Annotated in this window: 223 protein-coding genes, 2 tRNA genes and 1 pseudogene (1 of these 226 running past the window's edge); 123 read left to right on the forward strand and 103 right to left on the reverse strand. The window is 70.3% G+C overall.

The genetic code is table 11. The features are described 5' to 3' along the window. The first annotated feature begins 326 nt into the window (after nt 1-326). The 3 genes from C2865_RS00015 to C2865_RS00030 all read left to right on the forward strand — a co-directional run bounded on the left by C2865_RS00015 (nt 327) and on the right by C2865_RS00030 (nt 2,840). Nucleotides 327-701, forward strand: a complete 375-nt coding sequence (locus C2865_RS00015) for a PH domain-containing protein (RefSeq protein WP_106396208.1) — start codon at nt 327-329, stop codon at nt 699-701. A 554-nt stretch (nt 702-1,255) separates the two neighbouring features. Further along, nucleotides 1,256-1,540 (forward strand): hypothetical protein, encoded by a 285-nt coding sequence (locus tag C2865_RS39845; RefSeq protein WP_198652791.1) that lies wholly within the window; start codon nt 1,256-1,258, stop codon nt 1,538-1,540. Between the two features lie 832 nt (nt 1,541-2,372). Then, complete coding sequence (locus C2865_RS00030) at nt 2,373-2,840, forward strand: hypothetical protein (protein WP_106396211.1); 468 nt, start codon at nt 2,373-2,375, stop codon at nt 2,838-2,840. 49 nt (nt 2,841-2,889) lie between these two features. On the opposite strand, the gene C2865_RS00035 is transcribed toward C2865_RS00030, so the two are convergent. Next, complete coding sequence (locus C2865_RS00035) at nt 2,890-3,711, reverse strand: TrmH family RNA methyltransferase (protein WP_232835258.1); 822 nt, start codon at nt 3,709-3,711, stop codon at nt 2,890-2,892. 222 nt (nt 3,712-3,933) lie between these two features. Here C2865_RS00035 and mltG point away from each other — a divergent pair, with 222 nt between their 5' ends. Continuing rightward, nucleotides 3,934-5,028, forward strand: a complete 1,095-nt coding sequence (gene mltG / locus C2865_RS00040) for an endolytic transglycosylase MltG (RefSeq protein WP_157963482.1) — start codon at nt 3,934-3,936, stop codon at nt 5,026-5,028. A gap of 1 nt (nt 5,029) precedes the next feature. Here mltG and C2865_RS00045 read toward each other — a convergent pair whose 3' ends face one another. Then, nucleotides 5,030-5,428 carry a hypothetical protein gene (locus C2865_RS00045; protein WP_106396213.1) on the reverse strand — a complete coding sequence of 133 codons (399 nt, stop codon included), beginning with the start codon at nt 5,426-5,428 and terminating at the stop codon, nt 5,030-5,032. Between the two features lie 10 nt (nt 5,429-5,438). Then, nucleotides 5,439-7,097, reverse strand: coding sequence for a serine/threonine protein kinase (locus tag C2865_RS00050; RefSeq protein ID WP_157963483.1), 1,659 nt, complete (start codon nt 7,095-7,097; stop codon nt 5,439-5,441). Nucleotides 7,098-7,265: 168 nt separating this feature from the next. On the opposite strand from C2865_RS00050, the gene C2865_RS00055 reads away from it, so the two are divergent. Further along, the gene (locus C2865_RS00055) at nt 7,266-10,448 is read left to right on the forward strand and encodes a hypothetical protein (RefSeq protein ID WP_106396215.1); all 3,183 of its coding nucleotides are present in this window, start codon (nt 7,266-7,268) and stop codon (nt 10,446-10,448) included. A gap of 44 nt (nt 10,449-10,492) precedes the next feature. Here the strand turns inward: C2865_RS00055 and C2865_RS00060 are convergent, their stop codons facing one another. Next, the gene (locus C2865_RS00060) at nt 10,493-12,658 is read right to left on the reverse strand and encodes a galactose oxidase early set domain-containing protein (protein WP_106396216.1); all 2,166 of its coding nucleotides are present in this window, start codon (nt 12,656-12,658) and stop codon (nt 10,493-10,495) included. 33 nt (nt 12,659-12,691) lie between these two features. After that, nucleotides 12,692-13,201: a hypothetical protein gene (locus C2865_RS00065; protein ID WP_157963484.1), complete on the reverse strand. Its 510-nt coding sequence runs from the start codon at nt 13,199-13,201 to the stop codon at nt 12,692-12,694. Nucleotides 13,202-13,345: 144 nt separating this feature from the next. On the opposite strand from C2865_RS00065, the gene C2865_RS00070 reads away from it, so the two are divergent. Further along, nucleotides 13,346-13,840: a MarR family winged helix-turn-helix transcriptional regulator gene (locus C2865_RS00070; RefSeq protein WP_106396218.1), complete on the forward strand. Its 495-nt coding sequence runs from the start codon at nt 13,346-13,348 to the stop codon at nt 13,838-13,840. A gap of 67 nt (nt 13,841-13,907) precedes the next feature. Here C2865_RS00070 and C2865_RS00075 read toward each other — a convergent pair whose 3' ends face one another. Continuing rightward, nucleotides 13,908-14,531: a nitroreductase family protein gene (locus tag C2865_RS00075; RefSeq protein WP_232835259.1), complete on the reverse strand. Its 624-nt coding sequence runs from the start codon at nt 14,529-14,531 to the stop codon at nt 13,908-13,910. Between the two features lie 25 nt (nt 14,532-14,556). After that, nucleotides 14,557-15,557: pseudogene (locus C2865_RS00080) on the reverse strand (helix-turn-helix transcriptional regulator). A 62-nt stretch (nt 15,558-15,619) separates the two neighbouring features. Here C2865_RS00080 and C2865_RS00085 point away from each other — a divergent pair. From C2865_RS00085 to C2865_RS00100, 4 genes are read left to right on the forward strand one after another with little or no spacing between them, the layout of a single operon-like run. Further along, a complete protein-coding gene (locus tag C2865_RS00085; RefSeq protein ID WP_106396219.1) occupies nt 15,620-16,765 on the forward strand; it encodes an epoxide hydrolase family protein in 1,146 nt (381 codons plus the stop codon). 53 nt (nt 16,766-16,818) lie between these two features. Next, nucleotides 16,819-18,024 carry a cytochrome P450 gene (locus tag C2865_RS00090; protein WP_198652793.1) on the forward strand — a complete coding sequence of 402 codons (1,206 nt, stop codon included), beginning with the start codon at nt 16,819-16,821 and terminating at the stop codon, nt 18,022-18,024. Next, complete coding sequence (locus C2865_RS00095) at nt 18,021-18,644, forward strand: TetR/AcrR family transcriptional regulator (RefSeq protein ID WP_106396221.1); 624 nt, start codon at nt 18,021-18,023, stop codon at nt 18,642-18,644. The genes C2865_RS00090 and C2865_RS00095 overlap by 4 nt, the downstream gene beginning before the upstream one ends. Beyond that, a complete protein-coding gene (locus C2865_RS00100) occupies nt 18,641-19,435 on the forward strand; it encodes a class I SAM-dependent methyltransferase (RefSeq protein WP_106396222.1) in 795 nt (264 codons plus the stop codon). Before C2865_RS00095 ends, C2865_RS00100 begins: the two co-directional genes overlap by 4 nt. 160 nt (nt 19,436-19,595) lie before the next feature. Here C2865_RS00100 and C2865_RS00105 read toward each other — a convergent pair whose 3' ends face one another. The 3 genes from C2865_RS00105 to C2865_RS00115 all read right to left on the reverse strand — a co-directional run bounded on the left by C2865_RS00105 (nt 19,596) and on the right by C2865_RS00115 (nt 22,460). Then, entirely contained in the window at nt 19,596-20,570 is a 975-nt protein-coding gene (locus tag C2865_RS00105; protein ID WP_106396223.1) for a helix-turn-helix domain-containing protein, read from the reverse strand. 17 nt (nt 20,571-20,587) lie between these two features. Beyond that, nucleotides 20,588-21,496, reverse strand: a complete 909-nt coding sequence (locus C2865_RS00110; protein WP_232835406.1) for an alpha/beta hydrolase — start codon at nt 21,494-21,496, stop codon at nt 20,588-20,590. 277 nt (nt 21,497-21,773) lie between these two features. Then, complete coding sequence (locus tag C2865_RS00115) at nt 21,774-22,460, reverse strand: hypothetical protein (protein WP_157963485.1); 687 nt, start codon at nt 22,458-22,460, stop codon at nt 21,774-21,776. Nucleotides 22,461-22,953: 493 nt separating this feature from the next. On the opposite strand from C2865_RS00115, the gene C2865_RS00120 reads away from it, so the two are divergent. Next, the gene (locus tag C2865_RS00120) at nt 22,954-23,649 is read left to right on the forward strand and encodes a DUF429 domain-containing protein (protein ID WP_106396226.1); all 696 of its coding nucleotides are present in this window, start codon (nt 22,954-22,956) and stop codon (nt 23,647-23,649) included. A 189-nt stretch (nt 23,650-23,838) separates the two neighbouring features. Here C2865_RS00120 and C2865_RS00125 read toward each other — a convergent pair whose 3' ends face one another. The 7 genes from C2865_RS00125 to C2865_RS00155 all read right to left on the reverse strand — a co-directional run bounded on the left by C2865_RS00125 (nt 23,839) and on the right by C2865_RS00155 (nt 30,697). After that, on the reverse strand, nt 23,839-24,243 hold the full coding sequence (locus C2865_RS00125; protein ID WP_198652794.1) for a nuclear transport factor 2 family protein: 405 nt from the start codon (nt 24,241-24,243) through the stop codon (nt 23,839-23,841). Then, on the reverse strand, nt 24,240-25,931 hold the full coding sequence (locus C2865_RS00130; protein WP_106396227.1) for a class I adenylate-forming enzyme family protein: 1,692 nt from the start codon (nt 25,929-25,931) through the stop codon (nt 24,240-24,242). Before C2865_RS00130 ends, C2865_RS00125 begins: the two co-directional genes overlap by 4 nt. 62 nt (nt 25,932-25,993) lie before the next feature. Then, on the reverse strand, nt 25,994-27,268 hold the full coding sequence (locus C2865_RS00135) for an ABC transporter substrate-binding protein (RefSeq protein WP_106396228.1): 1,275 nt from the start codon (nt 27,266-27,268) through the stop codon (nt 25,994-25,996). Next, on the reverse strand, nt 27,265-28,305 hold the full coding sequence (locus C2865_RS00140) for a branched-chain amino acid ABC transporter permease (protein ID WP_106396229.1): 1,041 nt from the start codon (nt 28,303-28,305) through the stop codon (nt 27,265-27,267). Before C2865_RS00140 ends, C2865_RS00135 begins: the two co-directional genes overlap by 4 nt. Further along, nucleotides 28,302-29,198, reverse strand: a complete 897-nt coding sequence (locus C2865_RS00145; protein WP_106396230.1) for a branched-chain amino acid ABC transporter permease — start codon at nt 29,196-29,198, stop codon at nt 28,302-28,304. Before C2865_RS00145 ends, C2865_RS00140 begins: the two co-directional genes overlap by 4 nt. 9 nt (nt 29,199-29,207) lie before the next feature. Further along, complete coding sequence (locus C2865_RS00150; protein WP_106396231.1) at nt 29,208-29,918, reverse strand: ABC transporter ATP-binding protein; 711 nt, start codon at nt 29,916-29,918, stop codon at nt 29,208-29,210. Next, nucleotides 29,915-30,697, reverse strand: coding sequence for an ABC transporter ATP-binding protein (locus tag C2865_RS00155; RefSeq protein ID WP_106396232.1), 783 nt, complete (start codon nt 30,695-30,697; stop codon nt 29,915-29,917). Before C2865_RS00155 ends, C2865_RS00150 begins: the two co-directional genes overlap by 4 nt. Nucleotides 30,698-30,861: 164 nt before the next feature. Between C2865_RS00155 and C2865_RS00160 the strand changes: the two genes are divergently transcribed. From C2865_RS00160 to C2865_RS00185, 6 genes are all read left to right on the forward strand, one after another. Then, on the forward strand, nt 30,862-31,410 hold the full coding sequence (locus tag C2865_RS00160) for a nuclear transport factor 2 family protein (protein ID WP_106396233.1): 549 nt from the start codon (nt 30,862-30,864) through the stop codon (nt 31,408-31,410). Further along, nucleotides 31,407-32,153, forward strand: coding sequence for an SDR family oxidoreductase (locus C2865_RS00165; RefSeq protein WP_106396234.1), 747 nt, complete (start codon nt 31,407-31,409; stop codon nt 32,151-32,153). Before C2865_RS00160 ends, C2865_RS00165 begins: the two co-directional genes overlap by 4 nt. Beyond that, complete coding sequence (locus C2865_RS00170; RefSeq protein WP_106396235.1) at nt 32,150-32,842, forward strand: VOC family protein; 693 nt, start codon at nt 32,150-32,152, stop codon at nt 32,840-32,842. Before C2865_RS00165 ends, C2865_RS00170 begins: the two co-directional genes overlap by 4 nt. Then, nucleotides 32,839-33,891 carry an NAD(P)H-dependent amine dehydrogenase family protein gene (locus C2865_RS00175; protein ID WP_106396236.1) on the forward strand — a complete coding sequence of 351 codons (1,053 nt, stop codon included), beginning with the start codon at nt 32,839-32,841 and terminating at the stop codon, nt 33,889-33,891. Before C2865_RS00170 ends, C2865_RS00175 begins: the two co-directional genes overlap by 4 nt. Next, nucleotides 33,888-35,486, forward strand: coding sequence for a long-chain-fatty-acid--CoA ligase (locus tag C2865_RS00180; RefSeq protein WP_106396237.1), 1,599 nt, complete (start codon nt 33,888-33,890; stop codon nt 35,484-35,486). The genes C2865_RS00175 and C2865_RS00180 overlap by 4 nt, the downstream gene beginning before the upstream one ends. Before the next feature lie 86 nt (nt 35,487-35,572). Then, the gene (locus C2865_RS00185; protein ID WP_106396238.1) at nt 35,573-36,718 is read left to right on the forward strand and encodes a phospholipase D-like domain-containing protein; all 1,146 of its coding nucleotides are present in this window, start codon (nt 35,573-35,575) and stop codon (nt 36,716-36,718) included. A gap of 62 nt (nt 36,719-36,780) precedes the next feature. Here the strand turns inward: C2865_RS00185 and C2865_RS00190 are convergent, their stop codons facing one another. Genes C2865_RS00190 through C2865_RS00205 form a run of 4 tightly spaced genes read right to left on the reverse strand, consistent with a single transcriptional unit; the run spans nt 36,781 to nt 42,087 of the window. Continuing rightward, a complete protein-coding gene (locus C2865_RS00190) occupies nt 36,781-38,304 on the reverse strand; it encodes an AMP-binding protein (protein WP_106396239.1) in 1,524 nt (507 codons plus the stop codon). Nucleotides 38,305-38,349: 45 nt separating this feature from the next. Next, nucleotides 38,350-39,336 (reverse strand): winged helix-turn-helix transcriptional regulator, encoded by a 987-nt coding sequence (locus tag C2865_RS00195; RefSeq protein WP_232835260.1) that lies wholly within the window; start codon nt 39,334-39,336, stop codon nt 38,350-38,352. Nucleotides 39,337-39,346: 10 nt separating this feature from the next. Then, the gene (locus C2865_RS00200; protein WP_106396240.1) at nt 39,347-40,858 is read right to left on the reverse strand and encodes a carotenoid oxygenase family protein; all 1,512 of its coding nucleotides are present in this window, start codon (nt 40,856-40,858) and stop codon (nt 39,347-39,349) included. 2 nt (nt 40,859-40,860) lie between these two features. Continuing rightward, entirely contained in the window at nt 40,861-42,087 is a 1,227-nt protein-coding gene (locus C2865_RS00205; RefSeq protein WP_106396241.1) for an acetyl-CoA acetyltransferase, read from the reverse strand. A 199-nt stretch (nt 42,088-42,286) separates the two neighbouring features. Here C2865_RS00205 and C2865_RS00210 point away from each other — a divergent pair, with 199 nt between their 5' ends. The 3 genes from C2865_RS00210 to C2865_RS00220 are packed head-to-tail and all read left to right on the forward strand — an operon-like array spanning nt 42,287 to nt 45,185. Beyond that, entirely contained in the window at nt 42,287-43,495 is a 1,209-nt protein-coding gene (locus C2865_RS00210; RefSeq protein ID WP_106396242.1) for an acetyl-CoA C-acyltransferase, read from the forward strand. Beyond that, on the forward strand, nt 43,492-44,385 hold the full coding sequence (locus C2865_RS00215) for an SDR family NAD(P)-dependent oxidoreductase (RefSeq protein WP_106396243.1): 894 nt from the start codon (nt 43,492-43,494) through the stop codon (nt 44,383-44,385). The genes C2865_RS00210 and C2865_RS00215 overlap by 4 nt, the downstream gene beginning before the upstream one ends. Then, on the forward strand, nt 44,382-45,185 hold the full coding sequence (locus C2865_RS00220) for a DUF1295 domain-containing protein (RefSeq protein ID WP_106396244.1): 804 nt from the start codon (nt 44,382-44,384) through the stop codon (nt 45,183-45,185). Before C2865_RS00215 ends, C2865_RS00220 begins: the two co-directional genes overlap by 4 nt. A gap of 4 nt (nt 45,186-45,189) precedes the next feature. On the opposite strand, the gene C2865_RS00225 is transcribed toward C2865_RS00220, so the two are convergent. Further along, complete coding sequence (locus C2865_RS00225) at nt 45,190-47,247, reverse strand: nuclease-related domain-containing DEAD/DEAH box helicase (protein ID WP_106396245.1); 2,058 nt, start codon at nt 47,245-47,247, stop codon at nt 45,190-45,192. Nucleotides 47,248-47,459: 212 nt separating this feature from the next. Here C2865_RS00225 and C2865_RS00230 point away from each other — a divergent pair, with 212 nt between their 5' ends. The 3 genes from C2865_RS00230 to C2865_RS41250 are packed head-to-tail and all read left to right on the forward strand — an operon-like array spanning nt 47,460 to nt 48,496. Beyond that, the gene (locus tag C2865_RS00230) at nt 47,460-47,963 is read left to right on the forward strand and encodes a MerR family transcriptional regulator (protein WP_232835261.1); all 504 of its coding nucleotides are present in this window, start codon (nt 47,460-47,462) and stop codon (nt 47,961-47,963) included. Then, nucleotides 47,872-48,150 (forward strand): thioredoxin, encoded by a 279-nt coding sequence (gene trxA, locus C2865_RS00235; protein ID WP_232835262.1) that lies wholly within the window; start codon nt 47,872-47,874, stop codon nt 48,148-48,150. Before C2865_RS00230 ends, trxA begins: the two co-directional genes overlap by 92 nt. 55 nt (nt 48,151-48,205) lie before the next feature. Next, on the forward strand, nt 48,206-48,496 hold the full coding sequence (locus C2865_RS41250) for an Orn/Lys/Arg family decarboxylase (protein WP_106396247.1): 291 nt from the start codon (nt 48,206-48,208) through the stop codon (nt 48,494-48,496). A gap of 53 nt (nt 48,497-48,549) precedes the next feature. Here C2865_RS41250 and C2865_RS00245 read toward each other — a convergent pair whose 3' ends face one another. Next, a complete protein-coding gene (locus tag C2865_RS00245) occupies nt 48,550-48,948 on the reverse strand; it encodes a DUF7144 family membrane protein (protein ID WP_106396248.1) in 399 nt (132 codons plus the stop codon). A 223-nt stretch (nt 48,949-49,171) separates the two neighbouring features. On the opposite strand from C2865_RS00245, the gene C2865_RS00250 reads away from it, so the two are divergent. Next, nucleotides 49,172-49,723, forward strand: a complete 552-nt coding sequence (locus C2865_RS00250; protein ID WP_106396249.1) for a hemerythrin domain-containing protein — start codon at nt 49,172-49,174, stop codon at nt 49,721-49,723. 37 nt (nt 49,724-49,760) lie between these two features. On the opposite strand, the gene C2865_RS00255 is transcribed toward C2865_RS00250, so the two are convergent. Further along, nucleotides 49,761-50,273, reverse strand: a complete 513-nt coding sequence (locus tag C2865_RS00255; protein WP_106396250.1) for a mycothiol transferase — start codon at nt 50,271-50,273, stop codon at nt 49,761-49,763. Nucleotides 50,274-52,023: 1,750 nt separating this feature from the next. On the opposite strand from C2865_RS00255, the gene C2865_RS00270 reads away from it, so the two are divergent. The 4 genes from C2865_RS00270 (at nt 52,024) to C2865_RS00285 (ending at nt 56,042) form a co-directional block, all read left to right on the forward strand. Next, a complete protein-coding gene (locus C2865_RS00270; protein WP_106396253.1) occupies nt 52,024-54,120 on the forward strand; it encodes a carbon starvation CstA family protein in 2,097 nt (698 codons plus the stop codon). Next, nucleotides 54,117-54,284 (forward strand): YbdD/YjiX family protein, encoded by a 168-nt coding sequence (locus tag C2865_RS00275; RefSeq protein WP_106396254.1) that lies wholly within the window; start codon nt 54,117-54,119, stop codon nt 54,282-54,284. Before C2865_RS00270 ends, C2865_RS00275 begins: the two co-directional genes overlap by 4 nt. Before the next feature lie 367 nt (nt 54,285-54,651). Continuing rightward, nucleotides 54,652-54,972, forward strand: a complete 321-nt coding sequence (locus C2865_RS00280) for a PadR family transcriptional regulator (protein WP_106396255.1) — start codon at nt 54,652-54,654, stop codon at nt 54,970-54,972. Beyond that, on the forward strand, nt 54,969-56,042 hold the full coding sequence (locus C2865_RS00285; protein ID WP_106396256.1) for an HAAS signaling domain-containing protein: 1,074 nt from the start codon (nt 54,969-54,971) through the stop codon (nt 56,040-56,042). Before C2865_RS00280 ends, C2865_RS00285 begins: the two co-directional genes overlap by 4 nt. 52 nt (nt 56,043-56,094) lie before the next feature. On the opposite strand, the gene C2865_RS00290 is transcribed toward C2865_RS00285, so the two are convergent. From C2865_RS00290 to C2865_RS00300, 3 genes are all read right to left on the reverse strand, one after another. Next, nucleotides 56,095-57,549, reverse strand: a complete 1,455-nt coding sequence (locus C2865_RS00290) for a sensor histidine kinase (protein ID WP_106396257.1) — start codon at nt 57,547-57,549, stop codon at nt 56,095-56,097. Nucleotides 57,550-58,370: 821 nt separating this feature from the next. Further along, nucleotides 58,371-60,311: a hypothetical protein gene (locus tag C2865_RS00295; RefSeq protein ID WP_106396258.1), complete on the reverse strand. Its 1,941-nt coding sequence runs from the start codon at nt 60,309-60,311 to the stop codon at nt 58,371-58,373. Between the two features lie 71 nt (nt 60,312-60,382). Beyond that, nucleotides 60,383-60,628, reverse strand: coding sequence for a hypothetical protein (locus tag C2865_RS00300; RefSeq protein ID WP_106396259.1), 246 nt, complete (start codon nt 60,626-60,628; stop codon nt 60,383-60,385). Between the two features lie 292 nt (nt 60,629-60,920). On the opposite strand from C2865_RS00300, the gene C2865_RS00305 reads away from it, so the two are divergent. The 4 genes from C2865_RS00305 to C2865_RS00320 all read left to right on the forward strand — a co-directional run bounded on the left by C2865_RS00305 (nt 60,921) and on the right by C2865_RS00320 (nt 65,640). After that, on the forward strand, nt 60,921-62,564 hold the full coding sequence (locus C2865_RS00305) for a bifunctional aspartate transaminase/aspartate 4-decarboxylase (RefSeq protein WP_106396260.1): 1,644 nt from the start codon (nt 60,921-60,923) through the stop codon (nt 62,562-62,564). Between the two features lie 5 nt (nt 62,565-62,569). Beyond that, nucleotides 62,570-64,255: an aspartate-alanine antiporter gene (gene aspT, locus C2865_RS00310; protein WP_106397386.1), complete on the forward strand. Its 1,686-nt coding sequence runs from the start codon at nt 62,570-62,572 to the stop codon at nt 64,253-64,255. 91 nt (nt 64,256-64,346) lie between these two features. Next, entirely contained in the window at nt 64,347-64,856 is a 510-nt protein-coding gene (locus tag C2865_RS00315) for a SigE family RNA polymerase sigma factor (protein WP_106396261.1), read from the forward strand. Beyond that, a complete protein-coding gene (locus tag C2865_RS00320; RefSeq protein ID WP_106396262.1) occupies nt 64,849-65,640 on the forward strand; it encodes a hypothetical protein in 792 nt (263 codons plus the stop codon). Before C2865_RS00315 ends, C2865_RS00320 begins: the two co-directional genes overlap by 8 nt. 301 nt (nt 65,641-65,941) lie before the next feature. Here the strand turns inward: C2865_RS00320 and C2865_RS00325 are convergent, their stop codons facing one another. Next, nucleotides 65,942-66,178, reverse strand: a complete 237-nt coding sequence (locus C2865_RS00325; RefSeq protein WP_106396263.1) for a hypothetical protein — start codon at nt 66,176-66,178, stop codon at nt 65,942-65,944. Nucleotides 66,179-66,598: 420 nt separating this feature from the next. Here C2865_RS00325 and C2865_RS00330 point away from each other — a divergent pair, with 420 nt between their 5' ends. Next, the gene (locus tag C2865_RS00330) at nt 66,599-68,338 is read left to right on the forward strand and encodes an amino acid permease (RefSeq protein ID WP_232835263.1); all 1,740 of its coding nucleotides are present in this window, start codon (nt 66,599-66,601) and stop codon (nt 68,336-68,338) included. 33 nt (nt 68,339-68,371) lie between these two features. Then, nucleotides 68,372-69,175, forward strand: a complete 804-nt coding sequence (locus C2865_RS00335) for a MerR family transcriptional regulator (protein WP_232835264.1) — start codon at nt 68,372-68,374, stop codon at nt 69,173-69,175. 70 nt (nt 69,176-69,245) lie between these two features. Here C2865_RS00335 and C2865_RS00340 read toward each other — a convergent pair whose 3' ends face one another. Further along, a complete protein-coding gene (locus C2865_RS00340; RefSeq protein ID WP_106396265.1) occupies nt 69,246-69,800 on the reverse strand; it encodes a GNAT family N-acetyltransferase in 555 nt (184 codons plus the stop codon). A 52-nt stretch (nt 69,801-69,852) separates the two neighbouring features. Beyond that, nucleotides 69,853-70,485, reverse strand: a complete 633-nt coding sequence (locus tag C2865_RS00345; RefSeq protein ID WP_106396266.1) for a TetR/AcrR family transcriptional regulator — start codon at nt 70,483-70,485, stop codon at nt 69,853-69,855. A gap of 92 nt (nt 70,486-70,577) precedes the next feature. On the opposite strand from C2865_RS00345, the gene C2865_RS00350 reads away from it, so the two are divergent. From C2865_RS00350 to C2865_RS00360, 3 genes are read left to right on the forward strand one after another with little or no spacing between them, the layout of a single operon-like run. Beyond that, entirely contained in the window at nt 70,578-71,192 is a 615-nt protein-coding gene (locus tag C2865_RS00350; RefSeq protein ID WP_106396267.1) for a dihydrofolate reductase family protein, read from the forward strand. Between the two features lie 29 nt (nt 71,193-71,221). Further along, entirely contained in the window at nt 71,222-71,437 is a 216-nt protein-coding gene (locus tag C2865_RS00355; protein ID WP_106396268.1) for a DUF4287 domain-containing protein, read from the forward strand. 45 nt (nt 71,438-71,482) lie between these two features. Next, entirely contained in the window at nt 71,483-72,355 is an 873-nt protein-coding gene (locus C2865_RS00360; RefSeq protein ID WP_106396269.1) for an alpha/beta fold hydrolase, read from the forward strand. A 101-nt stretch (nt 72,356-72,456) separates the two neighbouring features. Here the strand turns inward: C2865_RS00360 and C2865_RS00365 are convergent, their stop codons facing one another. Beyond that, nucleotides 72,457-73,680 (reverse strand): MFS transporter, encoded by a 1,224-nt coding sequence (locus C2865_RS00365; RefSeq protein ID WP_106396270.1) that lies wholly within the window; start codon nt 73,678-73,680, stop codon nt 72,457-72,459. 85 nt (nt 73,681-73,765) lie between these two features. Here C2865_RS00365 and C2865_RS00370 point away from each other — a divergent pair, with 85 nt between their 5' ends. Together C2865_RS00370 and C2865_RS00375 are read left to right on the forward strand one after the other, a co-directional pair. Next, on the forward strand, nt 73,766-74,701 hold the full coding sequence (locus tag C2865_RS00370; protein ID WP_232835265.1) for a GlxA family transcriptional regulator: 936 nt from the start codon (nt 73,766-73,768) through the stop codon (nt 74,699-74,701). A gap of 51 nt (nt 74,702-74,752) precedes the next feature. After that, nucleotides 74,753-75,898 (forward strand): epoxide hydrolase family protein, encoded by a 1,146-nt coding sequence (locus C2865_RS00375; protein WP_106396272.1) that lies wholly within the window; start codon nt 74,753-74,755, stop codon nt 75,896-75,898. Nucleotides 75,899-75,917: 19 nt separating this feature from the next. Here the strand turns inward: C2865_RS00375 and C2865_RS00380 are convergent, their stop codons facing one another. Continuing rightward, entirely contained in the window at nt 75,918-76,850 is a 933-nt protein-coding gene (locus C2865_RS00380) for an alpha/beta hydrolase (RefSeq protein ID WP_106396273.1), read from the reverse strand. Nucleotides 76,851-77,039: 189 nt separating this feature from the next. Here C2865_RS00380 and C2865_RS00385 point away from each other — a divergent pair, with 189 nt between their 5' ends. Together C2865_RS00385 and C2865_RS00390 are read left to right on the forward strand one after the other, a co-directional pair. After that, on the forward strand, nt 77,040-77,288 hold the full coding sequence (locus C2865_RS00385; protein WP_106396274.1) for a helix-turn-helix transcriptional regulator: 249 nt from the start codon (nt 77,040-77,042) through the stop codon (nt 77,286-77,288). Next, a complete protein-coding gene (locus C2865_RS00390; RefSeq protein WP_106396275.1) occupies nt 77,285-77,914 on the forward strand; it encodes a hypothetical protein in 630 nt (209 codons plus the stop codon). Before C2865_RS00385 ends, C2865_RS00390 begins: the two co-directional genes overlap by 4 nt. On the opposite strand, the gene C2865_RS00395 is transcribed toward C2865_RS00390, so the two are convergent. Continuing rightward, entirely contained in the window at nt 77,911-78,567 is a 657-nt protein-coding gene (locus C2865_RS00395; RefSeq protein WP_106397388.1) for a TetR/AcrR family transcriptional regulator, read from the reverse strand. The two genes, C2865_RS00390 and C2865_RS00395, sit on opposite strands and share 4 nt — an antisense overlap. A 116-nt stretch (nt 78,568-78,683) precedes the next feature. Between C2865_RS00395 and C2865_RS00400 the strand changes: the two genes are divergently transcribed. After that, nucleotides 78,684-79,634, forward strand: coding sequence for an NAD(P)-dependent alcohol dehydrogenase (locus C2865_RS00400; RefSeq protein WP_232835407.1), 951 nt, complete (start codon nt 78,684-78,686; stop codon nt 79,632-79,634). Nucleotides 79,635-79,654: 20 nt separating this feature from the next. Here the strand turns inward: C2865_RS00400 and C2865_RS39850 are convergent, their stop codons facing one another. Continuing rightward, nucleotides 79,655-79,813: a hypothetical protein gene (locus C2865_RS39850; RefSeq protein ID WP_198652796.1), complete on the reverse strand. Its 159-nt coding sequence runs from the start codon at nt 79,811-79,813 to the stop codon at nt 79,655-79,657. Nucleotides 79,814-80,308: 495 nt separating this feature from the next. Here C2865_RS39850 and C2865_RS00410 point away from each other — a divergent pair, with 495 nt between their 5' ends. Continuing rightward, nucleotides 80,309-80,863: an RNA polymerase sigma factor gene (locus C2865_RS00410; protein WP_106396277.1), complete on the forward strand. Its 555-nt coding sequence runs from the start codon at nt 80,309-80,311 to the stop codon at nt 80,861-80,863. Then, nucleotides 80,856-81,200, forward strand: coding sequence for a hypothetical protein (locus tag C2865_RS00415; RefSeq protein WP_198652797.1), 345 nt, complete (start codon nt 80,856-80,858; stop codon nt 81,198-81,200). Before C2865_RS00410 ends, C2865_RS00415 begins: the two co-directional genes overlap by 8 nt. A gap of 292 nt (nt 81,201-81,492) precedes the next feature. Here the strand turns inward: C2865_RS00415 and C2865_RS00425 are convergent, their stop codons facing one another. Beyond that, entirely contained in the window at nt 81,493-81,675 is a 183-nt protein-coding gene (locus C2865_RS00425) for a DUF397 domain-containing protein (RefSeq protein ID WP_106396279.1), read from the reverse strand. Then, nucleotides 81,656-82,486 carry a helix-turn-helix domain-containing protein gene (locus C2865_RS00430; RefSeq protein ID WP_106396280.1) on the reverse strand — a complete coding sequence of 277 codons (831 nt, stop codon included), beginning with the start codon at nt 82,484-82,486 and terminating at the stop codon, nt 81,656-81,658. Before C2865_RS00430 ends, C2865_RS00425 begins: the two co-directional genes overlap by 20 nt. 105 nt (nt 82,487-82,591) lie before the next feature. On the opposite strand from C2865_RS00430, the gene C2865_RS00435 reads away from it, so the two are divergent. After that, complete coding sequence (locus C2865_RS00435) at nt 82,592-83,008, forward strand: ATP-binding protein (protein ID WP_106396281.1); 417 nt, start codon at nt 82,592-82,594, stop codon at nt 83,006-83,008. 81 nt (nt 83,009-83,089) lie between these two features. Here C2865_RS00435 and C2865_RS39140 read toward each other — a convergent pair whose 3' ends face one another. Next, nucleotides 83,090-83,971, reverse strand: coding sequence for a hypothetical protein (locus C2865_RS39140; protein WP_157963489.1), 882 nt, complete (start codon nt 83,969-83,971; stop codon nt 83,090-83,092). Nucleotides 83,972-84,310: 339 nt separating this feature from the next. Between C2865_RS39140 and C2865_RS00445 the strand changes: the two genes are divergently transcribed. From C2865_RS00445 to C2865_RS00460, 4 genes are all read left to right on the forward strand, one after another. Beyond that, complete coding sequence (locus C2865_RS00445) at nt 84,311-84,964, forward strand: helix-turn-helix domain-containing protein (RefSeq protein ID WP_110554863.1); 654 nt, start codon at nt 84,311-84,313, stop codon at nt 84,962-84,964. Nucleotides 84,965-85,186: 222 nt separating this feature from the next. Continuing rightward, complete coding sequence (locus C2865_RS40420; RefSeq protein ID WP_232835266.1) at nt 85,187-86,185, forward strand: YDG/SRA domain-containing protein; 999 nt, start codon at nt 85,187-85,189, stop codon at nt 86,183-86,185. A gap of 860 nt (nt 86,186-87,045) precedes the next feature. Beyond that, nucleotides 87,046-88,425, forward strand: coding sequence for an ATP-binding protein (locus tag C2865_RS00455; RefSeq protein ID WP_232835267.1), 1,380 nt, complete (start codon nt 87,046-87,048; stop codon nt 88,423-88,425). A gap of 348 nt (nt 88,426-88,773) precedes the next feature. Next, nucleotides 88,774-89,724, forward strand: coding sequence for an erythromycin esterase family protein (locus C2865_RS00460; RefSeq protein WP_198652798.1), 951 nt, complete (start codon nt 88,774-88,776; stop codon nt 89,722-89,724). On the opposite strand, the gene C2865_RS00465 is transcribed toward C2865_RS00460, so the two are convergent. From C2865_RS00465 to C2865_RS00475, 3 genes are all read right to left on the reverse strand, one after another. Then, the gene (locus C2865_RS00465; RefSeq protein ID WP_106396285.1) at nt 89,721-90,383 is read right to left on the reverse strand and encodes a hypothetical protein; all 663 of its coding nucleotides are present in this window, start codon (nt 90,381-90,383) and stop codon (nt 89,721-89,723) included. The genes C2865_RS00460 and C2865_RS00465 overlap by 4 nt on opposite strands. A gap of 337 nt (nt 90,384-90,720) precedes the next feature. After that, nucleotides 90,721-91,320: a superoxide dismutase gene (locus tag C2865_RS00470; RefSeq protein ID WP_106396286.1), complete on the reverse strand. Its 600-nt coding sequence runs from the start codon at nt 91,318-91,320 to the stop codon at nt 90,721-90,723. A gap of 53 nt (nt 91,321-91,373) precedes the next feature. Next, nucleotides 91,374-92,573: an ROK family protein gene (locus tag C2865_RS00475; RefSeq protein WP_157963490.1), complete on the reverse strand. Its 1,200-nt coding sequence runs from the start codon at nt 92,571-92,573 to the stop codon at nt 91,374-91,376. A gap of 168 nt (nt 92,574-92,741) precedes the next feature. On the opposite strand from C2865_RS00475, the gene C2865_RS00480 reads away from it, so the two are divergent. Together C2865_RS00480 and C2865_RS00485 are read left to right on the forward strand one after the other, a co-directional pair. Further along, entirely contained in the window at nt 92,742-93,437 is a 696-nt protein-coding gene (locus tag C2865_RS00480; protein ID WP_198652799.1) for an HAD-IA family hydrolase, read from the forward strand. After that, nucleotides 93,427-94,650 (forward strand): MFS transporter, encoded by a 1,224-nt coding sequence (locus C2865_RS00485; RefSeq protein ID WP_106396288.1) that lies wholly within the window; start codon nt 93,427-93,429, stop codon nt 94,648-94,650. Before C2865_RS00480 ends, C2865_RS00485 begins: the two co-directional genes overlap by 11 nt. A 3-nt stretch (nt 94,651-94,653) precedes the next feature. Here the strand turns inward: C2865_RS00485 and C2865_RS00490 are convergent, their stop codons facing one another. After that, entirely contained in the window at nt 94,654-95,217 is a 564-nt protein-coding gene (locus C2865_RS00490) for an RBBP9/YdeN family alpha/beta hydrolase (RefSeq protein WP_106396289.1), read from the reverse strand. A 54-nt stretch (nt 95,218-95,271) separates the two neighbouring features. Between C2865_RS00490 and C2865_RS00495 the strand changes: the two genes are divergently transcribed. Further along, entirely contained in the window at nt 95,272-95,622 is a 351-nt protein-coding gene (locus C2865_RS00495) for a MerR family transcriptional regulator (protein ID WP_106396290.1), read from the forward strand. A gap of 98 nt (nt 95,623-95,720) precedes the next feature. Here C2865_RS00495 and C2865_RS00500 read toward each other — a convergent pair whose 3' ends face one another. Next, complete coding sequence (locus C2865_RS00500) at nt 95,721-97,205, reverse strand: alpha/beta hydrolase (protein ID WP_106396291.1); 1,485 nt, start codon at nt 97,203-97,205, stop codon at nt 95,721-95,723. 372 nt (nt 97,206-97,577) lie between these two features. Between C2865_RS00500 and C2865_RS00505 the strand changes: the two genes are divergently transcribed. Together C2865_RS00505 and C2865_RS00510 are read left to right on the forward strand one after the other, a co-directional pair. Beyond that, nucleotides 97,578-98,159: a DedA family protein gene (locus tag C2865_RS00505; RefSeq protein ID WP_232835268.1), complete on the forward strand. Its 582-nt coding sequence runs from the start codon at nt 97,578-97,580 to the stop codon at nt 98,157-98,159. 136 nt (nt 98,160-98,295) lie between these two features. After that, nucleotides 98,296-99,810, forward strand: coding sequence for a serine hydrolase domain-containing protein (locus C2865_RS00510; RefSeq protein ID WP_198652800.1), 1,515 nt, complete (start codon nt 98,296-98,298; stop codon nt 99,808-99,810). 32 nt (nt 99,811-99,842) lie between these two features. Here the strand turns inward: C2865_RS00510 and C2865_RS00515 are convergent, their stop codons facing one another. Next, nucleotides 99,843-100,481, reverse strand: a complete 639-nt coding sequence (locus C2865_RS00515; protein ID WP_106396293.1) for a response regulator transcription factor — start codon at nt 100,479-100,481, stop codon at nt 99,843-99,845. Continuing rightward, nucleotides 100,469-101,641: a sensor histidine kinase gene (locus C2865_RS00520; RefSeq protein ID WP_106396294.1), complete on the reverse strand. Its 1,173-nt coding sequence runs from the start codon at nt 101,639-101,641 to the stop codon at nt 100,469-100,471. The genes C2865_RS00515 and C2865_RS00520 overlap by 13 nt, the downstream gene beginning before the upstream one ends. Nucleotides 101,642-101,778: 137 nt before the next feature. Here C2865_RS00520 and C2865_RS00525 point away from each other — a divergent pair, with 137 nt between their 5' ends. Together C2865_RS00525 and C2865_RS00530 are read left to right on the forward strand one after the other, a co-directional pair. Further along, a complete protein-coding gene (locus C2865_RS00525; protein ID WP_106396295.1) occupies nt 101,779-103,320 on the forward strand; it encodes an alpha/beta hydrolase in 1,542 nt (513 codons plus the stop codon). Nucleotides 103,321-103,420: 100 nt separating this feature from the next. After that, nucleotides 103,421-104,572 carry an FAD-dependent monooxygenase gene (locus C2865_RS00530; protein WP_106396296.1) on the forward strand — a complete coding sequence of 384 codons (1,152 nt, stop codon included), beginning with the start codon at nt 103,421-103,423 and terminating at the stop codon, nt 104,570-104,572. A 43-nt stretch (nt 104,573-104,615) separates the two neighbouring features. On the opposite strand, the gene C2865_RS00535 is transcribed toward C2865_RS00530, so the two are convergent. From C2865_RS00535 to C2865_RS00545, 3 genes are all read right to left on the reverse strand, one after another. Beyond that, a complete protein-coding gene (locus C2865_RS00535; RefSeq protein WP_106396297.1) occupies nt 104,616-105,194 on the reverse strand; it encodes an MBL fold metallo-hydrolase in 579 nt (192 codons plus the stop codon). A gap of 147 nt (nt 105,195-105,341) precedes the next feature. Beyond that, entirely contained in the window at nt 105,342-105,992 is a 651-nt protein-coding gene (locus C2865_RS00540) for a SnoaL-like polyketide cyclase (protein WP_106396298.1), read from the reverse strand. 147 nt (nt 105,993-106,139) lie between these two features. Next, on the reverse strand, nt 106,140-106,814 hold the full coding sequence (locus tag C2865_RS00545) for a TetR/AcrR family transcriptional regulator (protein WP_106396299.1): 675 nt from the start codon (nt 106,812-106,814) through the stop codon (nt 106,140-106,142). A gap of 326 nt (nt 106,815-107,140) precedes the next feature. Here C2865_RS00545 and C2865_RS00550 point away from each other — a divergent pair, with 326 nt between their 5' ends. From C2865_RS00550 to C2865_RS00565, 4 genes are all read left to right on the forward strand, one after another. Then, nucleotides 107,141-107,695, forward strand: a complete 555-nt coding sequence (locus C2865_RS00550; RefSeq protein WP_106396300.1) for a hypothetical protein — start codon at nt 107,141-107,143, stop codon at nt 107,693-107,695. A 93-nt stretch (nt 107,696-107,788) separates the two neighbouring features. Further along, on the forward strand, nt 107,789-108,301 hold the full coding sequence (locus tag C2865_RS00555) for a DUF1697 domain-containing protein (RefSeq protein ID WP_106396301.1): 513 nt from the start codon (nt 107,789-107,791) through the stop codon (nt 108,299-108,301). A 92-nt stretch (nt 108,302-108,393) separates the two neighbouring features. Further along, nucleotides 108,394-109,065, forward strand: a complete 672-nt coding sequence (locus C2865_RS00560) for a hypothetical protein (RefSeq protein WP_106396302.1) — start codon at nt 108,394-108,396, stop codon at nt 109,063-109,065. Further along, a complete protein-coding gene (locus tag C2865_RS00565; protein ID WP_106396303.1) occupies nt 109,062-109,916 on the forward strand; it encodes a hypothetical protein in 855 nt (284 codons plus the stop codon). Before C2865_RS00560 ends, C2865_RS00565 begins: the two co-directional genes overlap by 4 nt. 9 nt (nt 109,917-109,925) lie before the next feature. Here C2865_RS00565 and C2865_RS00570 read toward each other — a convergent pair whose 3' ends face one another. The 6 genes from C2865_RS00570 to C2865_RS00595 all read right to left on the reverse strand — a co-directional run bounded on the left by C2865_RS00570 (nt 109,926) and on the right by C2865_RS00595 (nt 115,439). Further along, the gene (locus C2865_RS00570; protein WP_106396304.1) at nt 109,926-110,579 is read right to left on the reverse strand and encodes a GOLPH3/VPS74 family protein; all 654 of its coding nucleotides are present in this window, start codon (nt 110,577-110,579) and stop codon (nt 109,926-109,928) included. 128 nt (nt 110,580-110,707) lie between these two features. After that, nucleotides 110,708-111,955, reverse strand: coding sequence for an ABC transporter substrate-binding protein (locus tag C2865_RS00575; RefSeq protein WP_106396305.1), 1,248 nt, complete (start codon nt 111,953-111,955; stop codon nt 110,708-110,710). Further along, nucleotides 111,952-112,992 (reverse strand): branched-chain amino acid ABC transporter permease, encoded by a 1,041-nt coding sequence (locus C2865_RS00580; protein WP_332873317.1) that lies wholly within the window; start codon nt 112,990-112,992, stop codon nt 111,952-111,954. The genes C2865_RS00575 and C2865_RS00580 overlap by 4 nt, the downstream gene beginning before the upstream one ends. Continuing rightward, nucleotides 112,985-113,872, reverse strand: a complete 888-nt coding sequence (locus C2865_RS00585; RefSeq protein ID WP_106396306.1) for a branched-chain amino acid ABC transporter permease — start codon at nt 113,870-113,872, stop codon at nt 112,985-112,987. The genes C2865_RS00580 and C2865_RS00585 overlap by 8 nt, the downstream gene beginning before the upstream one ends. Next, nucleotides 113,869-114,645, reverse strand: coding sequence for an ABC transporter ATP-binding protein (locus C2865_RS00590; protein WP_106396307.1), 777 nt, complete (start codon nt 114,643-114,645; stop codon nt 113,869-113,871). Before C2865_RS00590 ends, C2865_RS00585 begins: the two co-directional genes overlap by 4 nt. Next, nucleotides 114,642-115,439, reverse strand: a complete 798-nt coding sequence (locus C2865_RS00595; protein WP_198652801.1) for an ABC transporter ATP-binding protein — start codon at nt 115,437-115,439, stop codon at nt 114,642-114,644. The genes C2865_RS00590 and C2865_RS00595 overlap by 4 nt, the downstream gene beginning before the upstream one ends. A gap of 242 nt (nt 115,440-115,681) precedes the next feature. Here C2865_RS00595 and C2865_RS00600 point away from each other — a divergent pair, with 242 nt between their 5' ends. The 4 genes from C2865_RS00600 (at nt 115,682) to C2865_RS00615 (ending at nt 120,528) form a co-directional block, all read left to right on the forward strand. After that, nucleotides 115,682-116,809 (forward strand): PucR family transcriptional regulator, encoded by a 1,128-nt coding sequence (locus C2865_RS00600; RefSeq protein WP_106396309.1) that lies wholly within the window; start codon nt 115,682-115,684, stop codon nt 116,807-116,809. A 111-nt stretch (nt 116,810-116,920) separates the two neighbouring features. Beyond that, nucleotides 116,921-117,394 carry a pyridoxamine 5'-phosphate oxidase family protein gene (locus C2865_RS00605; RefSeq protein ID WP_106396310.1) on the forward strand — a complete coding sequence of 158 codons (474 nt, stop codon included), beginning with the start codon at nt 116,921-116,923 and terminating at the stop codon, nt 117,392-117,394. Between the two features lie 186 nt (nt 117,395-117,580). Further along, nucleotides 117,581-118,732 (forward strand): transcription termination factor Rho, encoded by a 1,152-nt coding sequence (gene rho / locus C2865_RS00610; protein ID WP_106396311.1) that lies wholly within the window; start codon nt 117,581-117,583, stop codon nt 118,730-118,732. A gap of 470 nt (nt 118,733-119,202) precedes the next feature. Then, on the forward strand, nt 119,203-120,528 hold the full coding sequence (locus tag C2865_RS00615; protein ID WP_157963491.1) for an outer membrane protein assembly factor BamB family protein: 1,326 nt from the start codon (nt 119,203-119,205) through the stop codon (nt 120,526-120,528). A 258-nt stretch (nt 120,529-120,786) separates the two neighbouring features. Here C2865_RS00615 and recQ read toward each other — a convergent pair whose 3' ends face one another. After that, nucleotides 120,787-122,616 (reverse strand): DNA helicase RecQ, encoded by a 1,830-nt coding sequence (gene recQ, locus C2865_RS00620; RefSeq protein WP_106396313.1) that lies wholly within the window; start codon nt 122,614-122,616, stop codon nt 120,787-120,789. Nucleotides 122,617-122,668: 52 nt separating this feature from the next. Continuing rightward, nucleotides 122,669-122,878, reverse strand: coding sequence for an EF-hand domain-containing protein (locus tag C2865_RS00625; protein WP_106396314.1), 210 nt, complete (start codon nt 122,876-122,878; stop codon nt 122,669-122,671). A 96-nt stretch (nt 122,879-122,974) separates the two neighbouring features. Between C2865_RS00625 and C2865_RS00630 the strand changes: the two genes are divergently transcribed. Then, entirely contained in the window at nt 122,975-124,384 is a 1,410-nt protein-coding gene (locus C2865_RS00630; RefSeq protein ID WP_106396315.1) for a bifunctional phosphatase PAP2/diacylglycerol kinase family protein, read from the forward strand. Between the two features lie 101 nt (nt 124,385-124,485). Further along, on the forward strand, nt 124,486-125,445 hold the full coding sequence (locus C2865_RS00635) for a pirin family protein (protein ID WP_106396316.1): 960 nt from the start codon (nt 124,486-124,488) through the stop codon (nt 125,443-125,445). Nucleotides 125,446-125,592: 147 nt separating this feature from the next. On the opposite strand, the gene C2865_RS00640 is transcribed toward C2865_RS00635, so the two are convergent. After that, nucleotides 125,593-127,137 (reverse strand): carboxylesterase/lipase family protein, encoded by a 1,545-nt coding sequence (locus tag C2865_RS00640; RefSeq protein WP_198652802.1) that lies wholly within the window; start codon nt 127,135-127,137, stop codon nt 125,593-125,595. Nucleotides 127,138-127,247: 110 nt separating this feature from the next. Here C2865_RS00640 and C2865_RS00645 point away from each other — a divergent pair, with 110 nt between their 5' ends. After that, the gene (locus C2865_RS00645) at nt 127,248-127,826 is read left to right on the forward strand and encodes a TetR/AcrR family transcriptional regulator (RefSeq protein WP_106397395.1); all 579 of its coding nucleotides are present in this window, start codon (nt 127,248-127,250) and stop codon (nt 127,824-127,826) included. 4 nt (nt 127,827-127,830) lie between these two features. On the opposite strand, the gene C2865_RS00650 is transcribed toward C2865_RS00645, so the two are convergent. The 3 genes from C2865_RS00650 to C2865_RS00660 are packed head-to-tail and all read right to left on the reverse strand — an operon-like array spanning nt 127,831 to nt 130,170. Then, on the reverse strand, nt 127,831-128,475 hold the full coding sequence (locus C2865_RS00650) for a response regulator (RefSeq protein WP_198652803.1): 645 nt from the start codon (nt 128,473-128,475) through the stop codon (nt 127,831-127,833). Then, nucleotides 128,466-129,569 carry a sensor histidine kinase gene (locus C2865_RS00655; protein ID WP_106396317.1) on the reverse strand — a complete coding sequence of 368 codons (1,104 nt, stop codon included), beginning with the start codon at nt 129,567-129,569 and terminating at the stop codon, nt 128,466-128,468. Before C2865_RS00655 ends, C2865_RS00650 begins: the two co-directional genes overlap by 10 nt. Then, complete coding sequence (locus C2865_RS00660) at nt 129,553-130,170, reverse strand: DedA family protein (protein WP_106396318.1); 618 nt, start codon at nt 130,168-130,170, stop codon at nt 129,553-129,555. The genes C2865_RS00655 and C2865_RS00660 overlap by 17 nt, the downstream gene beginning before the upstream one ends. Nucleotides 130,171-130,303: 133 nt before the next feature. Here C2865_RS00660 and C2865_RS00665 point away from each other — a divergent pair, with 133 nt between their 5' ends. After that, entirely contained in the window at nt 130,304-132,640 is a 2,337-nt protein-coding gene (locus C2865_RS00665; RefSeq protein WP_232835269.1) for a M28 family peptidase, read from the forward strand. A 47-nt stretch (nt 132,641-132,687) separates the two neighbouring features. On the opposite strand, the gene C2865_RS41700 is transcribed toward C2865_RS00665, so the two are convergent. Continuing rightward, on the reverse strand, nt 132,688-133,704 hold the full coding sequence (locus tag C2865_RS41700) for a DedA family protein (protein WP_157963492.1): 1,017 nt from the start codon (nt 133,702-133,704) through the stop codon (nt 132,688-132,690). A gap of 210 nt (nt 133,705-133,914) precedes the next feature. Then, complete coding sequence (locus C2865_RS00675; protein ID WP_232835270.1) at nt 133,915-134,310, reverse strand: MarR family winged helix-turn-helix transcriptional regulator; 396 nt, start codon at nt 134,308-134,310, stop codon at nt 133,915-133,917. Between the two features lie 86 nt (nt 134,311-134,396). Between C2865_RS00675 and C2865_RS00680 the strand changes: the two genes are divergently transcribed. Then, the gene (locus C2865_RS00680) at nt 134,397-135,863 is read left to right on the forward strand and encodes an MFS transporter (protein WP_106396320.1); all 1,467 of its coding nucleotides are present in this window, start codon (nt 134,397-134,399) and stop codon (nt 135,861-135,863) included. Between the two features lie 199 nt (nt 135,864-136,062). Beyond that, nucleotides 136,063-137,577: an MFS transporter gene (locus tag C2865_RS00685; protein WP_106396321.1), complete on the forward strand. Its 1,515-nt coding sequence runs from the start codon at nt 136,063-136,065 to the stop codon at nt 137,575-137,577. A gap of 47 nt (nt 137,578-137,624) precedes the next feature. Here C2865_RS00685 and C2865_RS00690 read toward each other — a convergent pair whose 3' ends face one another. Both C2865_RS00690 and C2865_RS00695 read right to left on the reverse strand, forming a co-directional pair. Further along, nucleotides 137,625-138,191, reverse strand: a complete 567-nt coding sequence (locus C2865_RS00690) for a nucleosidase (protein ID WP_106396322.1) — start codon at nt 138,189-138,191, stop codon at nt 137,625-137,627. A 31-nt stretch (nt 138,192-138,222) separates the two neighbouring features. After that, a complete protein-coding gene (locus C2865_RS00695) occupies nt 138,223-138,732 on the reverse strand; it encodes a PaaI family thioesterase (protein WP_106396323.1) in 510 nt (169 codons plus the stop codon). Between the two features lie 179 nt (nt 138,733-138,911). Between C2865_RS00695 and C2865_RS00700 the strand changes: the two genes are divergently transcribed. Continuing rightward, on the forward strand, nt 138,912-140,600 hold the full coding sequence (locus C2865_RS00700; protein ID WP_232835271.1) for an adenylate/guanylate cyclase domain-containing protein: 1,689 nt from the start codon (nt 138,912-138,914) through the stop codon (nt 140,598-140,600). 5 nt (nt 140,601-140,605) lie between these two features. Here the strand turns inward: C2865_RS00700 and C2865_RS00705 are convergent, their stop codons facing one another. Beyond that, on the reverse strand, nt 140,606-141,823 hold the full coding sequence (locus C2865_RS00705; RefSeq protein WP_198652804.1) for an alpha/beta hydrolase family protein: 1,218 nt from the start codon (nt 141,821-141,823) through the stop codon (nt 140,606-140,608). Between the two features lie 230 nt (nt 141,824-142,053). Between C2865_RS00705 and C2865_RS00710 the strand changes: the two genes are divergently transcribed. Next, entirely contained in the window at nt 142,054-142,419 is a 366-nt protein-coding gene (locus C2865_RS00710) for a hypothetical protein (RefSeq protein ID WP_106396324.1), read from the forward strand. A 43-nt stretch (nt 142,420-142,462) separates the two neighbouring features. Here the strand turns inward: C2865_RS00710 and C2865_RS00715 are convergent, their stop codons facing one another. The 3 genes from C2865_RS00715 to C2865_RS00730 all read right to left on the reverse strand — a co-directional run bounded on the left by C2865_RS00715 (nt 142,463) and on the right by C2865_RS00730 (nt 150,396). After that, on the reverse strand, nt 142,463-146,992 hold the full coding sequence (locus C2865_RS00715; protein WP_106396325.1) for a TIGR02680 family protein: 4,530 nt from the start codon (nt 146,990-146,992) through the stop codon (nt 142,463-142,465). Next, nucleotides 146,989-148,596, reverse strand: a complete 1,608-nt coding sequence (locus C2865_RS40425; RefSeq protein WP_232835408.1) for a DUF2398 family protein — start codon at nt 148,594-148,596, stop codon at nt 146,989-146,991. The genes C2865_RS00715 and C2865_RS40425 overlap by 4 nt, the downstream gene beginning before the upstream one ends. Nucleotides 148,597-148,860: 264 nt before the next feature. Next, nucleotides 148,861-150,396, reverse strand: coding sequence for a TIGR02677 family protein (locus C2865_RS00730; protein ID WP_232835272.1), 1,536 nt, complete (start codon nt 150,394-150,396; stop codon nt 148,861-148,863). Between the two features lie 97 nt (nt 150,397-150,493). Here C2865_RS00730 and C2865_RS00735 point away from each other — a divergent pair, with 97 nt between their 5' ends. Beyond that, nucleotides 150,494-151,198: a DUF2786 domain-containing protein gene (locus C2865_RS00735; RefSeq protein ID WP_106396326.1), complete on the forward strand. Its 705-nt coding sequence runs from the start codon at nt 150,494-150,496 to the stop codon at nt 151,196-151,198. A gap of 9 nt (nt 151,199-151,207) precedes the next feature. After that, a complete protein-coding gene (locus C2865_RS00740; protein ID WP_157963493.1) occupies nt 151,208-151,516 on the forward strand; it encodes a hypothetical protein in 309 nt (102 codons plus the stop codon). A gap of 211 nt (nt 151,517-151,727) precedes the next feature. Here the strand turns inward: C2865_RS00740 and C2865_RS00745 are convergent, their stop codons facing one another. Further along, on the reverse strand, nt 151,728-152,297 hold the full coding sequence (locus C2865_RS00745) for a hypothetical protein (RefSeq protein ID WP_157963494.1): 570 nt from the start codon (nt 152,295-152,297) through the stop codon (nt 151,728-151,730). 82 nt (nt 152,298-152,379) lie between these two features. Here C2865_RS00745 and C2865_RS00750 point away from each other — a divergent pair, with 82 nt between their 5' ends. Further along, nucleotides 152,380-153,378 (forward strand): DUF2786 domain-containing protein, encoded by a 999-nt coding sequence (locus C2865_RS00750; protein WP_106396329.1) that lies wholly within the window; start codon nt 152,380-152,382, stop codon nt 153,376-153,378. Between the two features lie 44 nt (nt 153,379-153,422). Beyond that, nucleotides 153,423-153,965 carry a signal peptidase I gene (lepB, locus tag C2865_RS00755; protein ID WP_106396330.1) on the forward strand — a complete coding sequence of 181 codons (543 nt, stop codon included), beginning with the start codon at nt 153,423-153,425 and terminating at the stop codon, nt 153,963-153,965. 3 nt (nt 153,966-153,968) lie between these two features. Here lepB and C2865_RS00760 read toward each other — a convergent pair whose 3' ends face one another. After that, nucleotides 153,969-154,541 carry a hypothetical protein gene (locus C2865_RS00760; RefSeq protein WP_106396331.1) on the reverse strand — a complete coding sequence of 191 codons (573 nt, stop codon included), beginning with the start codon at nt 154,539-154,541 and terminating at the stop codon, nt 153,969-153,971. Between the two features lie 36 nt (nt 154,542-154,577). Continuing rightward, nucleotides 154,578-155,528 carry a hypothetical protein gene (locus C2865_RS00765; protein ID WP_106396332.1) on the reverse strand — a complete coding sequence of 317 codons (951 nt, stop codon included), beginning with the start codon at nt 155,526-155,528 and terminating at the stop codon, nt 154,578-154,580. Nucleotides 155,529-155,750: 222 nt separating this feature from the next. Between C2865_RS00765 and C2865_RS00770 the strand changes: the two genes are divergently transcribed. Then, a complete protein-coding gene (locus C2865_RS00770; RefSeq protein WP_157963495.1) occupies nt 155,751-156,611 on the forward strand; it encodes a ribonuclease HI in 861 nt (286 codons plus the stop codon). Between the two features lie 400 nt (nt 156,612-157,011). Here C2865_RS00770 and C2865_RS00775 read toward each other — a convergent pair whose 3' ends face one another. Next, nucleotides 157,012-158,016 (reverse strand): hypothetical protein, encoded by a 1,005-nt coding sequence (locus C2865_RS00775; protein WP_157963496.1) that lies wholly within the window; start codon nt 158,014-158,016, stop codon nt 157,012-157,014. A gap of 196 nt (nt 158,017-158,212) precedes the next feature. On the opposite strand from C2865_RS00775, the gene C2865_RS00780 reads away from it, so the two are divergent. The 4 genes from C2865_RS00780 (at nt 158,213) to C2865_RS00795 (ending at nt 159,830) form a co-directional block, all read left to right on the forward strand. After that, complete coding sequence (locus C2865_RS00780) at nt 158,213-158,725, forward strand: O-acetyl-ADP-ribose deacetylase (protein ID WP_106396335.1); 513 nt, start codon at nt 158,213-158,215, stop codon at nt 158,723-158,725. Between the two features lie 338 nt (nt 158,726-159,063). Then, a tRNA-Asp gene (locus C2865_RS00785) sits at nt 159,064-159,137 on the forward strand. Nucleotides 159,138-159,150: 13 nt separating this feature from the next. After that, nucleotides 159,151-159,227, forward strand: a tRNA-Phe gene (locus C2865_RS00790). Nucleotides 159,228-159,389: 162 nt separating this feature from the next. Next, the gene (locus C2865_RS00795) at nt 159,390-159,830 is read left to right on the forward strand and encodes a hypothetical protein (protein WP_106396336.1); all 441 of its coding nucleotides are present in this window, start codon (nt 159,390-159,392) and stop codon (nt 159,828-159,830) included. A gap of 10 nt (nt 159,831-159,840) precedes the next feature. On the opposite strand, the gene C2865_RS00800 is transcribed toward C2865_RS00795, so the two are convergent. Both C2865_RS00800 and C2865_RS00805 read right to left on the reverse strand, forming a co-directional pair. Beyond that, the gene (locus C2865_RS00800; protein ID WP_157963497.1) at nt 159,841-160,500 is read right to left on the reverse strand and encodes a hypothetical protein; all 660 of its coding nucleotides are present in this window, start codon (nt 160,498-160,500) and stop codon (nt 159,841-159,843) included. Between the two features lie 101 nt (nt 160,501-160,601). After that, nucleotides 160,602-161,222, reverse strand: a complete 621-nt coding sequence (locus tag C2865_RS00805) for an MBL fold metallo-hydrolase (protein ID WP_106396338.1) — start codon at nt 161,220-161,222, stop codon at nt 160,602-160,604. A 125-nt stretch (nt 161,223-161,347) separates the two neighbouring features. Between C2865_RS00805 and C2865_RS00810 the strand changes: the two genes are divergently transcribed. Then, the gene (locus C2865_RS00810) at nt 161,348-163,327 is read left to right on the forward strand and encodes an SCO7613 C-terminal domain-containing membrane protein (protein WP_106396339.1); all 1,980 of its coding nucleotides are present in this window, start codon (nt 161,348-161,350) and stop codon (nt 163,325-163,327) included. A gap of 16 nt (nt 163,328-163,343) precedes the next feature. Beyond that, on the forward strand, nt 163,344-163,598 hold the full coding sequence (locus C2865_RS00815; RefSeq protein ID WP_106396340.1) for a YiaA/YiaB family inner membrane protein: 255 nt from the start codon (nt 163,344-163,346) through the stop codon (nt 163,596-163,598). Between the two features lie 7 nt (nt 163,599-163,605). Here C2865_RS00815 and C2865_RS00820 read toward each other — a convergent pair whose 3' ends face one another. Beyond that, the gene (locus C2865_RS00820) at nt 163,606-163,815 is read right to left on the reverse strand and encodes a hypothetical protein (protein ID WP_232835273.1); all 210 of its coding nucleotides are present in this window, start codon (nt 163,813-163,815) and stop codon (nt 163,606-163,608) included. Between the two features lie 461 nt (nt 163,816-164,276). Between C2865_RS00820 and C2865_RS00830 the strand changes: the two genes are divergently transcribed. Further along, nucleotides 164,277-165,287, forward strand: a complete 1,011-nt coding sequence (locus C2865_RS00830) for a quinone-dependent dihydroorotate dehydrogenase (protein ID WP_106396342.1) — start codon at nt 164,277-164,279, stop codon at nt 165,285-165,287. 6 nt (nt 165,288-165,293) lie between these two features. On the opposite strand, the gene C2865_RS00835 is transcribed toward C2865_RS00830, so the two are convergent. After that, entirely contained in the window at nt 165,294-166,730 is a 1,437-nt protein-coding gene (locus C2865_RS00835; protein ID WP_408608282.1) for a DUF7059 domain-containing protein, read from the reverse strand. 16 nt (nt 166,731-166,746) lie between these two features. Between C2865_RS00835 and C2865_RS00840 the strand changes: the two genes are divergently transcribed. Then, nucleotides 166,747-167,415, forward strand: coding sequence for a SanA/YdcF family protein (locus tag C2865_RS00840; protein WP_232835274.1), 669 nt, complete (start codon nt 166,747-166,749; stop codon nt 167,413-167,415). Nucleotides 167,416-167,475: 60 nt separating this feature from the next. Here the strand turns inward: C2865_RS00840 and C2865_RS00845 are convergent, their stop codons facing one another. Next, on the reverse strand, nt 167,476-167,688 hold the full coding sequence (locus tag C2865_RS00845) for a DUF3073 domain-containing protein (RefSeq protein ID WP_106396343.1): 213 nt from the start codon (nt 167,686-167,688) through the stop codon (nt 167,476-167,478). A gap of 275 nt (nt 167,689-167,963) precedes the next feature. Further along, on the reverse strand, nt 167,964-169,019 hold the full coding sequence (locus C2865_RS00850; protein WP_106396344.1) for a Glu/Leu/Phe/Val family dehydrogenase: 1,056 nt from the start codon (nt 169,017-169,019) through the stop codon (nt 167,964-167,966). A 124-nt stretch (nt 169,020-169,143) separates the two neighbouring features. Here C2865_RS00850 and C2865_RS00855 point away from each other — a divergent pair, with 124 nt between their 5' ends. Next, on the forward strand, nt 169,144-169,920 hold the full coding sequence (locus tag C2865_RS00855; protein WP_106397404.1) for a DUF8083 family protein: 777 nt from the start codon (nt 169,144-169,146) through the stop codon (nt 169,918-169,920). A gap of 326 nt (nt 169,921-170,246) precedes the next feature. After that, nucleotides 170,247-170,450, forward strand: a complete 204-nt coding sequence (gene bldC, locus C2865_RS00860) for a developmental transcriptional regulator BldC (RefSeq protein ID WP_012850682.1) — start codon at nt 170,247-170,249, stop codon at nt 170,448-170,450. A gap of 111 nt (nt 170,451-170,561) precedes the next feature. Here bldC and C2865_RS00865 read toward each other — a convergent pair whose 3' ends face one another. Next, entirely contained in the window at nt 170,562-171,257 is a 696-nt protein-coding gene (locus tag C2865_RS00865) for a TetR/AcrR family transcriptional regulator (RefSeq protein WP_106397405.1), read from the reverse strand. Between the two features lie 254 nt (nt 171,258-171,511). On the opposite strand from C2865_RS00865, the gene C2865_RS00870 reads away from it, so the two are divergent. From C2865_RS00870 to C2865_RS00880, 3 genes are all read left to right on the forward strand, one after another. Next, on the forward strand, nt 171,512-172,555 hold the full coding sequence (locus C2865_RS00870) for a LacI family DNA-binding transcriptional regulator (RefSeq protein ID WP_106396345.1): 1,044 nt from the start codon (nt 171,512-171,514) through the stop codon (nt 172,553-172,555). Nucleotides 172,556-172,723: 168 nt separating this feature from the next. Next, nucleotides 172,724-172,966 carry a hypothetical protein gene (locus tag C2865_RS00875; RefSeq protein WP_106396346.1) on the forward strand — a complete coding sequence of 81 codons (243 nt, stop codon included), beginning with the start codon at nt 172,724-172,726 and terminating at the stop codon, nt 172,964-172,966. Nucleotides 172,967-173,051: 85 nt separating this feature from the next. Then, complete coding sequence (locus C2865_RS00880; protein WP_332873318.1) at nt 173,052-173,879, forward strand: N-acetylmuramoyl-L-alanine amidase; 828 nt, start codon at nt 173,052-173,054, stop codon at nt 173,877-173,879. A gap of 35 nt (nt 173,880-173,914) precedes the next feature. Here the strand turns inward: C2865_RS00880 and purM are convergent, their stop codons facing one another. Together purM and purF are read right to left on the reverse strand one after the other, a co-directional pair. Next, entirely contained in the window at nt 173,915-174,940 is a 1,026-nt protein-coding gene (purM, locus tag C2865_RS00885; protein ID WP_106396348.1) for a phosphoribosylformylglycinamidine cyclo-ligase, read from the reverse strand. A gap of 12 nt (nt 174,941-174,952) precedes the next feature. Then, on the reverse strand, nt 174,953-176,410 hold the full coding sequence (gene purF, locus C2865_RS00890; protein WP_232835275.1) for an amidophosphoribosyltransferase: 1,458 nt from the start codon (nt 176,408-176,410) through the stop codon (nt 174,953-174,955). A 94-nt stretch (nt 176,411-176,504) separates the two neighbouring features. Here purF and C2865_RS00895 point away from each other — a divergent pair, with 94 nt between their 5' ends. After that, on the forward strand, nt 176,505-176,861 hold the full coding sequence (locus C2865_RS00895) for a hypothetical protein (RefSeq protein ID WP_198653067.1): 357 nt from the start codon (nt 176,505-176,507) through the stop codon (nt 176,859-176,861). Here the strand turns inward: C2865_RS00895 and C2865_RS00900 are convergent. Both C2865_RS00900 and C2865_RS41705 read right to left on the reverse strand, forming a co-directional pair. Continuing rightward, the gene (locus C2865_RS00900) at nt 176,858-177,508 is read right to left on the reverse strand and encodes a LamG domain-containing protein (RefSeq protein WP_106396350.1); all 651 of its coding nucleotides are present in this window, start codon (nt 177,506-177,508) and stop codon (nt 176,858-176,860) included. The genes C2865_RS00895 and C2865_RS00900 overlap by 4 nt on opposite strands. A 78-nt stretch (nt 177,509-177,586) precedes the next feature. Beyond that, on the reverse strand, nt 177,587-178,066 hold the full coding sequence (locus tag C2865_RS41705) for a sterol carrier family protein (RefSeq protein ID WP_332873319.1): 480 nt from the start codon (nt 178,064-178,066) through the stop codon (nt 177,587-177,589). On the opposite strand from C2865_RS41705, the gene C2865_RS00910 reads away from it, so the two are divergent. Then, entirely contained in the window at nt 177,992-179,542 is a 1,551-nt protein-coding gene (locus C2865_RS00910) for a serine/threonine protein kinase (protein ID WP_157963499.1), read from the forward strand. The genes C2865_RS41705 and C2865_RS00910 overlap by 75 nt on opposite strands. A 157-nt stretch (nt 179,543-179,699) precedes the next feature. Then, nucleotides 179,700-180,608 (forward strand): coiled-coil domain-containing protein, encoded by a 909-nt coding sequence (locus C2865_RS00915; RefSeq protein ID WP_106396352.1) that lies wholly within the window; start codon nt 179,700-179,702, stop codon nt 180,606-180,608. Between the two features lie 90 nt (nt 180,609-180,698). Here the strand turns inward: C2865_RS00915 and C2865_RS00920 are convergent, their stop codons facing one another. Continuing rightward, entirely contained in the window at nt 180,699-181,322 is a 624-nt protein-coding gene (locus C2865_RS00920) for a LysE/ArgO family amino acid transporter (protein ID WP_106396353.1), read from the reverse strand. 71 nt (nt 181,323-181,393) lie between these two features. Between C2865_RS00920 and C2865_RS00925 the strand changes: the two genes are divergently transcribed. Beyond that, a complete protein-coding gene (locus C2865_RS00925) occupies nt 181,394-182,278 on the forward strand; it encodes a LysR family transcriptional regulator ArgP (RefSeq protein WP_106396354.1) in 885 nt (294 codons plus the stop codon). Between the two features lie 185 nt (nt 182,279-182,463). On the opposite strand, the gene purL is transcribed toward C2865_RS00925, so the two are convergent. The 4 genes from purL to purS all read right to left on the reverse strand — a co-directional run bounded on the left by purL (nt 182,464) and on the right by purS (nt 186,246). Next, complete coding sequence (gene purL, locus C2865_RS00930) at nt 182,464-184,710, reverse strand: phosphoribosylformylglycinamidine synthase subunit PurL (RefSeq protein WP_106396355.1); 2,247 nt, start codon at nt 184,708-184,710, stop codon at nt 182,464-182,466. Next, a complete protein-coding gene (purQ, locus tag C2865_RS00935; protein ID WP_106396356.1) occupies nt 184,707-185,381 on the reverse strand; it encodes a phosphoribosylformylglycinamidine synthase subunit PurQ in 675 nt (224 codons plus the stop codon). The genes purL and purQ overlap by 4 nt, the downstream gene beginning before the upstream one ends. 58 nt (nt 185,382-185,439) lie before the next feature. After that, entirely contained in the window at nt 185,440-185,889 is a 450-nt protein-coding gene (locus C2865_RS00940) for an ATP-binding protein (RefSeq protein ID WP_232835276.1), read from the reverse strand. A gap of 114 nt (nt 185,890-186,003) precedes the next feature. Further along, entirely contained in the window at nt 186,004-186,246 is a 243-nt protein-coding gene (gene purS, locus C2865_RS00945; RefSeq protein WP_106396357.1) for a phosphoribosylformylglycinamidine synthase subunit PurS, read from the reverse strand. Between the two features lie 108 nt (nt 186,247-186,354). Here purS and C2865_RS00950 point away from each other — a divergent pair, with 108 nt between their 5' ends. Further along, nucleotides 186,355-187,956: a hypothetical protein gene (locus C2865_RS00950; protein ID WP_106396358.1), complete on the forward strand. Its 1,602-nt coding sequence runs from the start codon at nt 186,355-186,357 to the stop codon at nt 187,954-187,956. 41 nt (nt 187,957-187,997) lie between these two features. Here C2865_RS00950 and C2865_RS00955 read toward each other — a convergent pair whose 3' ends face one another. From C2865_RS00955 to C2865_RS00975, 5 genes are all read right to left on the reverse strand, one after another. After that, nucleotides 187,998-189,320, reverse strand: coding sequence for a dihydrolipoamide acetyltransferase family protein (locus C2865_RS00955; RefSeq protein WP_106396359.1), 1,323 nt, complete (start codon nt 189,318-189,320; stop codon nt 187,998-188,000). Continuing rightward, the gene (locus tag C2865_RS00960) at nt 189,314-190,303 is read right to left on the reverse strand and encodes an alpha-ketoacid dehydrogenase subunit beta (protein WP_106397409.1); all 990 of its coding nucleotides are present in this window, start codon (nt 190,301-190,303) and stop codon (nt 189,314-189,316) included. The genes C2865_RS00955 and C2865_RS00960 overlap by 7 nt, the downstream gene beginning before the upstream one ends. Before the next feature lie 17 nt (nt 190,304-190,320). Beyond that, a complete protein-coding gene (gene pdhA, locus C2865_RS00965; RefSeq protein ID WP_106396360.1) occupies nt 190,321-191,418 on the reverse strand; it encodes a pyruvate dehydrogenase (acetyl-transferring) E1 component subunit alpha in 1,098 nt (365 codons plus the stop codon). Nucleotides 191,419-191,637: 219 nt separating this feature from the next. After that, nucleotides 191,638-191,913 (reverse strand): hypothetical protein, encoded by a 276-nt coding sequence (locus tag C2865_RS00970; RefSeq protein ID WP_106396361.1) that lies wholly within the window; start codon nt 191,911-191,913, stop codon nt 191,638-191,640. A gap of 192 nt (nt 191,914-192,105) precedes the next feature. Then, complete coding sequence (locus C2865_RS00975) at nt 192,106-193,938, reverse strand: acyl-CoA dehydrogenase (protein WP_106396362.1); 1,833 nt, start codon at nt 193,936-193,938, stop codon at nt 192,106-192,108. Between the two features lie 238 nt (nt 193,939-194,176). On the opposite strand from C2865_RS00975, the gene C2865_RS00980 reads away from it, so the two are divergent. From C2865_RS00980 to C2865_RS00990, 3 genes are all read left to right on the forward strand, one after another. Next, nucleotides 194,177-194,959, forward strand: a complete 783-nt coding sequence (locus C2865_RS00980) for a sporulation protein (protein WP_106396363.1) — start codon at nt 194,177-194,179, stop codon at nt 194,957-194,959. Between the two features lie 75 nt (nt 194,960-195,034). After that, complete coding sequence (locus tag C2865_RS00985) at nt 195,035-196,402, forward strand: hypothetical protein (protein ID WP_232835277.1); 1,368 nt, start codon at nt 195,035-195,037, stop codon at nt 196,400-196,402. Nucleotides 196,403-196,429: 27 nt separating this feature from the next. Continuing rightward, nucleotides 196,430-197,185, forward strand: a complete 756-nt coding sequence (locus tag C2865_RS00990) for an SDR family oxidoreductase (protein WP_106396365.1) — start codon at nt 196,430-196,432, stop codon at nt 197,183-197,185. A gap of 1 nt (nt 197,186) precedes the next feature. Here the strand turns inward: C2865_RS00990 and C2865_RS00995 are convergent, their stop codons facing one another. Continuing rightward, a complete protein-coding gene (locus tag C2865_RS00995) occupies nt 197,187-197,825 on the reverse strand; it encodes a rhomboid family intramembrane serine protease (RefSeq protein ID WP_106396366.1) in 639 nt (212 codons plus the stop codon). An 81-nt stretch (nt 197,826-197,906) separates the two neighbouring features. Beyond that, the gene (locus tag C2865_RS01000; RefSeq protein WP_106397410.1) at nt 197,907-198,176 is read right to left on the reverse strand and encodes a WhiB family transcriptional regulator; all 270 of its coding nucleotides are present in this window, start codon (nt 198,174-198,176) and stop codon (nt 197,907-197,909) included. A gap of 135 nt (nt 198,177-198,311) precedes the next feature. On the opposite strand from C2865_RS01000, the gene C2865_RS01005 reads away from it, so the two are divergent. Together C2865_RS01005 and C2865_RS01010 are read left to right on the forward strand one after the other, a co-directional pair. Next, on the forward strand, nt 198,312-198,785 hold the full coding sequence (locus C2865_RS01005) for a GNAT family N-acetyltransferase (RefSeq protein WP_106397411.1): 474 nt from the start codon (nt 198,312-198,314) through the stop codon (nt 198,783-198,785). A gap of 65 nt (nt 198,786-198,850) precedes the next feature. Next, entirely contained in the window at nt 198,851-199,810 is a 960-nt protein-coding gene (locus tag C2865_RS01010; protein ID WP_106396367.1) for an NADPH:quinone oxidoreductase family protein, read from the forward strand. On the opposite strand, the gene C2865_RS01015 is transcribed toward C2865_RS01010, so the two are convergent. Continuing rightward, nucleotides 199,807-200,238, reverse strand: coding sequence for a gamma-glutamylcyclotransferase family protein (locus tag C2865_RS01015; RefSeq protein WP_106396368.1), 432 nt, complete (start codon nt 200,236-200,238; stop codon nt 199,807-199,809). The genes C2865_RS01010 and C2865_RS01015 overlap by 4 nt on opposite strands. 30 nt (nt 200,239-200,268) lie before the next feature. Between C2865_RS01015 and C2865_RS01020 the strand changes: the two genes are divergently transcribed. From C2865_RS01020 to C2865_RS01040, 5 genes are all read left to right on the forward strand, one after another. Further along, complete coding sequence (locus C2865_RS01020) at nt 200,269-200,856, forward strand: GNAT family N-acetyltransferase (protein ID WP_106396369.1); 588 nt, start codon at nt 200,269-200,271, stop codon at nt 200,854-200,856. A 118-nt stretch (nt 200,857-200,974) separates the two neighbouring features. After that, nucleotides 200,975-201,832, forward strand: coding sequence for a hypothetical protein (locus tag C2865_RS01025; protein WP_106396370.1), 858 nt, complete (start codon nt 200,975-200,977; stop codon nt 201,830-201,832). Nucleotides 201,833-201,928: 96 nt separating this feature from the next. After that, the gene (locus C2865_RS01030) at nt 201,929-204,163 is read left to right on the forward strand and encodes a heavy metal translocating P-type ATPase (RefSeq protein WP_106396371.1); all 2,235 of its coding nucleotides are present in this window, start codon (nt 201,929-201,931) and stop codon (nt 204,161-204,163) included. A gap of 230 nt (nt 204,164-204,393) precedes the next feature. Further along, nucleotides 204,394-204,789, forward strand: coding sequence for a DUF485 domain-containing protein (locus C2865_RS41710; RefSeq protein WP_232835278.1), 396 nt, complete (start codon nt 204,394-204,396; stop codon nt 204,787-204,789). Continuing rightward, on the forward strand, nt 204,786-206,471 hold the full coding sequence (locus tag C2865_RS01040; protein ID WP_232835279.1) for a solute symporter family protein: 1,686 nt from the start codon (nt 204,786-204,788) through the stop codon (nt 206,469-206,471). The genes C2865_RS41710 and C2865_RS01040 overlap by 4 nt, the downstream gene beginning before the upstream one ends. 18 nt (nt 206,472-206,489) lie before the next feature. On the opposite strand, the gene C2865_RS01045 is transcribed toward C2865_RS01040, so the two are convergent. Then, nucleotides 206,490-207,371 (reverse strand): NAD(P)-dependent oxidoreductase, encoded by an 882-nt coding sequence (locus tag C2865_RS01045; protein WP_106396373.1) that lies wholly within the window; start codon nt 207,369-207,371, stop codon nt 206,490-206,492. Between the two features lie 91 nt (nt 207,372-207,462). Between C2865_RS01045 and C2865_RS01050 the strand changes: the two genes are divergently transcribed. From C2865_RS01050 to C2865_RS01070, 5 genes are all read left to right on the forward strand, one after another. Next, the gene (locus C2865_RS01050; protein WP_106396374.1) at nt 207,463-207,792 is read left to right on the forward strand and encodes a winged helix-turn-helix transcriptional regulator; all 330 of its coding nucleotides are present in this window, start codon (nt 207,463-207,465) and stop codon (nt 207,790-207,792) included. Between the two features lie 107 nt (nt 207,793-207,899). Continuing rightward, nucleotides 207,900-208,811 carry an ATP-binding cassette domain-containing protein gene (locus tag C2865_RS01055; RefSeq protein WP_106396375.1) on the forward strand — a complete coding sequence of 304 codons (912 nt, stop codon included), beginning with the start codon at nt 207,900-207,902 and terminating at the stop codon, nt 208,809-208,811. Beyond that, complete coding sequence (locus tag C2865_RS01060) at nt 208,808-209,554, forward strand: ABC-2 transporter permease (protein ID WP_106396376.1); 747 nt, start codon at nt 208,808-208,810, stop codon at nt 209,552-209,554. Before C2865_RS01055 ends, C2865_RS01060 begins: the two co-directional genes overlap by 4 nt. A 103-nt stretch (nt 209,555-209,657) precedes the next feature. Next, nucleotides 209,658-210,782: a sensor histidine kinase gene (locus tag C2865_RS01065; RefSeq protein WP_157963500.1), complete on the forward strand. Its 1,125-nt coding sequence runs from the start codon at nt 209,658-209,660 to the stop codon at nt 210,780-210,782. Further along, nucleotides 210,779-211,438, forward strand: coding sequence for a response regulator (locus C2865_RS01070; protein ID WP_106396378.1), 660 nt, complete (start codon nt 210,779-210,781; stop codon nt 211,436-211,438). Before C2865_RS01065 ends, C2865_RS01070 begins: the two co-directional genes overlap by 4 nt. On the opposite strand, the gene C2865_RS01075 is transcribed toward C2865_RS01070, so the two are convergent. The 3 genes from C2865_RS01075 to C2865_RS01085 form a co-directional block, all read right to left on the reverse strand. Next, on the reverse strand, nt 211,402-211,908 hold the full coding sequence (locus C2865_RS01075; protein ID WP_157963501.1) for a MarR family winged helix-turn-helix transcriptional regulator: 507 nt from the start codon (nt 211,906-211,908) through the stop codon (nt 211,402-211,404). The genes C2865_RS01070 and C2865_RS01075 overlap by 37 nt on opposite strands. 38 nt (nt 211,909-211,946) lie before the next feature. Next, the gene (locus tag C2865_RS01080) at nt 211,947-212,345 is read right to left on the reverse strand and encodes a ribosomal maturation YjgA family protein (RefSeq protein WP_106396380.1); all 399 of its coding nucleotides are present in this window, start codon (nt 212,343-212,345) and stop codon (nt 211,947-211,949) included. Nucleotides 212,346-212,443: 98 nt separating this feature from the next. Then, nucleotides 212,444-212,809, reverse strand: a complete 366-nt coding sequence (locus C2865_RS01085) for a DUF3817 domain-containing protein (protein WP_106396381.1) — start codon at nt 212,807-212,809, stop codon at nt 212,444-212,446. A gap of 244 nt (nt 212,810-213,053) precedes the next feature. On the opposite strand from C2865_RS01085, the gene C2865_RS01090 reads away from it, so the two are divergent. Next, nucleotides 213,054-213,671, forward strand: a complete 618-nt coding sequence (locus C2865_RS01090) for an ATP-dependent Clp protease proteolytic subunit (RefSeq protein WP_106396382.1) — start codon at nt 213,054-213,056, stop codon at nt 213,669-213,671. After that, complete coding sequence (locus C2865_RS01095; protein WP_269802679.1) at nt 213,668-214,258, forward strand: ClpP family protease; 591 nt, start codon at nt 213,668-213,670, stop codon at nt 214,256-214,258. Before C2865_RS01090 ends, C2865_RS01095 begins: the two co-directional genes overlap by 4 nt. Before the next feature lie 4 nt (nt 214,259-214,262). On the opposite strand, the gene C2865_RS39150 is transcribed toward C2865_RS01095, so the two are convergent. Continuing rightward, nucleotides 214,263-214,406 carry a hypothetical protein gene (locus tag C2865_RS39150; protein WP_157963502.1) on the reverse strand — a complete coding sequence of 48 codons (144 nt, stop codon included), beginning with the start codon at nt 214,404-214,406 and terminating at the stop codon, nt 214,263-214,265. A 70-nt stretch (nt 214,407-214,476) separates the two neighbouring features. Next, nucleotides 214,477-214,845 (reverse strand): helix-turn-helix domain-containing protein, encoded by a 369-nt coding sequence (locus C2865_RS01100; protein WP_106396384.1) that lies wholly within the window; start codon nt 214,843-214,845, stop codon nt 214,477-214,479. Between the two features lie 282 nt (nt 214,846-215,127). Here C2865_RS01100 and C2865_RS01105 point away from each other — a divergent pair, with 282 nt between their 5' ends. From C2865_RS01105 to C2865_RS01120, 5 genes are all read left to right on the forward strand, one after another. Further along, nucleotides 215,128-215,442, forward strand: a complete 315-nt coding sequence (locus C2865_RS01105; protein ID WP_232835411.1) for a YciI family protein — start codon at nt 215,128-215,130, stop codon at nt 215,440-215,442. After that, the gene (locus C2865_RS41260; protein WP_106396386.1) at nt 215,439-216,755 is read left to right on the forward strand and encodes an RNA polymerase sigma factor; all 1,317 of its coding nucleotides are present in this window, start codon (nt 215,439-215,441) and stop codon (nt 216,753-216,755) included. The genes C2865_RS01105 and C2865_RS41260 overlap by 4 nt, the downstream gene beginning before the upstream one ends. A gap of 436 nt (nt 216,756-217,191) precedes the next feature. Beyond that, nucleotides 217,192-217,827: a maleylpyruvate isomerase family mycothiol-dependent enzyme gene (locus C2865_RS01115; RefSeq protein ID WP_198652807.1), complete on the forward strand. Its 636-nt coding sequence runs from the start codon at nt 217,192-217,194 to the stop codon at nt 217,825-217,827. Between the two features lie 139 nt (nt 217,828-217,966). Further along, nucleotides 217,967-218,092, forward strand: a complete 126-nt coding sequence (locus C2865_RS41265; RefSeq protein WP_269802680.1) for a hypothetical protein — start codon at nt 217,967-217,969, stop codon at nt 218,090-218,092. A 110-nt stretch (nt 218,093-218,202) separates the two neighbouring features. After that, complete coding sequence (locus tag C2865_RS01120; protein ID WP_198652808.1) at nt 218,203-218,904, forward strand: nitroreductase family protein; 702 nt, start codon at nt 218,203-218,205, stop codon at nt 218,902-218,904. 188 nt (nt 218,905-219,092) lie between these two features. On the opposite strand, the gene C2865_RS01125 is transcribed toward C2865_RS01120, so the two are convergent. Then, nucleotides 219,093-219,380: a DUF1330 domain-containing protein gene (locus tag C2865_RS01125; RefSeq protein WP_106396387.1), complete on the reverse strand. Its 288-nt coding sequence runs from the start codon at nt 219,378-219,380 to the stop codon at nt 219,093-219,095. Nucleotides 219,381-219,600: 220 nt separating this feature from the next. On the opposite strand from C2865_RS01125, the gene C2865_RS01130 reads away from it, so the two are divergent. From C2865_RS01130 to C2865_RS01150, 5 genes are read left to right on the forward strand one after another with little or no spacing between them, the layout of a single operon-like run. Beyond that, nucleotides 219,601-220,029 (forward strand): SseB family protein, encoded by a 429-nt coding sequence (locus C2865_RS01130; RefSeq protein WP_106396388.1) that lies wholly within the window; start codon nt 219,601-219,603, stop codon nt 220,027-220,029. Further along, nucleotides 220,026-220,349, forward strand: coding sequence for a DUF6317 family protein (locus C2865_RS01135; RefSeq protein ID WP_106396389.1), 324 nt, complete (start codon nt 220,026-220,028; stop codon nt 220,347-220,349). The genes C2865_RS01130 and C2865_RS01135 overlap by 4 nt, the downstream gene beginning before the upstream one ends. 15 nt (nt 220,350-220,364) lie before the next feature. Then, on the forward strand, nt 220,365-221,180 hold the full coding sequence (locus C2865_RS01140) for a WXG100 family type VII secretion target (protein ID WP_106396390.1): 816 nt from the start codon (nt 220,365-220,367) through the stop codon (nt 221,178-221,180). Between the two features lie 10 nt (nt 221,181-221,190). Then, complete coding sequence (locus C2865_RS01145) at nt 221,191-221,529, forward strand: hypothetical protein (RefSeq protein ID WP_106396391.1); 339 nt, start codon at nt 221,191-221,193, stop codon at nt 221,527-221,529. Nucleotides 221,530-221,577: 48 nt separating this feature from the next. After that, entirely contained in the window at nt 221,578-222,189 is a 612-nt protein-coding gene (locus tag C2865_RS01150; RefSeq protein WP_106396392.1) for a TetR/AcrR family transcriptional regulator, read from the forward strand. A 6-nt stretch (nt 222,190-222,195) separates the two neighbouring features. Here C2865_RS01150 and C2865_RS01155 read toward each other — a convergent pair whose 3' ends face one another. Next, nucleotides 222,196-222,561, reverse strand: coding sequence for a DoxX family protein (locus tag C2865_RS01155; protein ID WP_106396393.1), 366 nt, complete (start codon nt 222,559-222,561; stop codon nt 222,196-222,198). 118 nt (nt 222,562-222,679) lie between these two features. On the opposite strand from C2865_RS01155, the gene C2865_RS01160 reads away from it, so the two are divergent. Next, nucleotides 222,680-222,896, forward strand: partial view of a phosphotransferase family protein gene (locus C2865_RS01160; RefSeq protein WP_232835280.1) — the start only. Its footprint extends 848 nt past the window's final position; the window shows 217 of its 1,065 coding nt (coding positions 1-217); it begins with the start codon at nt 222,680-222,682; its stop codon lies beyond the right edge, outside the window.

A 222,896-nucleotide genomic window follows, 5' to 3' on the forward strand; every position in this document is an offset into this window, starting at 1 on the left:
GCAGACCCAAAGTCGACATCAACACAGCACGACATCATCCCAGCAGACCACCCGAAAAGCCACGTAAGACATAGTCTTAGACGCAGAAGGCGAGCGAGTCGTTTATGGAGAGTCACTTTCCGAGCGCACTGTCCACTGCCGGACAGAGCCCCGAAGACGACCGGCGGGCCACATGAGGCAGAGGGTGGAGCTTCCAGGCGACACGGGTCTTGACGAGGACCTTCACCCGACCGCGGAACGAACGATCCCCGCCGCACGAAAGACAGCCCCCTACCCGGGCGACGACAGATTCAAACAACGATTCATCCGTTTATGATGTTCACATAATGATTGATTTCAAGAACGGTTCCGTCTTCAAACTCCACGCCTGCGACCCCGCCGAAGTCGGCCCCTCCGTCGCACCGCTGATGATCCAGGGCGAGCAGATCATCTCGGCGTTCAAGACCGTCCGGGACTTCGTCGTCTTCACCAACAAGCGGATCATCGCCGTCAACATCCAGGGCTTCACCGGCAAGAAGCGCGACTTCAGCTCCCTGCCCTACAACAAGATCCAGGCCTGGTCCGTGGAGACCGCCGGCAGCTTCGACCTCGACGCCGAACTCGAGCTGTGGTTCAGCGGCCTGGGCAGCGTCCGCCTGGAGTTCAAGGGCGACTCCGACATCATCCGCCTCGGCCAGATGATCGCCGGCTACGTCCTCTGACCCTCCCGGCACCATCTCGCCGCGGACACACGCCGTACGCGCCGGAGGCCGAGAACCGCCGATACCGCCTGAACTCCCGCACTTCCCGGACACCGCAACGTCGACCGACTCAACAACAGGTGCCAGGGAAAGAGACGATAATGGGCAGAGCGAGCGTCGCCCGTTCCGGACTGATCACAGCGCTCGCCGTGCCTCTCGTCCTCGGCTCCGGCGGGTGCGGAGAGGATCGGGAGCAGGCGCCTCCGCGCGCTCCTGCCTCCACCGCCGCAAACGCCCTGGACGCCTACCGGCCGATCTCTGCTGAACGACTCCAAGAAGCACAAGACCCTCGACTCCCTCGTGAAGGAGATCGAGGCCATCCCCTGAGCAGGCGACACGGACCCGGCACCTGCTCATCGCCGTAGGACGTGCGGCCGGGGACCAGTCGATCCCGTCCCGACGGCCGGGCGATACCGCGTCGAGGCGAGCGGAGGATGGGGGTGTGAGTGCAGTGTCGCGGCCGGAGGGTGGTCGGGTCACTGGTTTTCGGGTGCCGGGGTGTCCGGTCGGGCGGCATGGTCGTGTCGGGTTTCGGGATCGGCTGGTGGCATGGCCGGACGTCGTGCCTCCTGTTCTCGTTGCCGGGCTTTCTGCGCCCAGTGTTGTTCTCGTTTGAGCTCTTGTTCCAGGGTGTTCAGCATGGCGAGGACACGAGTGGTCAGGTCGCTGGTCTGCTCGTCGTAGACGCGGTGGGCGGTGAACAGTTCGCTGTGCAGTCGCTGCCAGTCGGCCTGGTATCGCGTGAGCCGGTCGTCGTGTGGGGGCTGTTCCCGTCCGGTCGGGTCCGGGTGGGCCGGTGATTCGCAGGTTTTTGCTCCAGGAGAGGATCCGGCGGTATGCGGGCGGCGGGTTTCGCAGGCGTTCCAGGGTCGTGGACGCCCACCGGTGGAAGGTCTGAACGCCCTCGAAGAGGTCGTGTGTGGCCCGGCACCAGCGTTCCACGTCGGCGGCCGAGGCCCCGATTTCAGGGATCAGGCCGGGGTCGAAGGGTTCTTGCTGCAGGCCGTCGACGGCGCAATAGCGTTCTTCGCGGAGGAGACGAGAGGCCGAGTCCGCCTTGTCCGACACGCTCGGGTGGTGCGGCAGGACGACTTCCCCGAAGCCGCGTAGCCGGTTCGTGCGGACGCACCGGACCTTGTACGTCTTCATTCCGCTCATGCTCTGGCCTTCCCCAGAGACATATGTTCCTTTTGTAGCCGACTGTGGACTCGGTGTTCGGAACGCCGGTGGTCCGCCGGAAAGCGACCGGCCGGATCGACTCCAGCGTTCCCTGCCGCCATGGAGGCGTCCAGACGCGTGTGCCGGTGACCCGCCCGGCCTTCGCATCGCAGTTCTGGACGAGTTCGGGGCGATCCGCGGTGCCGTCCTCATCGCGAATCGAGAATCGCAAATCACCGGCTCTTGCTTTGTTCGCGCCTCTGGGCCTTCACTTCGAGCAGCCCGTGCGGCCGAGTTCGCCGTTGGGCTTCGTCAGTGTGTCGAGGTTGTTCGGCCGGGACTGGAGTGGTCGGGGCTTGCTCGGGACATTCTCGCTGTATAAGTGCTTCTCGATTGTTGTGGGGTTAGCCTGGGTTTGTTAGCGCGTCCGTGCGTTGACGCGGGCGCGTCCGTCCTCGCAGGGAGGAAGCCGCCATGAAGATGTCACATCACGCGGGCGGACGGCAGGGGCGCCGTCGGGAGACACCCGCTCTGTTCCGCCGCTACGAGGAGCGGTCGGGGGGCGGGCTGGTGTTCACCTCGGCTGCGCAGAAGTCGTGGATCAGGTGCAAGTACCAGAACGAGGAACTCATGTACCAGTCGCTCGACGGGCTCTCGGAGGCGGCGGCCCAGTGGAGGGGGCTGGGCGGGGACATACGGGAGCGGTTGCACGACTGGTTGATCCGGACGGTGGGGTTGCGGTATTCGCCCATCGACAAGGCGTTGAAGAAGAACGGGCTGGACAGGTTCTGGTTCGGGGGGCGGCAGTACAGCCGGGTCCACCACATCAAGCTGGAGGACCATGTGCCGCCGACCCGGGTCGGCCGGATCTACTTCGCGCTCGATCTGCGGGACCGCCGGTGGATCGTCGACCACGTGGGGTTGAAGCTCTACGGGGTGTGATCCCGGCGGAAGAACGTCGCCCCCGGCGCCCCTGCGGCGCCGGGGGTCGTCAGTCTTCGGACGCGGCGGCGGGGAAGCCGCGCTGGCGGGCGGCCTCGTACAGCATGAGGGTGCCGGCGGAGGCGGCGTTGAGGGAGCTGGCGGCCCCGCCGATGGGGATGCTGACGGTCTCGTCGCAGATCTCGCGCCAGCGGGTGCTCATGCCGGTGGTCTCGTTGCCGACGACCAGGAGGACGGGGCCGGTCAGGTCGCAGCCGGTGACGGGGGTGGTGCCGTGCTCGTCGGTGCCCACGATCCGCAGGGGCACGCCCTCGGCTCGGAGGCCCTCCGCCCAGGCCAGGACGTCGGCGGGCGACGGGACGCGGACCACGGGCAGGCGGAACAGGGAGCCTGTGCTGGCCCGGACGGCCTTGGGGTCGTAGACGTCGGCGGCGTGGCCGGTGACGATGAGGCCCGAGGCGCCGAAGGCGTCGGCGGAGCGGATCAGGGTGCCGATGTTGCCGGGGCTGGACGGGCGGTCGAAGGCGACGGCGAGGAGGTCGCGGTCCCGCCCGAGGCGGGCGAGGTCGTCGGAGCCCAGGGCGCCGACGGCGATCAGCTCGGGCGGCGCGGACTCCCGTTCGCCCAGCTCGTGCAGGAGTTCGGGGTCCACGGCGGTGGCGGGGACGCCGCTGTCGCGGATGAGGTCCTCGGCCCAGGACGACAGGCGGGTGCCGGACGGGTGGAGGAGGCGGTGCAGCGGCCAGCCGTAGCGCACCGCCAGGGAGATCGGCCGGACGCCGTGGATGAGGAACTCGCCGAGCTTCTGGCGCTTGTTGCGGTTGGCGAGGAGCGCCTGCCAGGTCTGGAACTGCGCGTTGCGGGCGGACACCCGGCGCGGTTCCGTGTCGTGTTCTCTCCCGTGGCGTGTTCTCCCACGCGTTTCCCTGTGCGGCACGGGCACCACGATAGTCCCGGTCGTGTGACCTTCGTCCAATGCTGCAACAAGCGGCTTGTTCTGGGTAAAAACTCCCCCGCGATGCGATGGCGGGCGGAAGGAAGGGGAGGTCTCCCGAGAGCATCGTCTTCCGTAGCAGACCGATCAGGAGAAGCGATGGTCGTCGATCCGGACCTGTGGGAAGAGGGCGGCTCCTCCCGGAACGGGCGCAGAAAGCGCGGCGGCGCGGCCGTCATCGTCTCTTTGCTCTTCCTCTTGGCGGTGATCGGCGGGGGCTGCTATTTCGGATACGCCAAGCTCCAGGGGCACATGCCTCCTCCGGACTACTCCGGGCAGGGGACGGGGACGGTCACCGTCGAGGTCGTGAAGGGTGATTCCACCGCTCATGTGGGGCGGACGCTGCAGAAGGCGGGGGCCGTGAAGTCCGTCGAGGCGTTCACCAACGCGGCGGGCGTGAAACTCCAGACGCTGCAACCCGGCTTCTACCGGGTGCGCAAGGGGATGTCCGCCGAGTCGGCCGTCGCGGCGCTGCTCGACCCGGCTTCCCGGATCGGCGTCGTGAACGTTCCCGAGGGCCGGTGGGCTTCGGAGGTCTACGCGCTGCTCTCGGAGGCCACGGAAATCCCCGTCAAGGAGTTCGAGAAGGTCGATCCGGCTTCCCTGGGGCTTCCCGAGTCGGCGAAGGGGAAGGTCGAGGGCTATCTGTATCCCGGCCGGTACGACCTTCCGCCGGACGCGACCGCGTCCCAGTTGCTCGCCATGATGGTCGGCCGGTTCAAGCAGGAGACCCAGAAGGTCGACTTCTCCCGTGGGCAGGCGCTGGGTCTCGACCCGGCCGAGGTCGTGACCGTCGCGAGCCTGATCGAGGCCGAGGCGGGCCGGCCCGAGGACCGTGCGATGATCTCGCGGGTCCTGCACAACCGGCTGAAGATCGGCATGCCGCTGCAGTTCGACCCGGCTCTGCTCTACGCGTGGCAGAAGCGCACCATCGACGTGCGGGAGCGGCACCAGGACATCGATTCGCCCTACAACCTCTACCGGCACAAAGGGCTGCCGCCGGGGCCGATCAGCAATCCGGGCGTCGCCGCCATCGAGGCCGCCATGAGCCCGGCCGACGGGAAATGGCTCTACTTCGTCACCACGAACCCGACCGAACGCCGCACCGAGTACGCGACGTCCTATGGCGAGTTCCTCAAGCTCAAGGCGAAGTTCGACCAGTGGCTGCGGGACAACCCGCAGCCGCAGAACTGACTCACACGCTGTTCGTCGGGAGCGGGCAGCGCACGCTTCTCCGCGGCCGGGTCCGCTGGCGGCCGGGACGGGCGCCGAACGCCGTCTCCTCCGTCATCCGGTACACGCGGCCCCGCCAGCCGCCGTCGAAGAGCGGCTCGCCCCGGTAGAACCCGACGAGCAGCCGCACCTCGTCCTCGTTCTCGACCAGTTTCGGGAGGCGGCGCAGCTGGGACGCCTTGCACGTCTGCACGATGTAGCGCTCGACCGTCCGGTAGAAGGCCAGGCCGAAACCGAGCTCCAGCGTTCTGTCGTACCCGGTGAGAAGCGGGTCCAGCCGGGAGTCGGCGGGGACGTGGGTGAAGCCGTGGGTGCGGAGGATGATCGCGCGGGCTTGTGATTTCGTCAGGGAATCAGGCAAAGATCACCTCTCATTGGGGATTGGTGATCGTACCGCTGGTACCCCAGTCGCCGTAAGTGACTCTGTAGAAGGAACGGTAGACACCCCCCTCCACCTTCTTCTGGAGGTTGAGGTCGAGGCTCTTGGGCCGGTAGCGGGAGTCAAGAAGGAGGGTGAAGCGCACGGTGTCGTAGGGGTCGTAGAAGCCGCCGAGTTCCGGTTTCCCGGTGAGGAGCTTCTTCGCGGCCCTGCCGCTCAGCGTCCAGGTGGCCTGATCCTGGGAATGGGTGAAGGAAGCCTGGCTGCGGAGCAGTGCCGTGAGGCTCTGCGGGGAGCTCATCCAGCGGGTCTCGATCAGGAGGTCCAGGTGCGGGCTGCCCTTGCGGTAGGCGGAGTCACCGGCGGGTTCGGGCTCTCCGCCGATCTCCTGGGGGTAGGCCGTGTCCCCGACGAGGATCAGACGGCGCGGTGTGACGGTCTCGCCGGGGTCGACCGGGTTGCTCAGCGAGACCTCGTAACTGGTCTTCCGGCCTGCCTTGTAGTCGAGTTTGCCGTCCGCCTCGAGTCGTTCGAGGCTGTTCGGACGGCCGCCTTCCACCTTGACCGTCGCCGTTCTGGCTTTGGCCACCGCGGTCTCGATGGCCTTCGCGAACTCCGTACTGCTGTCGGGCGGGACTACCGCGTCGAAGGTATCCACCGGCTCGTCCTTCTCCATCAGCTGGATTCCGACGACTCCGGCGCCTGCCGTGAACAGGATTCCGGCGATGGCCGCCGCGACCATCGGGAGTTTCCGGGAGCGGCGGCGACGTGGAGGCTCCGTGCGCGAAGACAGCCGGAGCGTCGTCCACCGGATGGACCGGTCGTCGTCGAGGGACGCCTCGGCGGCCACCGCGCGGCCCAGGGCGAGGGCGTCGGAGCCGCCGGTGTTCTCCAGGAGGCTCGTGAGGAGTTCACCGGCGCTCGGGCGCTCCATGGGCTCCTTGGCCAGGCAGCGGACGAGCAGGCCGCGCAGGGGTCCGTCGATGCGGCCGAGGTCGGGTTCCGCGGTCAGGAGGCGGTGCATGACGGCCGGGATGGAGTCCTGCCCGTACGGGGGGCTCCCGTTGGCGGCGTAGGCGATCGTGGCGGCCCAGGCGAAGACGTCCGCGGCGGATGTGACGGCGCGGGTCGAGAATTGCTCGGGTGCCATGAAGCTGGGCGTGCCGACGATCGAGCCGCTCACCGAGGCGGTGGCGTCCAGGTTCCGGGCGATGCCGAAGTCGATGACGCGGGGGCCGTCCGGACCGAGCAGCACGTTGCCGGGTTTGAAGTCGCGGTGGACGATGCCCGCCCGGTGGATCGCGGCGAGCGCGGTGGCCGTGCCCACGCTCAGCCGGTACAGGGCCGCGCCGGTGAGCGGGCCGTCCCGTTCGACGGCCTCGCGCAGGGACGGGCCGTCGATGAACTCGGTGATCACGTAGTCGTCGCCGGACTCGATGATCTGGGCGGTGCAGAACGGCGCGACCTTGTGCGCGGCGGCGACCTCCCGCTCGAAGGTCTTGTCGATCACGCCGTGCATCACCTTGACGGCGACCTTGCGGCCGTCGGGCGCCTCGGCCAGGTAGACGACGCCCTGGCCGCCCTCGCCGAGGCGTCCGAGCAGCCGGTGGCCGTTGATCTCCTCAGGGTCGCGCGGGGCAAGGGGGTTCACAAGGGTCCTCAAGGGATCGCCGGATGTCGATCACGACATTGTGCTGCAAAGGCCTACGTGACGGCATCATCAACCCGAAGGCGAGAGCTTGCAGCCGGTGATCGGCATGCGGCATGCTGGCCGCATGACGAGTGGAAAGGGCGTCCTGCGCCCGGCTCTGTGAGCCCCGTGCCGGTCTTCGAACCGGCTTCTTCGCTTCTCGAACGCCTCTCCCTCCTGCCCTACCCGCTGCGGATGCGGGAGCTCGCGCTGCACGCCCGGAACGCCGGGGCCCGGCTGGACGGGCTGCTCGCCGAACTGGCGGAGCTCGGCCCGTACGGGCGGCGGACGGCACTGCACATGGCCATCGCGGGACGGCGCTTCGACCACCTCGCCGCGGTTCTGGCGGGGGCCGATCCGGAGTTGAGGCGGGCGGCGCTGCGCGCCGTCCGGACGTTGCCCGTCCCGGACGAGGCCGTCCCGCCCGTCCTGGAGGACGCGCCTACGGAGCTGCGGTACGCGGTGTACCGGACGCTGGTGGCGGGTCGTCGTGAAGCCCTCGCGGAACGGCTTCTGCCGCAGGTCCACGCACGCTGGGGACCGCAGGAAGCGGCGGCTCTGCTTCCCGCGTGCGGTTCCGGCGTGGTCCGGGAGTGGCTGCCTCGGGTCGGGCACGCGGTCACCAGGCGGCGCGTGCTGGCGCGGCGGCATCCCGGGGCGGTGCTCGACCTGCTCGAACGGGAGTGCCGGGACGGGCTGGGCCCGCAGGTATACGGGCGATGGACGCGGACGTTCGCCGAACTCTCCCGTGCCGAACCCGTGCGGATGCTGGAGCTGATCGAGGCAAGTTTCCGCAACAGGGTGCTCTATATGGGAGGGAAAGTGCTCGGCCCGTTGTTCCGGGCCGACTTCACACGCACAACAGGTCTGATCAGCCGGCGGTGTGTGCGTTCCGGGTTGCCCTCGCCGATGTTCCGGCAGGCCTCGCGGCTCTCCGGCGAGCAGCTGACCCGGTATGTCTCTTGGCGGACGATCAAGCGTTTCCTGCGCTCTGTGCCTTTCGAGCAGCGGGCTTCGCTCTACGCGCAGGTCGAGATGCCGATGTCCGAAGTACTCGATCTGCTGGAGTTGCTGCCCGACGAGCTGTCCGTCTCGGAGGCCCGGCGGCTTCGGGAGCTGCATGCCTCGGATATCACCCACCGCGACCATCCGGTGGTGGAGCTGCGGATCATCGCGCATCTGCCGTTCGGCGAGGCCGCACCGCGGTTGCGGGAGGCGGCGTTCACCGGTGATCCGCGGCTGCGCGGTGCCGCTCGGGTGCTTCTGCTGAAGTGCGCCGCCCGTACGCGGGACTCCGAGCTCGTCGAGGAGCTGCTCGGCGAGGTCGTCGAGCGAACGGCCAACGAGCAGGATCCTGTTCGGGCCACGCTGCTGAAGGGGCTGGCCGGGGTGCGGATGGACGGGTCGTGCGTCCCGCACCTGGAACGGCTGGCGGAAGCCGTCGTCCGGGCACGCGACACGTCGGAGGACACGCGGGAGACGTTGCGGCAACTGGCCGGAAGGCTGTTCCCGTCCTCGGATCCGGCACTGGCGGGTTGGGCTCTGCGGGTCTACGAGAAGCTCGTCGCCCGGCACGGGGCCGCCGCTCTCCGCCGTCCGCAGGCCGTTCCCGTCCGGTACGGCTTCTCCCGGCACAGGACGCCTGCCCTCGGCACCGAGCTGAGGCGCGGGCAGGAACGGGAGCTGTTGGCGCTCCTGCTGCCGTACCTCCGGAATGACCACGCGCTCGTGATCGAGCTGGCTCGTTCGCTCGGAGCCCGGTCCCGGCGGCTGCCGGAGCTGCAGGACGCACTGCGGCGCGCCGTCCTGACCGCGCCCGACGACGAGGCGGCGCAGGCCGCGGAGCTCTGGCTCACGCGGGCTCCGGACAAGGCTGAGCGGGTGGCGTCCCTGGACGCTTCGGCTCTGCGGCATCCGGCCGTCTGGCGTGTCGTCGCGTCCCGGCGGACGGACCTCCTGGACCAAGCCCCTCTCGGCCTGGTCACCCCGGACATGCCGGGGAAATGGAACGTCTCCCAGCGTGATCGGATCGAAGAGGCTCTGCTGATCCGGGCGCAGGATGCCGGGCTTGCGATCGGCGAGCGGCTCGTGGCGGTCTCCGGGTTGCGGGCCTTCCCGGATGCCCTCGCCGCATTGCTCCAGACGATCGAGGACGAACCCGTGATCCTGGAAGCGGCGCTCGAAGGCCTGGGACGGCGTCCTCGGTCCGTCGAGGAACTGCTGACCCGGGGCCCGGTGGCGCAGGCCGCCGCGTCACGGGCCTGCCGTTTCGCCGTTCCTTCGCTGCTCTCTCCCGTACTGGAGGAAGCCCTGACCGGCGGGAAGGTCGGAGCACGGAAGGCAGCCGCGCGGCAATTCGTCACGCAGCGGATCCCCGGCGCGGTGGAGCCGCTCCTGCGCGCCTGGAACGACCCGGAGACGCATCCGGACGTCCGGATCGCGGTCGCCGTGGCGTTGCGGCGGGTTCCTGAGGATCCGCGTGCTCTGGCCGCGCTGCGGTCACGCCTGTCCGGTGAGGAGATGGCCCGATCGTTCCTCCAGATGTCGCCTCTGGACTTCGCACCGGAGCACCGCCCGGACGTCGCGGAGCTGGTGCACGGGCTGCTCCGCGCGGCGGGCGGCCCGGGGGTCCGGGCCCGCGCCGCCCGCGCGTTCGGCATCTGGGCCCATTGGTACCGGCCCGGCACCGCGGAGTTCCTGGAGGCCGCCGTCACCGGCGACGAAACCGACTTGTCAGTCTTCCTCCTCCTTCTCCGGCATGGCATCGTCCGCGGCGAGGCACTGGACGTCATGCGCCGCCTCCTGGCGACCGAGGAGCCCCCGGGATCCCGCGTCACAAGCCTGGCCGAGGCGATCCGGTACGGTGCCCGAGCACCCTGGCGGGACGACCTGGCCCGTGCCTTCGCCGGCCTGCTGGCCTGCGAGCCCCTTCGCCTGCCCCTGGCGACAGCCCTCCTGGAGAGCCTGCTCCCCACCGAGAACGTCGATCCGCAGGCCATGGCCGGGGAGCTCACGTCCCTGGCCGGCCTGCTCGACGGCCGCCCGGTCCTGGCCGCGCAGACCGCCCAGAAGATCGAGGACCGCTACCGCCACACCCGGCTCTCCTCTTCCGCGTTCCTCCCGGCCATCCGGGACCTCACCGCCCAGGGCGCCCTCCCCGGCGCCCTGTTCGCCGTCAGCCTGACGGCCCTGGCAGGCGATTCCACCGGCTGGCCGACCGAGTTCCGCGAAGCCCTTCTCCGTCTCCGCGCCTCACCTCACCTGGAGGCCCGCCAGGCGGCCCACGACGTGGAGCTTCCCGACGGTCCCTGACCTGAGGGGGGCGGCGGGCCGGCGCACCCGGCCCGCCGCGCCGGTCATCCGCCGACGTGGACCCACTCGGCCACCGAGGGAACGCCGTTGGCGTCGGTGGCGAAGAGCATGTACCAGCCGGGAGGGGCGATGTTGGGCTTGTTGGTGAACTTGAACTTGGCCGTGTCGCCCTTGATGGTGAGCTTCTCCGGCGCCACCGCGCGCTGGTTGGGGTCGGAGGAGTGGGTCACCGCGCCGGGGCGCATCAGCCAGGCGGACTTGATCTTGCGGTCGGTCTTGATGGTGTAGGCGCCGCCGTAGGCCCAGTACTTCTTGCTCACGCTCCGGATCTTGGGGCGGGGGCCCTTGAAGAGGTAGGGCGGCGAGTAGATCGAGATGCGGGTCTCGTAGAAGTTGCTGATCGGGTTGGAGCCCGCGGCCAGGACCCGGCCGTCGGGCAGCAGGACCGCGGTGTTGTGGTAGGTGCGGCCGACCTTGTCGGGCGCCATCGCCGTCCAGGCGTCCGGCTTCTTGGGGTCGAACATGGCGGCCTCCCGCACGTACTGGGTGCGGTTGGCGTAGGAGCCGCCGGTCTCGAAGACCTTGCCGTCGGGCAGCAGGACGGCCGACACGTACACCTTCGCGGCGTTCAGGTCGGGGCCGCGCCGGTACCGGGGGCTGGGGGAGTTGAGGTCGACGATGTCGGTGTGCGCGTGCGCGACGCCCGGGCCCTGCGCCGAGAAGTCCATGCCGCCCATGGTCATCACCTTCTGGCGCTGGGCGGGCGGGAGCAGGACGCTGGCGGACTGGTCGCGCGCCCACTTCTGGCTCAGGCCGGGCACCTCCTTGAAGGAGTTCTTCTTCTTGTAGTCGAAGATCCCGGCGCTGAGGAAGTTGCCCTCGTTGTGCGTGTAGTTGTCGTTGCTGTTCCCGGTGACCGGGTGGCCGAAGACGCTGCTCCCGGAGTAGAACAGCTTGCCGTTCTGCATGAGGATCAGCGCCGGGTAGGTCGACCAGTTGATGTTGCTCTGCGCGACCTTGTTCGCGGGCAGCCAGGCGCCGCCGGTCTTGGACTTCTTGTTGTACTTGAACAGCTCCGCGACCCGGGAGACGTACTGGTAGCCGCCCTGGTAGTCCCCGGCGTAGCCGCCGACGGAGTAGACGTCCCCGTTGCCGAGGATGGTCGCGGACGGGTACCAGTGGCCGTCGTTCATGTCGTTGGTCCGGTGGTACTTGTTGTCCTTCGGGTCGAAGATGTACGACTTCTCCTCGCCCAGCCAGCCCTGGTACCCGCTGTCGTTCTCGGAGTACTTCTTCGTGCCGCCCATGATGAGGACGCGGCCGTCGGAGAGCTGGACGTGCCCGGCGCAGAACATGTCGACCGGCGTCTTGATCTTCCGGTACTTTCCGGTGGCCGGGTCGAAGAGCATGCTCTCGAAGCTGCCCGCCGCGAAGTTCTGCGCGTTGTTCCCCGTACCGGCGATGAGCAGGACCTTGCCGTTGTTGAGGACGACCGTGTGCATCGCACGGACGCCCTTCTTCCTGGCCAGGGCTCCGGCGTCACCGGGGTCTCCGTCGTCGGCTCCCGGCTTGGGGTCGCCGAAGTCGACGTAGCGCCACTTGCCCTCGACGCAGCCGGTCTTGTCGGTGCACCTGCCGGCGGCGCCCGCCGAGGCCGTCATGAGGTAGTCGTCGGTGGTGATGGTCCCCTTGCCGGAGATCGCCAGGCCGAACCGGACGGCCTTGGTGCCGGCGGGGACCGGGCCGGTCTTCACCGTCGCCTTGCGCCACTTCGAGGACGCGCCGCCGACGCCGTAGTCCGCCCAGGACACCCAGGAGCCGTTGCTCTTCTGGCGGAAGAACATCACGGACATCTTGGGGGTGGTGGACTTCAGGTGGAAGGACAGGTTGAGGCGCTGGCCGGGCTTGACCTTCTTGATCGCGCAGGCCTTGGTCTGGATCAGGGCCCGCGCCCCGGACACCCGCATCTTCTGCTTGATCTGCACCGCGCGCTTGCTGACGCGCCCGCGGACGAGCTTCGCCGACCCCTCGTTGCGGCCCTTCGTCCACACCTCCCAGCACTTGGGAAGCTTGCCCGCCTTCGTTTCGAGCTTCGGGTTGGGCACGATGTTGGGCGCGGCGTACGCGGGGACGCCGCCCTGCACGAGGGCCGCCGTCAGCATCGCCGACCCGGCCAGGAACACGCGGGCCCTCGGCCTGCGGAATCTCATCGTCGAACTCCTCGGGGGCTGCCACACGGCCGTTCAGCCGTTGCAGGCGGTCTTGTCGCCGTCGTTGTCGAGCTTCTGCCGGTCGGTACCCACGACCTTGATGGCCGTGGTGAAACCGTTGAGCTCGAGCCACAGGCACTTGTCGTCGTACGCGGTGATGCCGTCGGGGAACGTCCACGGGACGCACTGCGTCGCCTCGCCGTAGTTGCGGTCGCAGCCGCCCCAGTCCTTCGGCGCGCCCGCGTCCTGCGGGGCCCCCTCGGGGGCGGCCTCCGGGATCTTCCGCTCCCTGAGGGCGGTCGCCTGCGGGGTGACCTCGGGCTTCTCGACGGGCGTGCTGTCCGGCGGGACCGGCTCGGCCGCCACGTCCTGCGGCGACGACTCGTCCGCGGGCTGCGCCAGGGAGGTGTCGTCGGCGGCGGCGTCACGCACCGTGGCGCCCTTCTCCCCGCCGGTCAGAAAGACCCCCGCGACCACGGCCACGACGGCCACGACCGCGGCGAGCACCCCCCATACGGCCCTGCGGCCACCCGGTAGCGACATGTGCGGACCCCCCGTCCTCTTCGCCGGGATGCGTCGCCGCGTCCCGTTCACGTCGTCGCACGAAGCTACCAACGACGTTTGCACAGTGCAAGGATTGCATGATGCAAAATACCGACCGGCGCGAAGGACGGTACAAAAGGGGGCATGAACCATGCGCGGGTCGAGGCACCGAACGGCGACGACATCGAAGCCGTGACCACGGCCCTGCTGACGGCCTCCCGCCTCCTCGTCGCGATCTCGGCGCGCTCGCTCGGCGCGGTCGGGGAAGGGGTCACCCTCGCCCAGTTCCGGATGCTGACCAGTCTGTCCGTGCAGGGTCCGATGAAGTTGTCGACGCTGGCGGACCTGCTGGGCGTCAACCCCTCCACCGCGCTGCGGATGGCCGAGCGCCTCGTCCTCGCCAGGCTGATCACCCGCAAGGTCAACCCGCAGAACCGCCGCGAGATCATCCTCGGCCTCGCCCCCGCGGGCCGCAGGGTCGTCGCGGACGTGACGGCCCGCCGCCGCGACGAGATCTCCCAGGTCGTCGCCCGTCTCGCCCCGGACCAGCGCACCTCCCTCGTCCAGGCGCTCGCCGCGTTCACCGAGGCCGGCGGCGACCTCCCGGCCACGGTAACCCAGCCCATCTTCTTCACCTGACGGTACGCGGCGAACGGCCCGGAGCCCTCGACGGCCGGTACCGGGCGGCGCGGGCTCCGGGCGTGCCCTACCAGGTGTCCCAGTGGATGACGGAGTCCGGAGAGGGCCGCTCGGCCGGGCGGAAGTCGGTGCCCTTGGTGTGGGCGAGCGGGGTCAGGACGGCCTGGGCGACGGTGTCGTAGGGGATGCCGAGGAGGTCGGCGACCTCGCGCTCGCGGGCCAGGTGCATGGACGTCCAGGCGGTGCCGAGCCCCCGTGCGCGGGCGGCGAGCATGAAGCTCCACATCGCCGGGAGGATGTTGCCGAGCGCCGCCTTGGCCGACGCGCGGTCGGGGCCCTCGGTGCAGCCGATCACCAGGACGGGGGCGTCGCCCATGTGCTCGCCGAGGTGGTCGGCGGAGCTCGCCACGCGGGACTGGGCGTCGCCGGACCGGGCGCCCGCGTAGTGCGGGGAGGCCTTGTAACCGGCGTAGACCTCGCGGTACACGTCGCCGATGGCGCGGCGCTTCTCCGCGTCGCGGACCACGACGAAGCGCATGGTCACCACGTTGGAGCCCGAGGGCGCCTGCAGCGCCATCGCGACGCACTCGCGGATCGCGTCCTCGGAGACGGCGCGGGTGAAGTCGAGGCGTTTGCGCACGGCGCGGGTGGTGGACAGGAGTTGGTCCGGGTTCAGATCGAGCAGCGTCATACCCGTGATCATAAATTTCGGCCGGTCAAGGCTCGATCGCCTGGAGGTAGCGCTTTCCGAGGCCCGCCAGGTGGGCGACGAGCCCGGGAGGCCCGGTGACCTTGAAGTCGAGGCCGAGCATGCCGATGTAGACGGCGATGACCTCCAGGCTGTCGGCGCCCGTGACCAGGACGCAGCGGTGCTCGTCGACGGACTCGACCACCCCCACGGTGGCGTTGATGCGGGAGAGGACCTCCTCGGCGGAGGCCAGGACGGTGATGCGGGCGTGGACCTTCCAGCCGGTGAAGGCCACGTCGCGCAGGACGAAGGCCGTGTAGTCGAGGCCGGGCAGCGGGGTCGGGGCGAACCGGCGTCGGGTCGGCGCCAGCGGGGTGATCCAGTCGGCCCGGTGGGTGGACCAGGCGCCGGACTGCGGGTCGCGCCCCACGAGGTACCAGCGGCGCCGCCAGTTGACCAGGCGGTAGGGCTCGACGAGTTTGCGGCCGTCCGGCGCGGCCGGCGTGGCGGGGGGCTCGCGGCGGCCCCGGGCCCGGCCGCGTAGTCGAAGCGGAACCATTCGCGGTCGCGGATCGCCGCCGCGATCCGGCTCAGGACCTCGGCGTCGATCTCGGGGTCCTCGACGTTGGAGTCGAGGTTCTCCGGCGCCCGGGAGGTGGACTCGTGGATCGCGGCCACCTGGCGGTGCAGCCGGTGGGGAAGCACCTGCTCCAGCTTGGCCAGGGCGCGCGCGCTGCTCTCCTCGATGCCGCTGACGCCGGTGCCGGCCCGCAGCCCGATCGCGACGGCGACGGCCTCCTCGTCGTCGAGCAGCAGCGGCGGCAGTTTCGCGCCGGGCCCGAGCCGGTAGGCGCCGGCCGCGCCGCGCGTGGCCTCCACGGGATAGCCGAGCTCCCGCAGGCGCTCGATGTCGTTGCGGATCGTGCGGGTGCTCACTCCCAGGCGTTCGGCCAGCTCAGGACCCGGCCACTCCGGTCGTGACTGCAGGAGGGAGAGGAGGGCGAGCAAGCGCGAAGAAGTCTCCAACATTCTCCGGATTATGGCCTCCATTGCGGAATCTGATCTTCCTATATGGCTCCTACCTTGAGGCCATGACGAAGACGCAGCGCACCGACATCCGCCCCTTCCACGTCGAGATCCCCCAGGCCGAGCTCGAGGACCTCGACCGCCGGCTCGCCGCCACCCGGCTGCCCCGCCCCGCGGCGGACGACGACTGGACGCTCGGCACCCCGAACGCCTACCTGGACGAGACCGTCGAGTACTGGCGGAAGTCGTTCGACTGGCGGAGGCAGGAGAAGCGGATGAACGAGTTCCCGCACTACCTGACCGACATCGACGGGCAGAACGTGCACTTCATCCACGTGCCGTCCGCCGAGCCGGACGCGACCCCGCTGCTGCTCGTCCACACCTACCCCGGCTCGTTCATCGACTTCCTCGACATGATCGGCCCGCTGACCGACCCCGTCGCGCACGGCGGCAGGGCCGAGGACGCGTTCTCCGTGGTCGTCCCCTCGATCCCCGGCTTCGGTTTCAGCACCCCGCTCGAAGGCGGCGGCTGGACGATGGCCAGGGTGGCCCGCACCTTCGACACGCTCATGCGCCGGCTCGGCTACGACTCCTACGGCTCGCACGGCAGCGACGCGGGCACCCTGGTCTCCCGCGAGCTGGGGCTGCTGAGCCCGCCCGGATACCTCGGGATGCACGTGCTGCAGCTGTTCTCGTTCCCCTCCGGCGACCCGGCCGAGTTCGAGGGCTTCGGGCCCGAGGAGTACGCGTCCCTGGAGCACATGCAGTGGTTCCAGTCGGTCGGCGGCTACAACGCGATCAACGCGTCCCGTCCGCAGACCGTCGCCGTCGGGATCGCCGACTCGCCGGTCGGCCAGCTCGCCTGGAGCGAGCTGTTCAACTCCTTCGGCAACGGCACGAGCCTGGTGACCCGCGACCAGATCCTCACCCAGGTCTGCCTCTACTGGTTCACCAACACCCAGGCCACGGCCGGCCGGTACCACTACGCGGAGGCGCACTCGGGCGCGGAGCCCGCCCTCAACAACGCGCCGACCGGGGTCGCGGTCTTCGCGGACGACTTCAAGACCATCCGCAGCCTGGCCGAGCGCGACAACACCAACATCGTGCACTGGAGCAAGTTCCCGACCGGCGGCCACTTCGCCGCCATGGAGCGCCCCGACGAGGTGGTCGGCGACATCCGCGCCTTCTTCGCGGCACTGCGGAACGGCTGAACCCGCGGCCCCGCCCTGTTGACATGAAAGCTGATATGTCTCATATTCGCGACATGGAGACTGAAGTGTTCCAGGGCTACGAGCCTTTGTCAGGGGAGTCGTGGCGCGACCCGTTCGGCATGTACGCCGCTCTGCGCGACCACGACCCCCTGCACCACGTCGAGCGGGGCGACTACTGGGTGCTGTCCCGGTTCGCCGACGTGTGGGAGGCCGCCCGGGACACCGCGACGTTCTCCTCCGCCGAGGGGCTGACCTTCACCTACGGCGAGCGGGAGCGGATCGGGCTCGGCGAGGCCGCGCCGATGGTGATGCTGGACCCGCCCGAGCACACCGACTTCCGCAGGCTCGTCAGCCGCGGTTTCACCCCCCGCCGGGTCTCCTCGATCGAACCGGCGGTGCGGGCGTTCGTGCGCGAGCGGCTGGACCGCCTCGCCGCGCACGGCCCGGCCGACGCCGACATCGTCGCCGAGCTGTTCAAGCCGCTGCCGAGCTTCGTCGTCGCCCACTACCTGGGCGTCCCCGAGGAGGACAGGTCCAGGTTCGACCGGTGGACCGAGGAGATCGTGGCCGCCAACGCCTACGGCGACGCGCTGTCGGCCGGGCAGGCCGTGGCGGAGCTGTTCGGCTACTTCGGGGAGCTCATCGAGCGCAGGCGCGCCGAGCCCGGCGACGACCTGATCTCGGCGCTGAACGCCGTCTTCGACGACGCGGACCCGCTGGGCCCGCTGCGCATCCTCGGCTTCGCGTTCACCATGGTCGCCGGAGGCAACGACACCACGACCGGCCTGCTCAGCGCCGGATGCGGGCTGCTCGCCGCGCACCCCGACCAGCGCAGGGCGCTGGTGGACGACCCCTCCCTCATTCCCGACGCCATCGACGAACTGCTCCGGCTGACCAGCCCCGTCCAGGGGCTGGCCCGCACCGCCACCCGGGACGTGGAGCTGCACGGCAAGGTCCTGCCCGCCGGACGCAAGGTGCTCCTGCTGTACGGCTCGGCCAACCGGGACCCGCGGGAGTTCGGCCACGACGCCGACGCGCTCGACCTCACCCGCAGGCCGCGCCACACCCTGGGGTTCGGCCACGGCGCCCACCACTGCCTGGGCGCGTCGGCCGCCCGGCTCCAGGCCGGGATCGCCCTGGAGGAGCTCCTCGCCCGCCACCCGCACTTCGAGGTGGACACCGACCGCGGCGAGTTCGCCCCCGGCCACTTCGTCCGCCGCTTCCAGTCCCTGCCGTTCCGTCCCGGGCCCGCGGCATGAGCCGGCCCTGGATGCGGGAGGAGCGCGTCGGCCTGGCCGCCGGGCGCATCCTCGACGCCGCCGGGGAGGTCTTCGCCGAGCGCGGTGTCGGAGCCACCGAGATGAGCCACATCGCGCAGGCCGCCGGATGCTCGCGGGCCACGCTCTACCGCTACTTCGAGAACCGGCACGCCCTGCAGGTGGCGTACATGCACCGCCAGACCCACCGCGTCGTGGAGGGCGTCGCCCGCCGCCTCCAGCACCTCACCGACCCCCGCGAACGCCTGGCGGAGGCGATCCGGTCGGCCCTCGCCGCGGTGCGGGAGAGCCCGGTCCTGGCGTCCTGGTTCACCGCCGCGGACGGCGCGCGCACCGCCGGACTCGTCGAGGCCTCCGCCGTCCTCCAGGGCCTGTGCGCCGCCTTCCTCGGCGACCCGGACGACCCCGCCGTCCGCGAGCGCGCCCGCTGGCTGCTGCGGATCATCGTGTCCCTGCTGGCCAACCCCGGCCGGGACGCGGCCGACGAACGCATGATGATCGAACGTTTCGTCCTTCCCGTCCTCCTCGACGGGCCGGAGACGGCGCCGCCTCGCCCGGAGGCGCCCGCCGGGGCCGGACGGATGCGAAGATCGTTGGCATGAGCGCATCTGAGGGCAAGGCTTCCGTCATCGGGGTTTTCGGCCGGTCTGCGGCGGACTACGAGCAGGTCGGGGTGGAGTTCTTCACGCCGATGGGCCGGGCGCTGGTGGAGCGGGCCGGGGTGGGAGAGGGCGCGCGCGTCCTGGACGTCGGGTGCGGGCGCGGGCATGTGCTGCTCCCTGCCGCCGAGGCGGCGGGACCGTCCGGGACCGCCGTGGGGATCGACCTCGCCGAGGAGATGGTCGCGCTGACGGCCTCGGCCGCGGCCCACCTGCCCTGGGTGACCGTGTCCGTCGGAGACGCCGCCGCCCCCGACTTCCCCGACGGCTCGTTCGACACCGTGCTCGCCGGGCTCGTCATCTTCTTCCTGCCCTCCCCCGAGGACGCCCTGACCGCCTACCGGCGCGTCCTGCGCCCCGGCGGGCGGCTGGCCTTCAGCACCTTCGGCGCCCAGGACCCGGTCTTCGAGTCCGTCGTGAAGACCCTGGCCTCCTTCGCCCCGCCCGCCGAAGGCGAACGCCCCCTCGACCGTTTCCGCGACCCCGCCTCGATCACCGGCCTCCTCGCCGGCTGGTCCGGCGTCGAGATCACCGAGCACGTCATCGAGTCCCGCTTCTCCGACAGGTCCGTCTTCTGGGAGTGGCTCTGGTCCCACGGCATCCGCGCCCTGCTGGAGCAGATCCCCGGGTCCCGCCTCGACGAGGCCCGCGACGCCGCCTTCGCCGTCCTCCCCGAAGCTCCCTTCTCCCTGCACACCACCCTCCGCGTCACCACCGCCACGGCGCGGGCGTGAGGATCAGCGGAACAGGACGAAGTAGAGGATCGCCGTGGCGATCACGCTGATGAGGATCGAACCCAGACATCCCAGGCGGCTTGAGAAGAAGAAGAACATGTCCCTGCCCTACCCAGGGCACCGCTCCGTGCCGCACGGAAGTGGCCGATCTCTCGCCGGGTCAGGGGTTGCGGTGGAGGCGGCGGGCGATCAGCGCCAGGTGGAGGCGGAGACGCCCCGCAGGGGTGCGGACGTCCCAGCCGAGGAGGCGGGAGGCCTGGGCCAGCCGGGTCTGCAGGGTGGAGTGGTGGACGGTGAGGGCGGTCGCCGCGGCACGGAGGCTGGAGGCGGCGGCGACGGTGTCCAGGGTCCGCAGCATCCAGGGCGCGGAAGCCGCGGCGCGGTCCAGGGCGCGGGTGTCGGGATCGGCCGGGGCGCCCGGGTGGATGTGAGCGGCCAGGACGGCCAGCGGGCCCAGCTCTCCGGCGTGGAGGACGCGCGGCCCCGGATCCTGCTCGGTGCCTTCGGCGGTCAGGCGGAGGGCGGTGCGCGCCGCCTCCCATGAGGAGGGCAGGTCGAGGACGTTCACCGCCGGGCCGACTCCGGCGCGGCGGTCCTGCGGGACGTCCGCCTGCGCCGGCCGGACGAGCGGCGGCCGGTCCGGGAAGGCGATGGCGCGGGCGGGTTCGTCGGGGTTCAGACCGAGGCGGCGGGCCGCCCACAGGCGTTCGTTCTCCGAGGTCCGGGCGTCCAGGAGGATCTCGGCCGGCTCCCGGACACGGGTACGGGTGCGTTCCAGGACGGTGCGGGCCGCGGCGGCGGCGCGTTCGAGGATCATCCGGTCCAGCTCCGCGGGGCCCGAAGGGCGTTCCAGCAGCACGCGGGCCGGCCCGCCGGGGACGATCTCCTCGGCGGGCCAGTGCGGGGCGGCGGGCTCAGGCGAGTCGGAGGTGCTCCCGTCCGGCGTCGCCCGCACCCGCAGGCGGCGCTCGTCGTCGACCAGCCGTGCGGGGCACCTCGCCAGGAAGGCCGCGCCCCGCACGATCGCCTCCAGGCCCGCCCGCTGCGCCACGAGGGCGTCGAAGTAGGCGATCACCTGGACCGCGGCGCCCGCCTGGGGATCCAGTGCGGTCAACCGGCCGACGAGCTCTCTCACCACTCCATCATCGCGCGTCAGGAGGCCAGGACGCGGCGCAGCCAGCGGAGGCGCGCCTCCCTGGCCTCGACGGAGATCGCTGCGTGCGGGGCCAGCATGTCGAACCCGTGGCAGCCGCCCGGCCAGACGTGGAGTTCGGCGACGCCGCCCGCCTGCCAGATCCGGGTGGCGTAGGCGACGTCCTCGTCCCGGAACGTCTCGGCCGAGCCGACGTCGACGAACGCCGGGGGCAGGCCGGACAGGTCGGCGGCACGGGCGGGAGCGGCGTACGGGGAGACGTCGGGGCCGCCGCGGGCGTCGCCCAGCAGGGCCGTCCAGCCGGTGTCGTTGCAGGTGCGGTCCCAGATGCCGAGCCCGGCCATCTGGATCGACGAGGGCGTGTCGTTGCGGTCGTCGAGCATCGGGCAGATCAGCATCTGCCCGGCCAGCGCGGGCCCCCCGCGGTCGCGGGCCAGCAGGGACACCGCGGCCGCCAGGCCGCCGCCCGCGCTGGTGCCGGCGACGACGACGCGTCCGAGGTCGAGCCCCAGCTCGCCGGCGTGCTCGACCGTCCAGAGCAGACCGGCGTAGCAGTCCTCGACGGGCGCGGGGTGCGGGTGCTCCGGAGCCAGGCGGTACTCCACCGAGACCAGGGTCATCCCCAGGTCCAGGGCGAGGTCCAGCAGGTCGTCCGCACCGTGCCGGTTGGTGCCCATCACCATGCCGCCGCCGTGGATGTAGTAGATCACCCCCGTGGGCCCGGCCGCCCCGGTCGGCCGGCAGATCAGCAGCGGCACCTCGGGCGCGCCCTGCGGCCCCGGCACCGCGCGCTCCTGGACGGCGAACGCGCCGTCCCGGGTGAACTCCTCGGCCGGCCTGGACCGCACCTCGGCGGCGGCCGCCCGGTACAGCGGGATGCGTTCCGGGGTGAGCCCGTCCGGAGGCATGGTCTCGTGCACGACCGCCAGCGTGGCGGCCACGGTCGGGTCGAAGGGGGGCGGCGGGCCCACCCGGCTCTGCTGCGTCACGGCGCTCTCCTCCGGTGTCCACGCGGCCCTGCCTGCGACCGCGAGCACCATTGTGAAGTCGCACGTGACCCGCGTGGCCCGGCAAACGGCGGACGCTCTCCGCCGATCCGGCGGTCCTGCGGCCCGGGAGCCCGGCTCCGCGCGGACCGGCCCGACACGGGAGGGACCGGAGGCGCGCGGAGCCGGGAAGGCCGCGTCAGCCGACCTTGTACAGGGTGTCCTTGACGACCTTGTCCGCCGCGACGCCTTCCTCGGCGGTGGCGTCCTTCGCGGCGCCGTCCTTGGCGGTGGCGTCCTTCGCCGCGGTGTCCTTCGTCGTGCCGTCCGCGGCGGTGGTGTCCTTGGCCGCGCCGTCCTTGGCGGTGGCGTCCTTCGTCGTGTCGCCCGTCGTGCCCTTCGCCGCCTCGATGTCGAAGAGGTGCACGTCGTGGTCGTAGTTCCCGTAGGGGGTGACCGCCTTGATCTGCACCCAGACCTGCTTCTCCCCCTTGAGGTACAGCCGGGCGTCGCCCTTGGCCACGCTGAGGTCGAACGGCAGCGCGACCCCCTCCTTCAGGGTCCCCGACGCCTCGCCCAGCGAGGCCGGCCCCGACAGCGGCACCTGCATCGCCCCCGTCACCTCGGCGTTCAGGTTGCCGGGCGTGATCCCGCCCCGCACCTGCCAGACCTCGAAGTGGTACTCGAAGTTCTCCTTGCCCCCGACGCTCTTGCGGGTCAGCATCCCCCCGTTCTGCACCCTCGTGACGGCCCCGCCGCCCGGCGGCTCCTTCACCGCGACCCGAGTCCCCTTCTCGGCGGCCGCGTACGCGGCCGCCGGCACGGCCCCCACCCCCAGCGGGACGACGACGGCCAGAACACCTGCGAAACGGCGAGTACGAAGCACGAGCTCCCTTTCCCGAAGTCACAAAGGTCTTGGTCCCGACGCCCCCTACCCAGCGTGATCGTCCCGCTACCACACCCGAACGCCAAGACCGGGCAAAGGAGGGCCCTCCCGCGGGCGAGTCGACGGAAAAATCCCTACACATCACAACGCCGAAGACGCGGAGAGGCACCACGGGCGGGGCTCTCCTACCAGGAGGGTGCGCGGCCGGATATGCGGCGGACTTCGGCATTTTGCTGGAGGACAGGCCATCGGTCGACAAACTCTGCTGTAACCGATTTGTGATTGACAGTAGCGTGATCGGGTGGTGACGTTGAGGTCCGATCCGATATGACCCGGCGGAAGGACTCCGGCGGGCGCATACGGAGTGTGAATCCCGCCCGGGTGGTCCCAGTGATAAGTGACATAAATTTTCGTAGTCCGTCCGTTATGGCGGTGAGATGATCCCGGAGGTTCTACAGTCGTCTTCGACGTGAAAGAAACCGGGGAGAAGTGCATGAACAAGCCGCGGGTCCTGGGCGTGGACGCCTGCCGCAGGGGGTGGGTGGGCATCGCGGTGGAGTGGGACGGGGGCCTGACGGCCTACCACGCCCCGGAGATCGACCAGCTGGTCGACCAGGTCGAGCGGGACGGCAAGGTCGACATGGTGGCGGTGGACATGCCGATCGGGCTGGCCGACGCCGGGCGGCGGCAGGCCGACGTGCTCGCGCGCAAGGAGGCCGGGCCCCAGTGGTGCTCGGTGTTCATCATGCCGGTGCGCGAGGCGCTGGAGAGCACGGACATCTCCACGGCGAAGGAGACCAACCTCCGCCTGGCCGGCGAGGGCTTCACCCACCAGGCGTTCTCCCTCAGGCCCAAGATCCTCCAGGTGGACCGCTGGGTGCGCGAGACCCACCTCCCGGTCGTCGAGGTGCGTCCCGAGGTCAGCTTCGCGGCGCTGGCCGGCGAGCACCTGCGCTCCCGCAAGTCGTCCTGGTCCGGCGCCCACCACCGCCGCGAGCTGCTCGCCCGCGCCGGCATCATGCTCCCCAACGAGCTCGGCGATCCCGGGCTGAAGGCCGACGTCAACGACATGCTCGACGCCGCGGCCGCGGCCTGGACCGCCCGCCGCGTCTCCCGGGGCGAGGCCCGCCCCCTTCCCGACCCTCCGGAGACCTTCAGCGACGGCCTCCCCTGCGCCATCTGGATCTGAGAAATTCGCACCCGTGAGGAGAATTAACCGGGTGCCATGACCAACCCATGACGTGAGGTCAGATTCCCTGGCATAAACGAGAAGGCTTCTTTACTCTTCGAAGTCGTCCGGGTATCGAAAACCCGGATGAACCCGGATGGTCTCCGGCTCCGGAAGGGCGGGGAGGCCCGGTGAAGGCCTCCCCGCGGGTCAGGCGGCGTCGAAGTCGGTGACGGGGGTGCGGCCGAAGCCGGCGAGAAGGGTTGCCCGGTCGTAGTACTCCAGCCATTCGGTCACCAGACCGTCCTGCAGGGTGAGGACGCCCACCACGGGGACCTCGGTGCGGCCGTGGGAGTTGTCGAAGACGTCGCGGCGTTCGAGGAAGACGCGGCCGTCGATGACGCCCATGGCCCGGATCCGGAGGTCCAGGTGGGTGAGGCCCTCGGCGAGGAGGGCCAGGCGGGAGCGGATGGCGGCACGGCCGTGCAGGGGCGCCTGCATGACGCTGTGGAGGACGCCGTCGGGGGCGAAGAGGGAGACGATCCCGTCCCAGTCGCGGGCGTTCCAGGCGCCGACCATCTCCCGGACGGTGCGGAGCTTCTCTTCGTCGGTCACTGGAGCTCCCTGCGCAGGTCGCGTTTGAGGATCTTGCCGATGGGGTTGCGGGGCAGGGCGGGGCGGAGTTCGAGGCGTTCGGGGAGCTTGAAGGACGCGATGCGCTGGTCGCGCAGGTGGGAGACGAGCTCGTCCAGGGTGGGGGTGGCGCCTTCCGCGGGGACGACGACGGCGCAGACCTTCTCGCCGAGGACGTCGTCGGGGTAGCCGACGACGGCGACCTCGGCGACGGACGGGTGCCCGGCCAGGAGGCCCTCCAGCTCGGCGGGGGCGATGTTCATGCCGCCGCGGATGATGAGGTCCTTGGCTCGGTCGACGTAGTGCAGGAAGCGTCCGTCCTCGCCGGCGATCTCGAAGACGTCACCGGTGCGCAGGTAGCCCTCCTCGTCGAACGGGGTGGGCAGGTCGGCGCCGTTCAGGTAACCGGGGAAGATCGTCGGCCCCTTGATGCGCAGTTCGCCCGGCACGCCGGGCTCCGTCACCTCCTTGCCGGAGACGGGGTCGACCAGGCGCACGTCGACCCATTCGGCGACGCGGGACGTCCACTTCACGCCGGGGACGCCGTACCGGGGGAAGTAGCGGGCGCGCTGCTCGGGGTCGGGCACGTCCTGCGGGTCGGTGAGGAGCGCGATGCCCTCGTTGGAGCCGAAGAAGTTGATGACGCCGATGCCGTGCCGCTCCTGCCAGCCACGCACCATCGCGGGCGGCAGCGGCGCCGAGCCGGAGCCGATGATGCGCAACGAGCTGAGGTCGGCGGCGGCGAGGATCTCGGGGCGGGCGAGCAGCAGGCTCAGCAGGGCGGGAGGCGCGACGGTGTACGTCGCCTTCTCCATGGCGATCTGCTTCAGGAACGTCGGCAGGTCGAACGGGTGGTGCTGGACGAACACTCCCCCGACGCGCAGCCACGGCAGGAACATGCCGTTGATGCCGGCCATGTTCACCATCGGGAACGGGTTGAGCAGCACGTCCTCGGAGGTCAGCTGCGGCGCGTCCACGGTCGCCCAGCTCATGGCGAGCCAGTCGTAGTGGGTGCGCGGCACGCCCTTCGGGGTGCTCTCGGTGCCGGACGTCCAGCAGATCGTCACGCAGTCGTTCGGGTCGGCCGGGTGCTCGGCGGCGTAGGCCTCGACGCGTTCCCGCGCCCCCGGGGCGAAGGCGATGGGCACGACGCCGTCCGGCAGGGACGCCCCGTACGCGAAGACCGTCCGCAGGCCGGGCAGCGAGGAGCGCACGTCGCAGATCTCCTGGACGGGTGAGCGGTCCCCGAGGCGGTCCACCGTCAGGTAGGCGTTGAAGCCCGCGAGCCGCCCGAGCTCGCCGATCTCGTGCTCCCGGTACTGCGCGGGCAGCGGCGAGACCACGGCCCCGATCCGCCAGCACGCGAGGTAGGCGGCGACGAGCTCGACGGTGTTGGGCATCTGCAGCCCCACCACGTCGCCCTCGCCGACGCCGTGTGTCAGCAGGAGGTCGGCGAGCCCGTCGACCTCCGCGTCGAGTTCTCGCCAGGTCAGCCGGCGGGGTTGCTCGCCGGTCAGGTCGGCCTTGTTGGCGGGGTCGACGGCCGCGAGCCGGTCGGGATCGGCCGCCACCCGCGCGCGGAACAGCCCGTCCATGGTCTCGTCGCTCCACCAGCCCGCGGCCTTGTACTCGGCGACGCGTTCGGCGGGGTGCAGTCCTCGGTGACCCATCGCGTTGTCCTCTCCTCGTTCCCAGAGATCAGGGGCGGGCCGGCGCGCCGACCCGCCGGGAGTCAGCTTCCGGAGATGTCGATGACGTCACCGGCCTCTTCGAAGATCCTCTTCTCAGCGGACCAGGCAAAGGGCTTGAATCCTGAAATACCGAGAGAATTCTCAACAGTCATCGTCCACCTGACACCGTCGATGAACATGGACGGCTCGTGGGACTGCGTGCGGGCGGCCTTGGCGATCCCGATCCGGCTCAGCCCGTCCGTGGACGCAGCGGCCTCGGTGAAGGCGTCCACCATGAGGTCGCCGATCGCCCACCCGTTGACGGTGTAGTTGTTCAGCGGGGCCTTCACGCCGTGCTTCTCGGTGGCGGCGAGGTACTCCCGGACGACCGGGTCCTCCTTGTAGAGCGGGTTGCCCGGGTCCTTCAGCCACACCATGACCTGCTGCCCGTCCGCGGCGTCCCCGGCGGGCGCGTACAGGGTGGCACCGTCCACGCAGTTGGCGGGCTGGACGAACGTCTCGGGCTTCCAGCCGGACCGCCCGACGGCCTGGGTGAGCGCGAGGCAGTCGGTCGTGACGCCCGCGTCCACCAGCACCTTCGCGCCGCTCTCCTTGAGCGTGGTGGCCGCCGCGTTCGGGTCGGTGAGCGGCGCCTCCTTCACGATGGTGATGGAGGTGCCCTTGATCGCCTCCTTGAAGCCCTCGGCGTAGCTCTGCCCGGACTCGGTCTGGTTGGCGGCGAGCGCGACCTCCACCCCGTCCGGGTACTTCTTCTTGAGCTGCTCGACGACGGCCTTCATCTCGACGCCGCCCTCGGGCAGGTACTCGGTCGTCCAGGGGAAGTTCTCCGCGTCCTTGTACTCCGGCAGCGAGGCCTGGGCGAACAGCAGCGGCACGCACGCCTCGTTCTGGTCGTCGGCCATCGCGTTGAGCTGGCCGGACCCGAAGGTCTCCAGCACGTGGACCTTGTCCTTCTGGATGAGCTCCAGCCCGTTGGCCTTGGCCTTCTCGGGGTTGAAGGCGTCGTCCTTGGCGACGATCTCGATCTTCACCCCGTCGACGCCGCCCGCCTCGTTGGCGACCGCGAACCGGGCGTTCATGCCGTCGATGACCGCGCCGACGGCGGCGGCGAGCGGCCCGGACAGCGGCGCGCTCCAGCCCACCTTGAGCGTGCCGGTGATCTTCTCGGCCGCGGCCTCGGGATCGGCGCAGTCGGCGGCGGAGATGATCTCACCGGGGGCGCCGGTGGCCTCCTCCTCGGCGGAGCCGCCGGTGCCGCAGGCCGAGAGCAGCAGTACCGCCGAGACGCCGAGGGCGGTCAGGTGGGTCGTTCTCATCGCGTTTTCCTCTTCTTCTGTGCGGGGGAGGTGGGGGTGACACGCACGAAGCGGCGCATGACGCGGTTCAGGACCCCGACGACTCCCTCGGGCATGAGGAAGACGATCAGGATCAGGACGGCGCCGAAGATGATCCCGGACAGGTGTCCGGAGGCCAGGTCCGAGCTGTAGTAGGGGATGAAGACGACGGCGAGCGCGCCCGCGACCGGCCCGTACAGGGTGGCCGCGCCGCCGACGAACAGCCCGGTGATGAGCTCGATGGACTTCAGGAGGGTGAAGGACCCGTCGGGTGACAGCGCCCCCACGTACATCGCGAACAGCCCGCCGGCCAGGCCGGTGATGGCCCCGGACAGCCCGAACACGATGGTCTTGACGGACGCGATGTGCACGCCCGACGAAGCCGCGGCCGCCTCGTTGTCGCGGGTGGCGATCATCGCCATGCCCGTCCGGCTGCGGGTGAGGTTGCGCACCAGCAGCAGGACGGCGATCAGGGTGACGGCGCTGACCCAGTACAGCCAGACGCCGCGCTGCCCGAGGGACAGGCCCGTCCACTCCGGAGGGGCGAGCTGCTTGGAGCGGATGACCATGCCGGCCGCGCCGCCGGTGAGGTCGGTGAAGCGGCGGACGAGTTCGGGGAAGGCGACGCCGACCGCGAGGGTGACCAGTGCCAGGTACAGGCCGCGGATGCGCAGGGCGGGCAGCCCGACGAGGAAGCCGAGGACGAAGCACAGGACGGTCGCGACGGGCAGCGTCAGCATCGGCTCGACGTCGTAGGTGACGACGAGGACGCCGGTGGTGTACGCGCCGAGCCCGAAGAACGCCGAGTGCCCGATGGACAGCAGCCCGGTGTAGCCGGTGGCGAGGTTGAGCCCGCTGATCGCGATCGCGAAGATCAGCACGCTGGTGAGCTGGCCGACCCGGAAGGGCTCCTGGGCCGCGCCCCACAGCAGCACCAGCGCGACCAGTGCGAGCCCGCCGAGCTGCAGCGCGCGGTGCCGCGCCGAGCCCTGGGCGACAGCGAGACGTGGAGAGTTCACAACCGCTCCATCTGCCGGGTGCCGAACAGGCCCGTGGGCTTGAACAGCAGGATGAACACGATGATCACCAGTGCCGCGGTCTGCGGCAGGGTGCCGCCGACGAAGCCGACGTAACCGGTGATCATGGCCTCGAGGAGGCCGATGGCCAGGCCGCCGACGACCGCGCCGACCGGGCTGTCGAGCCCGCCGAACAGGGCCGCGGCCGAGGCGTAGATGAGGATCGGGAACATGGTCGTCAGCCCGAGCTGGTGGGCCGACAGGGGCGCGATGAGCACGCCGGCGAAGGAGCCGATGATCCCGGCCAGGCCCCAGCCGAGCATGAGGATCCGGCCCGTCGGCACCCCGGCGAGCGCGGCCGACTCGGGGTTGTCGGCCACGGCCCGCATGTTCAGGCCGAGCCGGGTGCGGTTGAACAGGAAGAACACCGCGCCGATCAGGACGATCACCACGAGCCAGACGCCGAGCGCGTCGAAGTACAGGCGGGCTCCGCCGACCGTCGTGAAGTCGTCCTGCCCCGCGGGGAACAGGCTCGGCATGTTCTTGGACTCGGAGTTCCAGATCAGCCCGGCGAGCGCGTTGAACCCGGTGAACAGGCCGAGCGCGACGATGAGCGAGGCCATGTCGTTGCGTTTGCGGATGGGCCGGATCAGGGTGCGCTCCGTGACCGCGCCCAGCACGAACCCGACGGCCGCCGCGACGAGCGCCGCGATCCAGACGGGCTGCCCCTGGACCGTCAGCCACCAGGCGACGTAGGTGGTGAACAGCGCCATCTCGCCCTGGGCGAAGTTGATCGTGCCGGTGCCGCGGAAGACCACGACCAGGGCCATCGCCATGATCGCGTAGACGGCTCCGTTGGTGACGCCGTCGAAGAGGCGCTCGAGGAAGATGTCCATCGGTGTCCCTCACAACCCCAGGTAGGCGCGGCGGATGGACTCGTCCTCGCGGAACCGCGCGGCCTCCCCCTCGGCCACGACCCGGCCGACCTCCAGGAGGTAGACGCGGGACGCGAGGTCGAGGGCGAGGTCGGCGTTCTGCTCGACGAGCAGCAGGGCGGTGCCCTCGGCGCGGTTGACGTCGGCCAGGGTCGCGAACAGCTCCGAGACGATCCGGGGCGCCAGGCCCAGGCTCGGCTCGTCGCACAGCAGCAGCCGCGGCCGGGACATCAGGGCCCGCGCGACGGCGAGCATCTGCTGCTCGCCCCCGGAGAGCGTCCCCGCCTCCTGGCCGCCGCGTTCGGCGAGGACCGGGAAGACCGAGCACCAGCGGTCTACGTCCTCCCGGATCCCCGCCTTGTCGCGGCGCAGCGCCGCGCCGACGCGCAGGTTGTCGAGCACGGTGAGGTGGGAGAACGTCCCGCGCCCTTGCGGGACCAGGCTCACTCCGCGCCCGACGACCGCGTCGGGGCCCAGCCCGTCCAGGGACCGCCCGTCGAAGACGACGGTCCCGGTGTGGGGGATGAGGCCGCTGAGCGCCCGCATCGTGGTGGTCTTTCCGGCCCCGTTGGCGCCGAGCACCACGACGACCTCGCCCTCCTCGACCCTCAGGTCGAGCCCGTGCAGGACCCGGGCGGGCCCGTAGCCGGCGGTCAGGCCGGTCACCTCGAGCAGGCTCATGACGCACGCCCCAGGTAGGCCGCGATGACCCGCTCCTCGGACCGCACTTCCTCGGGCGTCCCGTCGGCGATGTCGCGGCCCGACTCCATGGCCACGACGTGGTCGCAGATGCCCATGACGAGGCCCATGTGGTGTTCGACGAGCAGGGCTCCGAGGCCGCGTTCGCGGCGGAGCCTCATGATCAGCTCGCCGAGCTCGTCGACCTCGGCGTGGGTGAGGCCGCCGGCGGGCTCGTCGAGCAGCAGCAGCCCGGGTTCCGCGGCCAGCGCGCGGGCCAGTTCGACCCGTTTGAGCGTGCCGAACGGCAGCCCGTGGGCGGGCAGGTCGGCGACCTCGGACAGCGCCAGGTCGGCGAGGATCTCACGGGCCTCGGCCTCCAGCCTGCGCTGGGTGCGCCGGGTGGCGGGCCTGCCCAGGGCGGCCGCGGCGAAGCCCGCCGGGCTGCGGGAGTGCGCGCCCACGAGGGTGTTCTCCAGGACGGTCAGGGAGGGGAAGAGCGCGAGGTTCTGGAACGTCCGGGCGACGCCGAGGCGGATGATCCGGTCGGCACGGGTGCGCAGAAGGTCGGCGCCGCCGAAGGTGATCGAGCCGGAGTCCGGCCGGTAGATGCGGGTGACGCAGTTGAACAGGGTGGTCTTGCCGGCTCCGTTGGGACCGATGAGCCCGCAGATCTCGCCGGGAGCGACGGTGAGCGACACCCCGTCCAGGGCGGTGACGCCGCCGAAACGCAGGGTCACGTCCGAGATCTTCAGTTCGGGGGGTGGGGTGACGGTGGGCATCCGGCTGGCTCCTTACGGGGGTGACACTTCAATTAGCAGTGTGCTGCCGGTCACATCATTTGCTACAACAAAAAGAGTGACCACGTCAACGGGTGGTCATCTCACTCTCTTAGTTGTAGCGTGACCGAGACCGGGATCACCCCCGACTCGACGAGGAGGCCGAGATGAGCGAAGCCGCGGTACGCGCCCTGCTGGACAAACAGGAGATCTACGAAGTACTCGCCCGCTACCTGCGCGCCGTCGACCGCGGAGACGTCGGCGGCGTGCGCGCCTGCTACCTGCCCGGTGCCACCGAGGACCACGGAGGCGTCTTCACCGGCACCGCCGACGACTACGTGGCCAGCGTCGGCGCGGTCCTCACCCACCCGCGCTCCCGGACCATGCACTGCATGACGAACGTGCTGGTCGAGCTCTCGCCCGACGACCCCGACACCGCGCAGGCGGAGTCGTACGTGACCACGTTCGGTTACGTCCGCACCCCGGACGGGCCCGGCCACTCCTTCGTCGGAGCGCGCATCGTCGACCGGATGGAGCGGCGCGGGGGCCGGTGGGGGATCGCGCACCGCGCGCTCGTCTGGGACTGGAGCCACGACGCCCCGGCCAGCGAGACCTGGCTCTTCGGGATGCTCATCGGCGATCCGGCCGGCCTCACGCGGAGCGGCAAGTACCCGAACGATCCCGTCTACACGAACCTGAACGGAGCGGGCGCATGATCCGGATCGAGGGCGTCACCGCGCTGGTGACCGGAGGCAACCGCGGCATCGGACGGGCCTTCGTCGAGGAGCTGCTCGCGCAGGGCGCCGCCCGCGTGTACGCCGCCGCGCGCAACCCCGGCGACATCGCCCCGGGGCCGGGCGTGGTGCCCGTCAGGCTGGACGTGACCGATCCCGCGCAGGTGCGCGAGGCGGCCGCGGCCTGCCCGGACGTCTCGCTACTGATCAACAACGCGGGGCTGTTCGCCGGGGAGCGGCTGGTCAAGGCCGAGGACCCGGACGCGGCGCGGGCCGAGATGGAGGTCAACTACTTCGGGGTCCTCGCCATGACCAGGGAGTTCGCCCCGGTACTGGCCGCCAACAAAGGCGGCGCCATCGCGAACGTGCTGTCGGTCGCGGGCATGGTGCCCGCGCCGTTCATGGGCGGCTACTCCCCCTCCAAGGCGGCGGCGCTGTGGCTGAGCACGATCACGCGGGCCGAGCTGGAGCCGCAGGGCACCGCGGTGACCGCGCTGATCGTCGGATCGGTCGACACCCGCATGGCCTCGCACGTGGACGGCGAGAAGGAGGACCCCCGGGACGTCGCCCGCGCCGGGTTGAAGGCCGTCGCACGCGGGGAGCACGTCGCCGACACCGACTGGATGGCGGTCGACGCGCGGGCCCGGATGTCCCGCGACCCCGCCGCGTACGAAAGGCAGCTGGCCAAGCTGCTGCACGTCTCGAACCTGCGGACCGGCCGGTGAACGGGCTCGAACTCGTCCAGGCGTCGGCCGCCGGGCATGAGCTCTCCACCCGTCCGCGCGAGGTGCTGGGGCTGCCGCCCGGCTTCCCCGACCCGGAGCTGGCGAGCTGGGGGATGGTCAACGAGGTCCTCAACCTGGGGCGGACGTACCTGGAGTTCCTCGCCCCTTCCGCCCCTTCCTCTCCGCTGCATCGGTTCCTGGCGCGCGGGGCGGGCGGGTACGTCGTCGCCGTCCGGGTGCCGGACACGGACGCGCTGGTCGAACGGGCTTCACGGCGCGGAGTGCGGGTGGTGCACCGGCAGGAGTTCCACGGGGCGGAGATCGTCCAGCTCCACCCCGCGGATCTGGGCGTGATGCTCGAAGCGGACCTTCTCCCGGACGGACGGCACTGGCACTACGACACCTGGGACGTTCCGGAACGGCCTTCGGACGCTCCGGGCGGGGATCTCGTGGCGGTGGACATCGCGGTGGACTCGCCCGAGGAGACGGCTTCGTTGTGGGCCCACCTGCTGGACGCCCCTCCGGCCTCCGCCACTTCCGTACAGGTGGGATCCGGTCTGGTGCGATTCGTGCCCTCAGCCGGGCGTACCGGACTCATCGCCGTCGACCTGCGTTCCGCGCAGGCGGCCGAACACGTGCTCTCCGGGCTCGTCGTTCGCCTCGTTCCCGTCTCCGAGGAGGGTGCGTGAGCGTCCGAGTCATCCAGTGGGCCACCGGCGCGATCGGGAAGACGACCTTGCGCGCCGTCCTCGACTCCCCCGAACTCGAACTGGCCGGCCTGTTCGTCTACGGCGACCGCAAGGCCGGACGTGACGCCGGGGACATCGCGCGGCGTCCGGCGACCGGCATCATCGCCACCCGAGACCGTGCGGAGATCCTCGCCACGGACGCGGATCTCGTCATCCACACGCCGCGCCTCCAAGTCCCGTACGAGACGCACGACGCCGACCTGTGCGCGCTGCTCCGCTCCGGCAAGAACGTCATCACGACGGCAGGACACCACTTTCCCCGCGCGCACGGCGGCGAGCGGGAGCAGATGTTCCTGGATGCATGCCGTACGGGCGGTACGACGCTCTACGGCGTCGGCATCAGCCCCGGAGTGATCGGGGAGCGCATCGTCCTGGCGCTCACCGGGGTGTGCCTGGAACTCGAGCACGTGGGTATCGACGAGGTCCTGGACGCCAGCAGGGTGCCGGACCCGAACTTCGTGTTCGACGTCATGGGCATGGGTTCGGACCCCGGGCGGATCGATCTGACCGCCGGTGAACTGCCCGCGCTCTACCAGAAGCTCTACTCCGAGACCCTCCTGTTCATGGCCGAACGGATGGGGTTGCCCGTGGACGGGCTGGAGCCCGACCACCACATCGAGCTCGCCACCCGCGACCTTCACGTGCCCGCAGGCCTCATCAAGGAGGGCACGGTCGCCGCCACGGAGTGGCGCTGGCATCTGGTCAGCCGCGGAAGGCGGACCCTCAGCCTCTCCATCGTGTGGACGATGGACCCGGAACTGCCCCGCTACGCCGGACGCGACCACTGGACGGTCACCGTCAAGGGCAGGCCCGGGATGACCATGACGCTGAACCTCATCGAACCGAACGAGCCCGGAAGCCGCACCACCGCCGGCCAGTACGTCACCTCGGGTCCCGTCATCCGCGCGATCCCCGAGGTACTCGCCGCTCCTCCCGGCATCTTCGAGCCGCCCGTCTTCGCGCCCTTCCCCTTCGGAGGAACCCGATGACCACCCGTCTCGACGCCCACTACGCCCTGCATGCCGACGGCACGCGCGTAGAACGCCTCGCCGACATCCTCCGCCGCCGCGCCGCGGCCACCCCCGCCCTCCCCGCCGTCATCGAAACCGGCCGTACGACGACGTACGGCGAACTCGACGCCCGCGCATCACAGGTCGCCCAAGCCCTGTTGGCGGACGGCGTGAAGCCCGGAGACCGTGTCGCCTACATCGGCGCGAACGCCCCGTCGTTCCTGGAAGTCCTCTACGGCACCGCGAAAACCGGTGCCATAGCGACGGCCGTCAACAACCGCCTCCACCCTGATGAACTGGTTCGGGTCCTCAACGACGCCGAGCCCTCCGTACTGGTGCTCGGGGCGGGCGACGCGCGGCTCGCGCCCGCCCCGGGCGCCGTCCCGTCCCTCACCCGCGTCGTCACCCTCGACGGGGCTCCCGGCACGACGCCTTACGCGTCCTGGCTGTCCGCCCGTCCCGCCGAGGACCCCGGAGTGCTCCCCGACCCGGAGGACACCGCGCTCATCTTCTACACCTCCGGCACGACGGGCCTCCCGAAGGGCATCATGCTCAGCGGCCGCAACCTCGGCCAGGCGCTGGCGACGATGCACTACGACATCGACCTCGACGAGACGTCGGTCGCCATGGCCCCCATCCCCTACTTCCACATCTCGGGCTTCGGCCTGGCGATGGTCGCCGCCGTCAACGGCAGCGCCCTCCTTCTGGAGCTGGCCACCGCCCCGGAGGAGCTCCGCGATCTCCTCATCCGCCGCCGCGTCTCCCACGCGGCACTCGTCCCGACCCTGATCCAGCGGCTGGTGGCCCTTCCCGACGTCACAAAGGCCGACTGGAGTGCGCTGAAGTACATCGTCTACGGCTCCTCCCCCATCCCCCTGCCGGTCATCCACGCCGCGTCCCGGGCCATCGGCTGCAAGTTCCTGCAGAGCTACGGCCTGACCGAATCCACCGGCGGCGTCACCGTACTGACCCCCGAAGACCACTTTCCCGAGCCGGGTGAAGAACACCGCCTCACCTCGGTGGGCAGACCCATGCTCGGCGTGGAGGTGAAGGTCGTCCATCCCGAGACCCTCGCCGAGCTCCCGCCAGGCGAACGCGGCGAGGTCCTCATCGGCGGCGGCCACGTCATGCGCGGTTACTGGCGCAACCCGAAGGCCACCGGGGAAGTCCTCCTTCCCGACGGCCGGCTCCGCACCGGCGACGGCGGCTCCTTCGACGCGCACGGCTACCTCTACCTGCACGACCGTCTGAAGGACATGATCGTCAGCGGCGGCGAGAACGTCTACCCCGCCGAGGTCGAGAGCGTCCTGACGGCCCACCCCGCCATAGCCGAGGTCGCCGTCATCGGCGTCCCGTCGGACCGCTGGGGCGAGGTCCCCCACGCCGTGGCCGTCCTGAAGCCCGGTGCCTCCGTCACTCCCGCCGAGCTCGTGGCCTGGTCCAGGCAACGCCTGGCCCACTTCAAATGCCCTTCGGGCGTCACCTTCGCCGACGCCCTCCCCCGCAACGCCTCCGGCAAACTCCTGAAGAACCGCCTCCGCGCCGATCACGTCTCACCGGGTTCTCAAACCTGATCCGGCTGGCCGAAAGACGCCACGCACGGTCGAACGATCTTGTTCTACCGTAGCGGCGGCTATTTCGGACAGTCGAAGGAAATCGCATGAGATCTGGGTTGAGGTACCTCGCTGCGCTCCTCCCCCTTGCTTTTCTCCTGGTCAGTGCGCCTGCTCGGGCGGCCTACACGCCGCCTGAGGGAGCCATCTTCAACCGGCCGACGGCAGCCGGGGCGGGTGCGGAGAACGTCATCCAGAACCACCTGCTCAACCTGATCAACAATGCCGCCAGCGGGTCGGAGATCCGGGTGGTGATGTACACCTGGCGGGAGACGGCGATCCGGGACGCCCTGATCTCGGCGCACGCCAACCGGAACGTCAAGGTCAAAGTCCTGATGAACAACTCGGTGGACGGCGACTCCGTGGATGCCTACAACGCGCTGCGCGCCGGGCTCGGCGCCTACAGCGCGACCGGAGACTCCTGGGCGGCCCAGTGCAAGCAGGGCTGGGGATGCCTCGGCACGGGCATCAACCACAACAAGTTCTTCATGTTCTCGCAGGTCGGAACGGCGCAGAACGTCGTCGTCCAGACCTCGGCCAACATGACGTCCGGTAACCGGACCAATTACTGGAACAACGCCTACACCGTGGCCGACGCGGGCGTGTACGGCCTCTACAACGGCTACTTCAACCGCTTGAAGGCCGGCATCAACCGCACGACCACCCCGGACAACGACGAGTACTGGACGGGCGGGAGCGGCAGCCACAAGCTCTACACCTACCCGTACGCCCAGTCCGACACCATCGTGAACGTCCTCGACAACGTCGTGTGCGGCACGGACGCCAACGCCCTCACCCGCATCCGCGTCGGCGTCCTCAAGTTCGGCCGCACCGCCATCGCCAACAAGCTGGTGGCCCTGAAGAACCAGGGCTGCCGCGTCTACGTCGTCTTCGAGGACTTCGACGGCTCCAGCGTCGGCAGCATCATCAGCGGCAAGCTCAACGGCATCAAGCGCTGCGCGGCCACCGACAACACCGTGCATTCCAAGTACATGACCATCGAGTCCGGCTCCGGCAGCTACGCCGGAACGACCGGCCTGAAGCTGGTCTTCACGGGCAGCCACAACTACCACAACAACTCGTTGCGCTACAACGACGAGACCCTGCTGCGCATCACCGGCGCGACCACCTACCAGCAGTACGAGAACAACTTCGACGAGGGCCTCTACGCCCACTGCCCCGCCTGGGGCTGACGACTCGCCGGAGGGGCCGGGGGCCGCGCGGTGTCCCCGGCCCCTCCGGTGTCCGTACGGTGTCAGCCGACCCGGCGGTCTGAGCCCTCCCACCAGGGGCGGCGGAGCTCGCGCTTGAGGATCTTGCCCGAGGCGTTGCGGGGCAGGGCGTCGGTGAAGGTGACCGCCGCGGGGCACTTGAAGTGGGCGATACGGTCGCGGAGCCAGGAGATGAGCTCCCCCTCCGTGGCCTCGGGGGCGCCGGGGCGGCGGACCACGACGGCGTGCGGGGTCTCGCCCCACCTGTCGGAGGGGACGCCGATGACCGCGGACTCCAGGACGGAGGGGTGTGCTGCCAGGACGCTCTCGACCTCGGCCGGGTAGACGTTCTCACCTCCGGTGACGATCATGTCCTTGATGCGGTCCTGGAGGTAGAGGTAGCCGTCGGCGTCCAGGTACCCGGCGTCACCGGTGCGCAGCCAGCCGCTCGGAAGGAAGGCGTCCTCGGTGGCCTTCGGGTCGCGCCAGTAGCCGGTGGTGACGCACGGGCCGCGGACGACGACCTCGCCCACGACGTCGGGGGCGGCCGGCTCTCCCGTCACGAGGTCGACCACGCCGACCTCCATGCCGGGGACGGCGTTCCCGGCTGAGCGGAGGCGGCCCTTCACCGGGTTGTCGAGGCGGTGCTGGTCGGGCATGAGCATCGTCGTCACGCCGATCGTCTCGGTCAGGCCGTACGACTGGAAGAAGTCGGCCTTGAACAGCTCCACGGCACGTGCCAGCAGCGATTCAGAGATCGGGGAGGCGCCGTAGACGATCTGGCGGAGTGCGGAGAAGTCCGCCTCCTTCGCCGCGGGGAGCTCGCAGAGGATCTGGATGACGGCCGGGACCATCGCGGTGTGCGTCGCCTTGTGGCGGACGAGCTGGTCGAGCATCGAGAAGGGGGTCGGCTCGGCCGTCTGCACGAGCGTGCCGCCGTTGGCCATCGTCACCAGGCACCATCCGGCGCCCGCGATGTGGAAGTACGGGATCGGGACGAGGCTGACGGGGTGCCCGCTCATGTCGAAGCAGGCGCCGAACAGCTCGACTCCGGCGGCCAGCCCCGCGGCGGTGATCTGCACGCCCTTGGGGCGCCCGGTCGTCCCTGAGGAGTACATGAGCACCAGGAGGCCGTCTCCGGAGACCTCGCGGCGCGGGTCGGCGGGCTTCCCGCCGGAGAGCCACTCCTCGTACGGCCCGCCGGTAATGATCAGCGGAACGTCAAGGCCGGCGAGCGCCGCGGCGTGCTCTGGCCCGGCGACGACCAGGGAGACGTCGGCGTCGTCCAGAATCCAGCGCATCTCGTCGCCGCTGAGCCGGAAGTTCAGCGGCACCAGCGCCGCCCCGGCCTTCGCCGCGCCGAACAGCAGCTCGAAGTACTCGGTGGCGTTGCGGTTGACGTAGCCGACGCGCGCGCCGACCGGGAGGGCGGACAGCAGGTCCGCCACCCGGTCGGAGCGCTCGGCCAGCAGCCCGTAGGTGATCTCGCGGCCGTCGCCGGTGACGGCCAGGGCGTCGGGGGCCTTGGAGGCCGTGTTGCGCAGGAGGTCAGGGATGGAAGACGGCATCGTCGGGGGTGCTCCTCTCCCCGCCTGGGCGGCGGGCCTACCTGATCAGGTGCTGTTCTCGACCAGCACCTCGGTGCCGCGCAGGAGGCCGGCACAGTGGTCGCAGGTCAGTTGGGTCTGCAGGTCCTGGCCGCAACTGCGGTGGGTGTAGACCAGAGCCGGGCCCTCGGCAGCCCGGAACCAGCGCTGCCCCCAGTCGATCGCGGTCATGACCACCGGGTAGAAGGCCCGGCCCTTGTCGGTGAAGTGGTAGCTCTGCCAGTCGGCCCGCTCGCTTCCCGGCGTCTGGGTGAAGACGCCCAGCTCGCAGAAGACCCGGAGCCGGTCGGAGATGATCGTCGGCGGGGCGCCGAGCCGCTGCTCGAAGTCGCGGAACCGGTGCGCCCCCTGGAAGGCGGCGCCCAGCAGGGCCGCCGACCAGCGGTTGCCGATCAGGGCCATCGTCTCGGGGAACATCCCCGCGCCCTCGGCGGACGCCGAGCGGCGGCGGGTCGTGGCGGCCGGGACCGAACGGCTCCAGGTGCCGCTCGGACCGAAGCCGCCGCTGACGTCGGCGGCCCGGGCGGGCTGCCCGCACGCGGTGCACGTGAGCACCGGGAGGAACTCCTGCCCGCACGTGCGGTGCACCATCCGGGGCAGGCGCTCGGGATGCACCGGCACCCAGTTCGCCTCCCAGGCCCAGATCGTCAGCAGCACCGGCCACAGCTCGCGTCCGCGCCGGGTGAGGACGTACTCGAACCGCTTGGCCTTCTTCTGGTACTCGACCCTCTCGAATATCCCCATTTCAGTGAGAACGTTAAGTCTTCGGGTGAGCACGGCGTGTGAGATCGGGAGTTCCTGCCTCCAAGTCCCGTATCGCCGGACTCCCAGCATCGCGTAGCGCAGGATCAGGAGGTTCCACTCGTCCCCGATGAGGCCGAGGGTCCATCCGACCGCGTTGGTGCCGTCCGCCGGCAGCCGGGTGGGCCGGTCCGGCGGGTGGACGAGCTGCTGGGGCGTCTCGGTCGGCAGGGTCGTCGGAGGTCTGGTCAAAGGTCGCCTTTCAGAGCCCGGCCGCCGCGGCCGCGGAGTCCGCGTCCGACCAGCCGGGGATCGCCGAACCCGGCGCCCAGGTGGCGTGGGTGCCGCTGGAGACGCGCTCGGGAAGCCGGATCCGGGCGATCGGGCCGTCTGCCAGCCTGGACGCCTCGAAGATCAGACATTCGGAACGATCTTGGTTCATGTCCGTGGTCAAAGTAACAACGTATCCATCCTCCTCACCCGACGCCCCGACCCTCGGGGCCATGGCAGGCTCACTTCCATAAACGCCTTCCGGCAGGGCGTACCGCGCCTCCGCGCCCGTCACCACGTCATGCCGGACGAGGCCGTTGAACAGGAACCACCCGTCCAGGCCGGTGGCGGCATACGTGTAGCGATAGGGACGGCCGCCGTAGCGGTTGTTCATCACGCCGAACTCGGTGATGGAGTCGCTGAGGCGCTCCTCCCTGCACTGGCCCGTGACGAGGTTCAGCCGCCAGCGGTGCAGGCGCGTCTGCATCCTGTCGAGGGCGAGGAAGCGGAACATTCGCTGATAGAAGCTGCCGTCTCCGGTGTCCTGGGGTTCGGGAGAGCCCTGGAAGAAACCGTCGAGGACGATCTCGTCGCCTTCCTCGTACGCGTTCACCCAGTGCAGGACGTAGGTGGGATCGGCCTCGAACCACTGCACCTTGCCGCCGCCCCTGCGCGGCAGGACGCCCAGCCGGGTGGGCAGCTCGGGGTGGAAGCGAGACGCGTACAGGTCCTTCTTCAGCAGCTCCGGCTCCCAGAACAGGGGGCAGTCGTTGAGGATGGCGTAGTTCTCGGTGAACGCCATGTCGTGTGGGAGGCGGGGGCCGGGCAGCGGCACTTCGACGTAGTCGACGAGCCTGTTGTCGGCGTCCACCCGGCCGTAGTGCATGAAAGGCGCGTCGGTGCCGTAGTCGAAGAAGAGCAGTTCGCCGGTGTGCTCGTCCACCTTGGTGTGCGCGGAGACGCCGCAGGACGGGAAATCGCCGTTCCAAGTGGTCTTGCCGAGCGTCTCCAGGGTGAGCGGGTCGAGCCGGTAGAGGTCGCCGCACTGGTAGAAGCTCGTCAAGGCGACGCCGGCATGCACGACGACGTCCGTGCTGGAGGCATCCTTCATACGTCCGCGCGCGCCCCAGCCGTCCTGGCGGATCGACTTGCTCGGGCGTTCCGCGATGCCCGCCCACAGCGCCTGGCCCGCCTCCCGTTCGGCGAGCAGGCCTTCGGTCTGCACGAAGCGGTTGCGGTAGAACGCCTTGCCGTCGCGGAAACCGACGACGTGGACCATGCCGTCGCCGTCGAACGGGTGGTAGCGGCCCTCCAGTGCGGGGTGGACGGGGTTCTCGGTGTTGCGGAGGTAGATGCCGTCCAGGTCCGCCGGGATCTCGCCTTCGACTTCGAGGTCGTCGGCCTTCCACTCGGTGGTCTGAGGCCGCCAGGGGCCCGTCCGGTACGGGTGGTCGTCGTCGGAAGGCAGGGTGGAGAGCACCCGTCCCAGGACTTCAACGTCCATGGTCATTCTCCTTGGTCGGTGCCGATGACGAAGCTGACGACCGTCGTGGTGCTGCCGCCGATGTTCAAGGTGGCGAAGCGGTTCGCGCCGTCCACCTGGGTTTCGCCGGCGGTGCCCGTGACCTGCCGGGACGCGTCCACCAGCATGCGTACGCCGGTCGCGCCCACCGGGTGGCCGCCTCCGATGAGGCCGCCACTGGGGTTGACGGGGATGCGTCCGTCCTTCTCCAGGTCGCCGTTCTCGACGGCCTTCCAACTCTCGCCCGGGGCTGTGATGTCGAAGTGGTCGATGGCCATGTACTCCGACATGGTGAAACAGTCATGCGTCTCGATGCCGTCGAGGGCATCCACGTCGGGGATTCCGGCGCGACGGAACGCGTCTTGGACGGCGTCGCGAACGTGTGGGAGCGCGTACTGCTCGTCGCGCGAGCGGTCCAGCTTCTGCTGCAACGGCAGCCCTGCGGTGCGGTGGCCCCAGCCTTGGATGCGTGCGCGCCCTCGAAGCTCGGGACGTCTCTGCAGGTAACGCTCGCTGACGAGGACGACTCCCGCGCCGCCGTCGGTGACCTGGCTGCAGTCGTGACGGCGCAGACGACCTTCGACCAGCGGATTCACCTTGTCATCGGCACTGAAACTCGCCTCGGAGAGCTCCCAGGCGCGGGTCTGGGCGTGGGGATTGACGCGGGCGTTGCGGAAGTTGAGCTCGCCGATCGCGCGGAGGTGGGCGTCATCGATGCCATACCGGCGGTCGTACTCGTCGGTCAGGGCGCTGAACATGTACGGCCACATGAACTTGGCGTCCTGGCCTTCGTGCCCCACCCACGCCGCTGCGCCCAGGTGCCGGGGTGCGACGTCGCCCGGAACGGTCTTCTCCAGTTCGAGGCCGAGCACCAGGGCGACGTCGTAGCGGCCGGATTCGAGGTCGGCCATGGCGGAGAGGACGGCGATTCCGCCGGACGCGCACGCGGCCTCATGGCGGGAGGCCGGGACGCCCCAGAGCTCAGGGATGACCGTCGCCGGCATGCCTCCCAGCTGTCCTTGCCCGGTGAACAGCTGGCCGAAGGCGTTGCCGACGTGGATGACCTCGATGTCGCCGGGTTCGAGGCCGGCGTCCTGGAGCGTCCGGACCGTCACCTCCTCGGTGAGGTCGGCGAACTCCCCTCCCGTGCGTGCCCAGTTGCGGGCGAAGTCCGTCTGGTGGCCGCCCAGGATCGACACGGCTGCGGTCATCTCTGGTTCTCCCCTCAGCGTGTGCGGCCGGGCTCGGCCGCCTCCGAGTTCTTACTACAACAATGAGAGTAAGTCGTCAATGACGGGCTCCCCGGCCCTCCAGCACAGAGCCGGAAAAGCAGGAGATCCGGTCTTGTTCTTCCCGGGCCCATCAAACTACATTTAAAAGAGTAACTAGGAGGAGGAAGGGAGGCGCCGCATGACCGAAGCGCTGGTACTGGACTACGTGCGCACCGCCCGGGGCAAGGGCTCCAGCCGGGGCGCCCTGCACCGGGTGAGCCCGGTCGAGCTGGTCGTCCGGCTCCAGCGGGCGCTGGCCGCACGCACCGGGCTCGACCCGTCCCGCGTCCAGGACGTGATCATCGGCTCCGCCTCGCAGGTGGACGAGCAGGGCGCCGACCTCGCCCGCACCGCGACCCTGCTGGCGGGCTGGGGGCACGGCGTCCCCGGAGCGACGATCAACCGCTTCTGCGCCTCGGGCGTCGACGCCGTCGCGCAGACCGCCGCGCGCATCCGCGCCGGGGACCTCTCCCTGGCCGTCGCGGGCGGCGTCGAGAGCGTCTCGCGGGTGCCCATGTTCAGCGACCGCGGGCCGCTGTGGACCGACCCGGAGACGATCAGGCACGTCGGCTCGGTGCACATGGGCATCGCCGCCGACCTCAACGCCACCCTCGACGGGCTGACCCGCGAGGAGCTCGACGCCTACGGGGTGGAGACCCAGCGCAAGGCCGCCCGCGCCTGGGAGGAGGGCGTGCACGCGCGGTCCGTCGTCCCCGTCGAGCTGCCCGACGGGTCGTTCTTCTCCCAGGACGAGCTGGTCCGCCCCGACACCCGGCCGGAGCAGCTCGCCGCGCTGCCGCCCGCGTTCGCCGGCCTCGGCGCCGAAGGACAGGACGCCATCGCGCTCGCCGCCCACCCCGAAGCCGGCGAGATCCGCCACCTGCACACCGTCGGCACCTCGCCCGCCCTCGCCGACGGGGCCGCGCTGCTCCTGCTCGGCTCCGCCGAGACCGCCGCCGCCCTGGGCCTGCGGCCCAGGGCGCGGATCATCGGCTCCGCCGCCGTCGCCACCGACCCCGTGATCATGCTGACGGCCGGGCAGCAGGCCGTCGAGGCGGTCATCGCCCGCGCCGGGCTCACTCCCGGAGACATCGACGTCTTCGAGTTCGCCGAGGCCTTCGCGGCGCTGTGCCTGAAGTTCCGCCGCGACCTCGGCGCGGGACCCGACCGGATGAACCCCAACGGCGGCACGATCGCCCTGGGACACGCCTTCGGCGCCACCGGGGCGATCATGGCGGGCGGCTGCGTGGAGGAACTGGAACGCCGCGGCGGAAGGTACGGGGTGGCCGCGGTCAGCGGCGCCGCCGGGCTGGGCGTCGCGGTACTGATCGAACGGATGGACGCATGAGCACCCCCCTCGACGGACAGGTCGTCGTCATCTCCGGCGGCGGCCGCGGCCTCGGCCGCGCCTTCGCCCTCGACCTCGCGGCGCGCGGCGCGCGCATCGTGGTCAACAACCGCAACCGCGTCGTGGACGACCAGGGCCTCGGGCCCGCCGACCACGTCGTCGCCGAGATCAAGGCCATGGGCGGCGAGGCCGTCGCCGAGCACGGCGACGTGACCGACCCCGCGACGGCGTCGAACGTCGTCCGCCTCGCCCTGGACACCTGGGGCCGGATCGACGCCTGCGTCACCAGCGCCGCCATCAGCGGCCCGGCCATGTTCCACAAGACGACGCCCGAGGCGTTCGAGGCGGTCATGCGCACCAACGTGCTGGGCAGCTCCCAGATCGCCGCGGCGTGCTCCGCCGTCATGCGCGAGCAGCGCCACGGCCGGATCGTGCTCGTCTCCTCCGCCGCCGGGCTGCACGGAGAGCCGACCGTCTCGGCGTACGCGGCCAGCAAGGGCGCCTTGATCTCCCTCGGCAAGACCATCGCCGTCGAAGGCGCCTCACGCGGCGTCCACACCAACGTCCTGCTCCCGTACGCCACCACGCAGATGACGGACGCCGGCATGGACGCCCGCTACCGCGAGGCGATGGACGCCTCCGCCGTCGCCCCCGTCGTCGCCGCCCTGGTCTCCCCCGCGAGCACGCTGAACGGCCAGGTCATCGTCGCCGCCGCCGGAGGCCTGCGCGTCGCGACGTCCGTCGAGTGGGGCACCGTCGCGTTGACGCCCGGCGCCGACGACCCCGCCGAACTCGCGTCCCTGCTGGAACGCAGCCGCAAGGGCCCCGCCCACGAATACGCGCACGCCCAGGACGGCTTCCAGGACTTCGCCAAGGAGCTGACGGCATGAACTGGACGGCCCTCCTGATCAACCTGGGCGCCACCGTCCTGGCCGTGACGCTGACGATGCTCGCCACCATGGCCGTCGCCCTGCGCACCCGCGTGTTCAGCGCCATCGACGTGGTGTGGGGCCTCGGCTTCGTCGTCATCGCCGCGGTCTCCTACGTCACGTCCTCCCTGCAGGACGCGGGCGACCCCGCCGTACGGCTCATCGCCCTGGCCCTCACCGCGGTCTGGGGCCTGCGCCTCGGCCTGTACATCCACACGCGCAACCGCGGCCACGGCGAGGACCCCCGCTACGCCGCCCTGCTGCGCAAGAACCAGGGCGGGCTCGTCCCCTTCGTCATCCGCACCATCTACCGGCCGCAGGGCTCCATCATGTGGGTGGTCTCCCTCCCCGTCCAGTTCGCGATGTACCAGACCTCCGGCGTCACCGCCCTCACCTACGCCGCCGTGGCCGTATGGCTGGTCGGCTTCCTCTTCGAGACCGTCGGCGACGCCCAGCTGTCCCGCTTCAAGGCCGACCCCGCCAACCAGGGCAAGATCATGGACCGCGGCCTGTGGGCCTGGACCCGCCACCCCAACTACTTCGGCGACGCCACCGTCTGGTGGTCCCTGTTCCTCCTGTCCTGCTCCCACTGGACCGGCCTCCTGACCGTCGCGGCCCCCGTCCTCATGACCCACACCCTCCTCAACAAGAGCGGCAAGGCCCTCCTCGAACGCCGCATGTCCCGCCACCGGGGCCCCGAATACGCCGCCTACGTCGCCCGCACCAGCGGCTTCCTCCCCCGCCCCCCACGCCGGACCTGAACCTTCACACCGGCGGGGTGATGACGCAGGACCACAGGAAGTCCCGTGCCCTGGTCATGCCCACGTAGAAGCGGCGACGGGAGAGTTCGGAGCGCTCCTGGTCGGAGGGCGCCGGAGCGGTGTCGTACGGCAGGAAGACGTATTTGAACTCCAATCCCTTGGCACGGAGGTAGGTCCCCAACTTCACCGCGGGAACGGGATGCCCGTCGTAGTGCTCCAAGCGGAGCACCGGGATGCCCGACTTGGTGAGAAGTCGCTGGTAGTAGTCGATCTGGCGGCGGGTGGCGCAGAGGACGGCCGCGTCAGCCCAGGCGGACGAACCGCCCTCGGGCGTGTGGAGGGCTCTGAGTGCATCGATCATGAGCTGGTCGTGCTCGGTGAGAGTGGCGGCCGTTTCGGCCACGTGCCGACCGTCATGGTGCACCGCCTCCACATCCTGGCGCCCGTTCTTGCGGGCGCCGTCCAGGTCGTCGAAGGAGTCCTCGGCGATGAGGGACTGCGCGGAGGCCAGGATCGGAGCGGCGTTGCGGTAATTGGTGCGCAGGACCACGGCCCGTCCTTTGACGTCGATTCCCGCTTCGGACAAGCGGAATCCGCCGGGATAGACCGCCTGCTGCTCGTCGCCGATCAGCAGAAGACCGTTGGGGCCGTCCCCGCCCAGGGCGTGCACCATTTTGACGGCATTGAGGCTGAGATCTTGCACCTCGTCGACGACGACGGCCGAATAAGCCGGTTCCCTGGGCCGTTCGCGGAGTTCTTTCAGAGCCATCGTGATGACGTCGTTGAAGTCGTGGACGCCCTTCTGCGCACGGAGGAGCTCGTATTCCTCGTACAGAAGCCAGGCCGCCTCACGATGCCGCCCGAGCAGCGCCGTGCGCCTGCCGTGCCGTGCCAGCAGGCGATATTCCTCCAGAGACGCCAGACCCCGGCCCTTGATGACGTAGTCGATCTCGTCCCGCCAATACGAGGGCGAGGGGTCCATCTCCGTCAGTGCGCTGTAGGAACCGAAACGCTTCCAAGCCAGTGAGAACGCCGTCTCGGCCTTCACCACGTCCAGGTTCGCCTTGACGCCGCGTTCGGCCAGGAAAGTGAGAGCCCACCCGTGCAGGCTCGTGAAATCCACCCGGCCGGCGGTACCCGGTGACATGCGCCGGTGGAACTGCTCCTGCACGCGCGGCAGATTGTTGGCGAACGTCATGTACAGGACACGGCCGGTGCTGCGCGCGGCCAGATGGGCCACCCGGTGCAGGCCCACCACCGTCTTGCCGGTGCCGGCGGGACCGCTGACCCGGGCAGGGCCGTTCCAACGGCGCCGGGTGAGGGACACCTGGTCGGGCGCGAGAAAGGTCATCCACTGCTCCACCGGAGCACTGAGAGCGGCTCTCCGCTCCGATTCCTTGAGCTCCTCCACGTCGAACAGGGCCAGGATCTCTTCTTCGTCCGCAGGCTGTTCCTCGACCTCCGCGCACTCGTACTCCGGAAAAGCGCTCTCCAGATGGCGGACGACCGCCCCGATCATCGGCCCCGTCACCCTCTCGGGCTGGGCGAGCAGTTCCCGGACCACGTCGGCGCCGCCCAGCAGGCGGACCCTTCCCGAACTCAGGTCCAGTCGGTGGCCTTCGAAGACCATCAGCGGACGGACCGCCACAGGCGACATTCCGAGCAGGCCGACCTGCTCCTCGACCACCTGGGTCATCGCGAGCAGCTTGTCGACCTCCCGGTCCCGGCATTCCGATCCGGCGTGAAGACGGCCGTCCCTGATTTCGGGAACGTCCTTCCACGCTTTGACGTCGATGACGTAAACCCCTGCGGGCCCGACGAGGATCAGGTCGACGTTCGCCGACCTCGTCCCGGGCCAGCGGCGGTCCCGCAGCCCTTCCCAGCCATAATCACCCAGTACGGAGAGCCTTTTCGCCACCCGCTCCTCGGCTCCGGCCGCCGCCGTATAGCGCCCGGCCGTTCCCGAGGCCTCTCGTGAGGCCTCCGGGGAAGTACGGACCAACCGCAGAGCACGTCTGAGCTCCTGCCTTCCCTTCCACCTGGCCGATTCGCCCGCAGCCACCGCGCTCCTTGTTCCACCGCCTATTTCCGCTCTCTCTAGAGATAGCAATAATTTTCACCATCTGACAGCACCATCAGGTAAGAAATCGCGATATCCGGGTTTCTTCGGAACCGTCGTGCCGCTTTTCGAGCGGGCCGCCCGGCGCGGGCTTGACCTTGACGTGGGTGTCAAGGGTTAGCTTCGGGGGGCACGCGACGGAGCCGGGAGGGGCGATGCGGATCGGGGAGCTGGCCGAGCGGGTCGGGGTGAGCACGCGGGCTCTGCGCTACTACGAGCAGCAGGGGCTGATCTCGGCGCGGCGCGGTCCGAACGGGTACCGCGAGTACGACGAGTCCGACGTCCGGCTGGTCGCCGAGATCCGTTCGCTGCTCGCCTCGGGGTTCTCGCTGGAGGACACCCGCCCGTTCCTGGAATGCCTGCGCGCGGGGCATGAGGAGGGCGGATCCTGCCCCGAGTCCGTCGCCGTGTACCGGCGCAGGCTCGCGGAGATCGACGCGGAGATCCGCTCCCTGATCCGGCGCAGGGCCGAACTGTCCGAGCAGCTGGGGAACGTCTGCCCCGGCTGCGTGCTGCCCCTGGAGAGAAGAGATGATCACAGTCACGACGGAGACCTTCGACGAGCGGGTGCTCCGCGCCGACAGACCGGTACTGGTCGATTTCTGGGCGGACTGGTGCCCGCCCTGCAAGATGATCGCCCCGATCCTGGAACAGCTTGAGGCCGAGTACGGCGACCGCCTCACCATCGTCAAGCTCAACGGCGACGACCACCCCGAGATAGCCCGCCGCTACAACATCATGGGCTTCCCCACCCTCAACCTCTACCGCGACGGCGAACTCGTCCACCAGATCGTCGGCGCCAAGCCCAAACGCCTCCTCAAGTCCGAACTCGACGCCCACGTCTGACGCCCCCGCCCGGCCGGAACGTGAGGGACGCAGCCCGGCGGGGCAAGGGACGTTCATGGACCATTCAGAAACTCCCATACTCGAGGCGCCGGCGGACTACCGGAAGCGGAGAGAGACATCGTGTGACGCTTTCTTCAGCCGCACCGAACAGGTCCCTTTGTCGGACGCCGTGGGCCGGATCAGCGCCGAGATGTTGACTCCTTACCCGCCCGGAATCCCCGCCGTCATGCCCGGGGAACGCATCACCTCCACCGTCCTGGAATACCTGCACAGCGGCGTGAAAGCCGGCATGGTCGTTCCGGACGCCGTCGATTCCGGGCTGGAAACCGTCCGCGTCATGGCTTGAGCGGTCATGGTCGTCTCGACGGCCTCGCCATCCGGCAGCCTTTTCGGCGATCTCTAGAAGTCCTCAGGCCGGTAGACCAGCAGGGCCCAGATGATGACGATGTCGAGAACGATGACGAGAATGGACCACCACGGGTAGTAGGGAATGAAGAAGAAATGGTCGATCGCCTGGAGCACGGCCAGCGCGACGGCCGGCCAGCGCGCCCATCTCTTCCCCGACATCAGTGCCAGCGCGATGGCCACGAGCAGCACCCCGAGGATGAGGTGGATCCAGCCCCACCCGGTGGTGCTGAACTCGTAGACGTAATTCGGAGCGAGAACGAAGAATTCTCTTCTGGCGATGGCCGCGATCCCGACGATGACGCCCCAGATCCCGTTCATGACCATCAGGACCGAGACGAAGAGCACGACTCCCGACGCGGCCGCCTGGCGGCCGCTCATCTGTCCGTTCACCCGTCCCCCCTTTCACCCGCTTCTCTCCTGGTCTCCAGGGCTTTCCCGGGGGCGCCGCGATCAAGAGCGCGGCCCGTGATCCTTTGCCCTGAACTGCGGAAGATTTCCACCGAGCGGTCCCGGTGGCACGGCATTGACCTGCCAGTGACTCTTGTCACCGTGGTTCGGCGGTTCTCGGGGGGTACGGCAAAAGACGTATCCGTCTGAATCGAAGGGGGTGGCCATGGCTACCGGTACTCGGGAAGATGTGGTCGATCTGCTGCTGAAGCAGCATGAGGAGATCCGCGCGCTGCTCGACACCGTCGAGCGGAGCAGCGGTGAGCGACGGAAGCAGAAATTCGACGAGTTGCGTCAGCTCCTCGCGGTCCACGAGACCGCCGAAGAGGAGGTCGTCCACCCGTACGCGCGGCGGAAGTTCGGCGGGGACGGGGCCGTCGACGAGTTCCTGGACGAGGAGCGGAAGGGCAAGGAGGTCCTGAAGCGGCTGGAGCAGGTGGAGACCGGCTCCTCGGAATTCCTGCCGCTGTTCCGCGAGCTGCGCGCCTCCATCGAGGCGCACGCGCGGCACGAGGAGGAGGCGGAGTTCCCGCAGCTGCGGATCAAGGGCTCCGAGGACGAGCTCTCCGGCATGGCCACGCTGGTCAAGGCCGCTGAGGCAGTCGCGCCCACGCATCCGCGTCCGGGGGTGGAGAGCCAGGCGAAGAACCTCGTCCTGGGTCCGGTGGCCGCGGTCGTCGACCGCGCTAAGGACGCGATCCACAAGGCGCGCAGCTGATTCGCAGGCGAGGGGCGGGGTCTCGGGGGACCCCGCCCTATGCGTTCCCGCGTTCGTACATTCCCCGGACGTAGGCGGCCTGGCCGACGTGCTGGAGACCGTCTTCGATGACGCTGACGAGCCGGACGGCCATCGTGACGGGCGGGTCCCAGTTCTCGTCGACGATCCGTGCGAGTTCGGGTTCCTTCACGGACTGTACGAAGTCCTCCGTCTGCGCGTGGACGGCGTCGTGGTAACCGGCCAGAGTCTCCGCGTCCGTCTTGACGGCGGCCACCTGCTCGGGCGTGTGCCCGTACCCGGTGTCGTGCAGATCCAGCGGTAGGCGGAACCTTTCGGCCCAGCCTCCGGACGTCCAGATCTGCTCGGCGCCGATGATCTCCGAGATGTGGTCGTCCTGGACGCGGGTGAGATGCCAGATCAGCCATGCGATCGAGTTCGCCTCCTCGTCCGGCCTGTACGTCAGCGCGTCCGCGTCCAGCCCTTTGACGGTGGCCTGCACGCTCTCCTTGACCCGTCCGAAGGCGTCGATGAGTAGGTCCGTGCTGGTCATCGGTGGTCTCCTCTGCGCTTTCGGCTCTCGAAGACGATGCCTTCCCGAACGTCGATACCCGCACACATGGTTGCCGGACGGCGCGGAAGCTGCCATTCTCGGGACATGTTCACTTCACGAAAGGGCGTTCAGCGCCCCTGCCGTTGAGCGCCGGTGAGGGCTCGGCCACCTATCTGGCCCACGCCCTGTCTCTCAGCGCCCTGCACGGCCCCGGCCCCTGGCCTTCCAAGGGTTTTCCGCTGCCCGACGAACGTCCCAGCTCGGAAACCTTCCTCACGGACGTCGTGTCCGACGGGATCCACACGCACCACTTCGGGTTCGAAGTTCAACCCGAGACGGCCGTCGAACTCGCGAACCGGGTCAGCGAAACCGTCCTCCAAAACCTCGATCCGGCTCCCTTGGGCGACCTCTTCGCCCAGAAGTCCGCGCTGCCCCTGGCCGACGAACTCGTCAAAGAACTCCGCGCACGGCACCTCCCTCGCGAAGAGCTGCGGACCGTGGCCCGTCACGTGACGGAGCACGCCACCCGCGGTACGGAGACGAAGCTCGGCATCGTCATGCTCGGCACATGCGGTGACGAACGCGACCGTGAGCTGCTGCTGCTCCTCGGTGCGCTCGAAAAGCTGACGCTCTACGCCGTCGTCGCGCTCAGGAACACCCAGCCCGATCCGCAGCAGGCCGTCTTCGAGCTCGCCCAGCGCGTCGAAGGATGGGGGCGTATCCACGCCGTGGAGCGTCTCAAGGGTTGCGGAGATCCGGAAATCAAGGCGTGGCTGCTCCGGGACGGCTTCCGCAACCGCGTCATGAACGAGTACCTCGCCCATATCGCGGCCACTACAGGTGGCCTGTACGAGGCGCTTCTCGCCGACAACGTGGACGCGCCCCTGCTGGACGGTGCCGCCGACATCCTCTCCGCGCTGGTCGTGGGAGGCCCGGCCGAGGACATGGCCGACTACGACGATGCCGTCCCGGCGATGCACCGTTTCGCGGAGCTCGCCGACGCGAGGCCCACCCTGAAGCGCCTCGACGCCCTGCTCACCATCTCCCGCCTGTTCGACAGGAAGGGTTTCTCCTGGCCGGAGCATGAGCCTTCACGGCTCAGGACCCGTTACGAGGCGGTCCTTTCGCAACGGAAGTGGCACAGCCTGGTGTCGGCGCACCTCGTGCGTCCCGTAGGGGAGTTCGGCTTCCATCAAGCTCTGTCCTGCGCCGGTCGCCTGGGGGTATCCGCGTTCCCGCACGCTCTCGACCATCTGGAGAGGAACCCTTACGACGCCTACGTCTGGCAGTGGTTGCTGAGACGCGCGACACGTGCGGAGGTGGACCTGGTCGTCGCCCATGCCGAACGGCTTCTGCCTCTCGGAGAACTGGCGTCCGGTCCCGCCGAAGTCTTGGGTTTCGGCGGGGAGCACGCCCCCGATCTTGCCTTGGGGATCATCGTCTGGAAACTCGTGGACCACCCTGGCGCGGGCCACGGCCTCCTGCGGGTCGCGTTGAGCAGCCCGCTGGTCAACTCCCGCAACGCCGTGCTCTCGGTGCTGGAGGCCTGGCCTTCGAAGTTCCGCCCTCCCGAGGTCGGCGCCTGGCTCTCCGCCGCCGGGTCCGTCGAACCCGATTCCCAGGTCCACGCACGCATACAGGCTCTTATCGGTCGTATCAACCAGGAGTTATCCACAGTCCGCACCGGAGCGAGCACTACCTGTGATGTCATGAGACCAGTGACGCGGCTCGCTCCGGGAGGTGGCTCGCCATGCGGGAGAAGGTGGTCTGGTCCCTGGTCGCCGCGGTCGGCGCCCTGGCCTGGACCGTGCTCGCCCTGGCCCGGGGCGAGCACGTGTCCGCGGCCTGGATCCTGTTCGCGGCACTCGCCTCCTACGCCATCGCCTACCGCTTCTACGCGCGGTTCATCGTCCGCCGCGTCCTGCGCGTGGACGACACCCGCGCCACCCCGGCCGAGCTGAAGAACAACGGCATCGACTTCCACCCGACGGACCGCCGCGTCCTGTTCGGCCACCACTTCGCCGCGATCGCGGGGGCCGGCCCCCTGGTCGGCCCCGTCCTGGCCGCCCAGTGGGGATACCTGCCCAGCACCCTGTGGATCATCATCGGCGTCATCTTCGCCGGCGCCGTCCAGGACCTCGTGGTGCTGTTCTTCTCGATGCGCCGCAGCGGCCGCAGCCTCGGCCAGATGGCCAGGGACGAGATCGGCCCCGTGGGCGGCGTCGCGGCGCTGGTCGGTGCCCTGTCCATCATGGTCATCCTGCTGGCGGTGCTGGCCCTGGTGGTGGTGAACGCCCTCGCCCACTCCCCCTGGGGCGCGTTCTCCATCACGATGACCGTCCCGATCGCGCTGTTCATGGGCTTCTACCTGCGCTACCTGAGGTTCGGCAAGGTCATGGAGGTGTCCGTGATCGGCGCGGCCCTGCTGCTCCTCGCCGTCGTCGCGGGCCGCTGGGTCGCCGAGTCCGGCTGGGCGGGCGCGTTCACCTGGTCCCCCGAGACGCTGACCCTCGCCCTCATCGGATACGGCTTCGTCGCTTCGGTGCTGCCGGTGTGGATGCTGCTCGCCCCCCGCGACTACCTCAGCGCGTTCATGAAGGTCGGCGTCGTGGTGATGCTCGCGGCCGGCATCGTCGCGGCGCTGCCGGACCTGCGCACCGAGGCGTTCACGTCCTTCGCCTGGGACGGCGACGGGCCCGTCGTGGCGGGCGCGCTGTTCCCGTTCGTCTTCATCACCATCGCGTGCGGCGCGCTGTCGGGGTTCCACGCCCTGGTGGCCAGCGGCACCACCCCGAAGCTGGTGGAGAAGGAATCCCAGATCCGGGTCATCGGCTACGGCGGCATGCTCACCGAGTCCTTCGTCGCGATCATGGCGCTGATAGCGGCGTGCATCATCGACCCCGGACTGTACTACGCGATGAACATGCCGGCCTCCGCCCTCGGCCCCACCCTGGAGTCGGCCTCCCGGGCGGTGGCGGACCTCGGCTTCACCGTCACGCCCGAACAGCTGGCCCGGACCGCGCAGGAGGTCGGCGAGAGCACCCTCGTCGCCCGGACGGGCGGCGCCCCCACCCTGGCGGTGGGCATCGCGGAGATCCTCGCGTCGGTCATCGGCAGCAAGGCGTTCTGGTACCACTTCGCGGTCATGTTCGAGGCCCTGTTCATCCTGACGACGGTCGACGCCGGCACCCGGATCGGCCGGTTCATGCTGCAGGACACCCTCGGCAACGTGTGGAGGAAATTCGGCGACGTCAGCTGGAAGCCCGGCCTCTACCTCTCCAGCGCCGTCATCGTCGCGGCCTGGGGGTACTTCCTGTGGGCGGGCGTCAAGGACCCGCTCGGCGGCATCAACCAGCTCTTCCCGCTGTTCGGCATCTCCAACCAGCTGCTCGCCGCCATCGCCCTGATCGTCTGCACGACGCTGCTCATCAAGTCGGGCCGCGCCAAGTACGCGTGGGTGACGATCCTCCCGCTCATCTGGGACGTGGCCGTCACGCTCACCGCGTCCTGGCAGAAGGTCTTCTCCAGCGATCCGAAGATCGGCTTCTTCGCCCAGCGCGACCTCTACCAGGACGCCCTGGACGCCGGAAGGACCTCCCTCGGCAACGCCAAGTCCGTCGAGGAGATGGAGCAGGTCGTGCTGAACTCCACGGTCGACGGCGCGCTGGCCGCCTTCTTCGCCCTGCTCGTCATCATCATCCTCGCCGACGCCGTCCGCGTCTGGATCACCTCGCTGCGCCGCCACGTCACCACCACCGAGGACCCCTACGTCGCGTCCGAACTCTGGGCCCCGTCCGGCCTCATCCCCACCGCCGACGAACGCCGCAGGTCCAAGGCCCTGTCATGACCTGGCGCTCCCTCTGGAGACTCCTCCGCGAACTCACCGGCGACCGCGCCTACGAGCAGTACCTCGAACACCGCGCCGCCACCCACCCCGGCGAACCGGTACTCCCCGAAAAGGAGTTCTGGCGCCTGCGCACCGACTCCCGTCCCCCTTCCGGCTGCTGCTGACCCACCTCCTCACCCCGCAGAGCGCTCCGCCTGCCTTTCGGTCGTTGCTGCTCCGGGCTTCCCTCCGGCACGTTCTCGCCGTAGAAGCAGGCAGGGCATCTGTTCGAGCAGGCTGCCTTCGGGGCGGGGCGTTCGTCGAAAGGGGAGGTGGCCGGGGCGTCGGTGGGTCGCTCGGCGAGGGCGGGCAGGTGGATCGGTGGTGTTCTCCGGTGGAGGTGGTCTCTCGCCGACTGTGGGCCGGGTGCAGGATCACCTCATCGGCGGGGGTCTCTCTCCCCCGGGAGGGGCGGCTCTTCGCGGTCTGGTCTTGGGTCTTGCGCGGTAGTGCGGTTAACGTAGTAGTGTGCACGGCGTAAGGAGGTTTCCGGTGGACACCACACAGCTCCTCAAGGGAGTGCTCGACCTCGCCGTCCTGGCGGTTCTCGACCGGGAGGACAGCTACGGCTACGACGTCGTGCGCCGTCTTCGCGAATCCGGTCTGGAGGACGTCGGCGACGCCTCGGTCTACGGGACGTTGCGCCGGCTGTTCAAGGCGGGGGCGCTCAACTCCTATGTCGTCCCGTCCGAGGAGGGCCCGCACCGCAAGTACTACGGCTTGAACGCCACGGGCCGCATGGCGCTCGCCGACTCCCGCAAGACCTGGACCTCGTTCGCACAGACCATGGACACCCTTCTGGAGAGTCGATGACCACCACACCGGTCTCCGAATACGCCGCGGCCGTCCGTGCCGCCCTCAGCGACGTCCCCGAGACGGACCGGTCCGAGCTCCTGGAGGACCTCGAAGACCACCTGACGGAGGTCGCCGGCGAATCCGACGAGCCCCTCGAGACCCGTCTCGGCACCCCCGAGTCCTACGCCGCCGAACTGTACGCGGCCTACCTGCAGCGTCCCGACCAGCAGCCCGCCGAGAAGAAGAAGCGCAACGTCTTCCGTGCCGTGGACACCCGTGTCGCGGCCTTCAACGCCCGCGTCAACGAACGCTTCCCCGGCTACGAGAAGACCCGCGACGACTTCCGGCCCGCCTGGTGGCTGCTCCGCGGCTACCTGATCGCCTTCGCCTTCTGGGGTTTCGAGTCGGGCCGGCTCCACCCGATCCCGTGGAACACCTTCGAGTGGCTGGTCCTCGCCGTCATCGTCATCGCCTCGGTGGCCCTCGGCTACCGCGTGCGCGACGGGCGCCGCTCCCGCCCGTTGAACCTCGTCTCCCTGGTCGCGGGCCTCGTCGCCTGTTTCGTCGCCTTCGCCGTCCTGGTGGTGAGCGACAAGAACGGCGACGAGTCCTACGTCTACAGCCCCGTCGACTACCAGCCGCACAGCGACCTGGCGAACATCTACCCGTACACCAAGGACGGAAAGCCCCTGGAGGGCGTCCTCCTCTACGACCAGTACGGCCGCCCCATCCAGGTCGGCTACGAGCAGTACGGCTACCAGCAGATTCCGGGAGCGGCCCCGCAGATCCCCAACTCCTACCCGCTGCCCATCTGCAACCCCGAGCGCTACATGATGGAGGAGTCCCTCCTCATCCCCCACTGCGCGGACCCGAACTCCGAGGCCTTCCCCGGCCCCTCCACCTCCCAGGCCCCCCCGATCCCCTCGACGCCCCCGGGCGGTCCCGCATCGGACGGTCCGTCGGAAAGCCCGGAGGGCAGCCCGTCACAGGGCCCGGACCCGAGCGCGCCGGCTCCGGCGGACACCCCGTCTCCGGCGGGCACCCCGCCGTCCGCGCCCGCCACACCCGAGAGCAGCCCGACGGAGTGACCTCCCGTCCAGACCGCCCCGCCTGATCCGGCTCGACAGCGCGCAGCACCGATCAGGCGGGGTCTTCCCGATGCGCGGGTGCGCCGTTTCGTGAACCGCTCGCGGTCGCTCCCGAGCGGGGGTCCATCAGAGGCAGGCGGATGACGAAGCGGGCTCCGGGGTCGTTGTCGGCGAGGGTCAGGGAGCCGCCGTGGCCTTCGGCGATCGAACGCGCGATGGGGAGGCCGAGGCCGGTGCCCCCCTTGTCGAGTTCGCGGGCGTCGTCCAGCCGGGCGAAACGTTCGAAGACCCGTTCCCGGGCGGCGGGCGGAATGCCGGGGCCGTCGTCGACGACTTCGACGACGGCTTCGTGGCGGTCGGGATCGGTGCAGATCCGGACTTCGACGCGGGAGGCGGCGTGCCGTTCGGCGTTCGCCAGGAGGTTGCCCAGGGCGCGGCTCAGGCGTACGCGGTTGCCGAGGACCTCGGCGCCCCTGACCGAGGTGACGTCGACGGGGACGCGTCCGACGCGCCGTTCGCATTCAAGGGTGGCGAGGTCGGCCAGGTCGATGCGTTCGAGGCGTTGCGGTGTTCCGGCATCCAGCCGGGCGAGTTCCAGCAGGTCGCTGACGATCTCGCCGAGCCTTTCGGCGTCCTGCAGTGCCTTGCGGGCTTCCGGTTTCCAGTGAAAATCGTCGGGTTCCTCCACGAGCATCTCCAGCCGGGTCTGCAATCCCGTGATCGGGTTGCGGAGGTCGTGGGAGGCGTCGGAGACGAACCTGCGCTGGCGTTCCGTGGCCTCCTCGAGCCGGTGGAGCGTGTCGTTGACGGTGCTCGCCAGCTCGTCGATCTCGCCTCCGGTGCCCGGCACAGGCACCCTGCGTTTCAGGTCCGTGGTCGTGGTGATCTCGGAGAGCTCCCTGCGGATGGCCTCCACGGGCGCGAAGGACAGGCCGATCGTGAACCAGGTGCCGGCACCGATCAGGAGGAGGAGGAAGAGGGTGAGCGACCCCAGTTGGAACGGCAGCATCCGATCGGTGAGCGCTTCGGGCAGCGGCACCGCCCCGTACACCATGACCGGCTGCCCGTAGGCGGAACGGGGAACGAGGAATCCCGCGATGTGCACGCACTCGTCCAGGTAGGACGGGCACGCGGTGGTGTCCACCCGCACTTCCCGTTCGTGCGGCCGGGCCGACGAAAGCGGCGGCCTTCCTCGCAGGGCCGCGGTGGAGCCGAGGACCTTCCCGTCCTGCCCGACGATCTGGACGAGGTTGGTCTCCCCGGACCTGACGCCGATCGGCTCGGGAGCCCGGCGGGTGAAGACCATCGCACTCACCTGCCGCGCCGCGTGCGCCGCCGCGGTCTCCGTCTCGTTCTGCGCCGTGTTCCGGATCAGGAACAGCGCCAGGGCGAGGCTGATCCCCAGGACGACGGCCGAGACCCCGAGCGTCACCATGGTCGCCCGCCCGCGCACCGACTTCAGCAGCCGTTTCCAGACCCGCCGGAGCTCGGAGGCGTCTGAGGACACCGGACCGCTCCTTTCCAGCCGGCCACCGCAACCCGCACGGCACCCGCCAAGGCCCCACCCCACCCGTGATCACCACTCCTGCGGCAACTACCCTCCCGCCACCCTGAGTATTCAACCGAGCACCCCGGAGTCTCCCCTCCGGCCCGCGGTCAGACCCCGCCGAACGTTCCGGCCTTCCCGCACCGCCCCACGAAAAGAGCAGCGGGGAGAACCCCGTCAACGCAACGGACCGGGCTCACAACCGTGCAGAACACCGAAACGCTTCTCCGCGACCCGCATCAGAGCGGTGAGGTCCTCCCGATAGTCCCGCCCGTCCTGCACCCTGCTGAGCCCGATGCTCAGCCAAGGCTTCATCCCACCGCACCGAAAATTCGCGATCGCATAATAAGGCCGGTCCCTGATATATCCAGGTGTGTAGGCCGTGAAACCGTATCCGAGCTCTTCAGGAAGCCGAACACGTTCACGATCATGATATTTGGCCCACTGCTGAAGAACGGTCTTACGACCATCCTTCTCACTCCAGCTGATTCCCAGAGGTCCCGCAGGGTTACCGTCTCTGACCAGGCACCCGCCCGCGTCCGCCTTCCACTCTTCAGGGTATTGAGAGAGACCGATTTCGATGCCCGTGACACGAAGCAGCGCAGTCTTCGGAGTGAGAAGACACCAGTAAGGAGGCATATCCTCCACAGGGCGGACGTCTGGAATCCGATCAGGCGAAGAAGCTGAAGAACTTGATTCAGAAGACTTATCACACCCTGCAGCAGCAAAGAGCAAGAGCAATGAAATTCCAGCCAGTCCGCCTGACTTGAACGAGAGGCCCATCATCTCTCACCACCCGCACCCGCGAAACTACGCACGGCTCGATCATGGGATCTCTCGATTGCTTCGTTGACCGTGCCACCCGCTTCAGGAAAAGGAACATCGCGCTCCTTGCACCACCAGTAGAACGACTCGGCCTGAGCCCGGTCCCAGGACAGGGGAGGAAGGATCTTCCCGTCCTTCGCGAAGGGCCAGCCTTCAACGTCGTCTTGCTCGTATCGAAGGTGAGCGACCGTGGAGGAGAGCAGCATCTGGTTGACGAGGTCGCGCATCCGGTCCTCGTCGCTGATCCGGTGGCCCTCGGTGTTCGCCTTCTCCGCCCGTTCCCCGAACCGCTCCACCAGGTATCTGCCGATCTCGTCGAAGACCTTCGCCCCCGCCGGGCCCGTGATCTCGGCCGGTACCCCGAACCGCGCCAGGTAGGCGGTCGGGTCCACCAGCCCGAGCCCGAAGTCGATCTTCGTTCTGAAGGAGGCGTTGACCTTGTCCTCCTGGATCCGGAGCGCCTTCATCGTCTCCGTCCGCAGCGCGAGGAGCCGTCCCACCGAGCCGGCTCCCATGGCCAGCCCGATCTCCCCTGCGTGTCCCCGGCGCCGCCGGTCGTCGATCCACAACCGCAGGTGCCCCACATGCGCCTTGAAGAGCGCGGTGTAGGCGGCGTCGTCCGTGACGGTGTCCGCGATGACGGCGAGCAGCAGCCGGGTCTCCTCCCGTGAGCCTCGGGCGATGTGGCCGGAGTCCTCCGCCGCGTAGAGCCGGGTGGCGACGTGGTCGAGCCTGCCGACCAGGATGTCGCCCATGGCCGCGCGGAGCCCGGACAGTTCGTCGAACGCCGCCCGGTCGGTGATCTTCAGCCCGCCGGCCTCGTATTTCAGCAGTTTGAGCTGGTCGGCCCCCAGCACCCGGACGATCTCGTCGAAGACCTTCCCGGACCGGTCGTCCCCGCCCGAGGCGGCGGCCCGGAGGGCTGCTCCGAGCGCCGTCCCGTGATCCGTCCCCGCCCACACCCGCCGCCGGTCGTGCAGCAGGTAGTGGAGGTTGCTGCTCTTCTCCCCCGGCGGCGTGTGGTCGAGCAGCAGCTGCGCTCCCTGCCGCGATGCCCCCGCCGCCAAGAGAAGCCCGCGCAGGTAATGTTCCGACGATTCGGGCGAAGGGATCCCCGCCGCGTCCGGCACGGCCCGCCAGGTGGAGTCGTCATGTCGGCGCGCGTAGGAGAGCATGTCCCGCCCGACCACCTGGATGAACGCGTCCGAGTACTTCACGCCTTCACCGGCGGAACCCAGGATCGTCCCCAGTCCCTGGTACCCGAAGTAGTGCGGATTGTTGTTCCCTGGCGGGAATCCGCTTCGTCCCGCGGCGGTGAGCGCCGTCAGGAAATCGTCCCCCGCGTACCCTGCCGACAGTGGCCGGGTCCCGTCGGCGAGTGCCCGCCCCAGCAGTTCCACAGCCGTTCGGGCGTCGGCCGCGTCGGCCTTCGCCATCGTGTCCCCTCGTTCGCCGTCGACGTGAAGCAGCCGGGCCAGCCCGAACGGCACGTTCAGCACCCCCACCGCCCCGAGCCTCGCGAGCAGTCCTGCCGCGAAGTAGGGGTTGCCGGAGTACTGCTCGTAGTTCCGCAGGGACCGGAGCGCGCCCTTGTCTCCCGCCGCGGCCCGCTCGAAGAGGTCGGCCGCCTGATATCCGCTGACCCGCGCCTGCTGGTCGGAATATCTGTCCGGCAGCAGAACGAACACCCCGTCCGGCACACTCACCGAGAATCCGGGCCGCTGCGCGTCCAGGTCGCGGACGAGCCGGTGGCGCCGTCTGAGATCGGTTCCCGCTTCGTGAGCCCACCGCGCGATCCGGGAGATCTCCATCGCGGGACCGGTGTCCACCCCTGCCGAGGCCAAGGCCGCATGAAGACGGCGGGCGAGCTCCTCCAGCTCTTCCTCGGACCGCCCCATGGCCGAGACGAGCTGTTCGAACGTCCTCAGCTGAACCCCGCAGACTCCGGGCCCCGGCCATCCGCCCCCGCTCACAGCACGACGCCCGACTCGCGACCGGATCCCGGTTGCCGCAGCAGGTCCACGGCCTTTTCCAGCTGCTCCTGGAGTGCCCGCCGGTTGCGCCGCAGTTCCCGTTCGAACGCCCGAGCCGACGGTCCCACCCATGCTTTCCCGTCCATGGACCGCACCGGGCCGTCCAGCTGCCCCCAGTGCCGGTCCGACATCCGCTGCACCTCGACGAGGATCATCCGCAGCCGGAAATCGTCCCCCTCCACAACGCCCCCAAGGTCCCCGAGCCCGACCCGACATGACCGAAGGTAATCGCGGCGTCACCAAAGGAAGGGGACTTGCGCATGCCGAGACGAGACCGAGACGACTCGTTGAGGGAGTGATAACGACGAACAGGAACGGCGTCCGGTGCAGGGAAACCAGCCGAACACTGCGGAAATCCACCGGAATGACGCTGCCGCACCGCCTCAACCTCGACCTCCCCTTGACCAGGCCTTCTGTCTGCTTCGCCCAGCGAACGGAAAAAAGCCGGAAAGGACATATACGCAAGGAGCCGGTATGGCCGAGATCAGGGACGACGTGCCCCGCGACACGCAGAGGCGGCTGGAGGAGCTCAGCCCGTTCGAGCTCAAGGACAGCCTCATCGAGGTGGCCGAGGAGAACGACAGGAAGAACGCCGTCACGATGCTCAACGCGGGACGCGGCAACCCGAACTGGATCGCCGTGGAGCCGCGCGAGGCGTTCCTGCTGCTCGGCCGTTTCGCGCTGGACGAGGCGCGCCGGACGTGGCGCCAGGGCGAGGTCCTGGGCGGCATGCCGGGCCGGGACGGCATCGCCGGGCGTTTCACCGAGTTCCTCGACCGCAACCGCGCCGAGCCCGGAACGGCGCTGCTCTCCCGCGCCTTCCACTACGGGACGTCCCGCCTGGGCTTCGACCCCGACGCGTTCGTCCACGAGCTGGCCGACGGCTTCACCGGCGACAACTACCCGGTGCCCGTCCGGATGCTGCACCACTTCGAGCGGATCGTCCACGCCTATCTCGTCAAGGAGATGTGCGCGGGACGGGAGCCCGCCCAGCCGTACGACCTGTTCGCCACCGAGGGCGGCACCGCGGCGATGTGCTACCTGTTCGACTCCGCGGTCATCAACCGCATCCTGCGGCCGGGCGACCGGATCGCGCTCATGGTCCCGATCTTCACCCCCTACCTGGAGATCCCGCGCCTCGCGGAGTTCGGCTTCGACGTCGTGGAACTGCGGGCGTCGAAGCGCAACGCCGACGGGCTGCACCTGTGGGAGTACGAGATGTCCGAGCTGGACAAGCTCCGCGACCCCTCGATTAAGGCGTTGTTCTGCGTGAACCCCTCGAACCCGCCCTCGGTCATGCTTCCGCCCGCCGCACGGGACCGGATCGCCGAGAACGTCCACACCGCCAACCCCGACCTGGTGATCATCACCGACGACGTCTACGGCACGTTCGTGAACGGGTTCGTCTCGCTGATGTCGGTCCTGCCGCGCAACACCGTCGGCGTCTACTCGTTCTCCAAGTACTTCGGCTGCACCGGCTGGCGGCTCGGCGTCATCGCCGTCAACCGCGACAACATCTTCGACCAGCTGATCGCCGCGCTCCCGGCCGCGGACAGGCAGGAGCTCGCCGAGCGGTACTCCCCGATCACCCTGGAACCGGAGAAGCTGCGGTTCGTCGACAGGCTCGCGGCCGACTCGCGGATGGTCGCGCTCAACCACACCGCGGGCCTGTCGCTGCCGCAGCAGACGCAGATGGCGCTGTTCGCGCTGTTCGCGCTCACCGACGAGCAGGACGAGTACAAGCGCCGCTGCCAGGGCATCATCGCCGAGAGGCTGGCCGCGCTGACCGAAAGCTGGGAGATCCGCCCCGCCGACAACCCCGACGCCGCGCACTACTACGCCGAGCTCGACATCCTCGTCTGGGCCGAGAAGAAGCACGGCAAGGCGTTCGCCACCTGGCTGCAGAACAACCACGAACCCGTCGACATCCTCTTCCGGCTGGCCGAGAACCACTCGGTCATCCTGCTGCCCGGCGGCGGGTTCGACGCCCCCGAATGGTCGATCCGCGTCTCGCTCGCCAACCTGCCGACGGAGTCCTACGCGAAGATCAGTACCTGGCTGGAGGAGACCACCAGGTCCTACAAGGACGAGTACGACCGCGCGCACAGGGCGAGGTGACGCCGTTGCAGTGGTTCCAGAAGCTGCTCCAGGGCACTCCCGAACTCGCGCTCTTCCTCTGCCTGGCCCTCGGTTACGCCATCGGCAGGGTGAAGGTGTGGAAGCTGTCCCTCGGCGGGATCGCCGGCACGCTCATCGTGGCGATCCTCGTGGGGATGGCGGGCGAGGTCTCCCTCAACGACCAGGTGAAGAACATCGCCTTCGCCCTGTTCATCTTCACGCTCGGCTACCTGAGCGGCCCGTCGTTCTTCGCCAGCCTCAACCGCCGGAGCCTGCGCTACGGCGTGTTCACCGTCATCGAGGTCGTCTCGCTCCTGGCGATCACCGCGGCCGCCGTCCTGCTCCTCGACCTGGACGCGGGCACCGCCGCCGGGCTGATGGGCGGCGGCGCCACCGAGTCGGCCGTCGTCGGCACCGCCACCGACGCCATCGGCAAGCTGAACCTGCCGCCCGACCAGATCCAGACGCTCCAGGCCAACGTCGGCACCGCGTACTCGATCTCCTACATCTGCGGGCTCATCACGATCGTGCTGCTCACCAGCCAGATCGCCCCGGCGGTCATGCGGATCGACCTGCGGGCCGAGGCACGCAAGCTGTGGACGCAGATCGGCGGCGGCGCCGAGGACCCCGCGCAGGCCACGGCGCTGCCCGACCTCGTCGGCCGCGCCCACACCGTGACCGTCGCCGACGGCTCCGCGGTCTCGGCGGTGGAGGGCTCGCTGGGGCCGCACGCGACCGTCGAACGGGTCATCCGGAACGGGCGGCGCCTGGACTTCGAGCCCGGCACCCGCCTGCGCGCCGGAGACGTCCTGGTCCTGGTCGGCCGCCGCGACCCGCTGATCCACGCCGACGAGCTGATCGGGCCCGAGGTCGCCGCGCACGGCCTGGACTTCGACCTCGACGTCGAGCAGGTCCTCCTCACCACCAAGGCGGCCAGGGGCGTGACCCTCGGCGAGCTGAAGACCCACGTCCCCCCGGACGCGCACGGCGTCTTCCTCACCGGCGTCACCCGCATGGACCACCGGCTCCCGCTGCGGGACGGCACGCAGCTGAACACCGGTGACGTCGTGCGCCTCACCGGGGCGAGGTCCGACGTCAGGACCTACGCGAAGAAGATCGGTTTCGTCCTGGACACCTCGGTCAAGGCGGACTTCGTCTTCATCGCCCTCGGCGTCACCCTGGGCTTTCTCATCGGCAAGCTCACCCTCACCCTCGGCGCGGTGCCGCTGTCCCTGGGCACCGGCGGCGGCTGCCTGCTGTCCGGCCTGCTGTTCGGCTGGCTGCGCGCCAGGCACCCGACGTTCGGCCAGTACGACCCGGCCGCCGCGTCCGTCATCAAGGACCTGGGCCTGGCCGCCTTCATCTGCGCCGTCGGCCTCACCTCCGGCCCGCAGGCCGTCGAGCTGATCGAGAAGTTCGGCCTCGCGCTGCCCGTCGCGGGCGTCCTCATGACGTTGATCCCCGCCTGCATCTCGCTGGTGGTCGCCTGGAAGCTCATGAAACTGCCGGCGCCGCTCGCGCTGGGCTCCGTCGCCGGGCAGCAGTGCTCGACGCCCGCGATCACCGCGGTCCAGGGGATCGCGGGGAACGCCACGCCGCTGATGTCGTACACGATCGTCTACGCGCTCTCCAACGTCGTGCTGCCGCTCCTCGGCCCCGTCGTCGTCGCCATGGCCCGTTCCCTGGGCTGATCGGCCTGTCCCTTCGCGAACCCGCCGCCCGACTGCAACCGTGCCCCGAAGCCCGGCGTGTATTGGACGACATCCGAGCCGAGGGGGCGATGTGGCGGACGAAGAGAGTTTCGCCGAGTTCTACCGTGGCGCTTATCCGGGCCTCGTCATCGAGCTCTACGCCTACACCGGCGATCTGGGCGAGGCGCAGGACGCGGCGCAGGAGGCGTTCACCCGGGCGTGGCCCCGCTGGGACCGGGTCGGCTCGTACGACCAGCCGCGCGCCTGGGTGGCGCGGGTCGGCTACCGGCTGGCCGTCAGCCGGTGGCGCAAGGCGCGCAACACGCTCGCGAGCCTGTGGCGGCACGGCCCGCAACCGGACGTCGCCCCGCCGGGCGTCGTGTCGGTGGCGCTGGTCGACGCGCTGCGCCTGATCCCGGAGAAACAGCGGCGCGCCGTCGTGCTGCACCACATGGGCGGCTACTCGGTCGCCGAGATCGCGGCCATGAGCGGGGCCGCCGAAGGAACGGTCAAGGCCTGGTTGTCCCGCGGACGCCGGCGGCTGGCCGAACTGCTCGCAGACGAGACGGACGAGACGAAGGAGACCAGCCGGCATGCGTGAAGTCGACCCCCTCTTCCAGGAGCTGCGCGACGGCATGCTCCACCACGTGACCGGCCCCGAACCCGCGAAGGTCATCGCACGCGCCCGCGCCCGCACCGTCCGGCGCAGGTTCACGGCCGGCGCCCTCGCCGCGGCCGTCGCGGTGAGCGTCGTCGCCTTCCAGGGCGGCCCCGGCCGCGACGCCCCGCCCCCGGTGCTGACGACCTCCTCTCCCGCGCCCGTCCAGGAGACGCCGCTCAAGCTCAAGGACCTGCTCTACGCCGAGCAGGCGGCCAAGGGAAGCCGCATCCGCTGGTACACCAGCACCGACAAGGACGGCGGTTCGCTGTTCATCCAGACCTGCGGCGGCGGCACCGAGGAGGAGAGCGACCCTCTCGGCGTCGAGATCCCCGGCACCGACCGGCGCTTCCACATCAAGTACGAGGGCAACCTCGAACCCGGCAACGAGATGACCACGACCTCACGCGGCGAAGAGGTCATCGTCTTCACCGACGAGGCCACGGCCCGCCGGACGATGAACGACATCACCACCTGGGCCGGACAGTGCGAGAAGAAGAGCATCGTCCTGGGCCGCCCCCGGATCGGCGACGAGGCGGTCAGCACCGTCTGGACCGAACCCGACAGCCCCGAGCCCCAGCGCACCAACGGCGTCGCCGCCCGCCAGGGCCGCGTCATCGTGGTCTACGGCGACCTCCGCAACAACGGACGCCCCCTGGCGACCCTCGCCGACCACGAACACGACGCCCGCACCATGGTCGACAAACTGAAGTCCCTCGGCTACTGACCCGCGCCGCCCCGCCGCATGGCGGGACATTCGATCTCGCACGAACGTCTCTTGACCGAGAGCAGGAGAAAAGGAATGCTTCCCATCTCCAAATGCCGGAAAGACGCCATATGGATCACGGTTCCACGTCCGGAGGCAGGCACATGACCAAGGCGTCTCCTTCATCCCCGACGCCGCCGTCGCCGCGTCGCGCTCAACGCTGAACCGTGCGATGGGACCGGACCGCACGCGTCCGCGGGGAGATCCGCGACGACACTCACGAGGGCTTCCCGGCCCCGGGCGTGCCCCCCGTTCACCGGAGTCACTTCACCCGCACTTCGCCATGGCTTCCGGCCTGCGCACCCGAAAACAAATTCACATTCGACAAAAACCCAACAGTTCCGGCGATCGACCCCGGGAACAACATCCGATGCGCGACCACGAACTCGAGGGGCGTCGTCACGTTCAGGGTCAACCGCGACGCGGAGTACAAGGTCACCATCGACGCGAGCAACAAGTTCAACGCCTTCGAAAGTGAGTCGTTCTCGTCCAACGACACCGGCGTCGGGATCCCCTTCCGGTAGGCCGGCTGTTCTCGCCTAGCGGCATCGGAGGCCGATCCACCGCCGGGACAAGGGGCCGCATGGACGCTTCCATGCGGCCCCGCGAGTTTCCCGGCGTCCTTCCGCCCCTGAACGCTCTTTCGCTCCAGGGACCCCTACCTCACCTTGACCAGGCCTTTTGTCTGGTTCATCCGGCCGGTGGAGAGAAGCCACTGAGGGGCCGGAATGCCGTTCGTGAGGAGCCCGCATGGTCGAGAGGGAAGAGCTCGTGCAGGTTCTTTCGGGCATTTCGTGACATGGCTACGGTGCCGTATGAGGGGGATCCGGCGGCCGCCGGGAGGGCGCCTGTTCGCGGGAGGCGGCTTCCGCTCCGCCATGGGGAGGGCGACAAGCGGCATCTGACCAGTTTTCAGGGGTTGGCGGCGCTCTCCCTGGACGCGCTCAGTTCAGTGGCGTACGGGCCTGAGCAGGTCGCGCTCGTCCTGGCCGCGGCCGGTGCCGCGGCGGTCGGCGAGACCCTGCCGATCACGGTGGCCATCGCGCTTCTGCTGCTCGTGCTGGTGCTCTCCTACCGGCAGGTCATCGCCGCGCGGCCTGAAGGCGGCGGCTCCTACGGAGTCGCCAAGCAGGAGCTGGGGCGCGGGGCGAGCCTGGTGGCCGGCGCGGCTCTGATCGTCGACTACGTGCTCACCGTGGCGGTCAGCCTCGCCGCGGCCGCCGCGAGTCTGGCCTCCGCGTTCCCCGTCCTGCGGCCGTACCTGCTGGAGACGTGCCTGGTGGGGCTGGTCCTGCTGACCGTCGTGAACCTGTACGGGATCTCCGACAGCGCGCGGGTGCTGATGCTGCCCACCGCCTTGTTCGTGGTGTGCGTCCTCGGTGTGGTGGTGCTCGGGCTGGCGCGTTCCGCACCGGCGGCGACGCTGGGGGCGCCCGAGCGCGTTCCGGTGACCGAGGCGCTGACGGTGCTGCTCGTCCTCCGGGCGTTCTCCTCCGGCTGCTCCTCGCTGACGGGGGTGGAGGCCATCGCCAACGGGGTGCCGATGTTCCGCGAACCGCGGGTCCGGCGGGCCCAGCGGACCGAGGTCATGCTCGGCCTGCTGCTCGGCACGATGCTCGTCGGCCTGGCCGTGCTCATCCACCGCGACGAGGTGCTGCCGCGGGAGGGGGTGACGATCCTCGCCCAGCTCGTGGCGGGCTCCTACGGGACGGGCTGGGCGTTCTACGCGACGAACATCGTGGTCGCGATCGGTCTGGGGCTGGCCGCCAACACGAGTTTCGGCGGGCTGCCCGTGCTGCTGAGCCTGCTGGCCCGCGACAGGCGCCTGCCGTCCCTGTTCGCCCTGCGCACCGAACGCCCGGTCTACCGGTACGGCGTCGCCGCCGTGGGGCTGCTGGCCGCGCTCCTGCTGATCGCCGTGGACGGGGACACGCACCGGCTGATCCCCCTGTTCGCCGTCGGTGTCTTCATCGGCTTCACCATCAGCCAGGTCGGCATGGTCAGGCACTGGCACCGGCTGCGCCCGCCGCACTGGCCCGGCAAGGCACTGCTCAACGGCACGGGCGCGGCGCTCACCCTCGTCGCCGCCCTGGTGCTGCTGGTCTCGAAGTTCACCGAGGGCGCCTGGATCGTCGCCGTCGTCATCCCCCTGTTCGTCCTGATGTTCACCCGTATCGAGCGCTACTACACCGAGGTGCGGGGCGAGCTGGGAATCGGCCGCCTCCCCGCCCGGCCCGTCCGGCCCGCCGCGGCCGCCGACCCCGGCAAGAAGGTCGTCATCCCGATCGGCAGGCTCGACGTCCTGGCGGAGCGGGCCGTCGGCGCCGGCCTGGCCCTGGGGGGCGAGGTCGTCGTCGTGTCGGTCTGCGCCACGCGGGAGGAGTGCGCCACCCTGCACGACGCCTGGGCCGAGTGGGATCCCGGCGTCCGGCTGGACGCCGTCCTCGATCCCGGCCGCACCCTGGTGCGGCCGCTGCTCGGCTACATCCGCAAGGTGGAGGAGGCCGGGTACTGGACCGTCGTCCTCATCCCGATCCTGGTGCCCCGGCATTTCCGCTACCAGTTCCTGCACAACCAGCGCGGTCTCTTCCTGGCCGAGGCGCTCAAGGAGCACACGGGCGTGGTGGTCTGCCTCCTTCCCTTCCACCTCGAACCCTGACGGCGGCCGGGCTCTCCCCGACCGGGAGGGTCCATGCTGGAGCACGTGAACGGAGATCTCCTGCCGATCGGGCAGTTCGCCCGGCTGAGCCGGTTGAGCGTCAAGCAGCTGCGGCACTACGACGAGCTGGGCCTGCTGGTCCCCGCGTACGTGGACGCCGATTCCGGTTACCGCTACTACCGGCGCGAGCAGGCCAGGCAGGCGTTGTCGATCGGGTTGTTGCGCTCGCTGGACGTGCCGTTGCCGGTCATCTCCGAGGTGCTGTCGGGAACGGCGGAGGCCCTCGGCGGGGTGCGCGAGGCTCTGGAGGCGGAGCTGGCGAGACGGCGGCGGACGCTCGCGGCGCTGGAACGCGTGATCGCCGACGGGCTGCCGGCCCTGCCCGTGCAGGTGGTCACCGAGCCGTCCCGACGTGTGGTGGTGACCCGCGAGCACGCAAGCGGGCCCGCCGACGTCGCCCGCGCCACGTCAGCGGCGATCGCCCGGCTGATGCAAGGCTCGCCTCCGGCCGGGCCGCCGCAGCTGATCGGCCTGTTCCCGATCGAGCTGAGCGATGCCTTCGAGGTGCGCGCCGCCCTCGTCGTCGACCGAGATGACGCGACGGAGCGGGCGGGCCTCAGCGTGGAGGCGCTGCCCGGCGGGACGTTCGCGTGCGCGACGCACGTCGGCCCCTACGACCAGATCTCCCTCACCTCCCACGCCGTGCTGGCCTGGTGCGCCGAACGGGGACACCCGCTGCGCGGCCCGATCCGCGAGGTGTACGTCTCCGACCCTGCCGTCACCGAGCCCGACAGGCTCGTCACCCACCTGATGATCCCTTTGGAGGAGAGGGCATGACCCCCACGGCCCCGTCACCGCGCACCCTGCTGCGCCAGCCGGTACGCCCGGCCTGACGCCGGGTGCGGTGTCATTCCGAGGCGCTCCGTGCGACGGACGGCTCCTCCCGGTCGGCTCGTACGGGCTTCTCGAGGAGGGTGAAGGACTTGGACATCCCGCCCGGTTGTGGTTTGCCCGGCTTGTGGCCGACGACCCGGTAACCGGCGTCGAGGTAGTACGCGTTCAGGCGGGCGTTGCCGGCCAGGCAGTCGAGGCGCGTCAGCGTTCGGCCCGCCTCGGCCACGCGGCGCTCCGCGGCGCGCAGAAGCCGCCGTCCCGTCCCGGGCGGGACGCTGCCGTGGGCCACCATCAGCCGGTGCACGTAGCCGGCCGTCGGCGGCTGCGGCCCCCAGGCGTCCTCGTCCTCCCACCACAACTCCCAGGCCCCGGCCACGCGGCCGTCGGTCTCCGCGAGCCAGACCTCCCCGCTCGCCATGACCCGGCGGAAGTGGTCCGCGTCCAGTTGGCCCGGCCGCCACTGGTCGGTGACGCCTCGGGCGAGCATCCAGCGGGCGGCGTCGTCGCGCAGGCGCACGACGGTGGCGAGATCGGCCTCACCGGCGAGGCGGAAGTGGAGAGCGCTCACGCCGCGATCCTCGCACAGGTCCCGATGCCCGCCACTGCCGTGGTGAACCCGGTCAGAGGCCTCTTTCGATCATGTCGATCAGGAGGTGGGTGGCTTCGGCGGCCTGCGGGTCCTGGAGGCCGCGCAGCGGGCCGTCTATGAGCAGGACGGCCAGGCCGTGGACGCAGGACCAGACGATGAATTCGGCGCCGGGGCGGCGTTCGGGCGGGAGGAGGCCGCAGGCGGCTAGGTCGTCCAGGGCGGCGGTGAGCAGTTGGAAGGGGGTCAGTCCGCCGGTTCCGGCCGAGACCGCGGCTTCGGCCTGGGTCATGTCGTCGGGGACGTAGAACGCGGCGCGGAACAGGCCCGGCTCGGTGCGGGCGAAGGCCAGGTAGCCGGTGCCGACGGCGCGGAAGCGGGCGCGGGCCGCGGCGGCCGGATCCGCGAGGGGCGGGAGGCCGGTCTGCTCGGCCTCCATCGTGCGGGCGAGGGCGGCCATGGCCTCCAGGGAGACGGCGTGCACCAGGGCGTCGCGGTCGGCGAAGTGGCGGTAGGCGGCGTTGGGCGAGACGCCTGCGCGGCGGGTGGCCTCGCGCAGCACCACGGCGTCCGGGCCGCCCGTCCGGGCGAGTTCGACGCCGGCCTCCAGCAGTGCCTGGCGCAGGTTGCCGTGCCGGTAGGTGCTCCGGCGGGGCGGGTCGGTCATGGTTCTCCTCCTTATGTGGACAGCATCCACATTAGTGTGCCATGATCGGCCCACGCCAAGAAGTGGACAGTGTCCACAAAGGAGGACATCTCATGAGCAAGCTGGTCGTCTCGACGTTCCTGTCCCTGGACGGCGTGATGCAGGCACCCGGCGGCCCCCGCGAGGACGACTCCCACGGGTTCCGGCACGGCGGCTGGCTCGTCCCGTACGCCGACGAGAAGTTCGGCGGCATCATGGCCGCCCAGCTCGACCGCGCGGACGGCATGCTGCTGGGGCACCGCTCCTACGACATCCTCGCCGCACACTGGCCGAACGTGCCGGACGAGGAGGGCGGCGCGCGGATCAACGGCATGCGCAAGTACGTCACCACCCGCACCCCGATGACCGCCGCGTGGCACAACACCGAGGTCCTGGTCGGCGACGCCGCCCGGACCGTCGCCGACCTCAAGGAGCGCACCGAGGGCGAGATCCTCGTCCAGGGCAGCAGCGACCTCCTGCGCACCCTGCAGCGGGCCGACCTGGTCGACGAGTACCGGCTGCTGACCTTCCCCGTCGTCCTCGGCGAGGGCAAGCGGCTGTTCGCCGAAGGCACCGTCCCCACCTCTTTGAAGCTGACCGGCGTGACCAGCACCCCCGCGGGCGTCATCTACAGCACCTACCAGCGCGCCGGTGCTCTCGCCTACGGCTCCTTCGCCCTCGACGCCTGACCCCCCACCCGGACAGAAAGGACCCCGCCATGACCGCGCCCGCCAAAGGCAACCCCGCCAGCTACTTCCCCGCCATCGAGAAGAAGTACGGCCGCCCCGTCCAGGAGTGGCTCGACCTCATCAGGTCCTCGCCCCTCACCAAGCACATGGAACTGGTCGCCTGGCTCAAGACCGAACACGGCCTCGGCCACGGCCACGCCAACGCGCTCGTCGCCCACACCCGCGCGAACGACGAGCAGGCCTGACGCCCCCCCCCCGCACCACCCCCTTCGACAGGAGCAGAGAAACCCATGCACGACGTCGAGACGAGAACACTTCAGGTCCCCGGAGCGGAACTGCACTACGAGGTCCGCGGAACGGGCCCGCTGCTGCTGATGATCCCGGGCGCACCGGCCGACGCCGGGGCACTGGCCGGGCTCGCAGCGCTGCTGGCCGACCGGTACACCGTCGTCGCCTACGACCAGCGAGGCCTGTCCCGCAGCACCCTGACGGGACCGCCGGAGGACCAGGACGTCGAGGCCTTCAGCCAGGACGCGCACCTCCTGCTCACCGCCCTGGGCGGCGGCCCCGCCCACGTGCTGGGCAACAGCGGCGGCGCGCTCACCGCCCTGGACCTGGCTGCCCGCCACCCCGAGCAGGTACGCGCCCTGGTGGTCCACGAACCGCCCCTCCCGGAGCTCCTGCCCGACCGCGAGCACTGGCGCACGACGTTCCAGGACGTCCAGGACACCTACCGTGCCGAAGGCGCGGGCGCAGCGATGCAGAAGTTCGTCGCCACCATCGAGGGCGAGCCCAGCGGCCCTCCCCAGATGCCTGACTTCTCCCAGATGCCGCCCGAGGCGCTGGAGATGATGGGCCGGATCCAGGGGAACCTCGACTACTTCCTCGCCCACGTGCTGCTGCCCGTGCTGCGCTTCGAACCCGACCTCGCCGCACTGCGCTCCCACGCCACGCCGATCGCCGTCGGCATCGGAGCCGCCTCCCCCGAAGGCGTCCCCCTCCGCTCCGCCCTGGCACTCGCGGAGCACCTCGGCACCAAGGCGATCGAGTTCCCCGGCGACCACCAGGGCCTGGCCCTCGACGCCGCCACCGGTGCCGAGATCGTCCACGACGCCTTCACCCGGCTCACCGAGGCGCAAGCGCAACTGGGCAAGACGGCATAGACGGTCCTCCGGCGGGCGGAGTCACGGCCTGCCATCGCGTCGCCAGGGGCCGGTGGCGGCCGTCCAAACCGCCCCTGTCACCTGACGCCCCCGCCGCCGCTTCACACCCGGCGCAGGTTCCTGATCGGCCGGGTCGCCAGCAGCGCGGCGCAGACCGCGACGCAGACGCCCGACGAGACGAACAGCAGGCTCCGCGGGTCGACGACTTCGGCGGCCGGCCCGACCAGGGCCTGACCGACGGCGGCCCCGGAGACCGAACCCGCGATCTCGTAGGCGGTCACCCGGTTCAGCACGTCGCCCGGGACCTGCGTCTGGACGCTGGTCGACCACATCACCGACCAGAACGCCCAGGCGCAGCCGCCCACCAGGTGCCCGGCGATCAGCAGCGGCAGGGACGGCTCCAGCGCTATCGACAGCGGGATGAAGGTGAAGCCGAAGATGGCGATGCCGCCCGCCGCCAGCGGCCGCGCCGGTCTCAGCCTGATCGCGATCAGCCCGCCGACGACCGTGCCGGTGCCGAGCCCGGCCATCGCCCAGCCGTAGGCGGCGTCGCCGAGCCGTTCGCCGATCAGCCGCGAGCCCAGCGGGATGTAGGGGCCGAAGACCAGCATCCCGAAGAACACCCAGATCACGATCACCGACCACATCCAGGTGCGGGAGCGGAACTCCGCCCACCCGCGCCGCAGGTCGAACAGGACCGTCGAGGTCCGCTTCGGGCCGCCCGCCGGGCGCACCCTGATCAGCGCGAGGCACAGCCCGCTGAAGGCGAAGGTCGCCGCGTTCAGCGAGTAGACCACGCCCGCGCCGGAGACCGCCATGACCAGACCGGCCAGCACGGGCCCGGCGAGCTGCGACCCGGCGTCGGCGATCTTGAGGGTGGCGTTGGCGCGCTGCGGGTCGCGGGCGATCAGCGGGATCATGCCGTTGACGCCCGGCTGGAACATCCCGGCCGCGGTGCCGGCGAGGGAGGAGCAGACGAGCAGCAGCCAGAGCGGCGGCGTCCCGGTCAGGAAGGCCACCGCGACGACGCCCTGGGTCGCCACCCGGACGACGTCGGCGCCGATCATCACCGTCCGCGCCCCGATCCGGTCGGCGAAGACCCCGCCGAAGACGACGAAGCCGACGGCGGCCAGCGTCCACACCGCCAGGACGTAGCCGACGCCCGCGACCCCGTAGATCTTCCCCACGGCCAGCGCGGCGGCGACCTGCATCATCGCGTCGCCGAGCAGCGAGACCGAACGTGCTCCGAAATAGAGGGTGAAATCCCTGGTCCACAGCCTGGACGGGGCCTCGGGACCGGCTCCCCGGTCGAGGGTCGCGGTCATCGCTCGAACTCCATGCCGACCATTCTCGGAAGGATCACCATGACCGGCAGGTGTCCGTAATGACATCATGAAGTACATTCCTGCCATGAGGCATCGCGTGGTCGCGCTGGTCGGTTCGCCGCTGGAGCTCTACCCCGTGACCTGCGCGTCCGCCGTGTTCGGCTGGCACGGCACGGAGATCCCCCACCACTACGGCTTCCGGATGTGCGCCGAGCACCCGGGTCCGATCCGGACCACGCTCGGCGTCGACCTGGTCGTCGAACGGGGACTGGCGGAGCTGGCCGAGGCCGACACCGTGCTGATCGCCGGTTGGTGCTCCCGGCCGGACTCCCCCGCGGTGCTGGAGGCCGTCGGGGCGGCGCACGCGCGCGGCGCCCGGATCGTCGCGGTCTGCGAAGGCGTCTGGATCCCGGCCGCGCTCGGCCTGCTGGACGGCCGCGGTTCCGCCTCGCACTGGGACCTGGTGGACGAGCTCTCGGCCGCCCACCCGCGGGTGCGGTTCGACGCCAAGGTCCTCTACGTGGACCACGGCGACGTGGCAACCGCCGGGGCGTCGGCCACGGCCCTGGACCTCTGCCTCAACCTGGTCCGGAGCGACCACGGCGCGGCGCTGGCCGCCCGGATCGGCCGCCAGTTCGCCGCCGCCCCGCTGCGCGAGGGCGGGCAGCGCCAGTTCCCCGAGCTGCCGACCCGCGGGCCCGTCCCCGACTCGCTGGCCCCGCTGCTGGAGTGGATGACCGCCCGGCTGGACCGGCCGCTGACCGTCGAGGACATCGCGGCCAGGTCCGGGGTCTCGCCCCGCACCCTCAGCAGGCACTTCACCGAGCAGCTCGGCGTCTCCCCCGGCCGCTGGCTGCTGGAGCGCCGGATCGCGACGGCCCGCGCGCTGCTGGAGGAGACCGACCTGCCGATCGAGACCGTCGCCCAGCGGGTCGGCCTGTCCTCCGCCGTCAACCTGCGCCGCCGCTTCCACAACGCCCTGCGCACCACGCCCTCGGCCTACCGGAGATCCTTCCGCTGACCGGTCAAGCTAGGACCGAACCTGACCTAGCCGATCTCTAGTGTTCAGGGCATGACGAACATCGAGCCGTTCCGCATCGACATCCCGCAGGCCGACCTGGAGGACCTCCGCGACCGCCTGGCCCGCACCCGCTGGCCGGACGAGCTGCCCGGCACCGGCTGGTCGTACGGCGTGCCCTCCTCGTACGCCAGGGATCTCGCCGAGTACTGGCGGACGGGCTACGACTGGCGGAGGCAGGAGGCGGCGCTCAACGAGTACCCGCAGTTCACCACCGAGATCGACGGCCAGAACATCCACTTCCTGCACGTCCGCTCCCCCGAGCCGGACGCGCTCCCTCTGATCCTCACGCACGGCTGGCCCGGCTCGATCGCCGAGTTCACGAAGGTCATCGGCCCGCTCACCGACCCCCGCGCCCACGGCGGCGACCCGGCCGACGCGTTCCACGTGGTGGCGCCCTCCCTGCCCGGCTTCGGGTTCTCCGGCCCCACCCGCGAGACCGGCTGGACCCTGAGCCGGGTGGCCCGCGCCTGGGCCGAGCTGATGAGCCGGCTCGGCTACGACCGGTACGGCGCCCAGGGCGGCGACAGCGGCTCGGTGGTCTCCCCCGAGCTCGGCCGCGTCGCCCCGGAGCACGTCGTCGGCGTCCACGTCAACGGCGCCCTGGGCTTCCCGACCTTCGCGCCCGAGGAGATGGAAGGGCTCACCGAGGCGGAGCAGGCCAGGCTGGCCTCCTACTCGGACCAGGACGGCACGGGCTACGCCATCCTGCAGTCCACCCGCCCGCAGACGCTCGCCTTCGGCCTGCACGACTCCCCCGCCGGGCAGATGTCCTGGATCGTGGAGAAGTTCAAGGAGTGGACCGACCCGGCGCACGAGCTTCCCGAGGACGCCGTGGACCGCGACCAGATGCTCACCGACATCACCATCTACTGGCTCACCGGCACCGCCGCCTCCTCCGCCCGCCTCTACAGGGAGACCGCGGCCGACTGGGGACGGCCCGTCGAGAAGTCCGACGTCCCCACCGGGGTGGCGGTCTTCCCGGGCGACGCGGGGGTCCGCCGCGTCGCCGAACGCGAGCACAACGTGGTGCACTGGTCGGAGTTCGACCGGGGCGGCCACTTCGCCGCGATGGAGGCGCCGGACCTGCTGGTCGACGACGTCCGCGCGTTCTTCCGGCTCGTCCGCGGCGGGATCTAGGGCGGGGAGGCGGCCCTCCTCAGGTGATCGCCTGGGAGAGGGCCGCGATCTGCCGCCGGGTGAAGTCCCGGACGACGGCGGTCCTGGATTCGACGCTGTCGAAGCCGTGGTAGGCGCCCGGCACGATGTGCAGGTCACAGGGGACGCCTGCCTGCCGGAGGCGCTCGGCGTAGGCGACGTCCTCGTCGTGGAAGAGGTCGTTGGTCCCGACGCCGATCCAGGTGGGCGGAAGGCCGGTCAGGTCTTCGGCGCGGGCGGGAGCGGCCGGGTGGGGGACGCCGTCTGGCTGGCCGGGGGTGAGGCGGGGGCCGAGGTAGGACCGCCAGCCGAAGTGGTTGCTGGCCGGGTTCCACATGCGCAGGCGGCGCTCGTCGACGCCGGTGCGCACGGTGGTGCGGTCGTCGATCATCGGATAGACGAGGAGCTGGAAGGCAAGGCGGACGTCGGCGCGGTCGCGGGCGAGCAGGGCCAGCCCGGCGGCCAGGCCGCCGCCGGCGCTCGCGCCGCCGATCGCGATCCGGTCGGGGTCGACGTCGGGTTGGGCGGCGAGCCAGGTGAGGGCGGTGTAGCAGTCCTCCAGCGGGGTCGGGTAGGGGTGTTCGGGGGCGAGCCGGTAGTCCACCGAGGCGACGACCGCTCCGAGTTCCCGGGCGGCGCGCGCGCAGAAGCGGGAGTCCATGCGGGCGTGGCCGATGACCATGCCGCCGCCGTGGATCCACAGCAGCGCCGGTCTGCGGCCCTGGACCGCCGCGTCCTCCGCGGCCGAGACCGTCCTGCCGTAGACGTCGACGCGCACTTCCGGCGTGACGGGCACCTGGACGACGCCCGGGGGGACGCCCCTGTCGGCGAGCCCGGTCAGGGCGCGGATCAACCGCAGCCGACGGGGGCCGACCACTCCGCGGGGAAGGAACCGCGCGGCTCGCAGGTCGGGATGGAACGCCTGACCGGTCATCAGGTCTCTCCTCATGGTTCCGCGTCGGTTTCAGGGGTCAGCGTACGGGAGCCGGCCTCGCCGGTGAAGGGGCAGCGGTTGTCAATCTTCGATCAGATGTAGTACTACTACTATCAATGATCGAAGAGATGCCATCGTGAAGCCCGGCAAGGAGAAGCACATGGACGACTCGGCCGCGAGCGGCCCCTGATGCCCGCCGAGAAGAAGGACGAAGGCAACGTCCACAACCGGATCCCGATGCTGCGGGCCGAGCGCGGCGTCTCGCGCCGCGACCTGGCCACCGCACTGGGCGTCCACTACCAGACCATCGGCTACCTGGAGCGCGGCGAGTACAGCCCCAGCCTGCACCTGGCGCTGCGCATCGCCGCGTACTTCGAGGTCCCCGTCGAGGTGGTCTTCTCCCTCGACCCCTTCCCCCGGATCGGGAGCAGCTCATGACGAACGACGAACGCCCGACGAATGACCGCGACTCCTCCTGGTGGCACAGGCACCGGGCGAATTCGCAGCGCAAGCGCGCGGAGCGCATACGCGTCCTGGACGAGGAGCTGGAGCGCCGCATGCCCGCCCGCTACGCCACGCAGCGCGCCCGCCGGGCGTTGGCGGTCGCAGGAGGCGCCTGTCTCGGGCTGCTCTGGGTGGACGCCGCCGTCGCGTGGATCCTGGCCCCGAGCGACACGGCGATGATCGTCAACTTCGTGGTCCTCGGCATCCTGCTGGTGGTGGGCATCCCGCTCGCCGGCTCGCTCAGCGCGATCACCCGCGGAATGACCCTCAAGCACGAACGGGAACTCGACGAGCGGGAGAAGACCGCCCGGCTCCGCGCGTTCACGACCGCGCACCGCTGCACGTCCGTCGTGATGATCCTCGTCATGCTCGTGACCATGTTCGCCGACCGGGACGGACGCGACTCGCAGATCCCAGGCGCCGCGCTGTTCCTCATCCTCTTCGCCCTGCTGGTGACCCACGTCCTGCTGCCGCTCGTCGTGGCGGCCTGGCAGGCGCCCGACCCGCCCGCGGACGAGGACGAGTTCGACGACGAGCCCGCTCACGACACGACGTCCTAGGGCCTGTCGGTCGTGATCGGGAGGCTGCTCAGTGTCAGTGCGGCCGGCGGGGGCAGCGGTCTGCTGGCCGAATCGGCGCGGAACGACTGGAGCAGATAGGCCACCAGGCGCCGGGACGCTGCACCGTCATCCGGTAGGGCCGCCACCAGACCGCAGTGCGCCAGCAGGACCACGGCGAGGTCGGAAGGGTGAAAATCGGCCCGCAGCGCGCCCGTCGCCTGGGCCCTGCGCACCAGGGTCGTGAAGTCCCGCTCGGCTCGTCGCCGGGACTGCGCGTGTTCCGACGTGCTTTCCGGGAAGGCCGCAAGGAACCCGGCCGGGAACCCGCGTTCCTCTCGTTGCAAAGCGCAGACCGTCTCGATCAGCTGCTGGAAGCCCTGCCACGGGTCAGGGGCGGCCAGGGCCTCGGTGAGCGCCCGCGCACAGGTCTCCATCTGCTGCGCGAACGCGCCTCTCACCAGGGCGTCCCGGGTCGGGAAATGCCGGTACAGCGTCGCCACGCCGACCCCGGCCCGTCGCGCCACGGTCGCCATCGGGGCGTCGATCCCGCGCTCCGCGAAGACCGCACGGGCGGCGACGAGGACGCGCTCCCGGTTGCGCCGGGCATCCGCCCGCACCCCGTCCCGGGCTGTGATCCGAGAGGATTCCGCCATCACTGTCTCTCGCTTCCGGTCTAAACGGACGATTGCGTCCACTTAAGAGCTTACGGTCGATGTCGGTTCCCCGTACGGCTCCCGGCGGCAAAGGCAGAACGATGGACGACCGCATGATGAAGGCAGTGCTCTACGACCGCTACGGCGGCCCCGATGTGCTCTACACGGGCCGCGTGCCACGCCCCGATCCGGCCCCCGGCGAGGTCCTTGTGAAGGTGCGCGCTTTCAGCGTCAACGGTGGCGAACTGGCAGCCCGTGCCGGCCGTCTCCGCCTCCTGACCGGCCGGAAGTTCCCCAAGCGCGTCGGCCTGGACTTCACCGGCGAGGTCGCCGCGCTGGGGGCCGGAGTCACACGATTCGCGGTCGGCGACCGCGTATGGGGGGTCCTGGGCCGCACCTCCGGGTTCGGCAGCGCCGCCGAGTACGTGGCCGTGCCCGCCGAGCGGATCGGCCGGCTCCCTGACGGCCTTGACCCGGTGGACGCCGCCGCGCTGCCGGTGGCCACCACGACCATCACCGCGTTGCGGGACAAAGCCGGGCTGCGCTCCGGCGAACGGCTCCTCGTCCGGGGTGCGGCGGGCGGTGTCGGCAACACCGCCGTCCAACTCGGACGGGCTTACGGCGCGGAGGTCACGGCCCTGGCCCGCGCAGCCAACCTCGACTTCGTCCGCGGGCTCGGCGCGCACAAGGCCGTCGACCACCGGACCGTACGACCGGCGGAACTGGGCCGCTTCGACGTGGTCCTGGACACCGTGGGGACCGACCTGCGGGCCTTCCGGCGCCTGCTGAATCCCGGCGGGCGCATGGTCACCATCGCCTTCGACCTGGAACGGCCCGCTACGTCGCTCGGCTACCTCGCGGCCAGTACGGTCCACGGACGCGGCCGGGTGCGCTTCTTCAGCGGCAACCCCACGCAGGCGGACTTCGACGACCTCGCCCGCCATGTGGTCGAGGGCAAGCTGAGCCCCGCAGTGGACACGGTCTTCCCCCTGGAGGAGACGGCAGCGGCGCACCAGGCGCTGGAGGCGGGCGGCGTCCAGGGCAAGTACGTGGTCAGGGTCGCTTAGAACGTCTGCGGAGGTGCTGATCACAGCCACTCGTCGATGGCGGCGATGAGGACGGTCGCCTCGTATCGTGCGGCGACGGCTCGGTGTCTCTTGGGGTGGTCGATCCCGCACTCGACCGTGTGCCGCTGTTCGTGGTCGTCCTTGGCGGACTTCGGCGGCGGTCCGCCACGCCGATCCACGCTTGCACCTGGTCGGCTTTGTCGGGGATGGTTCGGTGGATTCCGCGCCGCTCAGCGGTCACCACGATCGACGTGGGCTTCTGGCCCTGCTCGACGGCCGGGTGCGGTTCGGTGGTGAACCCACCGCGCGAGCGTCCCAACCCGTGATCAACAGGATCGGTGAAGATGCCGCCTGGTGGTTCCTTCTGTGAATCGCCCTGCTTGCGGGCCCCGGCCCTGTGCCGATGGGCACGGCATACCGTGGAGTCGACGCTCAGGTCCCGCGGTCCGAGACCGTGCGCCGGTCCGGGATCCGCCCGGCACGCACCGTCGCCGATCCCGTCCCGCATCCCGGCGACGACGGCCTGAATCCTTTTGCGGCCCGGATGCCTCTTTATGGTGTGAGACCGGCACCGGGCCGGTCTCCGGGTTGGAGGTCCTCCATGGTCATCGCTGGTGTGGTGTGCGCGGCCGTCCTCGTGTGCGCGTGCGGTACGTACTTCGTGCGGCGGTCCCGTGGCTGATCGGGGCTGGCCGAGCGAGCAGGTGGTCGCCGCCGCGCGCGACGGCGACGCGGATTCTCTGACGGCGCTGGTGTCCGGGTCGCATCCGCATGTGCGCCGGTTCGCCCGGTCGTTGTGCGCCTCCCCGGAGGACGCGGAGGACGCCGCGCAGGAGGCCCTGATCATCCTCTACCGGAAGATCGGGACGCTCCGGGCCACCGGCGCGCTGGCGACGTGGATGTTCCGCATCGTCCGCAACGAGTGCATCCGGCGTTCGCGTCTGATGCTCCGGCCGCACGGGCAGTTCCGCGACCGGCCGGTGTCGTCCGCGGAGGACGAGGTGATCCGCCGGCTGGAGGCGGGACGGGTGGTCGCCGCGATCGCCGCGCTCCCCGCCGACCAGCGCCAGGTGCTGATCATGCGGGACGTCCAGGGGTACAGCGGCCGCATGGTCGCCGACGCCCTCGGGCTCAGCACGGCCGCGATGAAGTCGCGGCTGCACCGGGCCCGCGCCGCCGTCAACCAGGCCCTGGCCGGGCCGTCCGAAGGAGGAGGCGTCGATGTCTGAGGGAATCGATTTCGCGAGTGCTTCGCTGCCGCGCCATCTCGCGCGCGGAGCGATCGGCTTCGGCTCGATCGCCGGGGCTTTCGTCTTGTTGTCGGCGGTCGGTCCGGTCGGGCTGCTGCTGCTTCCGGTGGGTCTGGTCGCCCTGCGCGGCTGCCCGATGTGCTGGACGCTCGGCCTCGTCCAGACGCTTTCGCGTGGGCGTTTGGAGCGTGATTGCGTCGACGGCGTCTGCGAACTGCGTGTCGCCGAGCGGGACGGCGATGGTGGTGCGGTGTTCGCCTCGCCGGTCGTGGGATCGGTCGCGGCTCCGGTGGAATGGGAGCGCGTACCGGTCTGATCGGAAACACGGGCCCCGCGTCGCCACGCGGGGCCCGTGCCGGTCTCAGGCCTACAGCGGAGCGCGGAGTTGGTACGTGCGCTCGGCGCGGTCACGTGGACGCGGATTCCGGCCATCGGCTCGGTGCTGATGCTTTCCAACAGCACAGCGGGCACGTGCTCGCTCCGTACCGACTCGGGCAGCGCGTCACCGAATCCGCTGATCCTCGTTCACGGGGACGTCGAGGACGTTGCCTTGCGGCAGAACACGGGTTGAGAGGCTTGGACGGACGGTTCATCGACCGCTGCGAGCGTCAGCTCCGCCTCTTGAGTCCGGTCGCCAGCCGTACGAACTGTTGCCGGGTCAGCACAAGGTGCCCGAGGCCGGGGTTCTTGGAATCCTGGACGCCCACACCCTGGGGAAAACGCGCCAGCTCGACACAGATGTCGTCGCTGACAGTGCCGCTGTAGGAGCTCTTACGCCACTCGATCTCCATACCTGGACTCCATCACTCGCCAGATGATCCGCCGAGACTCTTCCTCGGAGGCGGCCTGCTGTCCGATGAGATCGAACTCGATGATCAGGTTGCGCACCTCTTCGGACGTCTCCACCAGCCTGCCACCGTTACGAGCTCCGATATAGGCGAGATCTCGCTCTTTCAGGCTGATAATCCGCATAGGTCCGTCCTGCCCGTAGTGCGACCCTGAGAGCTTGGGGATGATCCGCACCGAGACGTTCGGCCGCCTGCTCACCTCCAGAAGATGCTGAAGCTGCCCCCGCATGACCTCATGCCCGCCCACTTCGATCTCGAGGACCCCTTCGTCCATGAGCAGCCAGACGTACGGTGGCTTCTCCCGATCGAAGATCGCCGCGGTCTTCCTCAGACGGGACGTGACGGCCGCTTCGACGTTCGCTCCCGCCTTCGCGGCCACCAGCGCCCGGATATAGGCCTCGTTCTGAAACCCGGTCGGGATCACCTGCCCCTGGTAGATCCGGATGATCTGCGCTCGCGCCTCGTAATCGGCGTACTGCCGCTGCCACTCGGGGTCGTGCCCCATGCAGGCGAAGTACAGAAGCGTCTGGATCAGCACACCCGTCCCGTACCGCTCGTCCAACAGCGCGGCCTGCCGCTCGTCGATGCGCAGCCTTCCGGCTTCGATGTTCGAAACAGTCGATCGAGCCGCATTGATGATGGCACCCACCTGCGCGAGGCTCAGCCCGTTGAGTTCCCGCAGATAGCGAAGCTGGAACGCGAGCAGGTGCCAGAGCGAGAGCCTCGGGTTCAGCGGGTCACGCTTCTTGGGCACATCCCTCCTTGTTTCGGAGTTCAGAAAACACAACGGAGCGTAGTCGGGTGATGCGATTCTCGTAGCGAAATCAGCGAACCTCTTGGGGAGATCTCCGTGAGAACCATGAACGACGACCTCAACGTCCACCTGCTCGCCTGTCCCACCGCTGCTCGCCTGGCCCGCACCCTCATCTCCCGCCGCATCACCCAGTGGGGTTACACCCACCGCCTGGACGACGTCCTCCTGGTCGCCAGCGAGCTCATCACCAACGCGAGCAAGGCCGCCCCCAACTCCCGCATCAAGCTCCGCCTCAACCACAACAGCCAGGGCATCTTCATCTCCGTCTGGGACTCCGCCAAGGCTCTTCCCCAAGCCAAGCCGGTCACCGAACTGACGCCCGAAGCTCTCGACGCCTCCACCAACGACTGGGACAACGGCGGAGGCTGGGGACTGCCCCTCGTCGAAGCGCTCTCCTCCGCCTGCGGGCACCACCCCACCGGCTCCGACGGCAAATGGATCTGGGCCACCCTCGAAGCCTGACCCGTCGATCGCTTCCTTCACCGGCTCCCCGCCTCCGGGCTCACTAACCAGCCTGTCCGCAGACAGCGGGGCCTTGGTCTTTCATGCTTGCTTCCTACGTTTGGCAGCGAGGAGTTCGCGGGCCAGCGCGGCCCCACGCTCATAGCCATCGGGATTGGCCGGTCCGGCATCCGGCACGGGCTTGTCCCACGGAGCGCTCCGGGGAACGTAACGACCAGGCTCACTACTGACGGCCTTGGCGATGTAGGTCAGGGGGTTGCGCACCTCTCGACCGTTAAGGACCTGACGACACACTTTCTCCGCCCACGAACGATCTGTGGGCTGTCCGGTGTAATCGCTGAGCAGCGCGACGATCTGCTCGCCGAGGCTCCGGACTTCCTTCACCCCTTCCTCTGCCACACCGGGTACCTGCTGCTGGCCTCCCTCGTCCGGCCTTGATGAAGGGATGCTTGATGGAAGTGATTGATGGTGAAGCCTCTGGCGACTTCCTTCAAGACGTTCAACGCTTCCTTCAACGGCTTGCGACGCTTCCTTCGAAGCGCCAGGAAGGAAGGTCCCAGAGGCTTCCTTCGAAAACGGAAGAAGGAAGCCCCCATCCGCTTCCTTCAACTCTGGGGCGGCTCCTCTCGGACGACCAGACGACGCTTCCTTCTTGAACGGCGGGGCCGAGAGGATCTCGCCGCGCCGGGCGTAGACCCCCGCAGGCACTGATGCCGCATAGACCGATGCTCGCCGGACGGTCGTTCCCCCGGGCCCGCGTCGGGCTCCCCCTCGTTCAATCAAGATCAACCATCCGGCAGCGACCGCACGACGGAGCAGCTTCTTCCACGTCTCCTCATGCGGGCCGAACAGCGCCAACCCTGCGTTACCCGGCCGCACCCCGCCCCCGCTGGTGCCATCCATGAAGACGCCGAGGGCGAGCAACCGAAACCGATCAGCCTCAGGGAAATCGCTCATGAGCATGAGCCGCTCCCATTCGAACCGCCCGACACGGACGGGATCCGTCCTCGTGACGCTTCCACCGGGCTGGGTTTCCGAACCGTCCGGGACCATCAGGCGACCGCCCCTCCGCGCCGCCCCTGCACGTTGAGCGGCGTGATGTCCGACCAGCGGCGATACCAACCAACTCGGCCGTGAACAGGACATCTCCTGCAGCGCCCAAGCGGCCGCCGCCCACCACCCGAAGATGTCTGAGCGACAATTTCAATGCACCTGGCGTCCACGCATGCGAGTGTACTGACAGACACTAGACTCGTGCATGAGACAACCGAAGCTTGCAAGCCGTTGCGCTAATCTGTCGCCATGGCAGATTCGTTGCGCCCGAGCGACGTGACCGCTCTCCGGCTCCGGGAGCTGCGCAAGCGACGAGATCTCACCGTTCAGCAGGTGGTCGACGCGCTAAAAGATCTTGGTGTAACCGAGCTCTCTGCATCTGTGATCACCAATCTGGAGCTGGGACGACGAGACGGCTCCGGGCGCCGTCGCATGGCGCTGGAGGAACTGATCGCCCTGGCCTACGTGCTCGACGTCCCCCCGCTGGAGCTCCTCGCCCCCCTCGGCCAAGACATCAAAGTCACGATCCTCCCGGGCCTGGAAGTCGAACCGTACGAACTACGAAACTGGCTGACAGGCACCGGCCGCCTAGAGAACCGCCCCACACCCGACAACCCAGAAGGCATGCGGTTCTGGAACATCTCCAGCGAACCGATCCGGCTCTACGACCGGTTCACCGAGACATCCAAGAACCTGCACCAAGCCGATCTAGAGAGACGCACAGCCGAGAAGGTCGGCGACCCCCAGCGCATCCAAACGACACGCACGGCCTACGCCGACGCCCTCCAGGCATGGGCCGAAGCACTCAACCAGATGCGCACGGCGGGGATGAAGCCCCCCGCTTACGTCCCCAAGTGGGCCGAGGATGCCCTCGACTTCGGGTTCCTTAGCAGCCAGAGCTGAGCCACGAAGTACGGAGACCTGCCATGTTTCCGCTGGACAGCGGGCACGACGGGAAGACTGGACACCTTCAGATGTAGCCGCCTAGGACAAAGACGCCTTGCCTCAGGTTTCCGATACAGCCAAGTAGTCCAATTTTCCTAGCTAAGCCAATACACACTGATTTCTCCGGTTGATACGGCTATGGTGAGCAGATCCCATGCTGCTGACCCCCGGGGAGCTACGGTGCCGTTCCTGACGTCCGCTGAAGCCATGTTGCTGACGGACAAAGTTGATCTTCAGAGGTTCTGGTCGGGTAGCCCTGGCACCTACAGCCGCCCCAAGGATCGTGGCCCCGTTCCCGGTGTCCCTGTTGGCAGCTTGTTCTCAAAACGAAAAGCCCTCCATGAAGCCCGCGTTCACCGGCCGCTCCAAGCTGGCATTTGTGGGACTGCCCGAGATGGCGCTGAGTCCATCGTGGTATCTGGGGGGTACACCGATGATGAAGACTTCGGCGACTGGATGATTTACACCGGCCAGGGTGGCCGGGATCCCGAAGCAGGGGTACAGATTCGCGACCAGGAGCTCACTCTCGGGAACGCTGCCCTGGTCACCAGCTATGTCTTTGGGCTCTCCGTCCGGGTCATCCGTGGCTCTGCCGGTGATCCGAACTACTCGCCCACCACTGGGTTTCGATACGACGGTTTGTTTGAGGTCGAATACTTCTGGTCAGAGGCGGGCCGGGACGGTTTTCGAGTCTGGCGATACCAGCTACGCCGGATCCCCGAGAGCGATGCCTCGTTTGACTTGAGCTTCCCGCCTGTGCAGGTGATTCCCGCCGGGCCAGCTCATCCGGACGGTAACCAAGCTCCAGACCGGCGTACAACAGTTACCCAGAGGGTCGTCCGAAGCACCCCTGTCGCAGAGTGGGTCAAGAACGCCCACAGCTACAAGTGCCAAGTCTGCAGGGAGCTACTCACCACTCCCCGCGGTCCCTACGCCGAGGCAGCGCATATCCAGCCCCTCGGCAAGCCTCACTCAGGACCGGACACCGTAGACAACATCTTGTGCCTGTGCGCAAATCACCATGTCCTCTTTGACGCCGGTGCTCTGTGGGTGACGCATGACCTCATGGTGGTTAACCACCATGGACAAAAACTCGGCCCCTTGCACACTCAAGACAAGCACCACGTGGATCTGGAGCGCTTGTCCTACCACCGCGCCAAGATCGCGAAGCGCGCGTAACAGCCAACGAATACCGGACAGCTGTGGCAACAAAACACTAGGCTTCTTCTCCATGGGCGACAGCAAGCAGACGGCTTCGGAGTTCGTCTATCAGGGATGGCGCAAAAAGCAGATCCCGGTTCCTCGGATCCCAGGTGCAGCGCCCATCACCGAGGTCCGCTGCACTCCTTACGGAGACTTCTTCATCCGAGGGGTGATCGACACTCCGACCTGTTTCGAAAGAGGACCCATACTCTGCTGGCCCCAGTGGGCCAGGTTCGTACGGGTGGTCGTACCCAAGCAGTACACCCATGTCGAACTCCAACCGGCGTCCAGAAGCTCATCGTTCCCCACCCGCTGCAGGGCTCGCTTCGCGGACCCGCGCGAGTGCGATGAACTCCTGACTTCAGCTTCCGGCCAAAACTGGGACGTTCTCCGCTACCAGGGCCCTCCGGCAACAGCCGTCCTAGAATTCAAGGGCGGTCCAGGACACAGCAACGTCGAACACTTCAGCTTCGATGGAACCCGCAGCACCATGCTCGCCAACAAGCACTCACCTTTCCGGGGCACCATCCAAATACCGGGGCCGGGTCTGATCCAGATCAACCAGGAAGGTCCTTGGCACCTCGAGCTCCAGTCCTAATGTCATGATCAACACGGGTGTGAGTGCTAGCGCTACGTCATCAAGACCATCGGTGTCACCGTCGTGCAAGTCCAAAGTGGCTACGTTGGGCAGAGCCATCCGGTAGAACGGTGCCCCTGTCTTTTGGCAGCGACAAGGACGACCTGTGCAGAAGCCTCAAGAGGTGTTCGATCGGGACCATGAGTGGGGGGCATTGGTCCGATTCTTCACCGACGAGCAGCCTGGGGCGACTCTCGGCGTGGTCTCGGGGCGACTGCGCCAGGGCAAGACCTTCCTCCTCGATGCGGCCTGTCGGGCCGCCGGGGGCTTCTATTTCGGGGCCACCGAGGCCGCCGACGCCGAGTCGCTGCGTCGGGTCAGCGCCGCGCTCACCGAGCACTCCCGGCCCCCGAGCCCGTACCACTTCGCCCACTGGGCCGAAGTCATCGACGCCCTCTTCGCCCTCGGCTCCGAGCGTCCGATCCCTGTCGTGATCGACGAGTTCCCCTACCTCGCGAAGGCCAATCCAGAGCTGCCGTCCATCATCCAGGAGGCCCTGCGTCCGCTGCGCGACCAACGTGTCGCCTCACGCACCCGCCTGCTGCTCTGCGGCTCGGCGCTGACCTTCATGGGCAAGCTCCTGTCCGGCAACGCTCCCCTGCGGGGCAGGTCCGGTCTGGAGCTGATCGTCCGTCCTCTCGACTACCGCCTCGCCGCCGACTTCTGGGGCATCACCGATCCGCGGCTGGCCCTGATGGTCCACTCGATCGTCGGAGGCACCCCCGCCTACCGGCGCGAGTTCGCTCGCGGCGACTCCCCGTCCGGGCCCGAGGACTTCGACGACTGGGTCGTCCGCACCGTCCTCAACGCCGAGACACCGCTCTTCCGTGAGGCCCGCTACCTGCTCGCGGAAGAACCCGACCTGCGTGACACCACTCTCTACCTGTCCGTCCTGGGGGCCGTCGCCGATGGGAACACCACTCGGGGCGGCATCGCCAACTACCTGGAACGCAAGGCCACCGACATCGCGCACCCCATCAATGTCCTCGAAGACGCCGGGTTCCTCCACCGCGACGCGGACGTCTTCCGTGAGAACCGGCCGACCTACCGCATCACCGAACCCCTGATCGGCTTCTACCACGCCGTCATGCGCCCCGTCTGGGACCAGTTGGAACGTCCCGGCAACGCCCGTCGCGTCTGGCAGGCCAGCCGCCGCCGCTTCGTCAGCAACGTTCTCGGCCCGCACTTCGAACAGGTCTGCCGGGAATGGACCCTCCATCACGCCGACCCCGATCTGCTCGGCGGACTGCCCGCCAGGGTCGGCCACGGCACCGTCCACGATCCCAAGACCCGTACCGGACACGAGGTCGACGTCGCCGTCGTCGGTATCGCCGACAATGGGAAGCCTCCCCTGCTCGCCATCGGTGAGGCCAAATGGAACGACACCATGGGTGCCGCCCACCTCCAACGCCTCCACCACATCCGCGACCTCATCACCCTGACCGGCCGTTACGACACCACCCACACCAAGCTGCTCTGCTTCAGCGGAGCAGGCTTCAACGACAAGGCCCGTACCGCGGCCGACGCCTCCTCCGACGTCCACCTCATCGACCTGCCCGCCCTCTACGGCCACCCCTAGCCCGGCCGCACGCTCTGATCGCCGTGGCGCACTCATGTGGAAAACAGCCCGCTGACATTCGCCGCCCTGGCAATTGCCATTGGTGTCTGCACTTCGAGCCGTACCGGCTCTCGTCGGAGCCCTAGGCGGCCGTCAGCACCGCCGTAGCCCCAGAGGTGGCCGTCTGTGGTGGCAAAGACCCGGATACGGCTCGCGGCACAAGCGTGGGTGGCTTCGCGGCCGGATCCCGTCCTCACACCCGTATCGATGTCGGTGGGAACGAGCGCTGCCCGGTGATCGCCCTTGACCTCAACCGAACTTCAAGTTGGAAGATCGTTGCAGCGGAGTACAAAGGACGAGGGGGACGGCATGTCGGTGCGGACGGTGGCTGAATGGATCGAAGAGAACTCCCACACGCTGGCCGGCGGTGAGCCCGACGAACCATTGGAAGATCTACAGCCGTTGGCGCCTCTGGTGCGCGATGCCGAGATCGTGGCGCTGGGTGCCGCCGCGCGGCAGACGCGTGAGTTGTCGGTGGTGGCGCACCGCATCGTGCGGCTGCTGGTGGAACAGGAAGGGTTTCGGACCGTGGCCCTGGAGGGTGACGACGCGGCCCGGCTCGGCCTGGACGTCTATGTCGCCACCGGTGAAGGGGACCCGAGGGAGCTGCTGTCCGGGGCGCGGGTGTTCTGGCAGACCGGGGAGATCCTCGACCTCATCTGCTGGATGCGCTCCTACAACCAGCGCCACCCCCACGACCCTGTGCGTTTCGCGCAGGCCCCGGACAAGCCCGTGCGGCACACGACTCGGCTCGGCGGACTGGCCGCGGTGGAACGGACGCTCGCCGATGATGTGGCCGCGTGGCAGGAGCGTTCGGGTGACAAGGTCGTCTACTGGGGCGGCATGGCGCACACCGCGGTGGGTGACCCTCGCACGGTGTCTCCGTCCCAGCCTCCCGAGACGCACCGCAACATGGGTGGCTACCTGCGCGAACGTCTGGGCTCGGGCTACCGTTCGATCGGGCTGACCATGGCGCGCGGCTCGATCGGCGTGCCCCTTCCCACCCCGAACGCGGGCTTCGTCGACGCCCTTCTCAGCGAGGCCGCCGCGGGCAGAGCGGGGTACATCCTGAACATGCGGGCCCCGCGTCCCGAACCCATCCGTCGCCTCTTGGACGCCCCGACCCGGACGCGGCTGATCGGGCCGTTCTACGACCCGCAGGATGATGCCGCCCATCACCTGTCCGGCGGGTCGCTGGCGGACTGGTTCGACGTCGTCGTCCACACCGAGCAGGTGTCGCCCGCACGGCCGCTGCCCTAGGGCCAGGTGCCGGTGAGGGAGAGGGACTTGTTGTAGGAGCCGGAACCGTTCGAACCCATGAGCTGGTAGGTGCCTTGCGCCGCGGTGCAGGTACCGGGGCAGGACAGGCCGCCGGACTGCCGGATGGGAGAGAAGCCGGTGAAGTCGAGCTGCAGTTCGCTGTTGGAGAGAACCGGGCGGTCGGGGTTGGCGCCGTTGAACCCGTTCGCGTTCAGGGTCGCGCCGTACGTGCAGGTCAGAATAGAGGACATGGTCATCTTGAAACCGGGGATGCGGAAGACCCCGTCCCTGCCGGAGCCGTCGGGGGGAGGGGGTGTCGGGGAGTAGGTGGCGTAGCCGATCCACGGCAGGTCCTGGAAGGCGACGGCGGGAAGGGCGCCGGTGCAGCCGCCGATCATGCCTGAGGTGATGGTCAGCGGGGAGCCGTCGGACTCGATGGTGCCGTACAAGGAGGAAGTGGTGCAGGTGATGTACACACCGTTCCCCATGTGGAACTTCAGGGGCTTGATCAGCGTGGCCTGGATGGGGCCGGAGTAGAGGCTGCCGGGGGCGTCCGCCTCGCGGATCTCGGTGGTGGCGGCGTGGGCGGGGGTGACCGTTCCGGTGAGGGAGAGGACGACGGCACCGAAGACTGCCGCTATTCGCCCAATACGTGACATAAATTGTCCTTTGTCTGTTTCGAAATTATCGTGAACGTAAGTCCTTCCCGAAGGGCGGTCAATGTCCGGGGCTCTTCGATGCCTGGCCGGATCGCGCCCACCGCGGCCACGCCTCTTCGACTGACACGCAGACGACTCACCGGCGGGCACCGTGACCACGAGCTCTTCCGCAGACCGGCCCGCCTGATCCAGGCCGTGGCGAAGTCAAGACGTCATCGGGCGTCCAAGCGCGCTCTCGACAACCTGCGGAAGGAGCGGAGAGGCGGCGCCGACCGGAAAAGCTCGCATCCAGCATGATCCGGCCCGTCCGGGCCGGCGCCGCGGTTCGTGCAGGGCCTCAGCCCTGGACCGCGCTGAAGCGCGCGGCGACGTCGTTCCAGTCGACCAGCGTCCACAGCTTGGCCACGTAGTCGGGGCGGACGTTGCGGTACTGCAGGTAGTAGGCGTGCTCCCAGGCGTCGAACACCAGCAGCGGCGTCGAGCCGATACCGACGTTGCCGTGGTGGTCGTAGACCTGCTGGACGATCAGCTTCTTCCCGATCGGCTCCCAGCCCAGCACGCCCCAGCCCGACCCCTGAACGGTCTGGGTCGCGAAGGTCAGCTGCTTGCTGAACGCCTCGAACGAGCCGAAATCCTCATCGATCGCCGCGGCGAGCTCGCCCTCGGGACGGTCCCCGCCGTCCGGAGAGAGGTTGTCCCAGAAGATCGAGTGCAGCACATGGCCCGACAGGTTGAAAGCCAGGGTCTTCTCCAGCCCGACGAGTCCCCCGAACTGCTCCTTGGCGCGAGCCTCCTCGAGTTGCTCCAGGGTGTCGTTGGCGCCCTTGACATAGGCGGCGTGGTGCTTGGAGTGGTGGAGTTCGAGGATCTCCCCCGTGATCGCGGGCTCCAGCGCCGCGTAGTCGTAAGGCAGGTCCGGCAGTGCGTAAGTGGCCATGATCCCCACTATTGCAAATGACTTGCAACAACGGCAAGCATGCAAGAGAGCTTTTACCCGCCTGGGAATGCGGCGTTCCGCATCTCCTGGACCGGGTCGGCCAGCAGCGGTTCGAAGAGGTGTTCGGCGGCGCCGAGGAGCACCGGCCGGTCGAGGGCCGCGGAGGTCAGTGTCGTCTGGTGGAGCCGTGCCACGATCGAGGCGTGGAGATGCGCCTGGAGGTCGTCTGCGGCGAGGGCGAGGTAGTCGCCGAGGATGCCTGCCAGCACCACGCGGTCGGGACCGAGCACGTTGACCAGGCTGGCCAGTCCCGTGCCCAGGCGGTTGGCGACGTCCCGGACGGCCCGGTGGGCGTCGGGTTCGCCGTCGCGGGCCCGGAGGATGATCGCCCGAGAGCCTGACGGGGCGTCGGGGTGGTCGTGGCCCGTCGCCTTGACCAGCGCGCGTCCGTCGCAGTACAGCTCCAGGCAGCCGCGTTGCCCGCAGGGGCAAGGGGGGCCGTAGAGGTCCAGGACGAGGTGCCCGGCTTCGAGTGTGTGCCGGAGTCCTTCCGTCGAACCGTGTCCGGATACCAGTGCCCCGCCGATGCCGGTGTGCTCGCAGCTCAGGACCAGCAGCGTGGAGGCGCCGCGGCCGGCTCCCCGGCGGAACTCCGCCAGCGCGGTGAGAGCCGCGTCGTTGTGGATCGACACCCTCAGCCCGTCGGGAAGGAAGGTCTCGAGGATCTCGGCCAGGGGCACCTCGGTCCAGCCCAGGTAGAGCGCCGACAGGACGGTGCGGCCGTCGCCGCTGACCACTCCGGCCACCCCGACTCCGACCCCGACGCAGATCCGTCCGGACCTCGTCACGGCGGCTCGGATGCGTTGGGCGACCTGCTGGAGCGAGGACTCCAGGTCCTCGTGGCGCCATGCGACCGGTATCTGCTCCAGGCTCGCGGTGAAGCCCCCCAGGCCGATCACGGCCAGGTCCGCTCCGGACGGATGGAAGTGCACGGCCACCGACACGGGGCCGTCCTCGGCCAGGTCGAGTGTCGGCGACGTCCGGCCGCGGCCCGCCGAATCCCGCTGCGGCGAGGTCGCCTCCGCGCCGACCCGCACCAGGCCGAGGCCCGCCAGTTCCGCGACCGCCTCGCCCATCGCGCTGCGCGCGGTCCCCAGATGCGCGGTCGCCTCCGCCCGGGTGATCGTTCCCCGGCGGTGCAGCAGCGCCAGCAGCCGGCCGGGCGTCGTCGGTCGTTGACCAGGCCTTGTCATGTCCATTCACTCCGGACTATCTTGTTCTTGCAAAGAACATGAACGCGGCCCACCGGCTTCACGGTCCGACGAAGAGGGCGTTCCATCCCACTCGAAGCCTGACCATACGGGTCGGCCGACGTGCCGGGACCAGTCTGCCATCGCATGCGGACCCATGCGGGTGTTTTCATGTTCAAAAACAGAACATTAAAGAAGGAGGTCCCCGGATTGGCCGGGATCGAGGTCACGCTGCCGGGCGCCGCGATGGCGTGCGGCGCGCTGCTGTTCGACATGGACGGCGTGCTGGTGGACTCGCTGGACACCATCGAGCGGCACCTGCACGACTGGGCCCTCGGCCGCGGGCTCGACCCCCGGCACGTCGTGGCCGTGTCGCCCGGACGGACCAACGCCGAACTCGTCGCCGAAGTCGCCCCCCACCTGGACGCCGCCGCCGAAGCACGGCTCCTGCTCGAACGCGAGATCACCGACATCGGCGGGATCGCCGCCTGCGCGGGAGCGGCCCGGATCCTCCAGCGGCTCGACGGGCGGGCGTGGGCCGTGGTCACCTCGGGGCACCGCCCGGTCGCCCTGAACCGCCTGGCCGCCGCGGGCCTGCCGACCCCCGACGTGCTGATCACCGCCGACGACGTCACGGCCGGAAAACCCGACCCGGAGGGCTACCTCGCCGCGGCGCACCGACTCGGCGTCCCGCCCGGCGACTGCGTCGTCATCGAGGACGCCGCCGCAGGGCTCCACGCCGCGCGTACCGCCGGAATGCGGGCCATCGCCATCGAGGACGGGAAGGGCGGCCCGCACGCCCCCTACGACCACGCCGTCGCGTCCCTCGCCCTGCTCGACGTCCGCGTGAACGACCATGCCGCCTGACCCGGCCCGGACCGAGGCGGCGATCCCGCGCTCCGGACTGGCCTCGGTCTTCCTGCTGTTCTTCGTCCTGGGCCTCAGCACCGCGGCCCTGGGAGCGGCGCTCCCCAGCCTGCGCGAGGTCTACGGCCTCGCCGACCAGGAGGGCGGCTGGCTGGTCAGCGCCTACAACCTCGGCGCCCTCGCCACGATCCTGATCTGCGGGCTCGGCAGCCGCAGGTTCGGCCAACGGATCGCGCTGCGCACCCTGCTGGCCCTGTTCGCCTGCGGCTCGATCGCCATGGGCGTCGCCGGCACCTGGGCCGTGTTCTGCGTCGCCACCGTGCTGACCGGCGCCGGGTACGGGGGCCTGGTCCTGTACCTCAACTCGATCGTCGCCCGCCGCTCCAAAGAGCACGGCTTCGTGGTGCTCAGCCTCATCAACGCCGTCTTCGGCGTCGGAGCGATCCTCGGCCCCCTCACGGTGAGCGCGACCGGCAGCCATGCCAGAGCGGTGTTCCTGGTCGCAGGCGTGCTCGCGCCACTCGGCCTGAGCATCGGCAACCTCCCGCAGCCGCCCGGACCCCGCGTCCCCTCACCGAAGGGGACCGCCTTCAGCACGCACCGCTCCCTGATGCTCGCCTTCCTCGCGCTGGGCTTCCTGTACGCGGGGCTGGAGACCGGGATCGGCGCGTGGGAGGCCACCCACCTCGACCGCATCGGGCACTCCGCCGCCACCGCCGCCAGACTCGCGTCACTGTTCTGGGCGGGCCTGTGCCTCGGCCGCTTCCTCATCCCGTTCCTCGCCCGCGGCCAGGCACCCCACCGGATCATCCGGCTGTCGCTGATCGCGGCCACCGGATCCCTCCTGGCCGCGGCGCACCCGGCGGCCGCACCGATCGCCTACGCCATGTGCGGCTTCTTCCTCGCCCCCGTACTCCCCGCGATCCTGAACTGGATAGCCCAGACCGTCGACGACAACCAGTCGGCGAACGCCCTGCTCTTCACCGCCACCATGACCGGCAGCGTCGTGCTGCCGACGCTCATCGACACCGTCGCCCGCCGCTCACCCGCCGAAGCCATCCCCCTGTCCATCGCCTGCATGGCCATCGCCGCGACGGCGACGGCCTTCCTCATCCCCCGCGTCTCGGCCCACGGCCCCAGCGCGCTCGGCAAGGCGCAGAGAGACTCCCCCGAAGGAGAGCCTCCCGAGACCGTAAGTCGGCTCCAGCAGTGAACGTCATGCGATCGCGTCGAGGACGCGAGGGATCGATGTCACCCCGTCGGACGCCAGGAAGTGCCCGGCTCCCGGGACGATCAGCGCTGAGGTTCCGAGCAGGCCGGCAAGCCGGTCCGTGTGGCCCGTAGGAACGTAGGGGTCCTCGTCCGAACGGATGACCGTGAGGTGGTCGATGCGGTCGCTCAGCCCTGTCACATCCAGGCCGTCGCCGATGTAGGAGTCCAGGAGCGGGAGCGCCGGCAGCTTGTCGACGAACCCGGAGACGAGAACGAGGTTGCCGAGACGCCACGGTCCCGTCAGCGAGCGAAGGTGGCGCAGCACCGTGATGCAGCCGAGGCTGTGGGCGACGACGATCGCATCGCGGTCCGGTGTCCCTACGACGGCTTCCACCGCTGCCGTCCACCGGTCGGGATCCGGTGCTTCAGGGTCCGGCAGAGCGGGGACCGTGGTCGGGATACGAGCGTTTTCAAGTCGTTCGGCGAGCCATCCGAACCAGTGGTCATCAGGTGTGGCGCCGTAGCCGTGGAAGATCGAAGCCCGCCGTCCGGTTGCAGTGGATGTCATGCGCTGGACGTTAAGGGTTCACGCCGGCGTGAAGGTCAAATCGCAGGAGGACGAGTGCTGATCGGCGAACTCGCCGAACGAACCGGCGTCAGTGCGCGAGCCCTTCGCCACTACGAGGACCGCGACCTGCTGGTCCCCGCACGCGACGCCAACGGCTACCGGATCTATTCGGAGTCGGACATCCCACGCGTGGCCCAGATCAAGACGATGATCGCCGCCGGCCTGGGAACCGACACCATACGCCGGTACATCGACTGCGCACGGACCGGCGACCACGGCGTTGCGCTGGAGATGTGCCCGGATCTCCGCGCCGAACTGGACGCCCTGGCCACACGCCTCGATGCGCAGCAGAACGCCATCCGAAAGACCAGAGAACGCCTTTGCGCCCTCACCTCCGACCACTAGCGAACGCCCAGCGACCTTGGTTTCGCACCCGCGACAGGCCCCTCACCCGGACGGCCCCCGCCGGGTCGCGCGGGGGCCATCGGGATGAGGGAGGACGGTCAGGAGGGGCAGGTGCTGTCGGCGGCGGGGAGGGCGCCGGTGCGGAAGTAGTCGATGATCGCATCGTCGACGCAGGTGCTGCCGTAGTAGCCGAAGATGCCGTGGGTGGAGGCGTCCAGGGTGATGAGGCGAGAGCTGGGCCAGCGGGCGTGCAGGGCTTGCGCGCTGGCCAAGGTGGTGCGGGTGTCGCCTCGGGCGTTGACGATCAGGGCGGGGGCGTCCGCGGTGATGCTGGTGGGCGCCTCGCGGGGGGCGGTGTTCCAGAAGGCGCACGGTCCGATGTGCTCGACGACCGGGCCCAGGATCGGGGAGCGTCGCCGGGTCGCCTGCACGTCGCGCCAGTAGACCTCGGGGTCGCGGGGCACGGCGACGTCTCCGCACAGGATCGAGGCCTGGACGCTGCCGTAGGCCGAATCGGTGGAGGTGGTGAGGCTGCCCAGTATGGAGAGCAGCTCGTCCGGCGGTGTGACGGGCCGGTGCCGGGCGGCCTGCTGGAAGGATCGGACGGTCTCGGCCAGCAGCTTGCGGGAGGGGTCCCGGTCGTCGGCGATCAGGTTGATCAGAACGACCGGGAGCAGGGTGTCGTCGACCTGGTAGGAGCCGATCTGCAGCGGCTTCCGGGATGACGCCCGCACCAGCCGTTCGACGGTGGCCAGCACCGCGGCGCGGGTGCGGCCGAGGTGGTAACGGTCGTCACGCTCGGCGGTCCAGGCCGACCATTCTCCGAGGACCCGGTCGCTGACGTCCAGGGCGTTCCTGAGCAGCCGGTTGCCGTAGTAGGCGGGGTCCAGCGCGCCGTCCAGGACGATCCGGTCGAGTCGGCCGGGGAACATCTCGTGGTAGACCGCGCCCAGGTAGGTGCCGTACGAGTAGCCCAGGTAGGAGATCTTCTCCTCGCCGAGCGCGGTCCGGACGGCGTCCATGTCGCGGGCCGTGTTCCGGGTGGTGACATGCGGCAGGGCGGATCCGTTGGTGTCCGTGCACCGCTGGGCGAGGTCGCGCTGGAACTCGACCTGTTCGTTGAAGGAGGCGCGGGTGAGGCCTGCCGAGCGGATCCAGGTGCCGGTAGGCCAGCCGCAGTCCAGCGGGGTGCTGCGGCCGACGAACCGGGGGTCCATGCCGACGATGTCGTAGCGGGTCCCGACGTCCTTCAAGGCGTCCCGGATGAACGGCGGTTCGGCCATGGCCTGTCCGCCGGGCCCGCCGGTGTTGACCATCAGGGTGCCGATCCGCCGCCCGGTCGCCTTGATCCGCGACAGGCCCAGGCTGATCTCGTGTCCGCGCGGGTCGGCGTGGTCGAGCGGGACGTCCAGTTCGGCGCACTCGGCTCCGGCCTTCTCCAGCTCGCGGCCCTGCTCGTCGTCGGGTCCGGTCACACATGTTCCCCAGCTCAGTGCCGGTTCGGGGGCGTGCGCGGACGCGGGCACGGACGCCGTACCCGCCAGAGTGGCGGCCAGCGCGGCGAAGGCGATCAGTTTGCGCATGCCGGCGTCCTGGCCGGGGTGGCCATCGGAGGGGCGGGGATCACCAGATTTGCACTGAAGATTCGCATGTCGCCGACGCTACGGATCGCATGCGCGTCGTCCCATAGAGCTGACCCGTGTCTTCGTAGGGGGGCTAGCCTCCGGAACGTCGCACACTGCCGGGGAGGAAGGTCTCGCCTTGGCGAAGGCGAGAACGGCGTGTGAGAGCATTTCCGGCACGGGATGCGTCGTCGGGGTGGGGAACCTGGACACGGCAGGCGTTGCTCGACCGAAGGGGCCGGGGGGATCCGGTGGAGCGGCGGGGGTTCGGTGGGCGGGATCGCGGATTTCATCGGCGGCATCAGTGACCTTCCCTTTCCCGTGGTGGGGGCGGTGGCGGGAGCTCTGGCGTTCGCCGAGTCGGGGCTGGGCGTCGGGTCGGTCATTCCCGGGGAGACGGGCGTGCTGCTGCTGAGTGCCGGGGCCACCGGGCCGGGGCGGTTCGTCGCGCTTCTTCTGATCGTGGCGGTGGGCGTGACGGCGGGCGATCACGTCGGCTACCTGCTCGGGCGGCGTTACGGCGGACGGATGCGGGATCTGGCGGTGGTGCGGCGGCTGGGCGTGCGGCACTGGGACCGCGCCGTCGCGGCGCTGCACCGGTACGGTGCGGCCGCCGTGTTCGTCACCCGGCTGATCCCCGTGGTGCGCACGCTCACACCGGCCGCCGCCGGTGCCGCTCAGGTCCGGTACGGGCACTTCCTGTCCGCCTCGCTGGCGGGATCGTTGTTGTGGGCGGCGTTCTACGTGAGCCTCGGCGCCTTCGCGGGTGCCTCCGCCACCCGGCTGGAACAGCTGCTCGGACGTGCGTCCTGGATCCTGCTCGCCGCCCTCGTCGTGCTCTTCCTGGTGGTCCGCCTGATCCGGCGCGGGAGAACGAAGGCTGCGACGCCTTCACCGCAGGACGCCGAAGGCTGAGCGGCGTCCGTCCGAGCCTCCTTTGATGCGGGCAGGGCTGACGAAAGTCAGGGGTGGCGGCTGGCTTTCGGGTCCTGTGGCGGGGAGTCCGTGATCTCTAGCGTGGCCGACGTCGGCAGGACGATCGGAGTGCGCTGTGGGGCAAGGCAAGAGCTGGTGGCGGATCGCGGGGGCGGCGGTGGCCGTCGTTTCGGCGGTTCTGGCGGGCCCTGGGCCGGTCTCCGCGCTGGACGGGCCGGACGAGGCGGCCGTTGAGGAGGTCGTGCGCGACTTCGCCGACAAGGCGGGGTATCCGGGCATAGTCGTCACGATCACCAAGGGCGATCGGGTGCTCTATGCGGACGGGTACGGGCGTGACTCGTCCGGGGCCGCGCTGACCGCGACGACGCCGGTGCCGGTGGCCTCGGTCAGCAAGTCGTTCACCGCCCTCGCCGTGATGCAACTGGTCGAGGCCGGGAAGGTGAAGCTGGACTCCCCCGTGCGCGACTACCTGCACGATTTCCGGATCTCCGACTCCCGGGGGGCGCGCATCACGGTCCGGCAGCTGCTGAACCAGACGTCCGGGATCAATGACAACACGCTCCCGGAGAAGAGCCTGCCGCAGCCGGATTCACTGGCGGGCACCGTGACACGGGCCCGTGACGCGACGCTGGCCGCCGAGCCCGGCACGAAGTACTTCTACACGAACACGAACTACCACCTCGCCGCCCGGCTCGTGGAGGTCGTCTCGGGTGAGCCGTTCGCGGACTACCTGAAGCGTCATGTGTTCGAGCCCATCGGGATGCAGGACACCACCACCATCGACCAGACCCCGCGCGACCTGCCGAACGGCGTGCGCAAGGGCCACATCTACGCCTACGGGGCGTCGCTCGCCGCCACGGAGCCGAAACGATTCGTCGGCGGGTCCGATGGGGTGCTCACCACCGCCTCCGACCTGGCCGAATGGCTGATCGTGCAGAGCGGTTCAGGTGTGGCGGCGAACGGCGTTCGGCTAGCCTCGGACGCGAGCGTCAAGGCCATGCACACCTCGTCGGACCGACGGTGGACGTACGGGATGGGCTGGGACACCGACCAGGAGGGCCGGGCTCACCACAGCGGCATATGGTTCACCTACTCCGCCGAAGCGCTTCTGCTCCCCGAGGGTTACGGCATCGCGGTCGTCGGCAACAGCGGCATAGGTCTCGGCAACGAGGGCATCGGCCCGCTGGCGAACGAACTGGCCGCCCTTGTGACCGGTGGCGAGCCGTCGTCCGGAGCCCCGGTAAGGCTGATCGTCGACCTGGTGCTGGGCGCTCTCACCCTGCTGAGCGTGTTCCTCGGCGTCCGCAACCTACGGCGTGCGCGGGCCTGGGCCGACCGGTTCCGCACCACGCCGTCCTGGCGGCTCGCCCCGCGGCTGCTGCCCCGGCTCGTCCCCCTGGCGCTGCTGGTGGCCCTTCCCGACCTGCTCGGCCTGCTCGTCGGAGGCGGGCGTGACATCACGTTCGTCCAGCTCTGCTACTACTCGACGGCTCTGGTCGCCTGGACGTCGGTCGCGGCCGCGATGAACATCGGCGTACTCGCCACCCGTGTCGCTCTCCTGGTGCGGTCGCGCCGTCCGGCCGGAGACACCCCTGTGCAGGAGGCGCCGGTCCAAGCCCTCGCGGGATAGGCCCAGAGGACCCGTACATGCGGCTCGTGGGGCTACCGGCGGTTGAGGTAGGCGAGTACGGCTCGGACTCGGCGGTGGCCGCTGTCGTCGGGGGACAGTCCGAGCTTGGCGAAGATGTTGCCGATGTGCTTGTGGACGGCGTTGAGGGTGATGGACAGCCGTTCGGCTACGTCGGTGTTGTCATGGCCTTCGGCCATGAGGGCGAGCACCTGATGCTCGCGGGGAGAGAGATCGGCGAGCGGGTCGCGGTTGAGGAGGAGCTGGGAGATGACCTCGGGATCCATCGCGGTGCCGCCGTCAGCGACACGGCGGAGCGCGTCGGTGAACTCCGCGACCCGACCCACTCTGTCCTTGAGCAGGTAGCCGATGCCTCCGTGGCCGTCGGAGAGCAGTTCCCGCGCGTACTCCCGCTCCACGTACTGCGACAGCACCAGCACCGCCAGGTTCGGGTAGAGGCTGCGTGCCCGCAGAGCGGCGCGTATCCCTTCGTCCTTGAAGGTCGGCGGGAGCCGCACGTCGACGATCGTCACGTCGGGCCGGTGCTCGGTGACGGCGTTTAGAAAGCCGTCGCCGTCGCCGGCGACCGCGACGACCTCGAAGCCTCTGGCCCCCAGCAGCAGTTCCAGGCCGCTGGACAGCAACACGTTGTCCTCGGCGATCACGACCCGCACGGCACCTCCACGACGATCACGGTCGGGCCCCCTGGAGGGCTGGTGACCAGGACATCCCCGTCCAGCGCGAGGACACGGCGGCGGATCCCCGCTATGCCGGTGCCCAGTGTCTCGTCCGCGCCGCCGACCCCGTCGTCCTCGATCCGGAGCGACAACCCGGCGGCGGTCCGCCGGACGTGCACCTCGGCGCGGGTGGCACGGCCGTGCTTGGCCGTGTTGGTGAGTGCTTCGGCGACCACGAAATAGGCGACCGCCTCCACCGCGGCCGGCACCTTGCCCAGGTCACCGGCGTGCACCCGGGTCGGCACACCGCAGCCCGCGGCCAGCGCCGCCAGCGCCCCGTCCAGACCGCGGTCGGCCAGGATCGGCGGGTAGGCGGTGCGGATCACGTTGCGCAGCTCCGTCATCGCCTCCTCTATCCCCTCGTGGGCCTCCCGCACCAGCTCGGTCACGCCCGCGGGGGCTTCGGTGAGCGCCTCACGGGCCACGCCGAGCCGTATCGCGGTGGCCACCAGCCGTGCCTGCACCCCGTCGTGCAGATCGCGTTCGATCCTGCGCAGTTCCGCGGCGTGGGAGTCCAGGGCCTCCGTCCGGGTCCGGGTCAGCACCTCCACCCGTCGGGTGAGCTGCTGGGCGGCCGACGGCGACAACACGGCCAGGCACATCCGGGCGTGTGCGCGGGCCGGCGGAGGGCCACCCCACCAGGCCAGCGCGGTCAGTACGGCGACCTGCAGCGGTGCCGCGGTCAACGCGAGCGGCCAGCTGGTCACCGGGATCCCGCCCAGCAGTTTCGCCTCCCCGGGAGCCACCCACCAGAACGCCGTGGCCCACAGGGCCGTGAGGAGGTTGCCCAGGCACAACAACGCGGCCAGCCCGAACGGGAACGCCGTGACCACGTGGATCGGCAACCACAGCAGGCTCCGGCGCGTGTCCGGGTCGATGCGGAACCGCCGTCGGGGCCCGCTGTGCGAGAGTGCGGGACGGTCCGGGACCGGGACGTCGAGCAGCCGACCGGCGCGTCGTCGATGCCGGTCCGACCAGGCGCGTGCCTGAGCCGGCAGGACGAGCAGCGGCAGCGCGAGAGCGGTGGCGAAGGCGTTCAGCAGGCCGCCGATCAGATAACCCGCGCTGCGCAGTGGCGGCACCCACCGTTTCTGCATGTTCGTTCTCCCCGCCCTCCAAGACCGAACCCTCAGTATTGGGGCATAACGGCCAGCAGGGCACTACAGCGGACTGTAGTTCCGAGCGGCAGCGCGCACCATCCCGTTCCAAAGCCGCCGAACCTAGCTTCACGGTCATGACGACGAAGAAGCCCCACCCGAGACTGCTCCGGCGGTTGAGCGCGTCCGCCGCGGCACTGGTCATGTCGGCCTCGTGCTCCGCCGCGCCCGCCGCCGCGGACGGCCTCGCCTCCTACTACGACCAGCGCGTCACCTGGACCGACTGCCGGCAGGGAGCGGACGACGAGACCGGCGCGGCCCTGGACCAGGCCAGCGCCCGGTGCGCCCAGGTCACCGTGCCGCTGGACTACACCCGTCCGGCGGGCCGGACGATCGAGATCGCCGTGTCGCGGCTGCCCGCCACCGACCGGTCCCGCCGGATCGGAGCCCTGGTGCTCAACCAGGGCGGCCCCGCCGAACCGACGCTCGGCATGCCGCTGGGAACGCGCGCCCACATGGGCGAGGTCGGCGCCCGGTACGACCTGATCGGAGTGGACCCGCGGTTCGTGGGGCGCAGCGCGCCGATCGACTGCGGCTGGCCCACCGGCATCTGGGTCCGGTCGGCCGGGACCGACCGGACCGGATTCGACCGCCAGACCGCCTTCCAGAAGGACCTGGCCGAACGGTGCGCGAGCAGGCACGGCGACGTGCTGCCGTACGCCACCACCCGCAACACCGCCCGGGACATGGACGTCGTCCGCTCGGCGCTGGGCGAACGCCGGATCTCCTACCTCGGCTACTCCTACGGCGCCTACCTCGGCGCCGTGTACACGCAGATGTTCCCGGGACGCACCGACCGGGTCGTCCTCGACAGCGCCGGTGACCCGCAGCGGTACGGGCCCAGGCTGCTGCAGGGCAGCGAACCCGCCCTGGACCGGGCGCTGAACGCCTGGGCGTCATGGGCCGCGGAACGGCACGACGACTACGGCCTGGGCACGAGCCGGAAGGCCGTGCTCGCCACCGTCCGGCAGATCGTCGAGGCGGCGGCGGACCGGCCGCTGCGCGTCGGTTCGTACGAGGTCGACGAGCACCTGGTGCCGTACGTGTTCTCGAAAGGCGTCGGCAGCGACCGGGAAGAGGCCCGCGCCTCGTTCTCGGACACCGTGAAGGTGCTGGACGAAGCGGCGAGGCGGATCACCGTCACGCCGGGCCCGGAGCTGGAAGGGCTCCTGCAGTTCGTGCTCGACGGCGCGAGCTCGCACTACGGCAGCCCGGCGGCCGCGATCATCTGCGGCGACGTCGCCGCCCCGCGCGACCCCGAGGTCTACTGGAACGACATCCAGCGCGACCGGGACCGCCACCCCCTCTTCGGGCCGATCACCGCCAACATCGCCCCCTGCGCCTTCTGGCCCGAACCGCCCCGCGAGACGCCGACCGAGATCGCCAACGACGCCGAGGCGCTGATCGTCTCCACCACCGGCGACACCGCCACCACCTACCGGGGCAGCCTGGCCACGCACCGGGCGCTGACCGGCTCCCGCCTGCTCACCCTGGCCGGGACCATCGCCCACGGCGTGTACGGCGAGTACGGCAACGCCTGCGTCGACGCGAAGGTGAACGCCTACCTCGAGTCCGGAAGGCTGCCCGCCGAGAACCCGACCTGCCGGAACCGACCTTGATCGTCACTACGCGGGCCCCGGCGGGCGGGGTCCGCGGACCGGATTTACGGTGGAGAGAACGCAGGGGAAGCGATTCTCTGCTTCGGCGAGAGGGCCTGTCATGGGTGCGAAGCGTGCCGTCGTGGTCGGGGGCGGGATCGGAGGGCTGACGGCCGCCGCCGCCCTGCGGGTGCGGGGCTGGGACGTGACCGTCTGCGAACGGGCGGCGAGCCTGGACCCCGTGGGGTCGGGGCTGAGCCTGGGGCCCAACGCGTTGCGGGCGCTCGACGCCGTCGGAGTGGGACGGGCCGCTCGGGAACTCGCCGCCATCGACGGGGTGAGCGGGATCCGACGGTCCGACGGGCGATGGCTGGTGCGTGCGGACGTGACGGCGCCGATGATGGAGAGGTATGACGACCTGGCGGTCATCGCGCTGCGGGCCGAACTGGTCGACCTGCTTCTCTCGCGATTGCCGGAAGACACCGTCAGGACCTCGACGACCGTGACGGCCGTGGACCCGGAGACCGGAGCGGTCACCACCTCTGCGGGAGAGCTGGCGGCCGACCTGGTGGTCGCGGCCGACGGAGTGCGGTCGATCATCCGGAAAACGTTGTTCCCCGGCCATCCGGAAGCACGCTATTCAGGTTCTACCACCTGGCGGTTCGTCATTCAGGAGCCCGGACGCGGCTTCCGGACGACCGAGAGCTGGGGACGCGGGGACGTCTTCGGGATCATGCCGTTGAGCGGTAAGCGGATCTACTGCTACGCGAGCGCGGTGGCCCCGGCCGGGCAGACCTTCGAGGACGAGCGGGCCGAGCTGCTGCGCCGGTTCAGCGGGTGGCACTCGCCCATCCCGGAGCTGATCGGCGCCGCGGACCCCGAGAAGATCCTGCACAACGACGTCTACTGGTCCGCGGACCCGCTGCCCGCCTACCACGTCGGCCGTGTCGCGTTCCTCGGGGACGCGGCGCACGCGATGTCCCCGAACCTCGGGCAGGGCGCGTGCCAGGCCATCGAGGACGCGGTCGTGCTCGCCTCTCTCGCCGACCGGACGGACGGGCTCGCCCGCTACACCGCCGCCCGTCTCCCCCGGACCCGGATGGTCGTCCAGAACTCCCACCGGGCCTCCAGGCTCGTGGGACTCCGCTCCCCGCTGGCGACGGCCTTGCGCGACACGCTCATGTGGGGAGTCGGCCGGTTCGGTTCCGCGGCCGTCGTCCGGCAGACGGCGCCGATCTTCGAGTGGAGCCCGCCGCGGCTTTCGGCCGGTTGAGGGTGCCCGCGCGGCCCGCCCGGCGGGGCGGGCCGCGGCGGCTTCAGCGCGGGGTCGACAGGGCCGGGCGGAAGGGCGCGCCATGCCCCGGGACCACCGACGTGGCGAACTCCAGAACGCGCTCCCGCTGCTTGCGCAGCTGTTCGCGGTCGTCGGCGTAGGGGTCGTCGGCGGGGCCTTCGGCCGTCCACCACAGGTGCGTCAGCGCCGCGACGCCGTCGGGCGTGCCGACCAGGGTCGTGATGTCCTGCGGCGTGTGGCCGGGCGTGGCGAGCAGCCGCACGCTCGGGGTGAGCCAGGCGCCTTCGGCGGGACGACCGGTGAACACGTCGCCCTCGATGACGGACTGGAAGTCGTGCACGGGGACCATGGGGAACAACGCGATGTTCACGGTGTGGTCGAGGTGGTGGTGGCTGACGATCACGTCGGTGACGTCCTCCGGTCCGACGCCGAGCTCGCGCATCGGGCGGAGGATGAGGTCGCGGTCGGCGACCATCCCGGGGTCCACGACGATGACCCGGTCCGCGTCGCGGATCAGGCTCACCGTCCCTGCCACGCGCGGGGTGCGTACATAGCCTTCGACGATGACGTCGAGGCGAGCGGTGTGGGCGAGCTCTGTCATGCGTTGCCCACTACCCGATCACACGGGTCGCCACTCTGAGTGCATCATGTGTGTCACTCCGCAGACACATTCACCGGCCGGTCGGGGAAGAAGCCGCCCCGGCCGCCGCGCCTTCGACGTCGCGGCGGGAGGCCGGGGCGGGGCCGGTCAGCGGGAGACCGGGCAGCCGCCGGTGAGCCTGCCGAGGAAGGAGTTCGGGTCGTAGTAGTGCTCGACCTCCAGGAGGCGCAGGTCGTCGGTGACCTTGGCGACGCTGAGGCCGAACATCTCGACGACCTCGCCGGTGGGGGCGAAGTCCTTGTACTCGCCTTCGAAGGTGCCCCAGTGACGCCACTTGAACGCCACGACGGGCGGCGGGGAGAGCACTTCGAGGACCTCCCAGAAGAACCCCATCGGGAAGGCCTGGAGGAAGATCTTGTGGGACGAATCGAAGCTCTCCGAGGACGCCGGGTAGAAGGGGCCGTCCCCGATGAGGATGTTGTAGCTGCCCCGCTCCGCGATGTCGGCGGACGACGCCCAGGGACCGCCGTTAACGTTCGTCCGGAAATGATCCGCGACGACCGAGACCCAGGTGGCGGGGTCCTTCTTGTGGGAGACCTCCATCTCGAAGACCTGGACGATGCTCTCCACGACCGCTTCCAGCGAGCCGGGGACCGGCTGCCTCGTCCGCTGCGCCGGCATGATCTCGTGCGAGTAGTGGTAGTCGGGCGCGCCTTCGCGCCACTGTTCGGGCGAGGCGGCGGCGAGGACCGCCTCCCTGCCCTGCAGCCACAGCGGAGTCTCGGGAGTCGTTGTCATGGCGGGCGGTCCTTCCCGTTGCGGAGAATCTCTCCTGGGCGACGACAGAAGTGAGATTTGCATGATCTTGCCGTGCGCCCGGACCTATCACCAGAAGCCGCCCGCTTCCGGCCAAAACCCCCGAAGGGCAGACGGGGCCGCCGCCCGTCAGCCGGTGATCCTGCCCTGGAGGCCGTCGAGCAGAGCCCGGAGGCCGAACTGGAAGGTCTCGTCGGGCCCGGCCGCGTAGTCGGTGGCCTGGCGGGTCTCGAGGCGGACGCGTAGCCGGGGGAACCGCTCGGCCACCTCGCCCGCCCTGGCCAGGGTCTCCTGGAACAGTTCCTCGGCGTCGCCTCCGTTACGGCCCAGGCGCCGCGTCAGCGAGGCCGTGGCGGAGACCTCGAGCACGCTGCCGAGCACGAACGTGAAGACGGCGGCGACCGCCCGGTCGGCCGGGTCGCCGCCGAAGCCGCCCTTCTCGTACACGGCGAGGCTGCGGTCGTCGTAGCGCGCCTTCCCCTCCCCGTAGAACAGGTAGGAGCCGAACGCCTGCACCAGCCAGGGATGCCTGCTCAGCATCGCGTGCAGGCCGGTGGCCAGCGCGGTGGCCGCCGCCCGCCAGTCGGCCTCCTCGGGGTCGGGGAGCTCGATCTCCTGCCAGACCCGGTCGCCGGCGAGCAGGACCAGGTCGTCCTTGTTCTTGACGTGCCAGTAGACCGCGGTGGCGGCCGCGTCGAGCCGCTTGCCGAGACTCCGCATGTTCAGGCCTTCCAGGCCCTCTTCGTCGAGCAGCTCGATCGCGGTCCGGACGATCTGGTCCTTGGTCAGGGAGTCGCGTGGCATGCGTCGACTCTAGGCCGACCGCAACCGACCTGCACTAAGTTCAGCGGGCCGCGGAACCCGGCCCGGGAACGAAGCCCTCACCACCCGCAACCCCTTCTTCTGGCACACATCGGCCACCACCCAACCAAGACGGCAGGACACGCGTCATACCTACCGGGTCGCTCGGTACTCCCGCCGCGCGAAAGCGGGGCGGAGGCACCTCCGGCGGCCCACAGCCCCCCGGTTCCCGTCGAGCGTGATCTAGTTTCCGGACCGAGATGAACTGATCTCGCCGAGGTTGTTACGCTCTCGTGGACCTTATGGATTCTTTACGCGAGGAGTCGCTTATGCGACGTTTCACGACCGCGGCGGCCCTGTCCGTGGCCCTGGTCGCAGGGCTCGTCAGCACGAGCTCCCCCGCCGCCGCAGCCCCCGAGACCGCGAGCCGGACCGTCGAGGACACCGTCGTGCGTCAGGGCACGATCCCGGGCGCGGAACTTCTCGCGCAGGCCGAGCGCGACGGCACCCCCTACAGCGCCAAGAAGGCCAGGGCCCTCAAGAAGGCGCCCTGCCGCTGGTTCGAACGCCAGCAGGGCCTGCGCGTCGTCAAGAGCAACGGCAAGAAGGGCCGCTGGCTGATCTGGGTCAAGCTCCGCCTCAACTGGTGCTACGACGGCTACCAGGTCCTCTCGGCCAACGCCAAGTACCGCAGCTACACCTACGACCGGGCGACCTACCGCTGGCGCGGCTGGGGCCAGAAGCACCTGAAGCGCACCGGCAGCTCCGTCACGTCCCGCGTGAAGGGCAAGTTCTACCACACCAGAAGCGGCCGCACCTACAAGCCGTGGATCACGTCGAAGGGCTACTCCGACGGCGCCTACCGCTGGTGGTCCAACATCTGACACCCGGCTGAGCCCGACCGAAGCCCCCGGTTCACCCCCGGGGGCTTCGCCGTCCGCGAGCCCGGACGAGCCGGTGATGCGTAGGGTCGAACCATGTCGAGATACATCGCACTGCTGCGCGGCATCAACGTGGGCGGCAACACCCGGATCGGCATGGCGGCGCTGCGCGAGTCGTTCGCGGACCTGGGCCACACCGAAGTGCGGACATACCTGCAGAGTGGGAACGTGTTCTTCGACTCCGCCCGACCGGCCGAAAGCCTCGCCGAAGAACTCGAAGTGCGTATCGCCGCGGACCTCGGAGTCAGCACACGTGTCCTTCTCCGTACCGAAGACGAACTGAAGCACGTCCTCGCGACCCACCCTTTCCGCGACCGCGAGGACCCGGCCGCACTCCACGTCGCCTTCCTCGGCGAGACACCGACGGCCGTGCTGGAGAAGCCCACCGGTGAAGCCGCCGAATTCGCGGCGAAAGGCCGGGAGGTCTACCTCTACTGCCCGAACGGCTACGGCCGGACCAAGCTCAACAACGCCTTCCTCGAACGCCGCCTCGGAGTGGTCGCCACCACCCGGAACTGGAAGACGGTCACCGCCCTCGCAAACGGCTGAAACTGAATAAAGGGACGAGCCGCGGCATTTACGGGCCGTACTCGAGCAGGCACATACTCCCGAACGGGAAAACCAGCGGTTACCCTCGCGCCATGCCCCCCAGCATGCGCGGAAAGTTCTGGCCGGCGCTGCTCCTGCTGACGCTGGCCGCCTGCAACAGCGGTGCGATCGAGACGCCCGGCGGCGAGAACGAGAGCGACACGACCGCGACGGCGTCGCAGCGGCCCGACGGGGGAAACCCCGGCCCCGGCGACAAGCCCGACTACTCGCACCTCGACTTCCCTCTCGGCGACACCTCGACCGACGTACGACCCGGCTACGTCTACTACCAGCTCACCCAGCAGAACTGCGCCAAAGCCCAATCGACGCTCGAGAAGAATCTGAACGGGCCCGCCGACTACCACATCGACTCCGCAACGGCCCGGCTCCTGCGGGTCGGCATCGCCCTGTGCGGACGTGACACCGCGACGGCGACCCGGTTGTTCACCGGGGCCGCCAAGCCCGCCGACAGCTGGTTCATGTGCGAGCTGTACCGGACGGCCGGGAGCGTCCTGCGCGCCCAGCCCAGGTCCGCCTTCGGCACCTGCCCCGACATCCCCGCCTTCCCGGGGCCGCCCGACGACCCCTACCCGGAGGATCCCGGCCCGGACGTCGACGAGCCCGGCACCCAGGAACCGGAAGTGCCCGGCACCGGGGAGAGCCCCGCCCCCGAACCCGAAGTCCCCGAGGGGGAACCGATCGAGACCCCGGCTCCCGCCGGATGAACGACGGGAACGAACCCGCGCAGGCGGGCACGTCGCAGCTGCTGTACTGGGTGGCCACCGTGCTCGCCAACGCGACGGTCGTGACGGCGCTGCTGGTCTACTTCGGCTGGAAGCGCAGCGACGTGATGGCCGGGCGCCTCGGGATCGATGAGGCGATCCTCGGCATGTCCACCCGCGAGTACGTGCTGCGCAGCGTCGGCCAGATCCTCGTGCTGCTCATCGTGGTCGGCATCGGCGGCCTCCTCTGGCTGGCCCTCGACCACTGGCTGAACCGAGCCCTGGGCACCCCGGGCCGCCTCACGAGGACCGTCATGGTCCTGCTCTCGCTGGCCTGGCTGATCCTGCCCGTCCTGACCCTCCTGCTCGGCTACGTCGAGCCCTGGCGGCAGTGGACCTACATCGCCCTTCCCTTCACGATCGGCGCGGGCATCCTGCTGGCCTTCTACGCCTTTCACCTGCACACCCGCGACGAACCGCACCCGCGGGAATCCGCGTTGAAGGTGTTCGTGGGCGTCATGGCGGGCGTCGCGCTCTTCTGGGGCACCTCGAACTACGCCACCGTCCTCGGCAACACCCTCGCCGACTCGGTGGCCCCGTCCAAGCTGACGCGCGTCACGGTCTACAGCCAGAACCGCCTCCACCTGGAGGCTCCGGGCATCACCGAGTCCCCCCTCGCCCCCTCCCCGAAGGAGGGCGGCAAGCCGTACCTGTACCGCTATGCGGGCCTGCGGCTCCTCGACCGGGTGGGCGGGCGGTACTTCCTCGTCTCCGACGCCTGGACACGGCGGACCAGCGTCGTGATGGTCCTGTCCGACAAGGACGCCGTCCGGCTCGAGTTCGCCCGCCCCTGACCGGCGCGGTCAGCCGCCGGCGGAGGCTCCGGCGGTCGCGGCGACCATGACGGCGACCATCATGCCCTCGATCTGCTGGATCGTCTTCCTGACGACCTCGCCCACCTCGTTGTCCTCGGCGAAGGACTCGACACGGTTCTTGAACTGCTTCTTGTCGATGTCGGGGAAGGCCGCCCGGTTCAGGCGGCAGGCCTGGACGATCGACAGGAGGGCGGCGTCGCGGACGTCGGCGGGAGCGCCGTGCAGGACGGACGTGAGGCGGGCGCGCAGCTCCTGCTCGGGGACCGGGTTCGCCTCGGGGTGGCGGGTGGTGGGGAAGACGCCCAGGACGGTGCGGCGCTCCTCGTCCAGGACCCCCGCGTCGACCAGGCGGGTCAGGGCGCGCTGGCGGAGGCCGGACCTGAGCTTGCCCGCCCACCAGTAGGCGCGGCGCGTCTTGTCCTCCTCGGCCAGCCGGGCCAGGGCCGCGTCCTCCTCGGGGGTGCCGACGGGGGTCGGGTCCAGGACGAGGACCTTGTCCTTGTCGAAGCCGATGCGGCCCGCCAGAGCCAGCTCCGCGAGGACGGCGCCCACCAGGCCGTACTCGACGTACAGGGTGGAGACCAGGGGCTTGCCCTTCTCCTGGTGAAGGGCGAGCAGCAGGAAGTCATCGGCGAGGGTCATCGGCACGTCCTTTCTTCTCACCCGTCAGACGAAAAAGGTGATCTTCTTGGTTCCGGCTTGTCCCAAATTCATGGACAAAAGGCAGCGCCTGCCGGGCCCCGACCCGGCAGGCGCTGGTCATGGGGACCTCAGCCGAGGTCGAACTCCTTGGCCGCGTCCGAGGTGAAGGGCTCGGTGGCCTCCACGAGACCGCCCTTGGCCTTGCTGTCGGGGCGCTGGATGATGGACTCGCGGGTACCGACCTGGCCGGGCTTGGAGAAGTCGAGGACCGGCATGAGGCCCTCGCTGTCGAAGGCCGACTGCGTCTGGAGGGCCTTGTAGACGCCCTCGCGGGTCAGGTCCTTGGAGTCGCAGGCCTTCTTCAGGGACTCGCCGAAGACCTTCGCGGAGACGTAGCCGAACGTGGCACCGCCGTCGAAGACGTCCTTCGGGTACTTCTTGGTGTAGTCGCCGACCAGCTTGGCCATCGCGGGAGCGTCCGAGCTCGGCGGCTGGGTGGCGCTGATGTAGTAGAAGTTCGCCTCGAGGGCCTTGGCGGCCGGGGTGCCCAGCAGCTGCGGGCTGTAGCCGGGGTTGTTGGAGACGATCGGGACGTTGAGGCCGCCCGCGGCGGCGACGCCCGCCAGCGACGCGGACTGGCGGGGGCCGGCGCTCATGAGGATCGCCTTGACGCCCTCGGACTTCAGCGCGCTGACCTGCGACGTCATGTCGTTGTCGGTGGGCTTGATGCGCTGCTCGACGACGGTCAGGCCCGCCTTCTCGGCGGCGAACTTGGCGCCGGCCAGGGCGCTCTCGCCGTACTCGCCCTCGAAGTAGACGTGGCCGATCTTGTCGCCCTTCTTCAGGCCCTTCTCGCGCACCAGGAAGTCGACGCCGTTGATCATCTCCAGCTCGTAGGTGCCGCCCACGATCTGCACGTAGGGCACCTTGAGCAGCTGGGACGGCCAGGCCGCGGGGATCGTCAGGACCTTGTCCTTGGCCACGTTCTCGGCGATCGCCGCCATGATCGGGGAGCCGATGACCTGCGGGAGGCCCACGACCTTCGGCTGGAGCTCGGTGTAGGCGCCCACCGCCTTCTGGACGTCGTAGCCGTGGTCGCGCACGAGCAGCTCCACGTCCCGTCCACAGACCCCGCCGGCCTGGTTGAGCTGCTCGAAGTACAGCTGCTGCGCCTGGGTGATGCTCTTGCCGAGGGTGGCGTAGACGCCGGTCAGGTCGGTGAGGGCGCCGAGGGTGATCTTGTCGGCGGTGACGCCGGGACCGGTCTTGACGCCGCCGGAGTCGGTGCCGCCGTCGTCGGTGGCCGACTTGCTGCTGCAGCCGGCGGCGGTGACGGCCAGGACCGCGAGGCCGATGACGTACTTGCGGAGCTTCATGGGGTGGTCTCCTTACGGGGGGTGAGGAAAGGGACACGCAGGCCGGAGAGCCCGGCGGGCAGGAAGAGGACGATGACGACGACCGCGCCGCCGTACAGGTAGCGGGCCGCGTCGGAGGGGGCGACGCCCTCGCCGCCGGCCGCCGCGACCAGCGGGAGCGAGTCGCTGTAGCGGGTGAGCAGCTGCGGGAGGAGGGTGACGAACGCCGCGCCGACGACCGCGCCGGCCACCGAGCCGAGACCGCCGATGACGATCATGGCGAGGTACTCGAAGGCCAGGAGCACGCCGAAGTAGTCCGGCACGGCCCGCTGGAACGCCAGCGCCAGCAGCACCCCGGCGAGCCCGGCGTACATCGACGAGAGCGTGAACACCGCGCTGCGCATCCGGGCGACGGGCACGCCGAGCACGCCCGCGGCGATCTGCTGGTCGCGGATGAGGTTCATCGCGCGCCCGGGGCGGCCGTTCAGCACCCCGTACGCGAACCAGGCGGCCAGGCCGAGCAGGACGAGCCCGAAGAACCACAACCGTTCCTGCGCGCCGAACGGCACGCCCATCACGACGAGGTCGGTCGAGCCGTCGAACGGGAAGCCGAAGAGGTTCATCGGCTCCACGGAGCGGCCGTTGTACCCGCCGGTGACCTTCTCGAAGTTGAACAGCACGTGCTGCCCCACGAAGATCAGCGCGAGGGAGGCGATGCCGAGGTACATCCCCGACAGCCGGCCGGCGATCGGGCTGAACGCCAGCCCGGCCAGGCCCGCCAGCACCACGGCGAGCACCGCGGCCAGCGGCGTGGGCAGGCCGAGACCCGCCACGTGCCCGTCGGACTCCCCGGCGAAGTACACGTACCCGTACGCGCCGATCGCGAGGAAGAACGAGTGGCCTATCGACAACTGGCCCGTCGAGCCGGTGAGCAGGTTCAGGCCGATCGCGCCGATCGCGGCGGCCATCACGAACAGGCCCGCCTGCAGCCAGAACATGTCCAGGTAGAACGGAGGGAGCAGCAGCAGGAGGAGCGGAGCCCAGCGCAGCTTAGACACGGGAGGCCTCCCGGGTGCCGAAGAGGCCGGAGGGCCGGACCAGCAGGATGACGATCATGACGGCGTAGGGGGCGACGTCGCCGAGGCCGCGGCCCAGGAACGACAACTCGTTCTGGTAGCCGCCCACCAGCGCCTCGGTGAGGCCGATGAGCAGGCCGCCGACCAGGGCGCCCGTCATGGAGTCGAGCCCGCCGAGGATCGCGGCCGGGAATGCCTTCAACGCCACCAGGGACGTCGTGCGGTCCAGGCCGGGCGTGGGGAAGGCGGCGATGAAGACCGCGGCGACCGCGGCCAGCGCGCCCGCCACGCACCACGCCGACATCGAGATGCGGCCCAGGCGGATGCCCATGAGAGCGGCCGTCTCGGAGTCCTCGGCCACCGCCCGCATCGAGATGCCCCACGGGGTGTACTTGAACGCGGCGAGGAACAGGGCGATCAGCACGGCGGCGACGATCAGCGCGGCGATGCGCGTCTGCGCGATCGTGATGCCGCCGAACTGCACCACCTTGTTGCCCCACGGGTCGCCGAGGGCCAGGACGGACGTGCCCAGGCGCCTGCTCAGCTCGGCCGTCAGCACGATGTCGATGCCGATCGTCGCGATCCCGATCACGTCGCGGCGGGCTTTGGCGCGCCGCAGGAGGAAGAACTCCACGAACGCGCCGACCGCGGCCGCCACGACGATGCCGACGGCCAGCGCCCCGACGAAACCGAAGTCGTCGTGGAAGACCGCCGTCACGTAGCCGCCCAGGAGCAGCAGGGACGCGTGCGCGAAGTTCACCACCTCGGTGGCCTTGAAGATGACCACGAAGCCGAGCGCGATGAGCGCGTACACGGCCCCGAGGCTCAGGCCGTTGATGAGCAGTTCCAGCAGCCTCGTCATGAGACCTCCTCTCCCAGGTAGGCCCGCAGGACTTCGGGGTTCTCCTGAACCTCGGCGGGCGTGCCGGTGGCGATGCGCTTGCCGAAGTCCAGGACGGTGACCTCGTCCGCGAGGCGCATGACCATGCCCATGTCGTGTTCGACCAGCAGGACGGAGATCCCCAACGCCTCCCGGACGGAGACGATCAGGCCCGCCATGCTCAGCCGTTCGGTGGCGTTCATCCCGGCCACGGGCTCGTCCAACATCAGAAGGCGCGGCTCTCCGCACAGGGCGCGAGCCAGTTCGACGCGCTTCTGGTCGCCGTAAGGCAGACCGCCTACGGGGATTTTCAAGTGGTGGGCGACACCCACGAAGTCGGCGATCTCCCGGACGCGTTCGCGGTGTCTCCTCTCCTCGCGCAACGCGGAGGGCCAGCGCAGACCGGCCCGGACGATGCCCGTCTTCATCAGCCTGTACCTGCCGAGAAGAAGGTTGTCCTCTACTGACAGGGCCGCCGACAACGCCAGATTCTGGAACGTCCGTGAGACGCCGAGCGCACCCACACGGTGCGGGGACATCGTCGTCAGGTCACGCCGGCCGAAGTGCACGCTGCCCGAAGTGGCCTTGTAGACGCCCGACAGGACGTTGAAGCAGGTGGATTTCCCGGCTCCGTTGGGGCCGATCACGGCGTGGAGCGTCCCGGGATGCACCGTGAAGCTCACCGAGTCGAGGGCCACGAGCCCGGAGAACCTGACCGTGAGGTCCTTGACCACCAGTTCCGGTATCGCGCTCATCCTTCCCACCTCGAAAGCGTTCGGGTGCCGAAGGCGACCGGGATCTGCTCGTCGACGACGCCCATGTAGCGCTGGCGGACCTCGTCACTGGCGGCCAGCTCGGCGGCGGGACCGCGCAGCGCGACCTTCCCGACGTCCAGCACGTAGGCGTAGTGGGCGAGCCGCAGCGCCAGCGCCGCGTTCTGCTCGACGAGCAGGACCGACGTGCCCTGCTCGTTGATCTCGGTGATCGTCTTGGCGATGGTCTGGGCCATCAGCGGGGCCAGGCCCAGCGTCGGCTCGTCCAGCAGGAGGACCTTCGGACGCGCCATCAGCGCACGGCCCATCGCGAGCATCTGCTGCTCACCGCCGGAGAGCAGCGACGCACGCTGCTTGCGGCGTTCGGCGAGGACGGGGAACAGGTCGAAGACCCGCTTCCTGGTGGACTCCGGGGCGTGGAATCCGCCCACCTTCAAGTTCTCCTCGACCGTCATACGGCCGAAGACGCGGCGCCCTTCGGGTGCCTGGACGATGCCGGTCTCGACGATGCGGTGCGCGGGAGACGTGTTCAGGCTGACGCCCGAGTACGTGACCTTCCCGGAGGTGACGACTCCCCCGTGGAAGCGCAACGTGCCGGAGATGGCACGCATCAACGTCGTCTTGCCGGCGCCGTTGGCACCGAGGACGGTGACGATCTCACCTTGCGGCACGTCCAAGGAGACCTCGTGCAGTGCACGTACGGCACGCCCGTAGGAGACCGTCAGGTCCCGTACGGACAGGGCCGCTTGCGCCCGCACATCTGGCGGTTTCAACATGATCCTCCTCACAGACGGTGCAAGGAGGATGCGCTCTGCGCCCCCGTCCAGGCGATAGGCGTCGGACCTGGATCAAGGGGCGCGATTGGGCGGACGCACAACCGCCCACGCCAGAGCGCCCCGCCGTCCAGCCGCCGACCGGAGACGCGGCCGCCGCCATTGGGCACATGCACAACCGGAACACCCGGCGGCGTGCCGCGGGCCCATGGACCGCGGGAAACCGGTGGGCCAGCATCGTGTCAATGAGCGAACTTCGGCTTCACAGGTGGCTGGCGGGACGGCTTCCCGAACTCACGTCGCGCCTGTCGGAGGAACTGCAGCGGCAGGTGCCGTTCTACGCCGGGCAGCCGCAGGCCGTCCTGGACGGGCCGCTGCGGCAGGCGATAGAGGCGAACCTGCGGATCTCCCTGCGGGTGCTGCAGGAGCGGCGCGCGTTCAACGCCGAAGAACGTGCGGAGGTCATCGCGTGGTCGGCGCTGAGAGCCGAGCAGGGGGTGCCGCTGGAGGCCGTGCTCACCGCCTATCTCCTGGCCGTCGAGCTGTGCTGGAAGGCGCTCATGGAGGAGGCACGCCCTGATGAGGCCGAAGAACTGGGTGCGCTGGGGCTTCATCTGTTCGGTTATCTGCGTTCGGCCGCACCCGCGGTGACGTTGGCGCATGTGCAGCGGCACGGGGAACAGCAGGAAGCACGTCGCGCGATGCTCGAAGCCCTGCTTTCGGGGGCTCCTGCCGGTGATCTGGCGAGCGGGGCAGGTGTTCCGCTGGCCGCCTCGTACGAGGTGCTCGTCTTGCGGACGGCGGAAGGCGGGAACCTCACGGCATCGCAAGCCGCATTGGACGCCTATGCCGAAGCGCGTGTACTCGCCAGATTCGACGGCGACACAGGAACGGCGCTGTTGCCTGTGCGGGCCGATCTACGGCTGGACGAGCTCATGGCGGGGATCGTCTCCTCCTCTGAACATCCTGTGACAATCTCCGCGGCCCTGGCCGAAAGAACGGAAAGCGTGCCGGCCGCCTTGCGGGAGGCCACCGAAGTGGCCGAACTCGTCACCCGCCTGGGGCGTCCGCCGGGGCTGTACCGCATGGAGGACGTCCTGCTGGAGTACCAGCTGGCCCGTCCCGGCAACGCCCTGGCGCAACTGGCGGCCAAGCTGGACCCGTTGGACGAGCGTCCCGAGCTGATGGACACACTGCGCGTCTATGTCCGCAACGGGCACAACCGGCGGCAGTCCGCCCTTGATCTCCAGGTGCACCGCAACACCCTGGACTACCGGCTGCGCAACATCGCCGCCCTCACCGGACTCGACCCGTCCGGGGCCGAGGGCTTCCGGCTGCTGGCGGCGGCGCTGACCGCCCGCGCGTTGTGCTGAGGCCCCGGTGAACGGGGGTACGCCATGTCTCCACAGTGGAGCCTGGCGGCGACGGGCCTGTTGTGCCTACGCTGGGTCCGAATTATCTAACCTGATTCGGAGACTCCCCCCATGAGCAAACGCGACGCGATCAAGATGACCGACGAGGAGCTGGGCGCGTTCCTGGCCGCAGAACGCAAGGTCCAGATCGCGAGCCTGGGCAAGGACGGCGCGCCCCACCTGGTCACGATGTTCTACACCCTGTGGGACGGCAAGATCGCCTTCACCACCTACAAGAACTCCCAGAAAGTGCTCAACCTCCAGCGCAACCCCGTGATGACCTGTCTGGTGGAGGCCGGCACCGACTACAACGAGCTGCGCGGCGCCAGCCTCACCGGCAACGCCCTCGTCACCGACGACCCGGAGATCCTCCACCCGGTCGGCATCGTCGTCGGGCACCAGATCATCGGCATGGAGCCGCCGAAGGACCCCGCCGAGGCCGACCCCGCCATCGTCGAGGGCATCCTGCACATGATGCGCAAGCGCGTCGTGGTCATCCTGGAGCCCACGAAGATCACCTCCTGGGACCACGCCAAGCTGGGGTGACGAGCAGCGCGCGGGGTGTGTTATCATCCAGGGGAGGCGAAGATTCTTTCCGCTGATCCAGCGAACCGCCTTTCTTCTCTCGGCTCGACGCCGATCCCCGCGCGCTCAGCGCCTTCCTTTCGCGCAGCGCCTCTCGTTCGCACGGCGAAACCCGTCTTTCGCGTGCCGCCTCCCCTGGGACAGCCCATGACCATCACCGAAGAAAAAACCCTCTCCACCGCCGTCGTCCCCGTGACCGGGACGCTGGCCGTCACCGACAAGAACGCCTATGTCCGGGTCGACGGCTACACGCCGGGCCCCGACGACGTCCAGGTGCCGCTCGCCCTCGTCCGCAGGCACGGACTGCGTTCCGGCGACCGCGTGACGGGCACCGCCCGGCCGCAGGGCCGGGGCGGCTCCACGGAGCGCGGCGGCTCGCAGGGCCGGGGCGGCAAGAACGTCCTGGCCACCGTGGACGGGCCGCCCCGGCGGGACCGTCCCGACTTCGCCCGGCTCACGCCCGTGCACCCCCACCGGAGGCTGCACCTCGGGCAGGGGCGGACCGGCCGGATCATCGACCTCGTCGCCCCCGTCGGCAAGGGGCAGCGCGGGCTCATCGTCGCCCCGCCCAAGGCCGGCAAGACGATCATCCTTCAGGAGATCGCCCAGGCGATCACCGCGAACCACCCCGAATGCCACCTGATCCTGCTGCTGGTCGACGAACGCCCCGAGGAGGTCTCCGACCTGCGGCGCAGGCTGCCGGGCGCGGAGCTGGCCGCCTCGACGTTCGACCGGCCGCCCGCCGAGCACGTCGCCGTCGCCGAGCTGGCCGTCGAACGCGCCAAGCGCCTCGCCGAGCAGGGCCGCGACGTGGTGATCCTGCTCGACTCGCTCACCCGGCTCGGCCGCGCCCACAACCTCCTCGCCCCGTCCTCCAGCCGCATCCTCGCCGGAGGCGTGGCCACCACCGCCCTCTACCCGCCGAAACGCTTCTTCGGCGCCGCCCGCCAGCTCGCCGAGGGCGGCTCCCTCACCATCCTCGCCACCGCCCTGGTCGAGACCGGCTCCCGCATGGACGAGGTCTTCTTCGAGGAGTTCAAGGGCACCGGCAACATGGAGCTCCGCCTCTCCCGCAGGCTCGCCGACCAGCGCCTCTTCCCCGCCATCGACCTCGCCGCCTCCGGCACCCGCCGCGAGGACCTCCTCCTGTCCCCCGTCGAGCACGACCTCACCGGCCGCCTCCGCCGCGTCCTCCACGCCCTCGACGACCGCCAGGCCCTCGAACTCCTCCGCGACAAGATCCAGCAGACCCCCTCCAACGCCGCCTTCCTCGCCCAGATCGCCCAGCAGACCCCCTGACCCGCCCCGCCGTTCCCACCGTTCCAGCGAATCCGCGCCGTTCGGCGAACCCGAAAGAGCACCGCAGAAAATCCAGCCTTTTCGTCCCCGATGTCTTTTTCTTCGGGAAGGTCGCACCGAAAAACGGGATGTACTTTTCCGAGACGGCGACCCCGCCGATCCCGCGGCGAAGGCCACCCCTGCATCCTGGCTGTTCGAAGCCCTGGCCGGGACCGTGCCGCCGGCGCCTCCGGTTCCCGAGGCCCCCGCCCCACCGGCCATCGAGCGCCTCTGCAGAGCCGCCGACTTCCTTCGAGCGCCCTCCGGTCCGCCATTTGGCAGGAAATATCCGTCCAGTAGCCTTACAGGCGTTTCGGTGCGCCCACCAAGGACCGGGGACCATGAACCCGATGAAAATAGCCGCGTGCGCCGGCGGGGCTTTTCTCCTAGGAAGCTCGCTCGGTTTTCTCTTCGGGGGGAGCGGCGACCTGGTGAGCTTCATTGTGTTCGCCGTGTTGCTCGTCGCGGGCATCCTCCTCGCCGCCCTCAACCTTGAGGGAGCGAAGTCCGGGGAAGTGGGCGGTCTTGGATGCGTGGTGATGGTCGTCGCGCTCCTGCTCGGAGGCGTGGCGGGGTACGGCGTCGGAGACCGCTCACGTGACGCGCGGATGGTCCCCGCCTGGGAGATCGAGGCGGACCTGCCCGCCAGCCTGGAGGGCAAGGGCATGTGGATGGCCGGCGACTCGGTGGTGCGGGTCCGCTCCGACGGGGCCGTCGCCTACGGGATGGACGGGCGGGTGCGCTGGAAGTACGGACTCCAGGGCGCGCAGGTCGTCTGCATGATGAGCCCGAACGCGGGCGGGGGCGCGGGCGTGGGACTCATCGGGTACGCGGAGGAGGACAAACCCTGCCGCCAGGTGGTGGCGCTGGACACCGCCACGGGAAAGGTGCTGTGGAAGCGCGTTCTGGGTGAGTTCGTGCATTCCTTCAGCCTGATCGGAGTGCTGGCGGTCGCTTCCGAGGCGGCGGTCCTGCCCGCAGCCGACGGGGTACGGGCCTTCGATCCGCGCTCCGGTAAGGAGCTGTGGAAAGCACGGGCGAAGCGCGGTTGCGCCTTCGAACCCGCCGAGGACGAGCTCGGGATCTCCGCAGGACGGCTCGCCGTCGTCTGGCGGTGCAAGAAGCGGGTCCTTCTGGAGTCCATCGACGTCACGACCGGAAAGCCGATCTGGTCCGTCCCGGTACCCGGACAACGGAAGATCGAGACCGTCTCCGTCCTGTCCGCCGAACCGGCGGTCATCCGGGTGCGGGAGAAAGGAGAAGGCGGCGACGACCGGATCCTGGCCTTCACCGGCGACGCGGAACCCTCCGGCGTCATACCGGTCACCGGCAGGGAGGGGCGGATCCCCTTCGACGACCCGTCCTTTCCCCTCGTCCATGGGATGAGCGTGCAGGTCCGGAACGGGATGATCTACGCCCTGCGCGACCGCGACAGGGACGTGGACAACATGATGACCGCCTACGGGCTCGACGGCCGGCCTCTCTGGAGCCGTACCTGGGATATGGGCCAGGTGGACGCGTTCTCCGTCCAGGACGACGGGATCGTCCTCGTCTACGAGGGATACAAGGGGCACCCGGACCGGGTGACGGTCCTTGACCTCCGCACCGGCGAGGACACGTCATCCCACCACCTCTACGACAACTCCTATTATTTCGGCTCCTTCCCCGCCTGGACCCACCGTCACCACGGCCTGACCCTGGTGGCCACTCCCGCCTCGGGCTCCCCGCTCGTGGCGTATCGCAAGGACAAGGACTGAGAGCCGCGACGAGACACCCTGCCTGAAGGCGCGTCGACCGGCCTCGCCGCAGACGGCCCACAGGGCGCCGACCGCGGCAGGAACCGCTCGCAGAGCACGATCAGGGCTCCGTCGAAGACCGCCCGCAGGGCTTCGGCTCCACCGGAGAACGCCTCCAGAGGACCCCGGCTCCGCTGGAGAACATCTCCGCAGAGCCTCGGCCGCGGCGCAGGCGTCGACAGGGCTTTGTCCGGGGTGGTCCTCGGGCGGCGGCCGGGGTCAGGGTTCGGCGAGGACCTCCAGGACCTGTTCGCCGTAGCGGTTGAGCTTGTTCTCGCCGATGCCGCTGATGGAGCCCAGCTCGGCGAGGGTGGGGGGGCGGCGGGTGGCGATCTCGCGGAGGGTGGCGTCGTGGAAGATGACGTAGGCGGGGACGCCCTGCTCCTTGGCGGTGGCGGCGCGCCAGGCGCGCAGGCGCTCGAAGAGCGGCTTGTCGGCCTCGGCGAGGTCGACGGGGGCCGCGGACGACGTGCGGGAGGTCTTGGCGATCTTGGCGGGGCGTTCGGGCTCGCGCCGCATGTGGACCTCCATGCGGCGGCCCAGGACCTCGGCGCTGGTGTCGGTGAGCACCAGGGTGCCGTAGTCGCCCTCCACGCCGAGCAGGCCGCGGGACAGCAGCTGGCGGACGACGCCGCGCCACTCCGCCTCGCGCAGCTCCGTGCCGATGCCGAAGACCGACAGCTCATCATGGCGGTACTGCTTGACCTTCTCGGTCTCCTTGCCGAGCAGGACGTCGATGATCTGGCCGGCGCCGAACTTCTGGTTGCGCTCGTTCTTCAGCCGGAAGACGGCCGAGAGGAACTTCTGCGCGGCGATCGTGCCGTCCCAGGACTCCGGCGGGACGAGGCAGGTGTCGCAGTTGCCGCACGGCTGCCCGCCGCCCTCGCCGAAGTAGGCCAGCAGCTGCGTCCGGCGGCACGTGACCGTCTCGCACAGTGCCAGCATGGCGTCGAGGTGGATCGTGGCGGCGCGCCGGTAGGCGAAGTCGCCGTCCGAGGAGTCGATCATCTTGCGCTGCTGCACGACGTCGGCCAGCCCGTAGGCCATCCACGCCGTGGACGGCAGGCCGTCGCGTCCGGCGCGGCCGGTCTCCTGGTAGTAGCCCTCGATCGACTTGGGGAGGTCCAGGTGCGCGACCAGGCGCACGTCCGGTTTGTCGATGCCCATGCCGAACGCGATCGTCGCCACGATCACCAGGCCGTCCTCACGCAGGAAGCGGGACTGGTGGCGCGCCCTGGTGCCGGCGTCGAGGCCCGCGTGGTACGGCAGCGCGGGGACGCCGTTGTCGGCCAGGAAGTCCGCGGTCTTCTCCACCGAGGCGCGCGACAGGCAGTAGACGATCGCCGCGTCGCCCGGGTGCTCGGTGCGCAGCAGCTCCAGCAGCTGCCTGGTCGGGTTGTTCTTGGGGACGATCCGGTACTGGATGTTGGGGCGGTCGAAGCTGGCGACGAAGTGCCGGGCGGCCTTCAGCCCCAGCCGTTCGGTGATCTCGGTGTGGGTGGCCTCGGTGGCGGTGGCCGTCAGCGCCACCCGCGGCACGTCCGGCCAGCGCTCGTGCAGCATCGACAGGGCGAGGTAGTCGGGCCGGAAGTCGTGGCCCCACTGGGAGACGCAGTGCGCCTCGTCGATCGCGAACAGCGCGATCTTGCCCTGGTCGAGCAGCTGGGCGGTGGACTCCAGCTGCAGCCGTTCCGGCGCGAGATACAGCAGGTCCAATTCCCCCGCGCGGAAGGAGCGCTCGACCTCGCGCCGCTGGTCGAGGTTCTGCGTGGAGTTGAGGAAGGCGGCGCGGACGCCCAGGGCCCGCAGGGCGTCCACCTGGTCCTGCATGAGCGCGATGAGCGGCGAGACCACCACCCCGACGCCGGGCCGGACCAGCGCCGGGATCTGGTAGCACAGGGATTTGCCGCCGCCGGTCGGCATGAGGACCAGCGCGTCGCCGCCGGCGACGACGTGTTCGATGATCTCCTGCTGGCCTGGCCGGAAGGAGTCATAGCCGAAGACGCGTCTGAGTGCGTCCAGTGCGTCCTGCGCTCCGGGGGAAGTCACCCGGCCAGTCTAGGGAGCCGGGAACGTTCCTGGGGCGGGACCTGTGGACGACTCAGAGGGTGTCGAGCATCCTCTCGAGCTCGTCGAACGTGATGTACCCGTCGTAGTTGGTGTCCGCACGCTCGAAGCGCTCCTGCGTCTCGGCCTTGCTCCACACCAGGCCCAACTCGTCCAGGACCATGGTGAACCCGACGAGATCGAGCCGGCCCTTCTCCTGGACGTCGATCGTACGGAAAGCGGTGAGCAGGCCGTCGACTGTCAAAATGGCGCTCCCTTCCTTGTCTAGATCATCGAATGATGACACAGGCTGTGACGATTCACACGGTAGAAACGGTTCCCTTACGGGGATACGACGCGCATGGACCTGGCCGAAATCGATCGCCGTGCGTTCGACAGCGTGGCCGCCGCCCGGCTGCGCGGGCTGGAATTCGTGCTGCCCCGGCTGTCGAAGGCCGCCGATCACGGGATGCTCTGGTTCGGCCTGGCGGGGGCGCTGGGGTCGACGGGAATTCCCGCGCTGCGCCGCGGGGCGTTGCGCGGAGTGATCGCGATCGGACTTGCAAGTCCCTCGATCAATCTGGTGGGTAAACAGTTGTTTCGGCGGCGGCGTCCGCTCATCCATAACGTGCCTCCGATACGGATTCACCGCATCCCCACTTCGCCCTCTTTTCCCTCCGGGCACTCGGCCTCGGCCGCGGCGTTCGCCACCGCCATCGCCCTGGAAGCACCTAAAAGAGTGGCTTTGCCCGTTCTCGGGCTCGCGGCGGGCGTGGCGTTCAGCCGGATCTACACCGGCGCCCACTACCCCGGAGACGTGCTGGCCGGAATCCTCTCCGGCGCCGTCGCGGGGGCGACGACCCGGTTGTTGTGGCCCACCCAGGCACCGGCCCATGTGACGAACCTCAACCGGGTGATCGAACCCCGGGATTCCCAGGGCGCGGGCGTCATCGTGGTCTCCAACAACGACCCGGAGACGATCGCCGACCTGCGTACGGAGCTCCCCCACGCCGAGTTCGTGAACTGCCAGGAAGACCTCGAGGGCACTCTCGAGGACGCGGCCCAGCGGGCCAGGGTCCTCGCCGTCTGCGGAGGAGACGGGACGGTCAGCGCGGCGGCGGCCGCGGCCCTCCGCCATGACGTTCCCCTGCTCGTCCTACCGCTGGGGACGCTCAACCACTTCGCCAAGACGCTCGGCATAGAGACGGTTTCCGACGCGCTGGACGCCTATTGGAGCGGCAGCGTGGCACGCGTGGACGTCGCCGCCCTGAACGACGTGCTGTTCCTCAACACGGCCAGCTTCGGGGCGTACTCAGAGCTGGTCGACAGAAGGGAAGGACTGGAGAAGCGGATCGGCAAGTGGCCCGCGCTGGCCATCTCGGCCTTCCGGGTGCTGCGTCATGCCACGCCGGTGGACGTCACGGTGAACGGGGAGCCGCGCCAGGTGTGGCTGGCCTTCATCGGCAACTGCGAGTACGGAACGCGCGGTGCCATCCCGACCACCCGAGACAACCTCACCGACGCGCTGCTGGACGTCCGTCTGGTGTCGGTGAAGCGGCATCTACGGCGGCTGCGCGCGTTGGCGGTCGTCCTGGCAGGACGGCTCTGGCCGCTGTCGGATTACGAGAGCACGCTCGTGGAGTCGCTGACGGTCACATCCCGCAACGGCCTCCGCCTCCGGGTGGCCCATGACGGGGAGACCGAGGACGCCCGGACCCCGATCGTCTTCACGAAGCATCCCAAGCAGCTGACGGTTTTCGTGCCCATCTGAACGTTCCGGGGGCTGGCCGCCCTCGCGGAATAAGTTTAAAATTCAACATGTTGGAGCCGGTGACCGAGCGCTCCAGCGCCACCGAGCCTGAAGGAGGGCCCATGCCCGCCGTCACCGTGGAGAACCCTCTCACCCTGCCGCGCATCCCCGTCCCCGACCCGGCGAACGGCGCGCCGCGGCCCGTGCTCGGCGTGACCGACGCCCCCCAGGGCTTCGAGGGCGAGGGCTTCCCCGTGCACCGGGCCTTCTCCGGAGTGCACCCGCGCCACCTCGACCCGTTCATCATGATGGACCAGATGGGCGAGGTGGACTACGCGCCGGGCGAGCCCAAGGGCACCCCCTGGCACCCGCACCGCGGCTTCGAGACCGTCACCTACCTCATCGACGGCGAGTTCCACCACCAGGACACCGCCGGAGGCGGCGGCAAGATCGGCCCCGGCGACACCCAGTGGATGACCGCGGGCTCGGGACTGCTGCACATCGAGGCCCCGCCGGAGCACCTCGTCATGAGCGGCGGCCTGTTCCACGGGCTGCAGCTGTGGGTGAACCTGCCCGCCAGGGACAAGATGATCGCGCCCCGCTACCAGGACATCGCCGGGAAGAAGATCACCCTGCTGACCACCCCCGACGGCGGCGCGCTGCTGCGGGTCATCGCGGGCGAGCTGGACGGCCACCGCGGACCCGGCTCCACGCACACGCCGATCACGATGATCCACGCGACGGTCAGCCCCGGAGCCCGCCTGACGCTTCCGTGGAACCCGTCGTTCAACGGCCTCGCGTACGTGCTCGCGGGGCAGGGCACGGTCGGCACGCAGGACCGCCCGATCAGGACCGCGCAGCTCGCCGTGTACGGCAAGGGCTCCAGCATCACGCTGGCCGCCGACGCCAAGCAGGACTCCAACAAGCCCGCCCTCGAGGTCGTCCTTCTGGGCGGACAGCCGATCGGAGAGCCGATCGCGCACTACGGCCCGTTCGTCATGAACACCCGCGCCGAGCTCCAGCAGGCCTTCGAGGACTTCCAGGCCGGCCGCCTCGGAGTCATCCCGGCCGACCGCATCTGACGTCTGCACACGCGAAGGCCGCTCCCCGGATCCCGGAGAGCGGCCTTCGTCATCGTGCGCCGGCTGAAGTTCTTTCGCAGGGGCGCGCACACCACCCGCGACTGATGCGCGCTGAAGGACGTGCGCCTGACGGCGCGCTACCCGTGCTTACGCGCCCTGAGTGCTCCAGAAGCGGTAGTGGTGGTCCTTCACGAACTCCGTCCGCTTCCAGTCTCCCGAGGTCAGGGACTGCACGTACCGCTCGTCCGCCGTGTCGCGGAAGCCCGGCCAGGCCGTCTCACCCGTCTCGGCGAAGCCCACCCAAGCGTCGATCATCCGGTCGGCCAGCCGGTTCTGCTCGGGCGTCCGCTCCTCGAACAGGTCCATGTCGAACAGGTAGGCCAGCTCCACCATGTGGTTGGCGCCCGGCTCGAAGCTGGGCTCGGGGTAGCCCTTGTACCAGAGGGTCTCGGCCTCGGCGAACTCGTACATCCGGGTCGGCGTCCACCGCGACAGCAGCCGTGCGGTGTCCAGCGTCGGCGCCGACCACGCCGAGTCCGTCCTGGCCGCGGCCAGGGCCTCTCCCGCCGAGGGGAAGGCGCTCAGCGGGTAGCGCTTCAGCACGGCGCCGGCCTTGTCGCCGAACTGCTCGCGGAGGGCCGGCTCGTAGGCCTCGGGCCGCATGGGCTTCCCGGTCGCCAGCTCCTCACCGAGGATCATCCCGCGCTCCTCGCCGTGGTTGACCCCGATGAGCACCGGAACCCGGTTGAACTTCCCGGTACGCAGCGCCTTCTCGGGAGCCACCGGCAGCAGCCGGGTCCCGCTCATCGGCAGCGGATCGGCGTACGCCCCGTACGCCTCCATCAGCTCGGCGGCGGACTTGTCGCGCAGGCACGCCGCGGTGTCCTTCTCGCAGCCCACCGCCTTGATCACCCGCTCGCTGTCGGCCTCGGCCTCCGCCCTGGTGCGTGAGCTGCCCGTGACGCACGGGGCGCTCTGCACGATGGCGCGGTCGAACAGGCCCTTCGACCGCGGCGAGGCGAGGTGGCCGCACACGGCGAACCCGCCTCCGGACTCGCCCATGACCGTCACGTTCCGGGCGTCGCCGCCGAACGCGGCGGCGTTGGCGCGGACCCAGCGGAGCGCGGCCTGCTGGTCCTCCAGGCCGAGGCCGCCCGACTCCTTCAGCGACGGGTCGGCCAGGAAGCCCATGACGCCCAGCCGGTAGTTCATCGAGACCACGACCGCGCCGGCGGCGGCCATCCGTTCGGGCTTGTACATGTCGCCGGTGCCGTACATCAGGCTGCCGCCGTGGATCCACACGATCACAGGGAGGTCGCCCTTGGCGCCGGCAGGAGCGGTGACGTTCAGGTAGAGGCAGTCCTCGTTCTCGCTCGGCACCCCGATCGGGTAGCCCACCGGCTGCGCGCAGGCCGCTCCCGGGGAAGTCGCCTCGCGCACGCCCTGCCAGGGCTCGGCGGGCTGCGGTGACTTCCAGCGCAGCTCCTCCACCGGCGGAGCCGCGTACGGGATGCCCTGGAAGCTGCGCACGCCGTTCTTCACGGTGCCGCGCAACTCGCCCAGGGTCGTGCCGACCACTTCGTCGTGCTTCGTGCTGCCCGCCTCAGCCGTGGTGGAGGTCATCCCGACCCAGCCGAGACCCGCTGCCACCAGAGCCGCCGTTGCCAGAGAAACGTTCTTGATGATCCGCATGCCGAGGACGGTACAGAGATTTGGGCGATCGCGCAAGACGAACGCGCAAGACATTCGCCTAAGGCGATCGTCCTATGCGTTCGATCTAATCCGGGGGTATGCTGCGGCGCATGGGCAACCGTGAAGATCTGCTCGCAGGAGCCAAGAAATGCCTGCGCGAGAAGGGCTACGACCGCACCAGCGTCCGCGACATCGCCACCGCCGCGGGCGTCAGCATGGCGGCCATCGGCTACCACTACGGATCGCGGGAGGCGCTGCTCAACCAGGCGCTCTTCGCTCTCCTCGACGAGGGCGGCTCCGGTACGGGACGCGCACTCGTCACCGAGGACGGAGACTCCGCCGCAGAGGGCTACGCGCGCATGTGGGAGAGCCTCATCGAGCAGTTCCGCGAGCAGCCGGACCTGTGGCTGGCCTCCGTGGAGCTGTTCATGCAGGCGCAGCGGCGGCCCGAGCTGCGCGACGCCCTGGCGGGGGGCCTCGGCCAGGGCAGGTACGGGATGGCGGGAATCCTGGAGGGCGTACCGGAGGAAGAGGTCTCCGAGCGCTCCGCGCGCACGCTCGGGATGGTCCAAACGGCGCTGGCGTCGGGCGTGATGATCCAGTGCCTCAGCGACCCGGACAACGCCCCCACCGCGGCCGAGGTGCTCGAAGGCCTGCGCGCCCTGGTGAAGATCCTGGACGCGCCGTAGCGGATCAGGAGCCGAGGTAGCGCAGGACAGCCAGGACCCGGCGGCTGTAACCGGCGGTGTGCGACAGCTCCAGCTTGTCGAACAGGGCGTTGACGTGCTTCTCCACCGCGCTCTGCGACACGTGCAGGGCCTGGGCGATCGAGGCGTTGGTCAGACCCTGCGCCATCAGCTCCAGCACCTCGCGCTCCCGGGGGGTCAGCCGGGCCAGGGGGTCGGTGTGGCTGGTCCGCGCGAGCAGCTGCCGCACCACCTCCGGGTCGAACGCCGCTCCCCCGGCGCCCACCCGCTCCAGCGCGTCCAGGAAGTCGCCCACCTGGGCCACCCGGTCCTTGAGGAGGTAGCCGACGCCCTCGACGTTCGCGCTCATCAACTCGGTGGCGTACTTCTTCTCCACGTACTGCGACAGGATCAGCACCTTGACGTCCGGCCAGCGCCGCCTGATCTCCAGGGAGGCGCGCAGCCCCTCGTCGGTGTGCGTGGGCGGCATCCGCACGTCGGCCACCACCGCTTCGGGCCCGTGCAGGGCCACCGCCTCGAGCAGCGCGTCGGCGTCGCCGACCGCGGCGAGCACCTCGTGGCCCTCCTCCGCCAGCAGCCGCACCAGGCCCTCGCGCAGCAGCGCGGAGTCCTCGGCCAGGATCACCCGCACGGCAGCTCCGCCGTGATCGTGGTGGGTCCGCCGGACGGGCTGGCCACCGTGAAACGGCCGTCCAGCGCGGCCACCCGCCGCGCCAGTCCCGACAATCCGCCGCCCGCCGCGTCCGCCCCGCCCACGCCGTCGTCCTGTACGCACACGACGATCATTGTGTCGCGCTCGCGGACCTCGACGGTGACCGTGGAGGCGCGGGCGTGCTTGGCCGCGTTGGTCACCGCCTCGCTGACCACGAAATAAGACGCCGTCTCCACCTCCGTCGGCAGCCGTTCGGGCAGATCGCAGACGACCTTGACCGGGATTCCGGCGCGTTCGGCCACGCCCTCCAGCGCGTTGGCGAGCCCCAGGGAGTCCAGCCCTGACGGATAGACCCGCCAGGCGACCTCCCGCAACTCCGCGAGAGCCTGCTGGGCCTGCTCATGCGCCTGTTCCAGCGCCTCCTGCCGTCCCCTGCGGGCACGTCCGATCATCATGGACAGTGCCACCAGCCGTTGCTGGAGCCCGTCGTGCAGGTCGCGCTCGATCCTGCGGCGCTCGGAATCGACGGCCGCCAGGACGCCCGCGCGGCTTTCGGCCAGCTCGGTGATGCGGCGCTGCAGTGCCTCAGTGGGATCGGGGCCGAGCATGCGCAGGGCCAGCCGCCGCTCCAGTGCGTGCGCTCCCGCCAGCCCCGACAGGTCCAGGAACAGCAGGACGAGCCCCATCAGGCAGAAGTAGACGAGCAGCGGCACGCTCGGCAGCATGCCGTCGACCGGCACTCCCCGCCCCCAGGACCAGGAGATGACGACCACCGCTCCGAGGCCGCAGCCCAGCAGGACGACCACCAGGCCGCCGAGCACGCCCACCGGCAGCCTGGCCGCCAGATAACGCAGCTCGCGTCCGTCGGAGCGGTCCGACCCGAGCCCGAGGGACACGGGGTCGAGGCCCAGGCGGCGGGCTTCGAACACGGTCAGCCGCCGGGCCGCCCTGCGCACCGCCGGACGGCCGGCGAACGGCAGCACCGGCAGGAGCAGCAGCAGGCCGAGCAGGGCGGTGACCGCGCCGAGGGTCACCGCCCCGGCCAGCCGCAGCCCCTCAGTCATGGAGCGCATGCCGTCCCTTGTGCCTCTCGTTCAGCCTGACGCCCACGAAGACCAGCACGGCCACCAGCGCCAGGCCGAGCACCGCCTTGGAGCCCATACCGGCGTACTTCTCGACCAGCTCCCAGTTCTCGCCCAGAAGGTAACCGGACATGACGAAGAGCGTATTCCAGATGAGGCTGCCCGCCGTGGTCAGCAGCGTGAAGACACCGAGCGGCATCCGCTCCACCCCGGCCGGAATGGAGATCATGCTCCGGAAGATGGGGATCATCCGACCGAAGAACACCGTCTTGCGTCCGTGCTTGAGGAACCACGCCTCGGTCTTGGTGATGTCGTCGAGCTTCACCAGCGGAAGCCGGGCCGCGAGAGCGAGCGTGCGCTCGCGGCCGAGCAGCGCACCCACTCCGTACAGCGCCAGCGCGCCCAGGACCGAGCCCAGCGTCGTGCACACCAGCACCGCCACCAGGTTCATCTCGCCCCGGGAGACGGTGAAGCCCGCCAGCGGCAAGATCAGTTCACTGGGGATGGGCGGGAAGAGGTTCTCCAGCGCGATCGCCAGCCCGGCGCCCGGAGCTCCGAGTTTTTCCATCAGTTCGACTACCCAGTCCGTCATGCCGCAAAGCTATGAAGGATCGGACGCCGCCGGAATGAAGTGCGCCGCCGACTTGAACTGAGGAAAACCACAGGTATGACCGGGCGTGGACCTCATTCCACCGGCCGGGTGCCCGAACCTACCGTTCCCCACCATGATCGGAAAGTTGTTCGACGTTCCCGGACGGGTGCCGGCCGGCACCGCCGCCCTTCTCCTGCTGACCGGATTGATCGTGTTGTCCGCCCTGACGGACGGTGCGATGCGCCCTCTGCCCGCCTCAGCGCCGGAAAGGGAGTTCAGCGCCGGGCGCGCCCTCGTCCACCTGCGGGAGTTCGCCGCCGAACCGCGTCCCATCGGCAGCCCCGCGAACAACCGGGCCAGGACCTACCTGGCCGGGCAGCTGCGCTCCGCAGGCCTCGACGTCGAGGTCCAGCAGGCCGTCGGGGCGCGGTCTTCGACGGGACTGGCGACCTTCGGCCAGGTCGACAACATCGTGGCCCGGCTGCGCGGGACCGATTCCACCGGCACGGTGCTCATCGCCGCCCACTACGACTCCGCGGCCATGGGTCCGGGCGTCTCCGACGACGGCGCCGCGGTGGCCGCGATGATCGAGACCGTACGGGCGCTGCGGACCGGCCCCGGCCTGCGCAACGACATCGTCCTGCTCATCTCGGACGGCGAGGAGGACGGCGTGCTGGGCGCCGAGGCGTTCGTCCGGGAACACCCCTTGGGCCGCGCGGGCGGGGTGCTGCTGAACTGGGAGGCCCGCGGAGTGAGCGGCCCGTCGATGATGTTCGAGACGTCCAGGGACAACACCCGGCTGGTCGAGACCTTCATCAACGCCGTCCCCGACCCGCGCGGCGACTCCTCCATGGTGACGCTGTACCGGATGCTGCCGAACAACACCGACTTCACCCCGCTGACCAAGGCCGGATTCCGCGGCATGAACTTTGCCTACATCGAGCGCTCCTCGCACTACCACACAGCCGGTGACGACCTCGCCAACCTCGACCAAGGCAGCCTGCAGCACCACGGCGCGAACATGCTCGCGCTGACCCGCGCCCTCGGGAACACCGACCTCGCCGCCCTGGAATCCGACCACGACAGCACCTATTTCCGCGCCTTCGGCAAGATGATCAGCTATCCGGACCCGATCGTCCTGCCGCTGGCCGCGCTGGCCGTCCTCGCGGTGGCGGGACTGGCGGTACTCGGCCGCGTCAGGCGGCTGCTCAGCCTTCCCCGGCTGTTGTGGGCGGTGGTCTCTGCTGCGGTTCCGCTGATCCTGTCGGTCGTCCTGGCGCAGGCCTTGTGGTCGCTGCTGGTGTTCTGGCGCCCCTCCTACGACCTCATGGGCGGGCTCCTGCACCGGCCGCAACCGTTCCGGGCCGCCGTCGTCGCCCTGTCCGCGCTGGCCGTACTCGGCTGGTACCTGCTGTTGCGCCGCAGGCTCGGACCGGCTGCGATGGCGGTCGGCGCACTGATCTGGTTCGCGGGTCTGGGCCTCCTGTGCGCCTGGTCCGCTCCCGGGATGGCCTACCTGTTCACCTTGCCGGCGTTGCTGGGCGCGCTCGGCGGGCTGGCCGCGGTCCTGTTCAACGGTCCCGCCTGGGCACGGGTGGCCGCGGCGATGCCGGGACCCGTCGCAGCCGCGGTACTGCTGCCCGCACTGGCCGGGAACGTCTTCGACGGCATGGGATTGGCGCTCGGCGGCGCGAGCGCCCTGGTGCTCGCATTGTTCGGGATCTGCCTGCTGCCGATCGTGGAACTGTTCCTGCCCGAGCCGGACACCAAGCCGAGACGCGCCGTCGTCCTCGGCGTGCCCCTTGCGGCCGTCGTCCTGGCGGCGGGACTGGTGGGCATCGGCCTCGCGGTGGACGGCTACAACGCGGAACGCCCGCGGCGCACGCACCTCGCGTACGTCATGGACGCCGACACACGCACGGCCCACTGGGTCAGCGCCGACGCCGAGCCCGCGGAGTGGACCAGGAGGTACGTCTCCGGCCACGACACCGAGGCGCTTCCCGAAGGGTACGCGCGGGGCGCGCTGTGGACCGGGCCCGCACCGGCGATCCAGGCCGACGGCCCGCGGGTCACCGTCCTGGAACGCAGAGGGGACACGTTCGAGCTGCGCGTGACTCCCGGCAGGGGCGCACGCTCGGTGATGCTGCGGCTCGACCGCCCGATCGCCCGTGCCGCCGTGGACGCCGGCCGGTTCGGCTCGGTGGGCGTTCCCGTCACCGGCACCCGCACCGGCACCTGGCCTTCGGAGGTCCGCTTCCGCGGTATCCCCGCCAAGGGGGCGCGGATCACCCTGCACGTTCCCGGCGCCGACCGGATCCGGCTCCTCGCCGTCGCCGAGACCGACGGCCTCGCCGCGGTGCCGGGCTTCGTCCCCGGCCCTCCCGGGCTGGTCGCGGCCACCCGGGAGGACGGCGGCATCACCGCCGTCACCCGCGGCCATGTCCTGGCGGACGGCCTCCACCGGCCGTGAGACCGGACTCGCCGTAAGCCGGCGGCCGCCGTTCCCGGGCCGCGTCCTCAGGTGCGGGGCGGGTTCCATCCCTGGTGGCCCTGGCCGCCCTGGCCCGGACCGTCCTGGTAGGGCCGGTCGCGGCGGGTCTGGGCCTGCGGGGGCCGGCCCTGGTAGGGCTGGCCGCCCTGACCCGGATAGGGCTGAGGCTGGTGAGGTTGGGGCTGGGGCTGGTACGGCTGGGGCTGAGGCTGAGGGGGCCGGCCCTGGTACGGCTGGACCTGGTGGGGCTGAACCTGGTGGGGCCGGTCCTGGGAGTGCCGTCCCTGGTAGGGCCGGCCCTGCGGGGCGGGCTGGCCCGGGTGGGGCTGGGCCTGGCCCTGGTAGGGCTGGCCGGGGTGGTTCTGACCCGGGTGGCCCTGGCCGCCCTGGCCCGGCCGGCCCGGCTGGGGCCGGTCGCCCTGGTCCCCGTCCTCGTCGCCGCTCCGCCCCCGGTACTTCTCGTTCAGCCTGATGCCCACGAAGACCAGCACGGCCACCAGCACGATGGCCAGGACCGCCTTGGAGCCCATCCCGACGTACTTCTCGACCAGCTCCCAGTTCTCGCCCAGGGTGTAGCCGGCCATGACGAAGATCGTGTTCCAGATGAGGCTGCCGGTCGCGGTCAGCAGGGTGAAGACGCCGATCGGCATCCGCTCCACCCCGGCCGGGATGGAGATCATGCTCCGGAAGATGGGGATCATCCGGCCGAAGAACACCGTCTTGCGTCCGTGCTTGAGGAACCACGCCTCGGTCTTGGTGATGTCGTCGAGCTTCACCAGGGGGAGCTTGGCGGCCAGGGCCAGCGTGCGCTCGCGGCCGAGCAGCGCACCCACCCAGTACAGCGCCAGCGCGCCCAGGACCGAGCCCAGCGTCGTGCACACCAGCACGGCCACCACGTTCATATCGCCCTGGGAGGCCGTGAAGCCCGCCAGCGGCAAGATCAGTTCACTGGGGATGGGCGGGAAGAGGTTCTCCAGCGCGATCGCCAGCCCGGCGCCCGGCGCACCGAGCTTCTCCATCAGTTCGACCACCCAATCTGTCATGCCCAAAGACTATGAGAAATCAGATATGGCCGTAATGAAGTGCGCCGCTACCGCTAGCTGCGGAAACCAACTTTACGCAGAACGCGGTGCCCGTCGCACCAGGCAGGCGGCCGTACTCACCGTTCCCTGCCGCGAGCGGAAAATCATTCGACATTCCCGCCGAGCGCCCGCGCCGTGCGGGCCCGCGGGAAAACGTCACGCTTCACCGGCTCAGCCGCTGAAGGCCTCGGCGATGACGGCGCGGTGGGAGGGGCAGGCCCTCTCCCAGCGGCGTTCGCCCTCGCCGGTGAGGGCGACGAAGACGCCGCGGCGGTCCTGGGCGCACATGGAGCGCCGGACCAGCCCGTCCTTCTCCAGGCGGGCGACGGTCCGGGAGAGCGCGCTCTGCGTGAGGTGCACCTCTTCGCTGAGCTGCTGCATGCGCAGGCCCTTGTCACCGGCCGCGTCGCCGTGCTCGGCCTTGTGGTCGGCGAGGCGGTCGAGGACCTCGAACTCGCTCATGCCCAGGCCGTGCTCGTGCAGTGCCTTGTCCAGGCGGCAGGACAGCGCCGCGACCTGGCGGGCCAGCTCGCGCCACTCCTCCACCTGCTCGCGGACTTCGCTCACGCGCCGAGGGTAGCATGCAGCAGAATCATATGCACACGCATTTGATGCTTGCGCATCCAATGCGTGTGCATGTAACTTCTTGCTCCATGATCCCTCACGGCAGCGTGAAAGACGCCTCCGAACCCGCTTCCTCCGGGACGCGGTGGTCGCCCCGCCTCTGGGGCACCCTCCTCGTCCTGTGCACCGTCCTCTTCCTCGACGGCCTCGACGTCTCGATGGTCGGCGTCGCCCTCCCCGCCATCCAGGCGGACCTGGGCCTGTCCACCGCGACGCTGCAGTGGATCGTCAGCGGTTACGTCCTGGGCTACGGCGGGCTGCTGCTGCTCGGCGGACGCACCGCCGACCTCCTGGGCCGGCGGCGGGTGCTGCTCGTCGCGCTCGCGGTGTTCGCCGTGGCGTCCCTGCTCAGCGTCTTCACCGACAACGGGACCCTGCTCATCGCCACGCGTTTCATCAAGGGCGTGGCGGCGGCGTTCACCGCTCCCGCGGGCCTTTCGATCCTGACCACGACGTTTCCCGAAGGACCCGTGCGCAACCGGGCGCTGGGCATCTACACCGTCTTCGGCGCCAGCGGCTTCTCCTCCGGCCTGATCCTCGGCGGCCTCCTGTCGGAGTTCGACTGGAGAGTGGTGTTCCTGCTGCCCGCCCCCCTGGCGCTGGCGGCACTGGTCGCCGGTCACTACCTCATCCCGCACAGCTCCGAGCGGGACGAGGGCGGCTATGACCTGCTCGGCGCGGTCACCTCGACCGGCGCCCTCCTCCTGCTGGTGTTCACCGTGGTCAGCGCCCCCGAAGCGGGCTGGACCTCCGTGCGCACGCTGGGCTCCTTCGCCCTGGTCGCCGTGCTGGCCGTCTCCTTCGTGGCCGTCGAGCGGCGGGTGGCGCACCCGCTGGTGCGGTTGAGCATCTTCCGCAACAAGCTGCTGGTCTCCGCCAACCTGTCGGCGATGGCGGTCTTCGGCTCCTACGTCGCCTTCCAGTTCCTGGTCGCCCTGTACCTGCAGAACGTCCTCGGCTGGTCGCCGCTGGAGATGGCGCTGGCCCTGCTGCCCGCCGGGCTGATCGTCGCCTTCTCCGGCTCCGCGATGGGCAGGCTGATCACCCGCTACGGGCCGGCCCGTCTGATCGCGCTGGGCATGGTGTCCTTCATCGCGGCCTACGCCCTCTTCCTGCGGGCGGACGCCGAACCCCGCTTCGCCACCGTCATCCTGCCCACCGCCCTGCTGCTGGGCGCCGGTTTCGCCCTCGCCTTCAGCTCGCTGAACTCCCAGGCGACCGCGGGCGTGGCCGACCACGAGCAGGGGCTGGCCTCCGGCCTGGTGCAGACGTCCTTCCAGATCGGCGGCGCGGTGGTGCTGGCCGTGAGCACGGCCATCGTCTCCGACGCCCCCGTCACCCGCGGGGAGATGCCCGAGAGCTTCCGCCCCGCGCTGCTCCTCATCACCGCCGTCGCGGCACTGGGCCTGGTCAGCGCGGTCCGGCACTGGTCCCACCGCTTCCCCGGCGAGGAGGCGGAGACGGAGCCGGTCCGCGAACTCGAGACCGTCGCCTGACCCTCCCGTCCGGAGGGGGCCGCCCGCCGCGTCCGGGCGGCCCCCTCCGGCGTCCGCCGGACGCAGGGGGCCGCCTTCAGGGGCGGCGGCCCCCTGTTCTCCCCGCTCCCGCACGCTGCCCGGTCAGCCGATCGTCAGCGCACGGTCAGCGGCGGAGGCGACGCTCTCCGGGATGGGAACGACTCCGGAGAGCAGGGACATGAGCACGAAACTCACCAAGTGGGGAACACTGGTCATCGCCTGTACGGCGATGCTGGTGCTGTCGGTGGACATGACGGCGCTGCATCTGGCGATACCGCTGCTGACGCGGGAGCTGGCGCCGTCGGCGGCGGAGATCCTGTGGATCGCGGACGGGTACGGGTTCGCGCTGGCCGGCCTGCTGATCACGATGGGCTGGCTCGGCGACCGGATCGGGCGCAGGAGGCTGCTGATCGCGGGGGCCGTGGCGTTCGCGGGCGCGTCCGCGCTGACGGCCTACGCGCACACCACCGAGACGCTGATCGCCGGACGGGTGCTGCTCGGGATCGCGGGCGCGACGATCATGCCGTCGGCGCTGGCGCTCGTCCGCAACGCCTTCACCGAATCGGCGGAGCGGACGATGGCGGTCGGGATCTTCGCGGGCGTCGGCGGGCTCGGGGTCGGGCTCGGACCGCTGCTCGGCGGGGCGCTGCTCGACCACTTCTGGTGGGGCGCGGTCTTCCTGATCAACGTGCCGCTGATGGCCGTCGTGGTGGCGGTCGGACCGGTGGTGCTGCGGGAGTCGCGCGACCCCCGGCCCGGCAGGCTCGACCCGTTGAGCGTGCTGATGTCGGCGGCCGGGATGGTGGGCGTCATCTACGCGGTGAAGGAGATCGCGACCGGCGGTTTCGACCTGGAGCGGACGGCCATCGGGCTCGTCTCGGTGGCGGTGCTCGTGGCGTTCGTCCGCCGGCAGGCCCTCATCGCCGACCCGCTGATCGACGTGCGCCTGTTCCGGATCCCCGCTTTCTCCGGCTCGGTCGGGGTCAACCTCTTCGCGATGTTCGCGCTGGTCGCCCAGTCGCTGGTCTTCGCCCAGTTCTGGCAGCTCGTCCTCGGCTGGAGCCCGTGGGAGGCGGGACTGGCCGGGCTGCCCGGCGCCCTCGGCGCGATGGCGGGCGGAGCCGCGCTCTCCCCGCCGCTGATCTCCGCGGTGGGACGGGCGAAGGCGATCGCCGCCGGGCTGCTGCTGACCGCCTGCGCCTTCGCCTCGTTCACCGCCTTCGGCACGGACCTGGAGTACTGGACGCTGCTGCCCGTCCTCATCCTCAACGGTCTCGGCATGGGTGTGGCCATGGCCGTCACGTCCGACACGATCCTCGCCTCGGTGCCGAAGGAACGCGCCGGCGCCGCCTCCGCCGTCTCGGAGACGGCCACAGAGCTCGGCGGTGCGCTCGGGATGGCGCTGCTCGGCTCCGTCGTCAACGCCGTCTACCGCTCCCGTATGGACACTCCCGAGGGACTTCCCGGCACGGCCTCCGCGATGGCCGAAGACTCTCTGCCCGGCGCGTACGAGGCGGCCACCGCGCTCCCGGCGGATGTCGCGGCACGCACACTGGAAGCCGCCAAGCTCGCCTACGTCGACGCCATGCACACCGCTCTGCTGTGCAGCGCGTTCCTCGCGCTCTGTGCAGCCGTGGCGGCACTGTACGCGCTGCGCTCCGTTCCCAAGGAACTCGAGTCCGTCAGCGTGTGAACCCGACGTCCCGCTCCGCCGCCCCTGCCGGAGCGGGACGTCACACGTCACAGGTGAGTCATGACCCAGGCCGCCAGGTCGCGGGCGCAGGCCTCCACCGATTCCTTCCACGTCAGCGCGGCCTCTTCGTCCGCGGTGTCGCTGACGTGCTTGACGAGCCGGACGGGGACACCCGCGGCATGGGCGGCCGACGCCACCGCGTAGCCCTCCATGTCCACGAGGTCCGCCTGCAGGGCCAGGCGTGCGCGGACCTTCTCGGAGGAGACGAAGGCGTCGCCGGTGGCCAGCGTCAGGCCCTCGGGCCGCAGCCCCAGGGGAAGGCCGGTGGGGCGGCCGGTGAGCGCCTCGATCGCCTCGCCGTCCAGGTCGTGCTGGACGACCCGGGCGATCTCGTGGGTGCCCTTGATCCCGGGCCTGAGCGCCCCGGCCGTGCCCAGGTTGACGATCTCGGCGGGGCGGTGGACGGCGAGGACCCTCGCCACGGCCACCGCCGCGTTGACCTTTCCCATTCCAGTGAGCAAAAGGGGAAGGTCGTGATTAAAGTGGACCGCTTCCTCTTCGGCGGCTACGACCAGAAGAGGGCGGTCGGGGGCGATGATCCCGGTGAGCCGCATACCCGCACGTTATCGCCTGTTCAGACGCCGGTCAGCGTTCCCCGAAGAAGTGTTCACGGGGGACCTCCAGGAACAGCGCGGCGGCCTGGACGGCGACCGGGCCGTCCGGGGAACCGATCCGCCCCTCGCCCTGGAGATAGATCTTGCGGCCGTCCACACCGGTGCACCAGGCCTTCAGGTGCACGACGGATCCCACCGGGACGGGGAGGCGGTAGTCGGTCTCCAGGCGTCCGGTGACGGCCATGCGGCCCAGGTTCCAGGCGGCGGTGCCGAGGATCTCGTCCATGGCCGTGGCCAGGAGGCCGCCGTGCGCCAGGCCCGGCGAACCCTGGTGCAGATCGGTGACGGTGAACCGCCCGTAGACCGCCTTGCCGTCGGTGCCCGTCCGCTGGAACCGCAATCCGGACTCGTGCTCCTCGCCGCAGCCGAAGCAGCCCCTGTAGCCGCCGGTCTCCAGCAGGTCCTCGGGCTGGAGCATCTCGAGCCGCTGCTCGGGGACCGGGGCGTCGGGGGGCGGGGTGGTCGCGGGCGAAGCGGTCATGGGTGCCTCCGGTCTGTGGTCACCGCATATTACTTTTAAGTAGCCAGACAAAAAGAACACAGATCCTGTGTTGTGCGTCATAGCATCTGGCGCCCCCCAGGGCGCACTCTCTGAGTACGTCTCATGACTTACGCCGAGATCCAGGGGATGCGTAGAGTGACGCGCGACGGAGGTGACGGGTGGACCGGGAACAGGTGACACACGGCCTCGACGCACTCGGAGCCAGGCTCGCGGCCCTGCCCGGCGCACCCAGGAACAGCCTGGAACTGCGGGTGCGCTGGCTGCTGGCCACCGTCGTCGCCGTCGCCAACGGCGTGGGCGGCATCGTCGTGCTGCTGTTCGTGCTGGTGGTCCTCCCCAACCCGGAGGAGGTCATCGAGGCCCGCCCGAACATCAACATGATCAACCTGATCTCCTTCCTCTCCTATCCGGTGGTCGCCGCGCCTCTGGTGATGTGGTGGGGACTCAAGCTCTTCGACCCCGTACGGCGGCTCGTCCGGGAACAGGGCACACCCGACCGGGAGCAGCGCCACGCCGTCCTCCTCGGACCCGCGCGGCTCACCCTCATCCAGGCCGTCCTCTGGGGCGTCGGCGCCCTGGTCTGGACCGTCATCAACGCCACCTTCCACCCCCTGATGGCGCTCAAGGTGGCGATGACCTCCCTTCTGGGCGCGATCACCACTCTGGCGCTGGTATACCTGCTCGCCGAACGCCTGCTGCGTCCCGCGACGGCCCTCGTCCTGGCCACGCAGCCGCCGCGCGAGCACCTGATGTCACGGGTGACGAGCCGCGCGATGCTCGCCTGGGCGCTCGGTACGGCGGTTCCGCTGCTCGGCCTGGTCGTCATCGCGATCGTCGCCTTCGTGGACCCGGACTTCGTCCAGGTCGAAGTCGCCTCCTCCAGCCTCGTTCTGGGCGTGGTGGCGCTGACCGTCAGCTTCCTGGTGACGTTCGAGGCCTCACGCGCCGTCGGAGACCCGATCAGAAACGTGCGTGACGGCATGGCGCGGGTCGCGAAAGGCGACCTGGATGTGAGCCTCACCGTCTACGACGCGAGCGAGCTCGGGCAGTTGCAGGCCGGGTTCAACAACATGGTCACGGGGCTGCGCGCACACGAACGCCTACAAGATCTGTTCTCCCGGCACGTCGGAAGCGATGTCGCGGAACTGGCCCTCAACTCCGACATCTCGCTCGGAGGCGAGATCAAGGAAGTCGCCGTTCTCTTCGTCGACCTGGCCGGATCCACCAAGATGGCGGCCGAACGTCCGCCGGACGAGGTCGTCGCGCTGCTCAACCTCTTCTTCGGTGTCGTCGTCGACTGCGTGAACCGCAACGGCGGCTGGATCAACAAGTTCGAAGGCGACGCCGCGCTCGCCATCTTCGGCGCCCCGACTCCGCTGGAGCAGGCCGGCGGGCACGCCCTCACCGCCGGACGGGAGATGGCCACCCGGCTGCCGCTGGAGGTGCCCGAGGTCACCGCCGGAATCGGCGTCTCCGCCGGAACGGTCGTCGCCGGATACATCGGCGCCGAGCAGCGGTTCGAGTACACCGTCATCGGCGACCCCGTGAACGAGGCGGCCCGGCTGAGCGACCTGGCGAAGACCGCCTCCCCGCTGCGCGTCCTCGCCTCCGCGGACGTCTTGGAGGACTGCGACCCGCTGGAGGCGTTCCGCTGGGAGGCCGGCCAGGCCATCACGCTCCGCGGACGGCCCCAGCCGACGATCCTCGCCCACCCCCGGACGGCGAACGAGCCCGAGTCACCCCTGCCGGAACTGGTGGCCCGGACCCGCGGCCGCCTCAAGCGCCGTAGCCGGATGTTCCCGCTGCTCTCACTCTTCTCCCTCCGCCAGGACGACTCCGACCTCTGACGCGCTCACAGGGAGGCGAACCAGCGGACCGCCTTGGCCGTGCCCGCCAGGTTCGAACCCAGGTGGGGGGAGCCTCCGTAGGTCGTGGCGGGCAGCCTGCGCAGGGTGGACTTCAACCAGGCGTGGCACGAGGTGCTGTTGGCCGGGTCCACCTGCTCGTCACGGGAGTCGTAGTAGAGGCGGACGGGCACCTTGGGCGTCCAGTCTCGGCAGATCCGGTCCTCCTCGCGCAGCGCCTTCGCGAACCCTCCGGAAGGCTTCTCCAGCAGATCGAAACCGCGCGGGGTGAGCAGCTCGTCCAACGTGTCGGGGAGGCCCTGGAGCATGACCTGGCCGGGGGTGGAGCCGTCGAAGTACTTCTCCACCCGGCTCGCGTACGGGCGCTTGAAGACTTCTTCAGGACGCTCGTAGAGGGCGGCCTTCCAGTTCCAGGAAACGAAGAGGTACGCGGTGTAGGCCACCGTCAGCTTCGGCTGCGTCTTGCCCGCGAGCATCGACGGGAGCAGCACCCCTCGCATGTCGTACGCCCCTCCGATGGGGGCGACGGCACGAAGACGGAACCACTTCTTGCCTCTCTGGAGCTCCCGGGCCAGGCCCAGCGCTGCCGAAGCACCCTGGGAGAAGCCCGTCACGAAGACGTCGCGGCGGGCCTTGCGGCCTTTGCGCGGCAGGAACTCGCGAGCTGCGCGGAGCATGTCGAGCGACGCGGAGGCCTCGGTACGGATGTCCATCCACGGGTGTTGGCCGGGACCGACGCCCAAGCCCAGGTAATCAGGGGCCGTGGTCGCGAAGCCCGCCGACCCGTAGGTGAGAGGGGCTCCTTGCACGAAACCGTCTTCAGGAGACGTGGAAGGCGCGTCTCGGCGGTAGTTGGTCGTCCCGTGAGCGTAGGAGACGAGTCCGAGTCGCTTGCTCTTGCTCCTCGGGACGACCAGGAGGCCGCTCGCCCGCGTCGGCTTCCCGCGCCCGTCCACGGTCCGGTAGACCAGCCGGTACGCGTCGACGCCGTACTCGACCTTCCGGGCGTCGAAGCCCTCAGACCTGAGCCGCTCGGCGGCCTGGGCCGCGGTGTAGGACCTGATCTTCTTTGCGGACAGGAGATCGCCTCGCTCCCGAGCGCCGTCCCCATCCCTCCGTTCGCTCGCGACGGCTCCCGCCGGGAGCAGCGCCCCCAAGGCGACGGCGGCCGCCGTGACGGTCGCCGTTCCCCGTGCCAGTCTCATGTTCTCCTCCTGGATCGACCGGACTCCAACCTCCTTCAGCGGTCTCCGATCGCGCATCGCGCCCGGGGCAGGGTTTCGCACTAGCTCTTCCAGGGGGGTGCGTTCACTCTGACGGACGACCCGACCCGGATGACGTGCGCTGACGGTTCCATAGGAACGCGCGCCTGAGGCGCGCCGAACCATCCACAGGCCACTAAGCGATCTTGGTCGAAGGCGCGCATGCTGAGGGCATGGAAATTCACCTGACCTTCAGCAAGCCGCAGGAGCACGACGGACGGCGGGTCTGCGAACTCGACGTCTCCGCCGACCGGCTCGTCATCGGTGACGGGACCTTAAGAGCGCTCGACAAGGGGTCCGTGGTCGGTGAGGTCGCCCTCGCCGACATCGCAGTGATCGACCTCCCGGGCCGGCGCTCGGTGAGCGCGCTCCGCGAACGCCACCCCAACGCCTACCGGCCCTGGACGTCCGAGGAGGACGCCCGGCTGCTCGCCCTCCTCGAGAAGGGCGAGCCGCTGGAGTCCCTCACCCGGCACTTCGGGCGGGGCAAGAACGCCATCCTCGGGCGCCTCTACAAGCTGGAGGCGTTCAAACCCTGATCCGGCGGAGGAGGGGGGCTCCCCCTGGAGCCCCCTCCTCCGGTCAGCCCTCCTCGGCGAGACCGGCCAGCAGGCCGGACTCGGCGGGGGAACGGCGGCTGGGCGGGAAACCCAGCAGGGTCTCGGCCAGCGCGTCGTTCCCCGAGTAGGCGGCGTCGGCGTCCAGCAGGGCCGAGCCGTCCCAGAGCACCAGCATCGTGGAAACGGTATGGGAGGCCTTGTCGCTGTGCATGTCGTAATGAGCGGCCATGGGAACCGAGGAGTACGAGGCCCACAGGTCATGGCCCGTCATGAAGGTGTCCAGGCCGAACTTCACGGTCAGGCCCAGCAGCTCGGGCTTGTAGCGGTCGTCGATGCCGGCGAACGCCTCGTCGAGCGCGATCATGCGGGGGCAGGTGTCCTTCGCCGACGAGTAGAGGGCGTTGGCCGCGGCGAACAGCGGCAGGTGGATCGCCGCGGACTTCTCGCCGCCCGACATCTGCGAGTGCTTGGCCCGGGTCAGCGTGACCTCCTCGCCGTGCGGCTCGGCCAGGCGGAGCTGGAACTCGAACCACGTCCGGTAGTCCACCACCGCCCGCAGCGCCTCCAGGTAGCTCGCCCGGGTGTGCTGTGCCCGGTGGGCGCGGATCATCTCGCGCAGCAGGCCCCTCAGCTCGGCCAGGCCCTCCGGGCCGAGCGCCCCCGTGTCCCGGGTGAGCAGGTTGGCGACGGCGCGCTGCCGCTCGTCGAGCCTGTCCGAACGCGCCCAGCGGATGCCGACGGTGCTGCCGGTGGACATCGGGCGGGAGCGGGTGTCGGCGTCCATGCCGCGCACCAGCTCCCGCGCCAGCCGGACCCGGTCGTGGATCTGCTGGGCCAGGCTGCTCAGCAGCTCGTCCTCCAGGACGGTGCGCTCCCGCTCGTCCAGCAGGAGACCCTGCTCGACCAGGCGGCCCGCGATCCGGTCGGCGAACGCCGGGACCGAGCCGCGGCCCTCCACGTCGACGACCTGGACGACGACGACCTCCCCGGCGTCCAGGTCCAGGCGGTAGTCCTCCTCGCACTGGTCCAGCGCGTCGCCGAACTCCTTCAACGCGTCCGCCATCGCGTCGCGGGTCGTCTTGCGGGCGTTCTCGCCGACCTGGCGGCCCGCCGGGAGCGCGGCACGGTAGGCGTCGAGGATCCGCGACGCAGCGGGCGGAAGCACCTCGCGGACGGCCTCCTCCGGCGTGCGGCCCTCGACGATGAGCGCGACGGTGCGGGCGCCGAGCTCCTCGGCGGTGCCGGTGTCTCCGGGCCAGATCTCGGCCGCCTCGACGTCGAGGACCTCCCGCAGGTCCGGCCGGGTGAACGGGGCGAACGCCGTGAGCTGCTCCAGCAGCACGTCCCACGCCTCGGCCAGCGCCCGGCTCCCGTGTTCGACGGCGGCCCGCGCCTTGACCAGCGCGTCGTGCTCGGCCGCGACCGCCGCCTCCTGCCCGGCCCGCGCGGCATCGGCCTCCCGGATCTCCCGCTCGGTCTGCTCCACCTGTCGCAGGATCTCCTTCAGCGAGGAGCCCAGCGCCTCGGTGCGGGCGGCCAGCCTCTCCTCCAGAACGGCCAGGACCTCACGCCGCTCGTCGAGGGACTCCTCGTCCTCGGCGTTCTGCGCCTCCAGCCGCTCGACGGTGTCCCAGCGCGAGGCCAGGTCCCGTTCGAGTTCCGCGATGTCCTGCTGCTCCCGGAAGAGCAGCTCGCCCGCCGCCACGAAGTCGTCGACCGCCCGTGCGACGGCGGCCAGGCCCTCCTCGGTCCCCGGAAGGTCCCGTTCGGCAGCCACCTGGCGTACCTTGCGCTCGGCCGCCTCCTTCGCGGCGGCCGCCTCGTCCAGGGTCTTGCGCGCCGCCGAAGCCGCCTCCCTCGCCTGCCCGAGCAGCACCGAGCCGCGCTCCGCCTCCTTGATCGCGCGCAGCACCGGTTCGACGTCCGGCAGCGCCCGCCGCGCCGCCGACAGGTCGTCCAGCACTCCCCGCAACCGCTCCTGCTCCCGGCGGACCTCCTCCTGCTCCTTCTTCAACCGCTCGGCCGCCGCGTCGCAGGCCTCCAGCCGGGCCCGCCTACGCTGCGCCCGGTAGGTGGCCCCGATGTACTCGGGCCGCTCCTTCGGCCGGGCGCCCACCCGCGCCCCGAACGAGAACTGCCCTCGCACCCCGACGCCCGGCAGCGCGGGGTCGTCCCCCTCGACCAGCGCGACCGACGCCAGCACGGCCTCGATCACCTCCACCGGCACCGCCTCATGGCTCTCCGGCAGCAGCACGTCCGCCAGAGACCGTCCCGCCACCGGCTCCCCCGGCAGCAGGAAACCGTCCGCCACACGCGCCGCGTAGTCCCGCCGCGTGTCCTCAGCGGAGGGATTCACCCAGGCGGTGAGCATGCCCGCACCGTCCAGCGCCCCCTCCAGCCCGGCGGCCTCCGCGTCGCTCAACCCGTCCGCGAACCGCACCAGCTGCCAGAAGGCCGCCCCCTCACGTCCTGCTCTGCCTTCGCCGTCCGCCGACGCAGGCGGCGCGTCATCCCGTTCCGCCGCGATCTCCGCCCGCTCCGCGGCCAGCCCCCGCAGCCCCTCCGCGACGACCTCCCGCCGCGCCTTGAGCTCGGCCAACCCCGTGATCGTCTCGACCCGGAGCTCCTCGGAAAGCTCCGCGAACACCTCTCCCAACGTCGCCGTCCCGGGCTCACCGACCCGCTCCAGCACCGCGGCCAACGGCTCCTCCGCGACCCCCGCGACCCCGCTCCACCGCACGGCCCACTCGGCCAACCGCGCGGCGGCCTTCCCCCGCGCGGCCCCCAGTTCCTCCTCCGCCCCCGCGATCTCCTCCTCCCCCTTCAGCAGCCGCTCCCGAGCCCCTTCCAGCCCCGCCTCGGCCCGCTGCCACTCCTCCCCGACCTTCCGCGCCTCCCCCAGAGCCCGCCGCACCTCGACGACGTCCTCCCGCCGCACCGCGGCCCGCCCCCGCACCGACTCCAGCCAGCCCCTCAACCCCTCCCCGACCACCACAGTCGAGGCGGCCGACACAGGCAGCGTGACCGACACGACTGACGCATCCGCTGCGGCCGACGCAGGCGATACGGACGGCGTGGCCGACACGGACGGCGTGGCCGACGTGGCTGACGCATCCGCTGCAACCGACGCAGGCGATACGGCCGACGCAGGCAGCGTGACCGACACAGGCGATGTGGCCGACACGACTGACGCATCTGCTGCGGCCGACGCGGGCAGCGTGGCCGACGTAGCCGACACGGACGGCGTGGCAGGCGTGGTCGACGCGGATGGCGTGGTCGACGCGGATGGCGTGGTCGACGCGGATGGCGTGGTCGAGGTGGGGGACGTGGGTGTCTTCGGGGTGGGTTGGAGGGGGGAGGTGGGGTCGGTGGGGATTCTGGCGGTGTGGGCGGCTTCGGTGAGGGTGGTGTGGTGGTGGGTGAGGGTGGTGCGCTTGGTGGTGAGGCGGGTGGCGGCGGACTCGGCTTCGGAGCGGAGGGTCGCGGCGTGGTGGCGGGAGTTGGTGAGGCGGGCGGTCTCCTTCGTGAGGTGGTCGGTGGTGTCGGCGATCTGGCGGCGGAGGTGGTCGAGGTCGGTCTGCGCCTGGTAGGCGTCGTGCCCCTTGAGGGTCTCCAGGCGGGTGGTGAGCTTGGTCAGGTGGTCGGCCGTGGTGGCGCGGGCCTGTTCGGCCGCCTGTTTGGCGGCGGTGGCGCGGGCGGTCTCGGCGACGGCCTCACGCAGGGCGGTGCCGTGGGCGACGGCCTGGGCGGTGCGGGTCCCGACGCGGTCGAGGTGGAAGCGGGTGTGGACGCGCAGGTACTCGCGGTAGTGGTCGAGGAAGACGCGGACGGCGTCACCCGCGTGGCTCAGGTCGTCGTGGAGCCGCTGGACGGCGGCGAGGTTCTCGAAGTCGCGGGCCGCCTGGTCGACGAGCGACTCGTCGACGGGGCTCAGGCCGGCCGTGAGGGTGGCCGAGACCTTCGCCGGGTCGAGGTCCTTGGCCAGCAGGGGGCGGCGGAGCGCCAGCAGCAGGTCGAGCAGCTGGTTGTAGCGCTCGCGGCCCAGCCCGAAGAGCCGGTTGTCCACGAGTTCGCGGTACTCGGTGGCCGTCTTGGCGTACGAGCCGGGCTCCAGCGACTCGCGGAGGCGGCGGTCGGTGAGGGGGCGGCCGTCCACGGTGAGCAGCCCGAAGTCCACGCCCAGGCGCTTGGACGTCACGTAGAAGGACGTGACGACGCCGTCGCGGTGCCTGTGGGCGCGCAGGCCGATCACCAGCGTGACGGTCTCGCCGGACGGAGCGAGGAACTCCATCCAGACGTAGCCGTGTTCGGACTCCTGTCCCCGGTAGAGCAGGTTCGACTTCATGGTCCGGTTGTCACCGGAGAACGGGTCGAGCCGCCGGGCGTCCGCCACCCCGTCGAGGACGAACGGGAACAGCACCTCCAGCGCCTTGGTCTTGCCCGAGCCGTTGTGCCCGCGCAGCACCAGCCGCCCGTCGGCGAAGACGAACTCCTCGTCGACGTAGTCCCACAGGTTGATCACTCCGGCGCGCGACGGCTTGAACCGGGTCATGCGGGTGTTTCCTCCAGGCTGAGCTGTCCCCGCTCGGGAAGAGCGAGAGTGATGTTGCGATAACGGAAGGCGGCGGGCAGCACGAGGACCCCGCCCGCCACGGGACGGAGCAGCCGCAGATCGGCGAGGAACGCCACCGCCGCGGCCAGCAGCCCGGACGGATCAGCCTGCCAGACCCCGGTGAACGACGCGGCCCCGAACTCGGCGTACAACCTCCGCACCACCTCCTCCAGCCGCCCCGCCGACACGAACCACAACCCCTCCCCCGCACCGGCGGCCCCCGCACCCGCCCGCGCCGCGCCCTCTACGGACGGCTCCCCCGCAGACGCACCGGCCCGCACCGCAACTACGGAAGGCTCCTTCGCAGACACGTCGGTCCGCACCGTATCTGCGGACAACTCCTCCGCAGACGCACCGACCTGCGCCGTACCTACGGACGACTCCTCCGCAGACGCACCGGCCCGCACCGTGTCAACGGACGGCTCCCCCGCAGACGCACCGGCCTGCGCCATGTCTGCGGACGGACTCCTCTTGGCGGGTGTGCCCTGTCGTGGGTTGCTCTTCAGGGATGGCCGCTTTGCCGGGCTGGTCTCCGGTGGGGGTTCGGCGGGTGTCCAGGCGAGGCCGGTGGCGATGCCGTGGGCGGGGAGGGCGGAGTCGATGCGGGCGAGGGTGTCCGCGTCGGCGGGGGCGGTGGGGGCGGCCCTGGTCAGTTCGCCCTCCTCCACCAGGTCGGCGATGGCGGCCAGGAGGAGGCCGGCGGCGCGGTTGACGGCGCCGCCCTGGCCGGGGAACGGGCGGTCGGTGAAACGGCCGGACGCGTCCGCGAGCATGACGCCTTCGGCGCGCTGCTCGACGGTCATGCCGGTGAAGCGCGCGAGTTCCTCGGCCGCGCCCGGCAGGGCCTCGGCGATCTCCGGGCGTACCTCGGAGAAGTACACGACCGGGTGTTCGACGAGCAGGCGCCGCGCCTCTCGCATGACGTCCGGCATCCCCGCGTGCAGGAGTCCCGCCGCGCTCGTCAGGTGCTGGACGGGCCGCGCCGGCTTGTACAGGGCCGTGCAGATCTCGTGGTCGATGTCGTAGAGCGCGTCCCCCGTCCGGTCGTCGCGCGCCCACGCCTCCAGCGAGCCGTCCGACAACCGCAGCGCCCCGTGGTCGACCAGCCAGTCGATCGCGTCGACGAGCGCCGCCTTGTGCGCCGCAACGGTCGGCTCGAATCCCAGCCCCTCGATCGTGTTGGCCGCCGGGGTCACCAGCCGTACGAGATCCGCCAGGCTGATCTCCACCCGGGACCGCTGGAACGTCGACAGCACCAGGCACAGGTACGCCAGCCTCCGCCGGTCGAACGGCCGGCGGTTGCGCGCGAACAGCTGCCCCTGCGTCGCGTCGAACGCGTCCAGCCGCCGCACCAGCCGCACCAGGTGCGTCGTGGCGATCAACTGGTACCCGAAAAGCTCACGAAAGTCGTGAGCGAGCTGATCGGACCATCGCAGCACCTGCTCCAGCACTCCCGCCCGAGGCCGGGAGGCCGTGATCAGATCCCGTGTCAACACCTGCCGCACGGCCCGCTGGTACTCCGCCAGATCAGCCGGCTCCACCATGCTCACGGCCACGTCAGCCGACCCCCACCGAAAATCACCGAAACCCGTGAACGGACTCCGCCCACGAGCCCGAGCCGCCCGCCTCCGGGCAGGGACTCTCGAAGAGCACGCCCGAGCCTCATGAGCGGTCCCCGCGCGACCGTCCAAGCCGACCGCCCGGCGTCGAAGAACACATCCGAGCCCCGTGGACGGAATCCGGTCGAGCGGCTTCGCAGGGTCTTCGGGCGAGGACCCCTAGGGCTCTGGGCGAGAGCGGGAGGCATGTCAGTGAATCTCCAGGTGGAAGCCGGGAAGGTGGAGGGTGCCGGCCTCGGTACGGACTGTAGAGCCCGCCTCCGACGGAATGAGGCGGAGTTCCACGGTGTCGTCGGCGCCGGCGCCGTGGGTGACGCGGCCGGCGACGACCGCGCGGGCTTCCAGGGCACGGGTGAGGAGTTTGAGGACGACGCGGGTCTCGGGTTCGCTCAGGACGCGGTCGTGCGGACCGTTCCTGGCCAGGGAGGCCGCCGCCTCCTTGTCGACGGCTCGCTGCTCGAACTGGGTCCTGCGCAGCTCCGCGCGGATGCCTCGGTTGACCTTCACCGGTTGCGGGAGCCCCTGGGTGGGGGTCTTGCCGGTGCGGAAGAGGCTGATCGACAGTTCGATGCCGGGGGCGTCCCACCAAGTGGCGCGGGGGGAGATCTGCTCGTCGTCGTCATGGGCGCCGCCGAGGTGGCGGGCGGAGCGGAGGTTGAAGGCGGCGGACATCAGAGCGTGGGCGGACTCGTCGTCGGGGGTGTGGAAGACCCATTCGGCCAGGTGGCGGAGCTGGGTGGAGCGGTTGACGCCGCCGCGCTGGGCCTCGGTGATCTGGCGGAGCAGCGCGATGACCGCGGACACCGCCGTACGGGTGGCCTCACGCAGGTCCACGGCCTTGGAATCATGCGGGGAGAACCACTCGCGGAGCGCGGCCCAGCGGCGCTGCCAGTCCTCCATCTTCTCGCTGGTGCGGAGGAACAGGCGTTCATCGGCGTCCGCCGCACGTGACAGCAGCGTGTAGACGCCTGTCTCCTCCACTTCCCGAACGGCTTCGGCCAGCCGCGGAAGGTGCCTGTCCAGCTCCGTCATGAAGTCGCTCATGTGGGTGAGCAGCGCATTCTTATAGGTGAGGAACATCTCCGCGGACGTGTCCGTGGAGCGGATGATCTCGCCCAGCGTGACGTGGAACTGCGCCGACCGCCGCGCCATGTCCTCCATCGCCGCGTCCAGGCGGCTGATACGCCGGTATACCTGATCGCGGTCACCCGCACGGTTGGCGATGGCCAGCGCCCTCAGGTCGTCGAGGACGTCGGAGAAAACCAGCCGGGAGAGATTCGCGTCCCGGACTCGGGCCGCCAGCACCTGCTCGACGGCCGTGTACGCCCGGTAGCCGAGCTCACTGAACTGGTAGACGGACTGGCGGTTGCGGTAACGCGCGAGGCTCCCGGCCCGTGAGGCGTCCTCGAGCCGGTGGACGACGCCGTCCTCCGCGAGCGCGTCCAGCCTGTCCCGCAGGTTCCGCTCGTCGAGCCTGTCCCACGCGGCGCCCTCGCCGAGGACGCCCTCATGCGCGATGACGAGCTCGTTCAACGCCGCCACGACCTGCTCGGTGTGCACGCGCACCTGGTGCACCGAGCGGAGCCTGTCCATCGCGCGCAGCACCCACAGGTACGCCAGGTGGTCGTCACGCCGCGTGAAGTTGAAAAGACGGAACCGCTCGCTGACCGCCGGCTCGTCCAGGCCGTCACGTCCACCGGCATCAAGCCCACCCCGAACTTCCACCCGTCAAGGGTGCACCATCTCCGCACGTGGTCGTGCGGACTCCGGGCAGGCTGTGGACGGCTGATGGAGTGTCGGTGGCGGGTGGAAAGGTGGGGCCATGGACCAGCGGATGCTGGGAAAGGTTCGGGCGCTGCTGCAGAAGGCGGAGTCGACCGAGTTCCCGCAGGAGGCCGAGGCGCTCACCGCCCGCGCCCAGGAGTTGATCGCGCGTTACAACCTGGACGAGGCGCTGGTGGAGGCGGGGCTCGGCGGGGTGCGTCCGGACGGGCGGGCGGTCGCGGTCACCCACCCCTACGCGGGGCCCAAGGCGATGCTGCTGCACGTCGTGGCCGAGGCGAACCGCTGCCGCTCGGTGTGGCACCGCGAACGCGGTGAGGCCACGGTGCTCGGCTTCCCCGCCGACCTGGTGGCGGTGGAGCTGCTGTTCACCTCGCTGCTCGTCCAGGCGACGACCGCGATGCTCCAGGCGGGCAGCCGCCAGGACGCCTCGGGGCGGTCCCGTACGAAGTCCTTCCGCCATTCCTTCCTGTCGGCGTACGCGCTGCGCATAGGCGAACGGTTGAAGGAGGCGACGGAACGCGCCGTGCGGGAGAACCCGTCGGCCGAGCTGCGGCCCGTCCTCGCGTCCCGCAACGCGGAGGTGGAGCGTTCGGTGGCGGAGCGGTTCCCCCGGCTGCGCCGGTACAGGGGCGGTTCCCCCACCAACCCGGACGGCTGGATGCAGGGCCGCGCGGCAGCCGATCAGGCCGCTCTCGGCCATGCCGAGCTGTCGGACCGGTGGCAGGGCCAAGGGCGGGGATAACATCGAACGGTGAGTAACCAACCGGACACCGGAAGATATCTCCGCGTCTCCCTCGACCTCATGGTCGAGGTGACCGACCCAGAGGCGCTGCAGGCCGCGGCCCTCACCGATCTGAGGACCCGCGACCTCGACGCCGGGGAGCGAGACGCCCAGCACGCCCAGATCACCGCCGACGCCACCGGCGCCACCGCCCTCCGCTGGCTCATCACCCCCGACGACATCCTCGGCCTCGTCGACCAGATCACCGAGATCGAACCGGTCGAGGCGATCCTCGAGATCAGCGAGTCCGAAGGCGCCCTCGCCCCCGAAGAGGACTGACCGCTCCGCGACCGCACCCCGCGGCCGAACACACCCCCCGATGAGTCCACTCCGCGGGAACGAGCCCGTTCCGGGGGAGCGGGTGGAACGCGGGACGGCCGCCCCCGAAGGAGCGGCTCACGCCAGGGGGGCAGGCAGGGACCGGGGCCTGTGGGTGAGTCCGCTCCGAGGAGGACGGCCGGTCCGCGAGGGCGGAGGCCGCGGCCGGGCGTCAGGCCCGCTTCAGGCGCCAGACGGTCTTGGAGAGCAGGTCGGCCTGGTCGACGGTCTGGCGGATGGTCAGGGTCTTGCCGGAGCAGGTGTAGCGGGCGTTGCGGGGAACGACGCCCATGTCGCCGTTGCGGCGGACCTCGCGGGGAACGTCGATCTTGCGGGTGATCAGGCCGGAGCGGACGGTCAGGGTGGCGTCGCCGCTCGCGGTCTTGGGCTTGCCGACGATGCCGCCCTTGGCCGAACCGCTGATCTTGTTCTTGAGGACGAGCTTCTTGTCCAGGGTCAGCGTCGCCTTGGTCGGCACCCCCTTGACGCTGCCCGAGCCGGTCAGCGGCCGGGAGCCGGTGAAGTCATAGGTGGCCTTGCCGTTCTTGGCGAGCTTCAGCTTGATGCCGCTGCCGCCCTTAAGCTTGAACTTCAGGTCCTTGCTGTCCAGGTCGGCACTGGCGGAGGTCACCTTCCAGGAGCCCGTCCAGCACCGGGGGGCGGCCGAGGCCGCCGAGGCGGTCACCGCCGCCACCGCCGTCGCACCGAGAATGATCGCTCCGGCGGCTGCCGCTGTACGCATGTCGTCTCCTCAACATCTCTGGTCCCCGGCGCACCCTAGGGCAAAGCGTTTTGTCGGAAAAGAGCAATGAGACGATGGGAAGGTGCACGAACCGGAGCAGTTGATCACCGCGGCGATGGATGCCCAGTTCACCGACGATCTCCGGAACCGAGACACCTCCATCGCTCTTCTTTCGGCGAACGGCGCCGCCGACGGCCCGCTCCGCGCCGCGTTGGAACGTGCCGTGCGCACCGCCGCGGAGCGGGGCTGGCAGCCGGAGGACCTCCGCCGCCATCTCACCCGCTTCCTCTCCCCCGAGCACGCGGCCCTGCTGGCGGCGCCCGGCCCGGGGGAGCGCGACCGCCTCACCGCGATCAGCCGGCTCATCGACGTCCTGTGCGAGCTGCGCAGGCTGCCGAAGATCGCCGTGCTCACCCGTTCCGCGGCGCCCGCCCACCCCTCGCTGGGACGCATCCGCGCCCTGCTCGCCAAGGCGGAGTCCACCTCCTTCCCTGCCGAGGCCGAGGCGCTGGTGGCCGCCGCCCAGCGGCTGATGACCCGCCACAGCCTCGACCAGGCGGCGCTGGACGCCTCCGCCGGTGTCCGGTCGTCTGCGGACCGTTCAGCGGATGTCAGCGCGCCGTCAGGCGTGCGTCTCCCCGTGGACAACCCGTACGAGGAGGCCAAGGCCACGCTCCTGCACGTCATCGCCGAGGCCAACCGGTGCCGCGCCGTCTGGCAGTCCGACCTCGGCTTCTCCACGGTCCTGGGTTATCCGGCCGACCTGGAGGCGGTGGAGCTCCTCTACACGTCGCTGCTGCTGCAGGCCGATGCCGCCATGCCCAAGAACGGTTCGAAGCGCAAGTTCCGCCAGAGCTTCCTCACCTCGTTCGCCCACCACATCGGCGAGCGACTCGCCCGGGTCGGGGAGGAGGAGGTCACCGACGACCTCCTGCCCGTCCTCGCACGCCGTGACCAGGCCGTGGACACCGCCGTGGAGCGGCTCTTCCCCGCCGTGAGGAGCGTGCGCGGCCGGACGATCCAGGACCTGGACGGCTGGGAGCAGGGCCGCAGGGCGGCAAAAGAGGCCGACCTGACCTGAGCCCTTTATTCACTTGTTACGCGCACACGATCTAGGGTGGCCGGGTGACGTCTGCACCGCCTAAGAAGTCGTTCTTCCGTGAACTGCCGTTCCTGCTGGTGACGGCGGTCGTCCTCGCGCTGTTGATCCGCACCTTCGTCGTCCAGTCGTTCTACATCCCCTCCGGGTCCATGGAGCGGACGTTGCACGGGTGCGAGGACTGCACCCGCGACAGGGTGCTGGTCGAGAAGGTGGGCTACCACCTGACCGATCCGGGTCCCGGCGACATCATCGTCTTCCACGGCACGGGCGACTGGCCGCGCGAGGACCTCATCAAGCGGGTCATCGCCGTCGGCGGCCAGACCGTCGAGTGTTGCGACGAGGGGCGCGTCACCGTCGACGGCAAGCCTCTCCACGAGCCCTACGTCTACCAGGACGACCACCGCTCGTTCGACCCGGTGAAGGTCCCCGAGGGCATGTTGTGGGTGATGGGCGACCACCGCGGCGGCTCCGCTGACTCGCGCGACAACGGCCCCGTCCCGGTGAGCTCGGTCGTCGGGCAGGCGCGGGTCATCATCTGGCCGGTCAACCGCTGGGACTGGCTCTGAGGGTCAGCGCTCGAACCGCCAGCGCACGACCTCTCGCCCGCCCTTGGAGTCGAGCCTGATGGTGCGCTTCAGGTGCAGCCGGTCGGCGTCGCACGTGTAGGTGACGCGTCCGCCGGGGACGACGGTCTCCTGCTCGGTACGGACGAGCGGAGCGACCTTCTCCGTCCTCGTCGACTTCTCGGGCTTCTTCTGGACGGTCTTCACCAGCGCCGTTCCCGTGGCCGTGGCGCGCTTCACGGAGAGCCTTCCGCCCTTCCATGACGCCTTGTGCTTGAGCGTCCGGCGGTAGAGGGCGGTCTCCGCGATCGGCACGCTGTTGGTACGGCCCTTCGTCACGAGTTTCGCCGACTTCTTGAAGTCGTAGGTGATGGCGCCGTTGGCGGCGATCTTCACTTTCGTTCCGCCCATCCCGCGGGACTGCAGAGCGGTGTCATAGACCTTCGACACCGCCTTCTTCTGATACCCGGTGAGCTTCCAGACGCCCACCGGGCACGCGGGCGCCGCAGAGGCCGGTGCCGCCGGGGCCATGACGGCCAGCGGAAGCAGTGAGCAGACCACCACGGCGCGCAGCATCATTCGTCCTCCTTCAGCGGTCCCGCACGACGCGGAGCCTCACGACGCAGAAGAACCTAGCGTTTCGGGCGGGTCCAAGGCCTTGATCCTGCTCTGCCCGTACCAGAGCAGGCACAGCAGGACCGCCGCGACGGGCCAGGCCTCCAGCGCGGACGGGGGCGTCTCGACGATCCAGCCCTGCAGGACGAATCCCGCGTACGCCGCGCCCGTCGTGAGCAGCGCGCCCGCCACCGGCACCGAGGGCAGGAACCGGAACGACAGGTCGATGGCGATGGCGGCGGCGAGCAGGAAGAACGGCATCGCCGAGTGCGGGAAGTCCATGAGGTCCAGCAGGAACCCGGCGACGACGCGGTAGGCGAGGTAGCCGGCGGCGACGCCCGTCGCCGTCCAGCGCATGCCGACGACCCGGCGCGCGATGACGAGGACGAGGACGGACCCGACGACCGTCCACAGCGGGTACACCCAGTCCGAGACGGGGAAGGCGAACTTCTCCACCATCGCGGTGTCGACGGGGCGTTGCATCTGCTTGGCCGCGAACTCGAGCAGGATCGGTTCGGCCTCGGGTCTGCCCTCCAGCCAGGACTTGAACCCGTAGACGCCGTATTCCTGGTGCAGTGCCGGGAAATGCCAGTTCTCCAGGAAGAGCGCGAAGAGGATCGCCTGCACCACTCCGCGGGCGCCTTTGATCACACCGGCGAGCATGAGCGCGGTGCCGATGTAGAGCAAGGCGTGCGAAGGGCTCCAGCTGGTGATGTCGAGCCCGTTGACACGGTGGTTCACCAGGTCCACCGGAATGGCGATCATGAAGATGGCCATTCCGGTCTCGATCAGCCGCTTGGCCGTCTTGTCGACCCCGAATCCGGTGTACCAGTGCACGCCGACCAGCACCATCGCCAGGGTCGTCCCGGCGCTGTTGAGCAGGTGCGGGGGCGCGAAGTCGTCCCGGAGCCATTTGAAGTGCCAGGAGACGTCCCAGGACGAGCCCAGCATTTTTAGCGCAAAAGCGACAATCCACGCCCGATACAGCAGGGAGGAGAGATCCTCCGGGGTGGGGCGGCCGGGCTTTCCCCGGGTCAGTCGACTGACCGAGACCTGCGTAAACATGCGGTAATAGTGCCGCTATCTGGTCAGTTGTGACAATGGTGAACCTGCCGGGAACTCCAGGCGTCAACTCGTCGTCAGATCCCACACACACCCTGTAGGGAGGTGCGCTTGTCTCCTCGCATGACCGCCGCCCAGTTCCGCAACCTCCTCTCGCATCTGCCCGACCCCCTGACCGCCCGGGTCGTCCGGCTCCAGCGCTACGCGCTGGTCCCCCTGGACTGCACCGGCTGCCAGGAGGTGGGCGTCCTCCTCAAACTCACCCTCTCCTCGGCCCGCGCGGGCGACCTCCCCGCCGCCGAGTCCGTCCTCGGCCTCGCCGAGCGCACGCTGCGCGGCGCGACCGGCCACGACCACGGGCCCACGGGCCCTCCCGTCGCCCGCATCAACCGGCCCAGACCCACCCGGAATCCCCCCGTGATGCCCCGGCCCGCCCTGGCCGGGCAGGTCGCGCGCTGGACGGGCACGCGGCCGCTGGTCGCCGCCACCGACGCCTCCTGGAAGCACGGGCACGGGGGCATGGGCTTCCTCACCACGGACGGGCGCTGGGGCCTGGGCCGCTGGAAGGCCGGGCCCCAGGACCCCACCGGCCCCTCGAAGATCATCATCACCGAGCTGCGCGCGGTCCAGCTGTTGCTGTCGTCGGTCGAGCCGCGCCTGGAGATGACCGTCCTCATCGACAGCCTGCCCGCCCTGTCCTTCCTGCGCCGCTGGCAGGCCGGGGACGTCGCGGCCCTGCCGCCGGGATACCGGGCGCCGCACCTCCGCCTGCTGGCCCGCCGGGTCGCCGACCGCTCCGGCCTGACCTTCAAGCACGTCAAGGGGCACAGCGGCCACCTGCTGAACGAGGCCGCCGACTCCCTCGCCGCCATCGCCCGCCGCCGGCAGACCCTGGGCTCCGAAGCCGAGGCCCGTGCCGCCGACCTCGTCGACTCCTTCCTCACCAGCTGGAACCAGCAGCTCTCCGCATGACGGCACGGCCCGTCCGCACCACGGCGCGGACGGGCCGCCGACGCATACCGCCGAACCGCGACCCGCATGCACGAGGATCACCTGCGATCGCCGCGGGAGGGCCGGGAGGACCACCGACGGCCGCCCGGCCGTGCCCGCCGTCCCGTCACCCGCAGGTGCCCGGCCTGGGGCTGGAACGGGACCGGGCACCGGTCCGGGTGGAAGAGGCGGGCCGCGGCCTGAGCATGCGGCAGAACGGCCCGCCCCGTCTTCTGGGCCAGAGGAAGGCCCGGGTGTGCCGACCCCCCAGCGACCCCGGACTTTCCTTGGCGGGTTCATTTCTATCGCGTGACCGGATCTTCACCGAGAGTTATAACAGATGTGGTCTGGCAGGCGCCGGACCAGTCCCTACGAAGGCGGATCAATGCGGTCGAGCAGGCTGCGGCGGCTTGAGGGCGGGCCACCAGGCCGTCAGGTCGTCGGGGTGGTAGACGGCGTCCAGGGCGAGGGAGCCGCGGATCAGCGGGAAACGCCGGCCCGGCGGCCAGGGGCGGACGGGGTCGGGCGGGTCCAGGACCACGACCCGGGTCTCGCCGAAGACGGGGATGTCGGCGGGCACCCCCTCGTTCCAGATCTGCTCGCCGTGCACGTCGGTCAGCCGCCACCAGCCGGTCACGGGCGGCGTTCCGGGCTCGACGTCGCCCGCGGTGAAGCAGCGGACCCAGCGCGGGTCCGGGGGCGTGCCCGGAAGCCTCCTGCCGACCAGCGCGGCCGCCAGGAGGACGTGCAGCTGGAAGTTGTCGCCGATGCCGTGGATGGTGACGGACCAGCCCTGCCGTGTCGGGCGGTCCAGGATGAGGAGCTCCTCGCCGTCCAGCATGCGCCTCAGGTCACGGACGTGCTCCAGGTCGGGGCAGTACTCCACGGCCCGGTCGACGATGTCGTCATGGTCGCGGACGGCCGCACGCGTCGCCGGCGAGTGCGTCAACAGCGTCACGGCGCTCTTCGCGAAATGCGGGAGGGCGTACCAGCACTGCATGGGGATGCGGGCGCGCTCGCCCATGAGCTGCCTGGACCGCTCCCAGATCTGCTGGTTCGGCCCCTGCGCCGGGTCGGGGAGGCCGGGTCCCCAGGTCTCCGCGAACGTCACCGCACCGGCCGCGATCCCGCTGAGCCGCTCGATGACGGGGATGCCGTCGACGTCCACGCCCTCCTTCTCGGCCAGCTCCCCCGCCAGCGCGGCGAGCCACCCGCCGCGCTGCGGCATGACCTCGGCCGAGGCGTCCACGAGGAGATGCGCCGCCGCGACGGCCTCCTCCGGTCCCGCCGCCCCGACGGCCCGTCTCGCCTCCCGCAGACTCTGCCCGAAGTCCGCACCCCCGCCCCGTGCCGCTTCCACCACCCGCGCACAAGCATGAAGCAACATGAACCTCAACCTACTAGGAGATAACACCAGCAACTGGACGAATCCCCTGCTCCACCGGTGGATCCTCCGTTGAGACAGCCGCTCCGGCCTCCGGGTTCACCCGTGTCCCCTTCCGGACGCGGGCGGCGGCACGGAAATCACGGAACTCCCGTCCGGCCCCTCATCCGAGAACGAACTTGAGAGAAAGGCATGAGAAATGCAGATCGTACTGAAACTGGGCGACATCACCGAAGCGCGGGTGGACGCGGTCGTCAACGCCGCGAATTCCTCCCTGCTGGGCGGCGGAGGGGTGGACGGCGCGATCCACCGCAGGGGCGGTCCGGAGATCCTCGCGGCCTGCCGGAAACTGCGCGCCTCGCACTACGGGAAAGGGCTGCCCACCGGGCAGGCCGTGGCCACCACGGCGGGCCTCCTGCCGGCGGACCGGGTCATCCACACCGTGGGCCCCGTCTGGTCGCCGGACGAGGACCGCTCGGCTCTGCTGGCCTCCTGCTACCGCGAATCCCTGCGCGTCGCCGACGAACTGGAGGCCCGGACCGTGGCCTTCCCCGCCATTTCGGCGGGCATCTTCGGCTGGCCCGTCCGCGATGCCGCGAGAATCGCCGTGGAAACCGTGAAAAAGACCCCCAGTAACGTACTGGAAGTGCGTTTCGTCCTTTTCACACCGGACGTTCTGGAGGCCTTTGCCGCGGCCGCCGAAGCCCATTAGCGTTCAGTCCCGAGCGAGGAGGGAGACCGCCTCCGGCGGGCGGCACACCGCCTTTCCGTGAAGAAATGCGCGGCCCCGCCGAGGAGCGGATCCGCCGACGCGCGCCGCCCGCCTCGCCCGCGACGGGCACAGCCGGCCCCTCGCGCCGAGCCGTGCCCGCATGATCGAGAAGCCTCCCGCCCCAACGTCATGCGCGGGCCTCCGGACGGCGCAGGAGGCCGCCGGGAACCCCGCAGGACGGGCGCCCCGGAAACCGAGTTGGCACCACTCCTCAACATGGCCTAAGCTTTCGGTCGTTGCCACGGAGCGAAAGCGCAAAGCACCGGAGGCAGCACCAAGGTCCTGTGGAGCAGTTGGAGTGCTCGCCACCCTGTCAAGGTGGAGGTCGCGGGTTCAAGTCCCGTCAGGACCGCTTTCCCTTGCACGGCCAGGTAGCTCAGTTGGTACGAGCGACCGCCTGAAAAGCGGTAGGTCGGCGGTTCGACCCCGCCCCTGGCCACCATCACCGGAGGTCCAATCCGAGAAATCGGGTTCGGGCCTCCGGCTTTTTGCGTTCGCGATGACAGTGAGAAGGGTCACTTAGTGAGGTAAAGAGGGCGTCTGGGCGGTTTGGGGGAATCGCTTGCGGCAATGGGACCGTACACGACGGACGAAAGGAGTGGTCATGGCCATCGAACAGCGTCCGGGTACGGAGGAGCCGCGGGACCGGGCCCAGTCGCACCTGACGGGGACGCCCGAGATCGACGCCGAGTGGAGCGGAGGGGACTCCGAGGAGCTTCCGCGCCTGGTGCACCCGGAGGGCAGCGCGCACGGGAAACTGTCGTCTTGGCTGGTGGTGATCACGGTGTTCGTGGCGTTCGCCGTGGCCGGGGTCGCGCTCATCCTCAAGGCGTGGGTGGTGATCTGGATCTGCGTGGCGATCATCGCGCTGATGTTCCCGGTGGCGATCGCGGTGCGGATCATGGACGACACCGTGGGCTGGGCCAGGCCCACGCCCGGCGAGATCACCCGGGGCGACATGACCAGGACGGCCACGCGGGTGCGCGAGGACCAGATGCAGAAGATCGAAGAGGAGAGGAAGCGCGAGCGGCACGTCCGCAAGTGACACCGTCGGCTCAGAGCGTCAGACCGAAGAGGTGAAGGCGCTCGACGGCCTCCGGAACGGTCAGCGTGGGCACGGACTCGCCTTCCAGCAGGCCCCCCGGGCCGACCTCACGGGTGTGCCGCCAAGCGCCGAGCAGCAGGACGTGCAGCCGCTCGTGCTCCGGCAGCGGTTCGGGGGCGCGATCGGCGGCGAGGAACCAGTAGAGCTGCTCCTCTCCACCGGCCGACAGGCACCGCTCCAGTCGGCGCGCGGCCTCCTCGGGGTCCTCGTGGACCGAGAGCCGGGAGGCCAGCAGTGCCAGGAGCGGGGGTTCCAGCAGGCCGTCCAGCAGCCGGTGGAACTCCGGACGGCTCAGCACCGCCCGCCCGCCGCGCGTGACGACCTCGACCAGCACGGCCCGGAGGAACCCCTCGGCCCCCGACCCGACGAAACCCGTGGGACACCCGGCGTCCCGTACCCGGGAGAGCGCGCTGCGAGGCCCCCCGCCCGTCACGGCGGGGGGCCTCGCAGCGTGTCCGCCGTCGGAAAAGCCCGGAGTGCCCCGTGTCAGCAGGCGATGCAGCCCGAACAGGGCGAACATCAGCAGGACCGCGCCCAGGACGGGCTCCCGCCAGGGCGGGGAGTCCGGCGACCCCAAGAAGACGACGCCCGGCATCGCACGACCGAACACAGGCGGCCACCTTCCCCCCGAACGATGACCTGTGGGGCCGTCATGCAATCAGCGCCGCCGCCCCCCGCCCGCGGCACACACGGAGCGTTAGCGAGCTGTGATCACAGATCGACGCCCTCACCCGGCGCCAGACGGACGTATTCGGGCGCGGTGAGCGAATCCAGCATGCGATCGAACACCGCGATGCCGTCGTCGCCGAGGATCGCCTCGTGGATGGGGTGGACCCGCTGCGGGGCGACGCGCTCGATGTAGTCGGTCCCCTCGCTCAGCTTCATCCACGGCGCCGCCGTCGGCGCGAGGAGCGTGTGCACCGGCAGTTCCGGCACGGTGAAGCTGTCGCCCGGGTGGAAGATCCCGTCGAAGTAGTACCCGACGTTCTCGATCACGGGGAGTGACGGATGAATCACCGCATGCTTCTCACCGAACACCTTGACCTCCAGGCCCGCGGCCCGGATGACGTCGCCGTGGCGGACCGCCGTGAAAGGCGTGCCCTTCAGGAACTCCTCCAGGGACGGCGGCCCGTAGATCTCCAGGTCGGGGCGGCGCGCCTTGAGGTCCCGCACGGCGTCGGGATCGAGGTGGTCGAAGTGCACATGCGTGATCAGGACGGCGTCCGGGTCCTCCAGGGGCGCGGAACCGGAGAAGGCGCCGGGGTCGACGACCAGACGGCCTTCGGAGGTCTCGAAGCGGATGCAGGAGTGCGGGAACTTCACCATTCTCATGCGCCCATCATTCCCCGGCCCGGCTCGGGCCCCTCCGGCGTCACCGCGCTCCGCGCCCGGGTGACCAGACCTTTCTGAGTATCTCTACGGATGTCCGGAAGCCCTTCCGCAGGGAAGATCCCCCTATGACCAGCTGTGCCGCCTGCGGCGCGCCCCTGCCGCAGGAGCCCCCCTCCCGCTGCCCCGCCCCCTACTGCGGATTCCCCCTCGGCCTTCCCGAAGCCGGCGAACTGCGGGAGATCCGGGAGCGGCTCGACGCGCTGCGGGCCGAGATGGACCCGCTCCTGGCCCGCCGCGCCGAGATCCTCCGCCTCGCCCGCGCGGCGGCCGCCGCGTCCCGCCCCGAACTCGACGCCCGGCGCGCCCGCACCCTGCTGCTCGGCCTCGGCGCGAGCCTGCTCGGCATCGCCGCGCTGATCTTCACCGTGGTGAGCTGGGGCCGGCTCGGCCTCCCCGCCAAGGCGGCCGTCCTCACCGGCCTGGCCGCCCTCGCCCTGTACCTGCCCTGGCCCCTGGCACGGCGCGGGCTCACCGCGACCGGCGAGGCGCTCTCCGCGCTCGGGCTGCTCCTGCTGGTCCTCGAGGGCTACGCCGCCTTCTCCTACGGCCTCTTCGACGGTGTCCCCGGCGACTGGTACACCGCTTTCTTCGCGTTGTTCCTGGCGCTCGGCTGGACGGCCTATGCCAAGTACTCCCCGTTGCGCACGCCCCTCCCCGTGGCGGTCGTGGTGCTCCAGTTCCCGCTGCCGCTGCTGGCCTACGCCTACGACGACGCGGTCCCGTACCCGTTCGTCGCCGCTCTGCTCGCCGACGGCGCGTTGACGCTGTTCGTCCTCCGCCGCACGGCCCGGCGCGCCTCGTCCGGCTCCGCCGCGGCCGGTCTGTCCTTCGCACTGGTGATCCTCACCGCCTACGCCGCCGGGAACCTCCACCAGCGGGACGAACAGCTGAAGGCCGCCCTCTTCCTGGCCGCCGTCGCCGTCCTGGCCCGCCTGTGGTCGCGTGAACACCGTTTCTTCGGAGTCCCCGCGGGACTCGCCGCCGTCCTGGCCGTCGCCTTCCCCCTGCAGGACCTCCTTCCCCGCGCCCACGCGGTCACGGCGTTCTCCCTGGCGGCCCTGATCCCCCTCCTGGCGACCGCACGGGGCGGACGGTGGCACGGGGCCACCGCGATGGTCCGCGGAGTCTCCTGGGCCTTCCTGGCCGCGTCGGGCCTGTTCTCGCTGTACGCCCTCGCCGCGACCCTCCTCGGCCCCGAACGGACCGTCCCCGGACCCGTCCCGATCGTGCTGGGCCTGATCGCGCTCGGCATGGCCGCCGAACGGCTCCGCCCCGCCGCGACCGTCTTCGCCGCGCTGGCGCTCCACGCCGTCGCCCCGGCCCTGGCCTTCGGAGACGAGGCCGTCCGCGACTGGCAGACGGCGGTGGTCTGCCTGCTCATCGTGCTCGCCGCCGCCTTGCGCGAGTCCGTCGCCGAGACGCTCCTCGCCCTGCTCCTGCTGGTCTGCCTGCCCGGCCCCCCGCACCTCGGCCCGCAGGCCGTGCTCCTCCTGCTGCTGACGGCGGGCGGCGCCGCGGCCCGCAACGTCCCGGCCCGCCTGATGCTCGGCATCGCCGCCGCCCTGTGGTCCGGCGTAGTGGTCTTCGACGCGGTCGACCGGCTCGGCTGGACCCCGCCGCCGGAGACCTTCACCCTCCCCGTCGCCCTGGCCGGTCTCCTGCTCGGCCTCGGCTGGCGGAAGCGTGCCGGATCGTCCTGGCTCGCCTACGCGCCCGGCCTCGCCGTCCTCCTCGGCCCGAGCCTCCTGCTCATGCTCGACCAGGACGGCTGGACCCGCCCGCTCCTGCTCGGCGCCGCGGCGCTCGCCGTCTGCCTGGCCGGCGTGCGGCTCGGGCTGCAGGCCCCCGCCGTCCTCGGCGGCCTGGCACTGCTCCTGGACGCCGCGCACCAGACGGCCCCGTACGTCCGGGACGCCGTCACCGCGCTCCCCCAGTGGATCCCCATCGCCGCCGCGGGAGTCCTCCTGCTCTCGCTCGGCGCGACCTACGAGCGGCACATCCGCCGCGCTCGCAGCCTGTACTCCCGCCTCTCAGCCATGCACTGAACCGAAGGAGCTCCCCATGGCACCCGCCCCCAGGAACATCACGTCCAACGCGTTCTTCTTCCAGGCCGCCATCTCGTTCGTCATCTCGTTCGCGGCCGTCGGGCTCGGGATCGTGTACCTGCCCGTCGACATGTGGGTGCGCGGCTTCCTCGGCATCGCCATGCTGTACGTCATCACCTCGACGTTCACGCTCGCCAAGTGCATCCGCGACCGCCAGGAGATGGCCGCGCTCGAACGCGTCGCCGCGGGCTCGCCCTACTACAGCTCCTGAGGACCGCTCAGCCGCGCACCGGCAGGGGATCGTGCTCCTTGCCGGTGCCGCCGCACATGCGGCAGGGCTCGTCCACCCGCACCCAGCCGATAACGCCGCCCGCCTCGCGCTGGGGCTTCTCCGGACGCCACCAGCCCGAACCCTCACAGAACCGGCAGACCAGGTCGTCCCGATCGCACCACCGGCAGAGCTCGAGCCCGCACCGCTCCGGGATCACCGGCACAACCCGGTGCCGTCGCACACATGGCAGTTCTCCACGCTGTCCACCCAGGTCACCGAGCCGTCCTCCCCCTGCCGGGGGCGCTGGTAGGTGACCCGCCCCGATCCCGTGCAATGGCCGCAAGGCGGTGGATCGTCTCTCGCCAACCCGCACCCACCCCCTTCTCCCGCGACGCCCCCGTCCACATGAGGACGCGTGCCTGGCGGCACGCTACCCGTGGCTGAACGCGCGCTAACGCGCGCTGCACGATCCACATGAGGACGCTTGCCTGGCGGCACGTACCCGTGACCGAACGCGCGCTAACGCACACTGCACGATCCACACGAGGACGCGTGCCCGGCGGCACGTACCCGTGACCGGGCGCGCGCTAACGCACGATCCAGGATGACCCGCGGGATCCCGCGCGTCCACCGCGACCCCCCGCCCGCGCGCGCCACGCCCGCCTGAGAAGATGGGACATCGTGTACGCGCTGCTGTTCTCCCAGGTGCTCCGGCGGATCGACGCCGAGCGGGTCCATCATCTGACCATCAGGCTGCTGCGCGTGATCCAGGCGGTCCCCGGACTGGCCGGACTGCTGCGCAGGCTGCTGGGGCCCAAGGGGCCCGAGATCGAGGCGTTCGGCCTGCGGTTCCCCGGGCCGCTCGGGCTGGCCGCCGGGTTCGACAAGGACGCCCAGGTCTACGAGGCCCTCGCCGGCTTCGGGTTCGGCCACGTCGAGGTCGGGACGATCACCGGCGAGCCGCAGCCCGGCAACCCGCGCCCCCGGCTGTTCCGCCTGCCTCCCGACCGCGCCATCGTCAACCGGATGGGCTTCAACAACCGGGGCGCGGCGGACGCGGTCGCACGGCTGCGCCGCAGGCGCGACGTCGTCGTCGGCGTGAACATCGGCAAGACCAAGGCTGTGCCCGAAGAGGAGGCGGCCGCCGACTACGTGAAGTCGACGAAGCTGCTGGCCCCGCTCGCCGACTACCTCGTCGTCAACGTCAGCTCGCCCAACACGCCGGGTCTGCGCAACCTCCAGGCCGTCGAGCACCTGCGGCCGCTGCTGCGGGCGGTGCAGGACGCCAAGGGCGGCACCCCGCTGCTGGTCAAGATCGCACCCGACCTGGCCGACGAGGACGTGGACGCCGTCGCCGACCTCGCGCTGGAGCTGGGCCTGGACGGCATCATCGCGACCAACACCACGATCTCCCGGGAGGGCCTGCGCGGCGACCCCGCCATCGCGGCGCAGGCGGGCGGCCTGTCCGGCGCGCCCGTCAAGCACCGCTCGGTGGAGGTCCTCGAACGGCTGAAGGCCAGGACCGGCGACCGGCTCACGCTGGTCTCCGTCGGCGGCATCGAGACCGCCGACGACGTGCGCGCGCGCCTGGCCGCCGGCGCCACCCTCGTCCAGGGCTACACCGGGATGATCTACGGCGGCCCGCTCTGGGCCTACAAGATCAACCGGGAGCTGCGCCGGGGCCGCTGACCGCGCTCAGCCCGTGACCGCGAAGAAGCCGTCGGCCACCAGCTCCGGCAGCACCGCCTCGGCGTGCGCCCGCACCGCCTCCTCCTCGTCGCCGGTGAGCTGGGCGATCGCCCCGAGCAGCGGGTCGAGCGGGAGCGTGCCGTCGCAGACCCCGGCCAGCGCCGCCTCGGTGGTGCCGACGGCGGTCGCGCGGCGCAGCCCTCCCGTCTGGCGCAGGATGATCCGCTCCGGGTCCTCCGCCCCGGGGCGGCCGACCTGCTCCTGCACCACGCCGTCGGCCAGGCGCAGCAGGGAGAACGGGTGGTCCGCGGCGGAGATGCCGTCCAGGACGTCCGCCACGTAGGCGCCCACCGGCTGCTCCACCGGGTGGCGCAGCTCCTCGACCCGCACCGAGTCGCCGCCCTCGCGCAACGTGATCCAGCCGAAGCCGACGCCGGTGACGCGGTGGCGGTCGAAGTAGTCGAGCCACTCCTCGTAGCGGGCGCGATACTCGGGGGTGCCCGCCTCGCAGGAGTCCCGCAGCCACAGCTCGGCGTACTCCGCGGGGTCCTGGACGTCCCGCTGGACGACCCAGGCGTCGCAACCGGAGATCCAGGAGGCCACCCGCTCCTCCCAGGGCTCGTCCTCGACCAGCAGCCAGTTGGCCAGCAGCTGGCACCAGCCGCCCTCGGTGAGCCGCGACGGGGCCTGCTCGACCAGCCTGCGGCAGAGCTCGTCGCCGGGCAGGCCGGACTCCCGGTAGGTGAACCGCCCGTCCGGGGAGATCACGAAGGGCGGGTTGGAGACGATCAGGTCGTACCGCTCGGGCACCGGCTCGAACAACGAGCCCAGCCGGAGTTCGGCGTCCACCTCGGAGAGGCCGAGACCGAGCCGCGCCAGCTCCAGAGCGCGCGGGTTGGTGTCGGTCGCCACGATGCTCCGGGCCCGGTCGGCGGCGAGCAGCGCCTGCACGCCGGAGCCCGTCCCCAGGTCCAGCAAGTTATCCACAGGCTTGTGGATAACCAGCCGCGCCAGGTTGTAGGAGGCGCCCCCCACCCCGACCACGTGGTCGTGCCGCACCGGCCCGTCCCCCGGCCTGATCTTCAGGTCGGAGACCGCGTACCGGACGGGCCCGGGGGCCTCCAGCGGCTCGACGTGGAGCAGCGCGCGCAGCTCGTCCCCGGACCGTTCGGCGAGCCCCGCGGCGACCAGGGCGTCCGCCGGAAGCCCGGCCGCCGGAACCGGCACCTGGAGCCAGAAAAGCCTGGTCAGCAGGGACAGGGGCGATCCGTCACGGGTCGCTCGCAATGCGGGCACGATCTCATCACGGGCCAGCGCGCCACCGGCCACGGGGCCTAGCGCGTCACGCACTCCGGCCACCGTGTACCCGGCCCGCTCGAAGTGGGAACGAAGGGTCTTCAGCACCCGCACCATCCTGCCGGAGCGCGCGCGAAGGACGCGCATCGCTACAGTGATCGCCGTGAGTCCACGATGGATCCCCCCGCGGCTGCGCTCACCGAAGTTGTGGATAACTCTGGCCGCGAGCACGCTGGCGGTGGTGCTGGCGCCCACCGGGTGGACCTACGGGACCACCCGGGGACACGTCACCGACCTCTCGAACGCCCGCGCCGCCGAGACCGCCCTCGTCCTCGGCGCGGGACTGAACCCCGCCGGCGGACCCAGCCCGTTCCTCGCCGGACGGCTCGACCTCGCGATCGAGCTGTACCGGCGCGGCAAGGTCCGGGCCGTCCTGGTCAGCGGGGACAACAGCCGCACCGGGTACGACGAGCCGACCACCATGCGCGACTACCTGCGCGAACACGGCGTACCCGAGGACAAGATCGTCCTCGACTACGCCGGGTTCGACACCTGGGACTCCTGTGTCCGCGCCAGGAGGATCTTCGGCGCGGACAGCGCGATCGTGGTGAGCCAGGACTTCCATGTGGCCCGCGCGGTCGCGCTGTGCCGACGAGCCGGCCTCGACGCCCAGGGCATCGGCGACCGGCAGCCCCACCTGGGCCCCACCGTCTACGGCTACCTCCGGGAGGTGCCCGCCACGCTCAAGGCCATGACCGACGTCGTCCTCGACCGGGACCCGAGGTTCCTCGGGCCCCGTGAGGACGGCCTCGACCGCGCACTGGGCGGGTAGACGCGCCTGGACGGCGGATATGACGAAGCCACTGCCCGTCACCGGGCAGTGGCTCGACTATCAGCCCGCAGAGCTATCCCTCGGCTGGTCGTAGTCCGCGTAGTCCGCGTACTTGTCCAGCAGCTCGTCGTCGTAGGAGTCTTCGACTTCCGTCACCGGACGGGAGGACACTCCCAGCTCGTCCGAAAGGCGGTCGAGGTCAGTATGGCCGCCGTTGTACTTCAGCTGGCGAGCGACCTTTACCTGCTTGGCCTTGGCTCGGCCTCGCCCCATTGGACTCGACCCCCTTGATGGTCAGGGCTTCTACTGGCCCTATCGCTACGCTTACGCACACGCGCTGACACGTCTGAGCCATGCGTCAGCTACGGGTACCACCGTACCCGTTTTACACCCAGCTCGGTACGTGTCTCCGCGGCGGCGCATCGCTTTACCTTCGCGGAAACCAGTCTAACCGGTGGGGACTACCGCCCTGACCTGCGGAGGAACGTTCTAGAGTGATCCTTTGAGGACTCCACGTGATTTCCGTCGGACGGCACCCGAGCGTGCGATCAACGCCAGATGCTCCTAAGGCGTCCGACTTCGGACATTCGGCGCTCCGCCAGCCGGTCGGCCGCCACCGCCGGGGGGACCGCGTCCCGCTCGGCCAGCTCGAAGATCCGCCCGGTGGTGTCGAAGATCCCGGCCGCCCGCGCCCGGGCCCGCTCCATGGAGAAGCCCTCGATCTCGTCGGCCACCTGGATGACCCCGCCCGCGTTCACCACGTAGTCGGGGGCGTAGAGCACTCCGCGTTCGGCGAGCACCTTCTCGATGCCCGGATGGGCCAGCTGGTTGTTGGCGCCGCCGCAGACGATCCGCGCCTCCAGCGTGGCGGCGACCTCGTCGGTGAGGGCGCGGCCCAGCGCGCACGGCGCGTACACGTCCAGCTCCGCGGCGAGCAGGTCGGCGGCGTCCGCCGCGACCGTCGTCATCGGATGGGCGGCCACCACCCGGGCGGTCGCCGCGGCGTCCACGTCCCAGATCACCAGCCTGGCGCCGTCCTCGGCGAGCAGGTCGGCCAGCCGACGCCCGACCTTGCCGACGCCCTGGATGCCGACCAGCCTGCCGCGCAGGGTCGGCTCGCCCCAGACGCGCTCGGCGGCGGCGCGCATGCCCTGGAAGACCCCGAAGGCCGTCAGGACCGAGGAGTCGCCCGCCCCGCCGGCCGCCTCGGTGCGCCCGGTGACGAAGCGCGACTCGCGGGCCACGTAGTCCATGTCGGGGCTGTAGGTGCCCACATCGCAGGCGGTGACGTAACGGCCGCCCAGCGACTGCACGAAACGCCCGTAGGCGCGCAGCAGCGCCTCGGACTTGTCGCGGGAGGGGTCTCCGAGGATGACGGCCTTGCCGCCGCCGTGGTCGAGCCCCGCCATGGCGTTCTTGTAGGTCATGCCGCGGGAGAGTTCGAGCACGTCGGCCAGTGCCTCTTCCTCAGAGGCGTAGGGATAGAAACGGGTTCCCCCCAGCGCCGGGCCGAGCGCCGTCGAGTGGATCGCGATGATCGCGCGCAGGCCGCTCGCCTTGTCCTCGCAGAAGACGACCTGTTCGTGCCCCTGAAAAACGGTCACAGAGCCAGCCTAAGACCGTCCGGGGACTCCCTGGGCCATGATTCGGCCCCGAGTCCCCACCGGGAATTACAACGAGAGGATTTCGGGGCGCGTCCGCACGGTGTGTGCGTGTCACCATGCGGTCGTGCTCCCGTACACCGCTTACCTGAGGGTCTACGAACCGCTCGAGGCGTTCCCCGAGCCGGAGCGCTCCCGGTGGGAGGCCCGTCCGGGGGACTCCGAGAGCGCCGGGCGCCTGGAGCACGCGGGGCATGCGGATCCGGGGCGGCCGGGGCCGCTCCCGCCCGCGGGCGGGGCGGAGATGCGCAGACCACCCGTGTACGACAGCCAAAGCGCTTATGTGCGGCATTTCTCCGGCGAGGTATATATCTGCCCCTGGCGGCGCCGTCTGCGCTCCTGGGAGGCTTTCAGCGCCGTACGCGGGGCGTCTCTCGTCCCGGAGGCACCGGCCGACCCGCACATCCGCGAGAGCAACTGGCATGTGCCGTTCCCCTGGTTCGTCCCCTTCGTACGCGAGGAGCGCACGCTCGAACTCGGCGGGACCGGCGCCTCCCCGCGCCGCTCCCTGACCTACCTGACCACGATGGCGCGGGCCCGCCGGCGCCTCACCCGGGCGGCCGTCGCCGGCGAGCGCGCCATGACGGACGTGTCGCCCTTCGGGGACGCCCAGAGCCTCCAGGAGGAGCTCTCGGCCTTCCATCCGCGGTCCCTGGTGGAGCTGGACTACGGCGGGCTGGTGCATCTGGTGGACGACGACACGCTGAACGCGGACGACTCCGTCGGCGAGTGCGCGGTGGCGCTGGTGGCGCTGGAGCGGGACGAGCTCGAACTGGCCGTGGCGATGCAGTTGCGACTCAGGACGCGTTGGCGGGCGATCCGGTCACTCCAGAGCGCCAACTGACATTCAGCAAAGAGCCAGCAAAAACCCCTGCTCACAGCCCTGCGTGACGGTTTGCCTAGATCTGGCTAGGACAAACTCCCGCAGAAAGTTCTCGATTCTCCCCGCCATGCCACCATACGTGTCGCTAGAATCACGCAGCGTAACCCAGTCATCACGAACACGCAGATTTGAGCCAGGGACTTGCTTACTGCGCTGAGTGATGGCAAGGTTACACCTTGTGATGTCATAGCGGCTCGTTCCGGGCCATAAGAGACATCGGCGAACCGCGCGAAAAAGAAGATCGCAGGATCGGCTGTCAGACGGTCCACGGAGGAGAGGCCGCAAAGATGTCAGCACGTACACCCGAGGCAGAGCCCTTGCTGACCCCGGCGGAGGTGGCGACGATGTTCCGCGTCGACCCCAAGACCGTCACGCGTTGGGCGAAGGCCGGAAAGCTCACGTCCATCCGGACGCTGGGCGGCCACCGGCGCTACCGCGAGGCCGAGGTCCGCGCGCTGCTCGCGGGCATCCCGCAGCAGCGGTCGGAGTAGGGCCTCCGGGCGGAGAGACAACCGCAAAGGGCTCAATGAGCCGTCGAGTCGCCTATCGGGGGCCTCGACGGCTCAGCTTTGTCGGGCCGGCCTCTCAGCCGGGCGCCTCCCTCAGGAGGCCCCCAGGGTCCGGGAGGCCACCCCGATCTCCTCGTGGACCAGCCTGTCGTAGGCCTCCCGCAACTGCGGGTCGTGCCTGGTGGCGTTGCGCACCAGCAGGATGTGCTGCTCGACCAGCAGGGACTGCAGCTCCTCCCGGGGCAGGTCCCGGTGCTGCAGCCAGTCGAGCGCCGACGTCTCCACCAGCGACATCCAGCCGCGCAGGGTGACGCGCAGCACCGGGCCGGGAGAGGCGATGGCGAACTCGCGCAGGATCCGGTCGAGCAGCAGCACGCGGGTGCTCTCGACGATCTCGCTCACCTCGCCCGACGCCGACGCCGGGCCGCCCCGCAACATCGCCAGATAACCGGCGGCGTGTTCTTCCACGAAGTCGAAATACCGGTCCAGGGCCGCGGCCAGCCGTTCCAGCGGGGTGCCGTCGCCGGTGGTCGAGAGCAGTTCGCTGAGCCGGCCGGCCGCGCTGCGCAGCGCGGCCAGGTAGAGCTCCTGCTTGCCGCCGAAGTAGTGGTAGACCAGCGCGCGCGACGCCCCCGCCGTGGCGGCCACGTCATCGATGGAGATCTCCTCCGGGGCCCTGCGGCTGAAGAGTTCGAGCGCGGCCTCGATCAGCTCGTCACGCCGCTCGTCGACGCTGAGTCTTCTTCTGCCGCGCCTGCCGGTGGTCCCTGCGGGCGCACGATCGTCCATCAGCGAAGCGTATCCGAGGAAACCGGCCGGTGGCCGCCCGGTCATGTTCGTGACGGACGTGCTACCGCCAGGTCACGAACAGATGTCCCGGCGGCCTTCCCCTATTTCGGCCCTTCTATCACGACCAAATAAACACGACCGTTACTCGCGGTTACGAAGCCGTTTGGCGTTATCGGGGGGCATCATGGCATCTTCTTCCTGAGAAGTGACCAAGATATTGCGGCAGGCCTGTTCTTCCCCCCGACAGGAGAGCCATGTCAGCTGACGAAAGCGCCCCGCGGCTCGACGCGGTGCCCCGGCAGTCCGCGAGCAAGCCCACGATCCGCAACGTCGCGGAGCGTGCCGGGGTCTCCAAGTCCCTGGTCTCCCTGGTCATGCGGGGTTCGCCGCATGTGAGCGAACGCCGCAGACAGGCGGTGCTGAAAGCCGCGCGGGAGCTCGGCTACCGGCCCAACGCCGTGGCGCGCAGCCTCGTCGAGGGGCGCACCCGGCTCATCGGCGCGCTCGTGGCCGACCTGCACAACCCCTTCTTCGCCGAGTTCCTCGACGGGCTCCAGGAGAGCCTGCACGGCGAGGGGCTGCGGATGCTGGTCGGCTCCGGCCGCTGGGACCCCCTCTTCGAGGCCGAGGCCGTCGAGGCCTTCCTGGAGATGCGGGTCGACGGCCTGGTGCTGCTGAGCGTGGTCCCCGACTCGCTGCGCGAGGCCGCCTCCAGCGTGCCCGTCGTGCTGGTCGGCGAGCGGGACGTCGAGGGCGTCGACATCGTGGTCGACGACGACGAGCTGGGCGCCAGCCTGGCGGTGGACCACCTGGTGGCGCACGGGCACCGGCGGATCGCCCACATCGAGGGCTCCCCGTCCGCGACCGCGCGCTACCGCAGGGCCGGCTACGAGGCGGCGATGGCCCGGCACGGGCTGGCCGACCAGGTCGTCGTGGAGCCGGGCGACTTCACCGAGGACGGCGGGTACCGCGCCGCGCGGGCGCTGCTCACCCGCGGTGTGCGGCCGACCGCCATCTTCGCGCCCAACGACCTGGTGGCCACCGGCGCGCTGTCGGCGACCGACGAGCTCGGCCTGCGGGTGCCGCAGGACGTCTCGATCATCGGCTACGACAACACCCACCTGGCGGCGATCCGGCACATCTCGCTGACCAGCGTCGACCAGCCGCGCCGGGACATGGGGCGGGTCGCCGCCTCGTTGTTGTGCTCCCGGATCGAGGACCCCTCCCGGGAGGTGCGCCAGGAGCTGGTGCTGCCGCATCTGGTGGTGCGTGCCACGACCGGACCGGTGGGCGGCTGAACGACACCCCCGCCATGGGGAGATCTTTCCCCCCGAACGGGTAAGGCGGGTTCCAAGATTCCGCCGAACCGCTGACCCGGCACGCCCCGCGGCCCTTGGATGGTGACCGGCGACGCCGGCGGAGCCGAGGGCGCCGCCGGTCGGAGAGTGCCACCGAGGGGGACGATCGTGCGGGATCCGGAACTGGTGTCGTGCGCCCAGCGCGCGGCGAGCGAGCTGGAACGCGCCTGGCAGCGGTGGCGGCAGGCGCGGGGCCTGACCGAGTCCGCGCCCGCCGCGGAGTCGGTGGCCAGTTATGTGGCGCATTCGCTGGACCACCCGTGGGGGCGTCCCCGGGTGGTGCTCGGGCTCGACGCCGAGGAGGCCCGCGCACTCGCCGCGCTGCTGGGCCGCGAGGACGCCGCCCGCTGATCCGAGATCATCCCGGGAGCCGGCCGCACCGGGTTTTCGCCATAGACTGGGTCGGTTGGTAACAGACCGATCACAGGAGCTGATCTTGGCGAACGGACGCAAGGCCCTCGCACTGGCACTCGGCTCGGTCGCCGTGGCCAGCGTCGGGCTGGTCTCGTGCGGCGGGTCCGAGACGCCGACCGCCGAGCCGCCCACCGCCGGTCCGAACGGCGAGCGGTCCCCCAACGGCGCGGGCGGCTCGGAGTCGCACCGGCAGTCCGCGGCCTCCCTCAAGGGCAAGACGATCGTGCTCGACCCCGGCCACAACGGCGGCCCGGTCAAGGGCCACCAGGTGTTCGTCGGCAACGGCTACAAGGCCTGCGACACCAGCGGCACCTCGACCGACGCCGGCTACTCCGAACACGCCTTCGCCTGGGACACCTCCCAGCGCCTGCAGAAGGCGCTGCGGGCCCAGGGCGCCAAGGTCGTGCTGACCCGCCCGAACGACACGGGCTCGGGACCGTGCGTCGACGAACGGGCCGAGATCGGCAACGAGAACAAGGCCGACGCGGTGATCTCCATCCACGCCGACGGCGCCGCCGCGAGCGGCCGCGGCTTCCACGTGATCAAGCCCAAGCCGGTCAAGGGCCTCAACGAGGAGATCGCCGCCCCGTCCAGCAGGCTGGGGGACGCCGTGCGCGACGCCTACCGGTCCGGCACCGGCATGCCGTACGCGAACTACATCGGCACCGACGGCATCACCGTCCGGGACGACCTGGGCGGCCTCAACATGTCCAAGGTGCCGAAGATCTTCATCGAGACCGGCAACATGCGCAACAAGACCGACGCCGCCAAGCTGAGCGACGCCGGCTTCCGCCAGCGGATGGCCGTGTCGATGGCCGCGGGGCTCACCCGCTACCTGACCGGCGGGTGATCCGCCCGGGGGCCGGGAGACGGCCCCGGCGGGTTTCAGACCAGAACGGCCCGCCCCGTGCCCTCGACGACCTCGCCCAGCCGCCAGGCGGGCAGATCGCGGGACGCGCACAGCTCCAGCGCCCGCTCGGCCGCCTCCGGCGCGACGATCGCGGCCATCCCGACACCGAGGTTGAAGGTCTTGTCCAGGTCGGCCTGGGCGACCTTGCCGTGGCGGGCGAGCACCTCGAAGATCGGCGGGACCGTCCAGGAGGAGCGCCGCAGCACCGCGTCCGCGCCGGACGGCAGGGAGCGCGCCAGGTTCGCGGCCAGGCCGCCGCCGGTGATGTGGGCGAACGCCCGGACGCCGCCGGCGTCCTTGAGCGCCAGGCAGTCCAGCGCGTAGATCCGGGTCGGGGTGAGCAGCTCCTCGCCCACCGTGCGGCCCAGTTCGGCGACGGTCCGCTCCAGGGTGAGCTCGGACTCCCTGAGGATGTGGCGGACCAGCGAGTAGCCGTTGGAGTGGATGCCCGAGGAGGCCATCGCGATCACCACGTCGCCGGGGCGCACCCGCTCGGGGCCGAGCAGCTCGTCGGCCTCCACCACGCCGGTCGCCGCGCCCGCCACGTCGAACTCGTCGGGCTCCAGCAGGCCGGGGTGCTCGGCCGTCTCGCCGCCGACCAGGGCGGTGCCGGCCAGCACGCAGGCGTCGGCGATGCCGCCGACGATCTCGGCGATACACTCGGGCACCACCTTGCCGCAGGCGATGTAGTCGGTCATGAACAGCGGTTCGGCGCCGCAGACCGCCAGGTCGTCGACGACCATGCCGACCAGGTCGTGGCCGATCGTGCCGTAGATCCCCAGCCTGCGGGCGAGGTCGACCTTGGTGCCGACCCCGTCGGTGGAGGTGGCCAGCAGCGGGCGGCGGTACTTCAGCAGCGCCGAGACGTCGAAGAGGCCGGCGAAGCCGCTGGCGTCGTCCACGCACTCGGGGCGGCGGGACCGGGCGACCCGCGACTTCATCAGCTCGACCGCGCGCTCGCCGGCGGCGATGTCGACTCCGGCTGCCTCGTACGTGCTCACTCTGGGGCTTCCTTAACGGGTGGTCGTGGGCTCGAGGACGTGCTTGCCGCGGGCGGCCTCCTCGACCGGGATCGGGTAGACCCCGTCGAAGCAGGCGCGGCACAGCCGCTCCTTGGGCTGCTCGGTGGCGGCCACCAGGCCGTCGAGCGAGATGTGGCCCAGGGAGTCGGCGCCCAGCGACTGGCGCACCTCCTCCACGTTGAGGTTGCCGGCGATCAGCTCGGCGCGGGTGGCGAAGTCGATGCCGTAGAAGCACGGCCAGCGCACCGGCGGGCTGGAGATGCGCACGTGCACCTCCAGGGCCCCGGCCTCGCGCAGCATCTTGACGATGGCCCGCTGGGTGTTGCCGCGCACGATCGAGTCGTCGACCACGACCAGTCGCTTGCCGGCGACCGCCTCGCGCAGCGGGTTGAGCTTGAGCCGGATGCCCAGCTGCCGGATGGTCTGGGACGGCTGGATGAACGTCCGGCCGACGTAGGAGTTCTTGACGAAGCCCTGCCCGTAGGGGATGCCCGAGGCCTCGGCGTAGCCGATCGCGGCGGGGGTGCCGGACTCCGGCGTGGGGATCACCAGGTCGGCCTCGACCGGGTGCTCGGCGGCCAGCAGGCGCCCCACCTCGACCCGGGTGGCCTGCACGGACCGGCCGGCGATGGTGGTGTCGGGGCGGGCCACGTAGACGTACTCGAAGATGCAGCCCTTGGGGCGGGGCTCGGCGAACCGCTCGGAGCGCACGCCGTCGGCGTCGATCGCGATGAGCTCGCCGGGTTCGACCTCCCGGACGAACTGGGCGCCGACGATGTCGAGCCCGGCGGTCTCGGAGGCCACCGCCCAGCCGCGGTCCAGCCGGCCCAGGACCAGCGGGCGGATGCCCTCGGGGTCGCGGGCGGCGTACAGGGTCTGCTCGTCCATGAAGACCAGCGAGAAGGCGCCGCGGGTCACCGGGAGGATCTCGTGCGCCGCCTTGAGCGGGCCGCCCTCGCGGGTGGCCAGCAGCGCGGTGAGCACCTCGGTGTCGGTGGTCGCGGTGAGCTGCCCCGGCTCCAGCATCGCGGCGAGCTCGGGGGTGTTGATCAGGTTGCCGTTGTGGGTCAGCGCCAGCGAGCCGTGCCCGGTGGCCCGGAACGTCGGCTGGGCGTTCTCCCAGGTGGGCGAGCCGGTGGTGGAGTAGCGGCAGTGGCCGATCGCCATGTGGCCGCGCAGCGTGGACAGCACCGACTCGTCGAAGACCTGGGAGACCAGGCCCATGTCCTTGAAGACGACGATGCGCGCCCCGTCGCTGACCGCGATGCCAGCCGACTCCTGGCCGCGGTGCTGCAGGGCGTAGAGGCCGTAGTAGGCGAGCTTGCTCACCTCGGCATCCGGAGCGGCGTCCGGTGGTACCCAGACGCCGAAGACGCCACAGGCGTCCTGCGGGCCCTTGTCGTGGGGATCGAGCTCATGGCTCAGACGTCCATCGGCATAGCGCGACACGTTGTCCAGTCTAGGGTCAGGGACCGGGTGGTTTTTAAGCGACCCTTGCCGTGGGGGAAGGCGTGACCCGCCTCGCGGGGGGAAACCTGGGGGCATGGCACTGCCCCGCTCTCCCAGCAGCATCACGGTTTCCCCCGAAACACGCGTGACCGGAGCGTCCGCCCTGATCCTCGGGACCGTTGGATTCCTCACTTTCTGGATGTGCGGCCTGGGCATGCTGCTCGCCGTGGCCGGGATCGCGATCGGCGCGTACGCCGTGCGCCGGGACCGGGGGCGCGGCCTGGGCTACGCCGGGATCGCAATGTCCGTCCTGACCCTGGTGGTCGCGACGGGCGCGCTGGTGTGGTTCGGGCGCCAGGCCGTGCAGTGCGCCGCGCAGTACAGCGGCAGGCAGGAGCGGTCGCACTGCCTGGACGCCAGGTTCCCGCTGCTCAAGGCAGGCCGTCCCTAGCCGAGCCCGGCCAGCACGGCCACCGCCTCGCCGGTGAGGGCCGCGGAGTAGACGCGCAGGTCGGCGATGCCGCCCACGAAGCCCAGCCCGTTCGGGTCGGAGCCCAGGTAGGTCTGCCCGGACGGGGAGACCACCGGGCGGTCCAGCCGGACGGCGCGGTCGAGTTCGCCGTCGAGGTAGACGTAGATCTCCTCGGGGTCGACGATCACCGCGACGTGCACCCAGCGGTCCTCGGGCAGCCGGGAGGCGGTGTCGGCGTACGTGGCCCCGCCCCTGGCGGTGAACAGCTGGAAGCGCAGGCGCTGCTCGTCGGGGTAGAGCCAGCAGCCCATGCCGCGGGCGTCTCCGGGGCCCACGGACTTGTAGAGGGCGCCGCGCCAGGTGCCGGTGGGCGGTTCGCCCAGGCGGAGGAGGAACGCGACGCCGAACCCGAAGAGCTGGTCGAGTTCGAGTTGCGGCGCGGCGGGGATGACGGCCCTGTCCCCGCCGTGGAAGCTCAGGGCACGGCCGGTCCTGGCGGGGACCAGGTCCACCGCCGGGTCGAGCAGGGCGGGCAGGCCGCCGCCCGTCACGTCCAGCGCGCGGCGGTCCAGCGGGTCCGTTCCCCGGATGGTGTCTTCTTCGAACGTCCAGTGCGCGGCGAGCATGACTTGCACAGTCCGCTTCTCCCGGGCTCCTGGCAAGACCCAAAAGGCCAACCGGGCGGCAGCGACCGGCAAAGCCCGCTAGAGCGTGATCAAAGGGAGCAATTCCCCCAGGTCAGAGCGGGTGCCGCTGGCGCGGACCCTGCCGTCGGCCACCGCCTCGGCCCAGGCCAGCCGGCCGGTGGCCAGCTCGACGAAGCTGCGCGCGTCGGTCTCGACCACGTTGGGCGGGGTGCCCCTGGTGTGGTGTGTGCCCGCCACGCACTGGACGGCCGCATACGGAGGAATTCTTACTTCTACTGACTTTCCGGGTGCCCTCTGGACCAGAAGTCCGAGAAGATGCTTCACTGCGGCCTTCTCCACCGCGCGTTCCGGCCGCTCCCCCGCGGCGTAGGCCGAGATGGTCCGGGCCACCGCCTCCATGCTGGCATTCACCAGGACGACGTTACAGGCGGGCGCGCGGACCGGTAGAAATATGCCGGTTGAGTGCGATCTTTCGAGGTGACCATGTCCGACGTCCAGCCGCTGCAGCCCGGCGATCCCGGCCGACTCGGCGATCATCAACTGGAGGGGCGGCTCGGCGAGGGGCGCCGGGGAGTGGTGTTCCGCGGCCTCCACGCGGGCGCTCCGGTGGCGGTGAAGCTCCTGCACACCCGGCTCAGCGGCGACCCCGAGTCGCGTGCCGCCTTCCTGCACGAGGCGATGGCGGCCCAGCGCGTCAGCGGCAGCCGCACCGCACGGCCGGTCGGCGCCGACGTCGCGGGCGACTGGCCGTTCCTGGTGACCGAGCAGGTGGTCGGGCCGTCCCTGCAGCAGATGCTGGTGCAGAGCGGCCGGGGCGACCGGACCACGGTGGAGCGCCTGGCCGTCGGGATCGTGCTCGCCCTCGCCCAGCTGCACAAGGCCGGGATCGCCCACCTGGACCTCAAGCCCACCAACGTGCTCATCTCCCACGACGGGCCGGTGCTGACCGACGTGGGCGTGGTCCGCGCGCTGACCGCCGGAGGGCTGCCCCCCGACCCGGGCGTCCCGGCGTTCCAGGCCCCCGAGCAGCTGGACAGCGGCAACCCCGGGCCGAGCAGCGACATGTGGGCCTGGGCCGCGGTCGTGGCGGCCGCCGCGTCCGGCAAGCCGCCGTTCGGCGACGACAACGCCGAGGCGGTCGCCGTCCGGGTGCTGCACTCCGACCCGGAGCTGCACAGGCTCCCGGACTCCGTGCGCGACATGGTCGTCATGGCGCTCAACAAGGACCCCTTCCGGCGGCCCACCGCCGAGATGGTGCTGCAGACGCTGCTGCGCCGCGGGCTGCCGCTGCCGGCGGCCCAGCAGACCGAGGCGCAGCACCTCCTGACCGCCCCGGCCCCGGAGGACCCCTGGTCGGCCGAGAGCACCGCCGCGATGCCCGTGCTGGAGTCCGCGCTCTCCACGGGCCCCGCCGGACCGGAACGGCCCGCCGACCCGTTCTCCGGCCCCTACCTCCCGCCCGCTCCCGACCGCGACGAGTGGCCCCGGCCCGAACCGCTGCCGAACATGACGGCGGCGTGGAACGGGCCGCCGCCGGTCGACGTGCGCACGCCCGCCGCCGCCCGCCAGGACCAGCGCATGATCAAGGGCCTGGGCGCGCTGGTGATCGGCGTGGTCGTGGGCATCATCGTGATCACCCTGCTGTGGAACGGGGCCGAGAAGGAGGCGCCGCAGGCCGCGCAGACCAGCGCACCGCCCGCGCAGAGCGAGGCGGCCTTCAGCGGCACCTGGCGCGGCACCGCCACCAACCAGGCGGGCGTGCAGTTCAGCATCGAGGTGACCTTCACCGACGCGCAGCAGGCCACGGCCAAGCTCGGCGTGGGCAACTGCGCAGGCAGGCTCACCCGCACCGGCGGCACGGGCCAGGAGATCCAGATGTCCTTCACCCGGACCGGCGGGCACTGCACCCCCGGCGCCGTCACGGTGAAGGACCCCGGTGACGGCAGCCTCGTCTACTCCTGGACCAAGCCGGGAGGCAAACACCACTACGAGGCCACCCTCAAGCGTGGTTGAACCGCCAGCGCGGGACCGCTTCTTCCGGCAGACTGGCCGCGCCACCACCCTGAACGGTGCCGCGCGGCCGCATGACAGTAAAAATCGATTGGTCGTTTTTGGGGCTACTCTTTGCGAGATTGCCCCGCAGACCGCAAGAGGGCGAGAGGAGACCCCCGTGACGTCAGTCCGGCGCCGCGCCGGGGCGGCCCTGGCCGCCGCCATCGGAGCACTGATACTGGCAGCCCCCTCCTCCGGCGCCGTGGTCCCCCTTCCCAGCGACGGCGACAAGCTGCGGCAGCTGTCCAAGCAGCTGAACGCGCTGGACAAGGAGCTGGGCGGGGAGCTCGAGGAGCTCAAGGACATCCGGCGGTCGGCGCAGCTGGCGCTGCAGCGCAAGAAGGACCTCGCCAAGGACCTCGACCGCTCCCGCAACGTCGTCTCCCGGCTGGCCTCCAGCCAGTACATGGCCAACGGCATCGACCCGACCCTGTCGGTCCTGCAGCCCGGCGACCCGAGCACCCTGCTGTCGGGCATGTCGCTGGTCAGCCACCTGGCCACCAACGAGTCCCACCGCACCAACCAGATCCAGCACACGCTCGACCTCCAGGCCGAGGCGGCCAAAGAGGCCAAGGACAAGCTGAAGAAGCTCGAGAAGAAGATCAAGCAGCTCGAGACCCGGAAAGACGACATCAAGAAGCAGATCGAGCGGTTCGCCCCGACGCCCATCGTCGGCGAGGGCGGAATGACCCCTCGAATGCGGACCCTTCGCGACGCGATCCTGGAGAAGTACCGGCCCTTTCCCATGATCGGCTGCACGCGTTCGGGCGACCCCATGGACCACGGCTCCGGCCGCGCCTGCGACTTCATGGAGAGCGCCGCCGGCGCGATGCCGACCCCCGACCGCCTCAGGCACGGTGACCAGGTCGCCGCGTTCGCGATCAACAACGCCCAGAAGTACGGCGTCAAGTACGTCATCTGGAAGCAGCGCATCTACGACATCCGCAGCCCCGGCTGGTCGGCGATGTCCGACCGCGGCAGCATCACCCAGAACCACTGGGACCACGTGCACATCTCGGTCTTCTGACACCCGCCGCGTGCAAGAGCCCGCTCCCTGTGAAGGGAGCGGGCTCTGCGGTGTCCGGTGGGGTGCGGCTCGGGCGCGCCGTACGGCCTGTCAGGCGCCGGCGACGAGGGACACGGCGATGGCGAGCATGACGGCGGCGATCACGCCGTCGAGGACGCGCCAGGCGTTCGGGCGGGCGAGCAGGGGGCGCAGGGCGCGGGCCCCGTAGCCCAGGGCGGTGAACCACAGCAGGCTGGCGAGGATCGCGCCCGCGCCGAACCACCAGCGGCCCCCTCCGCGGCCGCCGGCCACCGAGCCGAGCAGGGTGACCGTGTCGAGGTAGACATGGGGGTTGAGCCAGGTGAGGGCCAGGGCGGTGCCCGCCACCGCGGCCGTGCCCGCACGGCCGGCGCCGGGGCTCCCGGCGTCCTCGTGGCGCAGGGAGGTCCCGGTGGGACGCAGGGCGCGCAGGGCGGCCAGGGCGGCATAACCGGTGAGGAACGCCGCCCCGCCCCAGCGCATCACCGTGTCGAGCCGCGGCATCGCCGTCAGGAGGGCTCCCGCGCCCGCGACCCCGACGGAGATCAGGATCGCGTCCGAGAGAGCGCAGATCGCCACCACCACCCCCACGTGCTCGCGGCGCACGCCCTGGCGGAGCACGAACATGTTCTGCGCGCCGATGGCGACGATGAGGGACAGGCCGAACCCGAGTCCGGCGAGGCTGTGGACGAACATGCCGTCGAACCTATGGAACGTTCCGTGATGTAGTCCAACGAATGTTTCTGAGGCTGCATTAGATTTGCTTCATGGAACTGGCCCAGCTGGACGCCCTGATAGCCGTGGTCGACGAGGGTTCGTTCGACGGCGCCGCCCGGGTGCTGCACGTGACGCCCTCGGCCGTCAGCCAGCGCATCAAGGCGCTCGAGTCCGCGGCCGGGGCCGTGCTGCTGCGCCGGGCCCGGCCCGTGACCGCCACCGGCCTCGGCACCGACTACGTGCGGCTCGCCCGCCAGGTGCTGGCGGTGGTGCGCGAGTCCGGCCTGCCCGGCGGAACCGACGGCGCCCCGGCCGCCGCGCTCCCCCGGGTGCCGCTGGCGATCAACGGCGACTCCCTCAACACCTGGGCGATGGCGGCGCTGGCACGGGTCGGGGACCTCGCCGTGTTCGACGTCCACCGCGAGGACCAGGACCACTCGGCGGAGCTGCTGCGCTCCGGCGAGGTCATGGCCGCCATCACCACGCAGGCGCGTCCGGTGCAGGGGTGCACGGCGGTACGGCTCGGCGTCATGCGCTACCGCCCGTTCGCCGCCCCGGCGTTCATCCGGCGGTGGTTCCCTCAGAGCGTCACGCCCGAAGCCCTGGCGCACGCCCCGGTGATGATGTTCGACCGCAAGGACGACCTGCAGGACCGCTACATGCGCGAACGCACCGGGCGCGACCTCGAGCCGCCCCGGCACTACATCCCCTCCACCGCCGACTACGCGCGGGCCATCGCCCACGGCCTCGGCTGGGGCCTGCTCCTGGCCGAGCACTCCGACCCCCTCCTGGCCGAGGAGCGGGTGGCGCTCCTGGATCCCGACGGCCACGTCGACGTCGAGCTCCACTGGCAGCAGTGGTCGCTGCGCACCCCCGTCCTCGACGCGGTCGCCCAGGCCGTCCGCCAGGCCGCAGCGGCCTCCCTCCTGCCCTGACGGGCACCCGAGCCCGTCCGCCCGCCACCTCAGCCGCTTCCTGCCTCAGAACGCCCGCCACGGCCGCACCTCCGCCTCGGGAGTCCCGTCCGTCTCCGCCGAGGCCCCGCCGCGCCTGCGGTGGAGAAAGACGCAGAGCCCGCCCCCGGAAGGGGCGGGCTCTGCGGCACGAGTCGCGCAGGGCGTCAGGCCATGAGGCCCGGGATGGTGCCGGTGTGCGCCTCGCGGAGCTCGGACAGCGGGATCGAGAAGACGCCGTCCAGGGTGAAGGCGTCGCCGCCGACCACGCCGATGGTGGTGAGCGGCACGCCCGCCTGGCCGCAGATGTCCACGAAGCGGGCCTCGGCCTCGGGGCGGACGGCCACCACGGCGCGGGCCACGGACTCGGAGAACAGCTCCGTGAACGGGTCCTCCTGCAGGGCCACGCGGACGCCGAGGCCGCCGCGCAGGGAGGCCTCCACGAGGGCCTGGGAGAGACCGCCGTCGGAGAGGTCGTGGGCGCCGGACACCAGGCCCTCCTGGGCCGCGGTGATGAGCACCGAGCCCAGCGCCGCCTCGGCGGGCAGGTCCACCCGCGGCGGGAGGCCGCCGAGGTGGCCGTACATGACGTGCGCCCACTCCGAGCCGCCGAACTCCTCGCGGGTGGTGCCCAGGAGGACGAGCTTGTGGCCCTCGGCGGCGAACGCCATCGCGGTGCGGCGGCGGACGTCGGCGTGCACGCCCAGCACGCCGATCACCGGTGTCGGGTTGATCGGGGTGCTGCCGGTCTGGTTGTAGAAGCTGACGTTGCCGCCGGTGACCGGGATGCCCAGCGCCAGGCAGGCGTCGGCCAGGCCCGCGGTGGCCTGGGAGAACTGCCACATGACGCCCGGGTCCTCCGGGGAGCCGAAGTTCAGGCAGTTGGTGACGGCCAGCGGCTGCGCGCCCGTCGCCGCGACGTTGCGGTACGCCTCCGACAGCGCCAGCTGCGCGCCCGCGTACGGGTCGAGCCGGGTGTAGCGGCCGTTGCCGTCCAGGGCCAGCGCGACGCCCAGGCCCGTCTCGTCGTCCAGGCGCACGACGCCGGCGTTCTCCGGCTGGGCCAGCACGGTGTTGCCCAGCACGTAGCGGTCGTACTGGGAGGTGATCCACTCCTTGGACGCCAGGTTCGGCGAACCGGCCAGCCACAACACCGTCTTGCGCAGCTCGTCCCGGTTGGACGGGCGGGCGAGCCGGCCCGGGGTGTCGGCCTGCAGCCGCGCCTGGTCGGCGGGCACCGCGACCGGACGCTCGTAGACCGGGCCGTCGTGCGCGGCCGTGCGCGGCGGGATGTCGACGATGACCTCGCCGTGCCAGGTCATCACCAGGCGGCCGGTGTCGGTGACCTCGCCGATGACCGTGGCGGGCACCTCGTAGCGGGCGCAGACGGCCATGAACCGCTCGACGTTCTCCGGCGTGACGACCGCCATCATCCGTTCCTGCGACTCGCTCATGAGGATTTCCTCGGGGAGCAGGTTCGGGTCGCGCAGCGGGACGCGGTCCAGCTCGACGGCCATGCCGCCGGAGCCGCCCGCGGCCAGCTCGGTGGTCGCGCAGGAGACGCCGGCCGCGCCGAGGTCCTGGATGCCCTCCACCAGGCCGCTCTGGAACAGCTCAAGCGAGCACTCGATGAGCAGCTTCTCCATGAACGGGTCGCCGACCTGCACCGAGGGCCGCTTGGCCTGCGACTCCTCGTCGAAGCTCGCCGAGGCCAGCACGGACGCGCCGCCGATGCCGTCGGGGCCGGTGTAGGAGCCGTAGAGCACGACCTTGTTGCCGGTGCCGGACGCCGACGCCTTGTGGATGTCCTCGTGCCGCAGCACGCCGATGCACAAGGCGTTGACCAGCGGGTTGTCCTGGTAGCAGGGGTCGAAGACCGTCTCGCCGCCGATGTTGGGCAGGCCGAGGCAGTTGCCGTAGCCGCCGATGCCGCTGACCACGCCGGGCAGGACCCGGCGGGTGTCGGGGGCGTCGGCCGCGCCGAAGCGCAGCGAGTCCATCACCGCGACCGGGCGGGCGCCCATCGAGATGATGTCGCGGACGATGCCGCCGACGCCGGTGGCCGCGCCCTGGTAGGGCTCGACGAACGACGGGTGGTTGTGCGACTCGACCTTGAAGGTCACCGCCCAGCCCTGCCCGACGTCCACGACACCGGCGTTCTCCCCCATGCCGACCAGCAGCTTGTCGGTCTTGGGGGCCTTCTCGCCGAACTGGCGCAGGTAGATCTTGGAGCTCTTGTACGAGCAGTGCTCGGACCACATGACCGAGTAGATGGCCAGCTCCGAGGCGGTCGGGCGACGGCCGAGGATGTCGCGTACCTTCTGGTACTCCTCGTCGTTCATGCCCAGTTCCTTGTACGGCTGGGGCTGCTCGGGGGTCCGGTGGGCGAGGGCGACGTTGTCGGTACCGCTCATGCGTTGATCAGGCCCTTGACGATCGAGGTGAAGAAACCGAGCCCGTCGGTGGTCGGGCCGGTGAGGGACTCCACGGCGTGCTCCGGGTGCGGCATGAGCCCCACCACGTTGCCGGCCTCGTTGGTGACGCCGGCGATGTCGTTGAGCGAGCCGTTGGGGTTGACGTCCATGTACCGGGCGACGACCCGGCCGGACGACTCCAGCTCGGCGACGGTCTCGGCGGACGCGGTGAAACGGCCGTCCATGTTCTTCAGCGGGACCACGATCTCCTGGCCCTGGGCGTACTCCGACGTCCAGGCCGTGCGCGCGTTCTCGATCCGCAGCCGCTGGTCGCGGCAGACGAAGTGGCCCTCGGCGTTGGGCATGAGCGCGCCCGGCAGCAGGTGGGCCTCGGCCAGCACCTGGAATCCGTTGCAGATGCCCAGGACCGGCAGCCCGGCCCTGGCGGCGGGGATCAGCTCTTCCATCAGCGGGGCGAACCGGGCGATCGCCCCGGCGCGCAGGTAGTCCCCGTAGGAGAAGCCGCCGGGCAGGACCACCGCGTCCACTCCCCGCAGGGAGGTGTCGGCGTGCCACAGGGCCACGGGCTCTCCGCCCGCTATGCGCACCGCTCTGGCGGCGTCACGATCATCGAGGGAACCAGGAAAAGTGATGACGCCCACACGGGCCATCGGCACTCCATTGCTGTCCTCGGCGTCCCAGGTGAGGACGTCCGTCTACCGGCATAACCTACCCGGCGCTACGGACCAGTTCAGATTCGAGGCGGCGGATGAGCGCCTCATCGCTCCAGGTCAGTCGTTTGCTCAGCACGACGCGCACCCCGTCGGACGTGGTGGTGAGGGTGAGGTCGTCCATCAGGGAGTTCATGATGTCCAGGCCGCGGCCGGACTCGGCGAGATCCCCCGACGGGCGCGACACGGGGCCGAGCCCGTCGCCGTGGTCGGTGACCGAGAGCACACAGGTGTCCTCGTCGATGCGTCCGGTGACCTCGTATTCACGGGTCGAGGAATGCCTGACGACATTCGTGCACGCCTCTGAGGCGGCCACGAGAATGTCGTGAATGCAGTCTCCGGAAACGCCGAGCCCCCGCAGCGCGTCTCCGAGCACCCGGCGGATCACCGGCACGCTCAGCTCCTCACAGGGCAAAGCCAGCGAGAATTTCATATCCACCAGGCCCACCTCGGAAAGTCGGACGGACCTAACAGTTCCCCGCGGTATCCGCGATAATCACGGGGCGGCGGATCGTTTGAATTCGTTACCGGCTGGAACGCGACAAGGCAGGCTTGTCTCCCGTCAGTCCACGCGCACTTCGAAATCCTCGATCACCGGATTGGCCAGCAGCGTGCCGGCCAGCTCGCGGATGCGCTCCACCGCGGCCTCGTCGGCGGGGCCGGCCAGCTCGATCTCGAACCGCTTGCCCTGGCGGACCGCGGTCACCCCTTCGAAGCCCATCTGCGGAAGCTTCCGGGCGATCGCCTGACCCTGCGGGTCCAGGATCTCCGGCTTCAGCATGACCTCGACGACCACACGCGCCACTACGCTTCCTCCCCTGCGGACCTCGCCCGCGACTGATCACTGTTTTAGTGTTGACGGCAATCCGAAAGCGTACGCCACGTGCGCGACCCTCCCCCCAGGAGCCAGTCCTTGGACGTCTTGGACCTCACTCCCGCCGAGCGCCGGGTATGGGACGCCTTCCCCGCCGGCGAGCTGGTGGACCTGACCCCGCTCGACGCCGCGCAGGCCGACCAGTGGGGCCCGCACCGCCGGGTGCGCGCCTCGGTCCTGGTCGCGCTGCTCACCGGAGCCCGGGAGCCCGAGCCCGGCCAGGTGCCCAAGCTGCAGCTGCGCGGCGCCTACGTGACGGGCGCGCTCGACCTCGGCCACGCGCACGTGGAGGTCCCGCTGACGCTCACCGAGTGCGTGCTGGCCGAGCAGCCCCGGCTGTACTGGGCGCAGCTGCAGTCGGTGCACCTCATGCAGTGCCGCATGCCCGGCCTGGTCGCCTCGGGCGTGCGCGTCGACGGCCACCTGTGGCTGGAGGGCAGCGTCATCACCAACGGGGTGCTGCTGGACGGGGCGCACATCGGCGGCATCCTCAACCTCTCGGGCGTGCAGCTGACCAACCCGGCCGAGGAGTCGCTGCTGGCCGACCGGCTCCAGGTCGAGGCCAACATCTACTGCGACCGCGGCTTCGTGGCCGAGGGCGAGGTGCGGCTGCCCGGCGCCCGGATCGGCGGGCAGCTGATCTTCCGCGGCGCCAGCCTGCGCAACTCCGGCGGGCCCGCGCTGTACGCGTCCCGGCTGGACGTGGGGGCGAACGTCTTCTGCGACGACGGCTTCACCGCCGAGGGCGAGGTGCGGCTGCGCGGCGCCCGCGTCGGCGGCTACCTGTCGCTGGTGGGCGCCCGGCTCAACCACCGCGGGCGCGCCCTGAACGCCGACGACCTCGTCGTCGACATCGACGTCTACTGCTCCGACGGGTTCACCTGCCTGGGCGAGGCCACGTTCGCCGGGGCCAAGATCGGCGGCCAGCTCAGCTTCAAGGGCGCCCGGCTGGCCAACCCCGACGGCACCGCGCTGAGCGTGCAGCGGCTGACCGCCGAGGAGCTGCTGCTGCGCCCCGCCGTGCCGGTCGAGGGCGTGGTCGACCTCTCCTACGCCAAGATCGCCCTGCTGCGGGACGACCCGGTCACCTGGGCCTCCTCGCTCCAGCTCGACGGCCTCGCCTACGAGATGCTCGAACCGCCGCTGGAGGCCCCCAAGCGGCTGGAGTGGATCCGCCGCGACAAGGACGGCTACCAGCCGCAGCCGTACGAGCGCCTGTCGGCCACCTACCGCACGATCGGCCTGGAGGCCGACACCCGCGCGGTCCTGCTGGCCAAGCAGCGCGACCGGCGCGCCACCCTGCCCTGGCACCACCGGATCTTCGGCTACCTCCAGGACTTCCTGGTCGGCTACGGCTACAAGCCGTTCCGCGCCCTGGCCTGGCTGGGCGCACTCCAGGTGGCGGGCACGATCCTCTTCACGATCGAGAAGCCGGGGATCCTGGACGACGGGCACCACCCGCACTTCAACGCCTTCTTCTACACGCTGGACCTGCTGCTGCCGATCGGCTCGCTCGGACAGGAGGCGGTCTTCGCCCCCGAGGGGGTCTACCAGGTGGCCGCGAACGTCCTGGTCGCCGCGGGCCTGCTGCTCGGGCTGACCGTGGCGGCGGGGGCCACCCGCGCGCTGTCGCGCGAGTAGGCCGCCTTCCGGGGGGCCGGACGCCCCCCGGAAGGACGGGCTCAGCCGAGGGCCAGCAGGCGGAAGGGCTCCTCCAGGAGGGCGCCCGTCTCGCGCAGGACGGCCGAGCCGAGCTCGCCGTCGACGACGCGGTGGTCGAACGACAGGGACAGGGTCACCACCGATCGCGGCCTGATCCTGCCCTTGTGGATCCAGGGCAGCTCGCGGATCCTGCCCACGGCCAGGATCGCGACCTCGCCGGGGCTGAGGATCGGGGTGCCGGCGTCCACGCCGAAGACCCCCACGTTGGTGATGGTGATGGTGCCGCCGGTCAGGTCGGCGGGCTCGCACCGGCCGTCGCGGGCCTTGCGGATCAGGGCGTCGAGACCGGCGGCCAGCTCCGGCAGCGGCAGGGCGTGGGCGTCCTTGAGGTTGGGCACCAGCAGGCCGCGCTCGGCCGCGACGGCCACGCCCAGGTTGACGCGGCGCTTCACCACGATCTCCCGGGCCTCCTCGTCCCAGGAGGAATTGATCATGGGGTGGCGGCGGACCGCCGTCAGCAGCGCGCGGGCCACCAGCAGCATGGGGGTGACCTTGGTCTCGGCGTACTCCGGGAGGGCGCGGAGCCGCTTCACCGTCTTCACCGCGGGCGTGACGTCCACCTGCAGGAACTCCGTCACGTGCGGGGCTGAGAAGGCCGAGGAGACCATCGCGGCCGCCGTGGCCCTGCGCACCCCCTTGACCGCGATCCGCTCCTCGTCGGGGCTCTCCCGCCGCGTCGCGGACCGCTCCCGTCCCGGCGCGGCGGGAGCCTCGGGTGCGGGAGGGGCCTCGGGCGCGAGGGGGGCCTCGACCGACGCCCGCACGTCCTCGCGGGTGACCGTCCCCTCGGGTCCGGTGCCCACGATCGACGCGAGGTCGACGCCGAGGTCCCTGGCGAGCTTGCGCACCGGCGGCTTGGCCAGCGCCCTGCCCGCCGGAGGCGAGGCCGCCGGACGGGTGGCCGCCGGTTTGCGGGGCCGGCGCCGGGTGCTGCCGGGCTTCACGCCGTAACCCACCAGGACGGGCGTGCGCCCCGAGGGCGCGGGCTCGGCGGGCTCCGGCTCCCCGGCCGCGGGCGCCTCCGGCGTCGCGGACGGCTCCTCCCCCGGCTCGCGCACGCCGATGATCGGCGTCCCGACGGCCACGGTGTCGCCCTCGGCCGCCAGCAGCTCGCTGACCACCCCCTCGTACGGGCTGGGCAGCTCGACGATGGCCTTGGCCGTCTCGATCTCCACGACCGTCTGGTTGAGCTCGACGGGGTCGCCCTCCCGCACGTGCCACCTGACGATCTCCGCCTCGGTCAGCCCCTCCCCCACGTCGGGGAGCCTGAAGTGCCTCACCACGAGAAGCTCCTGTCCACCGCGTCCAGAATCCGGTCGAGGTCGGGGAGGTAGTGGTCCTCCAGCCTCGAGGGGGGATAGGGGGTGGCGAAGCCGCCGACGCGCAGCACCGGGGCCTCCAGCCGGTAGAAGCAGTGCTCGGTGACGCGGGCGGCGAGCTCGCCGCCGAAGCCGCCGAACACCGGGGCCTCGTGCACCACCACGCAGCGGCCGGTGCGGCGCACCGACTCCAGGACCGTCCCGGTGTCCAGGGGGGAGAGCGAGCGCAGGTCCACGACCTCCAGGGAGCGCCCGTCCTCCTGGGCCGCCTGCGCGGCCTCCAGGCAGGTCTTGACCATGGGCCCGTACGCCAGCAGCGTCACGTCGGTGCCGGGACGGGCCACCACGGCGCGGTCGAAGGGCACCGCCCCGTCGGCCGGATCGACCTGCGCCTTGTCCCAGTAGCGGCGCTTGGGCTCGAAGAAGATCACCGGGTCGGGGCACGCCACGGCCTGCTGGATCATCCAGTAGGCGTCCACGGGGTTGGCGCAGGCCACCACGCGCAGGCCCGCGGTGTGCGCGAAGTACGCCTCGGGCGACTCGCTGTGGTGCTCGACCGCGCCGATGCCGCCGCCGCACGGGATGCGCACGACCACCGGCAGCTCGACCGCGCCGCGCGAGCGCATCCGCATCTTGGCGAGCTGGGTGATGATCTGGTCGGCGGCCGGGAAGACGAACCCGTCGAACTGGATCTCGCACACCGGCCGGTACCCGCGCAGCGCCAGGCCGATCGCGGTGCCGACGATGCCGGACTCGGCGAGGGGGGTGTCGATCACCCGGTCCTCGCCGAACTCCTGGTGCAGGCCGTCCGTCACCCGGAAGACGCCGCCGAGGCGCCCGACGTCCTCGCCCATGACCAGGACCTTCGGGTCGTCGGCCATGGCCTTGCGCAGGCCCTGGTTGAGCGCCTTGGCCAGCGTCAGCGTCTCGCTGCGCGGCCTGGGCATGGTCTCGATCGCGTCGTTCACCGGAACCCCGCCAGGTAGGAGTCGTAAGCGGCCTTCTCTTCGGCCAGGACCGCGTGGGGGCCCGCGTAGACCCGGTCGAACAGCTCGGCGGGGGGCGGGTCGGGCAGGGCCAGGCAGGCGCTCCGCAGGTCGGCGGCCTCCCGCTTGGCCTGCGCGTCGATCTCGTCGAAGAAGTCGGGCGAGGCCAGGCCGCTGCGCGACAGGTACGCCCGGAACCGGGCGATCGGGTCCTTGAGCTTCCAGGCCTCCAGCTCGTCGGAGTGCCGGTAGCGGGTGGGGTCGTCGGTGGTGGTGTGGGCGTCCATCCGGTAGGTGAACGCCTCGATCAGGGTGGGGCCGCGGCCGGTCCTGGCCAGGTCCAGGGCCCTGCGGGTGACGGCCAGGCAGGCCAGCACGTCGTTGCCGTCCACCCGCACGCCGGGGAAGCCGAAGCCCTGGGCGCGGCGGTACAGCGGGATGCGGGTCTGGCGCTCCAGCGGCGCGGAGATCGCCCACTGGTTGTTCTGGCAGAAGAACACGATCGGCGCGTTGTAGACGGAGGCCCAGACGAACGACTCGTTGACGTCGCCCTGGGCGGTGGCCCCGTCGCCGAAGTAGGCGATCGCGGCGTCGCCGATGCCGGTGCCGTGGCGGCCGTCGCGCTGGATGCCCATGGCGTAGCCGGTGGCGTGCAGCGTCTGGCTGCCGATGACGATCGAGTACAGGTGGAAGCCGTACTCCCTGGGGTCCCAGGCGCCGAGGTCGACGCCGCGGAACAGCTTGAGGATGTTCAGCAGCGGCAGGCCGCGGCAGTAGGCCACGCCGTGCTCGCGGTAGGTGGGGAAGACCATGTCCCCCGCCCCCAGGGCCCGGCCGGAGCCGACCTGGGCGGCCTCCTGGCCCAGCAGCGAGGGCCACAGGCCGAGCTCGCCCTGCCGGGTGAGGGCCACGGACTCCCGGTCCAGCGCCCGCACGACGACCAGGTCGCGGTAGAGGTCGCGAAGCTGGGAGTCGGAGAGCGTGAGCGGGTAGTCGGGGTGTTCGAGCCGCTCGCCCTCGGGGGTGAGCAGCTGGATGAGTTCGGTGTCGTGCACGGTGTGCGCGTCAAGGGTCACGACCGCCTCCTTCGTCTGCCTGGAGCACGGGGTCGCCGTACCTTCCAGGTGGTCGGAGCCTCCTCGTTCCCGCCGGGTCACGGCGGATCGCGTAAGGGAGATCTAGTCCCATCGTGGCACAGATCACTCAGCTCCTACCATGTCCCACCGGAAGATTTACCCCGTCACCACCGCGTCAGACGCGAATCTTCGGGCAGACTGCGACACCGCAGGAGGGTTTCAGTCGATCACGTCGCGGTCCCTGCGGGTGCGGGCCTCGCGGACGGGCACCTCGCGGACGATGACCTCGGGCCCGTCGCCCGGCCGCTCGAGGTGCGGCACGACCTCGGGGTCGACCTGCCGGGCGGGCAGGTACTGCAGGACCAGGGTCACCACACCCATGATCATGAAGATGACGCCGATCGCGTTGATGTCCACCGGGTCGCCGTCCGCCTTGATGGCGAACTTGAGGATGGCGCCCACGGTGAAGAGGAAGATCGCCAGACTGAAGCGCATGACCGCTGCCTTTCCCGAAGCTGGAGCTTTTGGTAAAGGTCTCCCCAACTCCAGACCGGCGGACACGTGGGTCCCCGTGTGTGCGCGATCACCGTGCGCGGCCGTTCCCGGACGGACGGCGAGGCCCCGGCACGGAATCCGTGCCGGGGCCTCGTACGGGTCCGGGTCCGTCAGGACGGAGGGTCCCAGGCCTTAGAAGGCCTCCTCCGGGAGCTCCATGACGTCCAGGGTGGTGTTCTCGGCCATCAGGCGGTCCGAGGTGATGCGGGGCAGGACGTTCGCGGTGAAGAACTGCGCCGCGGCGACCTTGCCGGTGTAGAAGTTGCGGTCGGCCTCGGAGACCTCGCCGCCCAGCCTGTTCAGGGCCACCTCGGACTGGCGCAGCAGCAGCCACGCCACGACGGTGTCGCCGAGGGCCATCAGCAGGCGGGTGGTGTTCAGCCCGACCTTGTAGATCTCCTTCGGGTTCTCCATCGAGCCGAGCGCGGCGTTGACCATCGCGCCGAGGATGCCCTCGGTGTCGGCCACGGCCTGGGCCAGCAGGGCGCGGTCGTTCTTCAGGCGGCCGTTGCCGGCCTCGGACGCCGCGAACTCCTTGATCTCGCCCAGCAGGACGTTCAGGGTGGCGCCCTGGTCGCGGAGGACCTTGCGGAAGAACAGGTCCAGGCCCTGGATCGCGGTGGTGCCCTCGTAGAGGGTGTCGATCTTGGAGTCCCGGATGTACTGCTCGATCGGGTACTCCTGCAGGAAGCCCGAGCCGCCCAGGGTCTGCAGGGACTCCGCGCCCAGCAGCGCGTAGGAGCGCTCGGAGCCGAAGCCCTTGACGATCGGCAGCAGGAGGTCGTTCATCTTCTCCGCCGCGGCGTCGTGGCGGCCCTCGTACTGGGCGATCGCGATCGCGTCCTGGTAGCTCGCGGTCAGCATGACCAGCGCGCGCATGCCCTCGGCGTAGGCCTTCTGGGTGATCAGCGAGCGGCGGACGTCCGGGTGGTGGGTGATGGTGACGCGCGGGGCGGTCTTGTCGGCCTGCTGGGTCAGGTCGGCGCCCTGCACGCGCTCCTTGGCGTACTCCAGGGCGTTCAGGTAGCCGGTCGACAGCGTCGCGATGGCCTTGGTGCCGACCATCATGCGGGCGTACTCGATGACCAGGAACATCTGGCGGATGCCGTCGTGCTTGTCGCCGACCAGCGTGCCGACCGCCGGGTGCTTCTCGCCGAAGGTGAGCTCGCAGGTCGTGGAGACCTTGAGGCCCATCTTCTTCTCGACGTTGGTGACGTAGACGCCGTTGCGCTCGCCGAGCTCACCGGTCTCCAGGTCCACGTGGTACTTGGGGACCAGGAACAGGGACAGGCCCTTGGTGCCCGGTCCGGCGCCCTCGGGGCGGGCCAGCACCAGGTGGTAGATGTTCTCGGACATGTCGTGCTCGGCCGAGGTGATGAAGCGCTTCACGCCCTCGATGTGCCAGGTGCCGTCGGGCTGCTGGACCGCCTTGGCGCGGCCGGCGCCGACGTCGGAGCCCGCGTCGGGCTCGGTCAGCACCATCGTGGCGCCCCACTGGCGCTCGACGGCCAGCTCGGCGAACCGCTTCTGCGCCTCGTTGCCCTCGTTGAAGAGGATCTGGGCGAAGCCGGGGCCGGAGGAGAACATGAAGACGGCCGGGTTGGCGCCCAGTACCTGCTCGGCCACCGCCCACACGAGGGAGCGCGGGGCCTGGGAGCCGCCGAGCTCGGGGTTGAGGTCGAGGCGGAACCACTCGGCGTCCATCCACGCCTTGTAGGACTTCTTGAACGACTCCGGCATCTTCACCTCGCCGGTGACCGGGTCGAACTTCGGCGGGTTGCGGTCGGCGTCCTCGAAGGACTCCGCGACCGGGCCGGTGGTCAGGCGGTTGACCTCGTCGAGGATGCTGCGCATGGTGTCCTCGTCCATGTCCTCGTAAGGACCCTTGCCGAGGACCTCCTGGCGGTCGAACACCTCGAAGAGGTTGAACTCGATGTCGCGAAGGTTGGCCTTGTAGTGCCCCATGGGTGACACCCCGTCTTACTCGGCGGGTTGCCGCGCACCCGCGTCTACCGGTTAGTAACTATTGATGATGCTACCCGCCGGTAACAGTGGCAAGACTTCCCAGACCCCGTCCGGAGTGTGACTCATACCACATAGTTGCGGAAGATCATAACGGAACGTACTGGTTCCTCCACGCGACTAAGAGAACAGTGACGGCCGGCCACACCGGTCCCACCCACCTCAAGGGAGATGCGGAAGAATGGTCTTCAAGAAGCTGCTCAGCGCTTTCGGAGTCGGTGGACCCTCCATCGAGACGATCCTGAGGGACTCCAACGTCCGGCCCGGCGGAATCATCGCCGGTGACATCCATCTGACCGGTGGCGACAGCACCGCGGAGATCCTGGGGATCAACGTGGCCCTCGTCACCCGCGTGGAGGTGGAGAGCGGCGACAACGAGTACACCCAGAACGAGAAGTACGCCAAGGCCCACCTGTCCGGGGCGTTCCAGCTCCAGCCGGGCGTGCGCCACAGCTTCCCGTTCCAGCTCGAGGCGCCGTGGGAGACCCCGCTCACCCACATGTACGGCCAGCCGCTGCGCGGCACCACCGTCGGCGTCGCCACCGAGCTGGAGGTCGCGCGCGCCGTCGACGCCACCGACCTCGACCCCGTCGCGGTGCACCCGCTGCCCGCCCAGGAGCGCATCCTCGCGGCCTTCTCCAACCTGGGCTTCCACTTCCGCAACGCCGACTGCGAGAAGGGCCGCATCTACGGCGTCACCCAGCTCCTGCCCTTCTACCAGGAGATCGAGTTCCACCCGGGCGGCCGCTACTCCCAGCACATCAAGCAGCTGGAGGTGACCTTCGTCAGCAACCCCCAGACCACCGAGGTCATCCTCGAGCTGGACAAGCGCACGATGTTCGGCGGCAGCCACGACACGTTCAGCCGCTTCACCGTGCCGAACACCGGCTTCGAGAACACCAACTGGGAGCAGGAGATCGACTCCTTCCTCCAGCAGGCGGGCCGCAAGCGGGGCTTCTTCTAAGCCGAACACGACCGGGAGCCCGAACTGAACAGCGCCGAACAGCGGTTGTGGGACGCCCATGCCAGGGGCGTCCTGGTGGATCTGACCGACGAGCCCGACGCCCTCGTCTCGGCGTCCGTGATCGCCCGGCTGCTGCTGGGCGCGCAGGAGGCCGAGCAGGGCTTCGTCCCGGCGGTCCGGTTGCGGGGGGCACGCGTGACCGGCCGCCTGGACGTCTCCGGCGGCACCGTCGAGCGCGAGCTGCGGCTGGAGAGGTGCGTCCTGGACGAGGCGCCGCGCTTCAACGACGCCCGCACCAGGGAACTGCGCCTCACCGACTGCGTCATGCCGGGCTTCGACGGGAGCGGGCTGCGCGCCGAGGGGTACGTCAGCCTCTCCGGCTCGGTCGTCGAGGGCCAGGTCAAGCTGGTGCGGGCCCAGCTGTCCAGCGGGCTCCGGATGAACGGCACGAAGATCACGGCGGGGGACGAGAGGTACGCGTTCTTCGCCGGGGCACTGCTCGTCGAGGGCGGCGTGTTCGTCCGGAACGCCGAGATCACCGGCGGGGTGCGGCTGACCGGCGCCCGGATGACCGGCGGCTTCTTCCTGGAAGGCGCCCGCCTGTCCAACCCCGGGCGCATCGCCCTGGACGGGCAGAACATCACGGTGACCGACGCGATGGAGTGCGCCCGGGGCTTCCAGGCGGAGGGCACCGTCAAGCTCCGGGGGGCGCGGATCGACGGGACGCTCTCGTTCGACCAGGCGGGGCCGCTGCGGCGTCCGGGCCATGTGGCGCTCCAGCTCAGCCACGCCACCGTCAGCGAGCTGATCCTCACCCCGTCCGAGCCGATCGAGGGCCTGGTCTCGATGTCGTACGCCAGGTTCGGCGTGCTGCTCGACGATCCGGAGCGCTGGCCGGAGCAGCTGCGGCTGACCGGGGCCACCTACGAGTCGCTGCGCGGCGGCGGCGTCACCCGGCGCGTCGACTGGGTGAGCCGGGACCCCGAGGGGTTCCGGCCCCAGCCGTACGAGCAGCTCGCCGCCTGGTACCTCAGGGACGGCAACGAGCACCTGGCCCGGCGCACCCAGCTGCTGAAGATGCGCCGGCGCCGCCGCACGCTGTCCTGGCCGTCCCGGGCGTGGAGCGCACTGCTCGACTACACCGTTGGCTACGGGTACCGGCCCTGGCAGGCCTTCGGCTGGCTGGCCGCGATCGTCGCCTTCGGCACCGCCGTGTTCGGCAGGGTGCCGCCCCGGCCGCTCAAGGAGCCCGCGGAGCTGCCCGACTTCAACGCGTTCGCCTACGTCATCGACCTGATGGTCCCGATCGGGGCGTTCGGGCAGCGGGCGGCCTGGGACGCGGTGGGGTGGACCCAGTGGCTGGCGTACGGGATCATCGCAGCGGGGTGGATTCTCGCCACCGCGCTGATCGCCGGGGTGACCCGCGTGCTGCGGCCCAACTGAGCGAGGTCGAGGACTGGGGGCAGGAAGATGGGCACTTATCTGATCACCGGGGCCACCGGGGGCATCGGGCTGGCCACCGCCGAGCTGCTGCGCGAGCACGGGCACGACCTGATCCTGTCGGGGCGCTCTCCCGAGCGGCTGGCCGCGATCGCCTCCCGGTTCGCCGCCGCGCCCTACGGGCAGACGCAGGGCTGGGCGCTGCCGCGGCCCGACGGCGCGTCCGCGGGCGAGCAGGCCGAGCACGTCCGGACGGTGCCCCTCGACCTGTCCGAGCCGCGCCGGATCGAGGCCGCCCTGGCCGTCGCCGACCTGCCCCCCGTGCTGGACGGCGTGGTGCACAGCGCCGGGGTGAGCGAGCTGGGCCGGGTGGCCGAGCAGGAGGCCGACGAGTGGATCGACCAGCTCATGGTCAACCTGGTGGCCGCCGCGGAGCTGACCAGGCTGCTGCTGCCGTCCCTGCGCGCCGCGTCGGGGCATGTGGTGTTCGTCAACTCCGGCGCCGGGCTGCGCGCCAACCCCGGCTGGGCCTCGTACGCGGCGAGCAAGCACGGCCTGAAGGCCCTCGCGGACGCGCTGCGCCAGGAGGAGCCGGGCATCCGGGTGACGAGCGTCTACCCGGGCCGCACGGCCACCGAGATGCAGCGCAGGGTCCGCGCCCAGGAGGGCGGGCCGTACGAGCCCGCCGACTACATCGCCCCCTCGACCGTCGCCCGGGCCGTCCTCGGCGCGCTGGAGACGCCCGCCGACGCCGTCGTCACGGACGTCTCCGTACGCCCACGGTGAGTCACACCCCGTAGGGCACCGGGTCGGTCTCGGCGGTTCTGCGGCGGCGCAGGACGTAGGAGGCCGTCAGGCCGCCGATGAGCCCGAAGAGGTGGCCCTGCCAGGAGACCATGGTGTTGGTGGGCAGCACGCCGTACAGGATGCCCCCGTAGACGATGAAGGCGGCCACGGCGATGAGGGTGTCGCCGAAGTGCCGTTCGAAGAAGCCGCGGCCGAGGATGTAGCCGAAGTAGCCGAACACCAGGAGGCTGGCGCCGAGCGTCTCGGAGTCCGGCGGGCCGGTGAACCAGACGCCCAGCCCGCCGATCACGATGACGATGAGGTTCATCAGCACGAACTTGCCAGGCCCGCGCAGCGCGGCCACGAAGCCCAGCACCGCGAAGGGCACCGTGTTGGCCATGAGATGCTCGAAGTTCCCGTGCAGGAAGGGAGCACTGAAGATCTGGGGGAGGTCGGGGAGGTAGAGAGCGCGGATGCCGTAGAGGTCGAGCCATCCGCCGAGAACGTAGTCGATGGACTCCAGCAGCCACATCAGCGCGAGCATCCCGCCCACCAGGGCCGCGCCCGACAGGGCGCGGGTGGCCTGAACGGTCAGCTCTCCAGCGGCTCTGCGGCCGAATGCCCGGCCTCGGTCGCTCATCGGGAACCTGCCCTATCTGTCGTTTTTCAGGTTAACGACCGATATACCCGATAAGTTCTTGGATTACCTCGACCCGCCCTTTCAGCGGCGAAGGTAACGCCTTTCCTCCGGGGTCGTCCCGCCCCACACTCCGGCCGGCTCGCCGGCCCGCAGCGCCCAGTCCAGGCACGCGGCGGCCACCGGGCAGCGGTGGCAGATCCGCTTGGCCTCGGCCATCACGTCCCGCCCCGGGCCCGCGTCCGAGATCGGGTAGAAGAGCTCCGGGTCCGCCCCCCTGCACTCGGCCAGATCGGTCCAGTGCTCGTCGGTGTCCCTGCGTACTGCGAGCGGGTTCGCCGCGTCGCGATACATGGTCGCCTTCACCGGTACGCCTCCTTGCGTCTCCAACCTCCACCCAATGTAGTACTACAACGCGTAGTACTACAACCCGGCGTTACAAGGAAGCCACCGGACAGGGTGTTCCGGACGCCGGATACCCTGCGGGCCATGACCACCCGCAAGCAGCCCGTTTTCCGCGACGCCACCCGCGCCGATCTCGAGAAGATCGTCAGGCTGCTCGCCGACGACGTGCTGGGCAGCTCCCGCGAGTCGGCCGAGGTCAACGAGCACTACGAGAAGGCGTTCGCCGCCATCGACGCCGACCCCCACAACCGGCTGATCGTCGCCGACACCGACGGCGACGTCATCGCCACCCTCCAGCTCACCTACATCCCCGGACTCACCTACATGGGCAGCTCCCGCGCCCAGATCGAGGGCGTCCGGGTCGCCGGCGACCTGCGGGGGCGCGGCGTCGGCCACGCCATGCTGCGCTGGGCCATCGAGGAGGCCCGCGCGATGGGCTGCCGGGTCGTGCAGCTCACCAGCGACCGGCAGCGCCCCGACGCCATCCGCTTCTACCAGAAGGTCGGCTTCCGCCCCTCGCACATGGGCCTGCGCTACCCCCTCCAGGACCTGGACTGACACCGGGCGGGGCCGGGGCACCCCCGGTCCCTGTGCCCGAGATCACTTCCCCTTAGTCTGCCAAAATGCGTGCATTCACGGTGGAAAAACTGGGATCTCTGGAAACTGTTGAGGCGCCCGAGCCGGTGCCGGGGCCCGGACAGGTCCTCATCGAGGTGGCGGCGGCCGGGGCGAACTACGTGGACGGGCTGTTCCTGCACGGGCGCTACCAGATCAAGCCTCCGCTGCCCTTCGTGCCGGGCGGGGAGATCGCCGGGACCGTCAAGGCGCTCGGACCCGGAGTGGAGGGGCCCGCCGTCGGCAGCCGGGTCGTCGCGCTGTGCGGCGTCGGCGGCTTCGCCGAGCAGGTCGTGGTGCAGGCCGGGGCGGCCGTGGTGATCCCGGACGTGCTCGACTTCCCCCGTGCGGCGACCTTCACGCAGTCCTACTGCACCGCGCTGTACGCGCTGCGCAACCGGGCCGGGCTGCAGGAGGGCGAGACCGTCCTGGTGCTGGGCGCGGGCGGCGGCGTGGGGCTCGCGGCCGTCCAGGTCGCCAAGGCGCTGGGCGCGAAGGTGCTGGCCGGGGCGTCCTCCCCGGAGAAGCGCGAGGCCGCCCTGGCCTCCGGCGCCGACGCCGTGGTGGACACCTCCTCCGAGGACGTGAAGACCGCCGCCCGCGCCTTCTCCGAAGGCGGCGTGGACGTCGTCTACGACCCGGTGGGCGGCGCGCTCGCGGACCCGGCGCTGCGCGCCCTGCGCGACCACGGCCGGTACGCGGTGATCGGCTTCACCGGAGGGATCCCCTCCCTCCCCCTCAACCAGGTGCTGCTGCGCAACCGCTCGATCGTCGGCGTGGACTGGGGCGGCTGGTCCATGACCGCGCCCGGGCAGCAGGCGGCGCTGCACCGGGAGGCGCTGGACCTCGTCGCCGAGGGCCGGATCGACCCGATCGCACCGGCCGTCCGGCCGCTGGCCGAGGCCGGGCAGGTCCTGGACGCCCTGCTGAACCGCCAGGTCACCGGCAAGGTCGCGCTGGTGCCCTAGCCGCGTCCCGAGGGTCCGGGGAACGCCCCCGGACCCGCCCGGTACTCCGCCCGCCAGGCCGCGCAGCCCGGGACGTAGGCGGCCAGGACCCGGGTGGCGAACCACTCCGGGTCCCAGTCCTCGTCCAGCGCCTCGTGCAGCCACCGGTAGGCCAACGCGGGCCGGCCGTCGGTGAGGCGGATCTCGACCACTTCGTATTCGACGTCCTCGTAGGCGTGCAGGAGCGCGAGCTCGTCCGCGCCGAGGCCGCCGACCAGCAGGCCGTCCGCGGTTCCGGCGGCGGGGACCAGCCCGGGGTAGACCCGTCCGGGCAGCGCCGCCGCCCGCCATCCCGGTGCCCCGGCCGGGGTCAGCTCGGGCACCCTGCCCAGCAGGGCGTCCAGCACCTCGGGGAAGCGGAGCGTGCCGTAGACGAAGAGATCTGGCATGGTGCTCAAGGTACTGAGAGGGGAGCGGTGATGATCCGCGAGTTCCGGCCGGGTGACGAGGCCGCCGTCTATGACATCTGCCTGCGCACCGGCGCCTCCGGGGAGGACGCCACTCACCTGTTCACCGACCCGGAGCTCCTGGGGCATGTCTATGCCGGGGCGTATCTGAAGTTGTGCCCCGACTTCGCGTCGGTCGTCGAGGAGGAGGGCGACGTCCTCGGCTACATCCTCGGAGCGCCCGACACCCGCGCGTTCGAGAAGCGGTGCGAGGAGGAGTGGTGGCCTCCGCTGCGGGAGCGGTACCCCGACCCGGGTGAGCCCGCGACGCCGGACGAGCGGGCCATGTACGCGATCCACCACTTCCACCCCGCTCCGGACGAGATCGTCGCGGGATACCCGTCGCACCTGCACATCGACCTCCTGCCGCGGACGCAGGGCAAGGGGTACGGGCGCAGGCTGATGGACCGGCTCCGCGAGCAGCTCCGGCGGGCCGGATCCCCCGGGCTCCACCTGGGCGTCTCCCCCGACAACCGCCGTGCCGTCGGCTTCTACGGGGCGCTGGGGTTCGCGGTGCTGACCGAGAACGAGCACGTCATCTGGATGGGCGAGCGCCTCTGACCCTCAGGGTCCGGCCTCCTCCTTCACTTCGCGCATCGGTGACTCGCGTCACACCATCTCCGCGAAATACCCCTAGGGGGTATATGGTTCAGGAAGGTGACGGACCTAAGGAGAGACCATGAACACCGCGGTGAAGCTCAGCGCGTTCACATTGGGGATGGCAGGCGTCTTCGGCGTGTCCCTCGGAGCTGGACAGCTCCTCGGACCCGACCGGGCCGAACGGCCCGAGCACGTCCAGAGCAGCCCCGCAGCCGCCCACGGCGACCACGGCGACCACGCGGCCCCCGAACCCGAGCCCGCCGCCGCCGCGGAACTCGCGATCAGCCGGGCGGACGCGCCGGACGGACGGTTCGCCTTCCTCGTCACCGGACAGGACGGGAAGCCCGTCACCTCCTACGACGTTGAACACGACAAGAAGATGCACCTGATCGTCGTTCGCAAGGACCTCTCGGGGTTCCGCCACGTCCACCCGGAGCTTCGCCCTGACGGCGCCTGGGAGGTCGAGTCCCCGCTGGGCGAGCCCGGCGGGTACCGCGCGTTCGCCGACTTCAAGCCCACCGGCGGAAGCGCCCAGGTGCTGACGCTCGACACGGAGGTGCCTGGCTCGGCCACCGAGCGCCCGCTGCCCGCAGCCTCCGAGACCGCCGAGGTGGACGGGTACACCGTCACCCTCGACGGCACGCTCACCGCGGGCGGGACCAGCGAGCTGACCATGAGCGTCAGCAGGGACGGGAAGCCCGTCACCGACCTCCAGCCGTACCTGGGCGCCTACGGGCACCTCGTGGCGCTGCGCAAGGACGACCTCGCCTATCTTCATGTCCATCCGGAGGGCGCTCCCGGCGACGGCAAGACGGCCCCCGGGCCGGACATCACCTTCTTCGCCGAAGCCCCGTCCGGCGGTGACCACCGGCTCTACCTGGACTTCCAGCACGAGGGCCGGGTCCACACCGCGGAATTCACCGTCCACGTCCACTGAAAGAAGTGCGTCTGACGGCGCACTACCCATGGCTGAACGCATGCTCGCGCATACTGAACGATCCACCGTCACCACCGACCTCGTGAGGAGGCCCTGATGAACCCCGTGCAGGACCGGATCGAACTGTCGATCGGCGGGATGACCTGCGCCTCCTGCGCGAACCGCGTCGAACGGCGGCTCAACAAGCTCGAAGGCGTCAGCGCCAGCGTCAACTACGCCACCGAGAAGGCGAGCGTCTCCTACGGGCCCGGGATCACGCCCGAGGACCTGATCTCCCAGGTGGAGAAGGCCGGCTACACCGCCGAACTGCCCGCCCCGCCGCGGGAGGAGAGCGGCGAGGCGCCCTCTCCGGAGGACTCCGCCCTCCGGACGCTGCGGCAGCGGCTGATCGTCAGCCTGGTGCTGGCCGTCCCGGTGATCGCGATGGCGATGATCCCGGCGCTGCAGTTCCGCAACTGGCAGTGGGCCTCGCTCACCCTCGCCGCGCCCGTCGTGGTGTGGGGCGCGTGGCCGTTCCACCTCGCCGCCTGGAAGAACCTCAGGCTGGGCGCCGCGACGATGGACACCCTCGTCTCGCTCGGCACCGCCTCGGCCTTCCTGTGGTCGCTCTACGCGCTGTTCTTCGGGCACGCCGGCGAGCCCGGCATGAAGCACCCGTTCGAGCTCACCGTGGAACGCACCGACGGCAGCGGCAACATCTACCTGGAGGTCGCCGCCGGGGTCACCGTCTTCCTTCTGGCCGGACGGTACTTCGAGGCACGCTCCAAGCGGCGGGCCGGCGCTGCGCTGCGCGCCCTGCTGGAGATGGGCGCCAAGGACGTGACCGTGCTGCGCGACGGCGCCCAGACCACGATCCCGATCGACTGGTTGGCCGTCGGCGACCTGTTCGTCGTCCGGCCCGGCGAGAAGATCGCCACGGACGGGGTGATCGTCGAGGGCGCGTCCGCCGTCGACACCAGCATGATCACCGGCGAGCCCGTGCCCGTGGAGGTCGGCGTCGGCGACGCCGTCACCGGCGCGACCGTCAACGCCGGCGGGCGGCTGGTCGTCCGCGCCGTGCGGGTCGGCTCCGACACCCGCCTCGCCCAGATGGCGCGGCTGGTGGAGGAGGCGCAGAACGGCAAGGCCCGGGCCCAGCGGCTCGCCGACCGCGTCTCCGGGATCTTCGTGCCGGTGGTGATCGCCCTGGCCGTCGCCACCCTCGGCTTCTGGCTGGGCTCCGGCGCGGAGGCCGCCACCGCCTTCACCGCCGCGGTCGCCGTCCTCATCATCGCCTGCCCGTGCGCCCTGGGCCTGGCCACCCCCACCGCCCTGCTGGTGGGCACCGGCCGCGGCGCCCAGCTCGGCATCCTCATCAAGGGCCCCGAGGTCCTGGAGTCCACCCGCCGGATCGACACCATCGTCCTGGACAAGACCGGCACCGTCACCCACGGCAGGATGAGCCTCGCCGCGGTCGTCACCGCCCCCGGCGAGGACGAGGAGGAGGTCCTGCGCCTCGCCGGCGCCCTGGAGGACGCCTCGGAGCACCCGATCGCCCAGGCCGTCGCCAAGGCCGCCGCGGAGCGGACGGGGGCGCTGCCGCCCGTCGCGGACTTCCAGAACGTGCCGGGCCTGGGCGTCCAGGGCATGGTGGACGGGCACGCGGTGCTCGTCGGCCGGCCCCGGCTCCTGGCCGAGTGGTCGCAGCCGCTGCCCGCGTCCCTGTCCGCCGCCAAGCAGGAGGCAGAGGCGTCCGGCAGGACCGTCGTGGCGGTCGGCTGGGACGGCGCGGCGCGCGCCCTCCTGGTCGTCGCCGACACCATCAAGGAGACCAGCGCCGAAGCCATCACCCAGTTCCGCGCCCTGGGGCTCACCCCGATCCTGCTGACCGGCGACAACGAGGCCGCAGCCCGCTCCGTCGCCGCTTCCGTCGGAATCACCGAGGTCCACGCCGAGGTCATGCCGGAGGACAAGGTCACCGTGGTCAAGGAGCTGCAGGCCGAAGGCCGGGTCGTCGCCATGGTCGGCGACGGCGTCAACGACGCGGCCGCCCTGGCCCAGGCCGACCTGGGCCTGGCCATGGGCACCGGAACGGACGTCGCCATCGAGGCCGCCGACCTGACCCTCGTCCGCGGCGACCTGCGCGCGGCGGCCGACGCGATCCGCCTGTCCCGGCGCACCCTGGGCACCATCAAGGGCAACCTGTTCTGGGCCTTCGCCTACAACGTCGCCGCCCTGCCCCTCGCGGCCGCTGGACTGCTCAACCCGATGCTCGCCGGCGCGGCCATGGCCTTCTCCAGCGTCTTCGTCGTGAGCAACAGCCTCCGCCTCCGGCGGTTCAGCCCCTCCTGACGACCGCTCGCACGTCAGCGGCCGCGGGGACGATCGTCCCCGCGGCCGCTGACGTTCCCTGACTTGCCGAGTCAAGGGTGTGGCGGGTTCGCGTATTCCTGAGAAAAAGCGTGTACTCATAGTTATCGTTTGATCTCGATACGGAGTCGAAGGGCTGCACACTGCTTATGGGGGCGGGGGCTGGCATGGCCGGGTACTCGGCGCCGCGGCCGCGGCGGGGAAGTGAACGAGTGGGCGGGTACGACTGCTCCATCATCGTCGGCGACCGGAGGTTCCGGCTGCTGAGGAGCCGGTTCCGGCGGCTCATCTCGGTGCTCTTCGTGCTGTTCCTCGGGTGGTACCTGCTCTACATCGGGCTGTCGGCGTTCGCGCGCGGATTCATGGCGCAGCCGGTGGTGGGGAACGTCAACGTGGCGCTGGTGTTCGGGATGTCGCAGTTCGCCTCGACGTTCCTGCTGGCCTGGTGCTACTCGCGTTACGCGCGGCGGCGGCTCGACCCGCTGGCCGCGCAGATCTGCGAGGAGGCGGAGCGGCGGCGGGAGGCCTACACGCGGATGATGGCCGAGCGGGGGCGCATGGACGACTGGTTCCCGGCCGACGAACCCGCGGGCGGGGGGCAGGCGTGATCTCCGCGACCGGTGACGGGCGGACGCTGACGATCGCCCTGTTCGTCGTCTTCATCGTCATCACGCTCGGCGTGACGTTCTGGGCGCGGGCCAACACCCGCAGCGCCGACGACTTCTACGCCGGGGGACGCATGTTCTCCGGGGCGCAGAACGGGGTGGCGCTCGCCGGCGACTACATGTCGGCCGCCTCGTTCCTGGGCATCGCGGGGCTCATCGCGCTGTCGGGGTACGACGGCTTCCTGTACTCGATCGGCTTCCTGGTGGCGTGGCTGCTCAGCCTGCTGCTGGTCGAGATGATGCGCAACGCCGGGCGTTTCACCATGGCGGACGTGTTGTCGTACCGGGCCAGGAGCCGGCCGAAGGTGCGGACGGCCGCGGCCGTCTCGACCGTCACCGTGTCGGTGTTCTACCTGCTGGCCCAGATGGTCGGCGCGGGCGCGCTGGTGTCGATGCTGCTGGGCATCCACTCCGGCGGGACGTTCCTGGGCGTGTCCGGCGAGGCCGCCGAGGTGCTCACCATCGCCGGCGTCGGCGTCATGATGATCTTCTATGTGATGTTCGGCGGGATGAAGGCCACCACCTGGGTGCAGATCATCAAGGCGGTGCTGCTCATCTCCAGCACGGTCGTGCTGACCGCGCTGGTGCTCGGCCGGTTCGGCTTCAACCTCAGCACCATGCTGGGCGCGGCGGCCGACGCCAGCGGCTCGTCGGGGTTCCTGCAGCCCGGCGGGCGCTACGGGCAGGACGTCCGGGGCGACACCGTGCGCACGGTCCTCAACAAGCTGGACCTCATCAGCCTGGCGCTCGCCCTCGTGCTGGGCACGGCGGGCCTGCCGCACATCGTCGGCCGGTTCTTCACCGTGCCCGACGCCCGCGCCGCGCGCCGCTCGGTGAACTGGGCGATCGGCCTCGTCGGCGTGTTCTACCTGATGACGCTGGCGCTGGGCTTCGGCGCCGCGGCGCTCGTCGGCGAGAAGGCCATCTCCGAGCAGGACCCGGCGGGCAACACCGCGGCGCTGCAGCTCGCCCACGAGCTCGGCAGCCACCTGGGCGGGCGGCTCGGCGGCGACCTGCTGCTGGCCTTCATCGGCGCGGTCGCCTTCGCGACGATCCTCGCGGTGGTCTCCGGGCTGGTGCTGGCCTCCTCCACCTCGCTGGCGCACGACTACTTCGGCCACGTGCTGATGCTGGGCCGGCCGCGCGAGTCGCAGGAGGTCGCGGTCGCCCGGGTCGCGGCGTTCCTCATCGGCACGCTGGCGATCATGCTGGCGGTGGTGGCGCGGAACCTGAACGTCGCCTTCCTGGTGGGGCTGGCGTTCGCCATGGCGGCCTCCGCCAACCTCCCCGCGATCGTCCTGTCGCTGTTCTGGAAGCGGTTCACCGCGACGGGGGCGCTCGCGGGGATCTACGGGGGGCTCGCCGGCAGCCTCCTGCTGGTGCTGCTGTCCCCGGTCGTCTCGGGCAAGGTCGATCCGGAGACCGGCAGGAACCTCTCGCTCCTGCCCAAGGGGGTGGACTTCCAGCTGTTCCCGCTGGAGAACCCGGGGCTGGTGTCCATCCCGTTCGGGTTCCTGTGCGCGATCGCGGGCAGTCTGCTGAGCCGGGAGAAGGCCGAGCCGCAGGGCTACGACGAGCTGTCCGTGCGTTCCCTCACCGGGCTGGGCGCCCACCGCCCGGCGTGACGGGCCGGAATCCGGCGCTCAGCGGACCAGGAGCTCGACGACGCCCGTCACGTCCTCCTCACCATGCCCGTCGGCGACCCGGCGCTCCATCAACGCCATGAACGGGGCGAGGAGCTCGGGGGTGACGCCCTGCTCCTGTGCCGTGCGCAGGAGCGTCGCGTTGCCCTCGGACATCATGGCGAGGTTGGAGACCACCCCCCGCGTGTAGTCGCCGCTCTCCAGGCGTTCGGCCTGCTCCTGGACGCTCTGCGTCATGGCGTTGAGCCAGCCGGCGAGCAGCGGAGCCAGGCTCGTGGGCGCGACATCCGACTTGCGGATCAGCGCGAAGGCGTGCGCGATACCGGCGAACATCCCCGTCATCGCGCTCAGCAGTGCCACGTCGTGCAGAGAAGCGGCGCCGGGGTCCTCACCGGTGTACTCGGTGCCGGCCGGGATCGACAACGTCGCACGGTGCTCGTCGAACAGCGCCCGCGAACCGCTGTAGAAGACGTACCCGCCGGCCTCCGGAACACCGATCATCGGCGGGACGGCCATGATCCCGCCGTCCAGGAAGCGGGCGCCGCGCTCCTCGGCCCACCTGGCGCGGGTGCGGGCCTCGGCGGGCGTGCGGGTGGTGAGGTCCACCAGGTCCTTGCCGGTCAGGTCGATCCCGTCCAGGGCCTGCACGACCGAGGCGTCGTCGAGGAGGCAGACCACCACGAGATCGCTCGCGGCCACCGCCTCGGCCGCCGTCGCGGCGGGCCTCGCCCCCTGGGAGGCCAGCGCCTCGGCCTTGCCGGGCGTGCGGTTCCAGACGGTCGGCTTCAGGCCCACGGCGAGCCAGGCCCGCACCAGCGCCGTCCCCATGGCGCCGAGCCCGAGGACCGTGAGGGGAGAGCGTTCGAAAGTGTCGTCGTTCATGCCGCCTAGGCTGGTCGAGGGCCCTGGAATGATCAAGTACGCACTTCGGAGTGCGTACGCACTCTGAAGTGAGCGAGCAGGTGGAGGCGTCGTGACAGTCCCGCGCAGGCCGGGCATGTTCATCTGCGGCATCGACGCGGCGATGGACGTGATCGGCGGAAAGTGGAAGGTGCTGATCCTCTGGGAGCTGACGGACCGCCCGCGCCGCTTCGGCGAGCTGCGCAGGTCCCTGGCGGGCGTCTCCGAGAAGGTGCTCGCCTCGCACCTGCGCGAACTGGAGGCCGACGGCATCGTGCACCGCGAGGCCCACGACGAGGTGCCCCCTCGCGTCGAGTACTCACTGACCCCGCTCGGAGTGTCGCTGAACGAGGCACTCGAACCTCTCGGCGCCTGGGGCCGCGAACACGTCCTCGGCAGGTGAGGACGTCACTCTCACGGGGGAGCCCGGAAGAGCACTCTCCCGGCGGACGCCCGAGACGGGGCCGCACGCCTAACTTCGCTTCACACGCCGAACGTTGAGGAGGCAGTGTGATCGAGCTGCGTGAGCTGTGCAAACGGTACGGCGGGAGGACAGCCGTCGACGGGTTGTCTTTCCGGGTTCCGCCGGGGAGGGTGACGGGTTTCCTCGGGCCGAACGGAGCCGGGAAATCGACGACGATGCGCATGATCGTCGGCCTGGACCGGCCCACCGCGGGGAGTGCGACCGTCTGCGGGAAGGCGTACCGGGAGTTTCCGGCTCCGCTGCGGGAAGTGGGGACGCTGCTGGAGCCCGGGGCCGTACAGGGCGGGCGGACGGCTTTCCACCACCTGCTGTGGCTGGCGTACTCCAACGGGATCGGCGAGCGCGGAGTGCGGGAGGCGCTGGAGCGTGTCGGGCTCGGTGACGCCGGGCGGCGGAAAGTCGGCGGGTTCTCGCTCGGGATGACGCAGCGGCTGGGCATCGCCGCGGCCCTGCTCGGAGATCCCGGGGTGGTGCTGCTGGACGAGCCGATCAACGGCCTGGACACCGAGGGCATCCGCTGGTTGCGCGGGCTGCTGCGGGAGCTGGCCGGTGAAGGGCGGACGGTCCTGCTGTCCAGCCATGTGATGAGCGAGATGGAGCTGGTCGCCGACCATCTGATCGTCATCGGAAAGGGGAGGCTGGTCTCCGACAGTCCACTGCGGGAGTTCATCGAGCGGTATTCACGGGCTTCCACGACGCTTCGCTCCCCTGATGGCGAACGTTTCTGCGCCGTACTGCGGAGCCGTGGGGCCGCAGTACACGAAACGGGGAACGAACGTTACGTGGTGGAGGGGCCGGACGCCGTCACGGTCGGCTCCTGGGCCGCGGAACACGGCGTGACGCTGTACGAGCTGACGCCCCGCCACGCGTCTCTCGAGGAGATCTACACGGAGCTGACACGGGACGAGGGCGAGTACACGGCCAAGGGGGCGGCATGAACACCTTCCGTCATGCGGTGGCCGCCGAGTGGGTGAAGACGCGTTCGCTCCGCTCTACGGTATGGACGCCACTGGCGATCGTTCCGATGGTGGCGGGGATGGCGCTGTTCGTAGGGGTCACGGAAAGCCTGCAACCGGACGACACGGTGCTCGGAGGCAGCTTGACCGGGGCCGTTCTCGCGCAGTTCGCGGCCGCCGTCTTCGGTGTTCTGGTCGTCTCCGGCGAATACGGCTCCGGTATGCACCGGACGACGTTCACAGCGATGCCGCGGCGGAGTCTCGTCCTGGCCGCCAAGGGACTCGTCGTGTTCACCTTCACGGTGCTCTCGGCTTTCGTTGCCTCATGTCTGGGCCTCTGGATCGGGGCCTGGATGTTGTCGGGCAAGGGGTACTCCGATGGAGAACCCTTTCCGGCCCTCTTCGGCGTCGCATTGTGCATCGCGTTGACGGCGCTGCTCGGGCTCGCGGCGGGTGTGCTGCTGCGCCATTCGGCCGGTGCGATCACCGCCGTCATCGGGTTTCTGATGCTTCCCGGGCTGTTCGCGCCGCTCTTCGGGGACTTTCAGGGTTGGATCAGCGGTACGTCGCCGCAGGTCGTCCTGCAGAAGATGACGCAGACTTCAGACGTGACCGCTCAGAATGCGGGAAGTCTGGGGGCGTGGCCTTCGCTGGGTCTCGTGGCGGCTTACGCCGTCGTCCTTCTGGGGTTCGCGGGCGTCCGCCTGGTGCGCCGCGATGCCTGATCTCTCGACGCTGCTACGGGACCTGCGCTCGGATCTCTCGCCGGGCGCGGGCACTCCGTTGCTGCCCGGACGCGGGAGATTCTGGACGGCCTGGCTGCCTCACATGTTCGTCGCCCTGCTCGCGATGACGTTGGCGGGAGTCTCCTGGCACACTTTGATCGAGGACTTCGGGGTACCGAACCAGGTCTCAGCGGCCATCGGAATCACTCAGGCGTCAGCGCTGCTGTTCGCCCTCTACTGGCCGGTGTGGGGATGGTGGCTGTCTCTGGGGACGCTGATCATCTCGGCCGTCGTCGCCGCGGACGGACCGTTGTGGCCGGGACCGAACCTGGCGACGCATCTGTGCGTGCTGGCTCTGGTGGCATTCGCCGTACGTCCTCGCGTCCTGATGGAAATGTGGGTGCTGACGCAGCTCGCCGGGCTGCTGCTGGCGCTTTTCCTGACCGGACGGGGCGTGCTGGAAGGCGTGACCGCCATGGCGGTGTTCTCGGGTGCCGTATCGGTCACCGCCGGAGCGTTGAAGGCCCGGACGGAAGCCCTTCGGCGGCTGGCCGAAGAGGTGCGGACGGGTGATGAAGAACGAGCCCGGCGAGCGCGTCTGGAGGAGCGTGCACGGATCGCACGTGAGCTGCACGATGTCGTCGCCCACCACATGTCCGTCATCGCCATTCAGGCGGAGGCCGCTCCGCACCGCGTCGAAGAGCCGCCTCAGGAGCTCACCCGTGCGTTCGGCATGATCCGGCAGAACGCGGTGGAAGCCATGGCGGAACTGCATCGCGTGCTGAAAGTACTGCGCGAGGACGAACCCGGACCAGCGGAGGAGCCTCAACCCACACTGCAGTTGCTGGACGAACTGTTGTCAGGGGTGCGTGGGACAGGGCTCCAGGTGACGGTGAAAATCACCGGACAGCAGCGGCCACTGCCTTCGGGCGTCGAACTGTCGGCGTACCGGATCATCCAGGAGTCTTTGAGCAACGTCCTACGACATGCTCCCGACGCCCCTACGGAGATCACCCTCGACTACCAGCGCGACCGTTTCGACTTCCAGGTGCGCAATGGGCCGCCTTCGACGCCTTCGACAACGGAAGAACGTCCCGGGCACGGTCTCCCAGGGATGCGGGAACGAGTGGGCATGCTGGGAGGAGAGTTCACCGCAGGCCCTGAACCGGACGGCGGTTACGCCGTACGCGTCTCCCTCCCCGATCGCTCTGAAGGGCATGACACATGACGATCCGTGTGCTCCTCGCCGACGACCAGGCCATGGTGCGGGAAGGGTTCTCCATCCTGCTGGGAACGCAGCCCGACATCAACGTGGTGGGCGAGGCCGTCGACGGCAGGGACGCGGTGGAGCAGGCCGCGCGGCTGGCCCCGGACGTCGTCCTCATGGACGTCCGCATGCCCGTCCTCAACGGACTGGAGGCCACGCGCCTCGTCTGCGCGGAGCCGTCCGCTCCGAAGGTGCTCGTCCTCACGACCTTCGATCTGGACGAGTACGTCTACGAGGCGCTCCGGGCTGGGGCCAGCGGTTTCCTGCTGAAGACGGCCACCGGCCGGGACCTCGCCGAGGCCGTGCGGGTGGTGGCGGCCGGTGACGCCCTGCTCGCCCCGTCCGTCACCCGCCGGCTCATCACCGAGTTCGCCAGGCTCGGTCCGGCCAGGCCCACCGGCGTCCGGATCGAGGAGCTCACCGAACGGGAGACGGAGGTGCTGGTCCTGCTGGCGCGCGGGTTGTCGAACACCGAACTCGCCGAGCGGCTGTTCGTCTCGGAGCAGACGGTGAAGACGCACGTGAGCCGTCTGCTGGGCAAGCTCGGGCTGCGCGACCGCACCCAGGCCGTCGTCTTCGCCTATGAGAGCGGGCTCGTCCGTTCCGGGTCGTCGTGACAGGCGCCGGCGTACCCTCTGACTCTGTCGATCAGCCTGCCGCTCACCTTCAGGAAGGTGTCCAGCTCCTGCGGCGGCAGGCCGAAGAAGAGGTGGAAGGCGTTCTCGCTGAAGTCCTCTTGGGCCTTGTTCATCGTCTCGGTGCCCTTGGCGGTCAGGGAGACGAGCATCGCGCGGCGGTCGTTCGGGTGGCGCCTGCGGGTGACGTAGTCGTCGGTCTCCAGGGCGTCGACCAGGCCCGTGATGTTCCGGGGGGTCACGCCCACCACGTCGGAGAGTTCACGCTGCGTCACCGGCCCCCGGTGGTGCAGCACCCACAGCACCGACGCCCTCGCCCGTGACAGGCCGCGCTCGGTCAGACCCCGTTTCACGAACACGGCGGTGACCTCGGTCAGTTCGAGCAGGCGCTCGAGCGCGCTTCGCGCCCCGTCCCGAGAAAGAGAACACCGTTCGTCATCCAGCCGCTCCACTATGTCGCACCCTCCATTATGGAGAATAACGTGCGCGCTCAAGGAGCGGTCCTCGGAAGCGGCCGGGGCCTTGTCCGCGTGTGAACGGCGGCGACGAGAGCCGCACCGATCATATAAGGGACGAGGTCAGGGGCATGGAAGGTGGAACCGAACACCAGCCGGGCCAGAAAGCTCTGCTCCGCCCACTGCGCGGGCCAGGGCGTCAGCTGGAGGAACTCCACCGCCCAGCACACGCCGGCAGTCGCGGCCAGGAGGAGGAAAGGCCTCACACGCGGCGCGAGCAACAGGATCAGCAGGCCGATGAGGCACGCGTAGAGCACGCCCCCGGCGTACTCCCCGACCGCCCCGAAACCGATCAGGGTGACCCCGAGCCCCACCGCGAGGGTCACCGCGATCCCCGCCAGCACCGAAAGCCGAAAACGCAGCAGGCCGTTCATGGCCTGATGAGACGATCCCTCCTTCCCTCCGGTTCGGCTTTCCGGCGGGAAAAGGGAGGGCTCCGATATCCCGTGGATATCGGAGCCCATCCGGAAGGTCAGACCTTGGCGGATCCGGCGGTCGGGACCGCCGCCGCGCCCTCGGGCGGGGTGAGGCGGCCGCTGCGGCGCGCCCACACCTCGAAGACCACGGTGGCGAACGGCGGGACGGCGGCGACCAGGGCGAGGGCCGTGGTCCAGAAGAACGACCACTTCAGGCGGGCCGCGGCCAGGACCGCCACGACGACGTAGAGCATGAACACCCCGCCATGCAGCGGGCCGAAGATCTTGACGCCCAGCTCGGTCGTCTCCGGCACGTACTTGAAGTACATGCCGATCAGGAGTCCCGCCCAGGTGAACGCCTCCACGGCGGCGATCACCGAGAAGGCGCGGACGATGAGGCGGTCCCAGCCCTTGTCAGTCACTTCAGGTCCTCTCAGGGGTATGCGGTCGCCGAAAGAACGGCGGGAATCACCTCGCACGGGGCCTGGGGGTCTTCAGCACGGCGAAGTCACCGCCAGGATAAGGGCGCTCCCACCCGGCCCCTCCCCGGGTCGGGTGATCGCGGAGAGCTGCATTTCTCTGCTGTCGGCAGAGATCCCTGGGCGTCCTCCGGCCGCCGACCTAGCGTCGGTCGTGACATCGGCACCGAAACCGGGGAGAAGACCCATGCACACCGCCTCCGACGGGCCCGCCATCGGCGGGTCGCTCGACGACCAGCTGGCCGGGCGGCTGCTCCAGCAGCGCATCATCGTCCTGGGCACCGAGGTCGACGACCAGGTGGCCAACCGGATCTGCGCGCAGCTCCTGCTGCTGTCCGCCGAGGACCCGCGCAGCGACATCAGCCTCTACATCAACTCGCCCGGCGGATCCGTCAGCGCCGGTCTGGCCATCTACGACACGATGCGGCTCATCCCCAACGACGTGAGCACGCTGGTGCTGGGGCTCGCCGCGAGCATGGGGCAGTTCCTGCTGACGGCGGGGACGGCCGGCAAGCGGTTCAGCCTGCCGCACGCCCAGGTGCTCATGCACCAGGGCTCCGCGGGCTTCGGCGGCACCGCGGCCGACATCGAGATCTACGCCGGGCAGCTGGAGCGCATCGGAAGGCTGATGACCCGGCTGACCGCCGAGCACACCGGGCAGCCCGAGGAGAAGATCGAACGGGACAGCAGGCGCGACGCCTGGTTCAGCGCCGACGAGGCCCTCGAGTACGGGTTCCTCGACCACATCGTGGAACGGGTCGACGACGTCCGCCCGTCGCTCGTCCGCCAGAAGGTGGGTCTGTGATGAGCCAGTACATGATCCCGACCGTCGTGGAGCGCACGTCCAGCGGGGAGCGCGCCTTCGACATCTACTCGCGGCTCCTGGCCGAACGCATCATCTTCATCGGCACCGAGATCGACGACGGCGTCGCCAACGTGGTGATGGCGCAGCTGCTGCACCTGGAGTCGGTGAGCGGGGACGTCGACATCAACCTGTACATCAACTCCCCGGGCGGGTCGTTCAGCGCGCTGACCGCCATCTACGACACGATGCACTTCGTCAAGCCCGACGTGGCGACGACGTGCATGGGGCAGGCCTCGTCGGCCGCCGCCGTCCTGCTCGCGGCGGGGGCGCACGGCAAGCGCGCCGTCCTGCGGCACGCCAAGGTGATGCTGCACCAGCCTTCCGGCCAGGCGCGGGGCACGCTGCCCGACCTGGCCGTCCAGGCACGCGAGGTGGCGACGGTCCGCGCCGAGATGGAGGAGATCCTCAGCCGGCACACCGGACACCCCGTGGACAAGATCCGCGAGGACACGGACCGCAACCGCACCTTCAACGCGCACGAAGCCGTCGACTACGGTCTGGCCGACCAGATCATCATCACCCGGTGAGCGCTCACGCGGCCAGCCAGTAGGCGTCGCCGCACTCGCGGAGCAGCCGGACCGCCGGACGCGGCACCCGGTGAGCGCTCTCCCGGCGGGCTCCGCCGGACCCGAGGAGCAGCTGAGCCGCCGGACGCGGTGTCCGATGAGCGCTCACACAGCCACGTGGCGGGCTCCGCCGGACTTGAGGAGCGGCTGAGCCGCCGGACGCGGTGCGCGGTGAGCGCTCAGGCGGCCAGGCAGTAGGCGTCGCCGGACCTGCGGGCCGGTTGCGCCGCCCGGCGGCCGAGTGCGACGTCCAGCCTGAGGACGCGTTCGCGGTGGACGCGGTCGGCGGCCAGGCCGCGGCCCACCTCGGCCAGCACGTCGGAGAGTTCGACGCGCAGGGCGTCGCAGACGGCGGCGAGCACCTCGGAGGAGGCCTCCTTGCGGCCCCGCTCCACCTCCGACAGGTACGGCATGGAGATCTTCGCGGCCCTCGCCACGTCCTCCAGGGTGCGCCGCTGCTCGCGGCGCTCGCGACGCAGCACGTCGCCGAGCATCGTCCGCAGCAAGGGCCGGGGCTTCTCATCGCTACCGAAGGCCGGAGCCGGCATCCGTCTCTCCTCTTCCGCGGCTGCTTTCTTCAGCTGTATCCCGGAGGCCGGGGGCCCGGAAGGGCTTTTCGCCCCAGGCGTAGGGATCTCGGACCCTTCACCTGACGGCTCGCCGCCCGTGGCTGAACGCACGCCGACGCGCCGGACCATCCACAGATGTCGGCCAAGGCCTTCGGGCGGGCGCGGGAGGAGGCACGATCGATTCCGGGAGCGCCGTCCTTTTCCCGGGGCGCCGTTCGTCGTAGTGGCGACACCGATGTTCGGGAGGATCACGTGAAGTACATGCTGTTGATCTGCGGGGACGAGTCCGCCGCGGAGCACGCCGACGAGGGGTGCGGCGGCTGGTCGGAGGAGATGTCGGAGCGGGGCGTCCTGCAGGGCGGCGGCGGGCTGCGGCCGCCGTCCGAGGCGACGGCCGTGCGGGTGCGCGACGACGAGGTGCTGCTCACCGACGGGCCGTTCGCCGAGGCCAAGGAGCAGATCGGGGGCTACTGCATCATCGAGTGCGCCGACCTGGACGAGGCCATCGACGTCGCCGCCCGGCATCCGGCCGCGGGTTACGGCACGATCGAGATCCGGCCGCTCTGGGAGCCGTGAGCGCCCCGGTCGACGCCCGGACGGCGGTCGCCGAGGCCTTCCGCGACGAGTGGGGCCAGGTCGTGGCGACCCTGATCCGGGTGACCGGCGACTGGGACCTGGCCGAGGAGTGCGCCCAGGACGCCCTCACCCTCGCCCTGCAGCGCTGGGAGTCCGAGGGCGTGCCCCGCCGTCCCGGCGCCTGGCTCACCACGGTCGCCCGCAACCGCGCCGTGGACCGGATGCGCCGCGCCGCCGTCGGCGAGGCGAAACTCAGGGAGGTGGCCGCCATGGCCGTCGAGCCCCCGTCCGGGGAACCGCCGGACGACACGATCCCCGACGACGTGCTGCGCCTGATGTTCACCTGCTGCCATCCGGCCCTCGCGCCGGAGGCGCGGGTCGCCCTCACCCTGCGCGCCCTCGCGGGCCTGACCACGGCCGAGATCGCCCGTGCCTTCCTGGTCTCCGAGCAGACCATGGCCAAACGCCTGACCAGGGCCAAGCAGAAGATCAGGCACGCCGTGATCCCCTTCCGCGTCCCCGGGCCCGCGCTGCTCCCCGGCCGGCTCAGGTCCGTCCTGAGCGTGCTCTACCTGCTGTTCAACGAGGGCTACTCGGCGTCCTCCGGCGACGAGCTCGTCCGCCGGAACCTCACCGCCGAGGCCGTCCGCCTGACCCGCGTCCTCACCCGCCTGATGCCCGACGAGCCCGAGGCCGCGGGCCTGCTCGCCCTCATGCTCCTGCACGACGCCCGCACCCCCGCCCGCACCGGCCCCTCCGGCGCCCTGATCCCCCTGGAGGAGCAGGACCGCTCCCTGTGGGACCGCCCCCGGATCGAGGAGGGCGTGTCCCTCCTCGACCGGGCGATGGCCCGCCGCTCCCCCGGCCCCTACCAGGTCCAGGCCGCCATAGCCGCCTGCCACGCCACCGCGCCCACCCCCGCCGACACCGACTGGCCCCAGATCGCCGCCCTCTACGCCCGGCTCTCCCGCCTGACCCCCTCCCCCGTCGTCGAACTCAACCGCGCCGTCGCCGTCGCCATGGCCCGCGGCCCCGCCGCCGCTCTCCCCCTCCTGGACGCCCTCGACTCCACGGGCGCCCTCGCCGGCCACCACCTCCTCCCCGCCACCCGGGCCGACCTCCTCCGCCGCCTGAGCCGCCCCGCCGAAGCCGCCACCGCCTACCGCCAGGCCCTGGCCCTGGTCCCCACCGCCCCCGAACGCCGCTACCTCGCCCACCGCCTCGCCGCCCTCCCCCCGCCTTTATCCGTCTCCCCACCGACGCCTCCCCTTCGACACCGCCCTGCACCGGCCTCAAAGCACCAGAGTCCGTGACGAGAAGAGCACCCGCAGCGGAGACCCGTGACCCCGTTCTGCCCCGGCTTCGAAGCGCCCAGGCTCCGAATCCCGCAAGGACACGTGGTTCCACTCCGCACCGACCTCAAGAGAACCCGAGACCCGTGGCGAGAAGGACTCCGAACAGAGGTCCGTAACCCGGCCCCGCACCGGATTCAAAGCGTCCGGAGTCCGGAACGAGAAGAGCTCCCACAGGGGCGCGCGGTCCCGCTCCGCACCGGCCCCGAGAGAACCCGAGACCGGTGGCGAGAAGGGCTTCCGGAGCAGGGGTCCGTGGTGTTCTCCTGCGTCGGTTTCGAAAGTCCGGAGTTCGTGGTGGAGGGGTGTCCTGCAGGAGGGGGTCCGTTCGTCGGTGGGTGACGGATGCGAAGGCGGGTCCGCGGGGAAGTGGGCCGCCGGGATCGAGGGAGGACTCGTGGACGTGGACGAAGCGGAGATCAGGGAGCAGATCGCGGCCGAGCGGGAGGAGCTGGCGGAGTTGCTCGCGGGGCTTCCGGCGGAGGCGTGGGACGAGCCGACTCTGTGCGAGGGGTGGCGGGTGCGGGAGGTGGTCGCGCATATGACGATGCCGTTCCACTCGTCGACCTGGCGGTTCCTGACGGGGATGCTCCGGGCTCGGGGCGACTTCAATCGCATGGCCGACCGGTGCGCGCGGCAGGACGCGGAGGAGTACACGCCGGAGGCGTTCACCGCGATGCTGCGGGAGAACGCCCGCTTCCCCTGGAAGCCTCCGGGCGGCGGCTACGCAGGAGCCCTGTCGCACGACGTGATCCACGGTCTGGACATCACCGTGGCGCTGGATCTCGACCGCCGCGTCCCCTACGAGCGGCTCCGCACGGTCCTGGGAGGCTCCGACTCCCCCCGAAGCCGGAAGTTCTTCGGCACCGACCTGGCCGGTGTCCGCCTCCAGGCCGACGACCTGGACTGGTCTCTGGGCTCCGGCGAGCCCTTGACCGCCTCCGCCCAGGACCTCCTGCTCGTCCTCTGCGGCCGCCGTCTTCCGCCCGGCCGCCTCCACGGCGCCCCGGCCGCCCGCTTCACCGCCCCCTGACCTCCCGACGCTCCCTGACCTCCGGCGCTCCCTGACCTCCCGACGCCCGCGAACGGGCGCGGGTACAGGAGCGGCGCGGAGGCGGGGATCGAGGCGAAGGCATGGACGGAAGCCGAGGCGGGGCGGAGGCGGGGCAGGGATGGAGGCGGAGGTCGAGGCGGGGGCAGAGGTGGAAGCCGAGGCAGCGGCGGAGGTCAAGGCGGAGGCGGAGGTCGAGGCGGAGGCAGGGATGGAGGCGGAAGCCGAGGCGGTTTACGGCATCTGATGCACGAAGGGCTGTCTTGGGGGCGGTCGATCCTTTTATGATCAATTGGGGGGCGGCGAGATCGGCGGCCCCTGTTCGCGTTCGTGGCACGAGACCCCCGGAGCCGCCGCATGTCCTGTGAGCAGACCGCCTCTTCCGCCTTCGGCGCCGAAGGGATGCTCCCCCTGTCGGGGGTGGAGCTTCTGACGACGACGCGGGCCGTGCGCAAGCGGCTGGACCTCGACCGGCCCGTCTCCGACGACGTGCTGCGCGAGTGCGTGCGGATCGCGCTCCAGGCGCCGGCGCCGTCCAACCAGATCGCGGTGCGCTTCGTCGTCGTCACCGATCCCGAGGTGCGCCGGAGGCTCGGCGAGCTCTACCAGACGGGGTACGGCGTCTACCGGCAGCTGGACGGCATCTACATCGGCAGCATCGACAAGGAGGAGGGGGCCGAGCGGGAGCAGCAGGAGCGGACCGCGGTCTCGGCGGACCACCTCGCCGAGATCATGCCGGAGGTCCCCGCCATCGTCGTCGGCTGCGTCGCCGGGCGCGCCGAGAACATGGGGGCCTGGGTGACATCGTCGCTCCTCGGCGGCGCCATGCCCGCGCTGTGGTCGTTCATGCTCGCCGCGCGCCTGCACGGCCTGGGCACCTGCTGGACGTCCGTGCACCTCCAGCAGGAGGAGGCCGTCGCCGACCTGCTGGGCATCCCGTTCGAAGGCGTCACCCAGGTGATGCTCACCCCCGTCGCCCACTACACGGGCGAGACCTTCAAACCGGTCGACCGCCCCGACCCCGACGCCTTCATCCACTGGAACCGCTGGCAGGCCTGACGGCCCCCGGCCGCGAACGCGGACCGTCCGGACCCGCGTCCTGGCGGGAACCCCGCACCCTCACAGGGGCCCGCACCTTCACGGGAGCCCGCACCCCCACGGGAGCCCGCACCCTTGCGGGAGCCCGCACCCTTGCGGGAGGGCGCACCCTCACGGGGGCCCGCACCCTCGCGGGAGGGCGGGGCGGGTCACAGGCCTTTGGCGAGGATGACGACGCCGGTGGTGGCGGCGACGCGGTCCTTGGAGATCTCCTGGTATTCGGGGGAGTACGCCCATTTCTCGAAGGCGTCGCGGTCCGCGAAGGAGATGAGCACGACCTTGTCGTGGGGCCAGTCGCCCTCGATGACCTCGGGCTGTTCGTCGGCGGCGAGGAGGCGGCCGTCGTACCTGGTGAGGACGTCCATGAAGCGCGCGGCGTAGGAGGCGTAGCGCTCTCGGTCGTGGACGGAGAGCTGTGCCATGGCGTAGACCGTCATGGCCGGATGTTACCGAATCGGATTCGGCCGCTTGGCGGGAGAGCGGCTCGGCACGGCCGCCCGCCGCGCGCACGACCAGATGTATCGGCTTTTTTCACGACTTCTCGTGAACAAGATCGGAACGCGTTGAACGCCGTCTGCCTCTCCCCTAAGCTTTCGCGCAAATTACAGCGATCCATTCTCCTCATCCAGCTGTCCGATCGTGATGGAGGTTCCGGTCTTGGCGGACCCCAATCCCCCGAGCTCCCTCGATGCTCTGCTGAACCAGAGCACCCCCTACGCCCCCGAGGACGAGAACGAGCGGGCCCGGCGGCTGGCCGCCGCGAACGCCCCGTCCTCCGGGACCCCCGCGGGCGAGGCCCCGCCGCGCGAGAGGCACCTGTCGGAGCTGTCCACCGCCTTCGTCCCCACGATGCAGGAGGCCGGGCCGAACGAGCGGCCCAGGTACCAGCTGCGGGAGATGGTCGACGGCACCGCGGGCCTGGCCGTCTACACCTCGCTGGAGCTGCTCAAGGAGCGGCTCGGCGCGGACCAGCCCTGGGCCGAGGCCCCCCTGATCGAGCTCCTCTACATCGTGGGCAGGGACAAGATCGGTGTCGTCCTCAACCCCCACCTCATGACCGAGGACGGGCGGGGGGATGCCTCATGAGCGCCGAGATCAACGTCGTCTACCAGGACATCCTCGACTCGTCCTCCGTCTTCAAGACCCAGGGGGTGAAGTACGACGGCATCGTGCCCAAGGAGGTCGGCACCGTCCCCCAGGTCACAGAGTCCTCGCTCAGCGACGCCATCACCCGGGTCCTGGAGGCCATCTCCACCCTGCACGACTCCCTCGGGTCCTCCATGCAGATCCACGGCGACAAGCTGAAGACCGTCCACGACCGCTACCGCAACACCGAGGACGACATCGACGACCTCATGCGGAGCATCGACGATCCCGCGACCATCCAGCCGCGCGTGGGCTACTGACCTCAGGAGACCGAGATGGCACCGAAAGAACCGGCTCCCGTCCCGCCCGGCGTGCAGGCCGTCGGCGGCGAGCTGTCCCTGGGCGTGGACATCCACGGCCTGGCCGCCCTGGCCGGCAGGCTCTACGGCTACGTGCCGCCGAGCGAGGAGGTCGTGGAGGCCATCGAGCAGTCGGTGAAGAAGCTCGTCACCGACGCGGGCTGGAAGGGCGACGACGCCAACGGCTTCCAGGACGCCTGGGGCGAGGACGCGTCCGACGCCAAGAAGCTCTCGATGTTCATCGACGACGTGGCCCACGAGCTCGACCAGCTGGCGACGTCCCTCTCGGAGCTCCAGCTGGCGGTCAACGACCGTGCGGGGGAGTTCAAGGACAAGGCCGCGGCGGCCAAGGACGACGACCCCTTCGCGAGCCAGAACGCCGACAACGAGGCGTACCGGATCTGGATCGACGGCTTCCACCAGGCGCGCAAGCTCCAGGAGGAGTGCGCCAAGCGCCTGGTCGGGCTCTACTCCGGCAACGGTGACGGCTGGTCGGTCATGAACACCACCAAGTCGCTCTCGGACGACAAGAACCTCTCGAAGGACCTGCGCGACCGGCTCAACCACGTCGAGGACGAGCTCGACGACGGGCTGCCCGACGACGACTTCGACTGGACGGGTTTCGCCGGCTGGGTCGGCGGCGGCGCCGGGATCGGCGCGGCCATCGGCGCTCCGTTCGCCGGTGTCGGCGCGCTGCCCGGAGCCGCTCTCGGCGGCCTCATCGGGCTGGGCGCCGGGGTCGTCGTCGGCGGCGGCGGCTGGCTCGTCGACCAGATCGACGACTGGTTCTGACGGGCCGCCGATGAACCCCCTGCTCGGCGCGGCCGGCCCGTTCTTCCTGGGCCTCATGTGCGTCGTCCTCGGCGTGCGGCTCAGGAAGGGCCTCGGCGACGTCCAGGCCTCGCGCGGCGCCCGTGTCCCCGCGGCCCGGCTCCCCCTGCCGGTGCGCACCCGCGCGGGCGACGCCAACCTGCTGCTGGGCGCGGCCTTCCTGGCCGTCGCGGCCTGCTGCCTCTCCCCCGGCCCCGTCCTGCTGGCGCCGATCGCCCTCTGCCTCCTCCTCGGCTATCCCTACCTCATCCGCCACAGGGCGCTCAGGGCGGCCGCCGAGGAGGTCCTGCGGGCGGACTCGGGCGGCTGACGAGAGCCGGACACGCCGCGCATCCGCCGATTACCTAGAGTGATACCCATGGGGGATGCGGAGAGGGAGCGGATCGTCGACGTGGCGACGCGGTTGTTCGCCGAACTGGGGTTCGACGGCACCCCGTGGCGGTTGATCGCCGACACGACGGGGGTCGAGACGGGGACGCTGACCGGATTGTTCGGGGACAAGGCCAGCCTGTACCGGGAGGTGATGCTGGGGGTCCACCAGGCCGAACGGGACGCCCTGGTCGAGGCCGCCGCCTCGTTCACCCCGACCCGGCAGGGCGTGATCGACCTTGTCGACGCCTACCTCGACTTCCACGTCGAGCATCCCCAGGTCGTCGCCCTGTGGCTCCAGCGCTGGATAGGCGACGCCGCCGACATCCCCGACCTGGAGGAGCGGGTGCGCTCGTTGTCGGTCATGATGGCGAGCGCGGTGCAGGAGGTGACGGCGCCCGACATCGACGCCGAGTACATGATCTGGACGATCGTGTGGTGCGTGCACGGTTTCCTGTCCGGCGGCATCCAGCATCCCGGCCCCCACCGCTACCACGCCCGTGGCGAGCCGCTCAGCCCCCAGGCGTTGCGGCGCTTCCGCGCCCACCTGCACGCCCTCATCGTCCACATCACGGCCCCGCAGGACGACGGGGCGGGCTGACCGGCGTCACTGCGCGTCGCGCGCCACCTTCAGCGCCCACAGGACCAGCGGGATCTGCAGCGGAAGCCGGGCGTAGGCGACGGTGCGCAGCGGCGCGGGGCGGTCCCGCCAGTCGACCGCCATCTTGACGTTCGCCGGGAAGACCGCGGCGAACAGCCCCGCCGTCGCCAGCGCGCCGAGCCTGCGTGTCCTGGGCGCCGCCACGGCCGCGGCGCAGGCCAGCTCGGCGACGCCGCTGAGGTAGGTCCAGGTGCGCGGGCCGCCGGGAAGGCCCTGCGGGACGATCTTGTCGAACGGGCGGGGCGCCAGGAAGTGCAGGATCCCCATGCCCGCGAGCATGGTCGCCAGGTTCCGTGTCGAAGCAGTATCCATGCGCTCATTGTTCACTCACAGCCTTAGCGGGAGAAGAGCGCCGGAAGGGTCTTCGGTGGCGGCGCCTACTGAGCGCCCGGTATGTTACGGCGAGCGGAACCGAGTGCCGGGAGGAAACGTGGCGGGATCGATGGCGGCCGGCGAACCGCGCGCCGAGGACGCGTTCGACGTGGAGGCCGTGCACCGCTGGTTGTCGGAGCGCGTCCCCGGCCTGCCGGGGCCGCCGGAGGTGCGGCAGTTCGGCGGCGGCTCGTCCAACCTGACGTTCCTGCTGGCCTACCCCGGCCGGAACCTGGTGCTGCGCCGCCCCCCGCACGGCCGGAAGGCCGCCTCCG

The sequence above is a fragment of the Actinocorallia populi genome (assembly GCF_002995495.1).
GTDB lineage: Bacteria > Actinomycetota > Actinomycetes > Streptosporangiales > Streptosporangiaceae > Actinocorallia > Actinocorallia populi.

Excerpts from the sequence above, each read along its gene's own strand:
- C2865_RS00015 (WP_106396208.1), top strand. The coding sequence starts at position 327 with ATGATTGATTTCAAGAACGGTTCCGTCTTCAAACTCCACGCCTGCGAC.
- C2865_RS39845 (WP_198652791.1), top strand. The coding sequence starts at position 1,256 with ATGGTCGTGTCGGGTTTCGGGATCGGCTGGTGGCATGGCCGGACGTCG.
- C2865_RS00030 (WP_106396211.1), top strand. The coding sequence starts at position 2,373 with ATGAAGATGTCACATCACGCGGGCGGACGGCAGGGGCGCCGTCGGGAG.
- mltG (WP_157963482.1), top strand. The coding sequence starts at position 3,934 with ATGGTCGTCGATCCGGACCTGTGGGAAGAGGGCGGCTCCTCCCGGAAC.
- C2865_RS00060 (WP_106396216.1), bottom strand. The coding sequence starts at position 12,658 with ATGAGATTCCGCAGGCCGAGGGCCCGCGTGTTCCTGGCCGGGTCGGCG.
- C2865_RS00065 (WP_157963484.1), bottom strand. The coding sequence starts at position 13,201 with ATGTCGCTACCGGGTGGCCGCAGGGCCGTATGGGGGGTGCTCGCCGCG.
- C2865_RS00070 (WP_106396218.1), top strand. The coding sequence starts at position 13,346 with ATGAACCATGCGCGGGTCGAGGCACCGAACGGCGACGACATCGAAGCC.
- C2865_RS00075 (WP_232835259.1), bottom strand. The coding sequence starts at position 14,531 with ATGACGCTGCTCGATCTGAACCCGGACCAACTCCTGTCCACCACCCGC.
- C2865_RS00085 (WP_106396219.1), top strand. The coding sequence starts at position 15,620 with ATGACGAAGACGCAGCGCACCGACATCCGCCCCTTCCACGTCGAGATC.
- C2865_RS00090 (WP_198652793.1), top strand. The coding sequence starts at position 16,819 with ATGGAGACTGAAGTGTTCCAGGGCTACGAGCCTTTGTCAGGGGAGTCG.
- C2865_RS00095 (WP_106396221.1), top strand. The coding sequence starts at position 18,021 with ATGAGCCGGCCCTGGATGCGGGAGGAGCGCGTCGGCCTGGCCGCCGGG.
- C2865_RS00100 (WP_106396222.1), top strand. The coding sequence starts at position 18,641 with ATGAGCGCATCTGAGGGCAAGGCTTCCGTCATCGGGGTTTTCGGCCGG.
- C2865_RS00110 (WP_232835406.1), bottom strand. The coding sequence starts at position 21,496 with ATGCCTCCGGACGGGCTCACCCCGGAACGCATCCCGCTGTACCGGGCG.
- C2865_RS00120 (WP_106396226.1), top strand. The coding sequence starts at position 22,954 with ATGAACAAGCCGCGGGTCCTGGGCGTGGACGCCTGCCGCAGGGGGTGG.
- C2865_RS00130 (WP_106396227.1), bottom strand. The coding sequence starts at position 25,931 with ATGGGTCACCGAGGACTGCACCCCGCCGAACGCGTCGCCGAGTACAAG.
- C2865_RS00135 (WP_106396228.1), bottom strand. The coding sequence starts at position 27,268 with ATGAGAACGACCCACCTGACCGCCCTCGGCGTCTCGGCGGTACTGCTG.
- C2865_RS00145 (WP_106396230.1), bottom strand. The coding sequence starts at position 29,198 with ATGGACATCTTCCTCGAGCGCCTCTTCGACGGCGTCACCAACGGAGCC.
- C2865_RS00150 (WP_106396231.1), bottom strand. The coding sequence starts at position 29,918 with ATGAGCCTGCTCGAGGTGACCGGCCTGACCGCCGGCTACGGGCCCGCC.
- C2865_RS00155 (WP_106396232.1), bottom strand. The coding sequence starts at position 30,697 with ATGCCCACCGTCACCCCACCCCCCGAACTGAAGATCTCGGACGTGACC.
- C2865_RS00160 (WP_106396233.1), top strand. The coding sequence starts at position 30,862 with ATGAGCGAAGCCGCGGTACGCGCCCTGCTGGACAAACAGGAGATCTAC.
- C2865_RS00165 (WP_106396234.1), top strand. The coding sequence starts at position 31,407 with ATGATCCGGATCGAGGGCGTCACCGCGCTGGTGACCGGAGGCAACCGC.
- C2865_RS00180 (WP_106396237.1), top strand. The coding sequence starts at position 33,888 with ATGACCACCCGTCTCGACGCCCACTACGCCCTGCATGCCGACGGCACG.
- C2865_RS00185 (WP_106396238.1), top strand. The coding sequence starts at position 35,573 with ATGAGATCTGGGTTGAGGTACCTCGCTGCGCTCCTCCCCCTTGCTTTT.
- C2865_RS00190 (WP_106396239.1), bottom strand. The coding sequence starts at position 38,304 with ATGCCGTCTTCCATCCCTGACCTCCTGCGCAACACGGCCTCCAAGGCC.
- C2865_RS00200 (WP_106396240.1), bottom strand. The coding sequence starts at position 40,858 with ATGGACGTTGAAGTCCTGGGACGGGTGCTCTCCACCCTGCCTTCCGAC.
- C2865_RS00205 (WP_106396241.1), bottom strand. The coding sequence starts at position 42,087 with ATGACCGCAGCCGTGTCGATCCTGGGCGGCCACCAGACGGACTTCGCC.
- C2865_RS00210 (WP_106396242.1), top strand. The coding sequence starts at position 42,287 with ATGACCGAAGCGCTGGTACTGGACTACGTGCGCACCGCCCGGGGCAAG.
- C2865_RS00215 (WP_106396243.1), top strand. The coding sequence starts at position 43,492 with ATGAGCACCCCCCTCGACGGACAGGTCGTCGTCATCTCCGGCGGCGGC.
- C2865_RS00220 (WP_106396244.1), top strand. The coding sequence starts at position 44,382 with ATGAACTGGACGGCCCTCCTGATCAACCTGGGCGCCACCGTCCTGGCC.
- C2865_RS00230 (WP_232835261.1), top strand. The coding sequence starts at position 47,460 with ATGCGGATCGGGGAGCTGGCCGAGCGGGTCGGGGTGAGCACGCGGGCT.
- C2865_RS41250 (WP_106396247.1), top strand. The coding sequence starts at position 48,206 with ATGGACCATTCAGAAACTCCCATACTCGAGGCGCCGGCGGACTACCGG.
- C2865_RS00250 (WP_106396249.1), top strand. The coding sequence starts at position 49,172 with ATGGCTACCGGTACTCGGGAAGATGTGGTCGATCTGCTGCTGAAGCAG.
- C2865_RS00255 (WP_106396250.1), bottom strand. The coding sequence starts at position 50,273 with ATGACCAGCACGGACCTACTCATCGACGCCTTCGGACGGGTCAAGGAG.
- C2865_RS00270 (WP_106396253.1), top strand. The coding sequence starts at position 52,024 with ATGCGGGAGAAGGTGGTCTGGTCCCTGGTCGCCGCGGTCGGCGCCCTG.
- C2865_RS00275 (WP_106396254.1), top strand. The coding sequence starts at position 54,117 with ATGACCTGGCGCTCCCTCTGGAGACTCCTCCGCGAACTCACCGGCGAC.
- C2865_RS00285 (WP_106396256.1), top strand. The coding sequence starts at position 54,969 with ATGACCACCACACCGGTCTCCGAATACGCCGCGGCCGTCCGTGCCGCC.
- C2865_RS00295 (WP_106396258.1), bottom strand. The coding sequence starts at position 60,311 with ATGGGGCGGTCCGAGGAAGAGCTGGAGGAGCTCGCCCGCCGTCTTCAT.
- C2865_RS00305 (WP_106396260.1), top strand. The coding sequence starts at position 60,921 with ATGGCCGAGATCAGGGACGACGTGCCCCGCGACACGCAGAGGCGGCTG.
- C2865_RS00320 (WP_106396262.1), top strand. The coding sequence starts at position 64,849 with ATGCGTGAAGTCGACCCCCTCTTCCAGGAGCTGCGCGACGGCATGCTC.
- C2865_RS00335 (WP_232835264.1), top strand. The coding sequence starts at position 68,372 with ATGCTGGAGCACGTGAACGGAGATCTCCTGCCGATCGGGCAGTTCGCC.
- C2865_RS00345 (WP_106396266.1), bottom strand. The coding sequence starts at position 70,485 with ATGACCGACCCGCCCCGCCGGAGCACCTACCGGCACGGCAACCTGCGC.
- C2865_RS00350 (WP_106396267.1), top strand. The coding sequence starts at position 70,578 with ATGAGCAAGCTGGTCGTCTCGACGTTCCTGTCCCTGGACGGCGTGATG.
- C2865_RS00355 (WP_106396268.1), top strand. The coding sequence starts at position 71,222 with ATGACCGCGCCCGCCAAAGGCAACCCCGCCAGCTACTTCCCCGCCATC.
- C2865_RS00360 (WP_106396269.1), top strand. The coding sequence starts at position 71,483 with ATGCACGACGTCGAGACGAGAACACTTCAGGTCCCCGGAGCGGAACTG.
- C2865_RS00365 (WP_106396270.1), bottom strand. The coding sequence starts at position 73,680 with ATGACCGCGACCCTCGACCGGGGAGCCGGTCCCGAGGCCCCGTCCAGG.
- C2865_RS00370 (WP_232835265.1), top strand. The coding sequence starts at position 73,766 with ATGAGGCATCGCGTGGTCGCGCTGGTCGGTTCGCCGCTGGAGCTCTAC.
- C2865_RS00375 (WP_106396272.1), top strand. The coding sequence starts at position 74,753 with ATGACGAACATCGAGCCGTTCCGCATCGACATCCCGCAGGCCGACCTG.
- C2865_RS00380 (WP_106396273.1), bottom strand. The coding sequence starts at position 76,850 with ATGACCGGTCAGGCGTTCCATCCCGACCTGCGAGCCGCGCGGTTCCTT.
- C2865_RS00385 (WP_106396274.1), top strand. The coding sequence starts at position 77,040 with ATGCCCGCCGAGAAGAAGGACGAAGGCAACGTCCACAACCGGATCCCG.
- C2865_RS00390 (WP_106396275.1), top strand. The coding sequence starts at position 77,285 with ATGACGAACGACGAACGCCCGACGAATGACCGCGACTCCTCCTGGTGG.
- C2865_RS00395 (WP_106397388.1), bottom strand. The coding sequence starts at position 78,567 with ATGGCGGAATCCTCTCGGATCACAGCCCGGGACGGGGTGCGGGCGGAT.
- C2865_RS00400 (WP_232835407.1), top strand. The coding sequence starts at position 78,684 with ATGAAGGCAGTGCTCTACGACCGCTACGGCGGCCCCGATGTGCTCTAC.
- C2865_RS00415 (WP_198652797.1), top strand. The coding sequence starts at position 80,856 with ATGTCTGAGGGAATCGATTTCGCGAGTGCTTCGCTGCCGCGCCATCTC.
- C2865_RS00425 (WP_106396279.1), bottom strand. The coding sequence starts at position 81,675 with ATGGAGATCGAGTGGCGTAAGAGCTCCTACAGCGGCACTGTCAGCGAC.
- C2865_RS00435 (WP_106396281.1), top strand. The coding sequence starts at position 82,592 with ATGAACGACGACCTCAACGTCCACCTGCTCGCCTGTCCCACCGCTGCT.
- C2865_RS39140 (WP_157963489.1), bottom strand. The coding sequence starts at position 83,971 with ATGCTCATGAGCGATTTCCCTGAGGCTGATCGGTTTCGGTTGCTCGCC.
- C2865_RS00445 (WP_110554863.1), top strand. The coding sequence starts at position 84,311 with ATGGCAGATTCGTTGCGCCCGAGCGACGTGACCGCTCTCCGGCTCCGG.
- C2865_RS00460 (WP_198652798.1), top strand. The coding sequence starts at position 88,774 with ATGTCGGTGCGGACGGTGGCTGAATGGATCGAAGAGAACTCCCACACG.
- C2865_RS00465 (WP_106396285.1), bottom strand. The coding sequence starts at position 90,383 with ATGTCACGTATTGGGCGAATAGCGGCAGTCTTCGGTGCCGTCGTCCTC.
- C2865_RS00470 (WP_106396286.1), bottom strand. The coding sequence starts at position 91,320 with ATGGCCACTTACGCACTGCCGGACCTGCCTTACGACTACGCGGCGCTG.
- C2865_RS00475 (WP_157963490.1), bottom strand. The coding sequence starts at position 92,573 with ATGACAAGGCCTGGTCAACGACCGACGACGCCCGGCCGGCTGCTGGCG.
- C2865_RS00480 (WP_198652799.1), top strand. The coding sequence starts at position 92,742 with ATGTTCAAAAACAGAACATTAAAGAAGGAGGTCCCCGGATTGGCCGGG.
- C2865_RS00485 (WP_106396288.1), top strand. The coding sequence starts at position 93,427 with ATGCCGCCTGACCCGGCCCGGACCGAGGCGGCGATCCCGCGCTCCGGA.
- C2865_RS00490 (WP_106396289.1), bottom strand. The coding sequence starts at position 95,217 with ATGACATCCACTGCAACCGGACGGCGGGCTTCGATCTTCCACGGCTAC.
- C2865_RS00500 (WP_106396291.1), bottom strand. The coding sequence starts at position 97,205 with ATGCGCAAACTGATCGCCTTCGCCGCGCTGGCCGCCACTCTGGCGGGT.
- C2865_RS00520 (WP_106396294.1), bottom strand. The coding sequence starts at position 101,641 with ATGCAGAAACGGTGGGTGCCGCCACTGCGCAGCGCGGGTTATCTGATC.
- C2865_RS00525 (WP_106396295.1), top strand. The coding sequence starts at position 101,779 with ATGACGACGAAGAAGCCCCACCCGAGACTGCTCCGGCGGTTGAGCGCG.
- C2865_RS00530 (WP_106396296.1), top strand. The coding sequence starts at position 103,421 with ATGGGTGCGAAGCGTGCCGTCGTGGTCGGGGGCGGGATCGGAGGGCTG.
- C2865_RS00535 (WP_106396297.1), bottom strand. The coding sequence starts at position 105,194 with ATGACAGAGCTCGCCCACACCGCTCGCCTCGACGTCATCGTCGAAGGC.
- C2865_RS00540 (WP_106396298.1), bottom strand. The coding sequence starts at position 105,992 with ATGACAACGACTCCCGAGACTCCGCTGTGGCTGCAGGGCAGGGAGGCG.
- C2865_RS00545 (WP_106396299.1), bottom strand. The coding sequence starts at position 106,814 with ATGCCACGCGACTCCCTGACCAAGGACCAGATCGTCCGGACCGCGATC.
- C2865_RS00550 (WP_106396300.1), top strand. The coding sequence starts at position 107,141 with ATGCGACGTTTCACGACCGCGGCGGCCCTGTCCGTGGCCCTGGTCGCA.
- C2865_RS00555 (WP_106396301.1), top strand. The coding sequence starts at position 107,789 with ATGTCGAGATACATCGCACTGCTGCGCGGCATCAACGTGGGCGGCAAC.
- C2865_RS00560 (WP_106396302.1), top strand. The coding sequence starts at position 108,394 with ATGCCCCCCAGCATGCGCGGAAAGTTCTGGCCGGCGCTGCTCCTGCTG.
- C2865_RS00565 (WP_106396303.1), top strand. The coding sequence starts at position 109,062 with ATGAACGACGGGAACGAACCCGCGCAGGCGGGCACGTCGCAGCTGCTG.
- C2865_RS00570 (WP_106396304.1), bottom strand. The coding sequence starts at position 110,579 with ATGACCCTCGCCGATGACTTCCTGCTGCTCGCCCTTCACCAGGAGAAG.
- C2865_RS00575 (WP_106396305.1), bottom strand. The coding sequence starts at position 111,955 with ATGAAGCTCCGCAAGTACGTCATCGGCCTCGCGGTCCTGGCCGTCACC.
- C2865_RS00585 (WP_106396306.1), bottom strand. The coding sequence starts at position 113,872 with ATGACGAGGCTGCTGGAACTGCTCATCAACGGCCTGAGCCTCGGGGCC.
- C2865_RS00590 (WP_106396307.1), bottom strand. The coding sequence starts at position 114,645 with ATGAGCGCGATACCGGAACTGGTGGTCAAGGACCTCACGGTCAGGTTC.
- C2865_RS00595 (WP_198652801.1), bottom strand. The coding sequence starts at position 115,439 with ATGTTGAAACCGCCAGATGTGCGGGCGCAAGCGGCCCTGTCCGTACGG.
- C2865_RS00600 (WP_106396309.1), top strand. The coding sequence starts at position 115,682 with ATGAGCGAACTTCGGCTTCACAGGTGGCTGGCGGGACGGCTTCCCGAA.
- C2865_RS00605 (WP_106396310.1), top strand. The coding sequence starts at position 116,921 with ATGAGCAAACGCGACGCGATCAAGATGACCGACGAGGAGCTGGGCGCG.
- rho (WP_106396311.1), top strand. The coding sequence starts at position 117,581 with ATGACCATCACCGAAGAAAAAACCCTCTCCACCGCCGTCGTCCCCGTG.
- C2865_RS00630 (WP_106396315.1), top strand. The coding sequence starts at position 122,975 with ATGGACCTGGCCGAAATCGATCGCCGTGCGTTCGACAGCGTGGCCGCC.
- C2865_RS00635 (WP_106396316.1), top strand. The coding sequence starts at position 124,486 with ATGCCCGCCGTCACCGTGGAGAACCCTCTCACCCTGCCGCGCATCCCC.
- C2865_RS00640 (WP_198652802.1), bottom strand. The coding sequence starts at position 127,137 with ATGCGGATCATCAAGAACGTTTCTCTGGCAACGGCGGCTCTGGTGGCA.
- C2865_RS00645 (WP_106397395.1), top strand. The coding sequence starts at position 127,248 with ATGGGCAACCGTGAAGATCTGCTCGCAGGAGCCAAGAAATGCCTGCGC.
- C2865_RS00655 (WP_106396317.1), bottom strand. The coding sequence starts at position 129,569 with ATGCGCTCCATGACTGAGGGGCTGCGGCTGGCCGGGGCGGTGACCCTC.
- C2865_RS00660 (WP_106396318.1), bottom strand. The coding sequence starts at position 130,170 with ATGACGGACTGGGTAGTCGAACTGATGGAAAAACTCGGAGCTCCGGGC.
- C2865_RS00665 (WP_232835269.1), top strand. The coding sequence starts at position 130,304 with ATGATCGGAAAGTTGTTCGACGTTCCCGGACGGGTGCCGGCCGGCACC.
- C2865_RS41700 (WP_157963492.1), bottom strand. The coding sequence starts at position 133,704 with ATGACAGATTGGGTGGTCGAACTGATGGAGAAGCTCGGTGCGCCGGGC.
- C2865_RS00680 (WP_106396320.1), top strand. The coding sequence starts at position 134,397 with ATGATCCCTCACGGCAGCGTGAAAGACGCCTCCGAACCCGCTTCCTCC.
- C2865_RS00685 (WP_106396321.1), top strand. The coding sequence starts at position 136,063 with ATGAGCACGAAACTCACCAAGTGGGGAACACTGGTCATCGCCTGTACG.
- C2865_RS00690 (WP_106396322.1), bottom strand. The coding sequence starts at position 138,191 with ATGCGGCTCACCGGGATCATCGCCCCCGACCGCCCTCTTCTGGTCGTA.
- C2865_RS00695 (WP_106396323.1), bottom strand. The coding sequence starts at position 138,732 with ATGACCGCTTCGCCCGCGACCACCCCGCCCCCCGACGCCCCGGTCCCC.
- C2865_RS00705 (WP_198652804.1), bottom strand. The coding sequence starts at position 141,823 with ATGAGACTGGCACGGGGAACGGCGACCGTCACGGCGGCCGCCGTCGCC.
- C2865_RS00710 (WP_106396324.1), top strand. The coding sequence starts at position 142,054 with ATGGAAATTCACCTGACCTTCAGCAAGCCGCAGGAGCACGACGGACGG.
- C2865_RS00715 (WP_106396325.1), bottom strand. The coding sequence starts at position 146,992 with ATGACCCGGTTCAAGCCGTCGCGCGCCGGAGTGATCAACCTGTGGGAC.
- C2865_RS40425 (WP_232835408.1), bottom strand. The coding sequence starts at position 148,596 with ATGGTGGAGCCGGCTGATCTGGCGGAGTACCAGCGGGCCGTGCGGCAG.
- C2865_RS00735 (WP_106396326.1), top strand. The coding sequence starts at position 150,494 with ATGGACCAGCGGATGCTGGGAAAGGTTCGGGCGCTGCTGCAGAAGGCG.
- C2865_RS00745 (WP_157963494.1), bottom strand. The coding sequence starts at position 152,297 with ATGCGTACAGCGGCAGCCGCCGGAGCGATCATTCTCGGTGCGACGGCG.
- C2865_RS00760 (WP_106396331.1), bottom strand. The coding sequence starts at position 154,541 with ATGATGCTGCGCGCCGTGGTGGTCTGCTCACTGCTTCCGCTGGCCGTC.
- C2865_RS00765 (WP_106396332.1), bottom strand. The coding sequence starts at position 155,528 with ATGCTGGGCTCGTCCTGGGACGTCTCCTGGCACTTCAAATGGCTCCGG.
- C2865_RS00775 (WP_157963496.1), bottom strand. The coding sequence starts at position 158,016 with ATGTTGCTTCATGCTTGTGCGCGGGTGGTGGAAGCGGCACGGGGCGGG.
- C2865_RS00780 (WP_106396335.1), top strand. The coding sequence starts at position 158,213 with ATGCAGATCGTACTGAAACTGGGCGACATCACCGAAGCGCGGGTGGAC.
- C2865_RS00795 (WP_106396336.1), top strand. The coding sequence starts at position 159,390 with ATGGCCATCGAACAGCGTCCGGGTACGGAGGAGCCGCGGGACCGGGCC.
- C2865_RS00805 (WP_106396338.1), bottom strand. The coding sequence starts at position 161,222 with ATGAGAATGGTGAAGTTCCCGCACTCCTGCATCCGCTTCGAGACCTCC.
- C2865_RS00810 (WP_106396339.1), top strand. The coding sequence starts at position 161,348 with ATGACCAGCTGTGCCGCCTGCGGCGCGCCCCTGCCGCAGGAGCCCCCC.
- C2865_RS00815 (WP_106396340.1), top strand. The coding sequence starts at position 163,344 with ATGGCACCCGCCCCCAGGAACATCACGTCCAACGCGTTCTTCTTCCAG.
- C2865_RS00835 (WP_408608282.1), bottom strand. The coding sequence starts at position 166,730 with ATGCGCGTCCTTCGCGCGCGCTCCGGCAGGATGGTGCGGGTGCTGAAG.
- C2865_RS00845 (WP_106396343.1), bottom strand. The coding sequence starts at position 167,688 with ATGGGGCGAGGCCGAGCCAAGGCCAAGCAGGTAAAGGTCGCTCGCCAG.
- bldC (WP_012850682.1), top strand. The coding sequence starts at position 170,247 with ATGTCAGCACGTACACCCGAGGCAGAGCCCTTGCTGACCCCGGCGGAG.
- C2865_RS00865 (WP_106397405.1), bottom strand. The coding sequence starts at position 171,257 with ATGGACGATCGTGCGCCCGCAGGGACCACCGGCAGGCGCGGCAGAAGA.
- C2865_RS00870 (WP_106396345.1), top strand. The coding sequence starts at position 171,512 with ATGTCAGCTGACGAAAGCGCCCCGCGGCTCGACGCGGTGCCCCGGCAG.
- C2865_RS00895 (WP_198653067.1), top strand. The coding sequence starts at position 176,505 with ATGGCACTGCCCCGCTCTCCCAGCAGCATCACGGTTTCCCCCGAAACA.
- C2865_RS00900 (WP_106396350.1), bottom strand. The coding sequence starts at position 177,508 with ATGCTCGCCGCGCACTGGACGTTCGAAGAAGACACCATCCGGGGAACG.
- C2865_RS41705 (WP_332873319.1), bottom strand. The coding sequence starts at position 178,066 with ATGATCGCCGAGTCGGCCGGGATCGCCGGGCTGCAGCGGCTGGACGTC.
- C2865_RS00920 (WP_106396353.1), bottom strand. The coding sequence starts at position 181,322 with ATGTTCGTCCACAGCCTCGCCGGACTCGGGTTCGGCCTGTCCCTCATC.
- C2865_RS00925 (WP_106396354.1), top strand. The coding sequence starts at position 181,394 with ATGGAACTGGCCCAGCTGGACGCCCTGATAGCCGTGGTCGACGAGGGT.
- purL (WP_106396355.1), bottom strand. The coding sequence starts at position 184,710 with ATGAGCGGTACCGACAACGTCGCCCTCGCCCACCGGACCCCCGAGCAG.
- purQ (WP_106396356.1), bottom strand. The coding sequence starts at position 185,381 with ATGGCCCGTGTGGGCGTCATCACTTTTCCTGGTTCCCTCGATGATCGT.
- C2865_RS00960 (WP_106397409.1), bottom strand. The coding sequence starts at position 190,303 with ATGCCCAGGCCGCGCAGCGAGACGCTGACGCTGGCCAAGGCGCTCAAC.
- C2865_RS00970 (WP_106396361.1), bottom strand. The coding sequence starts at position 191,913 with ATGCGCTTCAGTCTGGCGATCTTCCTCTTCACCGTGGGCGCCATCCTC.
- C2865_RS00975 (WP_106396362.1), bottom strand. The coding sequence starts at position 193,938 with ATGGGGCACTACAAGGCCAACCTTCGCGACATCGAGTTCAACCTCTTC.
- C2865_RS00980 (WP_106396363.1), top strand. The coding sequence starts at position 194,177 with ATGGTCTTCAAGAAGCTGCTCAGCGCTTTCGGAGTCGGTGGACCCTCC.
- C2865_RS00990 (WP_106396365.1), top strand. The coding sequence starts at position 196,430 with ATGGGCACTTATCTGATCACCGGGGCCACCGGGGGCATCGGGCTGGCC.
- C2865_RS00995 (WP_106396366.1), bottom strand. The coding sequence starts at position 197,825 with ATGAGCGACCGAGGCCGGGCATTCGGCCGCAGAGCCGCTGGAGAGCTG.
- C2865_RS01000 (WP_106397410.1), bottom strand. The coding sequence starts at position 198,176 with ATGTATCGCGACGCGGCGAACCCGCTCGCAGTACGCAGGGACACCGAC.
- C2865_RS01005 (WP_106397411.1), top strand. The coding sequence starts at position 198,312 with ATGACCACCCGCAAGCAGCCCGTTTTCCGCGACGCCACCCGCGCCGAT.
- C2865_RS01010 (WP_106396367.1), top strand. The coding sequence starts at position 198,851 with ATGCGTGCATTCACGGTGGAAAAACTGGGATCTCTGGAAACTGTTGAG.
- C2865_RS01015 (WP_106396368.1), bottom strand. The coding sequence starts at position 200,238 with ATGCCAGATCTCTTCGTCTACGGCACGCTCCGCTTCCCCGAGGTGCTG.
- C2865_RS01020 (WP_106396369.1), top strand. The coding sequence starts at position 200,269 with ATGATCCGCGAGTTCCGGCCGGGTGACGAGGCCGCCGTCTATGACATC.
- C2865_RS01025 (WP_106396370.1), top strand. The coding sequence starts at position 200,975 with ATGAACACCGCGGTGAAGCTCAGCGCGTTCACATTGGGGATGGCAGGC.
- C2865_RS01030 (WP_106396371.1), top strand. The coding sequence starts at position 201,929 with ATGAACCCCGTGCAGGACCGGATCGAACTGTCGATCGGCGGGATGACC.
- C2865_RS01045 (WP_106396373.1), bottom strand. The coding sequence starts at position 207,371 with ATGAACGACGACACTTTCGAACGCTCTCCCCTCACGGTCCTCGGGCTC.
- C2865_RS01060 (WP_106396376.1), top strand. The coding sequence starts at position 208,808 with ATGAACACCTTCCGTCATGCGGTGGCCGCCGAGTGGGTGAAGACGCGT.
- C2865_RS01065 (WP_157963500.1), top strand. The coding sequence starts at position 209,658 with ATGTTCGTCGCCCTGCTCGCGATGACGTTGGCGGGAGTCTCCTGGCAC.
- C2865_RS01070 (WP_106396378.1), top strand. The coding sequence starts at position 210,779 with ATGACGATCCGTGTGCTCCTCGCCGACGACCAGGCCATGGTGCGGGAA.
- C2865_RS01080 (WP_106396380.1), bottom strand. The coding sequence starts at position 212,345 with ATGAACGGCCTGCTGCGTTTTCGGCTTTCGGTGCTGGCGGGGATCGCG.
- C2865_RS01090 (WP_106396382.1), top strand. The coding sequence starts at position 213,054 with ATGCACACCGCCTCCGACGGGCCCGCCATCGGCGGGTCGCTCGACGAC.
- C2865_RS01100 (WP_106396384.1), bottom strand. The coding sequence starts at position 214,845 with ATGCCGGCTCCGGCCTTCGGTAGCGATGAGAAGCCCCGGCCCTTGCTG.
- C2865_RS01105 (WP_232835411.1), top strand. The coding sequence starts at position 215,128 with ATGCTGTTGATCTGCGGGGACGAGTCCGCCGCGGAGCACGCCGACGAG.
- C2865_RS41265 (WP_269802680.1), top strand. The coding sequence starts at position 217,967 with ATGGAGGCGGAGGTCGAGGCGGGGGCAGAGGTGGAAGCCGAGGCAGCG.
- C2865_RS01120 (WP_198652808.1), top strand. The coding sequence starts at position 218,203 with ATGTCCTGTGAGCAGACCGCCTCTTCCGCCTTCGGCGCCGAAGGGATG.
- C2865_RS01125 (WP_106396387.1), bottom strand. The coding sequence starts at position 219,380 with ATGACGGTCTACGCCATGGCACAGCTCTCCGTCCACGACCGAGAGCGC.
- C2865_RS01135 (WP_106396389.1), top strand. The coding sequence starts at position 220,026 with ATGAGCGCCGAGATCAACGTCGTCTACCAGGACATCCTCGACTCGTCC.
- C2865_RS01140 (WP_106396390.1), top strand. The coding sequence starts at position 220,365 with ATGGCACCGAAAGAACCGGCTCCCGTCCCGCCCGGCGTGCAGGCCGTC.
- C2865_RS01145 (WP_106396391.1), top strand. The coding sequence starts at position 221,191 with ATGAACCCCCTGCTCGGCGCGGCCGGCCCGTTCTTCCTGGGCCTCATG.
- C2865_RS01150 (WP_106396392.1), top strand. The coding sequence starts at position 221,578 with ATGGGGGATGCGGAGAGGGAGCGGATCGTCGACGTGGCGACGCGGTTG.
- C2865_RS01155 (WP_106396393.1), bottom strand. The coding sequence starts at position 222,561 with ATGGATACTGCTTCGACACGGAACCTGGCGACCATGCTCGCGGGCATG.